Origin of the sequence: Pseudomonas sp. LRP2-20, from assembly GCF_024349685.1 — a bacterium.
GTDB lineage: Bacteria > Pseudomonadota > Gammaproteobacteria > Pseudomonadales > Pseudomonadaceae > Aquipseudomonas.
Genome location: NZ_AP025944.1, coordinates 130,001 through 360,686, shown reverse-complemented (window position 1 = coordinate 360,686; position 230,686 = coordinate 130,001). Strand labels below are relative to the sequence as shown.

The following is a 230,686-nucleotide window of genomic DNA, read 5'->3' as shown; positions in this document are numbered from 1 at the left end:
CGCCCACCAGGAGAACATCCCGATCCTGCTCGGCTCCGCCACACCGTCGCTGGAAACCCTGCACAACGCGCTCACCGGCCGCTATCGCCTGCTGCGCATGAACCAGCGCGCCGGTGGCGCCCGCCCACCGCGCATGCTGCGCCTGGATGTGAAAAGCCTGCCGCTGGACAGCGGCATCAGCGGCCCGTTGCAACAGGCCATCCGTCAGACCCTGGAGGCCGGCCAGCAGGTCCTGGTGTTCCTCAACCGCCGCGGCTTCGCCCCGACCTTGCTGTGCCATGACTGTGGCTGGCTGTCCGAATGCCCACGCTGCGATGCCCGCATGACCGTGCACCAGCGCTCTGGCGTGCTGCGCTGCCACCACTGCGGCTACGACGAGCGCCTGCCGCAGCAGTGTCCGCAGTGCAATCACGTCGACCTGCGGCCCGTTGGCGCCGGCACCGAACGCGCCGAAGAACGCCTGAAAGTACTCTTCCCGGATTACCCGATCCTGCGCGTGGACCGCGACAGCACGGCGCGCAAGGACGCCATGCACACCTTGTTCAGCACCATCCAGCGCGGCCAGCCGAGCATCCTCGTCGGCACCCAGATGCTGGCCAAGGGGCACCATTTCCCGCGGGTGACCTTGGTTGCCATCCTCGATGCCGATGGCGGGCTGTTTTCCGGCGACTTCCGCGCCAGCGAGCGCATGGCCCAGCTGATCGTCCAGGTCGCTGGCCGCGCCGGGCGCGCCGAAGAGCCCGGCAAGGTGATCATCCAGACCCACCTGGCGGACCACCCGCTGCTGGTGCAACTGACCGAACAGGGTTATTTCGCCTTCGCCGAGCAAGCCTTGGACGAACGCCGCAACGCCGGGCTGCCACCGTTCTCCCACCTGGCCCTGCTGCGCGCCGAAGCGCACAAGCCCGGCCAAGCTGAAGGCTTCCTCGACGAAGCCTGCGCCGCCGCCGAGCGGCTGGTCGCCGAACAGCACCTGCCCGGCATCGAACTGCTGGGGCCGGTACCTGCGCCGATGGAGCGTCGCGCCGGGCGTTTCCGGGCGCAATTATTGATTCAGGCCAACACCCGAGCCCCCTTGCATCGACTGATCAGCGCCTGGTTGCTAGTGTTGGAGCAACTGCCGAGCGGGCGCCAGGTACGCTGGTCACTGGATGTCGACCCGGTTGACCTTTATTAAGCTTCTGCCCCAAAGGTTGGCAACCCGCCCCCGGCAACGGATAATGCCCAGTTTTTCCACCTGCGCATCCAGGCGCTCCACCGCGCTTGCGGTCGAAAAGAGATCCCCATGAAAGACACCATTCGCCAGCTGCTCCAGCAAGCCCTCACCCAACTCGTCACCGACGGTGTGCTGCCTGAAGGGCTGTCGCCGGCGATCCAGGTGGAAAACGCCCGGGACAAGACCCACGGCGACTTCGCCAGCAACATCGCCATGATGCTGGCCAAGCCGGCCGGCATGAAGCCGCGCGACCTGGCCGAGAAACTGATCAATGCGCTGCCGGCCAGCGCCGACATCAGCAAGGTCGAGATCGCCGGCCCAGGCTTCCTGAACTTCTTCCAGAACACCGACGCCCTGGCCAACCGCCTGGACGCCGCGCTGGCCGACGCCCACCTCGGTGCGCGCAAGGCGGGCCCTGCGCAGAAGGTGGTGATCGACATGTCGGCACCGAACCTGGCCAAGGAGATGCACGTAGGCCACCTGCGTTCGACCATCATCGGTGACAGCGTCGCCCGTGTGCTGGAGTTCCTTGGCGACGAGGTGATCCGCCAGAACCACGTCGGCGACTGGGGCACCCAGTTCGGCATGCTGCTGGCCTACCTGGAAGAAAACCCGATCACCAGCGACGAGCTGTCGGACCTGGAGAACTTCTACCGCGCCGCCAAAAAGCGTTTTGACGAGTCCGAAGAGTTCGCCACCCGCGCCCGCGGCCTGGTGGTCAAGCTGCAGGCCGGCGACCCGGAGTGCATGGCGCTGTGGACGCGCTTCAAGGACATCTCGCTGTCGCACTGCCAGAAGACCTACGAGCTGCTCAACGTCAAGCTGACCATGGCCGACGTGATGGGCGAAAGCGCCTACAACGCCGACCTGGCCAACGTGGTCGCCGACCTCAAGGCCAAGGGCCTGCTGGTCGAGGACCAGGGCGCGCAGTGCGTATTCCTCGAAGAATTCAAGAACAGCGAAGGCGAGCCACTGCCGGTGATCGTGCAGAAGGCTGACGGTGGCTACCTGTACGCTACCACCGACCTGGCCGCCGTGCGCTACCGCAGCAACGTGCTCAAGGCCGACCGCGCCCTGTACTTCGTCGACCAGCGCCAGGCCCTGCACTTCAACCAGGTGTTCGAAGTGGCCCGTCGTGCCGGCTTCGTCGGCCACCCGATGCAAATGGAGCACATGGGCTTCGGCACCATGAACGGCGCCGACGGCCGCCCGTTCAAGACCCGCGACGGCGGCACCGTGAAGCTGATCGACCTGCTCACCGAGGCCAAGGAACGCGCCTACGCGCTGGTCAAGGAAAAGAACCCGAGCCTGGCCGAAGACGAACTGCGCCACATCGGTGAAGTGGTGGGTATCGGCGCAGTGAAATATGCCGACCTGTCCAAACACCGCACCAGCGACTACAGCTTCAACTTCGAACTGATGCTCAACTTCGAAGGCAACACTGCGCCTTACCTGCTGTATGCCTATACCCGCGTGGCTGGCGTGTTCCGCAAGCTGGGCAAGGGCTTCGACGAAGTCGAAGGCAACATCGTGCTGCAAGCCGCTCACGAGCAGGACCTGGCCGCGCGCCTGGCCCAATTTGGCGAGATCCTCAACAGCGTCGCCGACAAAGGCACACCGCACGTGCTGTGCAGCTACCTGTACGACCTTGCTGGCCTGTTCTCGAGCTTCTACGAGAACTGCCCGATCCTCGCAGCCGAAACCCCGGAACAGCAGCAGAGCCGCCTGCGCCTGGCTGCCCTGACCGGCCGCACCCTCAAGCAAGGTCTGGAGCTGCTCGGCCTGGAAACCCTGGAGCGCATGTAAGTTGGCTGCCAAGAAAAAACCAGCCCCCAAACGCGGCGCCAGCCGTCAGACGGCCCCAGCCAAGCAGCCGATCCCAGGCTGGGTATGGCTGGCGGTCGGCCTGACGGTCGGTGCATTCATCGTCTTCCTGATGAAGCTCGAACCCGGTGGCGGTGACATCAAGCGCACCAAGCCCGAACAGCAGAAGCCGGAGAAAGTGGCCGAGGCCAGCAAGTCGGCCACACCGGCAACGCCACAGCCGCCGGTGAAGCCGAAGTACGACTTCTACACGCTGCTGCCAGAGTCCGAGGTGATCGTGCCGCCTGAGGCCGTGCCGGAGAAGACGCCGCCAGTACCCGCACAGCCAGTGACCCCGGTCACCCCGGCAGAAGCCGCGAAGATCGATACCGCGCGCGCCCAGGCCGCGCTGCTGGGGCAGACACCGCCACCAGCGCCACCGGTGATCAAGCCGGCGGCGACCACGCAGTACTTCCTGCAGGCCGGTTCGTTCCGCAAGCAGGCTGATGCCGACAAGGTCCGCGCGCAGATCATCCTGCTCGGCCAGGTGGTCAAGGTCGAGTCGGGCACCGTCAAGGAAGAGACCTGGTACCGCGTACTGGTCGGCCCGTTCAGCAACCGCGAGCAGCTGACCGTGGCGCAGAAGCAGCTGGCGGGGGCCGGGTTCAGCAACCTGCTGCTGCAGCAGCGACAGACCCGCCAGTAACGAGAAAGGCCTTGCCGCACAGCGCGACAAGGCCTTTTTTTGTGGGCGCCTGTCGCCCTATCGGCTGCGGCTGTTGGCTTCGGAAACCTGGCTGTTCAAGGTCCAGAAGTCATACAGCACACCCACCAGGAACAAGCCGCCGGTGAAGAAGTAGATGATCGCCGAGATCCACTTGCCCTGGTACAGGCGGTGCACACCAAAAATGCCCAGGAAGGTCAGCAGGATCCAGGCAATGTTGTAGTCGATACGGCCGGACTGGAAGCGCATGTCCGCCTCGCGGTCCATCGACGGGATCAGGAACAGGTCGATCAGCCAGCCAATGCCGAGCAGGCCCAAGGTGAAGAACCAGATCGTGCCGGTGATCGGCTTGCCGTAGTAGAACCGATGCGAGCCGGTGAAGCCGAAGATCCACAGCAGGTAGCCGATGACCTTGCTGTGGGTGTCGTGATACGGCGCCCCCTGTTGATAACTGTTCATTCATAGCCCTCTTGGGTTATCCGAAAATTTTCTAAATAAAAATGTGACTTTTCCGCCGCAGGCCGACGTACGGCACCATGACAATCGACCAACGGCCCTGAAACGGAGCAAAAAGCTGTTATAAAGTTGCGCGCCAAACACATAAACATTCATAAGAGCTTCATCTATGCCGCCTTTATTCAAGACATGGCTGACCCTCTGCCTATTATTGCCCCTGGCCGCCCACGCCACCAATCGTGAGCAACGTCTTCCCAATGGTTTCACCGGCTATACCAGCAATGCCTCGGTGAAACACGCGCCCGTCAAGCAGACCACGCTGCACGCACGCTCGAGCTATTCGAGCAAGGGCCACAACCTGCCTGCCGTTGCGGCGATGTCGCCGAAGCAGAGCAGCGATGTGCTCAGCCGCGCGGTCAACGTGCTCGGTACCCCTTATGTTTGGGGCGGCAGCAACCCGAAAAAAGGGTTCGACTGCAGTGGGCTGGTCAAGTACGCCTTCAACGACGTGGCAGACGTCGACCTGCCGCGTACCTCCAACGCCATGGCCCAGGGCCACGGCGTGAAGGTGGCCAAGAGCGACCTCAAGCCAGGCGACCTGATCTTCTTCAACATCAAGAGCCGTCGGGTCAACCACGTTGCCATCTACCTGGGTAACGACCGCTTCATCCATGCGCCACGTACCGGCAAGCGGGTAAGCATCGACAGCCTGAGCAAGCCGTACTGGCAGCAGCACTATGTGGTTGCCAAGCGAGTGCTGCCGAAAGAGCAGCAACAGCTGAGCCTGGCCAAGCGCTAGATCGGCATAGGGTTCTTCGCGGGCAAGCCCGCTCCCACAGTTACCGCACCGCCCTCGAGGCTTGTGCCATTTTGTGGGAGCGGGCTTGCCCGCGAAGAGGCCCGATCAGGCACTACATAGTACTGATCAAGCCTTTCTCCCTCAGCCTTCGTATCGCCCCTTCCATCGTCCGCATCCCGTCCGCCGCTCCCGCCTGCATCACCGAACACAACTGCGCCATCCGCCCCTCGCGCACCAGGTTGCGCACCGCAGGCGTCGCCACCAGCACCTCGCGCGCCGCCACCCGGCCGCCGCCCAGGCGTTTGACCAGCACCTGTGCCACCACCAACCTCAGCGACTCCGCCAGCATCGCCCGCACCAGCGGCTTTTCCTCCGCCGCAAACACCTCGACCAGCCGATCAATGCTGGCGGCCGCCGACCGCGTATGCACCGTGGCCAGCACCAGATGCCCGGTTTCGGCTGCGCGCAACGCCAGGCGGATGCTTTCCAGGTCGCGCAGTTCGCCAATCATGATCACATCCGGGTCCTGGCGCAGGGCGCTGCGCAGCCCTTGGGCAATGTCGCGACAATGCCGGCCAATCTCACGCTGGTTGACCAGGCTGCTGTGGCTGCTGTGGATAACTTCAACAGGGTCTTCGAGGGTAATGATATGCAGCGCCCGCTCACGATTGAGCCGGTCGATCAGTGCCGCCAGGGTACTCGACTTGCCGCTGCCGGTCGGGCCACCCACCAGCACCAGGCCATCCGAGTGCCGCGCAACGGATTGATACACTTCTTCAAGATCGAGTTCATCGACACTGGCAATGCGTTTCGCAATCAGACGGAACGTGGCCGCCAGGCCGTTCAACTGCCGAAATAGATTGAGACGAAAACGCCCCAGCGATACCCATTCAACTGCCAGGTCCAGCTCATCGCCCTGCAGCCATTGCCGGCACTGGCCCTCGTCGAGCAACGGCGTCAGTGCATCGCGCAAGGCGGCTGCCGTCACGCCCGGCAGTTGCATGCGCCGCAGTTCGCCATCCACACGCAGCATGGGTATTTCGCCCACGGCCAGATGCAGGTCGCTTGCCCCTGCATCCACGGCCCGGGCCAACAGGTCGGTCACGTCCATGAGACTCCCCAATAGCCATCAAGCAGGTAGAATGCCGAAGATCTCCAGAGCCGACGGCATTGATCCATGTCCACCATAGCAGACAACCTTTCCGCCCTCGCCGCCCGTATCCACAACGCTGCCCAGGCTGCCGGGCGCGACCCGGCCAGTGTCCAGCTGCTGGCGGTGAGCAAGACCAAACCGGCCGCCGCCATTCGCGAAATCCACGCCGCCGGCGTGTGTGATGTCGGGGAAAACTACCTGCAGGAAGCCTTGGCCAAGCAAGAAGAACTGCGCGACCTGCCCTTGATCTGGCACTTCATCGGCCCCATTCAGTCGAACAAGACCAAAGCCATTGCCGAACATTTCGACTGGGTACACTCCGTGGACCGCCTGAAGATCGCCCAACGTCTGTCCGAACAGCGCCCTGCGGGCCTGCCGCCGCTGAACATCTGCCTGCAGGTGAACGTCAGCGGCGAAGACAGCAAGTCCGGTTGCGCCCCGGCCGACCTGCCAGCGCTGGCCAAGGCCGTGGCAGCACTGCCCAACCTGCGCCTGCGCGGGCTGATGGCGATCCCCGAGCCGACCGATGACCGCGCCACTCAAGAGGCCGCCTTCGCCAGCCTGCGCCAGCTTCAGGAGAGCCTGCAGCTCGGCCTGGACACCCTGTCCATGGGCATGAGCCACGACCTGGAGGCCGCCATCGCCCAGGGAGCGACCTGGGTACGTATCGGTACCGCCCTGTTCGGCGCGCGCAATTACGGGCCCACCTGATTCCATGCTTTACTCACTCTTTCCCTCAAGGACCTGACATGAGCAAGACACGTATTGCCTTTATCGGCGCCGGCAACATGGCCGCCAGCCTGATCGGCGGCCTGCGTGCCCAAGGCCTGGACGCGGCGCAGATCCGTGCCAGCGACCCCGGCGCCGAGACCCGCACCCGCGTTCAGGCCGAGCACGGCATCGAGGCGTTCGAAGACAACGCCCAGGCCATTGCAGGTGCCGACGTGGTCGTGCTGGCAGTGAAACCGCAGGTCATGAAGGCCGTGTGCGAGGCGCTGAAGCCGAACCTGGAAGCCGGCCAGCTGATCGTTTCGATCGCCGCCGGCATTACCTGCGCGAGCCTGCAGGCCTGGCTCGGTGCCCGCCCGGTAGTGCGCTGCATGCCCAACACGCCAGCGCTGCTGCGCCAGGGTGTCAGCGGCCTGTACGCGACCGCTGAAGTGTCCGCCGAGCAACGCCAGCAGGCCGAACAACTGCTGTCGGCCGTCGGCACCGCCCTGTGGCTGGAACAGGAGCAGCAACTGGACGCCGTCACCGCGGTTTCCGGCAGTGGCCCTGCCTACTTCTTCCTGCTGATCGAAGCGATGACCGCTGCTGGCGTCAAGCTTGGCCTGCCACGCGAAACCGCCTCGCAACTGACTCTGCAAACCGCTCTGGGCGCCGCGCACATGGCCGTGGCCAGCGATGTCGATGCCGCAGAACTGCGCCGCCGCGTCACCTCGCCAGCCGGCACCACCGAAGCGGCAATCAAGTCGTTCCAGGGCAACGGCTTCGAAGCCATCGTCGAGCAGGCGCTGGAAGCGGCGTCGAAGCGTTCCGCCGAGCTGGCCGAACAACTGGGCAAATAAGGAGCTGTTGATGAATGCACTGTCCGGCGCCGCGATCTTCGTGGTGCAAACCCTGGTCAGCCTGTATCTGGTGATCGTCCTGCTGCGCTTCGTGCTGCAGCTGGTCAAGGCCAACTTCTACAACCCGCTGAGCCAGTTCGCCGTGCGCGCGACCCAGCCGCTGCTCAAGCCGATCCGCCGGGTAATCCCCAGCATCGGTGGCCTGGACACTTCGTCGCTGCTGCTGGCGATCGTCATCCAGGCGCTGCTGATGGGCTTCGTGCTGATGATCACCTACGGCACCTTCGGCGACATCCTGCACCTGCTGATGTGGGCGATCATCGGCATCACCTCGCTGTTCCTGAAAATCTTCTGGGTGGCGATGATCGTCATGGTGATCGTTTCCTGGGTCGCACCAAACAGCCACAACCCGGCTGCCGAGCTGGCCTGGCAGATCAGCGAACCGGTGCTGGCACCGTTCCGCCGCATCGTGCCGAACCTGGGCGGCATGGACATCTCGCCGATTTTCGCCTTCCTGGCGATTCAGGTGATCCAGTCGTTCGTCATGCCACCGCTGGCGGCCTACGCGGGCATGCCACAGGAACTGTGGCGGATGATCTGAGCCGCCAACCCTGCAGGTTGCCCCCAGCGGCAAGCCTTTGCTTGCCGCTGGGGGTAGTGCTCTTTAGACTTACGCCTCCGTCAAGCGTGAGCAGGGTCGATGTCCACTGTCCTTCCCGAAGATTCCGTCGGTCTGGTTACACCGCAAATTGCCAGGTTCGATGAACCGCTGGCCCTGGCCTGTGGCCGTTCGCTGAACAGCTACGAGCTGGTCTTTGAGACCTATGGCACCCTGAATGCCAGCGCGAGCAATGCCGTGCTGATCTGCCATGCCCTGTCCGGCCATCACCATGCTGCTGGCTACCATGCCACCACCGACCGCAAGCCGGGCTGGTGGGACAGCTGCATCGGCCCCGGCAAGCCGATCGATACCAACCGCTTCTTCGTGGTCAGCCTGAACAACCTCGGCGGCTGCAATGGCAGCACCGGCCCAAGCAGCATCAACCCGTCCACCGGCAAGCCTTATGGTGCCGAGTTCCCGGTACTGACCGTGGAAGACTGGGTGCACAGCCAGGCACGCCTGGCCGACCGCCTGGGCATTGCGCAGTGGGCGGCCATCGTCGGTGGCAGCCTGGGGGGCATGCAAGCCCTGCAATGGACCATTACTTACCCCGATCGCGTGCGTCACTGCGTGGACATCGCTTCGGCGCCCAAGCTGTCGGCACAGAACATCGCCTTCAACGAAGTGGCACGCCAGGCCATCCTCACCGACCCCGAATTCCACGGTGGCTCGTTCCAGGACCAAGGCGTGATTCCCAAGCGCGGCCTGATGCTGGCGCGTATGGTCGGCCACATCACTTACCTGTCCGACGACTCGATGGGTGAAAAATTCGGCCGCGAGCTGAAAAGCGACAAGCTCAACTACGACTTCCACAGCGTCGAATTCCAGGTCGAGAGCTACCTGCGCTACCAGGGCGAGGAGTTTTCCGGCCGCTTCGACGCCAATACCTACCTGCTGATGACCAAGGCCCTGGACTATTTCGACCCGGCCGCAGCCAATGGTGGCGACCTGGCGGCCACCCTGGCCAACGTCAAGGCGGATTACTGCATCATGTCGTTCACCACCGACTGGCGCTTCTCGCCGGCCCGCTCGCGAGAGATCGTCGATGCCTTGATGGCGGCACGCAAGAACGTCTGTTATCTGGAGATCGACTCACCTTATGGGCACGATGCCTTCCTGATCCCCACGCCTCGCTACATGCAGGGTTTCGCGAACTACATGAACCGCATCGCCATCTGAGGACACCATGAGAGCCGATCTGGAAATCATCCACGAGTGGATTCCCGCCGGTAGCCGGGTACTCGACCTGGGCTGCGGCAATGGCGAGTTGCTGGCTTCGCTGCGTGACCGCAAGCAAGTCACCGGCTATGGCCTGGAGATCGACGCCGACAACATCGCCGCCTGCGTGGCCAAGGGCGTCAACGTCATCGAGCAGGACCTCGACAAGGGCCTGGGCAACTTTGCCAGCAACAGCTTCGACGTGGTGATCATGACCCAGGCCCTGCAGGCCGTGGAGTACCCTGACCGTATCCTCGACGAGATGCTGCGGGTGGGGCGCCAGTGCATCATCACCTTCCCCAACTTCGGCCATTGGCGCTGCCGCTGGTACCTGGCCACCAAAGGCCGCATGCCGGTGTCGGACTTCATGCCGTACACCTGGTACAACACGCCGAACATCCACTTCTGCACCTTCGCCGACTTCGAAGAGCTGTGCCATGAGCGCCGTGCCAAGGTTCTTGACCGCCTGGCTGTCGACCACTTGCACCGTAACGGGTGGGGTGGGCGGCTTTGGCCTAATCTTCTAGGTGAAATCGGCATCTATCGCGTCAGCAGCCCAGGCCTGCAGGAGCACCAACTGGCAGTCTGACGCCCACCGGAGGATTCGCACCATGCGTCGCCTAGCCCTGCTCCTGATCAGCCTGTGCCTGGCCCTGCCAGTGATGGCAGCCGATGCTGCCAAACCCGAGCGCAAGGAAGTCTTCGGCGACGTGACGGTGCACTACAGCGCCTTCACCTCGAACATGCTGCAACCGAACATCGCCGCTGCCACCGGGCTCATCCGCAGCAAGAATCAAGGCGTGCTCAACATCGCCGTGCTCAAGGCCGACAAACCCGCCATGGCAGTGGTCAGCGGCACTGTGAAAGACCTGACCGGGCGTACCAGCCCGCTGTCGTTCAAGCAGATAACCGATCAGGGCGCCGTGTACTACATCGCCCAGTTCAAGATCGAGCAGGCAGAAACCCTGACCTTCGACCTCAACGTCGAGACCGGCGGGGTCAGCCATCCACTCAGTTTCAACCAGGAAGTGTTCCCAGGCGAATGATGAATTTCCAGCAACTCGTATTGGCCAGCCACAACGCCGGCAAACTCAAGGAACTGCAGGCCATGCTCGGCCAGTCCGTGCAACTGCGCTCGATCGGCGAATTCAGCCAGGTGGAGCCTGAGGAAACCGGCCTGTCGTTCGTCGAGAACGCCATCCTCAAGGCCCGCAATGCTGCGCGCATCTCCGGCCTGCCGGCGCTGGCCGACGACTCCGGCCTGGCCGTGGACTTCCTTGGCGGTGCGCCGGGCATCTACTCTGCGCGCTATGCCGACGGCAAGGGTGACGCGGCGAACAACGCCAAGCTGCTCGAAGCCCTGAAAGATGTGCCGCAAGAGCAACGCGGCGCTCAGTTCGTCTGCGTGCTGGCCCTGGTGCGCCACGCCGATGATCCGCTGCCGATCCTTTGCGAAGGCCTGTGGCACGGCAGCATTCTGTTCGAGGCCAGCGGCGAGCATGGTTTTGGCTACGACCCGCTGTTCTGGGTACCGGAGCGCAAGTGCTCCAGCGCCGACCTCGCTCCTGTGGATAAGAACCAGCTCAGCCACCGCGCCCGCGCCATGGCCTTGCTGCGTCAACGTCTGGGCCTGGCATGATCGCAACGCCGTCCCAAGCCGGCGTGGTGGCGCTCACCAGCCTGCCGCCGCTGGCGCTGTACATCCACATCCCGTGGTGTGTGCGCAAATGCCCTTACTGCGATTTCAACTCCCATGCCGCCGGGCCTGAGCTGCCGGAAGAGGCCTACGTCGACGCCCTGTTGACCGACCTCGACCTGGAACTGGCCGCCGTGCAGGGCCGGCCCCTGTCGTCGATCTTCTTCGGCGGCGGTACGCCCAGCCTGTTCAGCGCCAATGCCTTGGGGCGCCTGCTGCGCGGTGTGGAGCAACGCATCCCGTTCGCGTCGGACATCGAGATCACGCTCGAGGCCAACCCGGGGACCTTCGAGCAGGAGAAGTTCAAAGCCTACCGACAGACCGGCATCAACCGCCTGTCGATCGGCGTGCAAAGCTTCCAACCAGCCAAGCTGGAGGCGCTGGGGCGCATCCACAATGGCGACGAAGCGATCCGTGCCGCCGGCATGGCGCGCGCCGCGGGCTTCGACAACTTCAACATGGACCTGATGCACGGCCTGCCCGAGCAGTCGCTGGACGACGCCCTGGGCGACCTGCGCCAGGCCATCGACCTGGGGCCGACGCACCTGTCGTGGTACCAGCTGACCGTCGAGCCGAACACGGTGTTCTGGAACCAGCCGCCCGAACTGCCCGAAGACGATATCCTCTGGGACATCCAGGAAGCCGGCCAGGCGTTGATGGCGGCCAATGGCTTCAAGCAGTATGAAGTTTCAGCCTATGCCCAGGCCGGGCGTGCCGCCCGGCACAACCTCAACTACTGGCGCTTCGGCGACTTCATCGGCATCGGTGCCGGCGCCCACGGCAAGCTGACCTTTGCCGATGGCCGCATCCTGCGCACCTGGAAGACCCGCCTGCCCAAGGATTACCTGAACCTGGCCAAGCCGTTCAAGGCTGGCGAGAAGGTGCTGCCGGTGGACGAGCTGCCGTTCGAGTTCCTGATGAACGCCCTGCGCCTCACCGATGGCGTGGAAGCCGAGCTGTTCACCCAGCGCACCGGGCTGCCTCTGGAGCAACTGGCCAAAGCTCGTCGCGCAGCCGAACAAAAGGGCCTTTTGCAGGTCGAACCGGATCGACTGGTGGCCACGCCACGCGGCCAGCTGTTCCTCAATGACCTGCTGCAGTACTTCTTGACCTAAGGATGACCCATGGATCTGGTACTTGATCTGCTCGCCACGGTTTCCCGCTGGAGCCGCAGCAACCTGTCGGAGATTTCCCTGGCACTGGTAGGCTGCCTGCTGGTGCTGTTCGGCACTGATATCAAAGGCTGGGTGGACCAGCGCCTGGGTGCCCTGGCAGGCGCGCTGCGCGTGCCGGTGATGGCTGCACTGGTGATGATCGGCAGTGGTGCGGCGCTGATCTATGCCACGCCTTGGGTGGTGAAGGGGTTGGGGCAATTCAACAACTACGCGCTGGCGCCGGTTTTGTTGGTGGTGCTGGTGTTGATTGGCGTGGTCGCTGATCGTCGCGGGTGAGCCTGCTAAAAGCTGCCCCGGAGAACCAGGGCAGCCCTACCACCTGACTAGCCCTTACTGGGCATCATCGAAGTGATCGCGCATGAGGTCTCGAACGGTCTTGAGCACAGTCAAGATCCGGATGAGCTTCCAGACGCGGCTCAGCGCATCAAGCAAACGCTTCATATGCCTTGGCCTCCGTGTTGGCGGGCCAATCTTCCAGCATCTAACCGGCACTTCGATGCCTTCGAAAACTGTACGAATGTGTTCGGTGAAGTGGCCAGGTAAATGGCCCTTCGAGCAGAGTCACCGGCACGGTTCTCAGGCCGTGTCGAAGGGGCCGGAAAGCAGAATTCTTCTCCTACCCGGCCCATCACCGATACTCATCCATGCAGGAGCAGCGCGATCATACTTGGGATGCACTGCCAAAGCTGTTAGTAGCTCCGACACACATGATGCTGGATATTGCTGATCATTGACGCGCCATCTGAGGCTACCTATGATCAGCTGACTGTACGGGTGTTTTCGGTGAAACCCCGGAGCGAAGGATACTCAGTCCTGTCGCTCCCATAAAAAAAACCGCTCTTCTCAGAGCGGTTTTTTTTCGCCTGCATTTCTACAGACCTCAGCGTATCGATAGGCTCAATCAGCCGATCAATCCACCTTCTCGAACTTCAGATCCCACACCCCATGCCCCAGTCGCTCGCCGCGGCGCTCGAACTTGGTGATCGGGCGCTCTTCCGGGCGCGGCACGTAAGTACCGTCTTCAGCACGGTTACGATAACCCGGGGCTGCGCTCATCACTTCCAGCATGTACTCGGCATACGGTTCCCAGTCGGTTGCCATGTGGAACACGCCACCAGGCTTGAGCTTGCGCCGTACCAGCTCGGCGAACTCCAGCTGGACGATGCGCCGCTTGTGGTGACGCGCCTTGTGCCAAGGGTCAGGGAAGAACAACATCAGGCGGTCGAGGCTGTTGTCGGCCACGCAGCGGTTGAGCACCTCGATGGCGTCGCAGTCGTACACCCGCAGGTTCTTCAGGCCCTGTGTCAGCACACCATTGAGCAGCGCGCCAACACCCGGACGGTGCACTTCGACACCGATGAAGTCCTGCTCAGGCGCGGCAGCGGCCATCTCCAGCAGGGAATGGCCCATGCCGAAGCCGATCTCCAGGGTGCGAGGCGCCGAACGGCCGAACACCTGGTCATAATCCACCGGGCTGTCGGCCAGCGGCAGAATGTACAGCGGGCCGCCCTGGTCGAGGCCGCGTTGCTGGCCTTCGGTCATGCGCCCGGCGCGCATCACGAAACTCTTGATGCGGCGGTGTGGGCGCTGGTCGCCGTCGGCGGTGATCGGCGTATCTTGCGAGTCAGTCATCAGGGGCTCTTACTTGATCAGACCATCCAGCGGCGAAGAGGCGCTGGCGTAAAGTTTTTTCGGCATGCGACCGGCCAGGTAGGCCATGCGGCCGGCGACGATGGCGTGCTTCATGGCTTCGGCCATCAGCACCGGCTGCTGGGCATGGGCGATGGCCGAGTTCATCAGCACGGCTTCACAGCCCATTTCCATGGCGATGGTGGCATCGGAGGCGGTACCCACACCGGCGTCGACCAGTACCGGCACCTTCGACTCTTCGAGGATGATCTGCAGGTTGTACGGGTTGCAGATGCCCAGGCCAGTACCGATCAGGCCGGCCAGCGGCATCACCGCGATGCAGCCGGCTTCTGCCAGCTGGCGGGCGATGATCGGGTCGTCGCTGGTGTAGACCATCACGTCGAAACCGTCCTTGACCAGCACTTCGGCAGCCTTGAGGGTTTCGATCACGTTGGGGAACAGGGTTTTCTGGTCGGCCAGCACTTCCAGTTTCACCAGCGTGCGCGACTCGTGGGACTTGTGGCCATCGAGCAGCTCACGGGCCAGGCGGCAGGTACGTACCGCCTCGACAGCGTCAAAGCAACCTGCCGTGTTTGGCAGGATGGTGTACTTGTCGGGCGACAGCACGTCGAGCAGGTTCGGCTCGCCCGCATTCTGGCCCAGGTTGGTCCGGCGCACGGCCACAGTGACGATCTCGGCACCCGAGGCTTCGGTTGCCAGGCGGGTTTCGTCCATGTCACGGTATTTGCCGGTGCCAACCAGCAGGCGCGACTGGAAAGTGCGCCCGGCCAGGATGAAGGGCTTGTCGCTACGAACGTTGCTCATCGTTGTTCCTCTGAAAAGGTTACGGGGCTATCAGGTGAATCGCCGGTGAATGCTCAACCGCCACCGATGGCATGGACCACTTCGACCTGGTCGCCTTCGTTAAGCTGGGTGCTGTCGTGCTGGCTGCGCGGCACGATATCCAGGTTGAGTTCCACCGCCACCCGGCGCCCGGTCAGTTCCAGGCGGGCCAGCAGGGCCGCGACGCTTTCGCCAGCGGGCAATTCGTAAGGTTCACCGTTCAGTTGAATGCGCATGCGCACGGCCACCATTGTTCTTTGGGGCCCGCATTCTAGCGCCGATCCACGCACGAACCCAAGGGCGCTGCACGCCATTAGTCGCGATTGTGGACCGTTCGGTCAGCCCAGGCGCCAGGCAGCCAGGCCCAGGCACAGCCAACCGGCGAGGAAGCACAGGCCGCCGACGGGGGTGATCATGCCCAGCTTGCCAAGGCCGCTGAGGGTCAGCAGGTACAGGCTACCGGAGAACAGCACGATCCCCAGGGCGAACAGACCGCCGGCCCAGCCGACCAGACGCCCAGGCAGGTGCGCCGAAAGCACGGCGACACCAAAGATCGCCAGGGCATGCACCAGCTGATAGGTCACCCCCGTATGGAAAATGGCCAGGTAATCGGCCGTCAGGCGGTTCTTCAGCCCATGTGCGGCGAACGCGCCCAAGGCGACGCCGGTAAAGCCGAAAAAGGCGGCAAGCATGAGGAAGCTGCGAAGCATGGGACGACTCCTTGTATCGGGTCTGTATAATGGCCCGTTCCACCGGTCCGGCCAAGCTATCGCCATGCTGTCATCCATTCTCCGCCGCCTCGCCCGCGCCCTGCTCTGGTTCGCTGTCGGCAGCATTTTGCTGGTACTGGTGTTTCGCTGGGTGCCACCGCCGGGCACCGCCTTGATGCTCGAGCGCAAGGTGCAATCGTGGGTGAGTGGCGAACCGATCGACCTGCAACGCGACTGGGAACCGTGGGAAAACATCTCCGACGAGCTCAAGGTGGCGGTCATCGCCGGTGAAGACCAGAAGTTCGCCAGCCATTGGGGCTTCGACATCCCGGCAATCCAGGCGGCACTGGCGTACAACGAGCGTGGCGGCAGTGTTCGTGGCGCCAGCACCCTGACCCAGCAAGTGGCCAAGAACCTGTTCCTGTGGTCAGGCCGCAGCTGGTTCCGCAAGGGGCTGGAAGCCTGGTTCACCGCGCTGATCGAGCTGTTCTGGTCGAAGGAGCGGATTCTCGAGGTCTACCTGAACAGTGCCGAGTGGGGCAAAGGCGTGTTCGGTGCCCAGGCTGCGGCGCGTTATCACTTTGGTGTCGATGCCAGCCGGCTGACCCGCCAGCAGGCCGCACAACTGGCGGCGGTGCTGCCGAGCCCGATCAAGTGGAGTGCCAGCCGGCCGAGTGCCTATGTGGCGAGCCGGGCGGGGTGGATTCGCCGGCAGATGAGCCAGTTGGGTGGGCCGAGCTACCTGATGCAGCTGGATGCTTCGCGTCGGCCTTGAGCTGATTGGCATGCGATAGGGCCTGTAAAGCCAAACCCAATGAAAAAGCCGCTCACCCTCTCGGGTCAGCGGCTTTTTAGTGCAGCCAGGCTTGATCAGACGGTGATCAACGCCTTGACCTTGTTCATCGCATTTTTCTCCAGCTGGCGGATCCGCTCAGCCGAAACGCTGTACTTGTCAGCCAGCTCATGCAACGTGGCCTTCTCTTCCGCCAACCAGCGCTGGTAGAGAATATCCCGACTACGATCATCCAGGCCTTGCAGCGCTTCATGCAGGTTGCTGGTGGAGTTGTCGCTCCAGTCTGCATCCTCCAGCTGCACCGCCGGGTCGTAGCGGTGGTCTTCCAGATAATGCGCAGGCGACTGGAAGGCGCTGTCGTCATCCGCTTCGGCTGCCGGGTCGAAGGCCATGTCCTGGCCACTCAGGCGGCTTTCCATTTCGCGCACTTCACGTGGCTCGACGCCGAGGCTTTCCGCCACGCGATGCACTTCGTCGTTGTTCAGCCAGGCCAGACGCTTCTTCTGGCTGCGCAGGTTGAAGAACAGCTTGCGCTGGGCCTTGGTGGTCGCCACCTTGACGATGCGCCAGTTGCGCAGGATGAATTCGTGGATCTCTGCCTTGATCCAGTGCACGGCGAAGGACACCAGGCGCACACCCATTTCCGGGTTGAAGCGCTTCACGGCCTTCATCAGGCCGACGTTACCTTCCTGGATCAGGTCAGCCTGAGCCAGCCCGTAGCCTGCATAGCTGCGTGCGATATGTACAACGAAACGCAGGTGGGCCATCACCATTTGCCGAGCGGCCTCGAGATCCTGCTCGTAGTAGAGACGCTCGGCCAGATCACGCTCCTGCTCGACAGACAACAGCGGGATGCTGTTGACCGTGTGCACGTAGGCTTCCAGGTTTGCACCGGGTACCAGGGCATAGGCAGGTTGCAACGATGTGGTCATTCAAGAACCTCCGACTTACAAAACTCGCGCCTTGTGAGCGCTGCCAACATAGACCCGGAACGACCGTACAAGTTCCATCGTGAAGAAAATGTCAATGCTGGCACGTAAAAACTATCGCGGCGCCAGCTCGTTCAGATGGCGGGCAACGGCGATCCATGCACCGATATACCCCAACAGCACCGCTCCGATCAAGAGCGACAGACCATCGGAAGCTGGTACCCCGCCCAGGGCGAAGTCACTGCCGTACAGCCCGGACAGCCCTACCACGGCCTCGTTCAGCCAGTTCAGGCCAAACGCCAGGATCGCCCAGGCCAGCACGCCCGCACCCAGGCCGTACAAGGCGCCCATGTACAGGAAAGGCCGGCGCACGTAGCTGTCGGTACCGCCTACCAGCTTGATCACTTCGATCTCGATGCGGCGGTTTTCAATATGTAGACGAATTGTGTTACCGATTACTAACAGCAGCGCAGAAATCAGCATCACTGCCAGACCGAAGACAAACCGGTCGCCCAGCTTGAGGATCGCCGCCAGGCGCTCCACCCATACCAGGTCCAGTTGCGCGTTCTCCACCCTTGGCAGCTCCGCCAGGCGCTGACGCAGGGCTTCCAGGGCCGGCTTGTCGACTTCGGTAGGGGTCACCACCACGACACCGGGCAACGGGTTGTCGGGCAGCTCGCGCAGGGCTTCGCCCAACCCGGACTGCTGCTGGAACTCTTCCAGGGCCTGCCCCGGGCTGACGTACTGGGCGTCGGCGACCCCCGGCATACGCCTGATGTCGTCGCGCAGGGCTTCACCCTGCTGGTTGCCCGCATCGAGCTTGAGGTAGAGCGAAATCTGCGCAGCGCGCTGCCAGGAGCCTCCCAGCACCTCGATGTTCTTCAACAGCAGCGACAGGCCCATCGGCATGCTCAGGGCCACGGCCATCACCAGACAGGTGAAGAAGCTGCCGATCGGCTGCTTGCCCAGGCGCCGCAAGCTGTCGGCTAGGCTGGCGCGATGGCTTTCCAGCCAGGCGTGCAGCAGGGTGCGGAAGTCCGGACCGTCGTCGTCGTGATCGCCGCCTTTCTTCTTGGCCGGCTGCGGGTCGGCTGCCTTGGGCGCAACGCGTTCGGAAACCTTTGGTGTACGTGTAGTGCTCATTGCCCGGCCTCCCCATCGCCGATCAGACGGCCGCGCTGCAGGGTCAGCATGCGGTGGCGCATACGCGCAATCAGTGCCAGGTCGTGGCTGGCGATCAGAACCGTGGTGCCCAGGCGGTTGATGTCCTCGAAGACGCCCATGATTTCTGCAGCCAGGCGCGGGTCGAGGTTACCGGTGGGTTCGTCGGCCAGCAGCAAGGCCGGCTGGTGGACGATGGCGCGGGCGATACCGACCCGCTGCTGCTGGCCAGTGGACAGGTCGGCCGGGAACAGCTCGCCCTTGTCAGACAGCGAAACGCGCTCCAGCGCCGAATCCACTCGCTTGGCGATTTCGGCCTTGGACAAGCCGAGAATCTGCAGCGGCAGGGCGATGTTGTTGAACACCGTGCGGTCGAACAGCAGCTGGTGGTTCTGGAACACCACGCCGATCTGCCGGCGCAGGAACGGGATCTGCGCATTGCTGATCTGGCCCAGGTCCTGCCCGGCCAGCATCAGCTTGCCGCTGGTCGGGCGTTCCATGGCCAGCAGCAGGCGCAGCAAGGTGCTCTTGCCCGCGCCCGAGTGCCCGGTGACGAACAGGAACTCGCCCCGGCGCGCGCGAAAACTCAGCTCGTGCAAGCCGACATGGCCGTTAGGGTAGCGCTTGGCAACCTGTTCGAATCGGATCATGGTCAGTCTCGCTCGGCGAACAGAGCCTTGACGAACGGCTCGGCTTCGAAGGTACGCAGGTCGTCGATGCCTTCACCGACACCGATGAAGCGGATCGGGATGTTGAACTGCTTGGCCAGGGCAAAGATCACCCCGCCCTTGGCGGTGCCGTCCAGCTTGGTCAGGGCCAGGCCGGTCAGTTCGACGCTCTGGTTGAAGTACTTGGCCTGGCTGATGGCGTTCTGCCCGGTACCGGCGTCGAGCACCAGCAGCACCTCGTGCGGCGCCTCGGCGTCGAGCTTGCCGATTACCCGGCGAACCTTTTTCAGCTCTTCCATCAGGTTGTCTTTGGTGTGCAAGCGGCCGGCGGTGTCGGCGATCAGCACATCCACACCACGGGCCTTGGCGGCCTGCACGGCGTCGAAGATCACCGAGGCGGAATCGGCACCGGTGTGCTGGGCGATCACCGGGATCTGGTTACGCTCGCCCCAGACCTGCAACTGCTCGACGGCGGCGGCGCGGAAGGTATCACCGGCAGCCAACATGACTTTCTTGCCTTCCAGCTGCAGCTTCTTGGCCAGCTTGCCGATGGTGGTGGTCTTGCCGGCACCGTTCACGCCAACCACCAGAATCACATAGGGCTTGTTCTGCGCTTCGACCTTGAGCGGCTGCTCGACCGGGCGCAGCAGTGCGGCCAGTTCTTCCTGCAGCGACTTGTACAGCGCGTCGGCGTCAGCCAGTTGCTTGCGGGCGACCTTCTGGGTCAGGTTCTGAACGATGGACGATGTGGCTTCGACGCCGACGTCGGCAGTCAGCAGGCGGGTTTCGATCTCGTCGAGCAGGTCGTCATCGATGACCTTCTTGCCCAGGAACAGGCTGGCCATGCCTTCGCCGATGCTGGCGCTGGTCTTCGACAGGCCCTGCTTGAGGCGGGCGAAGAAACCTGGTTTGGACTGCTCGGTGGCCACCGGCGCCGCAACCACTGGCGCAGGCTCAGGTGCCACCGGCGCAGGGGCTGCGACTGGGGCCACCACCGGCTCTGGCGCTGGACGTTCAGGAATCACCGGCGGCGCCTTGGGCTCCAGGTCCGGCACCAGCGCCACGGGCTCTTCGGCAACCGGAAGTACCAGATTGCTGACAGGGGCGGCATGCTCGACCGCCGGGGCAGCCTCGACCGGCGCTGCTTGCAGAGGCACGGAGGCGACGGGCTCAGGCGCCGGGGCCACCAGCGGCTCAGAGGCGATTGGCTCAGGCGTCGGCGCTTGCAATGGCTGGGAAGCGACCGGCGCTGGCACAGGTGCTTCTACCACCGGGACCACCGGCTCGACCGGCGCAGGCTGCTGCGCCTCGACAAGCGGCTGCTGGGCAGCAGGCGGCGGCGCTACTGGCTCGGCTGGCTGCACCTCGGGCGCTTGTGGCTCAGGCGTTTGAGGCTGTTCGGCGACAGGTTGCTGCGGCTTCTTGCGAAACCAGCTGAACAGGCCTTTTTTCTCGCCAGCCTCGGCCGGCGCTTTTTTGTCGTCGTTGGAACCAAACATGGAAGACGGCTATCTCAGGGTAGCGATGGGCCAGCATCTGGCGCATCGGGAATTCTCTAAACGCAGAACAGACTATTTTGAATCCGACTGGTTCATGCGCAATGTTTTGTCTTAATGGGCCTGTGGGCCAGAACGGCGACAGGCATGGTCGCCAGGCAACCGGATCAGTATCCTAGCACCTCCTGGCCCGCCGACGCTAAACCAGCGGGCCGCCGAACAGGTTAATCACCGTATGAATGCTCTAGCCCGCCGCGCCGCTGGCCTGTTGCTCAGCACGCTCTGCCTGCCGCTCGCGGCTTTCGCCGCCGACGTGCAACCCACCCACGAATTCATCCTCGACAACGGCCTGAAAGTCGTCGTGCGCGAAGACCATCGCGCCCCGGTGGTGGTGTCGCAGATCTGGTACAAGGTCGGTTCCAGCTACGAGACCCCAGGCCAGACCGGCTTGTCCCATGCCCTGGAGCACATGATGTTCAAGGGCAGCGCCAAGATCGGCCCCGGTGAGGCCTCGCGCATCCTGCGTGACCTCGGCGCGGAAGAGAATGCCTTTACCAGCGACGATTACACCGCCTATTACCAGGTGCTGGCCCGCGACCGCCTGCCGGTGGCCCTGGAGCTGGAAGCCGACCGCCTGGCGAGCTTGCGCCTGCCTGCCGACGAATTCGCCCGCGAAATCGAGGTGATCAAGGAAGAACGCCGCCTGCGTACCGATGACCAGCCAAGCGCCAAGGCTTTCGAGCTGTTCCGTGCCATGGCCTTCCCGGCCAGCGGCTATCACACCCCGACCATCGGCTGGATGGCCGACCTCGAGCGCATGAAGGTCGAGGAACTGCGCCACTGGTACGAATCCTGGTACGCGCCGAACAACGCCACCCTGGTGGTGGTCGGCGATGTCACCGCCGATGAAGTGAAAGGTCTGGCGCAGAAGTACTTCGGCAGCATTCCCAAGCGGGCCGTGCCACCGGCCAAGCTGCCGCTGGAGCTCGCCGAGCCCGGCCAGCGCCTGCTGACGCTGCACGTGCGCACCCAGTTGCCCAGCCTGATCTACGGTTTCAACGTCCCGAGCCTGGCAACCGCCAAGGATCCGCGCACCGTGCATGCCCTGCGGCTGATCTCGGCCCTGCTCGACGGCGGCTACAGCGCGCGCATGCCGGCACGCCTGGAACGTGGCCAGGAACTGGTGGCCGGCGCCTCGTCCAGCTACAACGCCTTCACCCGTGGCGACAGCCTGTTCCTGATCTCGGCCACGCCGAACGTGCAGAAGCAAAAGACCCTGGCCGACGTTGAAAAAGGCGTCTGGCAGTTGCTCGACGAGCTCAAGACCACTCCGCCCAGCGCCGAAGAACTGGAGCGCGTGCGTGCCCAGGTCATCGCTGGCCTGGTCTACGACCGCGACTCCATCAGCAGCCAGGCCACCACCATCGGCCAGCTGGAGACGGTCGGACTGTCCTGGAAGCTGATCGACAGCGAGCTGGACGAACTCAAGCGCGTCACCCCGCAAGACGTGCAGAATGCTGCACGCACCTATTTCACCCGCGAACGCCTGAGCGTTGCCCATGTACTGCCCGAGGAGTCCGCTCATGAGTGATCGCAGCGCACCACGCTACACCCTGATCGGCACGGGCATCATCGCGCTGGTGGTGGCCGTGGCCGCCGTACTCGCCCGCCCGGCCCACTCCGAGGCCGAAAGCAGCGCCGCGCGCCCGGCCAACACCCTGCAATCGCTGGCCGAGCTGGACGGCAAGGCACCCAGCCGGCGCCAGCTGAACATCCAGCACTGGACCACCGCCGAAGGCGCCCGAGTGCTGTTCGTCGAAGCCCGCGAGCTGCCGATGTTCGACCTGCGCGTGACCTTCGCCGCTGGCAGCAGCCAGGACGGCAACACGCCAGGCCTGGCCACCCTGACCAACGCCATGCTCAACGAGGGCGTGGCAGGCAAGGACGTGACCGCCATCGCCGAAGGCTTCGAAGGCCTTGGCGCCGATTTCGGCAATGGGTCCTACCGCGACATGGCCGTGGCCTCGTTGCGCAGCCTGAGCGCCAAGGACAAACGCGAGCCGGCGCTCAAGCTGTTCGCCGAAGTGACCGGCAAGCCGACCTTCCCCGAAGACGCACTGAAACGCATCAAGAACCAGCTGCTGGCCGGTTTCGAGTATGAGAAGCAGAACCCCGGCAAGATCGCCGGCAAGGCCCTGTTCAGCAAGCTCTACGGCGACCACCCTTACGCCCAGCCAAGCGATGGCAGCGCCGAGAGCGTGCCAGGCATCACCCTTGAGCAACTGCGTGCCTTCCACGCCAAGGCCTATGCCGCTGGCAACGCGGTGATCGCCCTGGTTGGCGACCTCAGCCGCGAGGAAGCCGAAGCGGTTGCCGCCCAAGTGTCCGCTGCCCTGCCCAAAGGCCCGGCGCTGGCCAAACCGGCCCAGCCGGTTGAACCCAAGGCCGGCGTCACCCATATCGACTTCCCGAGCAAGCAGACTCACCTGATGCTGGCCGAGCTCGGTATCGACCGCCAGGACCCGGACTGGCCGGCCCTGTCGCTGGGCAACCAGATCCTCGGTGGCGGCGCCTTCGGCACCCGCCTGATGAGCGAAGTCCGCGAAAAGCGCGGCCTGACCTACGGCGTGTACTCGGTGTTCAGCCCGATGCAGGTGCGTGGCCCGTTCATGATCAACCTGCAGACCCGTGCCGAACTCAGCGAAGGGACCCTCACGCTGGTGCAGGACATCCTCGCCGACTACCTCAAGAGCGGCCCGACCCAGCAAGAGCTGGACGACGCCAAACGCGAACTGGCCGGCAGCTTCCCGCTGTCCAATGCCAGCAATGCCAGCATCGTCGGCCAACTGGGCGCCATCGGTTTCTACAACCTGCCACTGACCTGGCTGGAAGACTTCATGCAGCAGTCCCAGGCGCTGACCGTCGAACAGGTCAAGACGGCAATGAACAAGCACCTGGCAGCCGATAAGCTGGTCATCGTCACCGTTGGCCCGAAAGTGCCACAGAAGCCACTGCCTGCCCCCACTGACAAACCGTCCGAGCAACCGCTCGGCGTACCGGAGCACTAATGCCTAGATCCACCCCTCCCGCCCGCCCGCAGCAGGGCCAAAGCAAGGGCCAGGGTCACCTGCGCATCATCGCCGGCGAGTGGCGCAGCCGCCGCCTGGCGGTACCAGAAGGCGAAGGCCTGCGCCCAACCCCTGACCGTGTGCGCGAAACCGTGTTCAACTGGCTGGCGCCCTACATCGAGGGTGCTCAGGTGCTGGATGCCTTTACCGGCAGCGGTGCCCTGGTGCTGGAAGCACTGTCCCGTGGTGCCGAGGATGCCGTGGCACTGGACAGCAACTCGGCGGCCATCGCCAACCTGAAGAACAACCTCGAGATCCTGCGCTGCCCGCGCGGGCAGATCCTGCAGTCCGACGCCCTGCGCTACCTGCAGAACCCGGCCAAGCAGCAGTTCGATCTGGTCTTCCTCGACCCGCCGTTCCACCAGGACCTGCTGGCCACCACCTGTAACCTGCTGGAGCAGAACCAGTGGTTGCGCGAACAGGCGTGGATCTACACCGAAAGCGAAGCAGCCCCCTCGACGCTGCCGATGCCCGGCAACTGGCGCCTGCACCGCGAGAAAAAGACCGGCCAGGTGCACTATGCGCTCTGGCAACGGGGCTGATCCCGTAAGCCGTACTTAGTTACCGCAAACCCGCTGCCAGCATGGTTGAAGCTGCTCCCACGTTCTTGCAGGAGCACTTCAACCATGAGCGAACGCCCCTCTGCGCCCATCCAGGGCAGCACCGTACAATCGTTCACCCTTCCGAACGGCCTGCGTATCTGCCTGCGCGAAGACCATCGCGCACCGCTGGTCAGTGTGCAGCTTTGGTATCACGTCGGTTCGAGCTACGAGCCTGCGGGCCATACCGGTCTTTCCCATGCCTTGGAACATCTGCTGTTCGAAAGCAGCAGCAAGTTGGCAAGCGGCCAATATTCGGCTGTCATGACCCGCCTTGGTGGCGAACCGAATGCCTTCACCGCCACCGATGCCACGGTCTTTCCGCTGACACTGCCAGGCAGCCGGCTGGAGATTGCCCTGGAGGCCATGGCCGACGTCATGGCGAGCGCCACGATCAGCGACACACCATTTGCTCGCGAACTGAATGTGGTCATGGCCGAGCGCCGAGAGCAAGTCGACAATGCCCCCTTGTCACTGGCGCTGGAACATCACCTCTTGCTGGCATACGGCAGCGACGGCTATGGCACGCCAATCATTGGCTACCAGGCTGACCTTGAGCACCTGACCCCGGCTGCTGCCCGAACCTGGTACCAGAGCTGGTACCACCCAAACAATGCCACCCTGGCAGTCGCCGGCGACATCACCCTGCCACAGCTGCAAACCCTGGTAATCAGGCACTTTGCAAGCATTGCGGCCAATCGCCTGCCAGCCCGGCAGACAGCCTCCGCGCCACCACTGCACGCTCGACGCCATCAGACACTGCGCCTACCAGGCCTTTACACAGGCACGATTCTCAGTTTCAACCTGCCCAGCCAATGTACCGCCCGGTCTGGCGAGCAAGCCTACGCATTGCGGCTACTGCCCGAACTCCTTGCCAACGGACAGAGCAGCATCCTGCAACGGCGGCTGGTTCTGCAGGACTCTGTTTTGCGGAGCCTGAACTCAGCCTACGAACCCTGGCAGCGCGGTGACAGCTTGCTGGTTCTCTATGCATTTTGCAGTCCGCAGGTGACGCCGGAGATCGCAGCCGAAAGGCTGATGCGGGAAATCGATGCATTTCGCCAGTCGGCACCCTCCCGGGAAGACCTGCAACGTGCCAAGGCTCGCCTGCTGGCCAGCCAGGTATTTGAAAGGGACGACATCGACAAGCAAGCACAGGCCATCGGCAAACAGGCTGCCTGTGGCCTGGACCCCGTTGCACTGGACGATGAGCGACAAGCCATCGAAGCCGTGACAGCCGAACACGTCGGCCAGGTAGCCCTTGAGTTCCTGACCGACTCCCGCGCCGCCATCACTTTCATGCACCACAAGGAAAGCGCCCATGCATGACTCGACCCCGACGCCAAAACCCACCGATACCACCAGCCTTTACGGTGGCCTGCTGTCTGCCCAAGGGGTCGACCTGGATCAGTTCGAATCCATCCAGACGCAGGTGCAAGCCTGGACGACGGAGGCAGGTACAGCCGTGAAATTCGTCGAAACCCGCGGGTTGCCGATTGTCGATGTAGTACTGAGGTTCAAGGCCGGCACTGTTCAGGACACTGTGCACGCCGGCCTGGCAGCCTTGACGTTGTACATGCTCGATGAAGGCAGCCAGCAGTACACGGCCGCCCAGCAGGCCGAACACCTCGAGCGCCTGGGAGCGATCATCGAAAAGCAGATACGCCTGGAACATGCGACGCTGAGCCTGCGTAGCCTGAGTACACCCGCTGTGCTAGAGCCGGCCCTGGCGCTTTTCACCGACCTCGTGGCACACCCAGCGTTCCTCTCCTCTGCGCTGCACAAGATCAAGCAGCAACTGCTGCAAAGCAACGCTTCACGCGATCGGCGCCCCACATTGAGGGCGCGTAGCGAAGCCTTCCGCCACCTGTTCAATGGCCATCCTTATGGCTGCCCGCTGGGTAGCACCGAACAGGGTGTAGCGGCGGTTACCACGGACGACTTGCGGGCATTCCACCAACGCGCCTATTCCGCCAGCAACCTGGAGATGGTCGTGGTCGGAGACCTTACCCTCGATGAAGCTCAGGCACTCTCACGCCAGATCAGCCAGGCTCTGCCGCAGGGTTGGTCGGCAGCAGACCTGCCAAGGGTCCCGGCCGCCACCGGCGCGAACCTGCACGTCGAACAGCCTGGCGCAAGCAGTGCTGTCCTGGTGGCACTTCCCCTGAATGTGCTCGCCAATGATTCAGAGTTTCCCGCCCTGGTGCTGGCCAGCGATGTGCTGGGAGAAGGGCTCGAATCGCGCCTGATGGTGGAACTGCGCCAACGGCGTGGCCTCACTTACGGCGTGCGCACCCGCGTATCGCCACTACGGGCAGGCGGCTTGCTCAGCGTCGAATGGGAAGTCGCGCCCGCACATGTGCAAGGCTCTCAGGAACTGGTAGTGACCCTGCTGCGCGACTTCATCGAGCAAGGCCCGACCCAGGCCGAATTGCACGTGGCACGCAAACAACTGGAAGGGCAATTGCTGCGCGGTGTTGCTCAGAACAAGCGCCTGGCAGCACTGCTCACGGAGTTGACCCATCAACGTCAACCTGACGATCATCTCAACACCTACATCGAGCGCATCAAACGACTGACCCCGGCAGAGGTTCGCGCCGCCATGCAGCGCCATTTCGACCTAAGCTACAACGTACAGGTCAGTGTCGGCCCAAGCGTCGAGCAACAACCTCTGCCAGCCCCCGACCAATAGCTCAGGTACAGCGGCGGGGTTTCATGGCACTCTACGCAGGCATATCAAGAGTCGCCCAGCATGCCCAGTCTCACCGCCACGTTCCGCCCGGCCATCGGCCTGTCCAACCCTCACCTGCAAACCCTGTGGGGGCCACTGTGGCGCAAGCTGCCGGAGCTGGAACGAAGCCGCGAACGCCTGTGGCTGGCCGATGGCGATTTTCTCGACCTCGACTGGCATGGGCCGCATAGCCCGGATGCGCCGCTGGTGCTGGTCCTGCACGGCCTGACCGGCTCGTCCCATTCGCCTTATGTCAAAGGCTTGCAACAATCGCTGCAAGCTCGCGGCTGGGCCAGCGTGGCAGTGAACTGGCGTGGCTGTTCGGGCGAGCCGAACCTGCTGCCGCGCAGCTACCATTCCGGCGCCAGCGAAGACCTCGCCGAAGTGGTCGCACACCTGCATGCCCAACGCCCACTGGCTCCGTTGTATGCCGTCGGCTATTCACTGGGCGGCAATGTGCTGCTCAAATACCTGGGGGAAAGTGGTTCTGCCAGCCAGCTGCAAGCGGCCGTGGCAGTCTCGGTGCCGTTTCGCCTGGATCAGTGCGCCGACCGCATCGGCCAGGGCTTTTCCAAGGTGTACCAGGCGCATTTCATGCGCGAGATGATGGCCTATGTGCAGGTGAAACAACGGCACTTCCGCGACCGCGGGCACCACGAGGGCCTGGCCGTGCTCGACCGGCTGGGGCCATTGGGCCGGTTGAAGACGTTCTGGGATTTCGACGGCAAGGTCACTGCACCGCTCAACGGTTTCAACGATGCCCATGATTATTATCGACGCGCATCTAGCCGGTTCTATCTGGGGGAAAACCGCACGCCGACGTTGATCATCCATTCCATCGATGACCCCTTCGTGTTCAACCACAGCCTGCCCGCGGCCAGTGAACTGGCGCCGCAAACACAGTTCGAGTTGCATGAGCGGGGTGGGCATGTCGGATTTGTCGACGGCAGCCTGCGGAATCCGGGCTATTACCTGGAGCGGCGGATTCCGCAGTGGCTTGTCGACGGTCAGTGATTATTCGCCAGTCGCCACGCCATGCTTGGGATCATTGATCCACTCGCTCCACGACCCGGCATACAACTTGCCCAACGGATACCCTGCCAGCGCCAGGGAAAACAGGTTATGGCAGGCCGTCACGCCTGACCCGCAGTAGGCCACCAGTTGCTCTGGCGAGCGCCCTGCCAGCTTCTCGGCGAAACGTTGCTTGAGCTGCTCCGGCGCCAGGAAGCGCCCATCGGCACCGAGATTTTCGTTGAAGGCCACGCACCGGGCACCCGGAATGTGCCCGGCAATCGGGTCGATCGGCTCCACCTCCCCGCGAAAGCGCGGCAACGCACGGGCATCGATCAGGGTCAGGTCAGGGCTACCCAGGCGCTTGGCCAGGTGCTCGGCGTCGATCAGCAGCTTGGCATCCGGCTCACCGCTGAACGTCCCCTCGCGCTTGGCTGGCGCATCCAGGCTCAGCGGCAGATGCGCCGCATGCCAGGCCTTGAGGCCACCATCGAGAATCGCCACGTTGCTGCGCTTGCCCAGCCAGACCAGCAACCACCAGGCCCGGGCGGCAAAAGCGCCGGGACCATCGTCGTAGAGCACCACTTCGCTGTCGTTGTCCAGGCCCCACTCGCGCAGGCGCTCGACCAGCCGGTGCGGGTCCGGCAGCGGGTGGCGGCCGGTGCGCCCCTTGCTGACCGGCCCGCTCAAGTCACGCTCCAGATCGGCAAAATGCGCGCCGGCGATATGCCCTTCGGCATAACTGCGCTGGCCGTAATCCACATCCTCCAGGGCAAAACGACAATCCAGGATCACCAGCTTGGGCGAGTCCAGACGCTCGGCCAGCTGTTGCGGGGTGATCAATTGCGCAAGGGGCATGACAATCTCCTGATCGATGGCACGAAGGCCCTGGCTACTGTTCCAGGGCCTGATTGAAGGGAACGTGGAATTCCTGGCACAGAGCGTCCACGGCGCTGCGGGCGTCAAGGGTGACGAAACCGAGCTCCAGAACCAGCACCTGATAGACGCCACGCTTGAAGGCTTCTTCACCCAGATGCGCGGAATGTTCCCGCGTAGTGCTGAGAAAGCGTACCCACGAGGTCAGCACGATCCAGGCATTGATGGTCAGCGATTCGATCTGCGCAGCTTCCATGGCCAGAATCCCGGCATCGACGAAGCCACGGTATATCGCCTGGCCCTGGCGCAGGCAGCGCTCGGAAAAGCGCCGGTAGCGGGCGGCCAGTTCGGGATCGCTTTCCAGCAGGTGTTCCAGGTCACGGTGCAGGAAGCGGTAGTTCCACATCGCCGCGAGCAGCGCCTTGAGGTAGAAGCGCTTGTCCTCGACCGTGGCCCTGCGGCCCTGCGGCGGGCGCAGGAAGCTGTCCACCAGCTCTTCGTACTGGCTGAACAACAGGGCGATGATCGCCTGCTTGTTGGGGAAGTGGTAGTAGAGGTTGCCGGGCGAGATTTCCATGTGCGCGGCAATGTGGTTGGTACTGACGCTGCGTTCGCCCTGCTGGTTGAACAGCTCCAGGCTGTTCTGCACGATGCGCTCTCGGGTCTTCATGCGCGGGGCCATGTTCAGCTCCCAGTCTGCGGGCTTTCGATAATGGGCCATGATACGTTCAATCATGCCGCTGATGCACCGTTTGCGCCGGTGAAAAAAGTCGCACCATGGTACGAATTAGAGTATAGGCTCTAGGGACTTCGAGCCCAGACGGGAGACCACCGTGACCTCGCCCATCGCCTTGCCTCCTGTGCATTCCGACAACGACCTGGAAGCGACGTTCGCCGCCCAGCGCCAGGCCTTTGCCGGCAACCCCATGCCACCGGCAGCACAGCGGCGGCAGTGGCTGAAAAGCCTGCGCGAGGCCTTGCTGGCGGACCAGCAAGCACTGATCGAAGCCATCGATGCCGACTTCAGCGGCCGCAGTGCCGACGAAACGCTGCTGGCCGAGCTGCTACCTTCGGTGCAAGGCATTCGCCATGCCGAACGCCACCTGCAGCGCTGGATGCGCCCGGCCCGACGCGCCGTGGGCCTGGCCTTCCAGCCGGCCAGCGCTCGCGTGCTGTACCAGCCGCTGGGCGTGGTGGGCATCATCGTGCCGTGGAACTACCCGCTGTTTCTCGCCATCGGCCCGCTCACCGGCGCCCTGGCCGCCGGCAACCGGGTCATGTTAAAGCTGAGCGAAGCTACGCCGGCCAGCGGCGCAGCCCTCAAAGCACTCCTTGAACGAGTATTCCCCGAAGACCTGGTCAGCGTGGTACTGGGCGAGGTCGAGGTCGGCCAGGCGTTCGCCCGCCTGCCCTTCGACCACCTGCTGTTCACCGGCGCTACCAGCATCGGCCGCCAGGTCATGTTGGCCGCCGCGCAAAACCTGACCCCGGTGACCCTGGAGCTGGGCGGCAAGTCGCCCGCCATTGTCTCGGCCAACGTACCGCTGGACGCAGCTGCCGAGCGCATCGCCTTCGGCAAGACCCTCAATGCCGGCCAGACCTGCGTCGCCCCCGACTACGTGCTGGTACCGCGCGAGCGCCTGAACGACTTCGCCGATGCCTACCGTCACGTCGTCAAGCGCATGTACCCACGCATCGCCGACAACCCCGACTACAGCGCCATCATCAACCCACGGCAGTTGCAGCGCCTGCAGCACCTGCTGGACGATGCCCGTGGCAAGGGCGCCCAGGTGCTTGACCTGTATGCCGACGAGACGCGCCAGGGCCGACGCCTGCCGCCGCACCTGCTGATCAGGGTCAACGACAGCATGCAGGTGATGCAGGACGAGATCTTCGGCCCGCTGCTGCCGCTGGTGCCCTACGACCACCTCGACGATGCCCTGGCCTACATCAATCAGCGCCCACGCCCACTGGCGCTGTACTACTTCGGCTACGACCGTAGCGAGCAGCAGCATGTGCTGCAGCACAGCCACTCCGGCGGCGTGTGCCTGAACGATACCTTGCTGCACGTGGCCCAGGACGACTTGCCGTTCGGCGGGGTCGGCCCCTCAGGCATGGGGCATTACCATGGCCACGAAGGCTTCCAGACCTTCAGCAAGGCCAAGGCGGTATTGGCCAAGCAGCGCCTGAATGCTGCGCGGCTGATCTACCCGCCCTATGGCAAGGCCTTGCAGCGACTGGTCTACAAGCTGTTCATCCGCTGATGCAGCGCCGCGACCTGTTGCGCTTCAGTTTCGGCGCCAGCCTTTTCCTGAGCACCGCCAGCCTGGTCGGCTGCAGCGCGCAAACGCCCGCGGCCGGTTACCAGGTGCTGCGTGACGATGACCTGCCAGCCCTGCTTGCGCTGATTCCGGTGGTGCTCGCGGGCACCGCAGCGAGTGACGAAAAGGTGCTGCAAAGCCTCGATCACAAGCTGGCTGCGCTATCGCCAGAAATGCTCAAGCTCACCCGGCAATTGTTCGATGTACTCAATCTGCCGCTGACCCGCGGCCCGCTGACCGGGATCTGGGGGGCCTGGGAACAGGCAAGCGACGCGCAGGTCACGGCATTTCTGCAACGTTGGCAGGACAGCTCGCTGAACCTGCTGCGCATGGGGCATGCCTCACTGCTGCAACTGTTGCAAATGGCCTGGTACGAGCGCCCGGAAGCCTGGGCCGCCTGCGGCTACCCCGGCCCACCCAAGATCTGACAACAAGAGCCTCCTCAATGCCTGTAACCGACCCGTTTCGCCAAGGCCTCGAACGTGGCTGGATCACCCATGACGGCTCACGCCTGGAGCAGGACCTGACGCTGGAGGCCGATATCGCCGTGATCGGCAGCGGTGCTGGTGGCGCCACCAGCGCGCAGATGCTCAGCGCAGCAGGCTACAAGGTGCTGCTGATCGAGGAAGGTCCGCTGAAGACCAGCAGCGACTTCCATCTGCTGGAAAACGAGGCCTACGCCAGCCTCTACCAGGAAGGCCTGGGGCGCATGAGCAAGGACGGCGCCATCACCATTCTGCAAGGCCGCGCCGTGGGCGGAACCACCCTGATCAACTGGACATCGAGCTTTCGCACACCACCGCCAACCCTGGCGCACTGGGCAACGGAGCATGGCGTCAGCGGGCTGGGGGAAGCACAATTACAGCCCTGGTTCGAGCGTATCGAGCACGATCTGGGTATCACACCCTGGGCAATGCCTGCGAACGCCAACAACGACGTACTGCGGCGCGGCTGTGAAACGCTCGGCTACCGCTGGGCGGTAATCCCGCGCAATGTGCGCGGTTGCTGGAACCTCGGCTACTGCGGCATGGGCTGCCCGGTCAACGCCAAGCAGTCAATGCTGGTCACGCGCATACCGGCGACCCTGGAGAATGGCGGCGAGCTGCTGTACCTCGCCCGCGCGGAACGCTTCGAGCACAACGGCGAGCGCATCGCCCGGCTGCAATGCCAGGCCCTGGATGCGCAAGGCATCCACCCCACAGGCCGGCAGATCAGCGTGCGCGCCCGTCACTACATCGTCGCCGGTGGCGGTATCAACAGCCCGGCCCTGCTGCTGCGCTCCAAGGCCCCCGACCCGCATGGGCGGCTGGGCAAACGGACCTTCCTGCACCTGGTCAACTTCAGCGCTGCGCGCTTCGACGCGCGTATCGACCCTTACTACGGTGCTCCGCAATCGATCTACAGCGACCACTTCCAGTGGCAGGGCGGCGTCGATGGGCCGGTGGGCTACAAGCTGGAGGTGCCGCCCTTGCATCCGGCACTGGCCAGCACCCTGCTCGGTGGCCATGGCAGCGAAAATGCAAGGCGCATGGCCGAACTCCCCCACACCCACGTGATGCTGGCGTTGCTGCGGGACGGTTTTCACCCCGAAAGCACCGGTGGCACGGTAGAGTTGCGCGGTGACGGCTCGCCGGTGCTGGATTATCCGGTCACCGACTACCTGCGCGACGGCCTGCGCCGCGCCTTCCACAGCATGGCGCAGATCCAGCTCGCTGCGGGCGCGGCGCAGGTCACCCCGGTACACAGTGACGCCAGCGCCGCTGCCAACCTTGATCAGGCCCGACGCATGATCGACGGCTTGCGCCTGGAGCCATTTCGCACCCGGCTGGGCAGCGCCCATGTCATGGGGGGCTGCACAATGGGTGACGACCCGCGCCAGGCGGTGTGCGACAGCCTCGGTCGTCACCATCAGCTGGCAAACCTGTCGGTTCATGACGGTTCGCTGTTCCCCACCAGCATCGGCGCCAACCCGCAGCTGTCGGTCTATGCCATCAGCGCCATGCTCAGCGAAGCCTTGGCCGCCCGCCTGGCACAGAGTGCATGACAACGAATACACGCCCTGTCTATAGTGCCATCAGCCGGCCGCATGACTTGGCCGGGCGCAATCGCTGCGCTACCATCCGACTCCCCAACGCACTCCAGCCAGGATGACGCGATGAACCGAGTGTTGTACCCGGGTACTTTCGACCCCATTACCAAAGGCCATGGCGACCTGGTCGAGCGCGCTTCGCGCCTGTTCGACCACGTGATCATCGCGGTGGCGGCCAGCCCGAAGAAAAACCCCCTGTTCCCGCTGGAACAACGGGTCGAGCTTGCCCGTGAGGTCACCAAGCACCTGCCCAATGTCGAAGTCATCGGCTTCTCCTCGCTGCTGGCGCACTTCGCCAAGGAACAGGGTGCGAACGTGTTCCTGCGTGGCCTGCGCGCAGTGTCGGACTTCGAATACGAGTTCCAGCTGGCGAACATGAACCGGCAACTGGCACCCGACGTCGAGAGCCTGTTCCTCACGCCATCGGAGCGCTATTCGTTCATTTCCTCGACGCTGGTACGGGAAATAGCCGCATTGGGCGGAGATATCAGCAAGTTCGTCCACCCGGTGGTGGCCGAGGCGCTGACCGAACGCTTCAAGAAGTAACCTTGCACGCCTGATCATCGCGCCCGCGTGCACTGCGGGCGCGAATGCGGCACAATTGTGCCCAAAGCGTTGAACATGCCCGGGCGATGCGCCCCGGCCGGAGTCCCCATGTCCCTGATCATCACCGACGATTGCATCAACTGCGACGTCTGCGAACCCGAGTGCCCGAACGAGGCCATCTCCCAAGGCGAAGAGATCTACGTGATCGACCCGAACCTGTGCACCCAATGCGTCGGTCACTACGACGAGCCGCAGTGTCAGCAGGTCTGCCCGGTCGACTGCATCCCGCTGGATGAAGCGCACCCGGAGACCGAAGACGAACTGATGGCCAAGTATCGCCGGATCACCGGCAAGGCCTGATCGCTGCCTGGCAAAGGCTTCGCCCTTGTTCGCGGGTAAACCCGCTCCCACAGGTACAGCGCAGGCCCCACGGGCATTGCAATACCTGTGGGGCGGGCCGCACAGCGGCCCCAGGCTTCAGCGCTGGCAGCGCGGGCAGAACACGCTGGCCCGTTGCCCCAGCTTGACCTCGCGCAGGGCCGTGCCACACAGCTTGCACGGTTCCCCGCCCCGCCCGTAGACGAACAATTCCTGCTGGAAGTAGCCCGGCTGCCCGTCGCCACCGATGAAGTCGCGCAAGGTCGTGCCGCCCTGCTCGATGGCCGCCGCCAGCACCCGTTTGATTTCGATCGCCAGCTTCAGATAACGCGCCCGGGAAATCCCACCCGCCTCGCGGCGCGGGTCGATTCCGGCGGCAAACAGCGCCTCGGTCGCGTAGATGTTGCCCACCCCTACCACCACGGCGTTGTCCATGATGAAGGGTTTGACCGCCATCGAACGCCCGCGCGACAGCTGGAACAGGCGCTCGCCGTCAAACAGATCGGTCAACGGCTCTGGCCCCAGGCGCAACAACAACTCGTGGTTGAACGGGTCGAGGCTCCAGAGCATGGCACCGAAGCGTCGCGGGTCGGTGTAACGCAGCATCAGCCCCGACTCCAGTTCGATGTCGACATGTTCGTGCTTGGCCGCTGGCAAGCCCAGCTCCACCAGGCGCAGGTTGCCCGACATGCCCAGGTGGCTGATCAAGGTACCCACCTCGGCATTGATCAACAGGTACTTGGCCCGCCGCTCGACGCTGAGGATGCGCTGCCCGGACAGGCGCACGTCGAGGTCCTCGGGGACAGGCCAGCGCAGGCGCCGGTCTCGCACCACCACGCGGCTGACGCGCTGGCCTACCAGATGGGGGGCAATCCCGCGCCGGGTGGTTTCGACTTCAGGTAGTTCCGGCATGGATCAGTGCCCGCCCAGCTCGCGAATGTTCTGTTTCAGGGTTTCGAAGTCGTACTCCGACAAACCGATATAGTCCAGCACCAGCGGGCCGACCGCATTCCACTCATGGTCGACGCTCTGGTTGCCCAGCACGCGGTACGAGGCGCAGATGTGCTCGGCCATCTTGAGCACGGCCAGCAGGTTCTTCAACTGGCTCTGGGTATTACGCGACGAGTCTTCGCGGAAGACTGCCAGGGCGTTATGGTGATTGGCGATGGCCGCGCTGATGTGCTCCGGCAGGCGCCAGGACTTGGCCGTGAAGTAGCCAACCACAGAATGGTTGGTGTTGAAGGCACGGTTCTCGGTATCGACCACGCGCGTTTCCTCAGTGGCCTTGGCATAGGCGTCTTCAAGCACCTGCATGTACTCGGGGAAGCGCTTGAGCATCAGCGGTACGCCGCAGTCGTGGAACAGGCCGAGTGTGTAGGCCTCGTCGGCAGCCTGGATGCCGGTGCGCTTGGCCAGGGTCAGACAGGTCATGGCCACGTCCTGGGCGGTATCCCAGAAGCGGTTGAGGGTGACGATGGTCTCGTCGCTCATCTCGCCCTTGATCGACTGCGCGTTGATCAGGTTGATGATCGAACGGCTGCCCAGCAGGTTCACCGCACGCTGGATCGAGCCGATCTTGTTCGAAAGGCCGAAGTGCGGCGAGTTGACCAGCTTGAGCAAGGCACCGGCCAGGCCAGGGTCCTGGGAAATCAGCTTGGCGATGGTTTCCAGGTCCGGGTCAGGCATGTACTGCTCGAACTGCAGATCGACCATGATCTGCGGTTGCGGCGGAATGGTAATGCCTTGCAAGGCTTGCTGGATCTGTTCGGCGCTGAGTTCTTGGGACATACGTACTTACTCGTTTAGGACGAGCGATATTAACCCTCTAAGTGCCCGCCGTGACAGATGCAGCGCCTGGGAGATCGAGCGCCGCCCACGCGGCGCATCGCGAGCTTCGCTCGCTCCTACGTTTGTTTCAGGCCAATTGGTCCTGAGGTATTTGCGCGCGTACGCCTTGGCGCATGACGCGATTTCGCGCCGAACAAACAGGGCGGTCGCGTGCGATGACCCAGGCAATACTGGCCTGAAAAAAACGTAGGAGCGAGCGAAGCTCGCGATGCGCCGCGCGGGCGGCGCTCGATCTCCCAGGCGCCAACCCTCTAAAGGCGAAAACAAGGCAGACACGCTATACTCCCGCTCTTTTTTCCGGAGCGACGTCATGTCCCTGCCCAGCCTTCGCCTCAAAGCCAATGCCGACCGCCGCCTGCGCGCCGGCCACCTGTGGGTCTACAGCAACGAAGTCGACGTTTCCGCGACCCCGCTGCAAGGCTTCCAGGCCGGTCAGCAGGCAGTACTCGAAGCTGCCAACGGCAAGCCGCTGGGCATCGTCGCACTGAGCCCGAACAACCTGATCTGCGCCCGCCTGTTGTCGCGTGACATCAAGCTGCCGCTGGACAAGTCGTTGCTGGTACACCGCCTGAACGTCGCCCTGTCCCTGCGCGAGCGCCTGTTCGACCAACCGTGCTACCGCCTGGTGTACGGCGATTCCGACCTGCTGCCGGGCCTGGTAGTCGATCGTTTCTACGACATCCTCGTGGTGCAACTGGCCTCGGCCACCATGGAAGCGCACAAGGATGACGTGATCGCCGCCCTGATTCAGGTGCTCAAGCCCAGCGGCATCCTGTTCAAGAACGACTCCGCCGCCCGCGACGCCGAAGGCCTGCAGCGCTATGTCGAAACCGTCTACGGCGAAGTGCCGGACTGGGTCCCGCTGGAAGAGAACGGCGTCAAGTTCGAGGCCCCGGTACGCGAAGGCCAGAAGACCGGCTGGTTCTATGACCACCGCATGAACCGCGCGCGCCTGGCCCCCTACGTCAAAGGCAAGCGCGTGCTCGACCTGTTCAGCTACATCGGTGGCTGGGGCGTGCAGGCCGGCGCGTTCGGCGCCAGCGAAGTATTCTGCGTGGATGCTTCGGGCTTTGCCCTGGATGGTGTCGAGCGTAACGCCGCACTGAACGGTATCAGCGAGAAGCTGACCTGCATCGAGGGCGACGTGTTCGAGGCCCTGCGCGAGCTGAAGGCCGCCGAAGAGCGCTTCGACGTGATCATTGCCGACCCACCCGCCTTCATCAAGCGCAAGAAGGACCTGAAAAACGGCGAAGCGGCCTACCGCCGCCTCAATGAACAGGCCATGCGCATGCTGACCAAGGACGGCATCCTGGTCAGCGCCTCGTGCTCGATGCACCTGCCCGAGGACGATCTGCAGAACATCCTGCTGACCAGCGCTCGCCACCTTGACCGCAACTTGCAATTGCTGGAGCGCGGCGGCCAAGGTCCGGACCACCCCGTGCACCCGGCCATTGCCGAAACCCGCTACATCAAGAGCATCACCTGCCGGTTGCTGCCAAACAGCTGACCCGCGCGGCCTGGGGCGCAATGCGCCCCAGGCCGGTATCAGATTTCCAGCACCTGCGACGCGATCCCGAAGTACACCAGCACCCCCGCCGCATCGGCGATCGAAGTCACCAGCGGACCACTGGCAGTCGCCGGGTCGAGCTTCAGACGTGTGAACAGGAACGGCAGGCTCATGCCGATCAGGCTGCCGACCAACACGATCACCAGCATGCTACTGGCTACGATCAAGGCAACGTCCGCGCCACCTCGCAATGCGCCCAGCGATGCCACCGCCAGGGCCATGGTGCCGCCGAGCGCCAACGCCACCCCGCATTCGCGGCCCAGCATGCGCATCCAGTCACGCATGACCACCTCTCCCGTCGCCAGCGCCCGCACCATCAAGGTGGCCGACTGCGCCCCGGCATTCCCCCCGCTGTCCACCAACAGAGGCAGGAAGAACACCAGCACGATATGCGCGGCGATGGTTTCTTCAAAGGCGGCGATGCCGGCGCCGGAAAACAGGTTGCCGAACACCAGCAGCACCAGCCACAGCACTCGCTTGCGGTAAAGCAGACCGACAGTGGCATTGCGCAGGTTGCCGACGTGATTGGTGATCGATGCGCCTTTGTGGAAGTCTTCGGTCGCCTCCTGGCGAAGCTTGTCCAGCGCTTCGCTGTTCTGGTCACGCGACAGTGGTTCTTTACAGCGAATGCAGTTTGCGCAGACAGAGTACATACAGGTCTCCAGGCGCCGACGCAGGCACCCGCAAACCTCGAACTCAGGGGTTCAAGCCTTCGCAAGCCCAGGCGACAGCGCGCTCAGTGCCAATTTACAAGTTCGTGGTGAACTGAAACTGGGAAGGTCCATTGAGGTGATTTCTCGTGAAGCCGCACATGCGGCGCGCAGGATGATAACCAGCGCGGCTGGCAGGGTCTGCCCCGCAGGCAGCATTTCAGAGGCGTCCTACAAGCAGCCGGGAATCACTCTCAAACCACCGTCCAGGCACATCTTCATTCCCTCGCCGCGCCAGCGGTGTAGAATCGGCCTATTCATCGCCAGTCATCCCCGGCGGGTTTATGAGCTCTGGCCAAGCACGCGGCGATCCCGCGCGGTCTTCGGCCCCATCCGTGCCAGTGGCAACCGGCCTGCGGTACAAAGGACAAGAGAAGCTCACTCCCCTTTTTGTGACCTGATTAAGCCGCCAGGAGTGTTTCATGCCTGATTATCGTTCCAAGACTTCCACCCAAGGCCGCAACATGGCCGGCGCACGCGCCCTGTGGCGCGCCACCGGGATGAAGGACGAAGACTTCAAGAAACCGATCATCGCCATCGCCAACTCGTTCACCCAGTTCGTCCCGGGCCACGTGCACCTGAAGGACCTGGGCCAGCTGGTCGCCCGCGAAATCGAACGCGCCGGTGGCGTGGCCAAGGAATTCAACACCATCGCGGTCGACGACGGTATCGCCATGGGCCACGACGGCATGCTGTACTCGCTGCCAAGCCGCGAGATCATCGCCGACGCCGTCGAGTACATGGTCAACGCCCACTGCGCCGATGCCATCGTCTGCATCTCCAACTGCGACAAGATCACCCCCGGCATGCTGATGGCTGCCCTGCGCCTGAACATCCCGGTGATCTTCGTTTCCGGCGGCCCGATGGAAGCCGGCAAGACCAAACTGGCCAGCCACGGCCTGGACCTGGTCGACGCCATGGTCATCGCCGCTGACTCCACGGCCTCCGACGAGAAGGTCGCCGAGTACGAGCGCAGCGCCTGCCCGACCTGCGGTTCGTGCTCCGGCATGTTCACTGCCAACTCGATGAACTGCCTGACCGAAGCCTTGGGCCTCGCCCTGCCAGGCAACGGTTCGACCCTGGCCACCCACGCCGACCGCGAGCAGCTGTTCCTCACCGCTGGCCGCACCATCGTCGAACTGTGCAAGCGCTACTACCAGGAAAACGACGAGTCGGTGCTGCCGCGCAGCATCGCCAACTTCAAGGCGTTCGAAAACGCCATGATGCTCGACATCGCCATGGGCGGTTCGACCAACACCATCCTGCACCTGCTGGCTGCAGCCCAGGAAGGTGAAGTCGAGTTCGACCTGCGCGACATCGATCGCCTGTCGCGCAAGGTGCCGCAGCTGTGCAAGGTGGCGCCGAACATCCAGAAGTACCACATGGAAGACGTGCACCGCGCCGGCGGCATCTTCAGCATCCTCGGCTCGCTGGCCCGTGGCGGCCTGCTGCACACCGACCTGCCGACCGTGCACAGCCGCAGCATGGAAGAAGCCATCGCCAAGTGGGACATCACCCAGACCGATGACGAAGCCGTGCACACCTTCTTCAAGGCAGGTCCGGCCGGCATCCCGACCCAGACCGCGTTCAGCCAGTCGACCCGCTGGGAAACCCTCGACGACGACCGTGAAAACGGCTGTATCCGCAGCTTCGAGCACGCCTATTCGCAAGAAGGTGGCCTGGCCGTGCTGTACGGCAACATCGCCCTGGACGGCTGCGTGGTGAAGACCGCCGGCGTCGACGAGTCGATCCACGTGTTCGAAGGCACCGCGAAGATCTTCGAGAGCCAGGACAGCGCCGTGCGCGGCATCCTCGCCGACGAAGTGAAGGCCGGCGACATCGTGATCATCCGTTACGAAGGCCCGAAAGGCGGCCCGGGCATGCAAGAGATGCTCTACCCGACTTCGTACCTGAAGTCCAAAGGCCTGGGCAAGGCCTGCGCCCTGCTCACCGACGGTCGCTTCTCGGGCGGCACCTCGGGCCTGTCGATCGGTCATGCTTCGCCGGAAGCCGCTGCTGGCGGCGCCATCGGCCTGGTGCGCGACGGCGACAAGGTACTGATCGACATCCCTAACCGTTCGATCAACCTGCTGGTCAGCGACGAAGAGCTGGCCCACCGTCGCATCGAGCAGGACAAGAAGGGCTGGAAACCGGCGGAAGTACGCCCGCGCAAGGTGACCACCGCGCTGAAGGCCTACGCCCTGCTGGCGACCAGTGCCGACAAGGGTGCTGTGCGTAACAAGGCGATGCTCGAAGGGCTTTGAGGCTCTGAAAGCGTGAACGAAGAACCGGCGCCCTTGGCGCCGGTTTTTTTATGCCTGTACCGGCCTCTTCGCGGGTAAACCCGCTCCCACAGGGACTGCACAGCCCTTTAGAGCGGTGCCATGCCTGTGGGAGCGGGTTTACCCGCGAAGAGGTCCGCTCAAGTAACACAAGGCTTACTGGATCTGTTCCGGCGTCACGATCACCCAGTTCTTGTCCGCCGTCACCGGTAACCCTTCCTTGGCCTGCGCCGCCGCGTTCTTCGCGATCATCCCGTTCAACTGGTCCATGTACTTGGCCTTGCGGTTGATCCACAGGTGGATGCCGCCCTTGTTCACATCCACGCCATGGAACTGCATGTAGCCATCGCTGGTCGGCGTATCGCCTCCCACCAGCACCGGCTTCTTCCATTCATCGATATAGGTCAGGATCGCCGCCTGCTTGCCTGCCATCCAGGTGGCCGGGGTCCACAGGTAAGGCGTCAGCTCAAGCCCTTCGTTGGCCTTGGCGTCATATTGCCCGGCAGCGATCTGCTTGCGTGCCGTGGTCAGCTGGCCACTGGCGCGATCCTTGAGCAACAGACTGACGCCAATCACGTTCTGCGGTTTGACGTTGTAGCCGTACTTGGGATCGGCAGCGACCATGCGCACCAGCTCTTCGGACGCCGCCGAGATCACATAGACCTCGATGCCATTCTCCATCAGCTTGTTGTACAGCTCGGCCTGGCCAGTGAAGACCTTCGGCGGCTGCACCTCGATGGTCTTGACCTGGTCGCCTTCGAAATAGGTGCTGGGGATCGGCTTGGTGGAGGCCATCAGCTCGTCGACCTGAGCCTTGAGTTCCTTGAGCGTGAAGCCGGCAAACACCTGTGCCACCCATGGGTAGCAGACCATGTCGTCGATTTCGCACAGCCGGTAGTAGTAGCTGAACAGGCTTTCCTTGTGCTCGGCCGTGTCCTTGAACGGAATCAGTTTGAGCGACGGGTCGAGTTTGTCGCGGGTCAGCAGCCCCTTGTTCTCCATGAACGGCAGCAGCGCTTCTTCGAGGTCGTAGCGGTAGCTGGTGTTGTCCATGTCAAAGACTGCGTAGTTACCTTTATTGGCATTGGCGGCAATCATGGCGTCGAGCTGCCTGGCCGCATCGGCGGGCCAGTGCTTGAGCTCGGTAGCGAAGCTTTCGATACTGAACAGCAGGGACAGGCCGAGGGCGACGGCTTTCGGAGCGAACTTCATGTGCAGATCTCCTGAAATGACCTGCAAACGCTAGTGCAACACTCGCCGCTTGCAGGCCCTCACAGCGACCTGCACGCAGCTGTAAACGTCTTGTTCATTGCCATTTGCGACAACCTGTTATTCCATAAACGACTAAGCAAATTACCTTTGGGTATAAATTCGTTTGTTTTCAGGCTGTTAGCATTTCCGTTCGCAATCGCTCACCAGAGGCGATGCCTCTTCTGCTTTTTCCTGGAGCTTCAATGAACCTGCCGTTGTCTCTCAACCTGCTGGCGTTCCTGGCCTTGCTGCTGGGCCTGGCGCAAACCCGCCGCACCGACTGGAGCCTGGCCAAGAAGGTCCTGCTGGGCCTGGCACTGGGCGTGGCGTTCGGCCTGGCCCTGCACACCCTTTACGGCGCCGGCCACCCGGTACTCAAGGCCACCATCAGCTGGCTCGACCTGGTCGGCAACGGCTACGTCGGGCTGTTGCAGATGATCGTCATGCCGCTGATCTTCGCCTCGATCCTCAGCGCCGTGGCCCGCCTGCACAACGCCTCGTCGCTGGGCCGCATCAGCGTGCTGAGCATCGGCACGCTGTTGCTGACCACCGCCATTGCCGCACTGATCGGCATTGTCCTGACCAACCTGTTCGGCCTGAGCGCCGAAGGGCTGGTGGCCGGCGCCCAGGAAAGCGCGCGCATGCAGGTTATCCACAGCGATTACGTGGGCAAGGTCGCCGACCTGAATATCCCGCAGTTGCTGCTGTCGTTCATCCCGAGCAACCCGGTCGGCGACCTGGCCAGGGCCAAGCCGACCTCGATCATCAGCGTGGTGATCTTCGCCGTGTTCGTCGGCCTGGCCGCGCTGCAGCTGATCAAGGACGACGCCGAGAAAGGCGAGCGCGCCCTGTCGGCCATCGATACCCTGCAAGCCTGGGTGATGCGCCTGGTGCGCGTGGTCATGAAGCTCACCCCCTATGGCGTGCTGGCGCTGATGACCAAGGTGGTGGCCAGCTCGAACCTGGAAGACATCCTCAAGCTCGGCAGTTTCGTGGTGGTGTCGTACCTGGGCCTGGCGTTGATGTTCGTGGTCCACGGCATCATCCTCGCGGCTACCGGCGTGAGCCCGCTGCGTTTCTTCCGCAAGGTCTGGCCGGTGCTGACCTTTGCCTTCACCAGCCGCTCCAGCGCCGCCAGCATCCCGCTGAACATCGAAGCGCAAACCCGTCGCCTGGGCGTGCCGCAGTCGATTGCCAGCTTCAGTGCATCGTTCGGTACCACCATTGGCCAGAACGGCTGCGCAGGCCTGTATCCGGCCATGTTGGCAGTGATGGTGGCACCAGCGGTGGGCATCGATACCTTCGACCCGCTGTGGATTGCGACCCTGGTGGCGATTGTGACGCTGAGTTCGGCGGGGGTTGCCGGCGTAGGTGGTGGTGCAACCTTCGCCGCGCTGATCGTGCTGCCGGCCATGGGCCTGCCGGTCGAGCTGGTGGCGCTGCTGATTTCGGTGGAGCCGCTGATCGACATGGGGCGCACGGCGTTGAACGTGAATGGCTCGATGACAGCGGGCGTGGTCACCAGCCAACTGTTGAAAGAGACTGACAAGGATGTGCTGGCCGGCGACGAGCATGCCGAGCTGAGCCACTCCTGATTGCACCGGGGCCGCTGCGCGGCCCTTCGCGGGCAAGCCCGCTCCCACAAGATCCCTGCTTACACCGTTCAATGTGGGAGCGGGCTTGCCCGCGAAGGGCTGCGAAGCAGCCCCGGCACGTTCAGATCTTGTCCCAAACCTCGAAGTGGTAGGCAGGCTTGCCTTCTTCAGCCTGAGCCTCGCTCGACACCCGCTTCCACTGGCCCTCATCGAACGCTGGGAACCAGGCATCCCCTTTCGGTGCCAACTCGACCCGCGTCAGGTACATCCGGCTCACCAGTCCCTTTTCCAGCGCCTGCCCATACAGCTGCGCCCCGCCAATCAGCATCAGCTCACCAACGCCTTGCTCGCGCGCCCACTGCTCGGCCCGCGCCACTGCGGCCTCCAGCGAGGCGAACACCTCGGCGCCGGCCAGTTCCAGCCCTGCCTGCCGGCTGACCACGATATTCAACCGCCCCGGCAACGGCCGGCCCAGTGAATCCCAGGTCTTGCGCCCCATGATGATCGGCTTGCCCAGGGTGGTGGCCTTGAAGTACTTGAAGTCCCCCGGCAGGTGCCAGGGCATGGAGTTGTCGATGCCGATCACGCGGTTCTCGGCGTGGGCCGCGATCAGGCTGAGGGGGAGTGATGTATTCATGCCAGCGAGGATAGCATCGGGCGTGTGGGTTATGCTTCTGCCCTGAACCACGCAATGGAAGACCTTGTGACTGTACCGACACCACTGGACAAGCGCTGGCTCACCGAAGCGGTACGCCTGCGCGAGGAACACGCAGGCCTCCTGGACGACCAGGAGGCCAACCGCCACGCCCGCCAACAGGGCGGCGACCTGGCGGCGCGCATCGAAACCCGTGCACTTTGGCTGGCCGAGCGCGATGGCATGACCACGGCCTTGCGCCACTGGAAGCAGGGCGCACGCCTGGCGCTGCTGGCCTTGATGCTGCTGGCCGTGTTCAGCGGTGCGGGCCTGGCCTTCGCCGCCCTCGGTGACGGGCAGCGCCCGGTCAATGTGTTCTGGGCCCTGGGCAGCCTGCTCGGGCTGAACCTGCTGATGCTGCTGGGCTGGGCCGTGGGTTTTGCCTTGAGCGGCGAGCACGGCGCCAGCCTCGGCCGCCTGTGGTTGTGGTTGAGTGAACGCTTCGCCCGCGACGCCAAGGCAGCGCACCTGGCACCGGCACTGCTGGTGCTGCTGCAACGCCAGCGCCTGAACCGCTGGCTGCTTGGCGCCCTTGTGCACGGCCTGTGGCTGCTGGCGATGGTCGCGGCCCTGGGCATGCTGCTGACCCTGCTGGCAACCCGCCGCTACGGCTTCGTCTGGGAAACCACGCTACTTGCCGCCGATCCGTTCATTCACTTGACTCAAGCCCTCGGCGCAGTGCCCGCGGTGCTCGGTTTCGCCGTGCCGGACGAGGCCATGATCCGCGCCAGCGGCGACACCCTCCCCGCCCTGGCTATCGCCCGCCAGGCCTGGGCCAGCTGGCTGCTCGGCGTGGTGCTGGTGTACGGCCTGCTGCCACGCCTGCTGCTGGCCGGGCTGTGCCTGTGGCGCTGGCGCCAGGGCCGCGCCCAGCTGACGCTTGACCTCAGCCTGCCCGGCTACGCGCAATTGCGCGACGCCTTGATGCCACGCAGCGAACGCATCGGCGTGCAGGATGCCGCCCCCGATGCGCTGCCGCAATTCCAGGCTGGCCAGCTGGAAAGCGGCAGCAGCGGCGCGCTGCTGGTGGGCCTGGAACTGGACGACCAGCACCCCTGGCCACCCGCCCTGCCCAAGGTTGTGACCGACGCTGGCGTGCTCGATAGCCGCGAATCACGCAACAAGCTGCTCGAACAGCTCAGCCGTTTTCCGCCGGCACGCCTGGCCATCGCCTGCGACCCACGGCGCTCGCCCGATCGCGGCAGCCTGGCGTTGCTCGCAGAACTGGCTCGCCATGCCGGCGCCACCCGCATCTGGCTGCTGCAGGCAGCCCCCGGCCAAGCCCTGGACGCCGAGCGCCTGGGCGACTGGCACGACGCCCTGGATCGCCTGGGCCTGCCCCATGCCGACACCTCGCCCCTGACCTGGCTGGAGCATGGCCATGACTGAGCCGCTGAAACTGGCCGTGGTCGGCCACACCAACGTCGGCAAGACCTCGCTGCTGCGCACCCTCACCCGCGACGTCGGCTTCGGCGAGGTCTCGCACCGCCCCAGCACCACCCGCCACGTCGAAGGTGCGCGGCTGTCGGTGGACGGCGAACCGCTGCTCGAGCTCTACGACACCCCCGGCCTGGAAGACGCCATCGCCCTGCTCGACTACCTCGAGCGCCTGGAACGCCCCGGTGAGCGCCTGGACGGCCCGGCCCGCCTCGCACGCTTCCTGCAGGGCAGCGAGGCGCGCCAGCGCTTCGAGCAGGAAGCCAAGGTGCTGCGTCAGCTGCTGGCGAGCAATGCCGGCCTATATGTGATCGACGCCCGCGAGCCGGTGCTGGCCAAGTACCGTGACGAGCTGGAAGTGCTGGCCAGCTGCGGCAAACCGCTGTTGCCGGTGCTCAACTTCGTCGCCAGCAGCCAGCACCGCGAGCCGCAATGGCGTGAAGCCCTTGCCCGGCTTGGGCTTCACGCATTGGTGCGGTTCGACAGCGTGGCGCCGCCGGAAGATGGCGAACGCCGGTTGTACGAGAGCCTGGCGCTGCTGCTGGAGGACGCCCGACCGGCCCTGCAACGGCTGATCGAAGACCAACAGGCCCAGCGCCTGGCACGCCAGCACAGCGGCAAGCGGCTGATCGCCGAACTGCTACTCGACTGCGCCGCCTGCCGGCGCAGTGTCGAGGCCGAACCTGCCGCAGAAGCGCGAGCCATCGAGGCCTTGCGCGAGGATGTACGCCAGCGTGAGCAGCGCTGCGTCGAGGCACTGCTCAAGCTGTATGCCTTCCGCCGCGAGGATGCCAATGCCGGTGACTTGCCGCTGCTGAATGGCCGTTGGGGCGATGACCTGTTCAATCCCGAAACCCTGAAGTTGCTGGGGGTCCGTCTGGGCAGCGGCGTGGCGGCCGGGGCGGCGGCCGGGGCCGGCGTTGACCTGTTGGTTGGCGGCCTGACCCTCGGCGCGGCAGCGTTGGCCGGCGCGATCGCCGGTGGTGCGCTGCAGACTGCGCGCAACTATGGGTCGCGACTCATGGGCAAACTGAAGGGGCAGCGTGAGCTGACGGTGGATGACACGGTGCTGCGGCTGCTGGCATTGCGTCAGCAGCAACTGATGGTGGCACTGGATGGCCGGGGGCATGCGGCGCAGGACAGCATCAAGCTGGGGGCCGTGGATGAAAAGGCTTGGCGAGAAGGCAAACTGCCAGAGGCCTTGAGCAAGGCGCGGGCGCATCCACAGTGGTCGACCCTTAACCCCGGGGCGAAGCTGAATCAGGCTGAGCGGCAGGAGCAGCTGGAAGCGCTGGTTTCACAGATCTGATTCAGCAGGTCTGGCCCTTTCGCGGGTAAACCCGCTCCCACAGGATCACTGCAAATCTCAGGTTGGCAGTAATCCTGGGGGTTTACCCGCGAAGGAAGTGTCAGATTTTTTGTGTGCGGGCCGGTAACGGCCTGCCGTCAGGCAGGCCCTGATCTTCACCAGGTTGGCCTGATGAACCGATCTCCGTACAGAATCGCAAATTGATTCATCGCGCTTTTCCAATCATGGGCCGGTTTTCCCCAATTGGCTGTTATGTTGCGCAATCCCAGCCAAATCAGTTTGGTCGCTGCGTCATCATTCGGGAAATGCCCTCGGGTCTTGATGACCTTGCGTAGCTGGGCGTTGATGCTCTCGATCGCGTTGGTGGTATAGATCACCTTCCGGATGGCGGGCGGAAAGACAAAGAATGGAATCACGCGATCCCAGGCGCGTCTCCAGGCAGCCACCACCGTTGGATATTTCTCACCCCACGGCCCGCTCTCAAACTCATCGAGTGCTTGCTCAGCCGCTTCGGCATTGATGGCTTGGTAAATCGGTTTCAGTTCCTTGGCCAGTGCGCGCCGTTTGTCCCAGGCCGCGTAGTCCAGGCTGTTGCGGATCAGATGCACGATGCACGTCTGCAATGTCGTCTCTGGAAACACGGCGCTGAGGGCTTCTGGCATGCCTTTAAGGCCATCGGTCACGGCAATCAGCACGTCCTCGACGCCACGTGTCTTGAGATCGTTGAACACCTTCATCCAGAACTTCGCACCCTCAGTGTTCTCGATCCAGATGCCCAGGATGTCGCGCGTCCCGTCGGGTAGAACGCCCAAAGCCAAGTAAATGGCCTTGTTGCGCACCAGGCCTTCTTCGCGAATCTTCACCCGCAGCGCATCAAAGAAAATGACCGGGTACATCGGCTCCAATGGCCGCTGTTGCCACGCGCCAATTTCGTCCATGACCTCGTCTGTCACAGAGCTGATGAAGTCGGGTGAAACGTCGGTTCCATACTGCTCGGACAGGAAGGCCCGGATCTCTCTGACTGTCATTCCACGGGCGTACATGGCGATGATCTTGTCGTCGAAGCCAGTGTAACGGCGCTCATGTTTGGGGATCAGGATGGGCGAGAAGCTGCCGTCACGGTCGCGAGGGATATCCAAGCGCAGAGGCCCATCGCCGGTTAGCACTGTCTTGCCGCTTTTGCCGTTGCGCTGGTTGGTTTCATCCTCCGGGCGCTGCGCGCCCGGCGGATAACCCAGGTGGTGGCCAAGCTCGGCATGCAGAGCGCGTTCGATCAAGGCCTTCTTGAACGCCGCAGAGGCATCCTCGATAGCTTCTGCGGTCATCAGGCCCTCACCGAACTGCTCCAGCAGCTCCTTGGGGATTTTGGGCAGGTCACGCAGGGGTTTCTTTTTGGTTGGCATACATGCACCTCTTACTCATGTTATGCCCGAACACAAAATTTCTGACACCCTCCCCGCGAAAGGGCCGATACAGGCATCATTCAGAGCAAGGCCAGTGCCTTATCCCTCAGCGCCCCAAGATCCATCACCGGTACCCCGACCTCCTTGGCCATCTCGTCCCATTCGCGCATCCGCAAGCTCACTGCGAACAGCGGATCCCGCTCGAACGCATCCGCCTCGGCCACGCTCATCACACCCCCTTGGTACTCCAGGGTGCCCCGGCTCGCCTCGCTCAACCGCTGGTAATACCCCGGCTGGCGCAAGGTCAGGTAACGCTTGGCTTCCACGTGATACTGCACCAGCCGCACCATGCGCTCGCCGAAGCCACAACGGCGCAGGTATTCGGCACCGACGCGCTCATGGCTGACCACGCCATAGCCCCCCATGCTGGCTTCACCGCCGCACAGGTGGCCGATGTCGTGGAAAAATGCTGCCAGTACCACTTCATCGTCGAAGCCTTCAGCCATGGCCAACTGCGCAGCCTGGGACATGTGCTCCAGCTGATTGACGGCTTCGCCGATGTAGTCGTCGCTACCATGCTGCTCATACAAGGAGAACAGCGTGTCGATGGTCTGGGTTGGCGTGGGCATGGGCTTCACTCCCGGGCTTATTGTTGCGCCACCTTCTCCGACTTGCCGTCATAGCGCTTGCGCCATTCGCTGAGGATCTCGTCGCGGTGCTTCGAGGCCCAGGCAAAGTCGTTGTTGATCAGGCGCTGTTCATAATCGGCCGGCAATTCGGTCTGCGGCTTGGCGATACCTGGCGCGGCCAGTACGGCAAAGTTGTCCTTGTACAGTTCCATGGCCGCCGGGCTTGCCGAAAAATCAGCCAGGCGCTTGGCCGCGTCAGCCTTCGGCGAACCCTTGATCACGGCGGTGGCCTCGATCTCCCAGCCCAGGCCTTCCTTCGGCAGCACGATCTCCAGCGGCGCACCCTGGCGCTTGAGCTGCACGGCCGGGTACTCGAACGAGATACCGATCGGGAACTCGCCCGCCGCCGCCAGCTTGCAGGGCTTGGAGCCTGAGTGTACGTACTGGCCGATATTCTGGTGCAAAGCGTCCATATAGGCCCAACCCTGAGGCTCGCCGAAAGTCTGCAGCCAGGCGCTGACGTCGAGGAAGCCGGTGCCGGACGAGGCCGGGTTGGGCATGACGATCTTGCCCTTGTATTCCGGCTTGGTCAGGTCCTGCCAGCTCAGCGGCTTGCTCAGGCCCTGTTTCTCGGCTTCGACGGTGTTGAAGCAGAGGGTCGCGGCCCACACATCCATGCCGACCCAAGCGGGCGGGTTGGCGGCATCTCGGTAGTTCGCCGAGATCTTGCCCAGATCTTTCGGCGCGTAGGCTTCGAGCATGCCGTTCTGGTCGAGGATGGCCAGGCTGGAGGCGGCCAGGCCCCAGACTGCGTCAGCCTGCGGGCGCTCCTTTTCGGCCAGCAGCTTGGCGGTGATGATGCCGGTGGAGTCACGCACCCACTTGATCTCGATGTCCGGGTTGGCCTTTTCGAAGGCCTGTTTGTAGCTCTTGAGCTGCTCGGCTTCCAGAGCGGTGTACACGGTCAGCTGGGTGGCGGCGGCCGAAGCCTGCAGGCTGAAGACGGCGGATACGGCAGCGGCAAGTGCGAGGGGCTTGAACATGATGCGTTTCCTATCAGTGTGGGCAGTCGGTCAATGGCCGGAGGCGCGCTGGCGCCAGGCCTGGGAGCGGCGCAGCAGGCCGCGGGAAGCAGCGGCCAGCAGCAGCGAGGCGGCGGCGCTGGTCAGCAGGATCAGGGCCGACATGGCGGCGGCACCGCCAACGTTGCCGGCATCGTCCATGTTCAACACGGCGACGGCGGCGAGGATGGTGTCAGGGCTGTAGAGGAAGATCGCCGCCGACACCGTGGTCATCGCCGAAACGAACAGGTAGCGGATGATGTCCAGCAGCGCCGGCAGGCAGATCGGCACGGTGACCCGCACGAAGTGCTTGTACAGCGGCGCCTTGAGCGACAGCGCGGCGGCCTCGAACTCGCCGTCGAGCTGGCGCAGCGCGGTGGCAGCGGTCATCTGTGCGGTGGTCAGGTAATGGGCGATGGTGCACAGCACCAGCAGCGCCATGCCGCCATAGAACACGTGCAGCGGGTTGCCACTGAGGTTGAAGAAGAACACGTAGCCCAGGCCCAGCACCAACCCAGGTACCGCCATAGGGATGAAACTGAGCAGACGCAGGGCTTGGTTGAGCAGGCGCTGGCCTTGAGTTTTCTCCATCAGGTAGGCACCGGTGAAGATCACGATACTGCCGATCAGCGCAGTGCACATAGCCATGGTCACGCTGTTGCGGTAGGCCAGCCAGCCGCCACCGGCGGTGTCGTCGAACAGGTAGTGCTTGAACGACAGGGTCAGGTTGTACGGCCAGAACGTCACCAGCGACGAGTACACCGCCATGCCGATCACTACCAGCAGCGCCGCACAGACCAGTAGCACAATGGCCAGGAAGCAGGCATCACGGCAACGTGACGGGGTGGGCTCGAACACCTGGGCACGGCCGCTCATCGCCTGGCCCTGGCGCCGACGCAGCCAGGCATCGACGCCGAAGCTGAACAGCGCTGGCAGCAACAGCACCATGCCGATCAACGCGCCACGGCCGAACTGCTGCTGGCCGACCACCGCCTTGTAGGCTTCCAGCGCCAGCACCTGATAGTCGCCGCCGACCACGACCGGCACGCCGAAGTCGGTGATGGTCAAGGTGAATACCAGGCAGAACGCGGCGAACACCGACTGACGCGTGGCTGGCCAGGTGATGCTGCAAAACGCCCGCCACGGACCGGCGCCCATGCTCGACGCGGCGTCGAACAGCCGCGCGTCTGCCAGCGACAGCGCCGAGAGCAGGATCATCAGCGCATGGGGGAAGGTGTAGATGGCCTCGCCGAGCACGATGCCCCAGAAGCCATAGATGTTGTCGCTGAGCAGGCTGCGCAGCAGGCCTTGGTTGCCGAACAGATAGACCAGGGCAATTGCCGGGAGCATCGACGGCGCCAGCAGCGGCAGCAACGAGATGCCCCGCCACAGGCCTTTGGCCGGGATCAGCGTGCGCTGCAAGGCGTAGGCAAACAGGTAAGCCAGCGGCACCACGAGCACCGCCACGGTGCAGGCCACCGCCAGGCTGTTGCCGAGCAGCCAGTGGAAGTTTGCGCTGGCAAACAACTCGCGGGCGGCCAGCAAGCCACCGCCCTGGCCGGTTTCACCGCTGAAGCCTTTCCAGAAAATGGCCAGCAACGGCATCACCACGGCCAGCAGCAGCAGAACCAGCAGCAGGCTCTTGCCACCGACGACGAACAGGCGGTCACCCAGGGCGACGTCGCCGCGTGGTGCAGGTTTGGTCTGGGTCAGCGGCAGGGACATTGGCGCAGGCATCTCAGGCAAACACCTGCAGGCTCTGCGGTGGCAGCGCCACCCAGATATCCTGCGAGCCCAAGCGCGGCATGGCCTCAGGCGCCAGTTCGGCGAGCAGGGCATGGCCGGGCAGGGCCTTGAGCTCGAAGCTCATGCGGCAGCGGTTGCCGAGGAAGGTAATTTCACGAACCTTGGCGGGGAACAGGTTTTCCTCATGCACCAATGGGTTCACGGCGATTGCCTCCGGGCGGCAGAACAGTCGGCCGCTGCGGGCAGTACCCGCGTTGGTCGCCAGGCGCATGCTCATGGCGCCGACCTGGGCATGGCTCTCGCTGCTGCGCTGGAACGGCAGCCAGTTGCCTTGGCCGACGAACTCGGCGACGAACGGCGTGGCGGGCTGGTCGTAGATCTCCTGCGCAGTGGCGTATTGCTCCACCTGACCGTTGTTCATCACCGCGATGCGGTCGGCCATGAGCATGGCTTCGTCCTGGTTGTGGGTGACCATCAGCGTGGTGATGCCCAGCTTTCGCTGCAGCTGGCGCAGCTCGGTGCACAGGTGCTCACGCACCCGGGCATCCAGCGCCGACATCGGTTCGTCGAGCAGCAGCAGCGACGGCGACGGCGCCAGCGCACGGGCCAGGGCCACGCGTTGCTGCTGACCGCCGGACAGCTGGCCGGGGTATTTCTTTTCGCTACCCGACAGGCCAACCAGTTCGAGCATTTCTGCCACACGTTGACGGCTCTGGTCGCGGCTGCTGCCGGTCAGGCCGTAGGCGATGTTGGCTTCGACGGTCAGGTTGGGAAACAACGCATAGGACTGGAACAGGATGCCGTAGTCACGGGCCTGGGGCGGCAGTTCGGAGATGTCGCGCTCCCCCATGTACAACACGCCACGGTCCTGGCGTTCGAGGCCGGCGATGCAGCGCAGCAGGGTGGTCTTGCCGCAACCGGATGGGCCGAGCAGGCAGACCAGCTCGCCAGCGGCGATGTCCAGAGACACATCGTTGAGCGCCGTGAAGGCACCGAAACGCTTGTGGATACCGCGCACTTTCATCTGTGCGCCTGGGGTGGCGTGGTTCATGGCAAGGCCTCATCGAACAAGTGAGGGCCATGCTAGGCGGGCTGTGCGAAGGTTCTGTGGCTTTCAGGCCAAAGACGCTGATAGTGGTATAGGCAGATTTTGTAGTGGCCTTCAGGCCCCCTTCGCGGGTAAACCCGCTCCCACAGGATCTCTTTAGCGCTTGAAGCCTGCGCGGTACCTGTGGGAGCGGGTTTACCCGCGAAGAAACCAACACCGATTTAGAGGTGCGAACCCACCACTTCCTGCGCCACACCCAGGAAAGCCGCCGGCAACCGGGCCTGGCGCCGTTCCTTCAGGCAATACAGGTACTCATGCATCACCGGCGCATTCTCCAACGCCAGCACCCTCAGTTCGGGGTTGTGCGGCACCTCATGGCGGGCAATAACGCTGATGCCGATGTTGCGCAGCACCGCCTCGCGGATCGACTCGCGGCTGCCAATTTCCAGTAACGCCCCGGCCTTGACCCCGGCATCCAGCATCATCTGCTCGGTCAGCTTGCGCGTGGTAGAGCCCTTTTCGCGCATCAGCAGACAATGCCCCGCCACTACATCAATGCCTACCGCCTGGCGATGGGCCAACGGATGATTACGGTGCACCGCCACCACCAGCGGGTCGGCGCCAAGCGCCCGCCGTACCAGCCGCGCATCCTCCAGCAGCTGCGATGAGGCGGCGATATCCACCCGGTAGTCCTCGAGCATCTCCAGCACCTGCTGCGAGTTGCCGATCTCCACCGCCACCTCGACCTGGGGCAGGCGCTCGCGGAAGATCTTCACCAGGTCGAGGATGTAGTACGGCGCAGTGGCGGCAATGCGCAAGCTGCCCTGGGCCTGGCCGCTGTTGCGCAACTCGAACTCGATGTCGGCCTCCTGCTGCAGCAACGCCTTGACCATCGGCAGCAGGCGCACGCCCTCTTCGCTCAACACCAGGCGCCGGCCACCGCGGTAGAACAGCTCCACCGCATAGTGGCTTTCCAGGTTGCGAATCTGCGTGGTCACCGTCGGCTGGCTGAGCCCGAGCTTCTTCGCCGCCAGGGTGATGCTGCCCTGACGGGCCACCATGTAGAAGGCTTTGAGCTCGGCACTCAGCATTGCAGGACCTCATTTGCGCAACAGGCGCAGACCGTTGAACACCACCAGCAGGCTCACGCCCATGTCGGCGAACACCGCCATCCACATGGTGGCCATGCCGGCAAAGGTGATCGCCAGGAATATCGCCTTGATGCCCAGCGCCAGAACGATGTTCTGCGTCAGGATCGCCGCACTTTGGCGCGACAGCCTGACGAACGCCGGGATTTTGCGCAAGTCGTCGTCCATCAGCGCCACGTCGGCGGTTTCGATCGCCGTGTCGGTACCCGCCGCCGCCATGGCGAAGCCGATTTCGGCACGGGCCAGGGCTGGCGCGTCGTTGATGCCATCCCCGACCATGCCCACCCGGTGCCCTTCGGCGTACAGCTGCTCGATGCTCTGCAGCTTGTCGGCCGGCAGCAGATTGCCTTCGGCGCGGTCGATACCCACCTGCGCGGCGATAGCCTGGGCGGTGTGCGGATTGTCGCCGGTCAACATGACGGTCTTGATGCCCAACGCGTGCAATTCGGCGATCGCCTGGCGGCTGCTGTCCTTGACTGTGTCGGCCACGGCGAACAGTGCCAACGGCCCGGAACGGTCGAGCAGCAGCACCACGGTCTTGCCCTGGCGCTCCAGCGTATCCAGTTGGGCTTCCAGCTCCGCCGAGCACAGCCCCAGTTCCTCGACCAGCCGGTGGTTGCCCAGGTGGTAGGTTTCGCCGTCGATATCACCACGCACGCCGCGGCCGGCCAGGGCAGCGAATTCGCTGACCTCGCTCAGCGGCAGGTGCTGTGCCTTGGCGAATTGGGCGATGGCGCCCGACACCGGGTGATCGGAACGGTCGGCCAGGCTTGCTGCCAACGCCTGGGCCCGGCTCTCGAACAGGGGCTCAAGCACCTTGGCATCGGTTTGCACCGGTTTGCCGTGGGTGATGGTGCCGGTCTTGTCCAGGGCCAGGAAGTCCAGCTTGCGCCCGCCTTCCAGGTAGACCCCGCCCTTGATCAGGATGCCCTTGCGCGCCGCAGCGGCCAAACCGCTGACAATGGTCACCGGGGTGGAGATGACCAGCGCACAGGGGCAGGCAACCACCAGCAGCACCAGCGCACGGTACACCCAGTCGAACCAGGCACCTGCCATGAACAACGGCGGGATCACCGCCACTGCCAGGGCCACGGCGAACACCACTGGGGTGTAGATGCGTGAGAACTGATCGACGAAACGCTGGGTAGGCGCACGCGCCCCTTGTGCTTCTTCGACGGCCTTGATGATGCGCGCCAGAGTCGACTGCCCGGCGGCTGCCGTCACGCGGTACTCCAAGGCACCGGCCTGGTTGATGGTACCGGCGAACAACTTGTCGCCAATTGCCTTTTCCACTGGCAGGCTTTCGCCGGTGATCGGCGCCTGATCGACGCTGGATTGCCCACTGATCACTTGGCCATCCAGGCCGATGCGTTCGCCCGGTCGCACCCGAACCAGGGCGCCGATTGCCACCTCACGCACCTCCATCTCACGCCACTGGCCATCGGTCTGCTGCACCGTGGCCATGTCCGGAGCCAGCTGCATCAACCCACCGATGGCATTGCGTGCACGGTCCAGCGAGCGCGCCTCGATCAGTTCGGCGACGGTGAACAGCACCATGACCATGGCAGCTTCCGGCCACTGGCCAATCAGCACGGCGCCGGTCACGGCAATGCTCATCAGCGCATTGATGTTGAGGTTACGGTTCTTCAGGGCGATCCAGCCCTTCTTGTAGGTACCCAGGCCGCAACCGAGGATTGCCGCCAGCGCGAGCGCGGCAACAACCCACTCCGGCGCGAGGTTGGCGAAGTGCACGATTTCGGCGGTGATCGCGGCGATACCCGACAGGGCCAGCGGCCACCAGCGAGTCTGATGCGGCCGTGCTGCAAGGGTGCTCCCGTCGTCCTCTGCGGCCAGTGGCTCGGCCTTCATGCCCAGGCTGTCGATGGCGCGCTCGATTTCACCCGTGCCGCTCAAGGTATGGCGCACACCGAGCACGCGATTGATCAGGTTGAATTCCAGCTGCTCGATGCCCGCCAGCTTGCCCAGCTTGTCCTGGATCAGGGTTTGCTCGGTAGGGCAGTCCATGGCGTCGATGCGAAAGCGGCTGAGTCGAGCATGGCTGCTAGCCTTCTCGCTCAGTTGCACCAGAGCGGGCGTGGCGCTGGAGCCACAGCAGCTGTGACCGTGGACGGCATGGCCATGGTGTTCATCGCCATGGGCATGATCGTGTGAATGCTTGTGTTCGTGGCTGACAGGCTGGTTCATGGGGTCATCCTTAAATTGAGCCTGTTGCCAAGTGAACACCCTGTAGCCACTATAGGGTCAAGCCACTTGCTGGAGATTTCGTCATGAAGATCGGAGAACTGGCCAAAGCCACCGATTGCGCCGTGGAGACCATCCGTTATTACGAGCGTGAACAACTGCTGCCGGAGCCAGCCCGGACCGAGGGCAACTACCGGCAGTACACCCAGGCCCACGTCGAGCGGCTGACCTTCATCCGCAACTGCCGAACCCTGGACATGACCCTGGACGAGATCCGCAGCCTGCTACGCCTGCGCGACAGCCCCGACGACGCATGCGGCAGCGTCAATGCACTGATCGACGAGCATATCGAGCATGTGCAGGCGCGGATCGATGGCTTGGTGGCATTGCAGGAGCAGCTGGTGGAGCTGCGACGGCGCTGCAATGCGCAGGGGGCGGAGTGCGCGATCTTGCAGCAACTGGAGACGAACGGGGCGGTATCGGTCCCGGAAACCGAGCATTCCCATGTAGGCCGAAGCCACGGGCATTGAGCCGAAATCATTCGCGGGCAAGCCCGCTCCCACAGGGATCACCACAAGCCTGAGATTGTGATGTACCTGTGGGAGCGGGCTTGCCCGCGAAAAGGCCAGCTCAGCCAAACCTGAACTATCAGACGGCCATCGGCGCGGTCATCGGCGCATGGTGCTCATAGCCTTCCAGGCTGAAATCGCTCGGCTCGATCTTCTCCAGCCACTCCGGCTCGTACTTGCCGGTCTTGGCAAACTCCGGCACACGGTCACTGATCACCAGCTTCGGCGCTTCCAGCGGCTCGCGCTTGAGCTGCTCGTTGAGCATGTCCAGGTGGTTCTCATACACATGGGCATCGCCGATGAAGTAGGTGAACCAGCGCGGGGTATAGCCGGTCAGGCGGCCGAACAGCGACAGCAGCGCCGCGCCCTCGGTGAGGTTGAACGGCGTGCCCAGGCCCAGGTCGTTGGAGCGGATGTAGAGGGTCAGGGAAATCTCCTTGGTCTCGACATTCGGGTGGAACTGGTACAGCAGGTGGCAGGGCGGCAGGGCCATTTCGTCGAGCTGGGCGCAGTTCCAGCCATGGAACAGGATGCGCCGGCTGCCCGGATCGTTGACGATGGTGTCCAGGCACTGGCGCACCTGGTCGATGGCCTTGTACAGGATGACGAACGCCACGCCGTCCTCTTCGTCCTGGGCGATGCGGCGGAAGCCCGCCTTCTCGGCCATTTCGATGGCCGCCGGGTTGCTCAGCGGGATGCGCTTGTAGCCCGGCCACTGGCGCCATTGCACGCCGTAGATCTCACCCAGGTCGTCATGGCCCTGGCGGAACGGGTTGGCCAGCCACTGGGCGTTCTCGTTGGCGTTCTGGTCCCAGACCTTGCAGCCCAGCTCACGGAACTCACCGGCGTTCTTCACGCCACGCAGGAAGCCGACCATCTCGCCGATCGCCGACTTGAATGCCAGCTTGCGCGTGGTGATGGCCGGAAAGCCCTTCTGCAGGTCGAAACGCAGCATGGCGCCCGGCAGGCTGATGGTACGGATGCCGGTGCGATTGCCTTGCAGCGTGCCGTTCTCGATAACGTCGCGGACCAGGTCCAGATACTGTTTCATGGCTTACCTGTAACAAAAACGGCAGGGGGATCACCCCTGCCGTGGGAATAATCAGGCGGGTTTCGCCGTGGGTTTGCGATTATAAGCCCACCAGATCAGGCCAAGGCCAGCCAGGATCATCGGCACGCAGAGAATCTGACCCATGGTCAGCCAGCCCCAGGCGATGTAACCGAGCTGCGCGTCCGGCACACGGACGAATTCCACGATGAAACGGAAGATGCCGTAGAACAGCGCAAACATGCCGGAAACCGCCATGGTTGGCCGCGGCTTGCGCGAGAACAGCCAGAGGATGACGAACAACGCCACGCCTTCAAGGGCAAACTGGTAAAGCTGCGACGGGTGGCGCGGCAGCTGGGCCGGGTCGCTGAACGGCGGGAAGATCATCGCCCAAGGCACATCGGTAGGCTTGCCCCACAGCTCGGCGTTGATGAAGTTGCCAATGCGCCCGGCACCCAGACCAATCGGCACCAGCGGCGCGACGAAGTCCATCAGCTCGAAGAACGACTTGTTGTTGCGCTTGCCGAACCACAATGCGGCCAGCATCACACCGATGAAGCCACCGTGGAACGACATGCCGCCCTTCCACACTTCGAAGATCAGCGTCGGGTTGGCCAGGTAGGCATGCAGGTCATAGAACAGCACGTAACCCAGGCGCCCACCGACGATCACGCCCATCGACAGCCAGAACACCAGGTCGGAGAGTTTCTCGCGGGTCCAGGTCGGGTCGAAGCGGTTGAGCCGGCGCGAGGCCAGCAGCCAGGCGCCGCCGATGCCGACCAGGTACATCAGGCCGTACCAGTGGATTTTCAGTGGCCCGAGGGCTACGGCCACGGGGTCTATCTGCGGGTAAGGCAGCATGGAACTTCCTCTTGATTCAAATCAGAAAGCTGAGGCCGACGCAGAACAGCAAGGCTGCGAACAGGCGTTTCAACAGGCGTGGCGACAGCTTGTGCGCCAGGCGCGCGCCGAAGCGCGCGAAAAACATGCTGGTCACGGCAATGCCGACCAGCGCCGGCAGGTAGACGAAACCCAGGCTGTGGGGCGGCAGGTGCTGCTCATGCCAGCCCAGCAGCATGAAGCTCAGGGCACTGGCCAGGGCGATTGGCAGGCCACAGGCCGATGAGGTCGCCACGGCCTTTTGCATCGGCAGGCCGCGCCAGGTCAGGAACGGCACGGTCAGCGAGCCGCCACCGATGCCGAAGATGGCCGAGGCCCAGCCGATCGCCCCGCCGGCGCCGATCAATGCCGGCTTGCCAGGGATGTCATGGCTGGCCTTGGGCTTGAGGTCCAGGGCCATCTGCGCGGCGATGATCAGGGCGAACACGCCGATGATCTTCTGCAACTGCGGGCCCTGGATCAGCGAAGCAGTCTTGGCGCCGATGCCTGCGCCAATGAGGATGCCGAGGGTCATCCAGGCGAAGATCGGCCACTGCACCGCACCCTTGCGGTGGTGTTCGAGCACGGCGTTGATCGAGGTGAAGACGATGGTCGCCAGCGAGGTACCGACGGCCAGGTGGGTCAGCACCGACGCGTCGAAACCTTGCAGGGTGAAGCTGAACACCAGCACCGGCACGATGATGATGCCGCCGCCCACGCCGAACAGCCCGGCCAGCACACCGGCACAGGCGCCCAACAGCAGATAGAGCACGAATTCCATTCGTCTTCCCCGAGAGAACAATCCGGCATGGTAACGGAAGCCGGGCTCGTGGCTCTAGTGAACTCTGTGACAGGATGGATCGACACCCATGCAGTGGGTACAGTGGGCAAAAACACAGAGGTCCAACCGATGTGCCTGATCGTATTCGCCTGGCGGCCAGGGCATGCCCTGCCGCTGATCGTCGCGGCCAACCGTGACGAGTTCTATGCCCGGCCGACCCAGGCCCTGGCAGCCTGGGACGATGCCCCGGGGGTGCATGCCGGGCGCGACCTGGAGGCCGGTGGCACCTGGCTTGGCGTCGGCCCGCAGGGGCGCTTCGCGGCGCTGACCAACATTCGCGACCCTGGGCAGGCGCTGGGGCCACGCTCGCGGGGCGAATTGGTAGCGGCGTATCTGCAGGGTGAACTGGGGGTGGAGGCCTACCTCGACCAGGTGGCCAGCCGCAGTGGGCAATACTCAGGCTTCAACCTGTTGGTGGGAGATAGCCGCCAGCTGGGCTACCTGCATGCCCGGGACGTGGCGCCGCGCTTGCTGGAGGCCGGGGTGTACGGGCTTTCCAATGCCGGGCTGGATACGCCATGGCCGAAGCTGGTGAAAGCACGCACGGGGTTGCAGGGGCTGCTGGACACGGCCGACCCCCAGCAATTGCTGGCGTTGCTGGCGGATAACGAGCCGGCAGCCGACGCTGAGCTACCAGAGACCGGCGTGGGGGTGGCGACCGAGAAGTTGCTGTCGAGCGTGTTCATTGCCAGCCAGAACTATGGCACGCGGGCGAGTACCGTGCTGATCGTGGATGATCGAGGGAGAAGGCGGCTGGTGGAGCGCAGTTTCGGGCCCTTTGGCGGGCATCTTGGGGAAATCAGCCTGGAAGTGTGATGTTGTTTGCACCGGCCTCTTCGCGGGCAAGCCCGCTCCCACAGGTCACACACTACCCTCAAGACCGGTGTAGTACCTGTGGGAGCGGGCTTGCCCGCGAAGAAGCCAACGCTGATCAAAGGGTTTTGTTCGCCCCTGGACCGATCATCCGCGCCAGCCCGAGGTTCTTCAGGGCCAGTTGCAATGAGCTGTGGATAACCTGCGGGTTGTCATGGCTCAAGGCTTCGACCAGCAACTCCTTGGCCTTGCTCATGTTCACCTGGCGCAGCATCCACTTCACCTTCGGCAGGTTGGTGGCGTTCATCGACAGGCTGTCGAAGCCCATGGCCATCAACAGGATTGCCGCCGCCGGGTCACCGGCCATCTCGCCGCAGATGCTCACTGGCTTGCCTTCGCCATGGGCATCACGCACCACGGTATTGAGCGCCTGCAGCACTGCCGGGTGCAGGTAATCGTAAAGGTCGGCGACCCGCGGGTTGTTGCGGTCCACCGCCAGCAGGTACTGGGTCAGGTCGTTGGAACCGACCGAGAGGAAGTCCACCTGCCGCGCCAGTTCCTTGGTCTGGTAAACCGCCGCCGGGATTTCCACCATCACGCCCACCGGCGGCATCGGCACGTCGGTGCCTTCGTCACGCACCTCGCCCCAGGCACGGTGGATCAGATGCAGAGCTTCTTCCAGCTCGTGAATGCCGGAAATCATCGGCAGCAGAATGCGCAGGTTGTTCAGGCCCTCGCTGGCCTTGAGCATGGCACGGGTCTGGACCAGGAAGATTTCCGGGTGGTCGAGGGTGACGCGGATGCCGCGCCAGCCAAGGAACGGGTTTTCTTCCTTGATCGGGAAGTACGACAGCGCCTTGTCACCACCAATATCGAGGGTGCGCATGGTCACCGGCAGCGGGTGGAAGGCCGCCAGCTGCTCACGGTAGATCGCCAACTGCTCCTTTTCGCTGGGGAAGCGCTGGTTGATCATGAACGGTACTTCGGTACGGTACAGGCCAACGCCCTCGGCACCGCGCTGCTGGGCACGCGCCACATCGGCGAGCAGGCCGGTGTTGACCCACAGCGGCATGCGGTGGCCATCAGGAGTGACACACGGCAGCTCGCGCAGGGCGTCGAGGCCCTGGGCCAGTTGGCGTTCTTCCTCGACCACTTCGCTGTATTGCTTGCGCAGTACGTCGCTGGGGTTGGTGAACACCTCGCCCTTGTAGCCGTCGACGATCATCTCGATGCCATCGACCTTGGAATACGGCAGGTCGACCAGGCCCATCACCGTTGGGATACCCATGGCGCGGGCAAGGATGGCGACGTGGGAGTTGCCCGAACCCAATACCGAGACCAGGCCTGCCAGCTTGCCTTCCGGCACTTCACCGAGCATCGCCGGGGTCAGTTCTTCACTGACCAGGATGGTGTTGTCGGCATACACCAGCGACTGCGAGCGGGCTTCCTGCAGGTAGGCCAGCAGACGCCGGCCAAGGTCCTTCACGTCCGAAGCGCGCTCGCGCAGGTAATCGTCGTCCATCAGTTCGAAGCGGTTGACGTGCTCGCCAACCACCTGGCGCAAGGCGCCCTGGGCCCACTGGCCAGTCTTGATGACCTCGATCACCTCACCACCGAGGGCGGCGTCTTCGAGCATCATCAGGTACACGTCGAACAACGCGCGCTCTTCCGGGCGCAGCTGGGTGGCCAGCTTGGCCGACAGCTTGCGCATGTCTTCGCGCACGCCTTCGAGGGCGTTCTGGAACAGCTTCAGCTCGGCGTCGATGTCATCGACGGTCTTGTCCGGCACCACTTCCAGGTCGGCTGGCGGCAGCATGACCACGGCCCGCCCGACAGCGGCGCCCGGCGAGCCCGGCACGCCAACGAAGCGGGCTTCCTGAATGCCTTTGCCCTGGCGGCCCAGGCCACGGATCGAGCCGGTGGCTTCGGCGTGGGCGATAACCCCGGCGAGCTGGGCGCTCATGGTGACGAGGAAGGCTTCTTCGCCTTCATCGAACTGGCGGCGCTCCTTCTGCTGGATGACCAGTACCCCGACCACGCGACGGTGGTGGATGATCGGCGCACCGAGGAAGGAGGCGAATTTCTCTTCACCGGTTTCGGCAAAGTAGCGATAACGCGGGTGATCGGCGGCGTTTTCCAGGTTCAGCGGCTCTTCCCGGGTACCGACCAGGCCGACCAGGCCTTCGTTGGGGGCCATGCTGACCTTGCCGATGGAGCGCTTGTTCAGGCCTTCGGTAGCCATCAGCACGAAGCGGTTGGTTTCCGGGTCGAGCAGGTACACCGAGCAGACTTGGCTGCCCATGGCCTCCTTGACGCGCAAGACAATGATCCCCAACGCCGTCTTGAGATCTTTGGCGGAGTTCACTTCCTGGACGATCTTGCGCAGCGTATTGAGCATGGCTCGGGGTCGAACTCCGTCGTCAGTCGCGCGTCAGCAGACGCGGTGCAAGCTCTTTCAGGGCGCGGCGGTAGACTTCACGCTTGAACGTCACCACCTGGCCCAGCGGGTACCAATAGCTGACCCAGCGCCAGCCGTCGAATTCCGGCTTGCCGGTCAGGTCCATCCGCACCCGTTGTTCATTGCTCACCAGGCGCAGTAAAAACCACTTTTGCTTCTGGCCGATACACAGCGGTTGGCTGTGGGTGCGGACCAGCCGCTGGGGTAAACGATAACGCAACCAGCCGCGGGTGCAGGCAAGAATTTCCACATCGTCGCGTTCAAGGCCAACTTCTTCGTTCAGCTCGCGGTACAGGGCATCTTCCGGCGTCTCGTCAGGGTTGATGCCACCCTGCGGGAATTGCCAGGCATCCTGGTTGATCCGTCGAGCCCATAGCACCTGCCCGGCATCATTCGTCAGAATGATCCCAACATTGGGGCGAAAACCATCCGGGTCGATCACGGCAGCAACCTCGCAAACGCATGTCACCGCATTGTTCCACAAAGCCTGCGAGCGCAGCAACGCGCCCGCCAAGCTTATGTGCAGTGCGGTGAAAACTCCGTATTCTGCGGGCCTACCCTGTGGCTGAGACGAGTGACCGCGATGCGCCTGGCTTTATTCGACCTGGACAATACCCTCCTCGGTGGTGACAGTGACCACGCCTGGGGTGACTACCTGTGCGAACGGGGCATTCTCGACCCGGTTGCGTACAAGAATCGCAACGATGCTTTCTACCAGGACTACCTGAACGGCACCCTGGACCTGCAGGCCTACCTGGCCTTTTCCATGGAGATCCTGGCCGCCACCGAGCCGGCCCAGCTCGACGAATGGCACCGCGACTTCATGCGTGACTGCATCGAGCCGATCATCCTGCCCAAGGCCCTGGCGTTGCTGCAGCAGCACCGCGAGGCTGGCGACCAGCTGGTGATCATCACGGCCACCAACCGCTTCGTCACCGCGCCCATCGCCCGGCGCCTGGGTGTGCGGGTGCTGCTGGCAACCGAATGCGAGACCCACGACGGCCGCTATACCGGGCGTAGTACCGATATAGCGTGTTTCCGTGAAGGCAAGGTGACGCGGCTGGAGCGCTGGATGATGGAGAACGGCTTTGATCTCGAGGACAGCTATTTCTATAGCGACTCGATGAATGACCTACCGTTGCTGGAGCGGGTGAGGCATGCGGTGGCGGTGGACCCGGACCCGAATCTGCGGGCCGAGGCCGAGAAGCGTGGCTGGCCGGTGATTTCTCTCAGGGATTGAGCATTCCTGATCCGGCCTCTTCGCGGGTTAAACCCACAGGAATATCACTGCCCTTCAGAGCACCGCAGTACCTGTGGGAGCGGGTTCACCCGCGAAGAGGCCGGCATTGGTAAAACAGGGCTGTCAGACTGGCTTGGCGCCCATGAGCCCGGCAATGGACAGCAAGCACACCCCGCTGAACACAGCCAGCACCAGGGTAAACCGCAGCCCCACCACTTCAGCCTTGCGCAGCCGGTTCAGCCGCACCAGCAGCCACCAGCCGGCAAACGCGCCAAGCGTATAGATGACGCTGGACGCCAGCACCCAGGTCTGCCCCAGCGGCCAGCCCACCAGGTGCACCAGCCACCAGCCGGTGAACGGCATGCTCACCAGGCACACCCCCATCACCAGCCAGACGAACACCAGCGGCCGGCGCAGCAGCTTGGCATAGGCCTCGGCATCACCCTGGCGACGAGCGCGCACGGTCCAGATTGCCAGACCGAGGGCGCCCAGCAGCAACAGCGCGGTGGCGATGATGTGCAGGGTCTTGAGTGTGGTCAGGTGTTCCATTTCCCAGTTGTCCTTCAGCAGGCCATTTTTTCGTTAGCCTCTTCGCGGGCAAGCCCGCTCCCACAGGTACTGCGCAGGCTCTGAATTACTCGGAGCTCCTGTGGCAGCGGGCTTGCCCACGAAAAAGCCATCAGCCCTAGCTTAGCTTCTCAGCCCAGGAACAGCTTGTACGCCGGGTTATCGGTCTCGTCCCAATACGGGTAGCCGATCTTGGCCAGCGCCGCTGGCACCAGGTGGCGCTCATCCTCCGGCACCTGCAGGCCAGCGACCACACGCCCGTCAGCCGCACCGTGGTTGCGGTAGTGGAACATCGAGATATTCCAGCGCCCGCCCAGCTTGGTGAGGAAGTTGAACAACGCCCCCGGCCGCTCGGGGAACTCGAAGCGCAGCACGATCTCGTCGCTGGCGCCCGCCGAATGGCCTCCGACCATATGGCGGATGTGCAGCTTGGCCAGTTCGTTGTCGGTCAGGTCGGTCACCGGGAAGCCCTGATCGATCAGGTGCTGCACCAGCGCCGCACGCGGGTCGTTTTCCGGGTGGGTCTGCACGCCGACAAAGATGTGCGCCTCATCGGACGTGTGCTTGCGGTAGTTGAATTCGGTGATCTGGCGCTTGCCGATGGCCTCGCAGAAAGCCTTGAAGCTGCCCGGGCGCTCAGGGATGGTCACGGCGATGATGGCTTCGCGCTTCTCGCCCAGCTCGGCGCGCTCGGCGACATGGCGCAGGCGGTCGAAGTTGACGTTGGCGCCCGAGTCGATGGCGACCAGGGTCTGCCCGGTCACGCCCTTGAGCTCGACGTACTTCTTGATGCCCGCAACACCCAGCGCACCAGCAGGTTCGGTGATCGAGCGGGTATCGTCGTAGATATCCTTGATTGCCGCGCAGATCTCGTCGGTACTTACCGTCACCACCTCATCCACATGGTGGCGGCAGATGTCGAAGGTGTGCTGGCCGATCTGCGCCACCGCCACGCCGTCGGCGAACAGCCCGACCTGCGGCAGCACCACGCGCTCGCCAGCCGCCATCGCTGCTTGCAGGCAGTTGGAGTCGTCCGGCTCGACACCAATCACCTTGATTTCCGGGCGCAGGTATTTCACATAGGCCGCGATACCGGCAATCAGGCCACCGCCGCCCACCGGAACGAAGATCGCGTCCAGCTGGCCCGGGTGCTGACGGAGAATTTCCATCGCCACGGTGCCCTGGCCGGCGATGGTGTGCGGGTCGTCGTAGGGGTGGATATAGACGAAGCCTTTCTCGTCGACCAGTTTCAGCGAGTAGGCCAGCGCTTCGGGGAACGAATCGCCATGCAGCACCACCTTGCCGCCGCGCGAGCGCACACCTTCGACCTTGATCTCCGGGGTGGTCTTGGGCATCACGATGGTGGCTTTGATGCCCAGCTCGCGAGCCGCCAGGGCCACGCCCTGGGCATGGTTGCCAGCCGAAGCGGTGACCACGCCACGGGCCAGCTCTTCCTGGGTCAACTGCGCCAGCTTGTTGTACGCCCCGCGGATCTTGAACGAGAACACCGGCTGCAAGTCTTCGCGCTTGAGCAAGATCTGGTTGCCCAGGCGCTTGCTCAGCTGCCCGGCGCTCTGCAACGGGGTTTCGACAGCGACGTCGTAGACGCGCGAGGTGAGGATCTTCTTGACGTACTGTTCGAGCATCGGAAAGCATCACTGGCCGCGGGACAAGGGCTGCGAGTCTACCCCAGCGCTACGTCGGGCGACCACAGCAAAGCCGCCCGAGCCGTTATACTAGGCTCCTTTCATTACCGCCCTGCCCCTTTCCGGAGCCCGCATGACCCAGGACCAACTCAAACAGGCCGTCGCCCAGGCCGCTGTCGACTTCATTCTGCCGAAGCTGGATGAAAAGAGCGTCGTCGGCGTCGGCACCGGTTCGACCGCCAACTTCTTCATTGACGCCCTGGCCCAGCACAAGACCGCCTTCGATGGCGCGGTCGCCAGCTCCGAGGCCACTGCCCAGCGTCTGAAGGGCCATGGCATCCCGGTCTACGAGCTGAACAGCGTCAGCGAGCTGGAGTTCTATGTCGACGGCGCCGACGAAAGCGACGCACACCTGAACCTGATCAAGGGCGGTGGCGCGGCCCTGACCCGCGAGAAGATCGTCGCGGCCGTGGCCAAGACCTTCATCTGCATCGCCGATGGCAGCAAGCTGGTACCTGTGCTGGGTGCCTTCCCGCTGCCGGTCGAGGTCATTCCGATGGCCCGCAGCCACGTGGCGCGTCAGCTGGTGAAACTGGGCGGCGACCCGGTGTACCGGGAAGGCGTGGTGACCGACAACGGCAACGTGATCCTCGATGTGCACAACCTGCAGATCACCAACCCGGTGGAGCTGGAAGCACAGATCAACGCCATCGTCGGCGTGGTGACCAACGGCCTGTTCGCGGCGCGCCCTGCCGACCTGCTGCTGCTGGGTACCGCTGAAGGCGTGAAGACCCTCAAGGCCGAGTAAAGGTATTCGCGGGTAAACCCGCTTCCACCAGGGACTCCACAAGCCTCTCAATCTGTGGAGAACCCTGTGGCAACGGGTTTACCCGCGAAGTGGCCATCACAGGCAATCAATCTGCCTGCTGCTTGAACACATAAAAGAGGTTCGGCTCGCTGACCAGATAAAGGGTCCCTGCCTCATCCATCGCAATCCCCTCCGCCTGTGGCACCGTTGCCTTCAACCCCTGGAACCCCTTGCGCAGCGACAAGGTGCTCAGCGGCTTCCCCTCGACATCCAGCTCCAGCACCAGCCGCGACTCATCGGAAAGCGCCAGCAGGTGACCACTGCGCTCATCGAACTGCAAGCTCGACAAGTCGCGCACGAACAACCTCGCATCGCGCTGGCGGTCCTGCACCACATGCACGGCATAAGGCTGGTCCGGGTTCTGATGCGGGAAACCACGTACTTCATAGATCAGCATCGGGTCGCGCTCCTTGGCCACGAACAGGCGCTGGCCCGCCGAGTCGTAGGCCAGACCCTCGAACCCCTTGTTGCCATTGAGGCCGATGCCCAGGCTCAGCTGCTCGGCATCCGCAGCGTCGAGGAACAGCGTGTCATCGTCCAGGCGCACACGAATCAGCCGCTGCTGGCGCTCATCGGTAATCACATAGTTGTTGGGCCCGACATATTCGATGGCCTCTGGGTCACCGAAGCCGGACAGCGGCACCCGGCGCAGGATGCGACCATCCAGCGACAGCTCGATCAGTTCCGAGCGGGCATTGGTAACGGTGAAAAGCGTCTTGCGGTCGGGGTCGTAGGTCAGTGCCGAAAGGTCGTCGTCCAGCCCTTCGACCGGCTGCGCCTCCACCACCACCTGGTAGCGATCGAGGCCCATGCCTTGCTCAGCCGGCTGCCACCAGGCCTTGAGGTTGAACCAGCCACGCTCGAACAGGCGATATTCCTGCCCAGCCAAACCCAAGAACAGCAGCCCGACAAAAGCCAGGAGCAGCGGCGGACGAACAAAGCGACGCATAACGACAGACTCGACATGAAGGAGGCGAATCCAAGCATGGCCGACTGAAGTGAAACTTAATGTCCGGACGGGCTGATAGTGCTACTGGCTTTTCTTGAATCGATAGAACAGGTTCGGCTCGCTGACCATGTACAGGTTGCCCTGATCGTCCATGGCAACGCCTTCGGCACGCGGGATGGTGTGCTCCAGACCGTTGAAGCCACCCAGTAAGGTCATGAAGCTGACCTGTTGGCCTTGCTCGTCAAGCTCCAGCAGCATGTTGGAGTCGGCCGACAGCACCAGCAGATGCCCGGTGCGCGGATCTACCCCCAGGGCCGACAGGTTGCGCAGGTCGAGCTCGTCGCTGGCCAGTGCCTGCTTGTCACCTTTGAGCGGGCTGCGCCCGTCGCTGCTCCAGGTGTACAGCTTCGGCGGCCGCTCCTCGCCGATTACCAGACGCTGACGCATCGGGTCCCAGGCCACGCCTTCGAAGCCCTTGTTGCGCTTCACCGACTCGCCCAGGTTGTGGCTCTGGAAGTCCGCGTGGTTCAGCGAGGTAGTTTGTGCGTCCACCTTGACCACGGTCAGGTCGTGCAGGCGTTCATCGGTGATCGCCACATTGCCATCTTCCATCACGGCGACGCCTTCCGGGTTGCTCCAGCCTACCAGTGGAATCTTGCGCAGCACGTCGCCGTCGAGGCTGAGCTCGACCAGGAACGGGTTTTTGCCCATCACCGCGAACAGTGTGCGGGTACGCGGGTTGAAGGCAACGTCCGAGGCTTCGTCATCTTCCATACCCGGCAACACCTTGGCGTCGATATCGACCTGATAGTCCGGCAGCCACACGCTCTCGCTGCGCTCGGCGCTGGTTTCGAAGCTTTCCTTGACCCACAGCATGCCGCGGTCATCCCAGTGCATGGCAACCGCCACGCCGTAACCGATCACCGCTGCAACAGCCAGGCCGAAGGGCCAGCGCAGGTAGAAGCGGCGCTTGGGGGAGGCGGGGGCGCTGGTGGATGCTGGCATGCAAAAGTCCTGGGGAAATGGGCGAAGATCCGCGCATTATCCGGATCAGGTGTGAAAAATCGGTAAACCGCGTCGCCTGCTTCGCGGGTAAACCCGCTCCCACAGCAACCTCACAAGGCTTGAGGCTTATGATTTTCCTGTGGGAGCGGGTTTACCCGCGAAGAAGGCCAGCGCGGTATCGGCTCAGAGCACCCGGCTCTCGAAACGGCAGACGCCCGGCAGCTCCAGCACCAGTTCGTCACCGACAGTGAACGGCCCGACACCGGCCGGGGTGCCGGTCAGGATCACATCCCCCGCCTGCAGCGAGAAATGCGCCGCCATGTACTGGATGATCGGCACGATCGGGTTGAGCATCATCGCGCTGTTGCCGTCCTGGCGCACTTCGCCATTGATGGTCAGGCGCACCGGAATGTCGGTCACGTCTTCAAAGGATGCCGCGGAAACGAACGGTGGCAGCACGCAAGCGCCGTCAAAGCTCTTGCACAGCTCCCAGGGCAGGCCCTTTTCCTTGAGCTTGGCCTGCACGTCGCGCAGGGTCAGGTCCAGCGCCGGGGCGTAACCGGAGATCGCATCCAGCACCTCTTCCTCGGAGGCACTGGACGACAGCGGCTTGCCCAGCAGCACGGCGATTTCGGCCTCGTAGTGAACCGAGCCACGGTCGGTCGGGATCTTGAACCCGCCTTCCAGCGGCACCACGCAACTGCCCGGCTTGATGAACAGCAGCGGCTCGGAAGGAATGGGGTTGTCCAGTTCCTTGGCATGTTCGGCATAGTTGCGGCCGATGCACACCACCTTGCCCAGCGGGAAATGAATGCGCGTGCCGTCTACGTACTGGTGCTGGTAACTCATGGCCGACTCCTTTGCTTACTGCTTTTATTCAGGAGCAAAGATCTTACCCGGATTCATGATGCCGTTAGGGTCGAAGACGGCCTTAATTGCCTTCATGCAGGCAATTTCATCTGGCGAACGGCTGTAGCCCAGGTAGTCGCGCTTGGTCATGCCCACGCCGTGCTCGGCCGAGATCGAGCCGTTGTAGCGCTCGACGATCTCGAACACCCACTTGTTGACCTTGGTGCATGAGGCAAAGAAGTCATCCTTGCTCATGTGCTCGGGCTTGAGGATGTTCAGGTGCAGGTTGCCGTCGCCGATGTGGCCGTACCAGACCACTTCATAGTCGGGGTAATGGGTGCTGACGATGGCATCGATGTCGCGCAGGAACCCCGGCACCTTGGAAACGGTCACGGAAATGTCGTTCTTGTAGGGTGTCCAGTGGGAGATGGTCTCGGACAGGTATTCGCGCAGCTTCCACAGGTTCTTCAGCTGGGCTTCGCTCTGGCTCATCACCCCATCCAGCACCCAGCCCTGCTCGACGCAGTGCTCGAAGGTGGCCAACGCCTGGTTGGCCACCTCATCGGTGCTGGCCTCGAACTCCAGCAAGGCATAGAACGGGCAGTCGGTAGCGAACGGGGCCGGCACATCACCACGGGCCATGATCTTGGCCAGGCCCTTATCGGAAAAGAACTCGAAAGCGGTCAGGTCGAGCTTGCCCTGAAAGGCATGCAGCACCGGCATGATCGAGTCGAAGTCCGGCGTGCCCAACACCATGGCCGTGAGGTTGCGCGGGGCGCGGTCAAGGCGCATGGTCGCTTCGACCACGAAGCCAAGGGTGCCTTCGGCGCCGATGAACAGCTGGCGCAGGTCATAGCCGGTGGCGTTCTTGATCAGGCCCTTGTTCAACTCCAGCAGTTCGCCCTTGCCGGTGACCACTTTCAGGCCAGCCACCCAGTTGCGGGTCATGCCGTAGCGGATGACCTTGATACCGCCGGCATTGGTGCCGATGTTGCCGCCAATCTGGCTGGAGCCGCTGGAAGCGAAGTCCACCGGGTAATAAAGGCCCTGCTCTTCGGCAAAGGCCTGCAGTTGGCGAGTGACCACGCCCGGCTGGCACACCACGGTGCGGTCGAAGGCATTGAAATCAAGAATCTGGTTCATGTAGTCGAAGGCGACGACGACTTCGCCATTGGCCGCCACGGCTCCGGCAGACAGCCCGGTACGCCCGCCGGACGGCACCAGCGCCACCTGATGCTGGTTGGCCCAGCGGACGATGGCTTGCACCTGCGCTACCGACTTGGGGAACACGATGGCTGTGGGCGCTGGCGGGTAATGCTTGGTCCAGTCCTTGCCATAGGCCTCCAGGGAAGCGGGGTCGGTCAGGACCTTGCCAGGGTCGACAAGTGTCTTCAGCTCATCAATTACCGCGGGGTGGGTCATCGCAGGAACTCTCGACTTATTCATAGTCACCCTGAGCACTCTTCACCTGTCGGGATAAGCTCAGATTGTGTCGCGTATGCTAGCATAGCGCTCCCGCTGTTCATGCTAAGGCTGCCCAAGCGCCTGGCATCAGTCCTCGCCATTTTTTCTCCGGGATACAGGTTTACGCAGATGAGCAAGACTTCTCTCGACAAGAGCAAGATCCGGTTCCTTCTTCTTGAAGGTGTGCACCAGAACGCGGTCGATACCCTCAAGGCCGCCGGCTACACCAACATCGAATACCTCACCGGTTCCTTGCCGGATGCCGAGCTGAAGGAAAAGATCGCCGATGCCCACTTCATCGGCATTCGCTCGCGCACCCAACTGACCGAAGAAATCTTCGACTGTGCCAAGAAACTGGTCGCCGTCGGCTGCTTCTGCATCGGCACCAACCAGGTCGACCTGGCTGCAGCCCGCGAGCGTGGTATCGCCGTCTTCAACGCCCCCTACTCCAACACCCGTTCGGTGGCCGAGCTGGTGCTGGCCGAAGCCATCCTGCTGCTGCGCGGCATCCCGGAGAAGAACGCTTCCTGCCACCGTGGCGGCTGGATCAAGAGCGCGGCCAACTCGTTCGAGATCCGCGGCAAGAAGCTGGGCATCGTCGGCTACGGCTCGATCGGCACCCAACTGTCGGTCCTGGCGGAAAACCTGGGCATGCAGGTGTACTTCTACGATCCGCTGACCAAGCTGCCGCTGGGCAACGCCGTGCAGGTCACCAGCCTCAACGAACTGCTGGGCCTGGCCGACATCGTTTCGCTGCACGTGCCTGAGCTGCCGTCCACCCAGTGGATGATCGGCGAGAAAGAGATCCGTGCGATGAAGAAGGGCTCGATCCTGATCAACGCCGCCCGTGGCACCGTGGTCGAGCTGGACCACCTGGCCGCTGCGATCAAGGACAAGCACCTGATCGGCGCCGCCATCGACGTGTTCCCGGTCGAGCCGCGCTCCAACGACGAAGAGTTCGAAAGCCCGCTGCGCGGCCTGGACAACGTGATCCTGACCCCGCACATCGGCGGTTCCACTGCCGAAGCCCAGGCCAACATCGGCCTGGAAGTGGCAGAGAAGCTGGTCAAGTACAGCGACAACGGTACCTCGGTATCGTCGGTCAACTTCCCTGAAGTTGCCCTGCCGGCGCACCCAGGCAAGCACCGCCTGCTGCACATCCACGAAAACATCCCGGGCGTGCTCAGCGAGATCAACAAGGTCTTCGCCGAGAACGGCATCAACATCTCCGGTCAGTTCCTGCAGACCAACGAGAAAGTGGGTTACGTGGTAATCGACGTTGACGCCGAGTACTCCGACCTGGCGCAGGAAAAGCTGCAGCAGGTCAAAGGCACCATCCGTTCGCGCGTCCTGTTCTAAGTTCGCAGCGGCATGAAAAAAGGGAGGCCCTGGTGGCCTCCCTTTTTTGTCTGTGGCAGCGGGCTTGACCGCGAAGGGCCCTGCGCCTATTTCACAGTGACCGTGATCTTTTTCGATTGGACGCTCGGCTTGAACGGCACATGGTACTGGTCACCCAGCACCAGCTGCAGGGTGTGCTTGCCCGGTGTCAGGGTGATGGTCGCTTCGGTCTGTGCCTTGCCGAAGTGCAGCACCTGCGGCCCCGCCGGCAACGCGGTGCCGGCTGCCGGCATCAGGCTGGCCGGCAGCGGCACGTCGGCCACTGGCGCTTTGTCCACATCCACCAGCAAATGGTGATGGCCCGTATGCGGCGTCTGGTCACCCGCTGGCTTGAGCTCCATGCCCTCGATGCCGAACTTGACGGTGAAGGTCTTGTCGACCGTGGCGCCATTGGCCGGGGAAACGATGAAGACCTTGGCATCCTTGGGCGGTTCCTGGCTCTTCAGGGCATCCGCGGCGCCGGCAAAAACCGAAGCCCCCATCAGCAGACCGGCAACGGCAGCACGCGAAAATAGGCTGTTCATTCACTTCTCCTGTGATTCACTTGAAAACGCAGCGCCATAAAACCCATGGCGGCGATGATTCACCATAGTTGAAATATGCATCCGGGGTAATTGTGGCCCCCAGCAATAAATTTTTCGGTTAGGGTTAAACCTCGCCAAGGCTTCAAGGTCATAGGCTGCGCTCGACCGCGACGGGGAAGAAAGTCGCGGCGAAAGTTACTCATCTGCTGAAGAAAAAGGGGCTTTACATGCGTTCGACCATAGGCGTACTGCTGGCAGTACTGATCACTCCGTTGGCTCAGGCCGAGCTGATAGACGAAATCGCCGACCGGGGCGAATTGCGCATTGCCGTGCAGGCCGATAACAAGCCGTACTCGTTCAAGGAAGACGACCGCCTGACCGGCTTTGAAATCGAATTTGGCCAGGATCTGGCCCGTGAGCTGGACCTGCGCGCCGAATTTGTCGAAACCACGGCAGCGGAGGTGCTGCCGGGTGTGGAAAGCGGCAAGTATGACGTCTCGTTGATCCCATCGAGCGAGTCGCCCAAGGCTGATGGCCCATTCGATGTAAGCCAGGCATTCGGCGACAAGAAACTGGTGATCCCGTTCCAGAAGGACAACCCGGCGTTCGAGACTGCGGTGAACAATGCTCTGCAAAGGCTGAAGGACAGCGGTCGCACAGCCGAGCTTGAACAGAAGTGGTTCAAGGGCCCGCAAGAGACTGCCGCCGGGAAGTGAGATTTTTGTAGCCTGTGTCGGCGTCTTCGCGGGACAAGCCCGCTCCCACAGGTACTCCACAAGCCTCAGGGTCTGTGGCGAACCTGTGGGAGCGGGCTTGTCCCGCGAAGAGGCCGGCACAGGATTAAACCAAGTGGTCGGCTAACGCCAACCGGGCCTCTCCCAGCTCCAGCTCACTGAACACTTGCACCCCCTCACGCCGCAGCAACGCCGTGGTCACGCCTTCACCCGGCACCTTCACCCCACTGAAGGTGCCGTCGTAGATCAAGCGGTTGCCACACGAAGGGCTGCCCGCCTTCAGCACCGCCACCCGGATGCCATGAAGCCGCACCAGTGCCAGTGCTTGCTGCGCCCCGGTCAGGAACTCGGCACTGACATCCTCACCGGTCACCGTCAGCACCTGCATCCCGCCATCGAGCACCTTTGCGCCCTGCCCTCCCTGGATCTCCGCCGGCGGCCGCGGTGTTGGCAAGCCGCCAGCCACCTCGGGGCACAATGGCACTACACGCCCTTCGGCCTGCCACTGCTGCAATAAGTCAGGATACCCGCTGGCCCGGCCGTCATAGCGCACCGGCTGCCCCAGCAGACAGGCACTCACCAGTACCTTGGGCAGATCAGAACGGGTCATTGCCACGGCGCCGGAACCAGCCGGTCAACGACAGGCGCTCGCGCCTGGCCGGCAGTACCTCGTGCGGCACCTCACCGGAAAGGAAGATCGCCAGGCAACCCGCCACAGGCTGCACATCGTGCTCGACATCATCCGCCAGGAACATGCGCAGTTGCCCGCCATCCTCCGGCTGCCAGTCTTCGTTGAGGTAAAGCACCGCCGAAACCATGCGTCGGTCATCGTCGCGGAAGCGGTCCAGGTGCCGGCGGTAGAACGCCCCCGGTGGGTACAGGGCGAAGTGGCATTCGAAGTCTTCCAGGCCCAGGAACAGGCCCTGGTTGATGGCCTGACGCAACTGATCCATGGCCGCCAGATACTGGTCGCAGGCCTCGGCCTGGCCAGGGTCGATCCACTGGATCTGGTCACCGCGAATGCTCTCGCGCACCTCCTGGGCATAACCGCGCCCGACCCCGGCCGGGTTGAGTTCGCCTTCGGCATCACGGCGCCGGCATTCGGCCGCCAACGCGCGCACCAGGTCGGCAGGCAAAAAGAGCGCCTGCTGCGACCAGCCATGGGTGGCCAGATCGTCGACGACGGCCGCAAACATCGGGTTTTCAGGGGAGATGTGCATGGCGCGCATCATATCCATTCGCCCTGTCGGCGCACAGCGCCACTTGGCTGAGAAGCGTTCGGATTGCTCGACAAAATGGCGCCGGGGCAAGGACAATAGCCACCTGCCGACAGGAGTCCTGAATGCGCCGTCTGTTTTCCCTGCTTCTGCTGATGATCTGCACCATGCCTGTCTGGGCAGACAGCCTCGATCAACTGTACAAGGCCGCCGGCTGGCCCGACCAGCGCGCCCACTTTTCCGATGCCGTGAGCGCCGCCCAGCAGCGCTACCGCAACAGCCTGCCGCCTGCGGTTTACCAGGCACTGGTCAACAACAGCAACCAGCGCTTCCAGGCCCAGGCGATGGACAACCGTGCCTTGGCCAAGCTGCGCAGCACCTTGCCCAACCCGGCCCCGGCACTGGCCTTCTTCCAGTCGCCACTGGGGCGCAAGATCGTCGCCGCCGAACTGCTGGCCACGCGCAAGGACCAACTGGCCAAGAATGCCAAGGGCCTGCCGAAAATGCAGGCCAGCGATAACCGCCTGCTGATCATTGGTCACCTGGCCCAGGCCCTGCCAGCCCGGGAAGCCGGCGCAGAGGTCAGCCTGGCGATTGCCGGGGTGGCCGCCGACAGCCTGAGCTCGATGATCCCCGGCCTGTTCGGCGCCGGCCAGGCCCAGGGCCTGCTCGACGGCCAGCGCCAGCGTCTTATGGGGCAGATCGGCGAAGACCTGAACAACACCCTGCTGTATGTCTACCGCGACCTGTCTGACGACGAGCTGGAAGCATTCGCCACCTTCGCCGAGTCGACGGACGGCAAGGCCTATTATCAGGCTGCCGTGGCCGCCGTGCGTGCCGGCCTGGCGGTGGGCCAGAACAGCGCCGACCTCAAGTGATCAGCCCAGGCGCTGCTGGATGAAATCGAAGTAGCGCCGGCGAATTTCCGGTAGCTCGTTGGCCAGGTGATGGCGAGCTTCGGGCAACATCAGGATCTGCGGCTCGCTGAATTTGGCCTTGAGCACTTCGAGGTTATGCGGCCAATCCACCGTACCGTCCGCCTCCCCCTGCACGATAAGCGGCCGCCGCGCGCAGTGCGGCGCCGCCTCGATGCGCTTTACCCAGGCGATCAAGGCGCCGACCCAGGCCGTGGGCAAGCGCCGCGGTTGCAGTGGGTCGGCTTCGAGGAAGGGCAGGAACGTCGGATCGTTGGTGTTCTCGCTGAAGCGCCGCTCGATGCCGTTGACGAAGTGGCGCAGCACCCGATAGCTGAACTTCGACCAGCGCCAGGAGCGCGGCCTTACCAGCGGCGCGAGCAGGATCACCTCGCCATCGATCGGGCTGCGCGCCCCCTGGTGCAGCAGGTGATCCACGGCGATGGCGCCGCCGGTGCTCTGCCCGCAGAGGTGCCAGGGCCGAGGTAGTTCAAGGCCACGCGCCTGTTCGAACAACGCTTCCAGCACCTGCTGGTACACCGCGAAGTCACTGATGTTGGCGCGCTCGCCACTGGACAGGCCATGGCCCGGCAGGTCGCAGCTGATCACCGCGCAACCGAGCTTCAGCGCCCACTCGATCACATGCCGATAAAGGCCCATGTGGTCGTAGTAGCCGTGCAGCAGGAACAACGTCGCGACCGGCTTTTCAGGCAGCCAGGCTTGCCCGACCAGCTCGAAACCCGCCGCCTGGAAGCCGCCCAGCCAGCTTTGCGCCGGCAGGTTCAAGCCATAAAAGCGTTGATAGGCCTGCGCCTGCGGGGACAACGGCTGGCGCTTGGCCAGCGGCGCGAGGCTGGCACGCAGGGTATCGGGGTGAAAGGCAGCGGGCATCAGGTACATCCAAGGCGAAGCGACTATTGATCTGAGATATTCAGCTGTTGGCCGCATCGTGGCAAGCTAGCAGCTCTCGAACAGCTCCACCGATTCCGTTGCAGGAGCGGCCTTGCCGGGGATCGCGGAAACTTCATGAAGATTCGAAACATCAAACAGATATCGGCGGGCCTCGCATTGGTGCTCTGCGCCATTGTGCTCTGGCAGGCCTACTCCACCTTCCAGTCCCGCTACCTGCGTCCGTTCGACAACCAGGCCACGCTGTTCGACGGCAGCCAGCTGCGCCTGCCTGCCGAGCTGGCCGGCCCTGGGCCGATCCGCGTAGTGCACTTCTGGGACCCGGCCTGCCCATGCAACGTCGGCAACCAGCAGCACCTCGGCGATCTGATCACCCAGTTCGCCGGCCAGGGAGTGTCGTTCCATGTCGTGCAAAAGCCCGGCAGCCACGGCCAGTTGCCCGCCAACCTCGCCAGCCTGCAACCGATTGCCAGCCTGCCCGGCAGCGAGCACCTGCCCGCCTCCCCTGCTGTGGCCATCTGGGACCGCCAGGGCAACCTGGCCTACTTCGGCCCTTACAGCGAAGGGGCGGTGTGCAATGCCAGCAACAGTTTCATCGAACCACTCCTCAAGGCCCTGCTGGCCGGCCGAAGCGTCACCGCCTCGAATACGCTGGCGGTTGGTTGCTATTGCCCCTGGGCCGGCTGACGCACCCGCGCCGGGTTACCCATGACCGTCGCGCCCGCTGGCACATCACGGGTCACCACACTGCCGGCACCGACGATGGCGTTGTCACCAATGGTCACCCCCGGCAGGATGATCGCCGCACCGCCGATCCATACATTATTGCCAATGGTCACCGGCCGCCCGCTCTCCAGCCCGCTGCGGCGGACCTCGGGGTCGAGCGGATGGTCAGCCGCGTAGATCTGCACATTGGGGCCGATCTGGCAGTCATCACCGATGCGCACCGGCACCACATCGAGGATCACGCAATTGAAGTTCATGAACGTGTTGCGCCCGACGCTGATGTTGTAACCGTAGTCGCAGAAGAACGGCGGGCGGATCACCGCGCCTTCGCCGACATGGCCGAAGTGCTCGGCCAGCAGGCCATTGCGCGCCTCGTTGAGTAGCTCGACGCTGTTGTTGTAACGGTGCATCCAGTGCTTGTTGGCGATCTGCTCGGCCTGCAGCTCGGGGCAGCCAGCGTGATAGAGCTGACCAGTCAGCATTTTCTGTTTTTCGCTGAGGGACATGGAAACTCCTTTCAGGGGGCTATGCTCTGTTCGCGAATCCGTCGATGATCGGACCACAGTTTCCGCTCGAATGCACAAGGAGTTTCGATGAAGCGCAGCCTGACTCTGTTGGCCGTGGTGGTTGCCGTGGCCGCTGGCGCCGGCTACTGGTACGTGCACGGCAAGCTGCCGCAGCGCGAGGGCGAGGTGGCCATGGCCGGGCTGCAGGCGCCCGTCAGCGTGCGCTACGACACCCGTGGCGTGCCCCACCTGCAAGCGCAAAACCAAGCAGACCTGTACCGCGCCCTGGGCTACGTGCATGCGCAGGACCGGCTGTTCCAGATGGAGATCATGCGCCGCCTGGCCCGTGGCGAACTGGCGGAAATACTGGGCGACAAGCTGCTGCCCACCGATACCTTGTTCCGCAGCCTGCGTATCCGTGAACAAGCCGCCCTGATGGCCCAGCGCCAGGACCACCAATCGCCCGCCTGGCAAGCGCTGCAGGCCTACCTCGAGGGCGTCAACGCCTGGCAGGCCAGTCATCCCAAACCGATGGAGTTCGACCTGATCGGCATCACGCCACGGCCATTCACTGCCGAAGACACCCTGAGCATCGCCGGCTACCTGGCCTACAGCTTCGCTGCGGCCTTTCGCACCGAACCTGCGCTGACCTACATCCGCGACCAGCTTGGCCCGCAATACCTGAAGATTTTCGACCTCGCCTGGCAGCCGCAGGGCGCCCTGGGCACACCTCTGGCCGCTGCCGACTGGCAAAGCCTCGAAACCATGGCCCGCGCCAGCCACGAAGCCCTGGTCGAAGCCGGCATCCCCCAGTTCGAAGGCAGTAATGCCTGGGCCGTTTCCGGCAGCCGCACCCGCAGCGGCAAACCCTTGCTGGCCGGCGACCCGCACATCAGTTTTGCGGTACCCGCGGTCTGGTACGAAGCCGAGCTGTCGGCCCCGGATTTCAACCTGTACGGCTACTTCCAGGCGCTGAACCCGTTCGCGATGCTGGGACACAACCGTGATTTCGGCTGGAGCCTGACCATGTTCCAGAACGATGACGTCGACCTCATCGCCGAAAAGACCAACCCTGCCAATGCTGACCAGGTGATGATCGACGGCCAGTGGCAGACGCTGGAAAAAACCGAGCAGACGATTGCGGTCAAAGGCGAGCAACCGGTCACCATCAACCTGCGCCGCTCAGCCCATGGGCCAATCGTCAACGAGGTCCTCGGCGCGACGGCCGGGACCACGCCGATTGCCATGTGGTGGGCATTCCTCGAAACCGAGAATCCTATCCTCGAAGGGTTCTACCAGCTGAACCGTGCCGACACCCTGGGCAAGATGCGCGAAGCGGCTGCCAAGGTGCAGGCGCCAGGCCTGAACTTCGTCTGGGCCAATGCCCGTGGCGATATCGGTTGGTGGGCGGCGGCGAAGCTGCCGATACGCCCCGACGGGGTGAACCCGGCGTTCATCCTCGATGGCGCCAGCAGCCAGGCCGACAAACCCGGCTTCTACCCGTTCAGCGTCAACCCACAGCAGGAGAACCCGGCCAGCGGCTATATCGTCTCGGCCAACTACCAGCCACCGGCCGTGGTGCCGATACCCGGCTACTACAACCTCGCCGACCGCGGCCGTCAGCTCGATCGCCAGCTGGCCAACCCTGAGGTGAAATGGGACACGCAGAACAGCCAGGCGCTGCAACTCGATACGACCAGCGATTACGGCCCGCGCACCTTGGCCCCCCTGCTGGCGACCTTGCGCCAGATCGCCCAGGGTGACGAGGAGAAGGAGTTGGTCGAACAGCTGGCGGCCTGGCGCGGTGACTATCCGCTGGACTCCACCAGCGCCACGCTGTTCAACCAGTTCCTCTACGAACTGGCCCACGCCGCGTTGCATGACGAGCTGGGCGACACCTGGTTCCCGGTGCTGATCAGCACCCGCGCCATCGATGCCGCGCTGCCACGCCTGGCCGCCGACGCCGATTCGCCCTGGTGGAACACACGCGGTGGCAACCAGCGCACCGACCGTACCGCCGTCGTGCGCAGCGCTTGGCAGAACAGCCTGAAACACCTGCGCGACAGCCTGGGCAGCGACCCGGCCAGCTGGCAGTGGGGCAAGGCCCATACCCTGACCCACAACCACCCGCTTGGGGTGAAAAAGCCGCTGAACCTGCTGTTCAACGTTGGGCCCTTCGCCGCGCCTGGTACCCATGAAGTGCCGAACAACCTCTCGGCGAAGATTGGCCCGGCGCCGTGGCCAGTGACCTATGGGCCATCAACCCGGCGCCTGATCGATTTCGCCGATGCCGGGCAGGCACTGACCAGCAACCCGGTCGGGCAGAGTGGCGTGCCGTTCGACCGACACTTCTCGGATCAGGCCGAGGGGTATATAGACGGTAAGTACCAGCGGGCACAGATGGGAATGATTCCGGCGCAGAGCACTTTGAGATTGGTGCCTGGCGGATGATCGCTGGGGCTGCAAAGCAGCCCCAGCGATTTCGAATACTCTACAACGCCCACAGCCGAGACCCTTTCAATGCAAAAACACTTCATCGAAATCGACGGCGCACGCATGAGCTATGTCGACCAGGGCCAGGGCTTCCCGGTGCTGCTCGGCCACAGTTACCTGTGGTCGGCAGACATGTGGCTGCCACAGATCGATGCCCTGTCACAGCACTTTCGCGTCATCGCCCCTGAACTCTGGGGCCATGGCGACTCCGATGCCCCGCCCGCCACCACCACCGACATGAGTGCCCTGGCCCGCCAGCATCTGGCGCTGCTGGACGCGCTGGACATCCCCCAGTGCCACCTGGTCGGCCTGTCGGTCGGCGGCATGTGGGGTGCGCAACTGGCCATCGAACACCCCGAGCGAGTCGATCGCCTGGTGCTGATGGACACCTACCTCGGTGCCGAGCCCGAGGCGACCCGGCTGAAGTACTTCGGTTTGCTGGACGCGGCGAGTGCGGCGGGCTTGTTCCCGGAGCCACTGCTGGACATCGTCGTGCCGATCTTCTTCCATGCCGGTGGGCAAACCGTGCCCGAGGTACGCGACGGCTTCCGGGCGGCGTTGAAGGCGAGCAGTGCCGAGCTGATTCGCACCAGCCTCGACCCGATGGGGCGGGTTATCTTCGGGCGGCCGGACTTGCTCGGGCGGCTGGGGGAACTGAAGGGCGACAAGACCATTGTGGTCTGTGGTGACCAGGACATTCCGCGGCCGCCTGAAGAATCCAACGAGATGGCGCGGATCATTGGCTGCCTGGCGGCGCAGATTCCGCTTGCGGGGCATATCTCCAGCCTGGAGAACCCCAAGGTGGTCAATGAGTTCCTGTTGAACTGGCTGCCGCGCAACCGCTGAGATTGCTGGGGGCCGCGTTGCGGCCCATCGCCGGCAAGCGCGGCTCCCACAAGGGCGGCGCTGTACCTGTGGGAGCCGCGCTTGCCGGCGATGGGCTGCAAAGCAGCCCCAATGGTCGGGTTCAACCCTGCCACTTGCCCCCTTCGACGATCACGCTCTCCGGCTTGGTGTCATCGCTCAGCTCCTTGCGCACATACTGGTCATACAGCTTCAGCAGGAACTTCTCCTCCCCCAGCTTGGCCAGTTCGGCATTCACCCAGTCGCGCAATTCGGTATTGCCCTTCTTCACCGCTGGCGCGATCGGTGCTTCCTCACCCAACAACTGCGGCAGCACGCGGTACCCAGGGTTCTGCTTGGCCCAGCTGAACAGGATCAGGTTGTCCTGGGCATAGGCATCGCCACGGCCATTGGCCAGCGCTTGCAACGACTCGCTGTTCTTCTCGAACTTGAGCAGTTTCCAGTCCGGGTGATTTTTGCTCAGCCAGATATCGGCCGTGGTACCGGTGGTGACGATGATGGTCTTGTCTGCCAGGTCATCAAGTTTCTGCACCGGGCTACCGTCGGCAACGATGGCCTGCACGGCCACGCGCAGGTTGGGGTTGGTGAAGTCCACCACCTCCTTGCGCTCCGGGGTCACGGTCATGTTGGCGAGAATCAGGTCAACCTTGTCGCTCTGCAGGAACGGAATACGGCTGGCCGGTTCCACGGCAACGAACTCCACCTTGTTTTCATCGCCCAGCAGGTCCTTGGCCAGGCGCCGGCCGATGTCGGTATCAAAGCCCACGTAGCGGCCGCTGGCGTCGACGAAGCCGAACGGCGGCTTGTCGGTGAACACGCCGACGATCAGCTTGTCGCGCGCCTTGATGGTTTCCAGGTAGCTGGTGGCCGGCGAGGCAGCTGCCGGTTTGGGCGGTTCCTCGGCCTTGTTGCAGCCGGCCAGCAGGGCCAGGCCGAACAACGGCGCCAGCAGTTTGGTGAGCGGGGCAGTTTTCATGACAGTTCCTTTTGCGTTGTCTTCGGCAGGCTTTCGACAAAGGAGAATTTGTCCAGGAACTGCTGCGCGCGTGCGGTCCGCGGTTGGCTGAAGAAGCTCTCAGGGTCGCTTTGTTCAAGGATCCTGCCGGCCTCCATGAACACGATACGGTCGGCCACCGCGCGAGCGAAGGCCATTTCGTGGGTAACGATGAGCAAGGTCATGCCGTCGCGGGCCAGGCCCTGGATCACTTGCAGCACCTCCTTGACCATTTCCGGGTCGAGCGCTGCGGTGACTTCGTCGAACAGCATCACCTGCGGGTTCATGCACAGCGAGCGGACAATGGCGATGCGCTGCTGCTGGCCACCGGACAACTGCCGCGGGTAGGCGTCGCGCTTGTCCAGCAGGCCCACCCGCGCCAGCAGCGCTTCGGCCTGGGCCTGGGCTTCGGCCCGTTCGCGCTTCTGCACCTTGAGCGGGCCGAGCAACAGGTTGTCCATGACGCTCATGTGGCCGAACAGGTGGTAGCTCTGGAACACCATGCCCACCCGCTGGCGTACCCGGCGCCAGTCGGTATCGGCGCTCAGCAACTCTTCGCCCTCCAGGCGCAGGTGCCCGCTGTGCGCCTCTTCCAGGCCATTGAGGCAACGCAGCAAGGTGCTCTTGCCGCAGCCACTGGGGCCAAGGATCACCACCACCTCGCCGGTGCGGACCTTGAGGTCGACGTTGTCCAGCACCTGGTGGGCGCCGAAGTACTTGTTGAAATCCTGGAATTCGATCAGTGCGGTCATGAGTGAGCCCAGCGGCGCTCCAGCACGCGCGAGGCGGCGGACAGCGGATAGCAGACGATGAAGAAGAACAGGAACAGCACGGCATAGATCAGCAGCGATTCGTAGGTGCGCTCGATGATCTGCTGGCCGGCCTTGATCACTTCGACCACGCCGATCAGCACCGCCAGCGAACTGGTCTTGATGATCCGCGTGTAGATATTGATGGTCGGTGGCGTCATGCGCTTGAGGGCCTGGGGCAGCAGCACATAGCCGTAAAGCTGGCCTGTAGAAAGCCCGATCGACAGCCCGGCCTCACGCTGCCCGCGCGGCAGTGATTGCAACGCCCCACGGACCACCTCGCCGACCTCGCTGGCACCCCACAGGCCCAGCACCAGCACGGCGCACCAGAAACCGGGAATGCTCAGGGCGAAGAAGATCGGCAAGCCGAAAAACACCAGATACAGCCAGACCAGCACCGGGATCGCGCGAAACAACTCCAGGTAGACCTGCAAGGCGATGTTCAGCAGCCGGTTGCCCAGCGTCGCCAAGGTGCCATACAGCACGCCGCCGAGCGTTGCGAAGACAATCCCCAATGCCGAGATGGCCAGTGTCTGCGCCGCGCCCTTGGCCAGCAGCGGCAATGACGTCAGAAGCAGTTCAGTGACCGAACTGGCCATGTTGCAGCCTCCTTTCCAGGTAACGCAGCAGCAGCGACAGCGGCAGGAACAGCAGCACACAGAGCAGCGTCAGCACCGCGAGCATCTCGTAGGTCTTGTAGTAGAGGGCGATGTAGTTCTTGGTGGTGTAGAGGATTTCAGGCACCGCCACGGCCGAGACCACAGTGGTTTCCTTGAGCAGGAAGACGAAGTTGGCGAACAGTGCCGGCAAGCTGAGTATGCCGGCCTGGGGCAGGATCACATGGCGCAGCAGCTGGCCCTCCGACAACCCGATGGAGCGCCCCGATTCCAGTTGCGCACGCGGTACTGCCTCGACACCGGCGCGCAGCACTTCGGTGAGGTAGGCACCGCCCATGAAGGTCATGGTGATGATTGCCGCGGCAAAGCCGGAGATCTTCAGGCCCAGGCTGGGCAAGGCGAAATAGACGAAGAACAGCTGGATCAGCAGTGGGGTGTTGCGTGCGAGTTCCACGTAGCCTTTGACCAGGTGGCGCAGGTAAGGCGTACGCAGTACCAGCACCGCAGCATTGAGCAGCGCCACCAGCAGTGAGGTGGCGATGGCGATCAGCCCGACCTGCAGGGTCACGCCGACGGCCTTGAAGAACGCTGGCAACGTGCTGAGAATGAAAGCGGTGTCGAAGGTCATGGATATTGCCTCGACACCCGGTTTGCAGAGAACGGCATAGAGAAGTCTGAACGATGCGCCAAGCGCGATCAGTAGACTCTAAAGGTATAAAAAACTTTTTATAAATACCTTTATTGCATATTGATATCACTTGCCGGGCTATCGAAACTTTCCTGCAACACACCTCTCAAACAGCTTCAGACAGCAAGGCAATCACCCACAAGGACGATAACGATGACTAGCCCCTGCTCACCTGATTCGAACGAACAACTGCTGTGGCTGCTGGCACTGCGCCGGGCCTTGGGTGGACTGCCTTCGGCATAAGCCTGTCCTGGCCTCTTCGAGGCGGTTCGACGCGAAGAGGCCAGTGAAGCCAGCCCCAAACAAAAATGCCGACGCAAATGCGTCGGCATTTTCATACACCGATCAAGCAATCAGAACGCAGGCAGCACCGCACCCTGGTACTTCTTGGCGATGAATTCCTTCACCTCAGGGCTGGTCAGCGCCTTGGCCAGCTTCTGGATGGCCTCGCTGTTCTTGTTGTCCGGACGGGCTACCAGGAAGTTCACGTACGGCGAGTCGCTGCCCTCGATCACCAGCGCATCCTTGGCCGGGTTCAGGCCGGCTTCCAGGGCGTAGTTGGTGTTGATCATGTCCAGGTCGACCTGGTCCAGCACGCGCGGCAGCATGGCCGACTCAAGCTCGCGGAACTTCAGCTTCTTCGGGTTCTCGGCGATGTCTTTCGGGGTCGCCAGGGCGTTCTTCGGATCTTTCAGGGTGATCAGGCCTGCCTTCTGCAGCAGCAGCAGGGCGCGGCCGCTGTTGCTGCCCTCGTTAGGGATGGCAACGCTGGCGCCTTCTTTGAGCTCGCTCAGGCTCTTGACCTTCTTCGAGTAGCCACCGAACGGCTCGACGTGCACACCGACCACGGTTTCCAGGTGGGTACCTTTGCCTTCGTTGAAGTTCTGCAGGTACGGCAGGGTCTGGAAGTAGTTGGCGTCCAGACGCTTCTGGTCAACCTGTACGTTCGGCTGAACGTAGTCGGTGAAGACCTTGATCTGCAGGTCCACCCCTTCCTTGGCCAGGGTCGGCTTGATCAGCTCGAGGATCTCGGCGTGGGGTACCGGGGTCGCGGCAACGACCAGTTTCTCGGCGGCGGATGCCAGGCCAGCGAACGACAGGGCGGCGGCCAGGGCAGTGGTCAGCAGGGTCTTCTTCATGGTGTTCCTTGTTCTGGATCTGGGCCATCGCGGATGGCGAAGTCGGGTGCCCAACCGTTTCACTGGCGGGCGTGAGGCGGACGATACCGAGATTTTTTATTCCGTAACAATACCTTTTAATTCGCTGCTTATTCCAAAATCAAACTGCCACCATCCCGTTTGCTTATTAGCGCGTCTAGCGCGCGGGGTTGGCCAGGTCGAGGTCCTCCGGCAGCAACTCGTCCCCGTCGTTGACCAGCAGGGCGAAGTGGATCACGTTCTCCAGTTCGCGGGTGTTACCCGGCCAGGCATGTGCTTCCAACACCCGCTGCGCAGCCTCGCTGATCAACGCCAGCGGGCGCTGCAGGCGCACGCTGTAGATGCCCACGAAATACTCGGCCAGCGGCAGGATATCGCCCGGGCGTTCACGCAGCGGCGGCAACTCCAGCGCGCCCTCGCGCAGGTACTGATACAGACGCTCGTTGAAGCGCCCGGCCTTCACCACCCGCGCCAGGTCGATGCTGGTCGCAGCCACCAGGCGCACGTCCACAGGCTGTGGTTGCTGCGCGCCGACACGGGTGACCTCACGGTTTTCCAAAGCCGCCAGCAGCTTGCCCTGGATCGCCAACGGCAAGTCGGCGATCTCGTCCAGGTACAAGGTGCCGCCATTGGCCGAGCCGAACCAGCCGGCGCGGCTGCTGGCCGTGCCGCCCTGGCTGCCGGCGCTGTAGCCGAACAGCTCGGCATCGGCATAGGTCGGGCTGATGGCGGCGCAGTTGACCGAGACGAACAGGCCGGGGCGGTCGCTGGCCCGGTGGATCTGCCGCGCCAGCAATTCCTTGCCGGTACCGGTCTCGCCGCGGATCAGCACCGGCACCGGTTGCGGCGCCAGTTGCTCCAGGGCCTGGCGCAACTGCTGCGAGCGCGGGTCGATGAACACCAGCGCCTTGGCACGGATGCTCAGGGGGCTCTTGTCCAGCTCAGGGAAGGTCAGCAGCGGCTGACCGAACGGGTTTTGAAAAGTCATGACAAACTCCCGCCCCAGGCCATGGGCGGCCGGGCGTCAGGCAAACGGTAAACGGTCGGGGCCGATCAGGCGCGGCGCAATGCGCGCTGTTCGACCCGGCTTTGCAGGCGATACAGGTAAGCGAAACCTTGTTCCCAGCGCTCGTGGCCAGACTTGACGTTGATGTGCCCGGCATTGCTCAGCAAGCCCGCCTCGGCGCCCCAGGCCTGGGCCAGGTACAACGCCCTTGGCACGCTCACCGCCGGGTCGTTGTCGGAGCTGACCACCTGGCTGGGAAACGGCAGCGCCTGCAGCGGGATCGGCGCGAAGTTGCGCAGGGCCGGCGCGCAGGTGGGCCGCTCGACATCCGCCGGTGCCACCAGCAATGCGCCACGCACCCGGCGCAGCAGGGCCGGGCTGGCCTCTGCGGCCCAGTGGGCGACGGTGACGCAGCCCAGGCTGTGCGCGATGAGAATCACTGGCGAGCGTTCGGCGGTAATCGCCTGCTCCAGCGCTTGCACCCAGTCGCGGCGCTGTGGGGTGAGCCAATCATGCTGCTCGACCCGGGCGCTGTTGGGCAGCGTGCGTTGCCAGTGACTTTGCCAATGGTTGTCTGGCGATCCTTGCCAGCCCGGCACAATCAGGTAACGAATCGACTCATTGCGCATGGGGACGCCTCCAGTAAGTTTGCGTGCTTGAAGACAAGTATAGGGGGGCAGTTATATTCGTAAAGGAATAAGAAGCTATTTATTAATAACCTAAATGTCAGTCACGAAATATTTGCCGCCTGTGAGATCGAGCGCCGCCCGCGCGGCGCATCGCGAGCTGCGCTCGCTCCTACGTTTGTTTCGGGCCAATTTATCCTGGGGGATTTGCGCGCGGACGCCTTGGCGCACGGCGCGATATTGCGTCGTACCCACAAGGCGGTCGCGCGCGCCTGCCACAGGCGTTACTGGCCCGAAACAAACGTAGGAGCGAGCGCAGCTCGCGATGCGCCGCGCGGGCGGCGCTCGATCTCACAGGCGCTAAAACCGTCACGGCAAACAAAAAAAAAGGGCCAACCCCTGCCAAGAGATACGGCCCATAAGCACTTGCCTGAAGCGTGCTTCCAGCTATCAACGCGCGGTGATCACCGCCAGTTTGCTGATGCCCGCGCGTTCGATCGCCGCCATGGCCCGCGCCACTTCGCCGTAATTCACACCATCGTCAGCCTGCAGCTGCACACGCACGTCGGCATCCTTGTCCTTGGCTGCCTTAAGGTTGGTTTCCAGCAAGTCCGGCTGGATCTCATCCTTGTTGATGAACAGCTTGCCGCCACCGTCGATGCTCACCACCAGCGGGTCTTTCTGTTCCACCGGGGCCACGGCCTCGGTCTTGGGCAGGTTGATCGGGATGGCATTGGTCAGCAGCGGCGCGGTGACGATGAACACCACCAACAGCACCAGCATGACGTCCACCAGCGGCGTGACGTTGATTTCACTGAGGACTTCGTCGCTGTCCTGGGTCGAAAAGGCCATATCAGGACGCCTCCTTCACCGGCTGGGTGAAACCGGCCTGAGCCTTGTTGACCGCAGGGTGCACCAACACCCGGAAGGCACTCTTCTGCGCCAGGCTGTAGAAGTCGTGAGCAAAGTCATCGAGGTCGGCCGCGGTCAGCTTCAAACGGCGCAGGAAGTAGTTGTAGACCAGCACCGCCGGCACCGCGACGGCGATACCCACACCGGTGGCGACCAGCGCCGCGCCGATCGGCCCGGCCACGGTTTCCAGGCTGGCGGAACCGGCCGCGCTGATGCCCTTGAGCGCTTCCATGATGCCCCATACGGTGCCGAACAGGCCGATGAAGGGCGAGGTACTGCCGATACTGGCGACCACCGCCAAGCCAGTCTCCAGTGAACGGCGCTCACGCACGATCTGCTGGCGCAGGGCGCGCTCAAGGCGGTCCTGGTGGTTGATGGCGTGGCTCAGGTCACTGGCGTGGGAATCACCAACAGCAATCGCGGCATAGCCGGACTGGGCGACTCGGGCGGCCGGGCCAGGCAGTTCGTGGCTGATTTCCGCCGCCGAGTCGAGGCTCGATGCGGCCCAGAATTGCTGGTGGAAACGCTTGTCCTGGTTCTTCAGCCGTACGAACTGCGCGACCTTGACCAGGGCAAGGCCCCAGGTGACGACGGAGAAACCGACCAGCAGCCAGATGACTGCACTTTCAACGGATTCGAGAGGGGATGCCAGCAGGCTCATGATGATGTCTTCCTGTGTTCTGCGAAAAAGTTAGCGAAGCTTGAAATCGATCGGCACGCTCACCCAGCCGGCCTGGGCCACGTCGCCCTGCTTGGCGGGCACGAAGCTCCAGCGCTTGACCGCAGCCAGTGCGGCGGCGTCGAGGGCATCGCGGCCGCTGCTCTTCTGGATCTGGATCTGCCCCGGCTTGCCGTTGGGCAGCACCTCGACGCGCAGCAGCACGGTGCCTTCCCAGCCACGGCGCTGGGCCATCTGCGGGTACTCCGGCGCCGGGTTCTTCAGGTACGCGGCGTTGGCTGACGGTGGCGTGACCGGGGCCGGCGCAGGTGGCGCTGGGGGCGCCGGGGCAGCAACCGGGGCAGGTGGCGGCGCCTCGACCGGTTTGGGCTGTGGCTTGGGCGCCTGCTTGACCACCGGCTTGGGCACGGGTTTGGGCTTGGGTTTGGGCTTGGCGGCCAGCTCGTCGACCACCGGGGGCGGCGGCTCGACCACCGGCGGTGCAGGCGCAGGTGGCGGCGGTTGCACGACGGGCGGCGCGGGCGCGGCGAACTCGATGGTCATGGGCGGAATCTGTGGCGGCACCACGGGCAGCACGGGCGTGGGGGCCTGGCTGACCCAGTAGGCAGCAGCGCCGTGCAGGGCCAGCACCAGCAGGCCCAACGCCAGCTTGTCACGGCGCTTGAGGCCGCTGACCGGGGTGCGTTGCAGGCGCAATTGGCCCAGTGGCAGGCGAAGTGTCCGTCCAAGCTCGACCAGGTCACCCGGGCTCGGGCGCCATGGCTGGTCGTAGGCCCTGACGGCCGACTGGACATTACCCATTGATCAAACTCCTGGGGTTCTTGATTCAGGTGTGTGGCTGAATCATCAGGGGCAGGCGCTTATCTCTTAAAGTAATGTTTAAAATTAAAGTTAGATCTTTGAGGAATATATATTCAGGAGGAACGGCTCTAGACCGCGAGGTTCGTGGGGTGTAGCGGTAGAGAGGTTGGCTGATGCTTTGCGGGCATATGAAATATTCCCGAAAGGCATCTGAAAATCGCGAGGGCAGCGCCCTCGTTGGCGGGCAAGCCCGCTCCCACAGGGGCCGTGTCAATCTCAGGAATGCAGCAAACCTTTGGGAGCGGACTTGCCCACGAAGGGCTGCAAAGCAGCCCCAGCCATTGATCAGGCAGAAAAAAGCCCGGGATCATGCCCGGGCTTTTCATCACTCAACGCAGCTCAGATATCCGCCACCTTCTGCCAGACCTTCGGCCGGAAGAACAGCGTCTCCCCACGCGCCAGCCCGGTCAGGCTGTCGTGGTCCTTGACCACCTCGGCCTCGATCAACTCGCTCTGCCCTTCCACCTTCAAGGTCACCCGGGTGGTCGCGCCCAGCGGGCGAATGTCGCGCACCTCGGCCGCATGGTGCCCCTCGGTCTCATGCCGCGACAACGACACCTCGTGCGGGCGGAACAGCACATGGTGCCCCTCGCTCAAGGCCAGGCGGTTGGAGTCGCCAAGGAAGTGGTAGACGAAATCGTTGGCCGGATGCTCGTATACCTCGCCCGGCGAGCCGATCTGCTCGATCACGCCCTTGTTCATCACCACGATGCGGTCGGCCACTTCCATGGCTTCTTCCTGGTCATGGGTGACGAACACCGAAGTCAGGTTGATGTCCTCGTGCAGCCGCGCCAGCCAGCGGCGCAGCTCCTTGCGCACCTTGGCGTCGAGCGCACCGAACGGCTCGTCCAGCAGCAGCACCTTGGGCTCCACCGCCAGGGCGCGGGCCAGGGCGATACGCTGGCGCTGGCCACCGGACAGCTGCTCGGGGTAACGGTCGGACAGCCAATCCAGTTGCACCATGTTCAGCAGTTCATGGACCTTCTCGGCAATCTTGCTTTCGCTCGGGCGCTCGCCCTTGGGCTTCATGCGCAGGCCGAAGGCGACGTTGTCGAACACGCTCATGTGGCGGAACAGCGCGTAGTGCTGGAACACGAAGCCGACGTTGCGATCACGCACGTCATGGCCAGACACGTCTTCGCCATGGAACACGATGTTGCCCTGGTCCGGTGTTTCCAGGCCGGCGATGATGCGCAGCAGGGTGGTCTTGCCGCAGCCGGACGGGCCGAGCAAGGCCACCAGCTCGCCGCTGTTGATGTCCAGGTTGATGGCGTTCAAGGCCTGGAAGCTGTTGAAGCGCTTGCTGACGTTACGAACTTCGATCGACATGAATCATTCCTCCGCGGCGCTGTGGCGCAGGCGGTTAATACGGTTCTCGCTCCACTGCTTGAGCAGCAGGATGAAGAGCGCCAGGATCAGCAACAGGCTGGCCACGCTGAAGGCCGCGACGTGGTTGTACTCGTTGTAGAGGATCTCCACGTGCAGCGGCAAGGTGTTGGTCACGCCACGGATATGGCCCGACACCACCGACACCGCGCCGAACTCGCCCATGGCCCGCGCGGTGCACAGCACCACGCCGTAGATCAGGCCCCATTTGATGTTCGGCAGGGTCACATGCCAGAACATCTGCCAGCCGTTGGCGCCGAGCAGGCGCGCGGCCTCCTCCTCCTGCGTGCCCTGCTCCTGCATCAGCGGGATCAGCTCACGGGCGACGAACGGCACGGTGACGAAGATGGTCGCCAGGACAATACCCGGCAGGGCAAACACGATCTGGATGTCATGGTCCTGCAGCCACGGGCCGAACAGGCCTTGCGCACCGAACATCAGCACGTAGACCAGGCCGGCGATCACCGGCGACACCGAGAACGGCAGGTCGATCAGCGTCACCAGGATGCTCTTGCCGCGGAAGCTGTACTTGCTCACGCACCAGGCGGCACTGACACCGAATACCAGGTTCAGCGGCACGGAGATGACCACGGCAAGCACGGTGAGCTTGAGCGCCGACAAGGCATCAGGCTCGAAGATCGCCTCGAAGAAGGTGCCAAAGCCGTTCTTCAGCGCCTGCGACACCACGATCACCAGCGGCAGCAGCAGGAACAGTGCGAACACCAGCCAGCCAAGGCCGATCAGGACGCGTCGCGAAGTGGCGCTGCCACGCCGGGCGGCATTGGCGGCAGCGCTTGCACTCAGGGTTGAACTGGACATGCGGCCTCCTTCAAGGGGTTTCGATGCGGCGCTGCAGCAGGTTGATCAGCAGCAGCAGGATGAAGGAAACCACCAGCATCAACACGCCGATGGCAGTGGCGCCGGTGTAGTCGTACTGGTCGAGCTTGACCATGATCAGCAACGGCAGGATCTCGGTCTTCATCGGCATGTTGCCGGCGATGAAGATCACCGAACCGTACTCGCCAACGCCACGGGCAAAGGCCAGGGCGAAACCGGTGAGCCAGGCGGGCAACAGCGCAGGTGCGAGGATATGGCGGAACACCTGCAATGGTTTCGCGCCCAGGCAGGCTGCAGCTTCTTCGACTTCACGCGGGATATCCGCCAGCACCGGCTGCACCGTACGTACCACGAACGGCAGGGTGACGAAAGTCAGCGCCAGGGTGATACCCAGCGGGGTGTAGGCGATCTTGAAGCCCAGGTCGGTGGCGAACTGGCCAACCCAGCCCGCAGGTGCGTACAGAGCGGTCAGGGCAATACCTGCAACGGCGGTAGGCAAGGCGAATGGCAGGTCGATCATCGCGTCGATGATCTTGCGCCCGGGGAAGGTGTAGCGCACCAGCACCCAGGCCAGCAGGGTACCGATCACACCGTTGATGATGGCGGCGAGCAGGGCGGTGCCGAAACTCAGTTGCAGCGCGGCGATCACCCGCGGCGCACTGATGACGTTCCAGAACTGTTCCCAGGTGAGCTGCGCGGCATGCACGAACATGGCGGCCAGCGGTATCAGCACGATCAGGCTGAGGTACACCAAGGTGTAGCCCAGCGTCAGCCCGAAGCCGGGTATGACGGGGGAAATGCGACGTGACATAAATATCCCTGGTTGAACGCACGAAGCCCCGGTTATGCCGGGGCGGTGCAGGACTCTCAATCTTGGGGCTGCTTTGCAGCCCATCGCAGGCAAGCCAGCTCCCACAGGATCACCACAGGCCTGAGGGCTGCTCGGTCCCTGTGGGAGCTGGCTTGCCTGCGATGGGCCGCAGAGCGGCCCCGCTTTTCCGTGGCCTTACTGTGCCTGATAGATCTGGTCGAACACACCGCCATCATTGAAGAACTTAGGCTGTGCAGTCTTCCAGCCGCCGAAGTCCTTGTCGATGGTCACCAGGTCCAGTTTCGGGAACTGCTTGCCAAACTCGGCAGCGACTTTCTCGTCACGCGGGCGGTAGAAGTTCTCGGCAGCGATCTTCTGCCCGGCCGGGCTGTACAGGTGCTTGAGGTATTCGGTGGCAATCTCGGTATTGCCCTTCTTCTCGGCGTTCTTGTCGACCACTGCCACTGGCGGCTCGGCGAGGATCGACAGCGACGGCACGACGATGTCGAACTTGTCGGCGCCACCGTCTTCCTTCAGCGCCAGGAACGCTTCGTTTTCCCAGGCCAGCAGTACGTCGCCCTGGCCGTTGTTGACGAAGGTGATGGTCGAGCCGCGAGCGCCGGTATCCAGCACTGGCACGTGCTTGAACAACTCCTGCACGTAGGCCTTGGCCTTCTCTTCGCTACCGCCGGCCTTCAGGCCGTAGGCCCAGGCAGCAAGGAAGTTCCAGCGGGCGCCACCGGAGGTTTTCGGGTTGGGGGTGATGACCGAGACGTCCTTCTTGATCAGGTCGCCCCAGTCCTTGATGCCTTTCGGGTTGCCCTTGCGCACCAGGAACACGATGGTCGAGGTGTATGGGGTGCTGGCGTCCGGCAGGCGAGTCTGCCAGTTGTCCGGCAGGGTCTTGCCGAGCTTGGCGACTTCGTCGATATCGCCGGCCAGGGCCAACGTCACCACGTCGGCGCGCAGGCCGTCGATCACCGCGCGGGCCTGCTTGCCCGAACCACCATGGGATTGCTGGATCTTCACCTTGTCGCCCGGATGGGCCTGTTGCCAGTGCTTGATGAATTCGGCGTTGTACTGCTGATACAGCTCACGGGTCGGGTCATAGGACACGTTCAGCAGTTCGTAGTCCTTGGCGATGGCGGAACCGGCAAAAACAGCACTGGCCAGAGCGGCGAGCGCATAACGGCGGATGGACATGGTGAAGCTCCCGATTGGCATTTTTCTAGTTTTGAAGGGTGTGGCGCGAATCAGCCGGCCTTGTTGCCGGGCTGTTGCAGGCGGAACTTCTCCTTGCGTTCGATCTGTACCACCTGGGCGTTGTGCACGGTGATTTCCACCGCGCCAAAACGCAGGTCGCGCAAGGCGCTCTGGATCTCACGCAGAATGGTGGCTTCGTCCTGACCGTCGATGCTACGCAGCGATGCACTCATGCTCGTTCTCCTTGGAGTAGGTGCCGGGCTGAGGTGTGAAGGGGAATTTGCGCCTGGCTTGAGGCAATACTAGTGAGGCGCGGATATTCTTAAAAATACTGTTTAAGAATGTTTATATAACTATTTTTAAAAGACACGGCTGTACCGCTGTGGGAGCGGGCTTGCCCGCGAATGCGGCAGTGAGTTCACCATCGCATTCGCGGGCAAGCCCGCTCCCACAGAGTTCAGTGTTGGGGCCTGGCCTTGTGCTCAGGCTCGCGGATTTTGTACCAGGCCACATACAGCGCCGGCAGGAACAGCAACGTCAGCAGGGTCGCGACGATGATCCCGCCAATCATGGCGTAGGCCATCGGCCCCCAGAACACCTCACGGGCAATCGGGATCATGCCCAGGCTCGCTGCCGCCGCCGTCAGCAGGATCGGCCGGCGCCGGTGGTTGGTGGCCTCCACCACCGCATCCCACGGCGAGAAGCCCTGGGCCTCGAACTCGTCGATCTGGGTCACCAGGATCACCGAGTTACGAATGATGATGCCCGCCAGCGCAAGGATGCCGAGGATCGCCACAAAGCCCATCGGCGTGCCCGTGGGCACCAGCGCCAGCACCACCCCGATCAACCCCAGCGGCGCGACGCTGACCACCAGGAACAGCTTCTGTACGCTGTGCAGCTGGATCATCAGGAATGTCGCCATGAGGAACAGCATCAACGGAATGACCTTGCGGATCGGCCCCTGGGCCTTGGCGCTCTCCTCCACGGTACCGCCCGTGGCCACTTCGAAGCCCACTGGCAGCTTGCTGGCGAACTCGTCGATCTTCGGTTTCAGCTGGGCCACCAGGTCGGTGGGCTGGATATCGCCGTTGACCGAGGCCTTGATGGTGATGGTCGGCTTGCGGTCGCGGCGCCACACCAGCGGCTGCTCCAGTTCGTAGCGCACGGTGGCGAACGACAGCAGCGGGATCGAGGTGCCGTTGGGCGTGAGAATCTGCAAGTTCTGCAAGGTATCGGGTGAACCGCGCTCGCTGTCCTCGGCGCGGGCGACCACATTGACCAGGTAGATGTTGTCGTTGACCTGGGTAATCTGCACGCCGCTGACGATGCTGTTCATCACATTGGCCACGTCTTCCGACGACAACCCCAGCTGTCGCGCCTTGTCCTGGGCGATTTCCACGCGCAGCACCTTACCCGGCTCGTTCCAGTCGTAGATCATCTCGCCGATATGCTCGTTCTGGTCGAGCAAGGTGGCCAGGTCGATGGCGTGCTTGCGCACCTCATCGATATTGGCGCCGCTGACCCGGTACTGGATCGGCCGGCCCACCGGCGGGCCCATCTCCAGCGATTGCACGTTGACGCCGATGCCGACGAACTCTTCATGCAGGATCTTCTGCAGGCGCTCCATCATGGCCTGGCGTTCCTCGAACCCTTTGCTGACGATCACCAGCTGCGCGTAGTACGGGTTCTGCAGCTGCTGGTCGAGGGGCAGGTAGAAGCGGATCGCACCTTGGCCGATGTAGGTGCTCCAGTGCACCAGGTCCGGGTCGTCCTTGATCCGCGCCTCGAAGCGGTCCACCACCTTGCGGGTTTCCTCGATCGAGGCGTTCTGCGGCAGGTTGAGGTCGACGAGGATTTCCGGGCGGTCCGAAGACGGGAAGAACTGGTTCTGCACGAAGCGCTCGCAGAAGATCGCCAGGGCAAACAGCAGCACCGTGCCGATGATGGTCAGCCAACGGTTGCGCATGCACCACAGCAGGCCATGCTCAAAGGCGCGGCCGACCCGCCCTGGCTCTGCTTCATGGGCCTTGAGCTTGGAGCTGCTGAGGATATGCACACCCAGCACCGGGGCGAAGAACACCGCCACCACCCACGACACCATCAGCGCCACCGCGATCACTGCGAACAGTGTGTAGGTGTACTCACCCGCGGAACTGGCGTTGAGGCCGATCGGCACGAAGCCTGCCACCGTCACCAAGGTACCGGTCAGCATGGGGAACGCCGTCGAGGTATAGGCGAACGTGGCCGCCTGCTCCTTGCTCTCGCCCATTTCCAGGCGCGTGACCATCACTTCGACCGTGATCATCGCGTCATCCACCAGCAAGCCGAGCGCGATGATCAGCGCACCCAGCGAAATCCGCTGCATGGTGATGCCGCTGTATTCCATGAACACGAACACCATCGCCAGCACCAGCGGGATCGAGCAGGCCACCACCAGGCCGGCGCGCATGCCGAGGCTGACGAAGCTCACCGCCAGTACGATCACCACCGCTTCGAACAGTGCGCTGGTGAAGCCGCCGACCGCCTGCTTGACCACTACGGCCTGGTCCGACACGGTGTGCACGCCGACGCCTATCGGCAAGTCTTCGACCACCCGGTCCATGCGCTTTTTCAGCGCCGCGCCAAATACCTGCATGTTGCCGCCGGCCTTCATGCCGATGGCCAGGCCGATGGCGGTCTGGCCGTTATAGCGGAACATCGGTGACGGCGGATCGACGTAGCCGCGCTGGATATCGGCGATATCGGCCAGGCGGAAGAAGCGGTCATTGATCCGCAGGTTGACGGTCTGCAGGTCCTTTTCCGAGGCGAACTGCCCGGTGGTACGCACCGAAATGCGCTCTGGGCCAGCCTCGATCACCCCGGCCGGGGTCACTGCGTTCTGTGATTGCAGGGCCTGCATGACCTGGCGCTGGTCAATGCCCAGGGCGGCCAGCTTGCGGGTCGAGAAATTCAGGTACAGCACTTCATCCTGGGTGCCGATCAGCTCGATCTTGCCGATGTTGGGTACGTCGCGCACCTCGGCACGCGCCTGTTCCACGTAGTCACGCAGCTGGCGCAGGGTCAGGCCGTCGGCGGTAAAGGCATAGATCGAGCCGAACACGTCGCCGAACTCATCGTTGAACCCCGGCCCCTGGATACCGGCAGGGAACTGGCCCCGGATGTCCTGGATCTTCTTGCGCACCTGGTACCAGATTTCCGGGATGTCCTTGGCCTTGGTGGTGTCGCGCAGGTACACGTACACCGTGGATTCGCCCGGCCGGGTGTAGCTCTTGGTGTAGTCGAGGGAGTCGAGTTCCTCGAGCTTCTTCTCGATGCGGTCGGTGACCTGGTAGAGGGTTTCGTCCTGGGTCGCGCCGGGCCAGCGGGTCTGGATCACCATGGTCTTGATGGTGAACGAAGGGTCTTCCTCACGGCCGAGGTTGAAGTAAGAAAAGATGCCCATCAGCAGGCCGACGAACATCAGGTACCAAACGAACGATTGATGCTTGAGCGCCCATTCGGACAGGTTGAAGCTTCCTTTCATTGCGCATCCTCGTCGAAGGTGACCTTCTGGCCAGGCTTGAGGCTGTTCACGCCCGCCGTCACCACGCGCTCGCCGGGCTGCACCCCTGCGGCCAGAACGATGCTGTCGGCAGTACGGTCGATCAGGGTGACGTCGCGAGTACCCACGGTTTTCTGCTGGGTATCGATCACCCAGACCTGAGTCTTGCCGTCACGTTCGAGCAAGGCACTCAGGGGCAGCTCGCTGCGCGGGCTCACTTCCGAGCTCAGGGTCACGCTTACTGCCGTGCCCAGGTGGAAGGCCGCCGGGGTGCTTGCCAAGGTCAGGCGCGCGCGACGGGTCCGGGTCGTCGCATCGGCCTGCGGCTCCAGTTCGCGCAGGGTGGCGGTGGTGTTGATGGTCGGGTCGAGCTGCGACGCGACGGTGAAGGTCAGGTCCTTGTTCAGTTGCTCGGCCAAGCCGATAGGCAGGTCGATTACCGCTTCCTTCACATCGGGGCGCGCCAGGGTCACCACGGCCTGCCCCGCCGTGACGGTCTGCCCGGCTTCGGCCTGCCAGGCGGTAATCACTGCCGCGTGGTCGGTGCGCAGGGTGCTGTAGTCGAGCTGGTCACGGGCCTGGCTGAGCGCCGAGCGCGCCTGCTCCAGCGCGGCGCTGGTAGTTTTCAGGTTGGTCTGGGCGATATCCAGCTGCGCCTGGGCACCGACGCCGCGATCGTACAGCTGCTGCTGACGGCGGGCATCGGCCTGGGCATTGATCCACTGTGCCTGGACCTTTGCCAGGTCGCCTTCGGCGGCACGCAACTGGTTCTGCTGGTCGGTGGGGTCGAGCGTGGCCAAGGTGTCCCCCGGTTTGACCTGGGCGCCCACATCCAGCCAACGCCGGGCAATGCGCCCGCCAACCCGAAAGCCCAAGGTGCTTTCGAAGCGCGCCTCGATCAGGCCGGCGAAGCGCCCCAGCTGCGACTGCACCTGCGGCTCCACCTTGACCGACAGCACCGGCCGGATCGGCTCGGGTGCTTCTTCCTCATTGCCGCAGGCGGCCAGCAGCACCCCGGCTGACAGTATCAGCAGCAGGCGCGTCATAGCTCACCCCCTTGGGCCTTGGCATCGACCTTTTCTACCTGCATGCCGGGGTGCAGCAACTGGCTACCGTTGACCACCACGGTCTCGCCAGCCTTCAGGCCGCTGGCGACCACGATCTTGCCGGTCAGGTAGCGGCTGAGTTCGACTTTGCGCAGTTCCACCTTGTCGCCCTCGCCCACCACCCAAACTGCCGGTTCATGCAGCCCCTTGGTCAACGCCGACCACGGCAGTTCGATGCTCGGCCGCCCCACCGCATTGGTGCTGGCAGTGACCGGTGCGCCCAGCTGCATGCCCGGCGGTATGTCCTTCAGCGCCACCTTGACCTGCACCGTGCCGCTTTGCGCCGACACGGTGGGAGTGATTTCACGGACAAAGCCATGGGCCTGGACCTTGGGGTCATCCAGCAGGCTGACGATCACGCCGGCGTCGCTGGGTGGCGCCACCAGCAGGGATTCATAAACGTTGAACACGGCATCGCGGTCGCCGTCACGGGCCAGGCTGAAGATCGGCATGGTCGCCTGCACCACCTGGCCGACCTCGGCCTGGCGCTGGGTGATCACACCATCGGCTTCGGACACCAGCGCGGTGTAGCTCAGTTGCTCATTGGCGTTGGCCAGCTGTGCCTGAGCAGCCTTGAGCGCGCTCTGGTTGCTGCGCAGCGCGGCTTCGGCAGAGTCGTATTCGCTCTGGCTGGTGTAGCCCTTGGGCAGCAGTTTCTGCTGGCGCACGAAGGCGGCGCTGGTCTGGGTGACCCGGGCCTGGGCGGCGAACACCTCGGCCTTGGCCGAGTCGACGTTGTTCTGCAGGTCTTTCGGGTCGAGCCTCGCCAATACCTGGTTGGCTTTCACGTGCTCACCAACATCCACGCTGCGCGAAATGATCTTGCCGCCGACGCGGAACGACAGATCGGTCTGCACCCGCGCCTGCACGTCGCCGGTCAGGGTGACCCTGGCAGCGAAATCGGTGGGCTGGACCTGCTGCACACCAACACGTGGCAGTGTCTCGGGTACCTCTTCCTTGCTACAGCCGGTGAGCATGTACAGCAGCCCCAGGCAAACGACCGACAGCGGACGCATCAACGTCATGCAGGCTCCTTGCTTGCGCGCAAATGATTCGTGGGATGCGACTGTCAGCGTAGTTCAGGGTTCGATAAACATCACTGACGGGGATCAGTTAGGCATTTTCAGCGCCGGTGCGGGGTTCTTCGCTCCTACAGGAATACCGCCACCCTCAAGCCAGTGCCGTATCTGTTGGAGCGAACTTGCCCGCGAAAGGGTCGGCAAAGCCAAACACACGCTTGCACCATATCCAGAAACCATCAGCCACTGGGCAGTGACAGTTGAGCCGCTACCCTTCAAGGGGATTAACTTCAAGGAAGATCACAATGCCGTTAGCTGAATCCCACCGACTGCGCCGTGGCCGCTTCTCCGAGCCTGGCAGGCTCTACATGCTGACCACCATCACATACCAGCGACAGCCACTGTTCCACGACTTTCACCACGCTCGCCTGGTGGTCAAACACCTGCGGTTCTCAAATGACATGCAGGATCGCCGTTCTCTGGCCTGGGTAGTGATGCCGGATCATCTGCATTGGCTGATCGAGCTGAAAGAAGTGACATTGGGGAACCCTGATGCGCCGGTTCAAATCACGCACAGCCATTGCATTGCGCAAGGCGGGAGTCAGGAACATGCCGATATGGCAGCCGGGTTATCAGGACCATGCTCTGCGAAGGGAGGAGAATGTGGTGCATGTGGCCCGCTACATTGTTGCCAATCCCTTAAGAGCCGGATTGGTCAAGAGTGTCAGGGAATACCCACATTGGGATGCGGTATGGCTATAAATCCATGTTGGGGCCTTCGCGGGCAAGCCCGCTCCCACAGTTACTGTGCATGCCTTGAGGATTGCACATAACCTGTGGGAGCGGGCTTGCCCGCGAAAGGGCCGGGTCAGGCCGACGCTGCAACCTGCGCCGGGCGCTTGACCTGTGGCTGCGAGGCGTTGGCCGCCGCGCCTTCCTCGATCGCCTGCTGGATCGCCTTGCGACGACGCTCTTCGGCCTGGCGGCTGAAGTACCAGACAAAGAAGGTCACCAGCGACACCGACAGCAGGATCAGGCTGGCCACGGCGTTGATCTCCGGCTTCACGCCCAGACGCACCGCCGAGAACACTTCCATCGGCAGGGTGGTCGAACCCGGGCCGGACACGAAGCTGGCCAGTACCAGGTCGTCCAGCGACAGCGCGAACGACATCATGCCGCCCGCCGCCAGCGATGGCGCGATCATCGGGATGGTGATCAGGAAGAACACCTTCCACGGCTTGGCACCCAGGTCCATCGCCGCTTCCTCGATCGACAGGTCCAGCTCACGCAGGCGTGCCGACACCACCACCGCCACATACGCCGCACAGAACGTGGTGTGGGCGATCCAGATGGTGACGATGCCACGCTCCTGCGGCCAGCCGATCATCTGCGCCATGGCCACGAACAGCAGCAACAGCGACAGACCGGTGATCACCTCAGGCATCACCAGCGGCGCGGTGACCAGGCCACCGAACAGCGTACGGCCCTTGAAGCGGGTGACCCGGGTCAGCACGAAGGCCGCCAGGGTACCCAGCGCCACTGCCGCCACCGCCGTGTAGCAGGCGATTTCCAGCGAGCGCATCACCGACCCCATCAACTGGGTGTTGTCGAGCAGGCCGACGTACCACTTCACCGACCAGCCGCCCCACACCGTCACCAGCTTGGAGGCGTTGAACGAGTAGATCACCAGGATCAGCATCGGCAGGTAGATGAACAGCAAGCCGAGCACCAGCATCAGCTTGGAAAAACTGAAGCGCTTCATGCTCTGCCCTCCATTTCTTTGGCCTGGCTACGGTTGAACATCAGGATCGGCACAATCAGGATCGCCAGCATCACCACCGCCAGGGCGGATGCCACCGGCCAGTCACGGTTGTTGAAGAATTCCTGCCACAGCACTTTACCGATCATCAGGGTTTCCGGGCCGCCCAGCAGCTCAGGAATGACGAACTCGCCCACCACCGGGATGAACACCAGCATGCAGCCGGCGATGATGCCGTTCTTCGACAGCGGCACGGTGATCTTCCAGAAGCTGTTGAAGGTGCTCGAACCCAGGTCCGAAGCGGCTTCGAGCAGGCTCGGGTCGTGCTTCACCAGGTTGGCGAACAGCGGCAGGATCATGAACGGCAGGTACGAATAGACCACGCCGATGTACACCGCCAGGTTGGTGTTGAGGATCTGCAACGGCTGATCGATCAACCCGGTCCACAGCAGGAAGCCGTTGAGCAGCCCGTTGTTGCTGAGGATGCCCATCCAGGCATAGACGCGGATCAGGATCGCAGTCCAGGTCGGCATCATGATCAGCAGCAGCAGGACCGTCTGGGTCTCCTTCTTGGCGTTGGCGATGGCGTAGGCCATCGGGTAGCCGATCAGCAGGCACAGCAAGGTGCTGAAGAAGGCCATCTTCAACGAGCCCAGGTAGGCCGAGATGTACAGCTCATCCTCGGTCAACAGGCCATAGTTGGCCATGTTGAGCACCACCTGGATCTTGTCTTCGACGTAGCTGTAGATCTCGGTATACGGCGGGATCGCCACGTCGGCTTCGGCGAAGCTGATCTTCAACACGATGAAGAACGGCAGCATGAAGAACAGGAACAGCCAGATGAACGGAATCCCGATCACCACGTGCCGCCCCTCCGGGATCAAACGCTGGAAGGCTCGCTTGAGCTTGCGTGGTTTCATGACCGCAGTACCACGCCGCTGTCGTCTTCCCACCACACATACACTTCATCGCCCCAGGTCGGGCGGGCGCCCTGGCGTTCAGTGTTGGCGACGAACGACTGGACGATCTTGCCGCTCGGCAGCTCGACGTAGAACACCGAGTGGCCACCCAGGTAGGCAATGTCGTGGACCTTGCCGCGCGACCAGTTGTGCTCGAAGTCCGGCTGGCTGGTGGTGACCAGCAGCTTTTCCGGGCGCAGGGCGTAGGTAATGTGCTTGTCTTCCACCGACGTGGTGATGCCGTGGCCGACGTAGATCTTGCGCTCCAGCTCCGGGCTGGCAATGATCGCGTGGCCTTCGGCGTCGTCGACCACTTCACCGTCGAACAGGTTGACGTTACCGATGAATTCGCACACCAGGCGGCTGGTCGGGGTCTCGTAGATATCCACCGGCGAACCGATCTGGGCGATCCAGCCCAGGTGCATGATGGCGATGCGCTGGGCCATGGTCATGGCCTCTTCCTGGTCGTGGGTCACCATCACGCAGGTCACGCCCACGCGCTCGATGATTTCCACCAGTTCCAGCTGCATCTGCGAACGCAGTTTCTTGTCCAGCGCGCCCATCGGCTCATCGAGCAGCAGCAGCTTGGGGCGCTTGGCCAGGGAGCGGGCCAGGGCCACCCGCTGGCGCTGGCCACCGGAGAGCTGGTGTGGCTTGCGCTTGGCGTACTGGGTCATGTGCACCAGCTTGAGCATCTCGGCCACGCGGGCGTCGATCTCGGCCTTGGGCATCTTGTCCTGCTGCAGGCCGAAGGCGATGTTCTGCGCCACGGTCATGTGCGGGAACAGCGCGTAGGACTGGAACATCATGTTGATCGGCCGCTCGTACGGCGGCATGTCGGTGATGTCGACGCCATCGAGGAAAATCCGCCCTTCAGTCGGGCGCTCGAAGCCGGCCAGCATGCGCAGCAAGGTCGATTTGCCGGAACCGGAGCCACCCAGCAGGGCGAAGATCTCGCCTTTGCGGATTTCCAGGGACACATCGTCCACGGCGACCGTTTCGTCGAATTTTTTTGTAACCCGGTCGATCTTGACCAGCACCTGCTTGGGTTGCTGGCCACCCTCGAGGGCTTTCTTATAGGCACCGGAGGCAACTGCCATGAGTGAAACTCCCAACAAGATTTTTGTGCCCGCGCGGCCTGTGTTCCAGGTACCGCAACGGGTCTGGATAATTACTTGCCCGACTTGACCTTGGTCCAGCTACGGGTCATCAGACGCTGCACCTTGGGCGGCAACTCTGAGTTCACGAACATCTTGTCCAGCACTTCCTGCGGTGGGTAAACCGCAGCGTCAGTCCTCACGGCCTGGTCCATCAGGTCGCCAGCCTTGGGGTTCGGGTTGGCGTAACCGACGTAATCACTGACCTGGGCGATAACCTCAGGTTTCAGCAAATAGTTGATGAAGGCGTGCGCCTCTTTCACGTTCTTGGCGTCCTTGGGGATCGCCAGCACGTCGAACCAGAGGTTGCCGCCTTCCTTGGGAATGGCGTAGGCCAGGTTCACGCCCTTCTTTGCTTCCTCAGCGCGGGCCTTGGCCTGGAACACATCACCCGAAAAACCTGCCGCGACGCAGATGTCGCCGTTGGCCAGGTCGGTGATGTACTTGGACGAGTGGAAGTAGGTCACGTACGGGCGTACGGCCAGCAGCTTCTGTTCGGCCTTGGCGTAATCCTTGGCATCGGTGCTGTTGGGGCTGAGCCCCATGTAGTTGAGCACCGCCGGGAGCATTTCGTCCGCCGAGTCGAGGAAGGCCACACCGCACTTGGAGAGCTTCTTCATGTTTTCGGGTTCGAACAGCACAGCCCAGGAGTCGATGGTGTCCACGCCCAGCGCGGCCTTGACCTTGTCGACGTTGTAACCGATGCCGTTGGTGCCCCACAGGTAAGGCACGGCGTACTGGTTGCCCGGGTCGTTCTTTTCCAGGCGCTTCATCAACGCCGGGTCCAGGTTGGAGTAGTTGGGCAGCAGGCTCTTGTCGAGCTTCTGGAACGCGCCCGCCTTGATCTGCTTGCCGAGGAAATGGTTGGACGGCACCACCACGTCATAGCCGGTGTTGCCGGCCAGCAGCTTGCCTTCCAGGGTTTCGTTGGAATCAAAAACGTCCTGCACGGGTTTGATGCCCGTTTCTTTCTCGAAGTCCGCGAGGGTGTTCGGGCCGATATAGTCCGACCAGTTGTAGAAGTGCACCGTAGGCGCCGCTTGGACGCTGCATGCCAGCGTCAGGCCCGCTCCAGCCATCAAGGCCTTGCGTAATACAGAAATAGACAAGTGGGTGGTCCTCACAATCAGTGCCTTGGTGACGGCGTACTTACCTGGGTACAAGTGCTGCCGCACACTCAAAACCGGCGCGCAACTTACCTGCGCAGCTTCGATGCCGCAATCATCAATTGCCCTTCACTGGCTCTGGGCCGGAAAACCCCGGCCCAGAGGTCACGCATCGGGGTTATTTGCCCGACTTGATCTTGGTCCAGCTACGGGTGATGTCACGCTGGACCTTGGCATCAGGTGCCGCGATGGCATACAGCTGTTTCTTCACTTCAGCCGGTGGATAGATGCTTGGATCACTGGTGATTGCCTTGTCCACGAACTGGGTGGCAGCGGCGTTGCCATTCGGGAAGCGCACAGCGTTGGTGATTTCGGCCATGATTTCCGGCTGCAGCAGGAAGTTCATGAACTGGTAGGCGGCGTCTTTATGCTCGGCATCTTTCGGGATGGCGACCATGTCGTAGAAGGTGCCGGCACCTTCTTTCGGAATCACGTAGTCCACCTTGACCTTGTCGCCGGCTTCGTGGGCACGTGCCTTGGACTGCTCCAGGTCACCCGAATAGCCGACGGCCACGCAGATGTTGCCGTTGGCCATGTCGCCAATGTACTTGGACGAGTGGAAGTAGGTGATCGAAGGACGGATCTTGAGGAACAGCTCCTCGGCGGCCTTCAGGTCTTCCTTGCTGGTGCTGTTGGTCGGCTTGCCCAGGTAGTGCAGTGCGGCCGGGATCATCTCGGTCGGGGCATCCAGGAAGCTCACGCCGCAGCTCTTGAGCTTGGCGATGTTCTCAGGCTTGAACACCACGTCCCACGAGTCGATCTTGTCCACGCCCAGCGCAGCCTTGACCTTCTCCGGGTTGTAGCCGATACCGATCGAACCCCACATGTACGGGAAAGCGTGCTTGTTGCCCTGGTCGCTGGCATCGCCAACGGCCTTGAGCAGGTCTTCGTCGAGGTTCTTCCAGTTGGTCAGCTTGGAGCGGTCCAGCTCCTCGTAGACGCCTGCCTTGATCTGCTTGGCCAGGAAGTTGTTGGACGGCACGACGATGTCGTAGCCCGACTTGCCCGCCAGCAGCTTGGCTTCCAGGGTTTCGTTGCTGTCGAAGACGTCGTACTTGACCTTGATACCGGTCTGCTTCTCGAACTTGGCGATGGTGTCCGGAGCGATGTAGTCCGACCAGTTGTAGACGTTAAGTACCTTGTCCTCAGCCTGTGCAGCAGTGGCCATGGCACCCATCAGGGCGGCGGCCAGCAACGTCTTGCCCATTTTCTTCATGCGTCATGCTCCAGATTTTTTTGATTAGCCATCCGTTCAGCAGCCAGGCCCCGCGCTACACGCGTCGCAGCGACTGAAACAGTCGCTAGTCTGGCAAGTTACAAGGCGCTGTTTCAAGGAAACCAGCCCCTTGTAACCACTTAATGTCACATCGCTAGCCTAGCAAACGCTCAACGGATCGCTTCGAGGGTCAGGTCGAGGCACTTGCGCGCCTTTTCCACGAGCTCGTCGACCTCCTCGCGGCTGATCACCAAAGGTGGCGCGATAATCATGGTGTCGCCCACCGCGCGCATGATCAGGCCGTTTTCAAAGCAGAAGTTGCGGCACACCATGCCCACGCCTTTGCCTTCGTAACGGCTACGGGTGGCCTTGTCCTTGACCAGCTCGATCGCGCCGAGCATGCCCAGGCCGCGCACCTCACCCACCAGCGGATGGTCCTGCAGCTCGCGCAGACGTTTTTTGCAAGTAGGGTGCCACTTCCGTGCGCGCCTTCTCGACAATCTTCTCGTCACGCAGGATGCGCAGGTTCTCCAGGCCCACTGCGGCCGCCACCGGATGGCCGGAATAGGTGAAACCGTGGTTGAAGTCGCCACCTTCGCTGATGACCTTGGCCACCTTGTCACGCACGATCACACCGCCCATGGGGATGTAACCGGAAGTAAGGCCCTTGGCGATGGTCATCAGGTCGGGCTTGAGGTCGTAGTAGTCGGAGCCAAACCACTCGCCGGTGCGGCCGAAGCCACAGATCACTTCGTCGGCAACGAACAGGATGTCGTACTTCGCCAGGATTTCCTTGACCTTTGGCCAGTAGGTTTGCGGCGGAATGATCACCCCGCCGGCACCCTGGATCGGCTCGGCGATAAAGGCGGCGACGTTGTCTTCGCCGACTTCCAGAATCTTTTTCTCCAGCTGTTCGGCAGCCCACACGCCGAAGTCGTCGGGGCTCATGTCGCCGCCCTCACCGAACCAGTACGGCTGCGGAATGTGCACGATGCCCGGGATCGGCAGGCCGCCCTGCTCATGCATGCCGCTCATGCCGCCCAGGCACGCACCCGCGAAGGTGGAGCCGTGGTAGCCGTTGATGCGGCCGATGATGGTCTGCTTGTGGGGTTTGCCCTTCAGCGCCCAGTAGTGGCGAACCATGCGCAGCACGGTGTCGTTGCCTTCGGAGCCGGAGCCGGTGAAGAACACATGGGTCATGCCCTCGGGCGCCACGTCGGTGATCGCCTTGGCCAGCTCCAGAGCTGGCGGGTGAGCAGTCTGGAAGAACAGGTTGTAGTACGGCAGTTCACGCATCTGCTTTTCTGCCGCCTGCACCAGTTCTTCACGGCCATAGCCAACTGCCACGCACCACAGGCCGGCCATGCCGTCGAGGATCTTGTGCCCCTCGCTGTCCCACAAATGCACACCCTGCGCCTTGGTGATGATGCGCGGCCCCTTCTCCTTCAGCTGCTTGTAGTCAGAAAAGGGTGCTAGGTGGTGCTCGCCGCTCAGGGTTTGCCATTCACGGGTTTGCGGGTTGTTGACGCTCATGTGCCTCTCCATTTTCCGGCGGCCGCACCCGCGGCCTCAGGGTTGATCAGACAGCGAACAGCAGGAATTCACGTTCCCAGGAGCTGATGACGCGCTTGAAGTTCTCGTGCTCGGCGCGCTTGGTGGCGACGTAGCCAGTGATGAACTTCTTGCCCAGGTACTGCACCAGTGCACGGCTGATTTCCATGCGTTCGAGGGCGTCCTCGATGGTCAGCGGCAGGCGCAGGTTGCGGCGTTCATAGCCACGGCCCTGGACCGGCGCGCTGGCTTCGATGCCCTCGACCATGCCGATATAGCCACACAACAGGCTGGCGGCGATGGCCAGGTATGGGTTGGCATCGGCACCGGGCAGGCGGTTCTCGACACGGCGGTTCTGCGGGCCGGCATCCGGTACGCGCAGGCCGACGGTGCGGTTTTCCTCGCCCCACTCGACGTTCACCGGCGCCGAGGTGTCGGGCAGGAAACGACGGAACGAGTTGACGTTGGGGGCGAACAGCGGCAGCGCTTCGGGGATGAACTTCTGCAGGCCACCGATGTGGTGCAGGAACAGCTCGCTCATGCTGCCGTCTTCGTTGCTGAAGATGTTCTTGCCGGTGGCCACGTCGACCACGCTCTGGTGCAGGTGCATGGCGCTGCCCGGCTCGCCGGTCATCGGCTTGGCCATGAAGGTGGCGGCCACGTTGTGCTTGAGCGCAGCCTCGCGCATGGTGCGCTTGAACACCAGAATCTGGTCGGCCAGGTGCAAGGCGTCGCCGTGACGGAAGTTGATTTCCATCTGCGCCGTGCCGTCTTCGTGGATCAGCGTGTCGAGGTCCAGGCGCTGCAGTTCGCACCAGTCATAGACGTCTTCGAACAGCGGGTCGAATTCGTTCGCGGCCTCGATCGAGAACGACTGGCGGCCGGTTTCCGGGCGGCCAGAGCGACCGACCGGCGGCTGCAGCGGGAAGTCCGGGTCTTCGCTGCGCTTGGTCAGGTAGAACTCCATCTCCGGCGCGACGATCGGCTGCCAACCCTTGTCGGCGTAGAGCTTGAGGACTTTCTTCAGCACGTTGCGCGGCGACAGCTCGACCGGGTTACCCTTCTTGTCGTAGGTGTCGTGGATCACCTGGGCGGTCGGCTCGATGGCCCAAGGCACCAGGAACACAGCGTCCTGGTCGGGGCGGCAGATCATGTCGATATCGGCCGGGTCGAGCAGGTCGTAATAGATGTCATCGTCGACATAGTCGCCAGTCACAGTCTGCAGCAGCACGCTTTCGGGCAGGCGCATGCCTTTTTCGGCGATGAATTTGTTGGTCGGCGAGATCTTGCCGCGGGTGATGCCGGTCAGGTCGCTGATCAGGCATTCGACTTCGGTGATCTTGTGCTCTTTCAACCAATCGGTGAGCTGGTCGAGGTTGTTACTCATAAATACCTCAGGAGGTAAGGTGGTCCGCGCCCTGATTCTGGATGGAGTAGATTGCTAAAGCAAAAACCCACGCGCAGGCGCACTGTGGATACACTGAAATCAAGCGTGTCCGCAGCGGGATCAAAGGGCAGGAATACGAGAAGAGCAACGAAAAAGCGTTACGAGGGGTGGTCCAGGTGCGCAAAGCGTCAATTATTGCGGCCATGCAGACCACAGCTCGACTGATGCGTGCGGGAACGGCAGGGATACCCGACTGCACTGCGCAGGCAGCGCGTTCAGGTCGCGACAAGCGGACCATGTGACCCTCGTATTATTGTGTTCTGGGTTGAGTCCGAGCTTAGCCTTGTTAATTTTTTTACACAACACCTCCGTAAAAAATAAAACACGGCATGTCGGAGATAGCCCTTTGCGAGGGAAATAGCGGATAATGGTACGCCCCGATATGCAGCAAATCTGCCGTCGATGTGCCATTTCAGGGCATCATGGGGTTGGCTTGACATCAGTTTGTCTTTTCGATTGACTGGTCCTGCAAGCCCCCCTTGATTGATATTTTTAACAACAAAGGTGTTGCATCATGTCGGTACCCCCGCGTGCCGTTCAGCTTAACGAAGCGAACGCGTTCCTTAAGGAACATCCTGAGGTTCTCTACGTTGACCTTCTGATTGCAGATATGAATGGTGTGGTGCGTGGCAAGCGCATTGAGCGCACCAGCCTCCACAAGGTTTACGAGAAAGGCATCAACCTGCCGGCCTCCCTCTTCGCCCTGGACATCAACGGATCCACCGTCGAAAGCACTGGGCTGGGCCTGGATATCGGCGATGCTGACCGCATCTGCTATCCAATCCCCGACACACTCTGTAATGAACCATGGCAAAAGCGCCCGACCGCGCAGTTGCTGATGACCATGCACGAACTGGAAGGCGAGCCGTTCTTCGCCGACCCACGTGAAGTGCTGCGTCAGGTGGTGAGCAAGTTCACCGAAATGGGCCTGACCATCTGCGCCGCGTTCGAGCTGGAGTTCTACCTGATCGACCAGGAGAACGTGAACGGCCGTCCACAGCCACCACGCTCACCCATCTCGGGCAAACGCCCACAGTCGACCCAGGTGTACCTGATCGACGACCTCGACGAATATGCCGACTGCCTGCAGGACATCCTCGAAGGCGCGAAAGAGCAAGGCATCCCGGCTGACGCCATCGTCAAGGAAAGCGCCCCGGCGCAGTTCGAAGTCAACCTGCACCACGTTGCCGACCCGCTCAAGGCCTGTGACTACGCGGTACTGCTCAAGCGGTTGATCAAGAACATCGCCTACGACCATGAAATGGACACCACCTTCATGGCCAAGCCCTACCCGGGCCAGGCTGGCAACGGCCTGCATGTACACATCTCCGTGCTGGACAAAGATGGCAACAACATCTTCACCAGCGAGGATCCCGAGCAGAACGCCGCGCTACGTCACGCTGTCGGCGGTGTGCTCGAGACCCTGCCTGCGTCCATGGCGTTCCTCTGCCCGAACGTCAACTCGTACCGCCGCTTTGGCGCGCAGTTCTACGTACCGAATGCGCCGAGCTGGGGCCTGGACAACCGTACCGTGGCCCTGCGCGTGCCGACCGGTTCTGCAGATGCCGTGCGCATCGAGCACCGCGTGGCTGGCGCCGACGCCAACCCGTACCTGATGATGGCTGCCGTGCTGGCGGGCGTGCACCACGGCCTGACCAACAAGATCGAGCCAGGCACACCCATTGAAGGCAACTCGTACGAGCAGCTGGAGCAGAGCCTGCCGAACAACCTGCGCGATGCCCTGCGCGAGCTGGACGACAGCGAGATCCTGAACAAGTACATCGATCCGAAGTACATCGACATCTTCGTCGCGTGCAAGGAGAGCGAGCTGGAGGAGTTCGAGCACTCGATCTCCGACCTCGAGTACAACTGGTACCTGCATACCGTGTAAACGAAAACGCCGCCCACAAGGGCGGCGCTTTTCATTCGGGACCGCGTCACCTGCTTCGCGGGCAAGCCCACACGATTATCACCAGCTTCCAGGCGTGCGCTGTACTTGTGGGAGCCGCGCTTGCCGGCGATGGGCCGCGCAGCGGCCCCAACATTCTTGCGTTTGACATGGGTCGATAGCGATCACACGTATACAGGGGCCGCTTCGCGGCCCATCGCCGGCAAGCGCGGCTCCCACAGGGTCGCGCCAGCTTTAAGCAATTAGGCGAGACAGTTGCTCCCACAGGATCTTCACAGGGCGTGAGCCTTGAGCATTACCTGTGGGAGCGGGTTTATCGAGGCGTCGAACCGCCGCGAAGAGGCCGCTACAGATTTACAGGGACTTCTCGAAAATCTTCGAATTGCGCTGGTAGTTGTACAGCGAAGCCCGCGCCGCTGGCAGCCGCTCGACGCCGCTGGGCGCAAACCCGCGTTCGCGGAACCAGTGCGCCGTGCGCGTGGTAAGCACGAACAAGGTATTCAACCCCATCTGCCGCGCCCGCCCTTCGATCCGCTCCAGCAGCTCATCCCCGCGACCGCCATGGCGGTACTCGGGGTTCACCGCCAGACACGCCAGTTCACCCGCCTGCGAATCGGCAATCGGGTACAGCGCCGCACAGGCAATGATCATCCCTTCACGCTCGACCACGCTGAACTGCTCGATCTCCCGCTCCAGCACCTCGCGCGAACGACGCACCAGAATGCCCTGCTCTTCCAGCGGGCTGATCAGCTCAAGCAAGCCACCGACATCCTCGATGGTCGCCTCGCGCACTACCTCAAACTGCTCCTGGGACACCAGCGTACCGCCACCTTCGCGGGTGAACAGTTCGGTCAGCAGCGCACCGTCTTCGGCATAACTGACGATATGGCTACGCGCTACACCGCCTTTGCAGGCCTCGGCAGCGGCATCGAGCAGCTCAGCCTGATAATCGCTACCCAGCCGCGCCAGGTGCGGGGCGATCTGTTGCGGGCGCAGTTCACGCACCAGCTTGCCGCTTTCATCCAGCAGGCCAGGCTCGGCACCGAACAGCAGCAGCTTGTCGGCACCCAGTTCGATGGCCGCGCGGGTGGCGACGTCTTCGCAGGCCAGGTTGAAGATTTCACCGGTGGGCGAGTAGCCCAGCGGCGACAGCAGCACGATGGAGCGCTCGTCGAGCAGGCGGCTGATGCCCTTGCGGTCGACCCGGCGCACTTCGCCGGTGTGGTGGTAGTCCACCCCTTCCAGCACGCCGATCGGCCGTGCGGTGACCAGGTTGCCGGAGGCCACACGCAGGCGCGAACCCTGCATCGGCGAGGCGGCGATGTCCATCGACAGGCGCGCTTCGATGGCCAGGCGCAGGGCGCCCACGGCGTCGATCACGCAGTCCAGGGTGGCGGCATCGGTGATGCGCATGCCCCGGTGGTAGTGCGGCGTCAGGCCGCGATCAGCCAGGCGGCTTTCGATCTGTGGGCGCGAGCCGTGGACCAGCACCAGGCGCACACCCAGGCTGTGCAGCAAGACCAGGTCGTGGACGATATTGCCGAAATTCGGGTGTTCAACCCCATCGCCAGGGAGCATGACCACGAAGGTGCAGTCGCGATGGGCATTGATGTACGGGGAGGCATGACGTAGCCAGTTGACGTATTCGGGCATGACAGGGCCTGTGGATAAAGTGGACGGAGAACGGTGAATCACACGGCGTTCAGGATCATCGTCGGAACAGGCTTGCGGTCACGCGCGGTCTCCTCTAGGCAAGAACGAATCAACAGGGTGGACGTTTAATTCAGGCAGTAGTGCCGGATCAGGTCACGCAATAGACGCACGGTAGGCTCGATTCGTGACATTTCAAGGTATTCGCCAGGCTGGTGGGCGCAGGCGATGTCGCCGGGGCCCAGCACGATGGTCTGGCAACCCAGTTGCTGAAGATAAGGCGCTTCGGTACCGAACGCCACCGCTTCGGCGCGATGGCCGGTGAGGCGCTCGGCCACTTGTACCAGTTCGGCATCGGCAGCCTGCTCGAAAGGCGGCACCTCAGGGAACAGCGGTGCGTAGTCGATCCGCACCTCATGGCGCTCGGCCACCGGTTTCAGCTTGCCGCGAATGGTGGCGCGCAGCTGTTCGACATCCATGCCTGGCAACGGGCGCAGGTCGAACTCCAGCGCGCACTGGCCACAAATGCGATTGGGATTGTCACCACCATGGATGCAGCCAAAGTTCATGGTGGGCGTGGGCACAGTAAATTGCGGGTTGCGGAAGGTTTCCTGCCACTGCCGGCGCAGGCCCATCAGCTCACCCATCACCTCGTGCATGGCCTCCATGGCGCTGTGGCCCAGGCTCGGGTCGGACGAATGGCCGCTACGTCCGAGGATGTCGATGCGGTCCATGAGGATGCCCTTGTGCATGCGGATCGGCCGCAGGCCAGTGGGCTCGCCGATCACTGCGGCGCGACCGAGCGGCTGGCCGGCGGCAGCCAGGGCGCGGGCACCGGACATGGAGCTTTCTTCATCGCAGGTAGCAAGGATCAGCAGTGGTTGCTTGAAATCGTGCTCAAGCAGCGGAATCACCGCTTCGATGATCAAGGCGAAAAAGCCTTTCATGTCGCAGCTGCCCAGGCCGACCCAACGGCCATCGGCCTCGGTCAGCTTGAGCGGGTCGCTGGACCACAGCTGTTCGTCGTAGGGCACGGTGTCGCTATGGCCAGCCAGCACCAGGCCGCCGGGGCCGCTGCCACGGCTGGCCAGCAGGTTGAACTTGCCGGGGGTGACCTGGCGGATGTCGCAACTGAAGCCCAGATCGCCCAGCCAGCCGGCCAGCAGGTCGATGACCTGGCGATTCGACTGGTCCAGGGCTGGCTGGGTGCAACTGACCGAGGGCGCGGCGATCAAGGCGGCAAACTGGTCTTTGAGCGTTGGCAACGGCATGCGCGTACTCCTCGGAAGCGTTGCCCATCATAGGGCCATCCGGCGCAAGGAATAAACCGTTGCCGGCCCAGTCCTGTAGACTGCACGGCTATCACGCCCTCCTTCGAGCCTGCGATGTACAAAGAAACCGAACTCAAGCTCCGCGCCAGTCGCGAGACCCTGGCAGCCCTGCGCGAGCACCCCCTGCTGAAAAAGCGCAACAAGTCCGGCTGGCAGACCCGCGAGCTGCTCAACCAGTACTTCGACACCCCTGCGCGCGAGCTCTCCGCTGCCCGTGTCGCCCTGCGCCTGCGCCGCGACGGCGAACAGATCATCCAGACCCTGAAGTGCCGCGGCCAGAGCGTCGCCGGGCTGTCCGAGCGCAACGAATACGAATGGCACCTGGACAAGGTCAAGCTCGACCTGAAAAAGCTCGACGCCAGCTGCTGGCCGGAGCAACTGGCCGAGCTGGACAAGAAAACCATCAAGCCGCTGTTCACCACCGACTTCACCCGCGAGTTCGCCGAAATCGCCTGGGGCCGTGGCAAGAGCAAGGTGGTGATCGAGGCCGCGCTGGACCAGGGCTTCGTGATCGCCGGCAAGCAAAAGGAAGAGATCTGCGAGCTCGAACTGGAGCTGCGCGAAGGCGCCCCTGAAGCGCTGCTGGAGCTGGCCGCCGAGCTGGCCGCCAGCCTGCCGCTGATGCCGTGCGACATCAGCAAGGCCGAGCGCGGCTACCGCCTGCTGGAGCCGGACAGCTACGAGCTGGGCCTGCCAACCACCGAGCTGGACGCCGAAACGGCCGTGGACGACGCCTTCACCGCCCTCGCCTGGCAGTTGCTGGGCAGCAGCCAGCGCCTGGCCGAACAGTACCGCCACAATGGCCACTGGCGCCTGCTGCAGGATTGGGTGCAGTGCCTGGCCGAACTGCGCGCACTGGTTGCCAGCCTGGGCCAGGCCGCGCCACGCGCGACCACCCGCGAGCTGCGCGCCAGCCTCGATGCGCTGCTGGAAGACTGGCGCCCGCTGGTGCAGGCCGGCAATGACGACGAAGACATCCGCCGTGCCGCGCCTGAACAGTTCATCGAAGAGCTCGAGGACGTGCGCTGGGGCCAGTTCTCCCTGGAAACCTCGCGCTGGTTGCTGGCCCGTGCCTGGACCGTGGAACGCAAAGGCCGGGGTGAGCGCCAGGGCAAGGCGCAGCTGGCCAGCTGGCTGGCGCACCTGCTGGGTGAGGAAGGCCGCGCGCTGAAGCTGCCGCTGTACACCCAGCGCCCGGAAGACCTGGCCGAACAGTTGCCGCGTATCGAACAGTTGCTGGCCTGGCTGCACCATGCCCGTCAGGTACTCGAGGCACCGCAGATGGACCGCCTGTACGGCGACCTGAAGAAGCTGCATGAACTGGCAGAACTGCCGTTGGGCGAAGAGCCTGGCGAACTGCTGGAAGCGCGTATCGAGCAGGCTCGGGCGGTTGATCAGAGCCGTGGCTGGAAGCACCTGCTCAAGGCTTGATAGCGCGTCTGCTGCTTCGCGGGCAAGCCCGCTCCCACAGATGACAACAGGCCTGAGGCCTGTGGAAGGTCATGTGGGAGCGGGCTTGCCCCGCGAATGGCTCTACCTCGACAGTGGCAGGCAGGTGGTGGACTTGATCTCCGACAGCGCCACAATCGAGTTCACTTCCTGAATCCCTGGCACGTTCGACAGCTTTTCGAAGAAGAAGCGCTCATATGCCTCGATATCCGCGGTGACGATGCGCAGCAGGAAGTCCACCGCCCCCATCAGTACATAGCACTCCAGCACTTCCGGAAAGCCGCGGATCGCCTCGGTAAACTCGGTGAAGTTGGAACGGCCATGGGCGTTGAGTTTCACCTCGGCGAAGATCTGCGTGTTCAGGCCGACCTTCTTGCGGTCCAGCAGGGTCACCTGCCCACGAATCACTCCTTCCTCTTTCAGGCGCTGAATCCTGCGCCAGCAGGGCGATTGCGACAGCCCCACACGCTCGGCGATCTGCGCGCTGGATAGCGACGCGTCCTCTTGCAGCAACTCGAGAATGCGCCGGTCGTAGGCATCCAGCTCGCCTTGCATAAATAATTCCCCAAAACACAAATATTCGAATTGATCTATCTGCAGCAGCAGTTAATCGTTGGAATCATAGCGAAAAAATACCGGCCTGGACGTGCAAGAATTTCTCCCACATTTGCGGAGACCCAGCATGAACGCACTCGAACGCCCCCTGCCCCGCAGCGATGCCTGGGCCGCCAACACCAGCCACAGCACCGTGCGCTATCGCCTGCAGGCCGAAGCCGAGCCGGATACCCTGTGCCGTGTGCTCAACCTGTTTGCCCTACAGTTCCTCACGCCCCACAGTGTGCAGGTCAGCCAGCAGGAAGACTGGCTCGCCATCGAGGTCGGTATCGGCGGCTTGAGCTGGCATCGGGCGCAAGTGATCGAGCAAAAACTGCGCAACCTGGTGTGTGTCGGGGAGGTGAGCCTGGAAAACCTGGCCCGCCTGGAGCTGGCGGTGGGCTGAAGCCCGGGGCGCAAAATTCCGTAATTCTTTCCCGTGCCTGGCTGGGCCAGGCACGGCTAGCCTTGAGCAATGACTCTCTCAAGGCACGGACGCCGCCGATGTTCACTTCCGACGAGCAACCCCTCGACCTCAAAAGCCTGCTGGACGCCTTGCAAGCCGACCAGCATCTGACCGCCAACGATTCATGCCTGGTTCGCGAACAAGCCTGCCGATACAGCGCTCAGCACCCGCTTGAAACCATCGCGGCGTTGGGCCTGGAAGATCGCAGCCAGCCAGGCCAGCAGCTGAACCTGGACACCCTCTGCCAATGGCTGGCGCAAAAGGTCGGCCAACCTTACCTGCGCATCGACCCCATGCAACTCGACCTGGCCCAGGTCAATGGCCTGATCTCCCCTGCCTTCGCACAGCGCCACGGCATCCTGATCGTGGCCAACGATGCCAACGCCATCACCGTGGCCAGCGCCGAGCCCTATCAGCAACTGTGGCAAGCCGACCTGGCACGCAGCCTGGGCAAGCCGATCCGCCGCGTGCTGGCCAGCCCGCTGCAGATCCGCCAGCTGGGCCAGTCACTGTTTCGCCTGGCTCACTCGGTACAAGGTGCGCAGCATCAGCAAGCGACCAGCCTGGGCGAGCTCGAACACTTGCTCGAGTTGGGCAAGCGCCAGGCACAGGACACCGCCGACGATGCGCACATCGTGCATATCGTCGACTGGCTGCTGCAGTATGCGATCGAGCAACGCGCCAGCGATATCCACCTGGAGCCGCGTCGCGAACAAGGCCACCTGCGCTACCGCATCGACGGCCTGCTGCACACGGTCTATGCCTTCCCCGCCAGTGTCACCCTGGCCGTGGTCAGCCGCCTGAAACACCTGGGGCGCATGGATGTAGCGGAAAAACGCCGCCCGCAGGACGGCCGGGTCAAGAGCAGCCTGCCAGGCGGCAGCGAGGTGGAGCTGCGCCTCTCGACGCTGCCGACCCCCTTTGGTGAAAAACTGGTGCTGCGCTTGTTCGACCCGCGCCAGCTGCAGGAAGACTTCGACCAGTTGGGCCTGGAAGGCGAGCAGCTGCTCCAGTGGCAAATGCTGTTGCAGCGCCGCCAGGGCATCCTGCTGGTCACCGGACCTACCGGCTCCGGCAAGACCAGCACGCTCTACGCCAGCCTCAAGCTGCTGGCCACGCCGCAGGTCAACCTGTGCACCATTGAAGACCCGATCGAGCGCCTGGAGCCAGCGTTCAACCAGTTGCAGGTGCAGCCTGCCCTGGGCCTGGGATTTGCCGATGGCGTGCGCGCCCTGCTGCGCCAGGACCCGGACATCATCATGATCGGCGAGATCCGCGACCGCGAGACCGCGCTGGTAGCGGTTCAAGCGGCGCTCACCGGCCACCTGGTGCTTTCGACCCTGCACACCAATGACACCTGCAGCGCCATTACCCGCCTGCTGGAGCTGGGGGTGGCCGATTACCTGATCCGGGCGACCCTCGGCGGCGTCATGGCCCAACGCCTGGTCCGCTTGCTCTGCCACGCATGCCTGGGCCGCCCGTCAAGCGATACTTGCCAGGTTTGCCGGGGCACCGGCTACCGTGGCCGTACGGGTTTGTTTGAACTGCTGGTACTGAGCGAGAACCTGCGTGCGCGGATAGGCGCCGGCACCGATCTGGCCGAACTGCAACGGCAGGCTCTAGCTGAAGGGTTGCAGGATTTGCGCAGCTGCGGGGAGGCGAAAGTGGCCCGTGGGCTGACCCGTCCCGAGGAGGTGCTGCGGGTCTGTTCCTGAGCAAAAAACCCTTGTATTCAAGGAACTTGCGGCCCTTTTTCTGGATCAAAGCGGCCATCTCCAACCCTCACCCTTCGAGGTGTTTCATCATGCGTCTCAAAACCGCCATTGCAGCGGCTGCCCTGCTTTCGCTGCCTGTTGGCTCCGCCATGGCCGATACCTTCTGGCGTAACGTAATGACCTCGGGCGCGACCACGGCGTCGAGCTATATCACTTCGCACGACCACAAGCTGGTACTCGCGGCGCAGGATGACGCCGGCAGCTTCGTCGCCAGTGAGGGGGCGATTCGCGGGCCGTTCCTTGAGCAGGCGCTGCAGCAGGTGCGTGCCGAGAACCCAGGGATGCAAGCTTCGGACATGGAACTGGCCAATGCCATCCTGGCCAAGAACGCGGTAGCCGAGTAACCGCGCCACCTTCTTCGCGGGTAAACCCGCTCCCACAGGGGCCGCATCGCTCTCACGTGCTGCGCCATACCCGCGAAGAAGCCTGTGCCGATCCAATGCCCTACCGGTAAGCCTCCACCGGCACGCAAGCACAGAACAGATTTCTGTCCCCATACACATTGTCGACCCGGTTCACCGCTGGCCAGTACTTGTGCAGCCGCACATGGGCACTGGGTGCAATCGCCTGTTCCAGGCTGTAAGGCCGGGCCCACGGCGCCAGCACATCAGCCAAGGTATGCGGCGCATGTTTGAGCGGGTTGTCCTCCGCCGGCCAGCGTCCCTCCTGCACCTCGGCAATTTCCGCCCGTATCGCCAGCATCGCTTCGACGAAACGGTCCAGCTCGGCCTTGGACTCGCTTTCAGTCGGCTCGACCATCAGGGTGCCCGGCACCGGGAACGACATGGTCGGGGCGTGGAAGCCATAGTCCATCAGGCGCTTGGCCACGTCCTCTTCAGTGATGCCGGTCTGCGCCTTGAGCGGCCGTAGGTCGAGGATGCACTCATGTGCCACGCGCTGGTTGCGCCCGCGGTACAACACCGGGAACGCACCGCCAAGCTGGCTGGCCAGGTAGTTGGCCGAAAGGATCGCCACTTCACTCGCGTCAGCAAGCTGCGGGCCCATCATGGCGATGTACATCCAGCTGATCGGCAGGATGCTGGCACTGCCCCAAGGCGCGGCACTGACCGCTGTGTTGTTCGGGTCCAGCCCCGGCACCGGCACCACCGGGTGGCTGGCGACGAACGGTTTCAGGTGAGCACGGATGCCGATCGGCCCCATGCCCGGGCCGCCGCCGCCATGGGGAATGCAGAAGGTCTTGTGCAGGTTCATGTGCGAAACATCGGCGCCGATATCCGCCGGCCGCGCCAGGCCGACCTGGGCGTTGAGGTTGGCGCCGTCCATGTACACCTGGCCGCCGTGCTGGTGGACCACCTCGCAGATCTCGCGGATGCCCTCTTCGTACACGCCATGGGTCGAGGGATAGGTGACCATCAGGCATGACAACTTGTCGCCGGCGGCATGGGCCTTGGCCTTGAGGTCTTCGAGATCGACGTTGCCAGCATCGTCACAATCGACGATCACCACTTCCATGCCAGCCATCTGCGCCGACGCCGGGTTGGTGCCGTGGGCCGACGACGGGATCAGGCACAGCGTGCGCTGCGGCTGATGACGGCTGCGGTGATAACGAGTGATGGCCATGAGCCCGGCGTATTCGCCCTGGGCGCCGGAGTTGGGTTGCATGCAGATGGCATCGAAGCCGGTAATGGCGCACAACCAGCTTTCCAGCTCGTCGATCATCGCCTTGTAGCCCGTCGTCTGTGCCGCGGGTGCAAAGGGGTGAAGCTGGGCGAAAGCGGGCCAGGTGATGGGGATCATCTCGCTGGTGGCATTGAGCTTCATGGTGCAGGAGCCAAGCGGGATCATCGACTGGTTCAGCGCCAGGTCCTTGTTTTCCAGCTGCTTGAGGTAGCGCAGCATCTCGGTTTCGCTGTGGTGCAGGTTGAAGACCGGGTGGCTGAGGAACGGCGTACGTCGCACCAGCGCCGCGGGGATGCCTTCAGGCAGCGCGTGCTGGTCGAGCGTGGCGATATCCAGGCCGTGATCCACGCCCAGGAAAATATCCAGCAGCCGCAGCACGGTGGCTTCGCTACAGGTTTCGTCCAGGCTCACCCCCAGATGGCCGCGGCCTAGAATGCGCAGGTTGATGCGAGCGGCTTCGGCGCTCTCGATGATCGCGGCCTGGGCGCCACCGACGTCCAGGGTCAAGGTGTCGAAAAAGTGCTGGTTGAGGCGCTTGATGCCTTTTGCCTCAAGGCCTGCTGCCAGCACGAAGGTCAGCCGGTGCACGCGCTGGGCAATGCGCTGCAGGCCTTCAGGGCCGTGATACACCGCATAGAAACCGGCGATGTTGGCCAACAGCACCTGGGCCGTGCAGATGTTGGAGTTGGCCTTTTCGCGGCGGATATGCTGCTCGCGGGTCTGCAGGGCCATGCGCAGCGCAGTATTGCCACGGGCATCACGGGACACGCCAATGATGCGCCCGGGCATCGCCCGCTTGTAGTCGTCACGGCAAGCAAAATAGGCGGCGTGTGGGCCGCCGTAACCCATAGGTACGCCAAAGCGCTGGGTCGAACCCAGCACCACATCGGCGCCGAGTTCGCCGGGGGGCGTCAGCACCACCAGGCTGAGCAGGTCGGCGGCCACGCAGGCCAGGGCCTGCTGGCTGTGCAACTGGTCGATGAACGGGCGCAGGTCGCGCACCTCGCCATGGGTATCCGGGTATTGCAGCAAAGCGCCGAAAACCTGGTGCCTTGAAAGGTTATCCACGGCGTCGACGATCAGTTGGAAACCAAACCCTTCCGCGCGGGTTTTCAGCACCGACAAGGTCTGTGGATGGCAATGCTCGTCGGCAAAGAACGCGTTGCTCTTGTTGCGCGCCACCCGCTTGGCCAGGGCCATGGCTTCGGCAGCCGCCGTGGCTTCGTCGAGCAATGACGCATTGGCCAGCGCCAGCCCGGTGAGGTCGATGACCATCTGCTGGAAATTGAGCAGCGCCTCCAGCCGGCCTTGGGCGATTTCGGGCTGATAGGGCGTATAGGCGGTGTACCAGCCGGGGTTTTCCAGCACGTTGCGCAAGATGACAGTGGGCGTGACGGTGCCGTGGTAGCCCATGCCGATGAGGCTGGTCCACACCTGGTTCTGCTCGGCGAAGCCTGCGAGCTTGGCCAACGCAGCCTGTTCATCCAGGGCCGGTGGCAGGTCGAGGGCGCGGTTGAAGCGGATGCCTGGCGGCACGGTCTGCTCGATCAGCTCGCTACGGCTGCTGAGGCCGAGGGCGCTGAGCATTGCCTGCTGCTCCGAGGCATCGGGCCCCAGGTGGCGGCGCAGGAAAGGGTTGAGCTCTTGCAGTTGATGCAGGGATGGCGACTGGGACATGTCGACGCTCTCTTCCTAGACCAGGTCTCATGGAGACTTATAAGTCTAGGAAGGGATCGCCGATACTGCGGGAAAACTTGCGTTGGCAAGGCCGGCCTTTTCGCGGGCGACGCAGTTTTACTCGCCGATGGCGGCTTTGTAGCCAGCGGCATCCAGCAGCTTGTCGAGCTCGGCCGGGTTGCTTGGCTTGAGCTTGAAGATCCACGATTCGTACGGTTCTTCGTTGAGCAGTTCCGGGCTGTCGGCCAGTTCTTCGTTGACCGCGATCACTTCACCGGAAACCGGCGCATAGATGTCGGACGCGGCCTTGACCGATTCGACCACGCCTGCAGCGTCGCCAGCAGCGAACACCTTGCCGACTTCGGCCAGCTCGACGAACACCACATCACCCAGCGCTTGCTGGGCGTGGTCGCTGATGCCTACGGTGACGCTGCCGTCAGCTTCCAGGCGCGCCCACTCGTGGCTTTCGGCGAAACGCAGATCGGCGGGGATATTGCTCATGTCTTGAATTCCTCGTTTGGGTCAGCGGTTCGGCCCGCCGTTGAATGTTCAGATCAGAATCTTGCCTTGGCGCACGAAGGTCGGCTTGACCACCCGCACCGGGTACCATTTGCCGCGGATCTCGACCTCGGCACGGTCACCCGTAGCCATGGGCACACGCGCCAGTGCAATGGACTTGCTCAGCGTAGGCGAGAAACTACCACTGGTGATCTCCCCTTCGCCAATCCCGGCTACACGAACCACCTGGTGGGCGCGCAGCACACCACGCTCTTCGAGCACCAGGCCAACCAGTTTTTCCTGCACACCGCGCTCGATTTCCGCCAGCAGGCCGGTACGACCGACGAAGTTGCGTTCGGCTGGCTCCCAGGCGATACACCAACCCAGGTTGGAGGTCAGCGGGGTGTGGTTCTCGTCGATATCCTGGCCGTACAGGTTCATGCCGGCTTCCAGGCGCAGGGTGTCGCGCGCGCCCAGGCCGCTCGGCGCGATGCCGGCGCCGACCAGGTCGTTGAAGAAGGCTACAGCCTGGTCGCCCGGCAGGATGATTTCCAGGCCGTCTTCACCGGTGTAGCCGGTGCGGGCGATGAACCAGTCACCTTCGGCAACACCTTCGAACGGGCGCAGCTCACGGATCAGCGCGGCGCGAGCTGGGCTCAGCAGCGCGGCGACTTTCTCGCGGGCATGGGGGCCCTGGATGGCAAGGATGGCCAGGTCCGGACGCACGTCGAACGAGACGCTGAAACCGGCGCTCTGCAGCTGCAGCCAAGCGATGACCTTCGCCCGCGTGGCCGCGTTGGTGACCAGGCGGTAACCGCCTTGGGTGCGATAGACGATCAGGTCGTCGATAACCCCGCCATCATCGTTGAGCAGCGGGCTGTACAGCGCCTTGCCGGTGCCGTCGAGACGGGCCACGTCGTTGGCCAGCAGACGTTGCAGCCAGGGTGTGGCGTCGTCACCAGCAATGTCGATGACTGTCATGTGGGAAACATCGAAGACACCGCAGTCGCTGCGCACCTGGTGGTGCTCCTCGACCTGCGAGCCATAGTGCAGCGGCATGTCCCAGCCACCGAAATCGACCGTCTTGGCGCCGAGCGCCAGGTGCAAGTCGTACAAAAGCGTGCGCTGTCCCATGGGTTTCTCCTTCCGGGCGTGGCGAAGCGGCGGCGGTCGATGACGTTTAATCGTCAGCTCTTCTTGTAGGACCCGCCGCGCGAATGCCGCGCATTGTAGCCGCAAGGGCGCAAGCTGGCATCCTCAGTGACTGTGACCCGTACGCCGAGCGGAACGGCGGATCAGCCCGATGACCGGCAACAGCCCTACCAGCACCAAGGTCAGCGCCGGTAGCGAGGCGCGCGCCCATTCGCCTTCGCTGGTCATCTCGAACACCCTGACCGCCAAGGTGTCCCAGCCGAACGGGCGCATCAGCAAGGTGGCGGGCATTTCCTTGAGCACATCGACAAATACCAGCAACGCGGCACTCAGGGCCCCAGGAACCAGCAGCGGCAGATACACCTTGAAAAACAAACCCACGCCACCGACGCCGAGGCTGCGCGAGGCCTCCGGCAATGACGGGCGGATACGTTCCAGGCTGCTCTCCAACGGGCCATAGGCCACGGCGATGAAGCGCACCAGGTAGGCCAGCAGCAAAGCGGCCAGGCTGCCCAGCAACAACGGCTTGCCCGCGCCACCCAACCAGCTCGACAGCGGAATGACCAACTGATTGTCCAGGTAACTGAAGGCCAGCATGATCGACACTGCCAGCACCGAGCCGGGCAAGGCATAGCCCAGGTTGGCCAGGCCGACGCCTGCGCGGATGCCGCCGGTCGGTGCCTGACGGCGGGCGAAGGCCAGCAGCAGGGCCACGCAAACGGTGATCAGAGCGGCCATGCCGCCCAGGTACAAGGTGTGCAGCACCAGGCCGATATACCGCTCGTCCAGGTCATGCCGACCGCGCTGCCAGAACCACGCCAGCAACTGCAGCAGTGGAATGACGAAAGCGCAGGCGAACACCAGCAGGCACCAGCCGCTGGCCAGCAGCGCCTTGACCCCGCGCAAGTGGTAAAGCGCCTGCCCGCGCGGGCGCTCGTTGCCGCTGCGGGTAGCGCCACGGGCGCGGCGCTCGCCGTACAGCACCAGCATCACCGCCAACAGCAGCAGGCTGGCCAGCTGGGCCGCGCTGGACAGGCTGAAGAAGCCGTACCAGGTCTTGTAGATGGCCGTGGTGAAGGTATCGAAATTGAACACCGCCACGGCGCCGAAATCGGCCAGGGTCTCCATCAGCGCCAGGGCGACACCCGCACCAATCGCTGGCCGCGCCATCGGCAGGGCTACCCGCCAGAAGGCTTGCAGCGGTGACAGGCCAAGCACCCGCGCAGCCTCCATCAAGCCCTTGCCCTGGGCCAGGAACGCCGTGCGCGCCAACAGGTAGACATAGGGGTAGAACACCAGCACCAGGACGATGATCACTCCACCGGTGGAACGTACCCGTGGCAGGCGCATGGGCCCGAACACCTCGCGCAGGGCGCTCTGCACCGGGCCGGCAAAGTCGAGCAGGCCGACGAAGACGAAGGCCAGCACGTAGGCCGGGATGGCGAACGGCAACATCAGTGCCCAATCGAGCCAGCGCCGGCCAGGGAACTCACAGAGGCTGGTGAGCCAGGCCAGGCTGACGCCGAGCAGGGTGACGCCGATACCGACGCCTACCACCAGCGTCGCGGTATTGCCCAGTAGGCGGCCCATCTGGGTGTCGAGCAGGTGTGACCAGATCTGCAGGTCGACCGACTGCCAGGACAGCAGCAGGACGCTCAGGGGCAAGAGGACCAGGGCAGCGGTCAGGGTGACCGGGAGGTACCAGCGGCGTTGTGGGGTGTGCGGCAAGGTTGAATTCTCGGTTGCGATAGTGACCGCTGCGCGGTCGTTCGCGGGTAAACCCGCTCCCACAGGAACATCATCGCCCTTCAGGATGGCGCAACCTGTGGGAGCGGGTTTACCCGCGAAGGGGCCCTGTCAGGCCCCGGAAGAGTAAAGCCTGGTGCTTAACGCCAGCCAGCCCGGTCCATCAGGCGGATGGCCTCGGCCTGGCGCTGGCCGGCCACTTCCACAGGAATGCTGTCGGCCTTGAAGCTGCCCCAGGCCGCTACTTCATCCGACGGCTTGACCTTCGGGTTGGCCGGGAACTCCTGGTTGATGTCGGCGAACAGCTTCTGCGCCTCCTCGCCGGTCATCCACTCGACCAGCTTCTTGGCGGCTTCCGGGTGTGGCGCATGCTTGGTCAGGCCGATGCCCGACAGGTTGACGTGTACGCCACGGTCACCCTGGTTGGGCCAGAAGATCTTCACCGGCAGTTTCGGGTTCTGGGCGTGCAGGCGGCCGTAGTAGTAGGTGTTGACCACGCCCACGTCGCACTGGCCGGCTTCGATGGCCTGGATCACGGCGTTGTCGTCGGAGAACACATCGGTGGACAGGTTGCTGACCCAGCCTTTGACGATCTGTTCGGCCTTGGCCTCGCCGTGGTTCTCGATCAGCGTGGCGGTCAGCGACTGGTTGTACACCTTCTTCGCCGTACGCAGGCACAGACGCCCTTCCCATTGTTTGTCGGCGAGGGCTTCGTAGGTGGTCAGCTCGGCCGGCTTTACCCGCTCGGTGGAGTAGATGATGGTCCGCGCGCGCAGGCTCAGGCCGGTCCAGTCATGGGAGGAAGCGCGGTACTGCGGTGGGATGTTCTGGTCGATGATGTCCGACTTGATCGGTTGCAGGATGCCCATCTGCTCGGCCTGCCAAAGGTTGCCGGCATCGACCGTGAGCAGCAGGTCGGCCACACCGTTCTCGCCCTCGGCCTTGATGCGCTGCATCAGCGGGGCTTCCTTGTCGGTGATGAACTTGACCTTGACCCCGGTCTTGGCAGTGTAGGCGTCGAATACCGGTTTGATCAGCTCGTCGATGCGCGAGGAGTACACCACCACTTCGTCCGCCGCCTGGGCTGTGCCGCCGAACAGGGTCAGGGCCAGGGCGGCCAATAGGGGCTTGCGTGGCAACATGGAAAGCACTCCTCGGATCGTATGAGAGGTGCAAATGGTAGTGAATCCCATTTTCCAGCTCATCTACCGAGCAGTTACCGAATGTTGCAAGGGGCCGCTTTGCGGCCCCACCAGCTCAAGCCTTGGCCAGCTCCGGGAGGTCCCCGGTCAACCCCAGGGCCTGGCGCACGAACATCGCCTTGGCTTCCGGCATCTGCTCCACCAGCTTCAACCCGCTGTTACGCAACCAGCGCAACGGCAGCGGGTTGGCCTGGAACAACCGCTCAAAACCCTCCATCGCCGCCATCAACGCCAGGTTGTGCGGCATGCGCCGGCGCTCATAACGGCTGAGCACCTTCACATCCGCCAACCGCTCACCACGCGCGCAGGCATTCTCCAGCACCTCGGCCAGCACGGCAGCATCGAGGAAGCCCAGGTTGACACCCTGCCCGGCCAACGGATGAATGGTGTGCGCGGCATCGCCGATCAGCACCAGCCCTTCGTCCACGTAGCGCTTGGCGTGGCGCTGGCGCAACGGCACGCAGACGCGCGGGTCGGCTTCCAGCACATCGCCCAGACGCCCCTCGAAGGCACGCTCCAGGGCCTTGAGGAAGGCCTGTTCATCCAGCGCCATGACCTGCTCGGCCTGCTCTGGCGTCGTCGACCAGACGATCGAGCACCAGTCCTGCTTGCCGTCACGCGACAACGGCAGGAACGCCAGCGGCCCCTCATCGGTGAACCGCTGCCAGGCGGTGGCCTGGTGCGCGGCACTGCAGCGCACGCTGGTGACGATCGCGTGATGCAGATAATCCCATTCGCGGGTCTGGCAACCGGCCAGTCGGCGCACCGCCGAGTTGGCGCCGTCGGCGGCTACCACCAACGGTGTGCGCAGCTGGCGGCCATCGGCAAGGGTCAGCAGCCATTCGTCACCGGAGCGGCGCAGCTGCTCCAGACGGGCATTGGGCAACAGGCCGATGTCGCTGTCGTGCAGGCACTCGAGCAGACCGTCCTGTACCACCCGGTTCTCGACGATATGGCCGAGCACCTGGGCATGCACGCTGGCTGCCGAGAAATGAATCTGACCGGTACCGCTGCCATCCCATACATGCATGTCGGAATACGGCGACACGCGCCGACTGGCGATGCCTTCCCAGGCACCCAGGCGCTCAAGGATGCGCTGGCTGGCCGCCGACAAGGCACTCACCCGTGGTTCGAACGGTGCGGCGCCGTCGAACGGTTTGACCGACAGCGGGCCGCCATCGAGCAGGAGAATTTCCAGGCCGCTGTGGCGAAGCGCCAGGGCCAGGGCGCTGCCGACCATACCGGCACCGACAATCAACAGATCTGCGCGCATTTCCATGCCTTACGCCTGCCTCGCTTGCGGCTTGAGCCGCACGTATAGGGTTTTATCGACCCGTGCCACCAGCTCGCCGGCTTCGTCACGGATATCGACCTGCACACGGGGCAGGTATTTCTTACCGCCGGCGGTCTGCTGGCGAATCTCATCCAGCAGCGCATCATCGACGTGGAATTCGGCGTACACCGTGCTCTTGCCTGGGGCGATGAAGTCAATGCTGGCGGCCTTGTCCCAGACGATGTATTCGCGGCCCAGCTGCTCGATAAGCAGCAGCATGTAGAACGGGTCGACCATCGAGTACAGGCTGCCGCCAAACTGGGTGCCGACGTAGTTGCGGTTCCAGCGGGTCAGCTTCATGCGTACCTTGACGCTGCGCATGTCCGGGCTGATGTGCTGGATGCGGATACCGGCACCGATGTAGGGCGGGTAGAAGTTCAGCAGCCAGCGCAACATGCGCGCCCGGCGCGCCAGCCTGCGTGGGTTGCTCATGCCTGGCCCCGCGGGTCTGGGCGGGTACCCAGGCCCATGGCCTGCCGGGCGAACCAGCTTTTTGCCGGTGGCAGCAGGTCGAGCCCGAGCAGGCCGAGATTGCGCCCGGCCGCCAACAGCGGCTGATTGCTGCCGAACAGGCGGGTGACCTGGTCGGAGAAGCCGATGGTCAGCGCCTGATCGAGACGCTGGCGCTGGCGATAGGCCTGCAGGCTGGCCAGGTCGCCCGGATGCTGTGGGCCCGCCAACAGGGCATCGGCCAGCGACTGCACGTCACGCAACGACAGGTTGAAGCCTTGGCCGGCGATCGGGTGCAGGCTGTGCGCCGCGTTGCCCAGCACCACCAGGTGTGGCCGCACCTGCTCTTCGGCCTCGATCAGCGCCAGCGGATAGAGATGCCGCGCACCGACCTGGCGCAGGGCACCGAGGCGGTAGCCAAAGGCATCCTGCAACTCGCGCAGGAAGCTGCGCTCGTCGATCTCGGCCAGGCGCCGGGCATCCATCCCTTGCCGTGTCCAGACCAGCGCGCAGCGGTTTTCCGGCAATGGCAGCAAGGCCATCGGGCCTTGCTCGGTGAAGCGCTCGAAGGCTTGGCCACAGTGGGCCTCGCCAGGGGTGATGTTGGCGATCAGTGCGCTCTGTTCGTAGGGGGTACGGCGCACATGAATGCCCAACTGCTCGCGCAGACCGGAGCGGCCGCCATCGGCCAGCACGGCGAGGTCGCATTCCAGGCTGGTGTCGTCATCCAGCAGCAGGCGGTAGCCACCCTCGATGGCCTGCATCGCCTTCACTTCGGCCGGGCAGCGCCAGCTCACCACCTCACTGTCCAGCCCTTGCCACAGGCATTGCCCGAGCCAGGCGTTTTCCACCACGTAACCCAGGGCCGGCACGCCTTCTTCCATGGCGTCCAGGCGGGTGGCGCCGAAGCGGCCACGGTCGGAAACCTGGATTTGCCGGATCGGCTCGGCGCGCGCGCTGATGGTTTGCCACAGGCCAAGGTGCTGGTAAATCTGCCGGGTGCCAAACGACAGCGCCGAAGAACGCGCATCGTAGCTGGGCTGGAAGCTGTCGCCGGGGGCGAACGGCTCGATCAACAGGATCTTCCAGCCGCGCGCCTTGGCGCCGGCCTGCAGGGCCAGGGCCAGGCTCGCACCGACCAGCCCGCCGCCGATGATCGCCAGGTTGACCCGGCTCATGCCGCGTCCTTACGTGCAGCCTGCATCAGCGCCTCGATCTCGGCGACCGTGCGGGGCACACCCGAGGTCAGGATTTCACAACCTTGCTTGGTCACTACCACGTCATCCTCGATCCTGATGCCGATGCCGCGCCATTTCTTCGCGACCTCCTGGTTGTCGGCGGCAATGTAGATGCCTGGCTCGACAGTCAGCGCCATGCCGGGCTCCAGCACCCGCCACTCGCCACCGACCTTGTATTCGCCGACATCGTGCACATCCATGCCCAGCCAGTGCCCGGCGCGGTGCATGTAGAACGCCCGGTAGGCCTCGCTGTCGATCAGTGCCTGCACTTCACCCTTGAGCAAGCCGAGGTCCACCAGGCCTTCGGTGATGACCCGCACGGTCGCCTCGTGGGCGTGGTTCCAGTGCTTGCCTGGGGCAATCTCGGCAAAGGCAGCGGCCTGGGCCTTGAGCACCAGCTCGTAGATGGCCTTCTGCTCGGGCGAAAAACGCCCGCTGACCGGGAAGGTACGGGTGATGTCGCTGGCGTAGCAGTCGATCTCGCAACCGGCATCGATCAGCACCAGGTCGCCGTCCTTGAGCGGGGCATCGTTCTGCTGGTAATGCAGGATGCAGCCATTGCGCCCGGCGGCGACGATCGAACCGTAGGCCGGCATCTTTGCCCCGCCCTTGCGGAACTCATAGTCCAGCTCGGCTTCCAGGCTGTATTCGTGCAGCCCTGCGCGGCAGGCCTGCATGGCCCGCACATGGGCGCGCGCGGAGATATCTGCGGCGGTACGCATCACCTTCACTTCCGCTGCCGATTTATACAGGCGCATGTCGTGCAGCAGATGATCCAGCGCAACGAACTCGTTCGGCGGCTGGGCGCCGAGGCGTGCCTTGGAGCGGATCACGTTGATCCAGTCCATCAGCCGGCGGTCGAACTCCGCATTGCTGCCCATGGCGCTGTAGACCCGTTCGCGGCCTTCGATCAGGCCCGGCAGGATCTCGTCGATATCGGTGATCGGGAACGCATCGTCCGCGCCAAAGTCACGGACGGCACCTTCCTGGCCGGCACGCAGCCCGTCCCATTGCTCGCGCTCCGGGTTGCGCTCGCGGCAGAACAACACGTACTCGCCATGCTCGCGACCAGGGATCAGGGCAATCACCGCTTCGGGCTCGGGGAAGCCGCTGAGGTACTGGAAATCGCTGTCCTGGCGGTACACGTGCTCGACGTCGCGGTTGCGGATGGCAACGGCGGCGGCGGGCAGGATGGCGATGCTGTTGGGGACCATCTGCGCCATCAGCGCCTTGCGCCGACGGGCATACTCGGCCTTGGGTATGTGGCTCATGGGCAGAACTACCCCCGGTTGATCAGTGCAGCGAAGGTTTTGGCGCGGGTGCGGCAGGCGCGGCCAGCTCCGTGTACAGCAGCAGCGGTGCGACGCGCAGGTACTCCATGACTTCCATGTAGTCGCTCTCGCCGTCTTCGGATTCTTCGAGTGCTTCCTGGACCTGGGAAATCGCCACCAGGTCCTGCAGCACTTCCTTGGCTTCGGTAGACAGGTCCTTGCCACCTGCGTTCAGGCCAAAACCGGTGATGAAGCCCTGGCACCACTGGCCCAGTGCCTCGGCGCGGTCAGCCAGTGCGGCATCGTCGCTAGGCAGCAGCAGGACGATGGCCATGTCTTCGCTGTTCAGCTCGCCCTTGACCATCTCTTGCAGGCCGATCAGGGCGTTGCGCACGGTGTCGCCGGGTTCGGTTTCCAGCAGTTGGGCGGCATCGGCCAGCCAGGCCTCGGCATCGAAGCCTGCACCGGCACAGCTGCGCCCGATCAACAGGCCATGCAGCTCGGCAGGGGTTACAGGGTGGCCATTGCTGGAGAGCAGCATGGCGAAGGCAACGTAAGGCGATTGAGTATTAGGCATGGTCGGCTAGGCGCCAGACGGCGCATTTGACTAGAATGAAGACCTTGTATCCTAGCACCGGCAGGCGCGCCAAGACCATCGGCACTGGCCGCCGCTGCGCGGGGAGAGGCATCATCGCAGGGTGATTCAACGACGGAGCGAATCGAGTGCAACCCACGCAAGAGAACGACCTGCAAGCGCTGATGAGCCGATTCGAGTTGCTGATCGAACGCGTCGAGCAACTAAAACGGCAAAATGCACTCCTAGTAGCTCAGGAAAAATCCTGGCGCGAGGAGCGCGCCCACCTCATCGAAAAGAACGAGATCGCCAAGCGCAAGGTCGAGTCGATGATTTTACGCCTGAAGGCCCTGGAGCAAGACTCATGAGTTCAAGCAATAGCGTCACCGTGCAGATCCTCGACAAGGAGTATTCGATCATCTGCCCGCCGGAAGAGCGCAACAACCTGGTCAGCGCGGCGCGCTACCTGGATGGCAAGATGCGCGAGATCCGCAGCAGCGGCAAGGTGATCGGGGCCGACCGCATTGCGGTCATGGCGGCGTTGAACATCACTCACGAAATGCTGCACCGCCAGGAAGACCGCAGCGACGCGCCGGTGAGTGGCACCAGCCGTGAACAGGTACGCGACCTGCTGGAGCGGGTCGATCAGGCTTTGTCCGACGATGCGGGTACCAAAAACCCCTGAGATTGGTATACTGGCGCCACTCCCTGGGGGATGCGCCAGTCGGTTATGTCCCTGAGCCGATACGCACAACCACGGGGGTTGCACGCTGGGGCCGGTGTGCATGTCCGCCCGACGGAAAGCCTTAACGCCCCCTGCAATCTCCACCTTGAACTTTCGGGTTCAAGGGCTACACCGATAGCGGTCTTATCGGGGAGCCTGATTCTTCCTGCCCAGCGCTCAGCTGGGCAAACCGACACCTGGGATAGCCAGTGCCATGACCGAAACTGCGCCGCTCACCCGCCCCCAGCTTCGTCGCCTGCTACGCAACGCCCGCCGCGCCCTTACACCCGCCCAGCAACACCAGGCCTCACGCGGCCTGTACCGCCAGTTGGCGCAGCACCCTTTGTTCCGCCGCGCCCGGCATATCGCCCTGTACCTGCCCAACGACGGTGAAATCGACCCGCGCCTGCTGCTGCGCGAGGCCCAGCGCCGGGGCAAACGCACCTACCTGCCAGTGCTGCATGCCTGGCCGCGCACGCGCATGGTGTTCCAGCGTTTCGAACAGGGCGAAAAACTCAAGCGCAACCGCTTCCGTATTCCAGAACCATTGACCGATCGCAGGCGCCAGCGCCCGATCTGGTCGCTGGACCTGATCCTGTTGCCGTTGGTCGGTTTCGATGAAGTCGGCGGGCGACTGGGCATGGGCGGGGGGTTCTACGACCGCAGCCTGGCCTACCAGGCGCGCCGCAAGACCTGGAAGAAACCGCTGCTGCTGGGGCTGGCACATGAATGCCAGAAGGTAGAGCGACTGGCACAAGCCAGTTGGGATGTACCACTGCAGGGCACGGTAAGCGACCGAGCCTGGTACCTGGCGCCGAACTGAGCGGCGTCAGCGAGGGGGCATCAACGTTGCTGCGGATTGGCGTCGACCGGAGTCTGATAGGCGGTATCCAGCTTTTTCTCCCAGATGCCCTGGGCATAACCGGTGGTGACCACACCCAGTCCAAAGATGAAGACCAGGATCCACAGTAGATCCGGTTTGCGTTGATTCATCGAAGAATGCCCCCCTAGGCATACGTTCAGGCTCGGCGACCTTCTAGGTGCCGCCGGAGCGTCTAGCTTTAAAATCGGCGCATTTTCCGACAACCTGAGTCGCCACGCAAACGTTGACGCCAACCGGCTGTCGGTTTCGTGCAACAGGTTATTTCAAACCTTTTCAGGAGCAGTATCCATGGCCTATTGGCTGATGAAGTCCGAGCCCGACGAGCTCTCGATCGAAGGCCTTGGTCGCCTGGGTGAGGCGCGCTGGGATGGCGTACGCAACTACCAGGCGCGCAATTTCATGCGGGCCATGAGCGAGGGCGACGAGTTCTTCTTTTACCACTCCAGCTGCCCACAGCCGGGCATTGCCGGCATCGCCCGGATCACGGCGGCGGCCTACCCGGACCCCACGGCGCTGGACCCGGAAAGCCACTACTTCGACCCCAAGGCCAATGCCGAGAAGAACCCGTGGAGCGCGGTGGACGTAGCCCACGTGAAGACATTCCGGCAGGTGCTGGGGCTGGGCTTGCTCAAGCAGCAGAGTGCGCTGGCAGAGTTGCCGCTGGTGCAGAAAGGCACACGGTTGTCGGTGATGCCGGTGACTGAAGAGCAGTGGGCGGCGATCATCGCCCTGGCGCGCTGAACGCACTCGCCGGCCCCGACGCATTTCCTGTGGGAGCGGGTTTACCCGCGAACACCGGCGGAGCCGGTGCCATAAACTGCGCTGGATTCTTCGCGGGTAAACCCGCTCCCACAGTGATCGCGCTAGCTTCAGCGTTTCGACCACATCCCCGAGGGGCCCGTGAGGTTCGACTCACTGCACGATCAGGTTATTGAACAGCAGATCCTCGACAATCGGCTTGCCCTCTTCCGCTTCCATCACCTGCTGCACCTGCTTCAACGCTTCCTGACGCAGCTTTTCCTTGGCGTCGACGTTGCTCATGGTCTCAACAGTCTGCTGGGTGAACAGTGCCACCAGCTGGTTGCGGATCAGCGGTTCCTGATGCTTGACCGCAGTTGCTGCGGCGTCGCCGGTCACACGCAGGGCCACATCGGCCTTGTACACGCGCAGCTTGGGGCTGCCATCGAGGGCGTAATTGCCGACGAAGGGCGGGCTCAGGGTGATATAGGAAACCTTCGGTTCCCCTTCCTTGGCTTCCTCGGCCATGGCCGCCGCTGGCAGCATCAGCGCCAGCACCATCAAGATCCACGCTTTCACGAATTCGCTCCTAGAAACAGTTGGCGCCAGCTTACCCAGCATGCCGCTCAAACCCAAGCCCGGGCTTATGCCAGCACTTATACCCGCACATCAGGGCCGGCCATGCTCGTTGACCCGGCAGGCGACCCTCCTACACTTATCGGCCACTACACGCAAAGGAATAGCCCCGATGAAAGCTGTGTTGTGCAAAACCCTGGGCCCGGCTCGCGACCTGGTACTGGAGGACGTGGCCAGCCCTCTGCCGAAGAAGAACGAGATCCTGCTCGACGTGCAGGCTGCCGGGGTCAACTTCCCCGACACGCTGATCATCGAAGGCAAATACCAGTTCCAGCCACCCCTGCCGTTCTCCCCGGGCGGCGAGGCTGCAGGTGTGGTCGCCGCGGTCGGCGAACGGGCCAGCACCTTCAAGGTGGGCGACCGGGTGATGGCCCTGACCGGCTGGGGGGCGTTCGCCGAGCAGGTGGCGGTACCGTTCTACAACGTGATGCCGATTCCCGAGCACATGGATTTTACCACTGCCGCCGCGTTCGGCATGACTTATGGCACCTCGATGCATGCGCTCAAGCAGCGCGGCCAGCTGCAGCCCGGCGAAACCCTGCTGGTGCTCGGCGCATCGGGTGGTGTTGGCCTGGCAGCGGTGGAAATCGGCAAGGCCATGGGCGCAAAAGTGATCGCCGCAGCCAGTAGCGCCGAGAAACTTGTCGTAGCCAAGGCTGCCGGGGCTGACGAGTTGATCGACTACAGCCAGGCCAGCCTCAAGGAAGAAATCAAGCGCCTGACCGGCGGCCAGGGCGTCGATGTGATCTACGACCCAGTGGGTGGCGAGCTGTTCGACCAAGCCGTGCGCGGTCTGGCATGGCAGGGCCGGCTGCTGGTGGTGGGGTTTGCCAGCGGGACCATACCGCAGATGGCGGCGAACCTGGTGCTGCTCAAGGGGGCGGCGGTACTTGGGGTGTTCTGGGGCGCGTTTGCCCAGCGCCAGCCAGAGGACAATACCGCCAACTTCCGGCAGTTGTTTGCCTGGCATGCCGAAGGCAAGCTGAAGCCATTGGTGTCGAGGACTTATCCACTGGCTGAAGCCGGGGCTGCGATTGAAGCGCTTGGGCAGCGGCGGGCTGTGGGTAAGTTGGTGGTGCTGGCCAATTAGGGAAGGCCCGGCCCTTTCGCGGGGCAAGCCCGCTCCCACAGGTCCCTTACAATCCTGGACGTTTGTGAAGTACCTGTGGGAGCGGGCTTGCCCCGCGAAAGGGCCAGTCGCCCAATCAAAGTTCGCGCAGGTTATGGCAACGCCTGAACCGAGCCTCGAGGTTGCGATCCGGCATCTGGTGGCTGCGCAGCGCATTCAGGGTCTGCTCGACATAATCCCGCGTCGTGCCATAACGCCCCTTGGCGCTGGCCAGAATCTGGCTGAGCAAGGTATCCGGCAGGTTGCCTGCATAGCACGGCAAGTGCCGCTCCAGCACAAACCCCAGCGCCTGCACCTTGCTGCCATCACCCAGCCGGCAGCTGAGCCAGTGCGGCCGATACGCCGGATAAGGCATCTCCCGCTGCCACAGGGCCATCAGCGAATCATCCAGGTTGCTTTCATCCAGGCGGTAGGCAAAACCGCTGCAGGAGCCGCCGCGATCAAGGCCGAACACCAGGCCTGGCGTTTCCGGCGTGCCCCGGTGCTCGTGCGACCACAGGTACAACCCGCGGTGATAACCATGCACTCGCGCCCGCTGGCGCTCCACGGAATTGCATTCCGGCCGCCAGATCAACGAACCATAGGCAAACAACCAGACGGGGCCACCTTCATGGCGAGACATGGTGGTTTGCATGGAGTTGAGCAATTGCTCACGGGTCAGTTGCTGACCGAAGTCGAGCGTCGGAGGATAAGCAACTTCCCAGGACAAACTTTCAAGTGCCGACATTAGCTGCCGCCATTATTCCCCGTGTACTACAGACGTAGCGAGAGTCGTGTGCCATGCGGCCTGCGCCGCCGCGCCAAGGGCGCTTGCATTAACCATAGGATAGAAACAGGAGAATGCTCAAGCCCTGGCGAGCAAGTTTCACGCACAGTTCCGACGACTGGGAATTATTATTCCGAAAGCGGTGAAAGTTAGTGGCTCAGGCGGTAATAATTACCGCCTTATACCCGCTACTTGAAACTTCGGTTATTAACCGCGTGGTGCGTAGGCAAACACATCGGCACGCATGCGGTGCGCATCCATGCCAGCCTCGACCAGAGCGTCGAGGGTGGCGTAGACCATGTTCGGCGAGCCGCTGGCATACACATGCACGCTATTGAGGTCTTTCACGTCCTCGCACACCGCTTCGTGCAGCATGCCGCAGCGCCCTTCCCAGCCACACAGGTCACTGACCACCTTGTGCAGGAACAGGTTGGGCAAGCGCTGCCATTCGGCCCAATGCTCGATGGTGTAGAAGTCTTCCGGACGACGCACGCCCCAGTACAGGTGCACCGGATGCTTGAAGCCTTGGGCGCGGCAATGTTCGACCAGGCTGTGCATTTGCCCCATGCCGGTACCGGCGGCAATCAGCACCAGTGGCCCGTCAGGCAACTCGGCCAGGTGGGTATCGCCAAACGGCATTTCGATGCGCGCCACGCGGTCGCGTTGCAGCTGTGCCAGCAGTTGCTGGGCGCTGGCCTCTCGGACCAGCACATGCAGCTCCAGATCTCGCCCGGAATGCGGCGCAGAGGCCAGCGAGAAGGCCGCCTGCTTGCCGCCCTCGCGCTCGATCATCAAGTACTGCCCGGCATGGTAACGCGGCGGCTTGCCGGCCGGCGCGCGCAAGCGCACGCGCCAGACGTCGCCACCGACCTCGACGCATTCGCTCACGCTGCACGCCAGCTTGCGCACTGGCAGCTCACCCAGGGCGAGCACGCCATCCCAGAGCAACACACAGTCCTCCAGTGGTTCGGCAATGCAGGTGAACAACTCGCCATGGTCACGGACTTCACCGTCCTGACGCACGCTTCCTTCGACCAACAACGCGGCGCAGACATGGCAATTGCCATTGCGGCAGCTGTTCGGGCAGTCATAGCCCAGCCGCCGCGCTCCATCCAGGATCCGTTCCCCGGGTTCGAGCGCCAGCACCGCCCCGGACGGCTGCAACGTTACCTGCATCAATCTATTCCCAACTGATCCCACAGCTCATCGATACGGCGGGTGACGGCCTCGTCCTTGACGATGACCCGGCCCCATTCGCGTGTAGTCTCGCCCGGCCACTTGTGCGTGGCGTCCAGGCCCATCTTCGACCCCAGCCCCGATACCGGCGACGCGAAGTCCAGGTAATCGATCGGCGTGTTGTCGATCATCACCGTATCACGCTTGGGGTCCATGCGCGTGGTGATGGCCCAGATCACATCGTTCCAGTCGCGGGCGTTGATATCGTCGTCAGTGACAATAACGAACTTGGTGTACATGAACTGTCGCAGGAACGACCACACACCCAGCATCACGCGCTTGGCGTGGCCCGGGTACTGCTTTTTCATGGTCACCACCGCCATGCGGTACGAGCAGCCTTCCGGCGGCAGGTAGAAGTCGACGATTTCCGGGAACTGCTTCTGCAGGATCGGCACGAACACTTCATTCAGCGCCACACCGAGGATCGCCGGCTCATCCGGCGGCCGGCCGGTGTAGGTGCTGTGGTAGATCGGCTTCTGCCGGTGGGTGATGCGCTCGACGGTGAACACCGGGAAGCTGTCCACTTCATTGTAGTAACCGGTATGGTCGCCATACGGACCTTCCGGGGCCATTTCGCCCGGGTGGATCACACCTTCGAGGATGATCTCGGCGGTGGCCGGCACCTGCAGGTTGCTGCCACGGCACTTGACCAGCTCGGTACGGTTGCCGCGCAGCAGGCCGGCGAAGGCATACTCGGAAAGGGTGTCCGGCACTGGCGTCACGGCGCCAAGGATGGTTGCCGGGTCAGCGCCCAGGGCCACGGCGACCGGGAACGGCTGGCCCGGATTCTTCTCGCACCACTCGCGATAATCCAGGGCGCCGCCACGGTGGCTCAGCCACCGCATGATCACCTTGTTGCGGCCGATCACCTGTTGGCGGTAGATGCCCAGGTTCTGGCGGTCCTTGTTCGGGCCGCGGGTCACGGTCAGGCCCCAGGTGATCAGCGGCGCCACGTCGCCCGGCCAGCAGTGCTGGATCGGCAGCTGGCCGAGGTCGACATCATCGCCCTCGACGACCACTTCCTGGCACACCGCGTCCTTGACCACCTTCGGCGCCATCGACACGACCTTCTTGAAGATCGGCAGCTTGGACCAGGCGTCTTTCAGGCCTTTTGGCGGCTCAGGCTCCTTGAGGAAGGCCAGCAGCTTGCCGATCTCGCGCAGTTCGTCGACCGACTCGGCGCCCATGCCCATGGCCACGCGTTCGGGCGTGCCGAACAGGTTGCCCAGCACCGGGATGTCGAAGCCCGTGGGCTTTTCGAACAGCAACGCCGGGCCCTTGGCGCGCAGGGTGCGGTCGCAGACCTCGGTCATTTCCAGGACTGGGGAAATCGGAACCTGGATGCGCTTGAGTTCACCGCGCTGCTCCAGGCCACGGATGAAGTCGCGCAAATCGCGATACTGCATGCATGAGCCTCGTGTTGGCCGTATCGGTCGGGGTGCAGAGTGTAGCGCCGTTCGGGCTTTATTTGGGCCAAAAATGCGTTGGGGCCGCTTCGCGCCCCTTCGCGGGCAAGCCCGCTCCCACAAGGATCGCATTGAACCTGTGGAAGCGGGCTTGCCCGCGAAGGGGTGCGAAGCAGCCCCAATCAATTCCGGCTTGAAGTGCTTACTTGCGCTTCATCGACAGGAAGAACTCGTCATTGGTCTTGGTCTGCTTGAGCTTGTCGACCAGGAACTCGATGGCGGCGATCTCGTCCATCGGGTGCAGCAGCTTGCGCAGGATCCACATGCGCTGCAGTTCGTCGTCGGCAGTCAGCAGCTCTTCGCGGCGAGTGCCGGAACGGTTGATGTTGATGGCCGGGAAGACGCGCTTCTCGGCGATACGACGGTCCAGGGGCAGTTCCATGTTGCCGGTACCCTTGAACTCTTCGTAGATCACTTCGTCCATCTTCGAGCCGGTTTCGACCAGCGCAGTGGCGATGATGGTCAGCGAACCGCCTTCCTCGATGTTACGCGCGGCGCCAAAGAAGCGCTTCGGCTTCTCCAGGGCGTGGGCGTCGACACCACCGGTCAGCACCTTGCCAGAGCTCGGGATCACGGTGTTGTAGGCACGTGCCAGACGGGTGATGGAGTCCAGCAGGATGACCACGTCCTTCTTGTGCTCGACCAGGCGCTTGGCCTTCTCGATGACCATTTCGGCAACCTGCACGTGGCGGGTTGGCGGCTCGTCGAAGGTCGAGGCAACCACTTCGCCGCGCACGGTGCGCTGCATTTCGGTCACTTCTTCCGGGCGCTCGTCGATCAGCAGGACGATCAGGTGGCACTCGGGGTTGTTACGGGTGATGTTCGCCGCGATGTTCTGCAGCATGATCGTCTTACCGGCTTTCGGCGGAGCGACGATCAGGCCACGCTGGCCTTTGCCGATCGGGGCGCACAGGTCGATGACGCGACCGGTGAGGTCTTCGGTGGAGCCGTTACCGGCTTCCATCTTCAGGCGCTTGTTCGGGAACAGCGGCGTCAGGTTTTCGAACAGGATCTTGTTCTTCGCGTTTTCCGGGCGGTCGAAGTTGATGGTGTCGACCTTCAGCAGGGCGAAGTAACGCTCCCCTTCCTTCGGTGGGCGGATCTTGCCGACGATGGTGTCGCCGGTACGCAGGTTGAAGCGGCGGATCTGGCTTGGCGAGACGTAGATGTCGTCGGGGCCGGCCAGGTAGGACGCATCAGCCGAACGCAGGAAACCGAAACCATCCTGGAGAATCTCCAGCACGCCGTCACCCGAGATCTCTTCGCCGCTTTTCGCATGCTTCTTCAGCAGGGCGAAAATCACGTCCTGTTTGCGCGAACGGGCCATGTTTTCGATGCCCATCTGTTCGGCCATTTCCAAAAGATCGGTAATCGGCTTTTGCTTGAGTTCAGTCAGGTTCATAAGGGGAATGACGTAATCATGTAAGAAGGGAGAATTAAGCTTTGGCTTAATGAAGCCGCGCCGCTAGATGGCGACAGGATCGCGTACTGATTCGAATTAGGGATGCTTCGGCGACGGCGTGCAGAGGGCACTGGAGAAGCAGTGCGAGGCCGAATGTAACACTTGCTTTTTTCTGCGTCTAGTGCTCTGAAAAAGAAAAACCCCGCATTTGCGGGGCTTTTTCACATCACCTCACAGGTGGGCGTCGAGGAACGCGGCCAGCTGCGATTTGGACAGGGCGCCGACCTTGGTGGCTTCGACGTTGCCGTTCTTGAACAGCATCAGGGTCGGAATGCCACGCACACCGTGCTTGGCCGGGGTTTCCTGGTTGTCGTCGATGTTCAGCTTGGCGACAGTCAGTTTGCCCTCGTAGGTAGCGGCGATGTCGTCCAGAACCGGAGCGATCATCTTGCATGGACCGCACCATTCAGCCCAGTAGTCGACCAGCACCGGGCCTTGAGCCTGCAGGACTTCGGCATCGAAGGTGGCGTCGGTGACGTGTTTGATCAGATCGCTGCTCATGGATATCTCCAGGGTCGTAAGCAAAAAAACGTGGCCCATGATAGCCGTACCCAGGCCCTACAGGAAGTCACGGACGATTGAGTGTAACTATAGTTGTGCAAGACGCTGCGAATCGAAACTGTCACACAAGTGTCATAGCATTGGAATGGCACATTGCCTTGCATCAAGGCCCGGTGTGGTGCGCGTTGGCGTCAGCCAAGGATCGTGGCACGATTGCCGGGTTACCGACCGAGAACACACAGAATGCCGCATACTTCCGCGAAGAACCTGTCCCTGATCGCCGCCATCGACCTGGGCTCCAACAGCTTCCACATGGTCGTGGCCAAGGCACACCACACCGAGATCCGCATTCTCGAGCGGCTCGGCGAGAAGGTTCAGCTGGCCGCCGGCATCGACGATGAGCGCAAGCTCAGCGAAGAAGCCATGGAGCGAGGCCTGGAATGCCTCAAGCGTTTTGCCCAGCTGATCAACGGCATGCCGGCAGGCTCGGTGCGCATCGTCGGCACCAACGCCCTGCGTGAAGCGCGCAACCGCAACGAATTCATCCAGCGTGCCGAAGCCATCCTCGGCCACCCGGTGGAGGTCATCTCCGGCCGTGAAGAGGCGCGCCTGATCTACCTCGGCGTGTCGCACACCCTGGCCGACACCCCCGGCAAGCGCCTGGTCGCCGACATCGGCGGCGGCAGTACCGAGTTCATCATCGGCCAGCGCTTCGAACCGCTGCTGCGCGAAAGCCTGCAGATGGGCTGCGTGAGCTTCACCCAGCGCTACTTCCGTGACGGCAAGATCACCCCGGCGCGCTACGCCCAGGCCTACACCGCTGCACGCCTGGAGCTGATGAGCATCGAAAACGCCCTGCATCGCCTGACCTGGGACGAGGCCATCGGCTCGTCCGGCACCATCCGCGCCATCGGCGCCGCGATCAAGGCCGGCGGCCTGGGCAACGGCGAGGTCAATGCCGAAGGCCTGGCCTGGGTCAAGCGCAAGCTGTTCAAGCTGGGCGAGGTCGACAAGATCGACTTCGAAGGCATCAAACCCGACCGGCGCACCATCTTCCCGGCCGGCCTGGCGATTCTCGAGGCGATCTTCGACGCCCTGGAGCTGCAGCGCATGGAACACTGCGACGGTGCCCTGCGCGAAGGCGTGCTGTTCGACCTGCTTGGCCGCCATCATCACGAGGATGTGCGCGAGCGCACCCTCAACTCGCTGATGGAGCGTTATCACGTCGACCAGGGGCAGGCCGCGCGCGTCGAGCGCAAGGCCCTGAACGCCTTCGACCAGGTGGCCGAGGCCTGGCAGCTTGAGGAAGGAAACTGGCGCGATCTGCTGGGTTGGGCGGCGAAAATCCACGAAATCGGCCTGGATATCGCCCACTACCACTACCACAAGCACGGTGCCTACCTGATCGAGCACTCCGACCTGGCCGGGTTTTCTCGCGACGAGCAGCAGATGATGGCCCTGCTGGTACGTGGCCATCGCCGCAACATCCCCAAGGACAAGTTCACGGAATTCGGCGACGACGCCGTGCAACTGATTCGCCTGTGCGTGCTGCTGCGCTTCGCCATCCTGTTCCACCACATCCGGGGCAACCAGCAGATGCCCAAGGTGGAGCTGCGGGCCGGCGAAAACAGCCTTGAAGTGGTATTCCCGGAAGGCTGGCTGGAGCAGAACCAGCTGACCCAGGCCGACTTCGCCAACGAGGCGGAGTGGCTGACCCGGGTCGGCTTCGTCCTCAGCGTACGTTGAGGACCGGGTTGCTCAGGCGCTCCAGCAGGGTCGCCTGGGCACTGCGCGGGTTCTGGTTGCCAGTCGGGGTGCTGCGTACGTAGCGCCCGTCAGGCTGCAGGGTCCAGGCGTGGGTGTTGTCGGTCAGGTAGCCTTCGAGCTCCTTCTTAACCCGCAGCAGCAGCTTCTTGCCCTCTACCGGGAAGCACGTCTCGACGCGCTTGTCGAGGTTGCGCTCCATCCAGTCGGCGCTGGACAGGTAGATCTGCTCTTCGCCGCCGTTGAGGAAGTAGAACACCCGCGTGTGCTCGAGGAAGCGGCCGATGATCGAGCGCACCTGGATGTTGTGCGAAACCCCCGGAATGCCTGGGCGCAGGCAGCACATGCCGCGCACCACCAGGTCGATCTTCACGCCCGACTGGCTGGCCTTGTACAGCGCCTTGATGACCTTGGCGTCGGTCAGCGAGTTGAACTTGGCAATGATGTGCGCGGGCTTGCCTTCCAGGGCGAACTGGGTCTCCCGGGCGATCATGTCGAGCATGCCCTTCTTCAAGGTAAACGGCGCGTGCAGCAGCTTCTTCATGCGCAGGGTCTTGCCCATGCCGATCAACTGGCTGAACAGCTTGCCGACGTCCTCGGTGAGGGCGTCGTCGGAGGTCAGCAGGCTGTAGTCGGTGTACAGCCGGGCGTTGCCGGCGTGGTAGTTGCCGGTACCCAGGTGTGCGTAACGGACGATCTCGCCCTGCTCGCGGCGCAGGATCAGCATCATCTTGGCGTGGGTCTTGAAGCCGACCACACCGTAGATCACCACCGCACCGGCGGCCTGCAGGCGGCTGGCCATCTGCAGGTTGGACTCTTCGTCGAAGCGCGCGCGCAGCTCGATCACCGCGGTGACCTCCTTGCCGTTACGCGCCGCATCCACCAACGCGTCGACGATCTCCGAGTTGGCCCCGGAGCGGTACAGGGTCTGGCGCACGGCGAGCACGTGCGGGTCCTTGGCGGCCTGGCGCAGCAGGTCGATCACCGGGGTGAAGGACTCGAACGGGTGCATCAGCAGGATGTCCTGCTTGCCGATCACGCTGAAGATGTTGTCGGCATTCTGCAGCAGCTTGGGGATGGCCGGGGTGAACGGCGTGTACTGCAGCTCCGGATGGCTGTCGAGGCCGGTGATGCTGAACAGGCGGGTCAGGTTGACCGGGCCGTTGACCTGGTAGAGCTCGCTCTCGCTCAGGCTGAACTGCTTGAGCAGGTAATCCGACAGGTGTTTCGGGCAGGTGTCGGCCACTTCCAGGCGCACGGCATCGCCGTAGCGGCGAGAGAACAGTTCACCGCGCAGGGCCCGGGCGAGGTCGTCGACTTCTTCGGAATCCAGCGCCAGGTCGGCGTTACGGGTCAGGCGGAACTGGTAGCAACCCTTGACCTTCATGCCCTGGAAAAGGTCATCGGCGTGGGCGTGGATCATCGACGACAGGAACACGTAATTGTCGCCTGGGCCACCGACGTCTTCCGGCACGCGAATGACGCGTGGCAGCAGACGCGGTGCCGGGATGATCGCCAGGCCAGAATCGCGGCCAAAGGCGTCGACGCCTTCGAGCTCGACGATGAAGTTCAGGCTCTTGTTCACCAGCAGCGGGAACGGGTGGGTCGGGTCGAGGCCGATCGGGGTGATGATCGGCGCGATCTCGTCGCGGAAGAAGCGCCGCACCCAGGTCTTGAGCTTCGGCGTCCAGTAGCGGCGACGAATGAAGCGGATGGCGTGCTTTTCCAGCTCCGGCAGCAGCACGTCGTTGAGGATCGCGTACTGGCGCTCCACCTCGATATGCACCAGCTCGCTGATGCGCGCCAGCGCCTGGTGCGGCTGCAGGCCGTCGGCGCCGGCCAGCTCGCGGGCGAAGTTGATCTGCTTCTTCAGGCCGGCGACGCGGATCTCGAAGAACTCGTCGAGGTTGCTGGAGAAGATCAGCAGGAATTTGAGGCGTTCGAGCAGCGGGTACGATTCATCCAGCGCCTGTTCCAGCACGCGGATGTTGAATTGCAGCTGGGAAAGTTCGCGATGAATGTACAGGCTGCTGTCGTCCAGGCTCGGGACGGCGATGGCCGGTGCCGGCGCGGGGGCCGGGGCGGCGACTTCGACCACCGGCTCCAAGACCTCGGGCAGGTCCGGCGGGGTCTGTACCATCTCTTCGGGGACTGCCTGGGCGTCCTTGATCGCGACAGGGGTTAGCACTTCATTATTCATCTGACGTTCCTGAGGACGTTAACGCCCTATGATCAATTGAGCGGCAAGATAAGCGTCCATTATGACGGCTGTGTTACAGCTTCGCGCAAGCCGCGACTTAAGGCTGCCGGTATTGTCCGTGTAGGAATTGTTCACGTCGAGACACATTTGGACACTTTCACGAATGCGCGCGAAGGGGTAGGCTGCGCGTTCATTTCGCCAGCACCTCAGAAAATGCTCCAACAATTCCTGCAGGATTTCGGCTACTTTGCCCTTTTTCTAGGCACCTTTTTCGAAGGCGAGACCATTCTGGTCCTTGCGGGCTTCCTTGCGTTCCGCGAATACATGGACATCAAGCTGGTGGTTTTGGTGGCCTTCTGTGGCAGCTACGCCGGCGACCAGCTGTGGTACTTCATGGGCCGGCGGCACGGGCGCAAGATCCTCGCGCGCAAGCCGCGCTGGCAGGCCATGGGTGACCGGGCACTGGAGCATATCCGCCGCCACCCGGACATCTGGGTGCTGAGCTTCCGCTTCGTCTATGGCCTGCGCACGGTGATGCCGGTGGCCATCGGTCTGTCCGGCTACCCGCCGCGCCGCTACCTGCTGCTCAACGGCATCGGCGCCGCCGTATGGGCCCTGGCGCTGGGCCTGGCGGCCTACCACTTCGGCGCCATCCTCGAAGGCATGCTGGGCAGTATCAAGAAGTACGAGCTATGGGTGCTCGGCGGCCTGTTGCTGCTGGGTGGCCTGCTGTGGCTGCGCCGGCGCTTTCGCACCATCCGCGCCGAGCGCCGCGCGGCGGCAGAGGAACAGCCCGCCAGCACTGAGCAGCAGGTAAACACCGAGAAGCAGCCAGAACACGGGCACGACCACCGCTAAGCCCAGCGTGCCGGCCAGGTACAGCGCCGGCACCAGCGTCAGCAGGCGCGCCAGCTCCAGGCGCAGCGCCCACGGCCGGTTTTCCAGGGCCGCACCCAAGACGAACAAGCCAAATGCCATCAGCGACCAGCCGAGCACCAGGGCGGCGCTCGGCACACGCTCGGCCACATCCATCAGGTAGCTGCCCAACGCGATGTAGACGACGAACTGCACCGCCACGTACACCTTCCACGCCCGGTCCAGGGCAATCTCGAACTTGCGGAACAACGCCAGGTTCTGCTTCGCCTGTGGATAAGCCGCCGCGACATCGGCCGGGCGCCAGCCGGTAGGCATGAACCAGATGCGCAGCTTGTCCTGCCAGCGGCGGGTGCGGCGGGCATCGCTGCACAGCTGGGCATAGAACTGCAGGTTGGCCCACAACGGGTTCCAGCTGGCCAAGGGCGTGGTCACGCCGAACACAACGGGCTCGGCCGGGTCCTCTTCCTTGAACGTGCCGAACAGGCGATCCCAGACAATGAACACACCACCGTAGTTGCGATCCAAGTAAGCAGGATTCTGCGCATGGTGGACGCGATGGTTGGACGGCGTGATCAGCACCCACTCGAGCCAACCCAGCTTGGGGATGTGCCGGGTGTGTACCCAGAACTGGTACAGCAGGTTCAGCGACGCCACAGTGATGAACACCACCGGCGGCACGCCGACCAGCGCCAGCGGCAAGTAGAAGATCCACGAGAAGATGAAACCGCTGCTGGTCTGGCGCAGGGCGGTGGTGAGGTTGTACTCCTCGCTCTGGTGATGCACCGAATGCGCCGCCCACAGCACGTTGCGCTCATGGCCCAGGCGGTGCAGCCAGTAGTAGCACAAGTCGTACAGTACGAAGGCCAGCAGCCAGACCCACAGGGCGTTCTGCGGCAGGCGCAGCAGCGCCAGGTGCTCCCAGGCCAGCGCATAGGTCAGCAGCCCTACGCCTTTGGTCAGCAGGCCGGTGCTGGTGGACAGCGCACCGGTGCTGAGGCTGTTGATCGAATCGGCCAGGGTGAAGTTGCGCTGGCCGCGCACGCGGTCGGCGACCAGCTCCACCGCGATCAGCACGAAGAAGAACGGCACGGCCAGCAGAATCAGGTCCATGGGCAACGCTCTCGATGGTTATCCACAGAGATTAGGATGCGCCCGCCGTAATCCCTATGGCCACATCTGCCAAACTAGAGGACATTTAGCGCCTCGAAAATGGAGTAATGAGCATGACCAAGAAAGTAGCGGTGATTCTTTCCGGCTGTGGTGTGTACGACGGTGCCGAAATCCACGAAAGTGTGATCACCCTGCTGCGCCTCGACCAGCGTGGCGCACAGGTGCAGTGCTTTGCGCCGAACATCGCGCAGATGCACGTGATCGACCACCTGACCGGTCAGGAAATGCCCGAATCACGCAATGTGCTGACCGAGTCGGCGCGCATCGCTCGCGGCGAGGTGAAGGATATCCGCGAAGCCAAGGCCGAGGATTTCGACGCGCTGATCGTGCCGGGTGGCTTCGGTGCAGCGAAGAACCTGTCCAACTTTGCCGTGGCAGGCAGCGAATGCACGGTGAACCCGGATGTGCTGACACTGGCCGAAGCCTTTGCCGAGGCCTGCAAGCCGGTCGGGCTGATCTGCATCTCGCCGGCGCTGGCGGCGAAGATCTACGGCCCTGGCGTGGTCTGCACCATCGGCAATGACGCAGGTACTGCGTCGGCCGTGGAGAAAATGGGCGGCAAGCATGAAGAATGCGATGTACATGACATCGTCGAAGACAGCCAGCGCAAACTGGTCACCACCCCAGCCTACATGGTTGCCAAGTCGATCAGCGAAGCCGCCGGCGGCATCTACAAGCTGGTCGACCGGGTGCTGGAACTGACCCACGAAGGGGAGCAGTAAGGGCCTGCTGCGCAGGCCATCGCCGGCAAGCGCGGCTCCCACAAGGATTGCGCATGACCAGAGCAGAATACGGTCGGTGCGGGAGCCGCGCTTGCCGGCGATGGCAGACCCACAGGGATTGCGCATGACTAGAGCAGAATATGGCCGGTGTGGGAGCCGCGCTTGCCGGCGATGGCTGCCCCCACAAGGATTGCGCATGACCAGAGCAGAATACGGCCGGTGCGGGAGCCGCGCTTGCCGGTGATGGCAGACCCCACAGGGATTGCGCATGACCAGAGCAGAATACGGCCGGTGCGGGAGCCGCGCTTGCCGGTGATGGCAGACCCCACAGGGATTGCGCATGACTAGAGCAGAATACGGCCGGTGTGGGAACCGCGCTTGCCGGCGATGGCAGACCCCACAGGGATTGCGCATGACTAGAGCAGAATACGGCCGGTGTGGGAGCCGCGCTTGCCGGCGATGGGCTGCAAGGCAGCCCCCGGCCACTACTTGGTCAAGCGGGTCAGGATGCGGTCCAGGGCATTGGCAAACGCCTGTTTCTCGCGTTCGCCATAGGGCGCCTGCCCTCCCCCGACCTGGCCCTGCTCGCGCAGCTCGGTGAACAGGTTGCGCACCGCCAGGCGCTCGCCCATGTTGCGTTCGTCGAACTCGCGGCCACGTGGATCCAGGGCTGCCACGCCCTTCTTGATCAGGCGGTCGGCCAGCGGCACGTCACTGCAGATCACCAGCTCGCCAGGCACGGCGTGCTCGACCAGGTAATCGTCGGCTGCGTCCATGCCGCTGGGCACCACGATCAGGCGCACAATCGCGAAGGCCGGCTTGGCCACGGCCTGGCCGGCGACCATCACCACCTCGAGCTGGCGCTTGAGGGCGAATTTGACGATCAGGTCCTTGGCTGCCTTGGGGCAGGCATCGGCGTCGATCCAGATGCGCATTCAGTCAGATCTCTTCATTCCTGCACTGCCCGCGAAGGGGCCAGCAGCATCAACCTTCAAACGGTAGCCCGACGTTTCTCGGCCAGGCGACTACGCCCATACAACACCAGAATGGCCAGCAGCGCCACCGCCTGTGCGCTCAGCGAGTACACATCGGGGTGAATCCCCAACCAGTCGAACTCGAAGAACGCCACCGGCCGCGTGCCCAGCACGCCCGCCTCCTGCAGCGCCTTCACGCCATGCCCGGCGAACACCACCGACAGCGCACACAACAGCCCGGCGTTGATGCTGAAGAACAGCGACAGCGGCAACTTCGCCGACCCACGCAGGATCACCCAGGCCAGGCCCACCAGCAGCACCAGCGCCGTTGCGCCGCCGGCCAGCACCGCCTGATGACCAGCTGGGCCAGCCTGCAGCCATAGGGTTTCGTAGAACAGGATCACTTCGAACAGCTCGCGGTACACCGAGAAGAACGCCAGCACGGCAAAACCGAAGCGCCCGCCGCCACTGACCAGGCTGCTCTTGATGTAGTCCTGCCAGGCGGCAGCATGGCGACGGTCGTGCATCCACACCCCCAGCCACAGCACCATGACGCTGGCGAACAAGGCCGTACTGCCCTCGAGAAGCTCACGCTGGGCACCGCCGACGTCGATCACATAGGCCGCCACGGCCCAGGTGGCAAAGCCGGCGACCAGCGCCAGGCCCCAGCCGATATTGACGCTGCGAATGGCCGTTTGCTGGCCAGTGTTGCGCAGAAACGCCAGCACAGCGGCCAGTACCAGGATCGCCTCCAGGCCCTCACGCAACAGGATCAGCAGGCCGGAAATGAAGCTCAGCGACCAGCTCAGGCCATCGCTGCCCAGCAGCTTGGCCGCCTGGCCGAGCTTGGTTTTAGCATCGGCAAGACGCTGTTCGGCCTGGGCGACTGGCAGGCCGTCCTGCAGGGACTGACGGTAGGCCATCAGGGCCTTTTCGGTGTTCTTGCGCGCTTGCGTGTCGATGTTGTCCAGCGAGCTTTCGACCAGCTCGAAGCCTTCCAGATAGGCCGCTACGGACAGGTCATAGGCCTGGTCACGGTCGCCTGCACGGTAAGCTGCCAGGCTCTTGTCCAGGGTGCTGGCAGTGTATTCGAGCAACTGCGACGGGCCGCGCTTGACCAGCGGCGGTTGGGCGCGCTGGGCGCGGAACGCCTCGACCACAGCATCACCTTCATTGGCGGCGACTTCGGCCGGGGTCTGACGAGCCAGGTCAGCGATGTTCCAGGTCTTGTCGCCTTTGGCGGCTTCTGGCTTGGCAGTGAAGCTGGCGATGTAGGCAGCCACATCCCAACGCTGGCGCTCATCCAGCTGGTCGGCGAACGACGGCATCTCGGTACCGTCGATGCCCAGCGCCAGGGTGTTGTAGAGGTCGAACAGGCTCAACTGGTCGAGGCGTGCGGTGTCACGCAGGTTGGCCGGTGCTGGCTCCAGACCCACGCCCGCCGGGCCGTCGCCTGCGCCGGTGTCGCCGTGGCAGATCGAGCAGTTCTGCGCATACAGCGAGGCGCCACGGGCCGGGTCCGGCGTGATCACCGGGGCCTGGCTGACCTCATAGGCCACCGCCAGGCGCGCGCCCAGCTGGCGGGCCTGCCTGGCTACCGCTGCGCCGTCCTGACGCTGGTCGATGGCCTGACGCAGTGCTTGTACACCTTGCTGCAGACCGGCTTGCTCGGCGTTGGCCGGCAGGCCTTGGACCAGGTCGGCCAGTACGCCGCTGAATTCCTGCTGCTCACGGTATTCACCGTCGTCGATCACCTTGCCGTTGTCCACGGTCGGGGGGTAGTCGGCACCAATGTAGTCCAGCAAATGCAGGGCTTTGGCAGCCTCGGCGGGCGCTTCGGCCTGCGCCAGGGTGCTGCACAGCGCCAGCACCGGGCCAAGCAGTACAGCCGGCAACCAGGCGAGCAGACGGGAACGGGTTTTCATGGCCAGTCTCGGTGGGAATGCGAAAGAGAACATTGTTCACTTCCACTTTGCTTCGCTCAAGGGTTGTGGCGGGATTTCATGAAAAATCTTGAGACAAATCTGATGAGATGGATTGCCGTAGAGACGGGGTGATGGCTGACAGGTGCCTGCCGACAGTTTTGCAGCGCCTGTTAGATCGAGCGCCGCCCGCGCGGCGCATCGCGAGCTGCGCTCGCTCCTACGTTTGTTTCAGGCCAATTATTTCTGGGGTATTTGCGCGCGGCCCCTTTTGGCGCATGGCGCCCTATCGCGGGGTACAAACAAGGCGGTCGCGCGCGTCTGCCACAGGCATCACTGGCCCGAAACAAACGTAGGAGCGAGCGCAGCTCGCGATGCGCCGCGCGGGCGGCGCTCGATCTCACTGGCGCTGAAAATGCCAAGGCAGGCACTTCAACTTCACTGCTTCCCAGCCTCCTTCCACCCCCCACCCAACGCCAGGAACACGCCAATCTGCCCCAACGCCACCTGGCTATTGGCCGCCGCCAGCTGCGAGCGCATATCGGTATAAGTCCGCGTCGCCTGCAAATCCGCCAGGAACGACTCACGCCCTGCCTGGTAATACCGGTGCGTCTGGTCCGCCGCTTCCTTCGCCGACTTCTCCGCCTCGGCCAGCGCATCACGCCGATCCAACAGTGCACTGTACTGCGCCAGGCGGGTCTGGGTCTCGCGGACAGCGTTCAGCACCACCCCGTCGAAATGTGCCAGGGCAGCCTGGGTCGAAGCTTCAGCCATGCGAATGCGGGCGCGGGTACCGTTGGTCGGGATGCTCCAGCTGATCTGCGGGCCAAAGCCCCAGCGGTTGGTCGACGGGTCACCGAGGTCTTCGAGAATACCGATGGTGCCGACCTGGGCACCTATGCTGATGTCCGGATACAGCGCACCGGTCGCCACACCGATTTCGGCGGTGGCGGCTGCCAACTGGCGTTCGGCCTGGCGCACGTCGGGGCGGCGTTTGAGCAGGGCCGCGCCGTCACCCACCGGGACCAGCTGGTTCAGCTGTGGCAACTCGGCGCAATCTGCGGTGCCGGCAGGCAACTTATCCACAGGCTTGGCCAGCAGCGCCGCCAAGGTGTACATGCCCGTTTCGCGTTCGGCCTTGAAGCGCGGCAGTTCGGCGCGCAACGACTTGAACTGGGTCTGCGAGCGGGTGACCTGGGTTTCGTCGCCACGGCCGGCGTCGCGCAGGCGCTGGTTGAGCTTCACGCTCTGCTCCTGCAGGTCCAGCGACTCGCGGGCGATGTGGTATTCCTCGTTGGCCGAACACACTTGGGTGTAGGCCTTGACCACGTCGGCCACCAGGGTGATACGCGCAGTGTCGGCGGCGGCCTGCACCGCGTCGGCGTTGGCCTTGGCGGCCTCGGTGCCGCGCTTGAAGGTGCCCCACAGGTCGAACTGGTACGAGGCGCTGATGATGGCCTCACCGATGTTGGCCACCGGCACCTTCTCAGGTAGCAGGAAGGCTTGGCCGGACTCCTGCAGGCGCTGGGCACCCGCCTTGATGCCGCCATTGAAGCCACCTTGCGACTCGGCCACTTCGACCTGGGCACGGGCCTTGGCGATGTTGGCCGCAGCCACGCGCAGTTCGGTATTGGCGCTCAGCGCCTGGCGCACCAGTTCGTTGAGGCGTTGATCCTGATACAGCTGCCACCAGTCCTCGGGTACCGGTGCCGACACCACGCTGTCGGCATCCTGGCGCAGCGGGCCGTTGAGGTCGCTGCGTTGCACCGCCGCGTCCTTCGGCACTTGGTAATCGGGGCCGACCATCATGCAGGCCCCCAGGGACAGGCAGAACCCCGCCAGGATCAGCTGTTTCATGGGCGCTGGCCCTCGAGGATCGACACGGTGGCGGTTCGCCCGGCGATCATGCGGAAGTCTTCCGGCACTTCGTCGAAGGCGATGCGCACCGGAATGCGCTGGGCCAGGCGCACCCAGCTGAACGCCGGGTTGACGTTGGGCAGCAGGTTGGCGCCGCTGCTGCGGTCGCGGTCTTCGATACCGGCGGCGAAGCTCTGCACATGGCCGCGCAGGCGGGTGTTGTCGCCCATCACGCGGATGTCCACGGCGTCGCCGATGTGGATGCCACCGAGCTTGGTTTCCTCGAAGTAGCCATCAACGTGGTACGAAGCACTGTCGACCACCGACAGCACCGGGCGGCCGGCACTGACGAATTCGTGGTCGCGCGGGGCGCGGTCGTTGAGGTAGCCGTCCACCGGGCTGCGCACCACCGAGCGGTCAAGGTTGAGCTGGGCTGTGTCGACCGCCACCTGGGCTTCACTGACCGCCGAGCGGGCACGGGCCTCGCGGGACTGGCTCTCTTCCAGTTGCTCGGCCGCCACCAGGTTGCCGAGCTTGCGGTTACGCTGGGCTTCGCGGGACGCCTGGGCCAGGGTTTCCTGGCGCTCGCCAAGGGTCGCCTTGGCCTGGCGCAGGGCCAGGGTGAAGCGGTCCTGGTCGATGGTGAACAGCACGTCACCGCGCTTGACGGTCTGGTTGTCACGCACCTCGACCTTCTGGATCAGCCCGGACACGTCCGGGGCGATCTGGATCACGTCGGCACGGATGTGGCCGTCGCGGGTCCAGGGGGCGAACATGTAGTACACCACCATCTGCCACACGAGCACGGCGGCGAAGGTCACTACCAGCAAGGTCAGGACCACACGGCCCAGGGTCAGCAAAGGTTTTTTCATGGCAGCATCAGGCTTCGGCAAAAATGGTCCACCGCGCCAAGCAGCACGGCATACAGGGCAACGTTGAACAGCGCCCGGTGCCAGACCAGGCGGTAAAAATGCAGGCGCACCAGCACCGCGTGCACCCCCAGGAACAGCAGGTAGGTGCCAAACATCATCACCAGCAGCGTGGGCAGGAACACCCCACTGATATCCAGTTCACCGATCACAGGGGCGCTCCGTCGAGCCCGGGGGGCAGTTGCGGTTGTTCGGCAGGCTCGAGCATCACCTCGACACCCGGCAGCAGTGCCAGGCGCAGGCCGCTCAGGGCATGCAGCAGGTGGGTACGGGCATCGCCGCGCTCGTACAGTTCATCCAGGTTCAGCGCCAGGCGCGCACGTTCCATGTTGCGCAGCAACGCGGCTGGCGCGTGCAGGCGCTCACCGGCGCGCAGGCAGGCGGCATAGTGCGCGCCGACTTCCTCGATCACCGTGCTAAGGCGCTCGCGGGCCTGCTGGCCGGCGCGCGGCAGGTACGCCAGCAGGTCGAGCAGGTTAAGCCCCACGCACAGGTCACGCAGGGCCACGCCGCTGTCCTGGCCGGTCTGCGACAGACGCGGCAGGTGCTGCATCAGGCGGTCGAGCATCTGCACGCCGACCTGACGGTGCTCGGCCAGGGTGGCCGGCTCGGTCATTTCGACGATGTCGCGCCAGGCGAAGCGGGTCATGCGCTTGGCCGCCAGTTCCACGCCGAACGGGCGCATCACCAGGGTCCAGATGAAGGCGAACAGCAGGCCCGCCGGGCCAGCCAGGTTGGAGTTGAGGAAGGTCAGGAAGTCGGCGTCGTAGGCTCCCTGGATACTGATGAACGTCGAGGTGTTGACGATGGTCAGCAAGGTACCGAGGTAGAAGCGTGGCTGCACGGTCAGGGTGCCGACGCAGATGAACGGGACGGCGAAGGCCAGCACCAGCATCGGGAAGTCGTGCAGGTTGGGCAGTACCAGGAACAGGTACAGGCTGGAGAAGATCACCGACATCAAGGTCCAGAAGAAGAACCGGTAGATCTGTGGCGCCGGGTCGTCCATGGCGGCAAAGAAGCTGCACGACACGGCGGCGAGGATCACTGCGCTGGCGCCGTCGTTCCAGCCCAGGCCGATCCACAGGCCGCAGGCGACGACAATAGCCAGCACCGTGGAAACCACCGAGTAGAGCATCAGGCCACGGTCGAAGAACGCCGTCAGCCGGCCCAGGCGCCAGTGGCGGTACACCGCGCGCCAGGGCTTGGGATCGTCGCTGCGCAGGGCGTGTTGCAGGGAGCAGCAGTCCTGCCACAGGTCGGCCCACTCGGTCAGGCGGTAGAGGGCGTTGGACAGCAGCAGCTCGGCGCGCTGGTCGAGGGCGGCGGCGCCGGGCTGCAGGCGCTCGATCTGCTCGTGCAGGGCCGTCCAGCGGGCGATGGAGGCGCTGTCGGCGGTACCTTTGAGCCACTCTCGGGCGGCATCCAGCACCGGCTGGATCTGCGCGTAATGGGCCGGGGCGCGGCCTTCGAGGGCGATCAGGGCATCGTCGAGGGCGTCGATCACCGGCAGCAGGTGAATCATCCGCCCGCGCAGCTCGCGGGCGTTCTTCAGGGTGTGCGGGCCGGCACCTTCATGGCCGAGCTGACCGATCATCAGCTCCAGGGAGTTGAAAGTGGTGACCATCGCCCCGCGCATGCCGCCGACCTTGTCGGCGCTGGCTTCGCGGGCGAGGTAGGTGTCGCTGTAGCGGATCGCTTCGGCGAACCAGTTGCCGGTGGCCCCCACCACCACCGGAGCCAGCCGGCGCGGCCAGAAGATCGCACCGACCACCGCCGCGCAGACGATCCCCAGGCAGATTTCCTGGGCCCGTGAAGACGCCACGTCGAACACCGCCAGCGGGTTGTCGACCACCGCCAGGGCAATCATCGGCAAGGTGTAGCCCGCCAGCATCAGTACGTAGTTGTTGGCCGTGCGCAGGTTCAGCGAAAGGAACAGCAAGGTGCCGGTCCACAGGGCGATGGCGATGCTCAAAAGCAACGGTGACTGCACCAGCGGCGGCACGAAGAAGATTGCCCCGGCAGCACCGAGCAGCGTACCCACGGCGCGATACAGCGCCTTGGAGCTGGTAGGGCCGAGGAACGGGCTGGAGACGATGTACACCGTGGCCATCGCCCAGTACGGTCGCGGCAATTGCAACAGCAGGGCGATGTACAGGGCGATCATCGACGCGGCAAAGGTGCGCACGCCGTAGAACCAGTCGCGGGCCGGCGGTACCGAGCTGAAGAAACCGTTCATGCCACCCCGCCCGCAGTACCCAGGCCAGCGGCCTCGAAGGCACGCAACACGCGCAACGCGGCCTGCAGGTCGGCCTCGTCGATGCCCTGCAGCACGTCATGGCGCACGCGCACCAGTTCGGCTTCGATGGCTTCGGCCAGGCGACGACCTTCGGCGGTCAGGCTCAGGGCCTTGGCGCGGCGGTCCAGCGGGTCTTCGCTGCGGCAGACCAGCCCAGCCTTGCACAGCTGGTCGAGCAGGCGTACCAGCGACGGGCTTTCCAGGCCTGCAGCCTGGGCCACAGCCACCTGGTGCACGCCATCGCCCAGGCGCACGATCATCAGCAACGGTGCGGCGCAGGCCTCGGAGATACCGTAGCCGATCAGGGCGTTGTGGCAGATGCGCCGCCAGTGGCGAGCGGCAACCACCATGCCGCTGCTGACTTGCAGGCGCAGGGAGTCAATGGACATTGGGGAACCAAGGATATTCATAGTTTGCTAACTATCAATATACGCCTGTGCCTCCCCCTGTCGTCAACTGCGGGCGACGGGGGGCCAAGATGAAATTTTTGCTCGCTTGCAACGGCCTCTTCGCGGGCAAGCCTGCTCCCACAGGGATCTCACAAGGCTTGAATGCCGTGTAATCTCTGTGGCTGCGGGGTTGCCCGCAAAGAATGCAGCACAATGCTCAGGGCTGAATCTGGTCTTCCAGCTTCATGGTCAGGGCCAAGGTGCTGCCCATCTGAACTGCCCGGTCACGCCAGCCCTGGTAACGCGCGTCATCCCGGCTGCTGAAATGCACCGCCAACTCCTCGGCCGCCTGCATCACGCCAGTTGCCGCCGCCAGCTCCAGCCAATACAGCGCGGCCTTGATGTCCGCGTTCACGTACAGGCCATGCAACAAGCGGTAGCCCACTTCAAACCGGCAACGCGCCTCGCCCCGCTCGGCGCCGCGCAAGAACCATTGGTAGGCCTGACCGGGGTCGACCTGCCAGCCCAGCGCAGCATCGCAGACTTCTTCTTCGTACAGGTCGCCCAGCGCGGCAGCGGCATGCAGCAGGCCGCGCTCGAAGGCCTGGCGATAACATTCCTCGGCCTGCACATAGGAGGTTTCCACACCCTTGCCGAAGTAGTGCTGCTGCCCTAGGTTGAACCACGCCGCCGCATTGCCCTGCAGCGCCGCCATGCGCAGCAGGTGCCCGGCCAGCGCGGTGTCGGCGCGCCAGTATTTGCCATTGAGCCAGATCCAGCCCAGGTCGTTGAGCGCGGCCACATTGCCCGCCAGTGCCTGTTGCCGCAGGTCGGCGTACACCGCCTGCAGGTCGTGGGCCTCTTCCAGGCGGTTGACCAGCAGCGCGCGCTGGCTGGGCAGCCCGACCCCGGCAAACAGCCGCTGCCGCCTGCCGGCGTTTGTCGGCGGGCAAATGACCTGCTCAGGCAGAAGACGGGCGAGCAGCGAATGGATATTGCTGACAGCAGACATGTTCATCCTCATTGAACGACCCACAGGCCCGACCGCGGCTGTGATGAGGCGTGATTCTGCGCGACGTCACGACAAAACCTGTCGCGAACGATTCGAGGCCAGGCAACCAATTGCGCATTCCTGGATCTGAACGAGTTATGGCTAATTGCCATGACCTGTTCCAGCCGCCATGCTGTTGCGGCAAGCCTAGACAAGGACGTTACCTTTTGCCGTTCGCTACCACCCGCGCCACCCTCAGCCGTCAATGGGCGCTGCTGCGCCAATTACCCAGCCGCTCCCCAGGCATTACCAGCGCCGAACTGGTGTGGCGCCTGCGCGATGTGGGCTTCAATGTCAGCAAACGCACGGTGGAGCGCGACCTCAACGAGCTGTCGCTGATCTTTCCGCTGGACCGCAATGACAAGAGCATTCCGTTTGGCTGGCACTGGTCGGCGAACGTTGCTGGCGAGTTGCGGGGGAATTTCGATTTGCAGGGGTATTTACGTGGTGATTCGCTGCAGCCGGCGCAGGGTGAAGGGATCGAGATGCAGGCCTGGGTCAGCGACCCGTTGGCCCGGCAATTGCGCGAGGCGCCGTTGAGCGTGGACATGCAACTGACTGCGCTGGACCAAGGGCATCGGCTGCGGGCCACGGTGGAAGATGGCGGGCCATTGCGCTGGTGGTTGCTGAGCCATGGGGAAGGCGTGGTGGTCGAAGAGCCGCAGGCACTGCGCGAAGAGATCGCCAGGACCTTGCGCAATGCGGCAGCACAGTACATGAATTAGTCGCCTGTGCTGGCCTCTTCGCGGGTAAACCCGCTCCCACAGGATTTTAATAGACCTGAAGTCTGTGCTGATCCTGTGGGAGCGGGCTTGCCCGCGAAGCCGGCACAGGAAAAATACCGTTTCATTCAACTGGAAAATTTAAAAATTTCAGAATATTGTGAGAAACAAAAAACAGGATCGTAGAAGTCATTAGCCCTCCCCAAGAGATCAGCATCTTAATTCTCAAGCCCCTTGGAAATCTCGATATTTCGGAAGCATCCGCAACACCTCTGCGAACAAAGATTCCAGGCATCATAAGCATGTTTGCGGCCAGGCTCGCACGTATCACTCTCCCTAGCAATCCCGCCGACGAGAAATTCAGCCGATTATCTCGCACATAACTGCACCCCACCAACTTCGACTCAATCACATCAAGATATCGGCACGCAAGAAAAATCATTAAGCCCATACTGACCATTATCCAGAATAACAACATGGACATTCCTACTACTACGGCTGTCGACTTCATTCATTCCTCTTTTCACAAATCGTCCTCCCGGCAAAGCTTCCTTGGACAGTGCGCAATTGAGCATCGCGCATAGCACTGCAGTCTGCGCGCCCCTAAATACACTCTTAAAAAGACCCGAGCGCGAGGAAAGCGACTGAAGAAATACACATTGTGCACCAGAGTACTACCAGCAGCCTTTTCATAGGTGCCGGAAAGTTTTGCAATTGAGCCTCGTCAACCAACCCCTTTCGAACAAATAAACATGAAGTTGTCAGTAGTGTTGATATGGTACAGATACGCAGAGGGTGTCAGAAATTTTGTGTTCGGGCATAACATGAGTAAGAGGTGCATGTATGCCAACCAAAAAGAAACCCCTGCGTGACCTGCCCAAAATCCCCAAGGAGCTGCTGGAGCAGTTCGGTGAGGGCCTGATGACCGCAGAAGCTATCGAGGATGCCTCTGCGGCGTTCAAGAAGGCCTTGATCGAACGCGCTCTGCATGCCGAGCTTGGCCACCACCTGGGTTATCCGCCGGGCGCGCAGCGCCCGGAGGATGAAACCAACCAGCGCAACGGCAAAAGCGGCAAGACAGTGCTAACCGGCGATGGGCCTCTGCGCTTGGATATCCCTCGCGACCGTGACGGCAGCTTCTCGCCCATCCTGATCCCCAAACATGAGCGCCGTTACACTGGCTTCGACGACAAGATCATCGCCATGTACGCCCGTGGAATGACAGTCAGAGAGATCCGGGCCTTCCTGTCCGAGCAGTATGGAACCGACGTTTCACCCGACTTCATCAGCTCTGTGACAGACGAGGTCATGGACGAAATTGGCGCGTGGCAACAGCGGCCATTGGAGCCGATGTACCCGGTCATTTTCTTTGATGCGCTGCGGGTGAAGATTCGCGAAGAAGGCCTGGTGCGCAACAAGGCCATTTACTTGGCTTTGGGCGTTCTACCCGACGGGACGCGCGACATCCTGGGCATCTGGATCGAGAACACTGAGGGTGCGAAGTTCTGGATGAAGGTGTTCAACGATCTCAAGACACGTGGCGTCGAGGACGTGCTGATTGCCGTGACCGATGGCCTTAAAGGCATGCCAGAAGCCCTCAGCGCCGTGTTTCCAGAGACGACATTGCAGACGTGCATCGTGCATCTGATCCGCAACAGCCTGGACTACGCGGCCTGGGACAAACGGCGCGCACTGGCCAAGGAACTGAAACCGATTTACCAAGCCATCAATGCCGAAGCGGCTGAGCAAGCACTCGATGAGTTTGAGAGCGGGCCGTGGGGTGAGAAATATCCAACGGTGGTGGCTGCCTGGAGACGCGCCTGGGATCGCGTGATTCCATTCTTTGTCTTTCCGCCCGCCATCCGGAAGGTGATCTATACCACCAACGCGATCGAGAGCATCAACGCCCAGCTACGCAAGGTCATCAAGACCCGAGGGCATTTCCCGAATGATGACGCAGCGACCAAACTGATTTGGCTGGGATTGCGCAACATAACAGCCAATTGGGGAAAACCGGCCCATGATTGGAAAAGCGCGATGAATCAATTTGCGATTCTGTACGGAGATCGGTTCATCAGGCCAACCTGGTGAAGATCAGGGCCTGCCTGACGGCAGGCCGTTACCGGCCCGCACACAAAAAATCTGACACTTCCGATACGCATAATTTTACCCAAGAGGCCTACGTGCAAATAAAGTCTCCTATTCCCCAACACAAAATTGCTCTTCGACAGCAGCCTTTCAATCTCATCAAGATGTCTTATGGCGACATACATTTGCACTAAAAATGCGACCATTGCCAAGAAGAAAAAACAAATCGCAACCAAGTTAATCTCAAATTTACTCACGATATACCATTCGCGTAAATTATCACAAATCGCCGCTGCAGCGCTTACTTAGCAATCAGCCTCGTAAGACACCTACCCATATGCAGAACGATGCCAAAGATGCAAACAAAGACAAGTGCAATAGCCACAATACAATCAACAGCCTTTTGATGCGATCAGGTACTGCTTGTAAATCTCCAGCGTCAACCAAACCCTTTCGCACGCAGAACTGGCTCACGGATAGCATCGCGGAAATTCCCCCCACACGCAAAACCTTCCCCAATAGCCCGGCACGGGACAAATTATCCCTATTACCGACAATAATCTTGCTATTTTTTAATAAAGATTCAACATGCTCAAGATAACGACAAGCGACAAAAACCCATGCCGCAAACATCAGTGCGGGCGAAGCAAACAAGCAAATACCGAGTAGGGCTATCTGGATATTCGTCACTTTGCAGCCTCACATAAGACCTGACCCATTATCTCTCCAAACATAGACCTTAGCGCCCTACCTACCGCCACCAAGGTAATCATTAAAAATTTACCAAGATCACGACTACCAGAGCAATTCAAACAATATAAAGCCAGACCCTAAATGCCAGCATCGCTAAGACTTCAAAGGTCAGCGCTAACCATAGCCCAACCAACACACACCTCATTGATCTCGGAAATTTCTTTATCTCCTCGCCGTTCGCTAGCCCGCGTCGCACATAAGGGCCTGGCAGTGTCAAAAGACAGGCAATGCTACATATACGCAGAACCTTTCCCGGCATACCTGCATGGAAAAATGCCTCCTTGACGCCCTGCACATACTTAGACCCTTCAAGAAAGGACTCAATTCTATCTATATACACACAAGCAACATACACCAGTACAAATAGAGTTATTATCCCAAAGCCAAAACCCAACAAGACAACAAGACCAGGCTCAAACATGTTCATTCTGAAACTTTGCGATATAGAAAATCACCTGCAATCTCACCCCCTGCCCCTCCTATCTCGCCGCCGATTGCTCCCCCAACCGCCCCACCCACTACACCGCAAACCAAAGAGCCAGGGCCTGTTGTAATTCCAAGCACAAACGCGCATGCCCCGGTGGCGATTGCCCCGCCGTACGCTCCCCCGATACTACCTCCGGCTAAACCTAGTGCCAGGGAGCCACCCTCTACATACTTAGCTCTAGCACATTCCTCCTCTCTCCCTAGAGTGCAAGCTTTATTAATTTCCAGTCCAGTAGCGGCTACATCCAAGGCAACCCCAATGTAAGCACCTTTTTTGATCAGACTCGCAGCCCTCGCCACTCCCGTCACCTTCTTTGCATACCCCGTAATTTCACCGTTACTAAGATAGCGCTTAGTGGAAAGCTGCAGCATCCGCTTGATCGATCCCTGGTTTCGTAGGCCAGAGCCGTAAGCGGCAGTCTTCCCCAACTGTTCATCCAGCGCGCTGAACAGCGCCGCACGTTTGGCGTAAAACGCCTCCCGCGCCCTGAACGCACCACCACTCATATGCTCGCGGTGCAGTTGCTCAATCTGCTCCAGTGTCCTCTTGATCGCCTCCAGATGCCTGGCCCAGCCATCGCTCGCGGCACCTGCCCCCATCGACGCATGGGCCAGCAGGCTCTGCAGCATCTCGAAGTTATCCAGCATGAACCCATCGACACCGCCGCCGTTGAAGACGATGTCGCGGTGAATACCTGCCGCCTTGCCCATGAGAAAGGCTTCATGGCTGGTACAGGAGGGCGTGCTGGGATCACCTACAATCACCAGTTCGCCGGCCAGGACAACCGTGTTGACGATATGCGCATTGAGCACATCGAACTTGGCCTGCTGATTGGCGTTCATCGGTGTGCCGTTCTTCAGGGTCGCGTAGTTCTGTGCCTTGGAATTTATAAAGCTGCGTGCCTCGGACATGGTCGTTCCTCACGCAAATTTCTTGTTGGCAATGCGGTCCCAGCCACCGGTGACACTGCCGCCAGCACCGCCATCGACGCGCTGCTGCCGGGTGTAGGTGGTCTTGATACGGCCGTAGTTGAGTTGGACGATTTCAGTCGGCACGCCGGCGTGCACGCCTTGTATGAAATCGGCAATGATCACTTCTTCGAGCACCACTTCGTAGTACTTCAGCTTGTCGCCACCGGCGCGGCAGACGACCAGCCTGACTTCTTTCAGGTGCTGCCCTGTGCAACTGGCTTCAAGCAATTTGCAGCTGGCATTGTCCAGGTATTTGGTGAAGGTCAGGTTGCTCAGGGTGGTACGCCCGGAGGTGGCGCCCCCTGCGGAACTCGCGGTAGCAGAGGTGCTTTGGCTGGTGCCGAACGTGTAGCCGAGGATCTCGATCCAGTGCTTGTAGTGCTCGTCTTGTGATTCGCCAGCAATTTCCGCGATTTGAATGAAAGCGTCGAAAGCCATGATTACTGTTCCTTGTAAACGAATGAGCGGAACAGGCTAGGCGCGAGGAAAGAGGACCGCAATAGTTCTAAGGAGATCGAGACTAAACTCAGAATTTTCCTACAACTTTTCAGACAAATTAGCTTGTAAATGTATGAAGGTTTTTCAGAGCAAGGGCCATGCCCCACAGCACATGAATTGGTCGCCCGTGCTGGCCTCTTCGCGGGCTTGCCCGCTCCCACAGGATCTCACATGCCTTGAAGACTGTGCCGTCCCTGTGGGAGCGGGCGAGCCCGCGAAGAGGCCGGCACAGGTCTATTACCTCTGCATGCCCCACCGCCGAACGGTCAACCGCTCCAGGGTGTTGAACACCAACCCCTCGACCAGCAAGCCGATCAGGATCACCACCGCCAACCCGGCAAACACCTTGTCGGTATACAGCTCGTTGCGGTTCTGGAAGATGTACCAGCCCAGCCCGCCCTTGCCGCTGCTGGCGCCGAACACCAGTTCGGCGGCGATCAGCGTGCGCCAGGCGAACGCCCAGCCGATCTTCAGCCCCGAGAGGATCGACGGCAACGCCGCCGGCACCAGGATATGCAGGACCAGGCGCAGCCCTTTCAGGCCGTAATTGCGCCCGGCCATGCGCAAGGTTTCCGAAACCCCAAGAAAGCCCGCATAGGTATTCAGCGCCAGCGCCCACAACACCGAATGCACCAGCACGAAGATCAGGCTGTTGTCTCCCAGCCCGAACCACAACAACGCCAGCGGCAGCAGGGCAATCGCCGGCAGCGGGTTGAACATCGAGGTCAGGGTGCCCAGCAGATCCCGCCCCAGTTGGGTCGACACCGCCAGGCTGGTCAGGCCAAAGGCCAGAACAATGCCCAGCAGGTAGCCCTTGAGCAGGATCACCAGCGACACACCGACCTTGGCCGGCAGCTCGCCGCTGAGCAGCCCGTCCCACAGTGCGGCGGCGGTCTGCAGGAAGGTCGGCAGCAGCAAGTCGTTGCCTTGGTAGCGGGCGATCGCTTCCCACAAGGCGGCGATCACCACCAGGATCACCGCCTTGCGCAGCCAGCCGTGCTGCCACAGGCGCTGGGCCAACGGCAGGTTGCGTTCCACAGGCACACTGAGCAAAGGCTCCAGCTGCACCTCGTATTCCTGGCGTACAGGTGTAGGGGTCATGGCTCAAGCTCCTGTCAGTAGGCGATGCGGATGTCGTTGAAGCCCAAGTCATCAGCTTGTTCGGGGGCTTCAGCCTCGTCGAACAGCAAGCGATGGATGCGCCGAGCACTGGCCTGGAAGTCCGCAGCGCCGAGGCTGCCGAGGTCGTACTGGTGGCTGTGCACCTCGGCCCGTACCCGGCCCGGATGGGGCGACAGCAGCAGGATGCGGTTGCCGACCACCAGCGCCTCTTCGATGGAGTGGGTGACGAACAGCAAGGTGAAACGCACTTCCTCCCACAGCAGCAGCAGTTCTTCCTGCATCTTGCGCCGGGTCAGCGCATCGAGTGCGGCGAACGGCTCGTCCATCAGCAGGATCTTCGGTTGGGTGGCGAGCGCCCGGGCGATCGCCACCCGCGCCTTCATCCCGCCCGACAGCATGTGCGGGTAGACATCGGCAAAGGCGGCCAGGCCGACCTTGTCCAGGTAATGCAGGGCCCGCTCCTCGGCTTCGGCACGCTTGAGCTGGCCAGACACCAGCAGCGGGAACATGACGTTCTCTTTCACCGTCTTCCACGGCGGCAGTTGGTCGAACTCCTGGAACACCACGATGCGGTCCGGGCCGGGGCCGTTGACCGGCTGGCCCTGCAGCAGGATCTGCCCTTCCCGAGGGGTGATGAAACCGGCCACGGACTTGAGCAAGGTGGACTTGCCGCAGCCCGACGGGCCAAGCAGGACGAAACGGTCAGCACGGTCGACTTCGAAGCTGACCTGGTGGGTGGCCCGCACCACGCGCTGCGCAGTGCGGTATTCGAGGCTGAGGTTGTCTACCTGCAGCAACGGCGGTGTAGCGACACGGCTCAGGTTGCTGGCCGTGTGGCCTGGCAATGGGGCGGTCATGGTCGGTCAGCTCCCCTGCAGCGGGCGTTCATCCTGGAAGAAGTAGTCCTTCCACGACTCCGGCTTGTGCTTGATGGCGCCTACCCGATACAGGAACTCGGCCAGCTTGTAGGTGTTCTTCGGCGTGACAGTGAACTCGTACTGCGGGTTGTCGATCAGCTTGATCAGCGCGTCGCGGTCGATCTTGGCCTTGGTCACGCGGATATAGGTATCCGCTGCAGCGGCCTTGTCTTTCTGGGCGAAGTCCGCCGCCTCGGCCAGGGCGTCGACGAAGGCCTTGTAGGTCTTGGGGTTGTCGTTGCGGAATTTCTCGGTGGCGAACAGCAGGGTCGGCGAGTTGGGGCCGAGCAGGTCATAGCTGTTGAGCACCACGTGCACGTCCTTGTTGGCCAGCGCCTGGTCCTGGAACGGCGGGTTGGAGAAGTGCCCGTTCAGTTCGGTGCCACCGGCCAGCAGCGCGGCGGTGGCATCCGGGTGCGGCACGGCCAGGGTGTACTTGTCGAGGCGGTTGTATTCCTTGTCGCCCCACTGCTGGGCGGCGGCGTACTGCAGGAAGCGCGATTGCACCGACACACCCACCGCAGGCACTGCGATGCGGTCCTTGTCGGAAATGTCGGCGATGGTCTTCACCTTCGGGTTGCTGCTGACCAGGTAGTACGGGAAGTTGCCCAACGAGGCCACGGCCTTGACGTTCTGCCGGCCTTTGGTGCGGTCCCACACGGTCAGCAGCGGCCCAACCCCGGCCCCGGCGATGTCCACGGAGCCGGACAGCAGCGCGTCGTTGATCGCCGAGCCGCCGGACAGCTGGGCCCAGTCCACTTCGATGTCGATGCCCTGCTCCTTGCCGTGCTTCTCGATCAGGTGCTGGTCACGCACCACGTTGAGCAGCAGGTAGACGATGCCGAACTGCTCGGCGATGCGGATCTTGCCTTCGGCTTGTGCCACGGCGGGAGCCGCCAGGCTGCCGACAACCAGGCTGGCGCCCAGGCCGATGCTTGCCGCCAGGCGGCTGATGGATTTGCGCATGATGAATTCCTCAGTCGTCAGAACGGGGCATCGCCCTGGATGGTGGTGCGGAACAGTTTGCGGCGCAGGTGCGCGGGGCAACCGGTGGCCAGGTGGATCAGCGAGCGGTTGTCCCAGAACACCAGGTCGTGGGGCTGCCACTGATGGCGATAGATGTTCTGCTCGAGCACGCTCAACGCGTACAGCTGCTGCAGCACATCGCGGCTTTCATCGTCCGGCAGGCCGACGATGCGGGTGGTGAAGCCTTCGCTGACGAACAGCGCCTTGCGGCCGTTTTCCGGGTGGGTGCGCACCACCGGGTGGATGACTTCCTTGACCTGCGCCAGTTGCTCGGCAGTCAGGGTCGGGCGCCAGTTGCCCTCGAACTTGGTTTCGGCGTAGCGGGCGGTGTAGGAGTGCGCGGCACTGCGGCCCTCGACCACCTTGCGCAGGGCCTCGGGCACGGCGTCCCAGGCTTTGTGCATGTCGGCGAACAGGGTGTCGCCACCCTCGCTGGGCAGCTCCTGGGCATGCAGCATGGAACCGAGGCTTGGCAGCTCCTTGTACGACAGGTCCGAGTGCCAGAACTTGCCGGCATCACCCAGGCCGATGTTCTGGCCGTTCTCGATGATGTTGGAGACGATCAGGATTTCCGGGTGGCCTGCGAGCAGGAACTGCTTGAGCACATGGATCTGCAATTCGCCGAAGCGGCGGCTGAAGGCGATCTGTTGTTCCGGGCTGATGCGCTGGTCACGGAACACCAGCACATGGTGGTCGAGGTGGGCGCGATGAATACGGGTGAAATCCTCGGCGGTGACCGGTTTGGCCAGGTCCAGGCCGATGAGTTCGGCGCCGACGGCACCGGCGAACGGACGGATTTCGAAGGTTTGCGGCTGGGCGCTGTCGATGGACGACAAGGCGTTCGAGGCGGCTGGCATGTTTCACTCCCACGCAGTGCGCGACTTCAATGGCGCGCAACGATCAGAAACGCACGGGGATTACCCGTGTGGGTTCAAGTCGTGCGGCGCATCGATTGGTCGACGGGTACGCAGTGGGAGTGACTATATGGGAATAAGAAAAATAATTTAAATATCTTTAAAGAATAAAGATATGAAGGGTATTTGTGCCCGCTTTTGGTGCTGCCTGTACTGGCCCTTTCGCGGGTAAACCCGCTCCCACAGGGTCAGAGCAATACCTGTGGGAGCGGGCTTGCCCGCGAAAGCCGGAGCAGGCTTACCGCTCGCGAAGGGCCTCGTCGCGGGCCTTCATGATTGGCTTGAGCAGGTAGCTCATGATGGTCTTCTTGCCGGTCATGATATCCACCGTGGCGACCATGCCGGGGATGATCAGCAGCGGCTTCTGGTCGGTGCCCAGGTGGCTCTTCTCGGTCCGCAGCTTGATCAGGTAGTAAGTGGTCTTCTTGTCTTCGTCGGTGATGGTATCAGCACCGATCTGCTCGAGCTTGGCTTTCAAGCCACCGTAAATGGTGTAGTCATAGGCACTGAACTTGATGGTCGCTTCTTGCCCCGGATGCAGGAAGGCAATGTCCTTGGGCAGGATCTTCGCCTCAACCACCAGGGTGTCGTCCAGCGGCACGATCTCGATGATGTCGCTGCCCGGCTGGATCACTCCGCCGATGGTGTTGACCAGCAGTTGCTTGACGATACCGCGCACTGGCGAGGTGACCAAGGTACGGCTGACACGATCGTCCAGCGCCTTGCTGGTGGCGGTCGCCTTGTTCAGCTCGGTGCGGGCTTCGTTGAGCTTGGTCAAGGCCTCGCTGCGGAACTTGCCGCGGGTCTCTTCGATCTTGCTCTCGACTTCCTTGATGGCCGCTTCGGCACGCGGAATGGCCAGTGCCGTGGAGTCCATCTGACCACGGGTTTCCACCTCGGAGCGGCGCAGACGCAGCACCTCCACCTGGGAAACCGCTCCCTGGGCCACCAGCGGCTCAGACATGCCGATCTCCTGGCGCAGCAACTGCAGGCTATTGGCGTACTGGGCGCGCTTGGAGGTGAATTCGCGCAACTCCTGCTGCTTCTGCACCAGCTGCTGCTGCAGGCCAGCGAGCTCATCCTGCAACTGCTGGCGACGGCTCTGGTACAGCGATTGCTCATCGGCCGCCTGGCTAGGCGCTGCCTTGCGCAGTTCTTCGTCGATCTTCAGTGGCCGATCCTCGACCTCGGCGCTCAGGCGCTCGACGCGCAGGGCCATGGCCAGGCGATCGGCCTCGGTTTCACCGACGTTGGAGGCAAAACGGGTTTCGTCCAGGCGCAGCAGCGGCTGGCCGACTTCCACCACCTGCCCTTCCTTGGCGAAGATCTCGGCGACGATGCCGCCCTCCAGGTTCTGGATCTTCTGCACCTTGGACGACGGGATGGCCTTGCCCTCGCCGCGGGTGACTTCGTCGATGGGCGCGAAGCTGGCCCAGACGATCAGGAACAGGAAGAACGCGATCACCCCCCAGATAGTCAGGCGCACCACGCGCGGGGCGTCTTCGATCAGCGCCTTGTTGACCTCGGGAAGCGGCTGACCGTTGAGCGAATCGGAGCCTTTGAAGTACCGACGCAGGCCGTCCTTGAACACGCCGAAATCCAGCTTATGCAACACTGATCTGCCCCTTCTTCAGCGCGTCCATGACCGAGGCTTTCGGGCCATCGGCAACAATCTGCCCGCGGTCGATGACGATCAGCCGGTCGACCAGCGTCAGCAGCGAGGCGCGGTGGGTGACCAGCAGCACGGTCTTGCTCTCGATCACCGCCTGCAGGCGCTGCTTGAGGCGCTCTTCGCCAGTATTGTCCATGGCCGCGGTGGGCTCGTCGAGCAGCAGTATCTGCGGGTTGAGCAGCAATGCTCGGCCGAGGGCGACGTTCTGCCGCTGGCCGCCGGACAGGTTCTGGCCACGCTCGCCGACCTGCAGCTCGTAGCCGTCCGGGTGCAGCCGGGCGAACTCGTGTACGCCGGACAACTCGGCAGCCTGCAGGATCAGTTCATCCTCGATGTAGCGGGCACCGCTGACCAGGTTGTCACGCAAGGTACCGGCCAGCAGCTGGATGTCCTGCGGCACGTAGCCGACGTTGTGGCGCAGCTCGCTGACGTCGATCTGACGGATGTCCACGCCGTCGACCAACAGCGAACCATTGTCCGCCTCGTACAGCCCGACGATCAGCTTGGCCAGCGAGCTCTTGCCCGAACCGCTGCGGCCGATGATGCCAACCTTCTCGCCGGGGCGAATGCTCAGGTTGATGCCCTTGAGCGCCTGGTTTTGCTGGTTGGGGTAGGTGAAGTCGACGCCACGGAACTCGATGGCGCCTTGCAGCACCTGGCGACTCAGTGGGCGTTCCTCGAAGTTGCGCTCTTGCGGCAGCTCCATCATCTGGTTGGTCGAGACCATGGTCACCTTAGCTTGCTGGTAGCGGGCCAGCAGGCCGTTGAGCGAACTCAACGGGCCCAGGGCGCGACCGCTGAGCATGTAGCAGGCCACCAGGCCACCCATGCTGAGGTTACCGTCGATGATCAGGTAAACGCCGACACAGATCATCGCCACGCCAGCCATCTGCTGGATCAGCAGGGTGATGTTCATGGCCAGGCTCGACAGCACTTTCACCCGCAGCTCGAGACGGCTGAGGGTGCCGAGGGTCTGCTCCCACATGTACTGGCGTTCGCTCTCGGCATTGTTGACCTTGACCGCGTCCAGCCCGGCCAGGGTTTCGATCAGGCTCGACTGGCGCTCGGAAGCCAGCGCCATGGTCCGTTCCATGGTCGCCATCAATGGCCGCTGCAAGGCGTAGCCGATGCCCAGGGCCAACGGGAAGGCGAGGATCGGGATCCACACCAGGTGGCCGCCGATGATGGCGATGACCATGAGAATGATCAGGGTGAACGGCAGGTCGATCAGGCTGGTCAGGGTCAGCGAAGCGAGGAAGTCGCGCAGGCCCTGGAACTCGTGGATGTTCTGGGCAAAGCTGCCGACCCGTGCCGGGCGGTACTTCATCGACATGCCGACGATGCGCTCGAACAGCGTGGCGGAGATGATCAGGTCGGTCTTCTTGCCCGCCAGGTCCAGGCACAGGCCACGCAGGCCCTTGAGGATAAGGTCGAACAGGTACGCGCCACTGATGCCGATGGCCAGTACCCACAGGGTCGACGTGGCCTGGTTGGGCACCACGCGATCATAGACGTTCATCACGAACAGCGGCGCGGCCAGTGCGATCAGGTTGATCACCAGGCTGGCGGCGATGGCGTCGATGTACAGCCACTTGCTGCGCAGCAGGGTGTCGCGGAACCAGGACTTTGCGCGCGGGATGAGGTTGCCGTGGTTGACGTCGTACTTGTGCTGCGGCTGGGCGAAGAACACCTTGCCGCTGTAGTCCTCCACCAACGCCTCACGGCTGACCAGTACCTCGCCACCGTCGCTCTCGCTGAGCAGCAGCCGCGCGGTGTCGGCGTTTTCCCAGCCCAGCAGCACAGCGGCGCGGCCTTCCTTGAGCAGCAGCATGGCTGGCATGGCGATGCTCGGGATCTGCTCCAGCTTGCGCTGCAGCAGCCGGCCTTGCAGCCCGGCGCGAGCCGCTGCGCGGGGCAGCAGTTCGGGGTTCAGGCGCTGGGACGGCAGCGGCAGGCCGGTGGTGAGCATCGCCCGGCTGGCGGGTTTCTGATGCAGGACGCACAGCGTCAGCAGGCTATCCAGTAACGGATCGTCATGCTGACTGCGCGGATCGTGGTTGAGTTGGACTCGACTGACTTCGGATTCCACGCGGTGCTCTCTTCAACCTGGCGTTAGGTGGACGGGTGCGCCTCAGTTAAGGCCTGGCAGGTTCACCCGGGGTTTCAAATCGTTCTGCACAACGGTGGCCATCGGCGCTACAACACCCTGGCTCTTGAGCAGTTGGCCAATGGTCGCCTTGATTCGGTACTGAGTAAACAACTGAATATTCTTCACCTCCACCAACCGACGCTGAGCGGTGAAGGTTTCGTTCTCGCTGTCGAGCAGGTCGAGCAGGGTCCGCTCGCCAAGGCTGAACTGCTGCTGGTAGGCGCTACGCACCCGGTTGCTGTGGTCGACATACTGCTGGGCGATCGGCACCTGGGCGTTAGCGTTTTCCTGGGCGTTCCAGGCCAGGCCCAGCTCTTCGTTCAGCTGGCGCAGGGCGTTGTTGCGGATGTCCAGAGCCTGGCCGGCAAGGTGCGACTTGGCTTCCAGCTCGGCCTTGTTGCTGCCGCCAGCGTACAGATTGAAGTTCATCCGCACCATGGCTTCCCAATCGTTGTTGTGACCCACGATGCCATCGATGTTGTTGTCGGCGGTGCGGCCGAGTTCGGCATCGAAACGTGGGTAGAAGCTGGACTTGGCGGCATCGTACTGTTTTTCAGCCGCAGCGATGTCCGACTCGGCCGAGCGCAGCACCGGGCTGCTTTCCACCATCTGTGCACGGGCTTCTTCCAGGGACGCCGGCAGCAGATCGATGAAGGGCGCCGGGGCGCTCAGCTCATCCGGCATCTGCCCCACCACGCTCAGGAAGTTGGTGTTGGCGTCGGCCAGGTTGGTCTGTTCGGTGATCAGGTTGTTCTGGGCCTGGGCCAGGCGCGCTTCAGCCTGGTCGAGGTCGGCCAGACGGCCGACGCCACGGCTGGTGCGCAGTTTGATCTGGTCGAGGATGCGTTCATGGTTCTGCAGGTTCTCTTGGGCCAGACGCACCATCTCGCGGCGCGAAAGCACATCCAGGTAGACCTTGGCTACGTCCAGGCCAGTGCGCTCGGAGGTGTCCATCAGCGCGTAGGCACGGGAGTTGGCGGTGGCCTGCTGGCGGCCAACTTCGCTGGAGGTGGCGAAGCCGTCGAACACCATCTGCCGCAGGCGGATGGCCGATTCGCCACGGTTCAGGGTTTCCCAGCGATTGCCGGTGCTCGGGCTGTCGCTGCCTTCACGGCCGTAACCGGCAGTGACGTTGACCTGCGGCAAATAGCCGCCCTTGGCGGCGCGCAACTGGTAGTCCGCGGCCACGCGCGCATTCACCCCGGCCTGGATCTCGGGATGCACCTCGAGGGCCTGCTGCATGGCTTCAGGCAGCGTTTGGGCGTGGACGAAAGTGGCGGCAAAAGCGAGTGGCAGAGCGGTAAACAGTGGCGCACGCATTTTTTACGGATCCCCGAAGGCGCTGTTGTCCTGAATCACGGCGAAAGCTGTGCAGGATTGGAAAATGGCAACCTGATCTGACCGATGAGCGAGCTTCCAACAAGGCACTTCGAGAGGCACTTCGGGAAGAGAAAGCAAACGTTCAAATATCAATGTGACATTACTTCGCCGATTGTTTAGGATGGCGAACATAAGGTCAATAGTTTGGCATAAAGTTAATTCCAACCAGTTATAGCCAATTAATTGACGCCAAAAACTTCAGACATATTAATGACACAATTCCGCCTGATGCGGCGCCGCAGACGCCGATCTGAGCAGGGACGTCCCATCATCGGGTAAGCCGGAGAGTCCAATGAGCAGCGTTGTTGCCATCGTCAAGAGCATTGTTGGCCAGGTCATCGCAGTATCCCCAGAAGGCATCCGGCGCGTACTCATCGAGGGCGATCGCCTGTTCGCGGGCGAGCAGGTACTCACGGGCGTGGGCGGGGCCGTTACCCTCGAATTGGCCGATGGCCGCCTGCTCGACCTGGGCCGCGACACCCAATGGAGCGCCGAAGCGCCGGACAGCAGCACTGACTTGGGCCAGGCCGCAGCACAGGCCGCCCCGTCGGTTGAAGAACTGCAGCAGGCGATCGCCGCCGGTGTCGACCCGACCACACAGCTCGAAGCCACGGCTGCCGGCCCTTCGGCGGCAGGCGGAGGCGGCGCGGCAGGCGGCGGCCACAGCTTCGTGATGCTCGACGCAACGGCCGGCAGCGTGGACCCGACCATCGGTTTCCCCACTGCCCCGATAGGCTTCGCCACTGCGGCGAGCACCGAGCAGACCGGGGGCGTCGATAGCGCCACCAGTACGGCGGTCACGATGATCGCCACCGATCTCACCCTCAGCGCCACCCCTTCCATCACCGAAGCGGGTGGCGTGATCGTTTACACCGCCACTGTTGGCCAGGCTCCGGCGACCAACCTGACCGTGACCCTGTCGAACGGCGCGGTGATCGTCATTCCGGCCGGCCAGACCACCGGCACCGTCAACGTACCGGTTGCCGGGAACGACACGCCGTACATCGATGGCGGGCAGATTTCCACCACCGTGACCGGTACCACCGGCGGCGGCAACGTAATCGTGACCTTGCCGCAGACGCCGGCAGTGACCGAGATCACCGACACCATCGACACCACCACCGCCACCCTGACCGCGTCGCCTAGCGTGACCGAGGGTGGCGTGATCACCTACACCGTGACCCTGAGCAATCCTGCCCAGACTCCGGTGACCGTGACCCTGTCGAATGGTCAGACCATCACCGTCGAAGCTGGCAAGAGCACCGGTAGCGTCGATTTCCAGACGCCGGCCAATGATGTCTACAACAACGGCTCGACCGTCAGCACCACCATCACCAGTGCCACTGGCGGCAACTTCGAGCAACTGACGCCGAACCCGGCGCCTGCCGAAACCGTCATCAGCGACTCGATCGACACCACCACCGCCACCCTGACCGCGTCGCCTAGCGTGACCGAGGGCGGCGTGATCACTTACACCGTGACCCTGAGCAACCCTGCCCAGACTCCGGTGACCGTGACTCTGTCCAATGGCCAGACCATCACCGTCGAAGCTGGCAAGAGCACCGGTAGCGTCGATTTCCAGACGCCGGCCAATGACGTCTACAACAACGGCTCGACCGTCAGCACCACCATCACCAGTGCCACTGGCGGCAACTTCGAGCAACTGACGCCGAACCCGGCGCCTGCCGAAACCGTCATCAGCGACTCGATCGACACCACCACCGCCACCCTGACCGCGTCGCCTAGCGTGACCGAGGGCGGCGTGATCACTTACACCGTGACCCTGAGCAACCCTGCCCAGACTCCGGTGACCGTGACTCTGTCCAATGGCCAGACCATCACCGTCGAAGCCGGCAAGACTGTAGGCAGCGTCGATGTGCCGACAGCCGCTAACGACGTCTACAACAACGGTTCGACAGTCAGCGTCAGCATCGAGAAAGCCGAAGGCGGCAACTTCGAAGCCCTGACTGCCGACAAGACCCCAGTCGAGACCGTCATCAGCGACTCGATCGACTCCACTACCGCTACGCTGACCGCCACCCCAGGCATCACCGAAGGCGGTGTGATCACTTACACCGTGACCCTGAGCAATCCGGCTCAGACCGCCGTGACCGTGACCTTGTCGAACGGCAAGACCATCACGGTCGAAGCCGGCAAAACTGTGGGCAGCGTCGATGTACCGACAGCCGCTAACGACGTCTACAACAACGGTTCGACAGTCAGCGTCAGCATCGAGAAAGCCGAAGGCGGCAACTTCGAAGCCCTGACTGCCGACAAGACCCCAGTCGAGACCGTCATCAGCGACTCGATCGACACCACTACCGCTACGCTGACCGCCACTCCAGGCATCACCGAAGGTGGCGTGATCACCTACACCGTGACGCTGAGCAACCCAGCTCAGACCGCCGTGACCGTGACCTTGTCGAATGGCAAGACCATCACCGTGGATGCCGGCAAGACCGTAGGCTCTGTCGATGTACCGACAGCGGCCAACGACGTCTACAACAACGGTTCCACCGTTTCGGTTTCGATCGAGAAGGCTGAGGGCGGCAACTTCGAAGCCCTGGCTGCCGACAAGACCCCGGTCGAGACCGTCATCAGCGATTCGATCGACACCACTACTGCGACCCTTTCGGCGACCCCAGGCATCACCGAAGGTGGCGTGATCACTTACACCGTGACCCTGAGCAACCCAGCTCAGACCGCCGTGACCGTGACCTTGTCGAATGGCAAGACCATCACCGTCGACGCCGGCAAGACTGTAGGCAGCGTCGATGTACCGACAGCCGCTAACGACGTCTACAACAACGGTTCCACCGTTTCGGTTTCGATCGAGAAGGCTGAGGGCGGCAACTTCGAAGCCCTGGCTGCCGACAAGACCCCGGTCGAGACCGTCATCAGCGATTCGATCGATACCACCACTGCGACCCTTTCGGCGACCCCAGGTATCACCGAAGGTGGCGTGATCACCTACACCGTGACGCTGAGCAACCCAGCTCAGACCGCTGTGACCGTGACCTTGTCGAATGGCAAGACCATCACCGTGGAAGCTGGCAAGACCGTGGGCTCTGTCGATGTACCGACAGCGGCCAACGACGTCTACAACAACGGTTCCACCGTTTCGGTTTCGATCGAGAAGGCTGAGGGCGGCAACTTCGAAGCCCTGGCTGCCGACAAGACCCCGGTCGAGACCGTCATCAGCGATTCGATCGACACCACTACCGCTACGCTCACCGCCACTCCAGGCATCACTGAAGGTGGCGTGATCACCTACACCGTGACCCTGAGCAATCCGGCCCAGACCCCGGTGACCGTGACTCTGTCCAACGGTCAGACCATCACCGTCGAAGCCGGGAAGAGCACCGGTAGCGTCGATTTCCAGACGCCCGCCAACGACGTCTACAACAACGGTTCGACAGTCAGCGTCAGCATCGAGAAAGCCGAAGGCGGCAACTTCGAAGCCCTGACTGCCGACAAGACCCCAGTCGAGACCGTCATCAGCGATTCGATCGACACCACTACCGCTACGCTCACCGCCACTCCAGGCATCACTGAAGGTGGCGTGATCACCTACACCGTGACCCTGAGCAATCCGGCCCAGACCCCGGTGACCGTGACTCTGTCCAACGGTCAGACCATCACCGTCGAAGCCGGGAAGAGCACCGGTAGCGTCGATTTCCAGACGCCCGCCAACGACGTCTACAACAACGGTTCGACAGTCAGCGTCAGCATCGAGAAAGCCGAAGGCGGCAACTTCGAAGCCCTGACTGCCGACAAGACCCCAGTCGAGACCGTCATCAGCGACTCGATCGACACCACCACTGCGACCCTTTCGGCTACCCCAGGTATCACCGAAGGTGGCGTGATCACCTACACCGTGACCCTGAGCAACCCAGCTCAGACCGCCGTGACCGTGACCTTGTCGAATGGCAAGACCATCACCGTCGAAGCCGGCAAGACTGTAGGCAGCGTCGATGTGCCGACAGCCGCTAACGACGTCTACAACAACGGTTCGACAGTCAGCGTCAGCATCGAAAAAGCCGAAGGCGGCAACTTCGAGGCCCTGAATGCCGACAAGACCCCAGTCGAAACTGTCATCAGCGACTCGATCGACACCACTACCGCTACGCTGACCGCCACTCCAGGCATCACCGAAGGTGGCGTGATCACCTACACAGTGACGCTGAGCAACCCAGCTCAGACCGCTGTGACCGTGACCTTGTCGAATGGCAAGACCATCACCGTGGAAGCTGGCAAGACCGTAGGCTCTGTCGATGTACCGACAGCGGCCAACGACGTCTACAACAACGGTTCCACCGTTTCGGTTTCGATCGAGAAGGCTGAGGGCGGCAACTTCGAAGCCCTGGCTGCCGACAAGACCCCAGTCGAAACTGTCATCAGCGACTCGATCGACACCACTACCGCTACGCTGACCGCCACTCCAGGCATCACTGAAGGTGGCGTGATCACCTACACCGTGACCCTGAGCAATCCGGCCCAGACCCCGGTGACCGTGACTCTGTCCAACGGTCAGACCATCACCGTCGAAGCCGGGAAGAGCACCGGTAGCGTCGATTTCCAGACGCCCGCCAACGACGTCTACAACAACGGTTCGACAGTCAGCGTCAGCATCGAGAAAGCCGAAGGCGGCAACTTCGAAGCCCTGACTGCCGACAAGACCCCAGTCGAGACCGTCATCAGCGACTCGATCGACACCACCACTGCGACCCTTTCGGCTACCCCAGGTATCACCGAAGGTGGCGTGATCACCTACACCGTGACCCTGAGCAACCCAGCTCAGACCGCCGTGACCGTGACCTTGTCGAATGGCAAGACCATCACCGTCGAAGCCGGCAAGACTGTAGGCAGCGTCGATGTGCCGACAGCCGCTAACGACGTCTACAACAACGGTTCGACAGTCAGCGTCAGCATCGAAAAAGCCGAAGGCGGCAACTTCGAGGCCCTGAATGCCGACAAGACCCCAGTCGAAACTGTCATCAGCGACTCGATCGACACCACTACCGCTACGCTGACCGCCACTCCAGGCATCACCGAAGGTGGCGTGATCACCTACACAGTGACGCTGAGCAACCCAGCTCAGACCGCTGTGACCGTGACCTTGTCGAATGGCAAGACCATCACCGTGGAAGCTGGCAAGACCGTAGGCTCTGTCGATGTACCGACAGCGGCCAACGACGTCTACAACAACGGTTCCACCGTTTCGGTTTCGATCGAGAAGGCTGAGGGCGGCAACTTCGAAGCCCTGGCTGCCGACAAGACCCCAGTCGAAACTGTCATCAGCGACTCGATCGACACCACTACCGCTACGCTGACCGCCACTCCAGGCATCACCGAAGGTGGCGTGATCACCTACACCGTGACCCTGAGCAATCCGGCCCAGACCCCGGTGACCGTGACTCTGTCCAATGGTCAGACCATCACCGTCGAAGCTGGCAAGAGCACCGGTAGCGTCGATTTCCAGACGCCGGCCAATGACGTCTACAACAACGGCTCCACCGTCAGCACCACCATCACCGGTGCCACTGGCGGCAACTTCGAGCAACTGACACCGAACCCGGCGCCTGCCGAAACCGTCATCAGCGATTCGATCGACGCCACTACCGCTACGCTGACCGCCACTCCAGGTATCACCGAAGGCGGTGTGATCACTTACACCGTGACCCTGAGCAATCCGGCTCAGACCGCCGTGACGGTCACGCTGAGCAACGGCAAGACCATCACCGTCGAAGCCGGCAAGACCGTGGGTTCTGTCGATGTGCCGACGGCGGCCAACGACGTCTACAACAACGGCTCCACCGTTTCGGTTTCGATCGAGAAGGCTGAAGGCGGCAACTTCGAAGCCCTGAATGCCGACAAGACCCCGGTCGAGACCGTCATCAGCGATTCGATCGACACCACCACTGCGACCCTTTCGGCTACCCCAGGTATCACCGAAGGCGGCGTGATCACCTACACCGTGACCCTGAGCAACCCGGCTCAGACCCCCGTGACGGTTACGCTGAGCAACGGCAAGACCATCACCGTCGAAGCCGGCAAGACCGTGGGTTCTGTCGATGTGCCGACGGCGGCCAACGACGTCTACAACAACGGCTCCACCGTTTCGGTTTCGATCGAGAAGGCTGAGGGCGGCAACTTCGAAGCCCTGGCTGCCGACAAGACCCCAGTCGAAACTGTCATCAGCGACTCGATCGACACCACTACCGCTACGCTGACCGCCACTCCAGGCATCACCGAAGGTGGCGTGATCACCTACACCGTGACCCTGAGCAATCCGGCCCAGACCCCGGTGACCGTGACTCTGTCCAATGGTCAGACCATCACCGTCGAAGCTGGCAAGAGCACCGGTAGCGTCGATTTCCAGACGCCGGCCAATGACGTCTACAACAACGGCTCCACCGTCAGCACCACCATCACCGGTGCCACTGGCGGCAACTTCGAGCAACTGACACCGAACCCGGCGCCTGCCGAAACCGTCATCAGCGATTCGATCGACGCCACTACCGCTACGCTGACCGCCACTCCAGGTATCACCGAAGGCGGTGTGATCACTTACACCGTGACCCTGAGCAATCCGGCTCAGACCGCCGTGACGGTCACGCTGAGCAACGGCAAGACCATCACCGTCGAAGCCGGCAAGACCGTGGGTTCTGTCGATGTGCCGACGGCGGCCAACGACGTCTACAACAACGGCTCCACCGTTTCGGTTTCGATCGAGAAGGCTGAAGGCGGCAACTTCGAAGCCCTGAATGCCGACAAGACCCCGGTCGAGACCGTCATCAGCGATTCGATCGACACCACCACTGCGACCCTTTCGGCTACCCCAGGTATCACCGAAGGCGGCGTGATCACCTACACCGTGACCCTGAGCAACCCGGCTCAGACCCCCGTGACGGTTACGCTGAGCAACGGCAAGACCATCACCGTCGAAGCCGGCAAGACCGTGGGTTCTGTCGATGTGCCGACGGCGGCCAACGACGTCTACAACAACGGCTCCACCGTTTCGGTTTCGATCGAGAAGGCTGAGGGCGGCAACTTCGAAGCCCTGACTGCCGACAAGACCCCGGTCGAGACCGTCATCAGCGATTCGATCGACACCACTACCGCTACGCTGACCGCCACTCCAGGCATCACTGAAGGCGGCGTGATCACCTACACCGTGACCCTGAGCAATCCGGCCCAGACCCCGGTGACCGTGACTCTGTCCAATGGTCAGACCATCACCGTCGAAGCTGGCAAGAGCACCGGTAGCGTCGATTTCCAGACGCCGGCCAATGACGTCTACAACAACGGCTCCACCGTCAGCACCACCATCACCGGTGCCACTGGCGGCAACTTCGAGCAACTGACACCGAACCCGGCGCCTGCCGAAACCGTCATCAGCGATTCGATCGACGCCACTACCGCTACGCTGACCGCCACTCCAGGTATCACCGAAGGCGGTGTGATCACTTACACCGTGACCCTGAGCAATCCGGCTCAGACCGCCGTGACGGTCACGCTGAGCAACGGCAAGACCATCACCGTCGAAGCCGGCAAGACCGTGGGTTCTGTCGATGTGCCGACGGCGGCCAACGACGTCTACAACAACGGCTCCACCGTTTCGGTTTCGATCGAGAAGGCTGAAGGCGGCAACTTCGAAGCCCTGAATGCCGACAAGACCCCGGTCGAGACCGTCATCAGCGATTCGATCGACACCACCACTGCGACCCTTTCGGCTACCCCAGGTATCACCGAAGGCGGCGTGATCACCTACACCGTGACCCTGAGCAACCCGGCTCAGACCCCCGTGACGGTTACGCTGAGCAACGGCAAGACCATCACCGTCGAAGCCGGCAAGACCGTGGGTTCTGTCGATGTGCCGACGGCGGCCAACGACGTCTACAACAACGGCTCCACCGTTTCGGTTTCGATCGAGAAGGCTGAGGGCGGCAACTTCGAAGCCCTGACTGCCGACAAGACCCCGGTCGAGACCGTCATCAGCGATTCGATCGACACCACTACCGCTACGCTGACCGCCACTCCAGGCATCACTGAAGGCGGCGTGATCACCTACACCGTGACCCTGAGCAATCCGGCCCAGACCCCGGTGACCGTGACTCTGTCCAATGGTCAGACCATCACCGTCGAAGCTGGCAAGAGCACCGGTAGCGTCGATTTCCAGACGCCGGCCAATGACGTCTACAACAACGGCTCCACCGTCAGCACCACCATCACCGGTGCCACTGGCGGCAACTTCGAGCAACTGACACCGAACCCGGCGCCTGCCGAAACCGTCATCAGCGATTCGATCGACGCCACTACCGCTACGCTGACCGCCACTCCAGGTATCACCGAAGGCGGTGTGATCACTTACACCGTGACCCTGAGCAATCCGGCTCAGACCGCCGTGACGGTCACGCTGAGCAATGGCAAGACCATCACCGTCGAAGCCGGCAAGACCGTGGGTTCTGTCGATGTGCCGACGGCGGCCAACGACGTCTACAACAACGGCTCCACCGTTTCGGTTTCGATCGAGAAGGCTGAAGGCGGCAACTTCGAAGCCCTGAATGCCGACAAGACCCCGGTCGAGACCGTCATCAGCGATTCGATCGACACCACCACTGCGACCCTTTCGGCTACCCCAGGTATCACCGAAGGCGGCGTGATCACCTACACCGTGACCCTGAGCAACCCGGCTCAGACCCCCGTGACGGTTACGCTGAGCAACGGCAAGACCATCACCGTCGAAGCCGGCAAGACCGTGGGTTCTGTCGATGTGCCGACGGCGGCCAACGACGTCTACAACAACGGCTCCACCGTTTCGGTTTCGATCGAGAAGGCTGAGGGCGGCAACTTCGAAGCCCTGACTGCCGACAAGACCCCGGTCGAGACCGTCATCAGCGATTCGATCGACACCACCACTGCGACCCTTTCGGCTACCCCAGGTATCACCGAAGGCGGCGTGATCACCTACACCGTGACCCTGAGCAACCCGGCTCAGACCCCCGTGACGGTTACGCTGAGCAACGGCAAGACCATCACCGTCGAAGCCGGCAAGACCGTGGGTTCTGTCGATGTGCCGACGGCGGCCAACGACGTCTACAACAACGGCTCCACCGTTTCGGTTTCGATCGAGAAGGCTGAGGGCGGCAACTTCGAAGCCCTGACTGCCGACAAGACCCCGGTCGAGACCGTCATCAGCGATTCGATCGACACCACCACTGCGACCCTTTCGGCTACCCCAGGTATCACCGAAGGCGGCGTGATCACCTACACCGTGACCCTGAGCAACCCGGCTCAGACCCCCGTGACGGTTACGCTGAGCAACGGCAAGACCATCACCGTCGAAGCCGGCAAGACTGTGGGCAGCGTGGATGTGCCGACAGCCGCTAACGACGTCTACAACAACGGCTCCACCGTTTCGGTTTCGATCGAGAAGGCTGAAGGCGGCAACTTCGAAGCCCTGACTGCCGACAAGACCCCGGTCGAGACCGTCATCAGCGATTCGATCGACACCACTACCGCTACGCTGACCGCCACTCCAGGCATCACTGAAGGCGGTGTGATCACCTACACCGTGACCCTGAGCAACCCGGCTCAGACCCCCGTGACGGTTACGCTGAGCAACGGCAAGACCATCACCGTCGAAGCGGGCAAGACTGTGGGCTCTGTCGATGTACCGACGGCGGCTAACGACGTGTACAACAACGGTTCGACTGTCAGCGTCAGCATCGAGAAAGCCGAAGGCGGCAACTTCGAAGCCCTGACTGCCGACAAGACCCCGGTCGAAACTGTCATCAGCGATTCGATCGACACCACTACCGCCACCCTGACCGCGTCGCCTAGCGTGACCGAGGGCGGCGTAATCACCTACACCGTGACCCTGAGCAACCCAGCACAGACCGCCGTGACCGTGACTCTGTCGAATGGCAAGACCATCACCGTCGAAGCCGGCAAGACTGTGGGCTCTGTCGATGTACCGACGGCGGCCAACGACGTCTACAACAACGGTTCGACTGTCAGCGTCAGCATCGAGAAAGCCGAAGGCGGCAACTTCGAAGCCCTGACTGCCGACAAGACCCCGGTCGAGACCGTCATCAGCGACTCGATCGACGCCACTACCGCTACGCTGACCGCCACTCCAGGCATCACTGAAGGCGGCGTGATCACCTACACCGTGACCCTGAGCAATCCGGCCCAGACCCCGGTGACCGTGACTCTGTCCAATGGTCAGACCATCACCGTCGAAGCTGGCAAGAGCACCGGTAGCGTCGATTTCCAGACGCCGGCCAACGACGTCTACAACAACGGTTCCACCGTTTCGGTTTCGATCGAGAAGGCTGAGGGCGGCAACTTCGAAGCCCTGACTGCCGACAAGACCCCGGTCGAGACCGTCATCAGCGACTCGATCGACACCACCACTGCGACCCTTTCGGCTACCCCAGGTATCACCGAAGGTGGCGTGATCACCTACACCGTGACCCTGAGCAACCCGGCTCAGACCGCCGTGACGGTTACGCTGAGCAACGGCAAGACCATCACCGTCGAAGCCGGCAAGACTGTGGGCTCTGTCGATGTACCGACGGCGGCCAACGACGTCTACAACAACGGCTCGACAGTCAGCGTCAGTATCGAGAAAGCCGAAGGCGGTAACTTCGAAGCCCTGACTGCCGACAAGACCCCGGTCGAAACCGTCATCAGCGATTCGATCGACACCACTACCGCTACGCTGACCGCCACTCCAGGCATCACTGAAGGCGGCGTGATCACCTACACCGTGACCCTGAGCAATCCGGCTCAGACCGCCGTGACGGTTACGCTGAGCAACGGCAAGACCATCACCGTCGAAGCCGGCAAGACCGTGGGCTCTGTCGATGTACCGACGGCGGCCAACGACGTCTACAACAACGGCTCCACCGTTTCGGTTTCGATCGAGAAGGCCGAAGGCGGTAACTTCGAAGCCCTGAATGCCGACAAGACCCCAGTCGAAACCGTCATCAGCGATTCGATCGACACCACCACTGCCACGTTGACCGCCACCCCAGGCATCACCGAAGGCGGTGTGATCACTTACACCGTGACCCTGAGCAATCCGGCTCAGACCGCCGTGACGGTCACGCTGAGCAACGGCAAGACCATCACCGTCGAAGCCGGCAAGACCGTGGGCTCTGTCGATGTACCGACGGCGGCTAACGACGTCTACAACAATGGCTCCACCGTTTCGGTCTCGATCGAGAAGGCTGAAGGTGGCAACTTCGAAGCCCTGGCTGCCGACAAGACCCCAGTCGAAACTGTCATCAGCGACTCGATCGACACCACTACCGCTACGCTGACCGCCACTCCAGGCATCACTGAAGGTGGCGTGATCACCTACACCGTGACCCTGAGCAATCCGGCCCAGACCCCGGTGACCGTGACTCTGTCCAACGGTCAGACCATCACCGTCGAAGCCGGGAAGAGCACCGGTAGCGTCGATTTCCAGACGCCCGCCAACGACGTCTACAACAACGGTTCGACAGTCAGCGTCAGCATCGAGAAAGCCGAAGGCGGCAACTTCGAAGCCCTGACTGCCGACAAGACCCCAGTCGAGACCGTCATCAGCGATTCGATCGACACCACTACCGCTACGCTGACCGCCACCCCAGGCATCACCGAAGGCGGCGTGATCACCTACACCGTGACCCTGAGCAACCCAGCACAGACCGCTGTGACCGTGACCCTGTCGAACGGCAAGACCATCACCGTGGAAGCCGGCAAGACTGTGGGCTCTGTCGATGTACCGACGGCGGCTAACGACGTCTACAACAATGGCTCCACCGTTTCGGTCTCGATCGAGAAGGCTGAAGGTGGCAACTTCGAAGCCCTGACTGCCGACAAGACCCCGGTCGAGACCGTCATCAGCGACTCGATCGACACCAGCACGATCACCCTGACAGCCACCCCAAGCGTCAGCGAGGGCGGCGTGGTGACCTACACGGCAACCGTGACAGCGCCGGTAACTGGCTCACCGCTGGTGATTTCGCTCGCCAACGGTCAGAGCATCGTCATCAAGGTCAACGAGACCAGTGGTTCCGTAGACTTCGTTGCGCCGAACAATGTCTACACCACCAATACACCGCTGACCAACAGCATCACCAGCGTGGCCGGCGGCAACTACGAGAAGCTGGTCACTGACGGTACCCCGACCACCACGGTCACCGATGACCCCTCGCACCTGGACACCACCGGGGTCAGCCTGACCGCCACCGGCACCGTCCAGGAAGGCGGCCAGATCACCTATACCGCCAAGCTGACCAACCCGGCCGGCAGCGAGATGAAGGTCACCCTCAGCAATGGCGCGGTCATCACCATCGCCAAGGGTCTGAGCGAAGGCACCGTCACCGTCGACGCGCCGAAGAACACGGTCTACGTCGACGCAGGTGAAGTGAAGGCAAGCATCACCGGCACCACTGGTGGTGACTTCGAGAACCTCAACATCAACACCAACCCGGTGGTCACCACCGTGACCGACTCGATCGACACTTCGACGGTCATCCTCAGCGCAACGCCATCGGTCACCGAAGGCGGCACCGTGGTGTACACCGCCACCGTCAGCGCCCCGGTTACCGGCAGCCCGCTGGTGATCACCCTGGCCAACGGCCAAAGCATCACCATTGGCCTCAACGAGACCAGCGGCTCGGTCAACTTCACTGCACCAAACAACGTCTACACCACCAACACGCCGCTGACCAACAGCATCACTGACGTCACCGGTGGCAACTACGAGAAGCTGGTCGCATCGGGAACCCCGAGCACCACGGTCACCGATGACCCGGCGAAACTGGACAACACCGGCCTGACGCTAACCGCAACCAACACCGTTGAAGAAGGCGGCCAGATTACCTACACCGCCAAGCTGACAAACCCGGCCGGCAGCGAGATGAAGGTCACCCTCAGCAACGGTGAAGTCATCACCATCGCCAAGGGCCAGAGTGAAGGCACCGTCACCATCGACGCACCGAAGAACACCGTGTACGTGGATGCGGGCAGCGTCAGTGCGACCATCAGCGGCACAACCGGTGGCGACTTCGAGCACCTGACCGTCAGCCCGAATGCCGCCGTCACGTCGGTGACCGACAGCATCGACACCAGCACTGTAGTCCTCAGCGCCACCCCGAGCGTGACCGAAGGCGGCGTCGTGGTGTACACCGCCACCGTCAGCGCACCGGTCACCGGCAGCCCGCTGGTGATCAGCCTGGCCAACGGCCAGAGCATCACCATCGGCGTCAATGAGACCAGCGGTTCGGTGAATTTCACCGCACCAAACAACGTCTACACCACCAACACCCCGCTGACCAACAGCATCACTGGCGTGACCGGCGGTAACTACGAGAAGCTGGTCACTGACGGTACCCCGACCACCACGGTCACCGATGACCCCTCGCACCTGGACACCACCGGGGTCAGCCTGACCGCCACCGGCACCGTCCAGGAAGGCGGCCAGATCACCTATACCGCCAAGCTGACCAACCCGGCCGGCAGCGAGATGAAGGTCACCCTCAGCAATGGCGCGGTCATCACCATCGCCAAGGGTCTGAGCGAAGGCACCGTCACCGTCGATGCGCCGAAGAACACCGTGTACGTGGATGCCAGCAGCGTCAGCGCGAGCATCACCGGCACCACGGGTGGTGACTTCGAGAAGCTGGCCGTCAGTGCCAAGCCGGCCGTGACCTCGGTCATCGACACCATCGACACCAGTACCGTGACCCTGACTGCCACGCCATCGGCTGTGGAAGGTGGCGTGATCACCTACACCGCCACGGTAACCGCACCCGTGACCGAGAAACCGCTGGTGATCAGCCTGGCCAACGGTCAGAGCATCACCATCGGCATCAACGAAACCAGCGGTTCGGTCAACTACACCGCGCCGAACAACGTCTACGCCACCAACCCGACGGTGACCAACAGCATCACCAGCGTCACTGGCGGCAACTACGAAAAACTGGTCACCACCGGTACCCCGAGCACCACGATCACCGATAACCCGAGCAACCTGGACACCACCAACGTCAGCCTGAGCGCTACCGGTACCGTCCAGGAAGGCGGCCAGATCACCTATACCGTCAAGCTGAGCAACCCGGCCGGCAGCGCCATGACCATCAACCTGAGCAACGGCTCGGTGGTCACCATTGCCAAGGGCCTGAGCGAAGGCACCGTCACCGTCGACGCGCCGAAAAATACCGTCTACGTGGATGCCGGCAGTGTCAGCACGAGCATCACCGGCACCACCGGCGGTGACTTCGAGAAGCTGAACGTCAGCGCGACCCCGGCGGTCACGGCCGTGACCGATACCATCGACACCAGCACCGTAACCCTGACCGCCACCCCAAGCGTGACCGAGGGCGGCGTGGTCACCTACACCGCGACCGTGACCTCGCCGGTGACCGAGCATCCGCTGGTGATCAGCCTGGCCAACGGCCAGACCATCACCATCGGCATCAACGAAACCAGCGGTTCGGTCAACTACACCGCGCCGAACAACGTCTACATCACCAACACCCCGTTGACCAACAGCATCACCGGCATGACCGGCGGTAACTACGAGAAGCTGGTGGCCGTCGGCACGCCGAGCACCACGGTGAACGATGGTCCGAACACCAAGGACCTGACCACCCTGAGCCTGACGGCCACCCCGACCGTCGCCGAAGGCGGCCAGATTACCTACACCGCCAAGCTGACCAACCCGGCCGGCAGCGAGATGAAGGTCACTCTGAGCAACGGTGAAGTCATCACCATCGGCAAGGGCCTGAGTGAGGCCAGCGTGACGGTCAATGCACCGGGCGACGACCCTTACCTGGATGCCAGCACCCAGAAGGTCAACATCACCGGCTCCACGGGTGGCGACTTCGAGTTGCTGACCACCGATGCCACATATGCCGAAACCAAGGTCACCGACACCATCGACAACACCGGCCTGAGCCTGAGCGCGACCCAGACCGTTGCCGAGGGTGGCCAGATCGTCTACACCGCCACCTTGACCAACAAGGCCGGCACTGCCATGACCGTCACCCTGAGCAACGGCGCGGTGATCCACATCGATGCCGGCAAGAGCTCCGGCACCGTCACCGTCGCGGCACCGGCCGACGACGTGTACATCGATGCGGGCAACGTCTCGGCGACCATCACCGGCACCACCGGTGGCAACTTCGAGCAGCTGACCGTCAGCGACAAGCCTGCGGTCACCGCCGTGACAGACACCATCCAGACCACCACCCTGAGCATCAACGGCACCGCCGCAGTGGCCGAGGGCAGCACGGCGACCTACACCCTGACGCTGTCCAACCCGGCGCAGACCGACGTCACGGTGAAACTGAGCTATAGCGGTACCGCCAGCAACGGTGCCGACTACACCGGCGTGGTCAGCGTGGTGATCAAGGCCAACAGCTCGACGGCCACCTTCACCATCCCGACCATCAAGGACAACGTCACCGAAGGCCCCGAGCAGTTCACCGTCAAGATCGACTCGGCCACCGGCGGCAACTTCGAGAACCTGGTCGTCAGCGGCAGCGCCGGCAGCGCCACCACGGTCATCTACGAACCGGCCCCGGTGCTGGACCTGGACGCCAACGACTCCAGCGGCAAGGCCGGCGCCGACTACCAGACCACCTTCACCGAAAACGGCAAGGGTGTGTCGATCGGCGATGTCGACGTCAGCATCACCGACTACGACAGCTCGATGCTGACCGGCGCCACCGTGACCCTGACCAACCGTCAGCCAGGCGATGCGCTGAACCTGGGCAATAGCGTCAACGGCATCACCATCAATGCCAACAGCACCGACGGCAAGGTGGTGCTGACCCTGAGCGGAACCGCCTCGCTGGCCGACTACATCCAGGCGATCAAGAACATCACCTTCATCAACACCAGCGAAGACCCGAGCACCACGCCACGGATCATCACGGTGACGGTGACCGATGGTGTCAACACCTCCAACACCGCGACCACCACGGTCAACGTGATTGCCGTGAACGATGCGCCGACCACCACTGGCGGCGCGGTCACCGGCAACGAGGACACCGACCTGGTATTGGCCTGGAGCGACTTCAACGTCAGTGACGTCGATTCGCCGCTGAGCAGCCTGGGCGTGACCATCAACACCCTGCCGGGCGCCGGCAAACTGCAACTGCTGGTCGGCTCGACCTGGACCGACGTCAAGGCCGGCCAGACCATCAGCCAGGCCGACATCGCCGCCGGCAAGCTCAAGTTCGTGCCGGCCACCAACGAGTCGGGCGTCGACGGCTACGGCGGCACCGGTGTGGGCAACAAGCAGGCCGACTACGCGCAGATCAAGTACACGCCTACCGACGGCAAGGATGCGGGCACCCAGGCCACGCTGAAGGTCGATATCAAGCCGGTCGCCGACGCCCCGACGCTGAGCATCGGCAGCAACAGCGTCAACTCGCTGGGCCTGACCAAGGAAACCTGGACCTCGCTCAAGGACCTGGGCACCAATGGCAACGGCATCACCGGTGACGCGCTGAAGAACGTGTTCGCCAACTCTGGCAATGCCAGCAAGAGCGAACTGGTGAGCACGGTCGACAGCTCGGCCACGATCACCCCCGGCTCCGGCTCGAAGACGTCCGGCCTGATCTACCTGGAGGCCGGCAAGACGTATACCTTCAGCGGCACCGCCGACGATAGCCTGCAGATCGTCGTGGGTGGCAACAACGTCGCCGGCGCGACCTGGGGCTCGGCCAGCGGCAAGATCAGCGGCAGCTTCACGCCGACCACCAGCGGCTACTACACCCTGGAGATCTACAGCGCCAACCAGGCCGGCCCTGGCAGCCTGGACGTCAACATCCAGGTGGGCAGCGGCGCGGTCACCGACCTCAATAGCGCCAACATCCCGATGTACCCGAACGTTGCCGCGCTGGCCAACGCTGGCGTCACCGTCTCCGACTTGCATGGCAGCAACGGCGTGGGCTACTACGACGGCTACAAGCTCAACGAAGGCGGCGAGAACGGCGCACCGATCAAGCTGGTGAGCATCAACACCGCACTGACCGACACCGACGGTTCGGAATCCCTGAGCGTCAAGCTCTCGGGCATCCCGGCAGGCTCGGTGCTGGCCGACAGCGCAGGCCACACCCTCACCGTGGGCAGCGAAGCCGTCGACGTGACTGGCTGGAACCTTGGCAGCCTGACCATCAAGCCACCGGCCTACTACCAGGGCCAGTTCGACGTGAAGGTCAGCTCGACCTCGAGCGAAAACGTTGGTGGCAGTGCTGCGACCACCGAGGGCACCATCAAGGTCACGGTCTACCCGCAGACCTATACCACCAGCAACCTGTCGGCGGAAAACGACACCATCAACGGCACGGATGGCAACGACATCATCGTGTCGGACGTCAACGGCCTGCACGTGGTGCCGGGGCAGAACTACAACATCGCCTTCATCGTCGACACCTCGGGCTCTATGGGCTCGTCGGGCGTGAGTGCGGCCAAGTCTTCGCTGGAGTCGGTGTTCAAGACCCTGGCCGCCAGCGTCAAAGGCGCCCAGTCGGGTGTGGTCAACATCCTCCTGGTGGACTTCGCCACCCAGGTCAAGAGCACGGTCTCGGTGACCCTCAACGACGCGGGCCTGAAAACCCTGCTCGCGGCGCTGAACACCCTGTCGTCCGGCGGCGGCACCAACTACGAAGATGCCTTCAAGACCACCGCCAACTGGTTCGAGGCGCTCAAGGCAGCGGGCAGCACCGGCAGCAACCAGACGTTCTTCATTACCGACGGGCAGCCGACGTACTACCAGTACAACGAAAAGACCAACCCGACGCTGGCCAACAGCAGCGTCACCCTGGACAGCTACCTGTCGTCGATCAACTACAAACTGGGTGATACTGTTACCAACAGCACCGTGGACAGCAGGACCCGCGTGTCCATCGACTCCGACGGTTCCATCACCATCCAGTACAAGAACAGCAACAACGGCAGCTGGCGTACCTATGAAACCGGCTCCCTGCACGCCCAGGGCGACGGCACCTATGAGATGTCGACCCGGGGCGGTACCGGCAGCAGCACCAACGACGCCACCCTGGCCAATTCGCTGGACAGCTTCAAAATCCTCTCGGGCCTGTCCGACGTCGAAGCGATTGGCCTGAACAGCGGCGTCAACGCCAACGACCTGAAGCCATACGACACTGATGGCAAGCCGCAGACCAACATCGACCCGAGCAAGCTCGCCGATGCCATCCTCGGCCACACCGAGGCCACACTACCGGGCAATGACACGGTCAACGGCGGCGACGGCAACGACATCATCTTCGGCGACCTGGTGACCTTCCCGTCCATCGCCGGTACCGGCGTCGAGGCCATCCAGGCCTATGTCGCCAGCAAGACCGGGGTCGACGCCGGTGACGTGGACGCACGGGCGATGCACCAGTACGTCAGCGAGCACTACACCGAGTTCGACATCTCCGGGGCCAACGACGGCAGCGACACCCTGATCGGCGGCGCAGGCAATGACATCATCTTCGGCCAGGGTGGCAACGACTACCTCGATGGCGGCAAGGGCAATGACATCCTGCTCGGCGGCAGCGGCAACGACACCCTCATCGGCGGCCAGGGCAATGACATCCTGATCGGTGGCAGCGGTGCCGACCTGTTCGTGTGGAAGGCGGGTGATGTCGGCAACGACGTGATCAAGGACTTCAAGGCCAGTGAGGGTGACCGCCTCGACCTGCACGACCTGCTGCAGGGCGAGACGGCCAGCACCATCGACAACTACCTGAAGATCACCACCGCGGCAGATGGCTCCTCGACCTTGCAGGTCAGCTCCGACGGCAAGCTCAATGCCGGCGGCAGCGCCGACGTGACCATCAAGCTCGAAGGCGTGAACTGGTCGAACACCACGGTCAATTCGCTGATCAGCGGTGCCGACCCGACCATCAAGGTCGATCACTGATCCCCGTCCCGCGGTGGCCAGCCCTGGCCACCGCGGGGGCGGCCTTCCCTGCCACCCTCGCGCAGCGCATACTCACGCGCCGGGCGCACCTGCCTGGTGAACTTTGCCTATGCTGCGGATTACCAACTAAGGAACCATCGTGACGAGGGACGACGCCATGTTCTACGTGCAACGCGACGCCGACGGCCAGTTGCTGCGGGTAGAAGCTGCCCCCTATGCCGAATTCACGGAAATGCTCCCGGCCGACCATGCCGACATCCTCGAATGGTTTGCCGACGACGTGGTCGAGACCAGCCTGCGCCAGCTCAAGCAGAGCGACCTGGACATGATCCGCGTGCTGGAGGACCTGATCGACGTGCTGACCACCAAGGGTGTAATCAGCATCACCGACCTGCCCGCTGGTGCCCAGGCCAAGCTGCTCAACCGCTCCACCGCGCGCAAAGCGCTGGGCAGCTTGAACAACCTGATCCAGGAAGATGAAGACACTGGGTTGATCTGAGGCCCTCTTCGCGGGTAAACCCGCTCCCACAGGGATCGTGCGGCTCTCAAGGCCTGCGCAGGACCTGTGGGAGCGGGTTTACCCGCGAAGAGGCCGGTACAGGCTCAACGCTCGCGCAGGGCCTCGGTGCGAGCCTTGATGATCGGCTTGAGCAGATAGCTCATGATGGTCTTCTTGCCGGTCTTGATGTCCACTGTGGCGACCATCCCGGGGATGATTTGCAGCGGTTTGGCGTCGCTGCCCAGGTGGCTCTTTCCGGTGCGCAGGCGGATCGGGTAGTAGGTGGTCTTCTTGTCTTCGTCGGTGATGGTGTCGGCGCCAATCTGCTCAAGCTTGGCCTCAAGGCCGCCGTAAATGGTGTAGTCATAGGCGGTGAATTTGACCATGGCTTCCTGCCCCGGGTGCAGGAACGCGATGTCCTTGGGCAGGATCTTCGCCTCGATCACCAGCGAATCGTCCAGCGGCACGATCTCGATGATGTCGCTGCCCGGCTGGATCACCCCGCCGATGGTGTTGACCAGCAGTTGCTTGACGATGCCGCGCACCGGTGAAGTGACCAGCGTACGGTTGACCCGGTCATCCAGTGCCTTGGTGGTGGCAGTGGCCTTGTTCAGGTCGGTGCGGGCCTCGTTGAGTTGAGTCAGGGCGTCGCTGCGGAACTTGCCGCGGGTTTCCTCGATCTTGCTCTGCACTTCCTTCACCGCCGCCTCGGCGCGGGGGATGGCCAGTTCGGTGGCGTCCAGCTCGCCGCGGGTTTCCACCTCGGAACGGCGCAGGCGCAGGATCTCGACCTGAGAAATCGCCCCCTTGGCCACCAGCGGTTCGGACATGCCGATCTCCTGGCGCAACAGCTGCAGGCTATTGGCGTACTGGGCGTGCTTGGAATTGAACTCGCGCAACTCCTGCTGCTTCTGCACCAGCTGCTGCTGCAGGCCGTTGACCTCGTCATTCAACTGCTGACGCCGGCTGGCATACAGCGACTCTTCGCTGGCCGCCTGGCTGGGCGCGGCCTCGCGCAGCTTATCGTCGATCTTCAGCGGGGTGTCATCGACCTCGGCGCTCAGGCGCTCGACGCGCAGGGCCATGGCCACGCGTTCGGCCTCGGTCTCGCCCTTGTTAGAGATGAAGCGCGTTTCGTCCAGGCGCAGCAAGGGCTGACCGACTTCCACCACCTCCCCTTCCTTGGCGAAAATTTCGGCGACGATGCCGCCCTCAAGGTTCTGGACTTTCTGCACCTTGGACGAGGGAATGGCCTTGCCCTCGCCGCGGGTGACTTCGTCGATGGGCGCGAAGCTGGCCCAGACGATCAGGAACAGGAAGAACGCGATCACCCCCCAGATTGTCAGGCGCACCACGCGCGGGGCGTCCTCGATAAGCGCCTTGTTGACCTCGGGAAGCGGCTGCCCGTGCAGCGACTCCGAGCCCTTGAAGTAACGGCGCAGCTGTTCCTTGAACTGACCGATATCAAGCTTATGCAACACTGATCTGCCCCTTCTTCAGTGCATCCATGACAGCGGTTTTCGGGCCGTCGGCAACTACCTGACCACGGTCGATGACGATCAACCGGTCGACCAGCGTCAACAGCGAGGCGCGGTGGGTGACCAGCAGCACGGTCTTGCTCTCGATCACCGCCTGCAGGCGCTGCTTGAGGCGCTCTTCGCCGGTATTGTCCATGGCCGCAGTGGGCTCATCGAGCAGCAGGATCTGCGGGTTGAGCAGCAGTGCCCGGCCCAGGGCCACGTTCTGTCGCTGGCCGCCGGACAGGTTCTGCCCGCGCTCGCCGACCTGCAGCTCGTAACCGTCCAGGTGCAACCGGGCGAACTCGTGCACGCCGGACAACTCGGCAGCCTGCAGGATCATATCGTCCTCGATGTAACGCGCACCGCTGACCAGGTTGTCGCGCAAGGTACCGGCCAGCAGCTGGATGTCCTGGGGCACGTAGCCGATATTGTGGCGCAGCTCGCTGACATCGATCTGGCGGATATCCACGCCGTCGACCAGCAGCGAACCGTTGTCCGCCTCGTACAGGCCGACCAGCAGCTTGGCCAGGGAGCTTTTGCCCGAGCCGCTGCGACCGATGATGCCGACCTTTTCGCCGGGGCGAATGCTCAGGCTGATGTTCTTCAGGGCCTGGTTCTGCTGGTTGGGGTAAGTGAAATCGACGCCACGGAACTCGATCGCACCCTGCAGCACCTGGCGGCTGAGCGGGCGCTCCTCGAAGTTGCGCTCCTGGGGCAGCTCCATCATCTGGTCGGTGGCGGCCATGGTCACCTTGGCCTGCTGGTAGCGCGCCAGCAGGCCATTCAACTGGCCAAGCGGGCCTAGGGCGCGACCGCTGAGCATGTAGCAGGCAACCAGCCCGCCCATGCTCAGGCTGCCATCGATGATCAGGTAGACCCCCACGCAGATCATCGCCACGCCTGCCAGTTGCTGGATCAGCAAGGTGATGTTCATGGCCAGGCCCGACAGCACCTTTACCCGCAGTTCCAGGCGGCTGAGAGTGCCAAGGGTCTGCTCCCACTTGTACTGGCGTTCGCTTTCGGCGTTGTTGACCTTGACCGCATCCAGCCCGGCCAGGGTTTCGATCAGGCTGGACTGGCGTTCGGAGGCCAGCGCCATGGTCCGTTCCATGGTCGCCATCAGCGGCTTCTGCAGGGCATAGCCGATGCCGAGGGCCAACGGGAAGGCGAGCACCGGAATCCATACCAGGTGGCCGCCGATGATGCCGATGACCATGAGGATGATCAGGGTAAACGGCAGGTCGATCAGGCTGGTGAGGGTCAGCGACGCGAGGAAATCGCGCAGGCCCTGGAATTCATGGATGTTCTGCGCGTAGCTGCCGACCCTGGCGGGGCGATACTTCATGGCCATGCCGACGATGCGCTCGAACAGCGTGGCCGAGATGATCAGATCGGCCTTCTTGCCGGCCAGGTCCAGGCACAGGCTGCGCAGGCCCTTGAGGATCAGGTCGAAGATGTAGGCCCCGGTAATGCCCACCGCCAGCACCCAGAGGGTCGAGGTGGCCTGATTGGGCACTACCCGGTCGTACACGTTCATGACGAACAACGGTGCAGCCAGGGCAATCAGGTTGATCACCAGGCTGGCCGCGATGGCGTCGATGTACAGCCACTTGCTGCGCAACAAGGTGTCGCGGAACCAGGACTTGGCGCGCGGGATGAGGTTGCCGTGGTTGACGTCGTACTTGTGCTGCGGCTGGGCGAAGAATACCCGGCCGCTGTAGTCACTGATCAGGGCTTCCCGGCTGACCAGCACTTCGCCACCGTCGCTTTCGCTGAGCAGCAGGCGCGCGGTTTCAGGGTTTTCCCAGCCGAGCAGGACGGCGGCGCGGCCCTCCTTGAGCAGCAGCATGGCCGGCATGGCAATAGAGGGTATCTGCTCCAGCTTGCGCTGCAACAGGCGGCCCTGAAGGCCCGCCCGAGCTGCGGCACGGGGCAGCAACTCAGGGCTCAGGCGCTGAGCTGGCAGGGGCAATCCGGTGGTCAGCATCACCCGGCTGGCGGGTTTCTGGTGCAGCACGCAAAGGGTCAGCAGACAGTCCAGCAGGGGATCGTCGTGCTGACTTCGCGGATCGTGGCTGAGCTGGATTCTTCTGACGTCGGATTCCACGTGGCGCTCTTCCTTGCAGGAGTGGGGAATTCCCCTTCATCAATTGCCTGTTGTTCTTCCAAGCAGACGGCAGCAAAAACCGAAGATTCCATTACGGCTGCACAGCGAACGGTCCAGAAAATATAGCCGCCCTTCCTGCTCCACTATTAAAGACTAACGATTGATCTCGCCCGCGCAAGTCAATGCAGCGCAGCGCCTGTACCAAGAGGCGGGCGTATATTCGCCAATGCCAAGCAGCTTGGGGCCTAGACAACGAACACACAGGTTCATCCGCTAAAAAGACATTACAACTAATACGAAAGTGAGAGTTGGCAAGCGGTTAATTAACGATATGACTTTAGATTGCCCCACATTCGCAGCGGGACAAGAGCAGTCAATATTTCGTCATTTAAAGGCAGCCCTGACATTGCATGTGCGAACTTTTTATATCCCTTGAATAAAAACACTTTCTAACCACTCCACACACCCGTCAGCGGGGCATGGAAGATACTGGTCGAGTCATCTGGAGAGCCCCATGAGCACGCTAGTCGCCATCGTCAAGAGTATTGTTGGCCAAGTCATCGCGGTATCCCCAGAAGGCATCCGCCGTGTCCTTATCGAAGGCGATCGGCTGTATGCGGGCGAGCAGGTACTGACCGGTGTAGGGGGGGCCATTACCCTGCAACTGCCCGATGGACGCTACCTGGACCTCGGTCGCGACAGTCAGTGGAGCGCCGGCACCCCTGATAGCAGCACCGATATGCGCCTGGCCACAGCACCGACGGCGCCGTCAGTGGAACAGCTGCAGCAGGCCATCCAGGCGGGCGTCGACCCGACTACGGCGCTGGAGGCGACGGCAGCAGGCCCAACGTCTTCGGGCAGCAGCAGTGGCGCCCTCGGTGGCGGGCACAGTGTCGTCATGCTCGAGGAAACCGCCGGGCGGGTCGACCCGACGGTCGGCTACCAGACCGGGCCGCTGAATTTCAGCGAGGGCCTGCGTTTCGAGCAGTTCGCCGGCGTGGACACGACCGTGGCTGCGGACACGGGGACGGCCGTGACACTGAGCGCGACGCCGTCAATCAGTGAGAACGGTGGCACCATCGTCTATGTCGCAACAGTGGGCCAGGCCCCGCTCAGCGACCTCACCGTGACCTTGTCCAATGGTGCGGTAATCGTGATTGCCGCCGGTCAGACCAGTGGCTCGGTGAATGTCGCGTTGCCTGCCAACGACACAGTGTACGTCGATGACCGTGTGCTGTCGGTGAACATCACCGGCACCACTGGTGGCGGACTCCCCGTCAGCACCGACAGTACCCCGGCCAGCACCCTCGTGGTCGATAGCATCGACACCACCACCGCCACCCTCAGCGCCAGCCCCACGGTGACCGAAGGCGGGGCGATCACCTACACCGTAACCCTGAGCAACCCAGCGCAGACCGCCGTCACGGTCAGCCTGTCCAATGGCCAGGTCATCAGCATTGCTGCGGGCCAGAGCAGCGGCAGCGTGTCATTGCAGGTGGCCAACGATGTGTACAAGGGCGCGAGCACGCTCAGTGCCAGCATCACCTCCGTGACCGGGGGTAACTTCGAACACCTGGAGGCCAACCCTGCGCCCGTACTGACCGTGATCAGCGATTCGGCCGATACCACTACAGTGACCCTGACAGCCAGCACCTCGGCCAGCGAAAACGGCACCATCGTCTACACCGCCAGCCTCTCGGCGCCGGTCACCGGCACGCCGGTGGTGGTGACCCTGGCCAACGGCCAGACCATCACCGTGGCAGTGGGCCAGAGCGTCGGCACGGTCAGCGTACCGGTGGGTAACGATGTGTATCAGGGGCAGGGACAAGTCAGTAACAGCATCAGCACGGTCAGCGGTGGCAACTTCGAAAACCTGGTCACCAACCCAGCGCCAGTCAGCACCACGATCAACGAAGTGCAGGACACCACCACGGTGACCCTGACCGCGACCCCAAGCGTGGCCGAGGGCGGCCAGATCATCTACACCGCGACCCTCAGCACCCCCGGCCAGACCGCAGTAACCGTCACCCTGAGCAACGGCCAGAGCATCACCATCGCGGCCAACCAGACATCCGGCAGCATCAGCGTGGCCGCACCGGGCGACGATCGCTATGTCGATGGCGGGTTGGTCAGCGCGCGCATCACCCAGGCCAGCGGCGGCAACTTCGAGAGCCTGGCGTTCAACAGTACGCCGGCGCTGACGACGGTCACCGACACCCTCGATACCTCGACCGTGACGCTCAGCGCTACACCTTCGGTAGCCGAAGGCGGGACCATTGTCTACACCGCCACCGTGAATGCGCCGGTCACCGGCTCACCGCTGCTCATCACCCTCGCCAACGGGCAGACCATCACCATTGCGGTCGGCCAGAGCGCCGGCACGGCCACGGGAACCGCAAGCAACGACGTGTATCAGGGGCACGCGCTGGTGACCAACAGCATCATCGGGATCAGTGGCGGCAATTATGAAAACCTGGTGGCCGACCCCGCGCCGGTCAGCACCAGCGTGACCGACGTGCTGGACAGCGTGCGGGCAACCCTGAGTGCGACAGCTTCGGTGGCCGAGGGTGGAAGCATTGTCTACACCGTGACCCTCGACGCCCCGGTGACGGGGGCTCCCGTGGTGGTCACCCTCAGCAATGGCCAGACCATCAGCATCGCCGTCGGGCAAAGCGTCGGCTCGGCCACGGCCACTGTAAGCAACGAGCCCTATCAGGGGCATGCAGCAATCAGTAACAGCATCGCCGGGATCAGCGGGGGCGACTTCGAAAACCTGGTGGCGGACCAGACACCGGTCAGTACCAGCGTGACCAATGTGCCGGACAGCCTCGCCCTGACGTTGACGGCGACCCCCGCCGTCGCAGAGGGCGGCACCATCGTCTACACCGTGACCGTGAATGCACCCGTGACTGGCGCGCCGCTGGTCGTCAGCCTCGCCAATGGCCAGACTGTCACCATCCCGGTCGGGCAAAGTTCGGGAACAGTCACTGCGGTTGTGGATAACGATGCCTACCAGGGGCATGCGCCGATCGGAAACAGCATCACCGGGTTCAGCGGGGGCAACTACGAAAATCTGCTGGCCGATCAGACGCCAGTCAGCACCACCGTCACGGACGTGCAGGACACCACGACGGTCTCGCTGTCGGCGACACCGAGCGTGGCTGAAGGCGGCCAGATCGTTTACACCGCGACCCTGACCAATGCCGCACAGTCGCCGGTGACCGTCACCCTCAGCAATGGCCAGACCATCACCATCGCCGCCAACCAGACCTCTGGCAGTATCAGCGTTGCTACGCACGGCGATAACCCCTACCTGGATGCCGGTCAGGTCAGCGCACACATTACCGATGCATCGGGCGGTAACTTCGAGAATCTGGCGGTCAACAACACGCCAGTGGTGACTGAAGTCACCGACACCGTCGATACCTCGACTGTCAGCCTCACCGCTACGCCATCGGTAGCTGAAGGCGGGACCATCGTCTACACCGCCACGCTGACAGCCCCCGTCACCGGCTCCGCAGTCGTGGTGACCCTGGCCAACGGGCAAAGTATCACCATTCCAGTCGGCCAGAGCTCCGGCACCGCCACTGCTGCCGTGTCCGACGACGTCTACCAGGGCCACCCGGCTGTCAGTAACAGCATCAGCAATGTGACGGGCGGCAACTTTGAAAACCTGGTCGCCGACAAGACCCAGGTCAATACGACTGTCACGGATGTACAGGACACGACAACCGTGACCCTGACCGCCACGCCATCGGTTGCAGAAGGCGGCACCATCCTCTACACCGCAAGCGTCGGGGTGCCCGTCACCGGTAGCCCGGTTGTGGTCAGCCTGGCGAACGGGCAGACCATCACCATCCCGGTCGGCCAGAGCTCCGGCACGGCTACCGGTGCCGTCAGCAACGATGTCTATCAGGGCAATGCGGCCGTTACCAACAGCATCAGCAATGTGTCCGGTGGCAATTACGAGAATCTGGTGGCTAACACCGCGACGGTCAGCACCACCGTCACCGACGTGCAGGACACCACCATGGTCTCGCTGTCGGCGACCCCGAGCGTGGCTGAAGGCGGCCAGATCGTTTACACCGCGACCCTGACCAATGCCGCACAGTCGCGGGTGACCGTCACCCTCAGCAATGGCCAGACCATCACCATCGCCGCCAACCAGACCTCTGGCAGCATCAGCGTTGCTACCCATGGCGACAACCCGTACCTCGACGCAGGCCAGGTCAGCGCGCATATTACCCAGGCCACAGGAGGCAACTTCGAGAACCTGGCGGTGAACAGCGCGCCAGCGGTGACCAGCGTCACCGATACCATGGACACCTCGACCGTCACCCTGACGGCCACGCCGTCCGTGGCCGAAGGCGGCACCATCGTCTACACCGCTACGGTGAATGCGCCAGTGACCGGCTCCGCCGTGGTGGTCACTCTCGCCAACGGCCAGATCATCACCATTCCCGTCGGGCAGAGCAGCGGCACCGCCACAGCGGCTGTGAGCAATGACGCCTATCAGGGCCATGCACCCGTCATCAACAGCATTAGCAGCGTGTCCGGCGGCAATTACGAAAACCTGGTAGCCAATGCCGCGACGGTCAGCACCACCGTCACCGATGTGCAAGACACCACCACCGTGACCCTGACCGCCACGCCATCGGTAACCGAAAGCGGGGTCATCACTTACACCGCAAGTGTAGGGAGCCCGGTCACTGGCAGCCCGGTCGTGATCAGTCTGGCCAACGGTCAGACCATCACTATCCCTGTTGGCCAGAGCTCGGGCACCGCTACCGAGGCTGTGAGCAACGATGTCTACCAGGGTCACGCCCCGGTCACCAACAACATCACTGCCGTCAGCGGTGGCAACTACGAAAACCTGGTCGCCGATACCGCTACGGTCAACACCACGGTCACCGATGTTCAGGACACCGCCACCATCATACTCACGGCCACGCCAATCGTGGCCGAGGGCGGGACCATCCTCTACACCGCCACCGTAGACGCGCCAGTTACCGGCAGCCCGGTCGTGGTCACACTGACCAATGGTCAGGCCATCATCATCGCGGTCGGCCAAAGCTCTGGCACCGCGACGGCTGTCGTCAGCAATGACGCCTACCAAGGCCATGCGGTCGTCACCAACAGCATCAGCAACGTTTCCGGCGGCAATTACGAGAGCCTTGTCGCCGATCAGAGCCAGGTCAGCACCAGCGTCACCGATGTGACTGACACCACCACCGTCACCCTGACCGCAACGCCGTCTGTGGCCGAGGGTGGAACCATCACCTACACGGCCAGCGTGGGTGCGCCGGTTACCGGCAGCCCGGTGGTAGTCACCCTCAGCAACGGCCAGACCATCACTATCCCCGTCGGCCAGAGCTCGGGGACTGCCACCGGCGCAGTGAGCAACGACGTCTATCAAGCTCATGCGCCAGTCACCAACAACATTACCGGCGTCAGCGGCGGCAACTATGAAAACCTGGTCGCCAATACTGCCACGGTCAGTACCACGGTGACCGATGTTCAGGACACCACCACCGTCGAGCTGACGGCCACGCCGTCCGTGGGCGAGGGTGGGACCATCCTCTACACCGCCACCGTAGACGCGCCCGTTACCGGTAGCCCGGTTGTGGTCAGTCTGGCCAATGGGCAGACCATTACCATCCCGGTCGGCGAAAGCTATGGCACCACCACGGGCGCCGTCAGCAACGACGTCTACCAGGGGCATGCGGCCGTTTCCAACAGCATCACCAGTGTCAGCGGCGGCAACTTCGAGAACCTAGTCGCCAATCAGGCCCCCGTCAGCACCAGCGTCACCGACGTGCAGGACACCACCACGGTCTCGCTGTCGGCGACCCCAAGCGTGGCCGAAGGCGGCCAGATCGTTTATACCGCCACCCTGACCAATGCCGCACAGTCGCCGGTGACCGTCACCCTGAGCAACGGCCAGACCATCACCATCGCTGCCAACCAGATTTCCGGCAGCGTCAGCGTCGCCACGCACGGCGATAACCCCTACCTCGATGCAGGCCAAGTCAGCGCGCACATTACCGATGCATCGGGCGGCAACTTTGAAAATCTGGTCGCCGACAAGACCCAGGTCAGTACCACTGTCACGGATGTACAGGACACCACAACCGTGACCCTGACGGCCACTCCGTCTGTGGCCGAAGGCGGGTCCATCGTCTACACCGCCACCGTCGGCGCGCCCGTGACCGGTAGCCCGGTTGTGGTGACCCTAACCAACGGCCAGACCATCACCATCCCGGTGGGCCAGAGCTCCGGCACGGCCACCGGCGCCGCGAGCAACGATGTCTATCAGGGCCATGCGGCCGTCACCAACAGCATCAGCAACGTCACTGGCGGCAACTACGAGAATCTGGTTGCTGACAAATCCCAGGTCAGCACCAGCGTCACTGACGTGCAGGACACCACGACGGTCTCGCTGTCGGCGACGCCGAGCGTGGCCGAAGGCGGCCAGATCGTTTACACCGCGACTCTGACCAACGCCGCGCAGTCTCCAGTGACCGTCACCCTGAGCAACGGCCAGACCATCACCATCGCTGCCAACCAGATTTCCGGCAGCGTCAGCGTCGCCTCGCACGGCGATAACCCCTACCTCGATGCCGGCCAGGTCAGCGCGCGCATCACCAACGCCACGGGGGGCAATTTTGAGAATTTGGCGGTCAACAGCACCCCAGCAGTGACCAATGTCACCGACACCGTCGATACCTCGACTGTCAGCCTCACCGCTACGCCATCGGTAGCTGAAGGCGGGACCATCGTCTACACCGCCACGCTGACAGCCCCCGTAACCGGCTCCGCAGTCGTGGTGACCCTGGCCAACGGGCAAAGCATCACCATTCCAGTCGGCCAGAGCTCCGGCACCGCCACTGCTGCCGTGTCCAACGACGTCTACCAGGGCCATGCAGCCGTTACCAACAGCATCAGCAATGTGTCCGGTGGCAATTACGAGAATCTGGTGGCTGACTCCGCGACGGTCAGCACCACCGTCACCGACGTGCAGGACACCACCATGGTCTCGCTGTCGGCGACCCCGAGCGTGGCTGAAGGCGGCCAGATCGTTTACACCGCGACTCTGACCAACGCAGCACAGTCTCCGGTGACCGTCACTCTGAGCAACGGCCAGACCATCACCATCGGCGCCAACCAGACCTCTGGCAGCATCAGCGTTGCTACCCATGGCGACAACCCGTACCTCGACGCAGGCCAGGTCAGCACGCACATTACCCAGGCCACGGGTGGCAACTTCGAGAATCTGGCGGTCAACAGCACGCCAGCGGTGACCAATGTCACCGATACCGTCGACACCTCGACTGTCAGCCTCACCGCCACGCCATCGGTAGCCGAAGGCGGGACCATCGTCTACACCGCCACGGTCACCGCACCGGTCACCGGTTCTGCCGTCGTGGTCACCTTGGCCAACGGCCAGAGCATCACTATCCCGGTGGGCCAGAGCTCCGGCACCGCCACTGCAACAGTCTCCAACGACGTCTACCAGGGCCATCCTGCGGTCAGCAACAGCATCACCAATGTGACAGGCGGCAATTATGAGACCCTGGTCGCCGACAAGTCCCAGGTCAGCACCACCGTCACCGATGTGACCGACACCACCACGGTCACCCTGACGGCCACGCCATCCGTGACCGAAGGCGGCACCATCCTCTACACCGCCACCGTCGATGCTCCGGTCACCGGTAACCCAGTGGTGGTCAGCCTGGCCAATGGGCAAACCATCATCATTGCGGTCGGCCAGAGCGCCGGCACCGCCACAGGCACAGTGAGCAATGATGTCTATCAGGGCCATGCCCCAGTCACCAACTACATCACGGCAGTCAGTGGCGGCAATTACGAAAGCCTGGTCGCCAATAATGCGACCGTCAGTACCACGGTAATCGATGTCCAGGACACCACCACCGTCACCCTTACCGCCACACCGTCCGTAACCGAAGGCGGCACGATCACCTACACGGCAACCGTCGGCGCGCCGGTCACTGGTAGCGCCGTGACAGTGACTCTGGCCAACGGCCAGAGCATCACCATCCCGGTGGGCCAGAGTTCCGGCACCGCCACCGCAACAGTCTCCAATGACGTCTACCAGGGCCATCCTGCGGTCAGCAACAGCATCAGCAATGTGTCAGGCGGCAATTATGAGAACCTGGTCGCCGACAAGTCCCAGGTCAGCACCACCGTCACCGATGTGACCGACACCACCACCGTAACGTTGACGGCCACGCCGTCCGTGGCCGAGGGTGGGACCATCCTCTACACGGCCACCGTAGGTTCACCGGTCACCGGCAGTCCAGTCGTGGTCAGTCTGGCCAATGGCCAAACCATCACCATCCCGGTCGGCCAGAGCTCGGGGACTGCCACCGGCGCCGTCAGCAACGATGCCTATCAGGGCCATGCAGCCGTTACCAACAGCATCAGCAATGTATCCGGTGGCAATTACGAGAATCTGGTGGCTGACTCCGCGACGGTCAGCACCACCGTCACCGACGTGCAGGACACCACCATGGTCTCGCTGTCGGCGACCCCGAGCGTGGCTGAAGGCGGCCAGATCGTTTACACCGCGACTCTGACCAACGCAGCACAGTCTCCGGTGACCGTCACTCTGAGCAACGGCCAGACCATCACCATCGGCGCCAACCAGACCTCTGGCAGCATCAGCGTTGCTACCCATGGCGACAACCCGTACCTCGACGCAGGCCAGGTCAGCACGCACATTACCCAGGCCACAGGAGGCAACTTCGAGAACCTGGCGGTGAACAGCGCGCCAGCGGTGACCAGCGTCACCGATACCGTCGACACCTCAACTGTCAGCCTGATCGCCACACCATCGGTAGCTGAAGGTGGGACCATCGTCTACACCGCCACAGTCACCGCACCGGTTACGGGCTCTGAGGTGGTGGTCAACTTGGCCAACGGCCAGACCATCACCATTCCAGTCGGGCAAAGCTCGGGAACCGTCACAGCTGTAGTCGCCAATGACGTCTATCAGGGAGATCCCGCGGTCAGCAACAGCATCAGCAACGTTTCCGGCGGCAATTATGAGAACCTGATCGCCGACAAGTCCCAAGTCAGCACCACCGTCACCGATGTGACCGACACGACAACCGTGACCCTGACCGCCACACCGTCCGTAGCCGAAGGCGGGACCATCCTCTACACCGCCACCGTTGGCGCTCCGGTCACCGGCAGTCCGGTGGTGGTCACGCTGACAAATGGCCAGACCATCACCATCCCGGTCGGGCAGAGCTCGGGGACCGCTACGGCTGCCGTCAGCAACGATGTGTATCAAGGCCATGCAGCCGTCACCAACAGCATCAGCAATGTCAGCGGTGGCAACTACGAGAACCTGGTCACCGACAAATCCCAGGTCAGCACCAGCGTCACCGACCTTCAGGACACCACGACGGTTTCACTGTCGGCGACACCAAGCGTGGCCGAAGGTGGCCAGATCGTTTACACCGCGACCCTGACCAACGCTGCGCAGTCTCCGGTGACCGTCACCCTGAGCAACGGCCAGACCATCACCATCGGCGCCAACCAGACCTCCGGCAGCATCAGCGTTGCCACGCATGGCGATAACCCCTACCTGGATTCCGGCCAGGTCAGCGCCAGAATCACCAACGCATCAGGCGGCAATTTCGAAAACCTGGCGGTCAACAGCACGCCAGCGGTGACCAATGTCACCGATACCGTCGACACCTCGACCGTCAGCCTGACCGCTACACCATCGGTGGCTGAAGGCGGGACCATTGTCTACACCGCGACAGTGACCGCACCGGTTACGGGCTCTGCGGTGGTAGTAACCCTGGCCAACGGCCAGAGCATCACCATTCCGGTCGGCCAGAGTTCAGGGATCGCCACGGCTGTGGTATCCAACGACGTTTATCAGGGCCATCTCGCGGTCACCAACAGCATCAATAACATCTCCGGCGGCAACTACGAGAATCTGGTTGCTGACAAATCTCAGGTCAGCACCAGCGTCACTGACGTGCAGGACACCACCACGGTCTCGCTGTCGGCAACCCCGAGCGTGGCCGAAGGTGGCGAGATCGTTTACACCGCGACTCTGAGCAACGCCGCACAATCTCCGGTGACCGTCACCCTGAGCAACGGCCAGACCATCATCATCGCCGCTAACCAGACCTCTGGCAGCGTCAGCGTTGCTACCCATGGCGATAATCCGTACCTCGACGCAGGCCAGGTCAGCGCGCACATTACCAACGCATTGGGTGGCAACTTCGAAATCCTGGCGGTCAACAGCACGCCAGCGGTGACCAATGTCACCGATACCGTCGACACCTCGACTATCAGCCTCACCGCCACGCCATCGGTAGCCGAAGGCGGGACCATCGTCTACACCGCCACGGTCACCGCACCGGTCACCGGTTCTGCCGTCGTGGTCACCCTGGCCAACGGCCAGACCATCACCATTCCGGTCGGACAGAGCTCGGGGACCGCTACGGCTGCCGTCAGCAACGATGTGTATCAAGGCCATGCAGCCGTCACCAATAGCATCAGCAATGTCAGTGGCGGCAATTACGAGAGTCTGGTCGCAGACAAGTCTCAAGTCAGCACCAGCGTCATCGACGTTCAGGACACCACCACGGTCTCACTGTCAGCAACGCCGAGCGTGGCCGAAGGTGGCCAGATCGTTTACACCGCCACCCTGACCAACGCCGCGCAATCGCCGGTGACCGTCACCCTTAGCAACGGCCAGATCATCACCATCGCCGCCAACCAGACCTCTGGCAGTATCAGCGTTGCCACGCACGGCGATAACCCCTACCTGGATGCCGGTCAGGTCAGCGCACACATTACCGATGCATCGGGCGGTAACTTCGAGAATCTGGCGGTCAACAACACGCCAGTGGTGACTGAAGTCACCGACTCCGTCGATGCCTCGACTGTCAGCCTCACCGCTACGCCATCGGTAGCTGAAGGCGGGACCATCGTCTACACCGCCACGCTGACAGCCCCCGTAACCGGCTCCGCAGTCGTGGTGACCCTGGCCAACGGGCAAAGCATCACCATTCCAGTCGGCCAGAGCTCCGGCACCGCCACTGCTGCCGTGTCCAACGACGTCTACCAGGGCCACCCGGCGGTCAGTAACAGCATCAGCAATGTGACGGGCGGCAACTTTGAAAACCTGGTCGCCGACAAGACCCAGGTCAATACGACTGTCACGGATGTACAGGACACGACAACCGTGACCCTGACCGCCACGCCATCGGTTGCAGAAGGCGGCACCATCCTCTACACCGCCACCGTGGGTGCGCCGGTCACCGGCAGCCCAGTGGTGGTCAGCCTGGCCAATGGCCAGACCATCACCATCCCGGTCGGCCAGAGCAGCGGCACGGCTACCGGTGCCGTCAGCAACGATGTCTATCAGGGCCATGCGGCCGTCACCAACAGCATCAGCAACGTCACTGGCGGCAACTACGAGAATCTGGTTGCTGACAAATCCCAGGTCAGCACTAGCGTCACCGACGTGCAGGACACCACCACGGTCTCGCTGTCGGCGACGCCAAGCGTGGCTGAAGGTGGCCAGATCGTTTACACCGCAACTCTGACCAACGCCGCGCAGTCTCCAGTGACCGTTACCCTGAGCAACGGCCAGATCATCACCATCGGCGCCAACCAGACCTCTGGCAGCGTCAACGTTGCTACCCAGGGCGATAACCCGTACCTGGATGCCGGTCAGGTCAGCGCGCGCATCACCAACGCCACGGGGGGCAACTTTGAGAATTTGGCGGTCAACAGCACGCCAGCAGTGACCAGTGTCACCGATACCATCGACACCTCGACCGTGAGCCTGACCGCCACACCATCGGTGGCCGAAGGCGGGACCATTGTCTACACCGCGACAGTGACCGCACCGGTTACGGGCTCTGCGGTGGTAGTAACCCTGGCCAACGGCCAGAGCATCACCATTCCGGTCGGGCAGAGCTCGGGGACCGCTACGGCTGCCGTCAGCAACGATGTGTATCAGGGCCATGCAGCCGTCACCAATAGCATCAGCAATGTCAGTGGTGGCAGCTACGAGAATCTGGTGGCCGACAAGTCCCAGGTCAGCACCAGCGTCACCGATGTGACCGACACCACCACGGTCACCCTGACGGCCACGCCGTCTGTGACCGAAGGCGGCACCATTCTCTACACGGCCACCGTGGGTGCGCCGGTCACCGGCAGCCCAGTGGTGGTCAGCCTGGCCAACGGGCAGACCATCACCATTGCCGTTGGCCAAAGCTCCGGTACTGCTACTGGCACAGTGAGCAACGATGTCTACCAGGGCCATGCCACGGTCACCAACAACATCACCGCCGTCAGTGGTGGCAATTACGAGAACCTGGTGGCTAGCACCACTACGGTCAGCACCAGCGTTACGGACGTGCAGGACACCACCACGGTCTCGCTGTCGGCAACCCCGAGCGTGGCCGAAGGTGGCCAGATCGTGTACACCGCCACCCTGACCAACGCCGCACAGTCGCCGGTGACCGTCACCCTGAGCAACGGCCAGACCATCACCATCGCTGCCAACCAGATTTCCGGCAGCGTCAGCGTCGCCACCCATGGCGATAACGCGTACCTCGACGCCGGCCAGGTCAGCGCACACATTACCAACGCGTCGGGCGGAAACTTCGAAAACCTGGCAGTCGACAGTTCGCCAGCGATGACCAGCGTCACCGATACCGTCGACACCACCACCGTCACCCTGACCGCCACACCGTCCGTAGCCGAAGGCGGCACCATCCTCTACACCGCCACCGTTGGCGCTCCGGTCACCGGCAGTCCGGTGGTGGTCACGCTGACCAATGGCCAGACCATCACCATCCCGGTCGGCCAGAGCTCGGGGACTGCCACCGGCGCCGCGAGCAACGATGTCTATCAGGGCCATGCGGCCGTCACCAACAGCATCAGCAATATCAGCGGTGGCAACTACGAGAACCTGGTCGCCGACAAGTCCCAGGTCAGTACCAGCGTCACGGATGTGACGGACACCACCACAGTCACCCTGACGGCCACGCCATCCGTGGCCGAAGGCGACACCATCCTCTACACCGCCACTGTGGGTGCACCGGTCACCGGCAGTCCGGTGGTGGTCACGTTGACCAATGGCCAGACTATAACCATCCCGGTCGGCCAGAGCTCCGGCACGGCCACCGGCGCCGCGAGCAACGATGTCTATCAGGGGCACGCGGCAGTTTCCAACAGCATTACAAGTATCAGCGGCGGCAACTACGAGAATCTGGTCGCTGACAAATCCCAGGTCAGCACCAGCGTCACGGACGTGCAGGACACCACCACGGTCTCGCTGTCGGCAACCCCGAGCGTGGCCGAAGGTGGCCAGATCGTTTACACCGCGACTCTGAGCAACGCCGCACAATCTCAGGTGACCGTCACCCTGAGCAACGGCCAGACCATCACCATCGGCGCCAACCAGACCTCCGGCAGCATCAGCGTTGCCACGCACGGCGATAACCCCTACCTGGATTCCGGCCAGGTCAGCGCCAGCATCACCAACGCATCAGGCGGCAATTTCGAAAACCTGGCGGTCAACAGCACGCCAGCGGTGACCAGCGTCACCGATACCATCGACACCTCGACCGTGAGCCTGACCGCTACGCCATCGGTAGCAGAAGGCGGGACCATCGTCTACACCGCGACAGTGACCGCTCCGGTTACGGGTTCTGCCGTCGTGGTCACCCTGGCCAACGGCCAAAGCATCACCATTCCGGTCGGGCAGAGCTCGGGGAGCGCAACGACGGCAGTATCCAACGACGTCTATCAGGGACATCCCGTAGTCAGCAACAGCATCAGCAATGTGTCAGGCGGCAACTATGAAAACCTGGTGGCGAACAAGGCGACAGTCAGCACCACGGTGACCGATGTCCAGGACAGCACCACCGTCACCCTGACGGCCACGCCCTCCGTGGCCGAAGGCGGGACCATCCTCTACACCGCCACCGTGGGTGCTCCGGTCACCGGTAGCCCAGTGGTGGTCAGCCTGGCCAACGGGCAGACCATCACCATCCCGATCGGCCAGAGTTCCGGCACCGCCACCGGAGTCGTGAGCAACGATGTCTACCAGGGGCACGCTCCGGTCACCAACAACATCACCGCCGTCAGCGGCGGCAACTATGAAAACCTGGTCGCCAATACCGCCACGGTCAGTACTACGGTCACCGATGTTCAGGACACCACCACAGTGACGCTGACAGCCACGCCGTCCGTGGCCGAGGGCGGGACCATCCTCTACACGGCCAGCGTCGGTGCTCCCGTCACCGGCAGCCCGGTCGTGGTAACCCTGGCCAACGGCCAGAGCATCACCATCCCGGTCGGCCAGAGCTCCGGCACGACCACCGACGCCGTCAGCAATGATGTCTATCAGGGCCATGCCTCGGTCACCAACAGCATCAGCAACGTGTCCGGTGGCAATTACGAAAACCTGGTGGCCGACAAAACGGCGGTCAGCACCAACGTCACTGACGTGCAGGACACCACCACGGTGTCGCTGTCGGCAACGCCTAGCGTGGCCGAGGGTGGCCAGATCGTTTACACCGCCACCCTGACCAATGCCGCGCAGTCTCCGGTGACCGTCACCTTGAGCAACGGCCAGACCATCACCATCGGCGCTAACCAGACCTCTGGCAGCGTCAGCGTTGCTACCCATGGCGATAATCCGTACCTCGACGCAGGCCAGGTCAGCGCGCACATTACCAACGCCACGGGGGGCAACTTTGAGAATTTGGCGGTCAACAGCACGCCAGCAGTGACCATTGTCACCGATACCGTCGACACCTCGACTGTCAGCCTCACCGCCACGCCATCGGTGGCCGAAGGCGGGACCATCGTCTACACGGCCACGGTCACCGCACCGGTTACGGGCTCTGCGGTGGTGGTCACCCTGGCCAACGGCCAGACCATCACCATTCCAGTCGGGCAAAGCTCGGGAACCGCCACCGCTGTAGTCTCCAATGATGTCTATCAGGGACACCCCGCGGTCAGCAACAGCATCAGCAACGTTTCCGGCGGCAATTACGAGAGTCTGGTCGCAGACAAGACCCAGGTCAGCACCAGCGTCACCGATGTGACTGACACCACCACCGTCACCCTGACGGCCACGCCATCCGTGTCCGAGGGCGGAACTATCACCTACACGGCCAGCGTAGGCGCGCCGGTTACTGGCAGCCCGGTCTTGGTCAGCCTGGCCAATGGGCAGACCATCACCATTGCCGTCGGCCAAAGCTCAGGCACCGCAACTAGCGCGGTGAGCAACGACGTCTATCAGGGCCATGCGGCCGTCAGCAATAGCATCAGCAATGTCAGCGGCGGCAACTACGAGAATCTGGTGGCCGACAAATCCCAGGTCAGTACTAGCGTCACGGATGTGACCGACACTACCACCGTAACGTTGACGGCCACGCCGTCCGTGACCGAAGGCGGCACCATCCTCTACACGGCTACCCTGGGAGCCCCGGTCACCGGTAGCCCGGTCGTAGTCACCCTGACCAATGGCCAGACCATCACCATCCCGGTCGGCCAGAGTTCAGGAACCGCCACCGGCGCAGTCAGCAATGATGTCTACCAGGGCCACGCGCCAGTCACCAACAGCATCAGCAACGTGTCTGGCGGTAACTACGAGAACCTGGTGGCTGACAAGACCCAGGTCAGCACCAGCGTCACCGATGTGTCGGACACCACCACCGTCTCGCTGTCGGCGACCCCGAGTGTGGCCGAAGGCGGCCAGATCGTTTACACCGCGACCCTGACCAACGCCGCACAGTCTCCGGTGACCGTCACCTTGAGCAACGGCCAGACCATCACCATCGGCGCTAACCAGACCTCTGGCAGCGTCAGCGTTGCTACCCATGGCGATAATCCGTACCTCGACGCAGGCCAGGTCAGCGCGCACATTACCAACGCCACGGGGGGCAACTTTGAGAATTTGGCGGTCAACAGCACGCCAGCAGTGACCACTGTCACCGATACCGTCGACACCTCGACTGTCAGCCTCACCGCCACGCCATCGATGGCCGAAGGCGGTACCATTGTCTACACGGCCACGGTGACCGCACCGGTTACGGGCTCTGCGGTGGTGGTCACCCTGGCCAACGGCCAGAGCATCACCATTCCGGTCGGCCAGAGTTCAGGGACCGCAACGGCCGCCGTCAGCAACGATGTGTATCAGGGCCATGCGGCCGTCACCAATAGCATCAGCAACGTCACTGGCGGCAACTACGAGAATCTGGTTGCTGACAAATCCCAGGTCAGCACCAGCGTCACTGACGTGCAGGACACCACGACGGTCTCGCTGTCGGCGACACCGAGCGTGGCCGAAGGCGGCCAGATCGTTTACACCGCGACTCTGACCAACGCCGCGCAGTCTCCAGTGACCGTCACCCTGAGCAACGGCCAGACCATCACCATCGCTGCCAACCAGATTTCCGGCAGCGTCAGCGTCGCCTCGCACGGCGATAACCCCTACCTCGATGCCGGCCAGGTCAGCGCGCGCATCACCAACGCCACGGGGGGCAATTTTGAGAATTTGGCGGTCAACAGCACCCCAGCAGTGACCAATGTCACCGATACCGTCGACACCTCGACTGTCAGCCTCACCGCTACGCCATCGGTGGCCGAAGGGGGGACCATTGTCTACACCGCGACGGTGACCGCACCGGTCACGGGCTCTGCTGTCGTTGTCACCTTGGCCAACGGCCAGACCATCACCATCCCGGTCGGCCAGAGCTCGGGGACTGCAACGGCCGCCGTCAGCAACGATGTGTATCAGGGCCATGCGGCCGTCACCAATAGCATCAGCAATGTCAGTGGCGGCAACTACGAGAATCTGGTGGCCGACAAGTCCCAAGTCAGCACCAGCGTCACCGATGTGACCGACACCACCACGGTCACCCTGACGGCCACGCCATCCGTGACCGAAGGCGGCACCATTCTCTACACGGCCACCGTGGGGGCACCGGTCACCGGCAGTCCGGTCGTGGTCACGCTGACCAATGGCCAGACCATCACTATCCCGGTCGGCCAGAGCTCCGGCACGGCCACCGGTGCCGTCAGCAACGATATCTATCAGGGCCATGCCCCGGTCACCAACAGCATCAGCAATGTGTCCGGTGGTAATTACGAAAACCTGGTGGCTGACAAGACGACGGTCAGCACCAGCGTCACCGACGTGCAGGACACCACCACGGTCTCGCTGTCGGCGACCCCGAGCGTGGCTGAAGGTGGCCAGATCGTTTACACCGCCACCCTGACCAACTTCGCGCAGTCGCCGGTGACCGTCACCCTGAGCAACGGCCAGACCATCACCATCGCCGCCAACCAGACCTCTGGCAGTATCAGCGTTGCCACGCACGGCGATAACCCCTACCTGGATGCCGGTCAGGTCAGCGCCCGCATCACCAATGCCTCTGGCGGTAACTTCGAAAACCTGGCGGTCAACAGCACGCCAGCGGTGACCAATGTCACCGATACCGTCGACACCTCGACTGTCAGCCTCACTGCTACGCCAAGCGTGGCCGAGGGCGGCACGATCACCTACACCGCTACCCTGGGAGCCCCGGTCACCGGTAGCCCTGTCGTAGTCACCCTGACCAATGGCCAGACCATCACCATCCCGGTCGGCCAGAGTTCAGGAACCGCCACCGGCGCAGTCAGCAATGATGTCTACCAGGGCCACGCGCCAGTCACCAACAGCATCAGCAACGTGTCGGGCGGCAACTACGAGAACCTGGTCGCCGACAAGTCACAGGTCAGCACCAGCGTCACCGACCTTCAGGACACCACGACGGTCTCACTGTCGGCGACGCCGAGCGTGGCCGAAGGTGGCCAGATCGTTTACACCGCGACCCTGACCAACGCCGCGCAGTCTCCGGTGACCGTCACCCTGAGCAACGGCCAGACCATCACCATCGGCGCCAACCAGACCTCCGGCAGCGTCAGCGTCGCCACGCACGGCGATAACCCCTACCTGGATGCCGGTCAGGTCAGCGCCCGCATCACCAACGCCGCGGGGGGCAACTTTGAGAATCTGGCGGTCAACAGCACCCCAGCGGTGACCAATGTCAGCGATACCATCGACACTTCGACCGTCACGCTGACCGCCACACCGTCGGTGGCCGAGGGCGGCACCATCGTTTACACCGCAACCGTCAGTGCTGCTGTGACCGGCAGCCCAGTGACGGTGACCTTGGCCAATGGCCAGACCATCACCATCCCGGTCGGCCAGATCTCAGGCACCGCAACGGGCAGCGTGACCAACGATGTCTATCAGGGGCATGCGCCGGTCACCAACAGCATCACCGCCGTCAGCGGTGGCAACTACGAAAACCTGGTGGCCAACCAGACGCCGGTCAGCACCAGCGTCACCGATGTGCAGGACACCACAACTGTCACCCTGACGGCCACGCCATCCGTGGCCGAGGGCGGCACGATCACCTACACGGCAACCGTCGGCGCGCCGGTCACTGGCAGCGCCGTGACAGTGACCCTGGCCAACGGCCAGACCATCACCATTCCAGTGGGCCAGAGCGCCGGTACCGCCACCGCCAGTGTGACCAACGACGTCTATCTGGGCCACGCTCCGGTCACCAACAGCATCACCAACGTGTCCGGCGGCAGCTACGAAAACCTGGTCGCTAACACCGCCAGCGTCAGCACCGCGGTCACCGATGTGCAGGACACCACCACCGTGACCCTGAGCGCCACGCCATCGGTGGCCGAGGGTGGCACCATCATCTACACCGCCACCGTCAGTGCTGCAGTCACCATGACCCCGGTGATCGTGACCCTGACCAATGGCCAGACCATCACCATTCCAGTCGGCCAGAGCTCCGGCAGCACCACAGCTGCCGTGACCAATGATGTGTATCAGGGCCATGCCGCCGTCACCAACGGCATCAGTAGCGTTTCCGGTGGCAGCTACGAGAACCTGGTAGCAAACAAGGCCGTGCTCAGCACCAGCGTCACCGACGTGCAGGACACCACCACCGTCACCCTGACCGCCACACCCACCGTGGCCGAAGGCGGCCAGATCGTCTACACCGCGACCCTGACCAACCCGGCACAGACCGCCGTCACCGTGACCTTGAGCAACGGCCAGACCATCAGCATCGGCGCCAACCAGTCCTCCGGCAGCGTCAGCGTGGCCGCACCCGCCGATGACGTCTACCTCGACGCGACCACGGTCAGCACCACCATCACCAACGCCACCGGCGGCAACTTCGAAAGCCTGGTGGTGAACCCGGCGCCAGCGGTCACCGCCGTGACCGATACGTTGAACACCACCATCCTCGGCATCACCGGCTCCGCCACCGTGGCCGAGGGCAACAACGCCACCTACACCCTGACCCTGAGCAATCCTCCGCAGACCGACGTGGTGGTCAAATTGAGCTACAGCGGCACCGCCACCAACGGCGTCGACTACACCGGCGTGGCCACGGTGACCATCAAGGCCAACAGCAACCAGGCAACCTTCACCCTCCCGACCATCAAGGACAACGTCACCGAAGGCACCGAGCAGTTCACCATCAAGATCGATTCGGCCACCGGCGGCAACTTCGAGGGGCTGGCGGTCAGCAGCACCGCCGGCAGCATCACCACCCAGCTGTACGAGCCGGCCCCGGTGCTGGACCTCGACGCCAACGACTCCAGCGGCAAGACCGGTGCAGATTTCCAGACCACCTTCACCGAAAACGGCAGCGGCAACTCGATCAGTGACCTGGATATCTCCATCACCGACTTCGACAGCACACAGATGGCCGGCGCCACAGTCACCCTGACCAACGCCCAGGCCGGCGATGCGCTGAACCTGGGCAGCAGCGTCAACGGCATCACCATTACCTCCAGCGTGACCGCCGGCAAGGTAGTGCTGACCCTGACAGGCAACGCCTCGCTGGCCGACTACATGCAGGCGATCAAGAACATCACCTTCGTCAACACCAGCGAAGACCCAAGCACCACACCGCGGATCATCACGGTCACGGTCACCGACGGGGTCAATGTGTCCAATACCGCGACCACCACGGTCAACGTGGTGGCGGTCAACGATGCCCCAGTGTCCACCGGGGGTGTCGTCACCGGTGTCGAGGACACCGCGCTGGTGCTGAACTGGAGCAACTTCAACGTCACCGACGTCGACAGCCCCACCTCGAGCCTGGGGGTCACCATCACCCAGCTGCCGACCCTCGGCACCCTGCAGTACAACAACGGCACCGCCTGGGTGAACGTGACGGTCAACCAGACCGTGAGCCAGGCCGATATCGCTGCCGGCAAGCTCAAGTTCGTGCCGCTGGCCAACCAGTCGGGCGTTGACGGCTATGGCGGCACTGGCGTGGGCAACAACCAGGCTGATTATGCGCAGATCAAGTTCAAACCCACTGACGGCATGACCCCGGGTACTGAGACCACGCTGAAGGTGGACATCACCCCGGTGGCCGACGCCCCGACCCTGAGCATCGGCAGCAACAACGTCAATTCGCTGGGCCTGACCAAGGAAACCTGGACGACCCTCACCGGCCTGGGCAACAACGGCAACGGCATAACCGGCGATGCGCTGAAGACGGTATTCACCAACTCGGGCACCGCCACCAAGTCCGAGACCACCACCAATGTGCAGTCCGATGCCAGCGTTGCGGCCCAAAGCGGTTCGAAGACGTCCGGCCTGGTGTACCTGGAAGCCGGCAAGACCTACACCTTCAGCGGCAGCGCCGATGACAGCCTGCTGGTGAACATTGGCGGCAAGAACGTGGTCACCGCCACCTGGGGCGCTGGCGGCACTGTGTCAGGTACCTACACGCCCACTACCAGTGGCTACTACACCCTGGAGATCTACCACGCCAACCAGGCGGGCCCTGGCAGCTATGACGTCAATATCAAGGTTGGCAGCGGCACGGTGGGCGACTTCAACAGCACCAGCATCGCGATGTACCCGAACGTCACTGCCCTGGCCAACGCCGGCGTCACGCTGTCCGACTTGCATGGCAGCAGCGGCCAGGGCTACTACGATGGCTACAAGCTCAACGAGGGGCCGGAGAACGGCAGCGTCAAGCTGGTGGGCATCAGTAGCAGCCTGACCGACACAGACGGCTCCGAGGCCCTGAGCGTCAAGCTGGGAGGCATTCCGGCGGGCTCGGTGATCAGCGACAGCGCCGGGCATAGCGCTACCGTGGGGGCCACGGCAGTCGACGTCAGCGGCTGGACCCTGAGCAGCCTGACGATCAAGACACCGTCCTATTACAGCGGCCAGTTCGATGTGAAGGTCACCTCGACGTCCACCGAGTCGGTCGGCGGCAGCTTTGCCACCACCGAGGGCACGCTCAAGGTCACGGTGTACCCGGACACCTACACCACCTCCCAATTGACCACCGCGAGCGACAACACCACCGGCACCTACGGCGACGACATCATCATCGCTGACACCGCCGGCCTGCACATGGCCGCCGGCACCAACTACAACCTCGCCTTCATCGTCGACACCTCGGGCAGCATGAGTACCACCGGCATCGAGGCAACCAAGGCATCGCTGGCCACCACGTTCCAGGCGTTGCTGGCGGATGCCAAGGCCACCGGGGTCGGCACGGTGAATGTGCTGCTGGTGGACTTCGGCACCCAGGTCAAGAGCACCGTGGCGGTCACCCTCAACGATGCCGGCCTCAAGATCCTGCTCAATGCCCTGAGCGGCATGAGCGCGGACGGCGGCACCAACTACGAGGACGCCTTCAAGACCACGGCCAACTGGTTCCAGAGCCTGAAGAACGCCGGCGTCACCGGCACCAACCAGACTTACTTCCTCACCGATGGCCAGCCGACCTACTACCAGACCGGCGAGCAGACCAACCCGGCCCTGGCCAACAGCTCGGTCAAGCTCGACACGCTGCTGAGCAACATCAGCTACAAGATGGGCGACACCCTGACCAACTACCAGCTGGACGCCAGCAACCGGGTGTCGATCGACGCCACCGGCAAGCTCACCGCCGAAACCCGCAGCTTCGACCTGCTGAGCCTGAGCTACAAGTGGAGTGCCGTGACCACCGGCCTGATCCACGCCGAAGGCAACGGCGGCTACGAGCTGTCGAAACTGGCCGGCACCGGCAGCAGCACGACCAGCGACACCCTGACCAACGCCACCTCCAGCTTTGCGCTGCTCTCGGCACTGTCGTCGGTCGAGGCCGTCGGCGTCGGCACGGGCATCAGCAGCACCGACCTGAAGCCGTTCGACAGCGACGGCGTACCGCAGGTCAACGTCGACCCGACCAAGATCACCGATGCGATCCTCGGCCACACCGACCAGACCATTGCCGGTGCCGATACGATCAACGGCGGCGATGGCCACGACATCATCTTCGGCGACCTGGTGAGCTTCGACTCGATACCCGGTAGCGGCATCGAAGCCGTGCAGGCCTTCGTCGCGACCAAGCTGGGCGTGGACGCGAGCCTGGTGGATGCCAAGGTGATGCACCAGTACATCTCCGAGCATTACACCGACTTCGACCTGTCGCGCACCAACGACGGCGCCGACACCCTGATGGGCGGGGGCGGCAACGACATCATCTTTGGCCAGGGGGGCAACGACTACATCGACGGTGGCAAGGGCAATGACATCCTGCTCGGCGGCACCGGCAACGACACCTTGCTCGGTGGCGAAGGCAACGACCTGCTGTTTGGCGGGGCTGGCAACGACACCCTGATCGGCGGCAAGGGCAACGACATCCTCAGCGGTGGCGCTGGCGCCGATACCTTCGTGTGGAAAGCCGGCGACATCGGCCAGGACGTGATCAAGGACTTCAAGCTGAGCGAAGGCGATCGCCTCGACCTGACCGACCTGCTGCAAGGTGAACGCGGCACGACCATCGACAACTACCTGAAGATCACCACCGTGGGTGGCGAATCGACCCTGCAGATCAGTACCGAGGGCAAGCTCAACGCTGCCGGCGGCCTGGCCAACGCCGATGTCAGCATCAAGCTGGAGGGAGTGGACTGGTCGCACACCTCGATCAACTCGTTGATCAGCGGCGCCGACCCGACCATCAAGATCGACAACAACAACAGCTGACGGGCAGGCGCAGCTGGGCAAAGTTGCCTATGCTGCGCCAGAGCCGACCCTTGAGGATTCAACGTGACGAGGATGGACGCCATGTTCTATGTGCAACGCGACGACGAGGGGCAGTTGGCGCGGGTAGAAGCCGCGCCCTACGCCGAGTACACGGAAATGCTGCCCGCCGACCATGCGGAGATCCAGGAATGGTTCGCCGACGATGTCGTCGAAAACAGCCTCAAGCAACTCAAGCAGAGCGACCTGGACATGATTCGCGTGCTCGAAGACCTGATCGAGGTGCTGACCACCAAGGGGGTGATCAGCATCACCGACCTGCCTGCCGGAGCCCAAGCCAAGCTGCTCAACCGCTCGACGGCGCGCAAGGCGCTGGGTAGCCTGAACAACCTGATCGAAGATGATGAAGCAGGCGGCTTGATCTGAGGTCAGCGCCAGGGCGCAGGCTCACCAGACAACTGGCCCTGGATCCCTTCGATGCCCATTTCCTGCAGCACCTGCCGCTCGCCTTCGGTTTCGACCCGTTCGGCGATCAAGGGCAGGTCAATGCTGTGCGCTGCTCGCTGGATGGCTTCGATGAACAGGCGCTTGTGTTGCTCCTGGTCGATGTTGCGTATGTAACTGCCATCGATCTTCAGATACGCCAGGCCCAGATGCGCCAGGTTGCCGATCATGCTGAAGCGGCCACCAAAGCGCTGCAAGGCCAGACCAAAACCTAACCCGCGCAGGCGCCGGGTCAACTGTTCCAGCACGGCCTGCTCTGGCAGCTGCTCCTCACCGATCTCGAAGATCAACCGCGCCCCTAGCGACGTGTTCTGGCTCAGCAATTCAAAGACCCGTTGCAAGGCCTTGGGGTCGGCCAGGGTCGCGGCGGAAAGGTTCAAAGCCAGCACCTGGTCGTGAATGCGCAGGTGCGCAAGCACTTTTTCCAGTACCAGCTGGTCCAGCCGCGACATCCAGCCAAAGCGCTCCAGCCAAGGCAGGAAGCGGCCCGCGGGTAGAGCCTCGCCCTGCTCGTCGAGCAGCCGCGAGATCACCTTGTAGTGGAGTACCCGTTGAGTGGCTTGAGCCTGCACCACGGGCTGGAAGAACAGCTCGAAGCGCCCTTTGACGAACGCATCGTCCAGGCGCATATGCCACTCGTGCTGACTGTCGCCAGCAACGCCAGCCGCGCCCTGCTCCAGGCAGACCCAACCCGGTGTCGGCTGATTCTCGGCACGCGCCAGGGCCTCATCGGCCAGTTTGAGTAGCGCCTGCGGCGCATCACCTGGGTTGAAGGGTGCCAGGCCAATGCAGGCGACCGGGGAGATATCACTGGCACCGGTTTCGTGCAGGCTCTGCAGTGCCGCCTCAAGGGCCTGGGCAAGTCGCACAGCGTCTTCATGGACCATACCGGGTGCCAGGACGGCAAACTCACCGCCACGGCTGCGGGAGATCAGGTTGTTGGTTTCCGGAAAAGTGGCGCAGGTGCGTCGCAGCTGCTCCCCCACCGCTTGCAGCAGCTGGTCAGTGCGCTGCCCGCCGAGACGCGCATTGAGCCCTGCCAGCCCCTGCACACGTAGCAACAGCAGGTAACCGGCACGGGCCTCTTCCAGATTGCTGACGCGGGCGTTTAGCTGCATCTCGAAGTAACGTCGGTTCGACAGCCCGGTCAGGCTGTCCTGATAAGACTCAGCTCGCAACCGCTCACTGCGCTCGGCCTGCTCGCTGAACAACGCCTTGAGCTTTGCGACCATTTGGTTCATTGCCTGCACGACCCGGCGCAGTTCTGGCGTGCGCGGCTCCGGGAGGCTGAGAAACTCACGCCGGGCAATGGCCTGTGACTGTTCAACCATCGCATCCAACGGGCGCAATTGCCGACGCAGCAGCAATGCGCCCAGTCCCGCACTGGCAGCACCGCACAACAGCAGCCAGCCCAGGCTGCCCAATGCGCTCTGCCAGAGCTTGCCGATGGCAAACATCGGGTGGCTGATCACCTCGACCCGCGCGGCCTGTTGCCAGCCACGGCTGACGATAGCATCACCGCCAGCTGCTTCCAGGCCGATCAGGTGGATGAACCAGGCAGGTACGCCGCCTGGGTCGGGCTCGGCGTGGCGCTCCACCAGCACGGAGTTGGAGCCCAGGTCGATGACCTTGATGCTGGCATAGTAACCGCTGTCGAAGATCGAGCTGACCATCAGCTCTACCATGGCCGGGTCATCGATATTAGGGGTCAGTGACAACGCCAACGCGGTGGCAGCGTCCTGGGCATGTGAGCGCAACTGGTTGACGTACTGGTTGCGCGAGCTTTCCAGGCTGACCATGAAGCTGCCGCTGAACGCGACCACCAGGAACAGGCAAATGGCCAACAGCAATTGTTTGAACAGTGACATCTGTGCTCCTTCAGTAAACCGGTTCGGCCGGGAACCCTTCGGCCTGCATTTTCTTCAACAAATCCTGCCAGCGGGACAGGCGCTTGGTGTCGCCGACCTTCTTGTTGCCTGCAGCGCCGGTCAGCCACAGGCCTTCACCGTTGAAGGCATATACCGGTAGCAGGTCTGTCCGCTGGCTGGCCGGCTTGATCGCGTCCATCAGGCTGTCGAGGACCAGTGGCTGCGCCTGTGGGCTTGAATAATAGGTCAGGACCATATGCGCGCGGTTTTGACGCAAGGCCTTGACGTAGGTAATGCGCAGCTTTTCGCTGGAGATACCCATGCGGCGCAGGCTGAAGTATTTGGCGATGGCGTAGTCCTCGCAGTCGCCGGCCCCTTTGATCAACGCCTGAATCGGAGTGGCCCAGTAGTCGACCTCGTGCCACAGATCGATATCCTCGACATAGCGCAATTGCTGGTTGAAGAACTGGTTGACCACCTGCAGGCGCTGCAGCTCGCTGCCCTGGCTCTGGGTAGCCATCAGGTCCTGCCAGGCATCGATACGCCCCTTGCCTGCGCCGAGCGGACCGTACAGTGCCTGGGCCTTACGACTGATCTGGGCAAAATCCCAATCCGCGTGCAACGCGCCCAGCAGCAAGCTACCCAGCAGCAGGGCAAGGCCAGCACGTCGCACGGCGGTTTTGAGCAGCCAGGTAATCGCCACTGCGAGGCCCTGTTCAGGTCATTCCAAGTGGCGATGGTGCGGCTTGGAGGCTTAAAAGACAATGGCACCCTGCAATCATGTCACCGGCGGTCGGCCTGCTATCACTTTATTGTTAGGCCTCAAGGCGCACCGCTTCCTTTGCCCGGCAAGTTGATCCACCATATTCGTGGTCTTGCTGCGCCTGCCCCGCTGTGGATGCCGGTTTGACAAGGCCCGTTGCCTATCACTAGCTTTATTGGATCCAACTCTTGTCGTCGAGGCACGCTTCGCTTGGCCGAGAAAATCAAACTCAGTAACGTGCTGGCCAGCGAGCAGCTGCCGGCACACATGGCCCGTGGTGTCATCGAAGAGCGCCTGCGCAGCGCCATTCTCGATGGTCGGCTGCCACCCGGCACCGCCGTGCGCCAACAGGAAATCGCAGACTTGTACGGCGTCAGTCGTATGCCGGTGCGCGAAGCACTGCGCCAGCTGGAGGCGCAATCACTGCTGAAGGTAGAAATGCATAAGGGTGCGGTGGTCGCACCCTTGATTGGCGAGGACGCCGTCGACACCTACGAACTGCGCGTGCTCCTGGAGAGCGAAGCGTTGCGCCAGTCGATCCCGCTGCTCGATGCCAACGACATTGCCAGCGCCCGCGGCTACATCCAGCAACTGGAGAACGAAACCAGCCATGCGGAAATCGGCCGTCTCAATCGGCTGTTCCACATGGCGCTCTATGGCAAGGCAAGCAACCAGAAACTGCTGCGCCTGATCGAGAATGAGCTGAACGAGGAAGAGCGCTTCCTGCGTTTCCATTTGTCGTCCATGGGGCTTGGCAAGCTGACCCAGGATGACCATAACGCCCTGGTCGATGCGGCGGCTGACAAACTGGTCGATGAGGCAGTCAGAGTGCTGGAGCAGCACCTGAACAATGGCGCGCGGGTGATCAGGAACTACCTGGACAAGCAACTCGCCCGCTAGCGCCCAACGAAGGCTACAGCAACTTGCTTGTAGCCCGGAAAAGAAAAAGCCCCTGTCTGCAGCGCAGACAGGGGCTTTTTGTTTGAATCTTGACGATGACCTACTCTCACATGGGGAAACCCCACACTACCATCGGCGATGCATCGTTTCACTGCTGAGTTCGGGATGGGATCAGGTGGTTCCAATGCTCTATGGTCGTCAAGAAATTCTGTGTGCCGGTCCGTCCTGAGGACGTACCCGCAAAATCTCTGTAGTTCCTACTTAAAGACAAAACCCCTACCTGCATGCGCAGATAGGGGTTTTGCGAAATGAATCTTGACGATGACCTACTCTCACATGGGGAAACCCCACACTACCATCGGCGATGCATCGTTTCACTACTGAGTTCGGGATGGGATCAGGTGGTTCCAATGCTCTATGGTCGTCAAGAAATTCTGTTGCCAGAATGTCCTGTTGGACAGCCCAGCGAATCCGGATATGCGATATTTGTGATGTTACTGCGAACTTTCGGTTCGTTTCGTCTTCACCACCGCAATCTGCGTCAGCAAATTGCTTGGGTGTTATATGGTCAAGCCTCACGGGCAATTAGTATTGGTTAGCTCAACGCCTCACAGCGCTTACACACCCAACCTATCAACGTCGTAGTCTTCGACGGCCCTTTAGGGGATTCAAGATCCCAGTGAGATCTCATCTTGAGGCAAGTTTCCCGCTTAGATGCTTTCAGCGGTTATCTCTTCCGAACATAGCTACCCGGCAATGCCACTGGCGTGACAACCGGAACACCAGAGGTTCGTCCACTCCGGTCCTCTCGTACTAGGAGCAGCCCCTCTCAAATCTCAAACGTCCACGGCAGATAGGGACCGAACTGTCTCACGACGTTCTAAACCCAGCTCGCGTACCACTTTAAATGGCGAACAGCCATACCCTTGGGACCGGCTTCAGCCCCAGGATGTGATGAGCCGACATCGAGGTGCCAAACACCGCCGTCGATATGAACTCTTGGGCGGTATCAGCCTGTTATCCCCGGAGTACCTTTTATCCGTTGAGCGATGGCCCTTCCATACAGAACCACCGGATCACTAAGACCTACTTTCGTACCTGCTCGACGTGTTTGTCTCGCAGTCAAGCGCGCTTTTGCCTTTATACTCTACGACCGATTTCCGACCGGTCTGAGCGCACCTTCGTACTCCTCCGTTACTCTTTGGGAGGAGACCGCCCCAGTCAAACTACCCACCATACACTGTCCTCGATCCGGATAACGGACCTGAGTTAGAACCTCAAAGTTGCCAGGGTGGTATTTCAAGGATGGCTCCATGAGAACTGGCGTCCCCACTTCAAAGCCTCCCACCTATCCTACACAAGCAAATTCAAAGTCCAGTGCAAAGCTATAGTAAAGGTTCACGGGGTCTTTCCGTCTAGCCGCGGATACACTGCATCTTCACAGCGATTTCAATTTCACTGAGTCTCGGGTGGAGACAGCGCCGCCATCGTTACGCCATTCGTGCAGGTCGGAACTTACCCGACAAGGAATTTCGCTACCTTAGGACCGTTATAGTTACGGCCGCCGTTTACCGGGGCTTCGATCAAGAGCTTCGCTTGCGCTAACCCCATCAATTAACCTTCCGGCACCGGGCAGGCGTCACACCCTATACGTCCACTTTCGTGTTTGCAGAGTGCTGTGTTTTTAATAAACAGTCGCAGCGGCCTGGTATCTTCGACCGGCATGGGCTTACGGAGCAAGTCCTTCACCCTCGCCGGCGCACCTTCTCCCGAAGTTACGGTGCCATTTTGCCTAGTTCCTTCACCCGAGTTCTCTCAAGCGCCTTGGTATTCTCTACCTAACCACCTGTGTCGGTTTGGGGTACGGTTCCCAGTTATCTGAAGCTTAGGAGCTTTTCTTGGAAGCATGGCATCAACCACTTCGCGCTCTAAAGAGCACTCGTCATCAGCTCTCGGCCTTGAGATCCCGGATTTGCCTAAGATCTCAGCCTACCACCTTAAACTTGGACAACCAACGCCAAGCTGGCCTAGCCTTCTCCGTCCCTCCATCGCAATAACTGGAAGTACAGGAATATTAACCTGTTTTCCATCGACTACGCTTTTCAGCCTCGCCTTAGGGACCGACTAACCCTGCGTCGATTAACGTTGCGCAGGAAACCTTGGTCTTTCGGCGTGCGAGTTTTTCACTCGCATTGTCGTTACTCATGTCAGCATTCGCACTTCTGATACCTCCAGCAAGCTTCTCAACTCACCTTCACAGGCTTACAGAACGCTCCTCTACCGCATCACCCTAAGGTGATACCCGTAGCTTCGGTGCATGGTTTGAGCCCCGTTACATCTTCCGCGCAGGCCGACTCGACTAGTGAGCTATTACGCTTTCTTTAAAGGATGGCTGCTTCTAAGCCAACCTCCTAGCTGTCTAAGCCTTCCCACATCGTTTCCCACTTAACCATGACTTTGGGACCTTAGCTGACGGTCTGGGTTGTTTCCCTTTTCACGACGGACGTTAGCACCCGCCGTGTGTCTCCCATGCTCGGCACTTGTAGGTATTCGGAGTTTGCATCGGTTTGGTAAGTCGGGATGACCCCCTAGCCGAAACAGTGCTCTACCCCCTACAGTGATACATGAGGCGCTACCTAAATAGCTTTCGAGGAGAACCAGCTATCTCCGAGCTTGATTAGCCTTTCACTCCGATCCACAGGTCATCCGCTAACTTTTCAACGGTAGTCGGTTCGGTCCTCCAGTCAGTGTTACCTAACCTTCAACCTGCCCATGGATAGATCGCCCGGTTTCGGGTCTATACCCAGCGACTAAACGCCCTATTAAGACTCGCTTTCGCTACGCCTCCCCTATTCGGTTAAGCTCGCCACTGAATATAAGTCGCTGACCCATTATACAAAAGGTACGCAGTCACCTAACAAGTAGGCTCCCACTGCTTGTACGCATACGGTTTCAGGTTCTATTTCACTCCCCTCTCCGGGGTTCTTTTCGCCTTTCCCTCACGGTACTGGTTCACTATCGGTCAGTCAGTAGTATTTAGCCTTGGAGGATGGTCCCCCCATGTTCAGACAAAGTTTCTCGTGCTCCGTCCTACTCGATTTCATTGATAAGAGATTTTCGTGTACGGGGCTATCACCCACTATGGCCGCACTTTCCAGAGCGTTCCACTAATCTCAAATCAACTTAAGGGCTGGTCCCCGTTCGCTCGCCACTACTAAGGGAATCTCGGTTGATTTCTTTTCCTCAGGGTACTTAGATGTTTCAGTTCCCCTGGTTCGCCTCTTGCACCTATGTATTCAGTACAAGATACTCAGCTTATGCTGAGTGGGTTCCCCCATTCAGAGATCTCTGGATCACAGTCTGTTTGCCGACTCCCCAAAGCTTATCGCAGGCTACCACGTCTTTCATCGCCTCTGACTGCCAAGGCATCCACCGTATGCGCTTCTTCACTTGACCATATAACCCCAAGCAATCTGGTTATACTGTGAAGACGACATTCGCCGAAAATTCGCATGTTGCTCATTGCTGAGCAGAACTCACAAATTTTACCTTAGCCTGATCCACCAGCAGTGAAACTGGTGCTCAGTCTATATCTATCACATATCCGAATTTTTAAAGAACGATCTGACAAAAGTCAGAAATCAACATTCGATCTGAATGTTCATTTCTAAGTTCTGAACAGTGACTGCGTACCGCGAAAGTGGTGGAGCCAAGCGGGATCGAACCGCTGACCTCCTGCGTGCAAGGCAGGCGCTCTCCCAGCTGAGCTATGGCCCCGTATTCTACGGCTGAACCATGTAATGGTAGGTCTGGGCAGATTTGAACTGCCGACCTCACCCTTATCAGGGGTGCGCTCTAACCAACTGAGCTACAGACCTATAACAGGGTCGCGTTACAGCATCGTCTTTTACAATGAATCAAGCAATTCGTGTGGGAGCTCATCAGCAGGCTGATGTCGTCGATTAAGGAGGTGATCCAGCCGCAGGTTCCCCTACGGCTACCTTGTTACGACTTCACCCCAGTCATGAATCACACCGTGGTAACCGTCCTCCCGAAGGTTAGACTAGCTACTTCTGGTGCAACCCACTCCCATGGTGTGACGGGCGGTGTGTACAAGGCCCGGGAACGTATTCACCGCGACATTCTGATTCGCGATTACTAGCGATTCCGACTTCACGCAGTCGAGTTGCAGACTGCGATCCGGACTACGATCGGTTTTGTGAGATTAGCTCCACCTCGCGGCTTGGCAACCCTCTGTACCGACCATTGTAGCACGTGTGTAGCCCAGGCCGTAAGGGCCATGATGACTTGACGTCATCCCCACCTTCCTCCGGTTTGTCACCGGCAGTCTCCTTAGAGTGCCCACCATAACGTGCTGGTAACTAAGGACAAGGGTTGCGCTCGTTACGGGACTTAACCCAACATCTCACGACACGAGCTGACGACAGCCATGCAGCACCTGTGTCAGAGTTCCCGAAGGCACCAATCCATCTCTGGAAAGTTCTCTGCATGTCAAGGCCTGGTAAGGTTCTTCGCGTTGCTTCGAATTAAACCACATGCTCCACCGCTTGTGCGGGCCCCCGTCAATTCATTTGAGTTTTAACCTTGCGGCCGTACTCCCCAGGCGGTCAACTTAATGCGTTAGCTGCGCCACTAAAATCTCAAGGATTCCAACGGCTAGTTGACATCGTTTACGGCGTGGACTACCAGGGTATCTAATCCTGTTTGCTCCCCACGCTTTCGCACCTCAGTGTCAGTATCAGTCCAGGTGGTCGCCTTCGCCACTGGTGTTCCTTCCTATATCTACGCATTTCACCGCTACACAGGAAATTCCACCACCCTCTACCGTACTCTAGCTTGCCAGTTTTGGATGCAGTTCCCAGGTTGAGCCCGGGGCTTTCACATCCAACTTAACAAACCACCTACGCGCGCTTTACGCCCAGTAATTCCGATTAACGCTTGCACCCTCTGTATTACCGCGGCTGCTGGCACAGAGTTAGCCGGTGCTTATTCTGTCGGTAACGTCAAAACAGCAAGGTATTAGCTTACTGCCCTTCCTCCCAACTTAAAGTGCTTTACAATCCGAAGACCTTCTTCACACACGCGGCATGGCTGGATCAGGCTTTCGCCCATTGTCCAATATTCCCCACTGCTGCCTCCCGTAGGAGTCTGGACCGTGTCTCAGTTCCAGTGTGACTGATCATCCTCTCAGACCAGTTACGGATCGTCGCCTTGGTGAGCCATTACCCCACCAACTAGCTAATCCGACCTAGGCTCATCTGATAGCGCAAGGCCCGAAGGTCCCCTGCTTTCTCCCGTAGGACGTATGCGGTATTAGCGTTCCTTTCGAAACGTTGTCCCCCACTACCAGGCAGATTCCTAGGCATTACTCACCCGTCCGCCGCTGAATCAAGGAGCAAGCTCCCGTCATCCGCTCGACTTGCATGTGTTAGGCCTGCCGCCAGCGTTCAATCTGAGCCATGATCAAACTCTTCAGTTCAATACTGCTTGGGTTTTTAAGAAACCCTAAACTTGGCTCAGCAATCTCAAATGACTATGTGATTTCTCGCATGGCCACTTGTGATGCTGATAATCTTTGTGACTATCAGTCCGTACTCACAAGCACCCACACGAATTGCTTGATTCGATTTGTTAAAGAGCGTTTGGTTAAGAGCTTTTCGTCTCAACCGAGGCGCGCATTCTACGCTTTCCTCAGAGCCTGTCAAGCGTTTATTTTGAAGATTTTTTCGAGAAACTCGTTTAACTTCAAACACTTGACTCGCTTCGATCTCTCGTCGCGGGAGGTGAATAATACAGCATTCAAAAACGCTGTCAACCACCTTTTTACCACCGCCGGTGGGCGTTAAGCCTACCAGGAGAAGCGATAGCTTCTACTTAAAGACAAAACCCCTACCTGCATGCGCAGATAGGGGTTTTGCGAAATGAATCTTGACGATGACCTACTCTCACATGGGGAAACCCCACACTACCATCGGCGATGCATCGTTTCACTACTGAGTTCGGGATGGGATCAGGTGGTTCCAATGCTCTATGGTCGTCAAGAAATTCTGTTGCCAGAATGTCCTGTTGGACAGCCCAGCGAATTCGGATATGCGATATTTGTGATGTTGCTGCGAACTTTCGGTTCGTTTCGTCTTCACCACCGCAATCTGCGTCAGCAAATTGCTTGGGTGTTATATGGTCAAGCCTCACGGGCAATTAGTATTGGTTAGCTCAACGCCTCACAGCGCTTACACACCCAACCTATCAACGTCGTAGTCTTCGACGGCCCTTTAGGGGATTCAAGATCCCAGTGAGATCTCATCTTGAGGCAAGTTTCCCGCTTAGATGCTTTCAGCGGTTATCTCTTCCGAACATAGCTACCCGGCAATGCCACTGGCGTGACAACCGGAACACCAGAGGTTCGTCCACTCCGGTCCTCTCGTACTAGGAGCAGCCCCTCTCAAATCTCAAACGTCCACGGCAGATAGGGACCGAACTGTCTCACGACGTTCTAAACCCAGCTCGCGTACCACTTTAAATGGCGAACAGCCATACCCTTGGGACCGGCTTCAGCCCCAGGATGTGATGAGCCGACATCGAGGTGCCAAACACCGCCGTCGATATGAACTCTTGGGCGGTATCAGCCTGTTATCCCCGGAGTACCTTTTATCCGTTGAGCGATGGCCCTTCCATACAGAACCACCGGATCACTAAGACCTACTTTCGTACCTGCTCGACGTGTTTGTCTCGCAGTCAAGCGCGCTTTTGCCTTTATACTCTGCGACCGATTTCCGACCGGTCTGAGCGCACCTTCGTACTCCTCCGTTACTCTTTGGGAGGAGACCGCCCCAGTCAAACTACCCACCATACACTGTCCTCGATCCGGATAACGGACCTGAGTTAGAACCTCAAAGTTGCCAGGGTGGTATTTCAAGGATGGCTCCATGAGAACTGGCGTCCCCACTTCAAAGCCTCCCACCTATCCTACACAAGCAAATTCAAAGTCCAGTGCAAAGCTATAGTAAAGGTTCACGGGGTCTTTCCGTCTAGCCGCGGATACACTGCATCTTCACAGCGATTTCAATTTCACTGAGTCTCGGGTGGAGACAGCGCCGCCATCGTTACGCCATTCGTGCAGGTCGGAACTTACCCGACAAGGAATTTCGCTACCTTAGGACCGTTATAGTTACGGCCGCCGTTTACCGGGGCTTCGATCAAGAGCTTCGCTTGCGCTAACCCCATCAATTAACCTTCCGGCACCGGGCAGGCGTCACACCCTATACGTCCACTTTCGTGTTTGCAGAGTGCTGTGTTTTTAATAAACAGTCGCAGCGGCCTGGTATCTTCGACCGGCATGGGCTTACGGAGCAAGTCCTTCACCCTCGCCGGCGCACCTTCTCCCGAAGTTACGGTGCCATTTTGCCTAGTTCCTTCACCCGAGTTCTCTCAAGCGCCTTGGTATTCTCTACCTAACCACCTGTGTCGGTTTGGGGTACGGTTCCCAGTTATCTGAAGCTTAGGAGCTTTTCTTGGAAGCATGGCATCAACCACTTCGCGCTCTAATGAGCACTCGTCATCAGCTCTCGGCCTTGAAATCCCGGATTTGCCTAAGATTTCAGCCTACCACCTTAAACTTGGACAACCAACGCCAAGCTGGCCTAGCCTTCTCCGTCCCTCCATCGCAATAACTGGAAGTACAGGAATATTAACCTGTTTTCCATCGACTACGCTTTTCAGCCTCGCCTTAGGGACCGACTAACCCTGCGTCGATTAACGTTGCGCAGGAAACCTTGGTCTTTCGGCGTGCGAGTTTTTCACTCGCATTGTCGTTACTCATGTCAGCATTCGCACTTCTGATACCTCCAGCAAGCTTCTCAACTCACCTTCACAGGCTTACAGAACGCTCCTCTACCGCATCACCAAAGGTGATACCCGTAGCTTCGGTGCATGGTTTGAGCCCCGTTACATCTTCCGCGCAGGCCGACTCGACTAGTGAGCTATTACGCTTTCTTTAAAGGATGGCTGCTTCTAAGCCAACCTCCTAGCTGTCTAAGCCTTCCCACATCGTTTCCCACTTAACCATGACTTTGGGACCTTAGCTGACGGTCTGGGTTGTTTCCCTTTTCACGACGGACGTTAGCACCCGCCGTGTGTCTCCCATGCTCGGCACTTGTAGGTATTCGGAGTTTGCATCGGTTTGGTAAGTCGGGATGACCCCCTAGCCGAAACAGTGCTCTACCCCCTACAGTGATACATGAGGCGCTACCTAAATAGCTTTCGAGGAGAACCAGCTATCTCCGAGCTTGATTAGCCTTTCACTCCGATCCACAGGTCATCCGCTAACTTTTCAACGGTAGTCGGTTCGGTCCTCCAGTCAGTGTTACCTAACCTTCAACCTGCCCATGGATAGATCGCCCGGTTTCGGGTCTATACCCAGCGACTAAACGCCCTATTAAGACTCGCTTTCGCTACGCCTCCCCTATTCGGTTAAGCTCGCCACTGAATATAAGTCGCTGACCCATTATACAAAAGGTACGCAGTCACCTAACAAGTAGGCTCCCACTGCTTGTACGCATACGGTTTCAGGTTCTATTTCACTCCCCTCTCCGGGGTTCTTTTCGCCTTTCCCTCACGGTACTGGTTCACTATCGGTCAGTCAGTAGTATTTAGCCTTGGAGGATGGTCCCCCCATGTTCAGACAAAGTTTCTCGTGCTCCGTCCTACTCGATTTCATTGATAAGAGATTTTCGTGTACGGGGCTATCACCCACTATGGCCGCACTTTCCAGAGCGTTCCACTAATCTCAAATCAACTTAAGGGCTGGTCCCCGTTCGCTCGCCACTACTAAG

The 230,686-nt window shown here is 62.6% G+C and carries 168 protein-coding genes, 2 tRNA genes, 6 rRNA genes, 1 other RNA gene and 3 pseudogenes (2 of these 180 cut by a window edge); 62 read left to right on the top strand and 118 right to left on the bottom strand.

What is annotated here, in order from left to right; all coding sequences use genetic code 11:
* From OCX61_RS01510 to OCX61_RS01500, 3 genes are all read left to right on the top strand, one after another.
* A protein-coding gene (locus tag OCX61_RS01510) for a primosomal protein N' (RefSeq protein ID WP_261942322.1) crosses the window boundary here: on the top strand, nucleotides 1–1,177 show its 3' portion. It extends 1,043 nt beyond the left edge of the window; the window shows 1,177 of its 2,220 coding nt (coding positions 1,044–2,220); the start codon falls outside the window, past its left edge; it ends in the stop codon at nucleotides 1,175–1,177.
* A 108-nt stretch (nucleotides 1,178–1,285) separates the two neighbouring features.
* Nucleotides 1,286–3,022 (top strand): arginine--tRNA ligase, encoded by a 1,737-nt coding sequence (argS, locus tag OCX61_RS01505; protein WP_261942321.1) that lies wholly within the window; start codon nucleotides 1,286–1,288, stop codon nucleotides 3,020–3,022.
* A 1-nt stretch (nucleotide 3,023) separates the two neighbouring features.
* The gene (locus OCX61_RS01500; RefSeq protein WP_054884218.1) at nucleotides 3,024–3,725 is read left to right on the top strand and encodes an SPOR domain-containing protein; all 702 of its coding nucleotides are present in this window, start codon (nucleotides 3,024–3,026) and stop codon (nucleotides 3,723–3,725) included.
* 57 nt (nucleotides 3,726–3,782) lie between these two features.
* Here OCX61_RS01500 and OCX61_RS01495 read toward each other — a convergent pair whose 3' ends face one another.
* The gene (locus tag OCX61_RS01495; protein WP_261942320.1) at nucleotides 3,783–4,202 is read right to left on the bottom strand and encodes an NINE protein; all 420 of its coding nucleotides are present in this window, start codon (nucleotides 4,200–4,202) and stop codon (nucleotides 3,783–3,785) included.
* A 166-nt stretch (nucleotides 4,203–4,368) separates the two neighbouring features.
* Between OCX61_RS01495 and OCX61_RS01490 the strand changes: the two genes are divergently transcribed.
* Nucleotides 4,369–4,998 (top strand): C40 family peptidase, encoded by a 630-nt coding sequence (locus OCX61_RS01490; protein WP_261942319.1) that lies wholly within the window; start codon nucleotides 4,369–4,371, stop codon nucleotides 4,996–4,998.
* A 112-nt stretch (nucleotides 4,999–5,110) separates the two neighbouring features.
* Here the strand turns inward: OCX61_RS01490 and OCX61_RS01485 are convergent, their stop codons facing one another.
* Nucleotides 5,111–6,109: a type IV pilus twitching motility protein PilT gene (locus OCX61_RS01485; protein ID WP_261942318.1), complete on the bottom strand. Its 999-nt coding sequence runs from the start codon at nucleotides 6,107–6,109 to the stop codon at nucleotides 5,111–5,113.
* Nucleotides 6,110–6,175: 66 nt separating this feature from the next.
* Between OCX61_RS01485 and OCX61_RS01480 the strand changes: the two genes are divergently transcribed.
* From OCX61_RS01480 to OCX61_RS01440, 9 genes are all read left to right on the top strand, one after another.
* Nucleotides 6,176–6,862 (top strand): YggS family pyridoxal phosphate-dependent enzyme, encoded by a 687-nt coding sequence (locus OCX61_RS01480; protein WP_261942317.1) that lies wholly within the window; start codon nucleotides 6,176–6,178, stop codon nucleotides 6,860–6,862.
* A 38-nt stretch (nucleotides 6,863–6,900) separates the two neighbouring features.
* Complete coding sequence (proC, locus tag OCX61_RS01475) at nucleotides 6,901–7,719, top strand: pyrroline-5-carboxylate reductase (RefSeq protein ID WP_261942316.1); 819 nt, start codon at nucleotides 6,901–6,903, stop codon at nucleotides 7,717–7,719.
* Nucleotides 7,720–7,729: 10 nt separating this feature from the next.
* Nucleotides 7,730–8,320 carry a YggT family protein gene (locus tag OCX61_RS01470; protein WP_085677934.1) on the top strand — a complete coding sequence of 197 codons (591 nt, stop codon included), beginning with the start codon at nucleotides 7,730–7,732 and terminating at the stop codon, nucleotides 8,318–8,320.
* Nucleotides 8,321–8,419: 99 nt separating this feature from the next.
* Nucleotides 8,420–9,559: a homoserine O-succinyltransferase MetX gene (gene metX, locus OCX61_RS01465; protein WP_261942315.1), complete on the top strand. Its 1,140-nt coding sequence runs from the start codon at nucleotides 8,420–8,422 to the stop codon at nucleotides 9,557–9,559.
* A 7-nt stretch (nucleotides 9,560–9,566) separates the two neighbouring features.
* Nucleotides 9,567–10,187: a methionine biosynthesis protein MetW gene (gene metW / locus OCX61_RS01460; RefSeq protein WP_027920979.1), complete on the top strand. Its 621-nt coding sequence runs from the start codon at nucleotides 9,567–9,569 to the stop codon at nucleotides 10,185–10,187.
* 22 nt (nucleotides 10,188–10,209) lie between these two features.
* Nucleotides 10,210–10,644, top strand: coding sequence for a DUF4426 domain-containing protein (locus tag OCX61_RS01455; RefSeq protein WP_261942314.1), 435 nt, complete (start codon nucleotides 10,210–10,212; stop codon nucleotides 10,642–10,644).
* Complete coding sequence (gene rdgB, locus OCX61_RS01450; RefSeq protein ID WP_085677931.1) at nucleotides 10,641–11,237, top strand: RdgB/HAM1 family non-canonical purine NTP pyrophosphatase; 597 nt, start codon at nucleotides 10,641–10,643, stop codon at nucleotides 11,235–11,237. Before OCX61_RS01455 ends, rdgB begins: the two co-directional genes overlap by 4 nt.
* Nucleotides 11,234–12,409: a radical SAM family heme chaperone HemW gene (gene hemW, locus OCX61_RS01445; protein ID WP_261942313.1), complete on the top strand. Its 1,176-nt coding sequence runs from the start codon at nucleotides 11,234–11,236 to the stop codon at nucleotides 12,407–12,409. The genes rdgB and hemW overlap by 4 nt, the downstream gene beginning before the upstream one ends.
* A gap of 9 nt (nucleotides 12,410–12,418) precedes the next feature.
* A complete protein-coding gene (locus OCX61_RS01440; RefSeq protein WP_027920975.1) occupies nucleotides 12,419–12,745 on the top strand; it encodes a DUF3392 family protein in 327 nt (108 codons plus the stop codon).
* Nucleotides 12,746–13,378: 633 nt separating this feature from the next.
* On the opposite strand, the gene trmB is transcribed toward OCX61_RS01440, so the two are convergent.
* The 4 genes from trmB to OCX61_RS01420 form a co-directional block, all read right to left on the bottom strand.
* Nucleotides 13,379–14,101: a tRNA (guanosine(46)-N7)-methyltransferase TrmB gene (gene trmB / locus OCX61_RS01435; RefSeq protein WP_261942312.1), complete on the bottom strand. Its 723-nt coding sequence runs from the start codon at nucleotides 14,099–14,101 to the stop codon at nucleotides 13,379–13,381.
* 9 nt (nucleotides 14,102–14,110) lie between these two features.
* Complete coding sequence (locus OCX61_RS01430; RefSeq protein WP_261942311.1) at nucleotides 14,111–14,923, bottom strand: thiazole synthase; 813 nt, start codon at nucleotides 14,921–14,923, stop codon at nucleotides 14,111–14,113.
* A 53-nt stretch (nucleotides 14,924–14,976) separates the two neighbouring features.
* Complete coding sequence (thiS, locus tag OCX61_RS01425; RefSeq protein ID WP_085677998.1) at nucleotides 14,977–15,177, bottom strand: sulfur carrier protein ThiS; 201 nt, start codon at nucleotides 15,175–15,177, stop codon at nucleotides 14,977–14,979.
* A gap of 102 nt (nucleotides 15,178–15,279) precedes the next feature.
* Nucleotides 15,280–15,651, bottom strand: coding sequence for a DUF423 domain-containing protein (locus tag OCX61_RS01420; RefSeq protein WP_261942310.1), 372 nt, complete (start codon nucleotides 15,649–15,651; stop codon nucleotides 15,280–15,282).
* A 64-nt stretch (nucleotides 15,652–15,715) separates the two neighbouring features.
* Here OCX61_RS01420 and mtgA point away from each other — a divergent pair, with 64 nt between their 5' ends.
* Complete coding sequence (gene mtgA, locus OCX61_RS01415) at nucleotides 15,716–16,426, top strand: monofunctional biosynthetic peptidoglycan transglycosylase (protein ID WP_261942309.1); 711 nt, start codon at nucleotides 15,716–15,718, stop codon at nucleotides 16,424–16,426.
* Between the two features lie 95 nt (nucleotides 16,427–16,521).
* Here mtgA and rpoH read toward each other — a convergent pair whose 3' ends face one another.
* From rpoH to ftsY, 4 genes are all read right to left on the bottom strand, one after another.
* A complete protein-coding gene (rpoH, locus tag OCX61_RS01410; RefSeq protein WP_054884203.1) occupies nucleotides 16,522–17,376 on the bottom strand; it encodes an RNA polymerase sigma factor RpoH in 855 nt (284 codons plus the stop codon).
* 111 nt (nucleotides 17,377–17,487) lie between these two features.
* Nucleotides 17,488–18,516, bottom strand: coding sequence for a permease-like cell division protein FtsX (ftsX, locus tag OCX61_RS01405; protein ID WP_261942308.1), 1,029 nt, complete (start codon nucleotides 18,514–18,516; stop codon nucleotides 17,488–17,490).
* The gene (ftsE, locus tag OCX61_RS01400; RefSeq protein ID WP_012274659.1) at nucleotides 18,513–19,184 is read right to left on the bottom strand and encodes a cell division ATP-binding protein FtsE; all 672 of its coding nucleotides are present in this window, start codon (nucleotides 19,182–19,184) and stop codon (nucleotides 18,513–18,515) included. The genes ftsX and ftsE overlap by 4 nt, the downstream gene beginning before the upstream one ends.
* A gap of 2 nt (nucleotides 19,185–19,186) precedes the next feature.
* Nucleotides 19,187–20,701, bottom strand: coding sequence for a signal recognition particle-docking protein FtsY (gene ftsY / locus OCX61_RS01395; protein ID WP_261942307.1), 1,515 nt, complete (start codon nucleotides 20,699–20,701; stop codon nucleotides 19,187–19,189).
* A 232-nt stretch (nucleotides 20,702–20,933) separates the two neighbouring features.
* On the opposite strand from ftsY, the gene OCX61_RS01390 reads away from it, so the two are divergent.
* The 6 genes from OCX61_RS01390 to OCX61_RS01365 all read left to right on the top strand — a co-directional run bounded on the left by OCX61_RS01390 (nucleotide 20,934) and on the right by OCX61_RS01365 (nucleotide 28,170).
* The gene (locus OCX61_RS01390) at nucleotides 20,934–22,289 is read left to right on the top strand and encodes a M16 family metallopeptidase (protein ID WP_261942306.1); all 1,356 of its coding nucleotides are present in this window, start codon (nucleotides 20,934–20,936) and stop codon (nucleotides 22,287–22,289) included.
* Nucleotides 22,282–23,766: a M16 family metallopeptidase gene (locus tag OCX61_RS01385; protein ID WP_261942305.1), complete on the top strand. Its 1,485-nt coding sequence runs from the start codon at nucleotides 22,282–22,284 to the stop codon at nucleotides 23,764–23,766. Before OCX61_RS01390 ends, OCX61_RS01385 begins: the two co-directional genes overlap by 8 nt.
* The gene (gene rsmD, locus OCX61_RS01380; RefSeq protein ID WP_261942304.1) at nucleotides 23,766–24,368 is read left to right on the top strand and encodes a 16S rRNA (guanine(966)-N(2))-methyltransferase RsmD; all 603 of its coding nucleotides are present in this window, start codon (nucleotides 23,766–23,768) and stop codon (nucleotides 24,366–24,368) included. The genes OCX61_RS01385 and rsmD overlap by 1 nt, the downstream gene beginning before the upstream one ends.
* Nucleotides 24,369–24,452: 84 nt before the next feature.
* On the top strand, nucleotides 24,453–25,754 hold the full coding sequence (locus tag OCX61_RS01375; RefSeq protein ID WP_261942303.1) for a M16 family metallopeptidase: 1,302 nt from the start codon (nucleotides 24,453–24,455) through the stop codon (nucleotides 25,752–25,754).
* Complete coding sequence (locus OCX61_RS01370) at nucleotides 25,747–27,117, top strand: M16 family metallopeptidase (RefSeq protein ID WP_261942302.1); 1,371 nt, start codon at nucleotides 25,747–25,749, stop codon at nucleotides 27,115–27,117. The genes OCX61_RS01375 and OCX61_RS01370 overlap by 8 nt, the downstream gene beginning before the upstream one ends.
* Before the next feature lie 60 nt (nucleotides 27,118–27,177).
* Entirely contained in the window at nucleotides 27,178–28,170 is a 993-nt protein-coding gene (locus OCX61_RS01365) for a hydrolase (protein WP_261942301.1), read from the top strand.
* Here the strand turns inward: OCX61_RS01365 and OCX61_RS01360 are convergent, their stop codons facing one another.
* Complete coding sequence (locus tag OCX61_RS01360; protein WP_261942300.1) at nucleotides 28,171–29,025, bottom strand: sulfurtransferase; 855 nt, start codon at nucleotides 29,023–29,025, stop codon at nucleotides 28,171–28,173.
* Between the two features lie 34 nt (nucleotides 29,026–29,059).
* Nucleotides 29,060–29,725, bottom strand: coding sequence for a TetR/AcrR family transcriptional regulator (locus tag OCX61_RS01355; protein WP_085677997.1), 666 nt, complete (start codon nucleotides 29,723–29,725; stop codon nucleotides 29,060–29,062).
* Nucleotides 29,726–29,876: 151 nt separating this feature from the next.
* Between OCX61_RS01355 and OCX61_RS01350 the strand changes: the two genes are divergently transcribed.
* From OCX61_RS01350 to OCX61_RS01330, 5 genes are all read left to right on the top strand, one after another.
* A complete protein-coding gene (locus OCX61_RS01350) occupies nucleotides 29,877–31,307 on the top strand; it encodes a coniferyl aldehyde dehydrogenase (protein WP_261942299.1) in 1,431 nt (476 codons plus the stop codon).
* Complete coding sequence (locus tag OCX61_RS01345; protein WP_261942298.1) at nucleotides 31,307–31,792, top strand: twin-arginine translocation pathway signal protein; 486 nt, start codon at nucleotides 31,307–31,309, stop codon at nucleotides 31,790–31,792. The genes OCX61_RS01350 and OCX61_RS01345 overlap by 1 nt, the downstream gene beginning before the upstream one ends.
* A gap of 17 nt (nucleotides 31,793–31,809) precedes the next feature.
* Complete coding sequence (locus tag OCX61_RS01340) at nucleotides 31,810–33,408, top strand: GMC family oxidoreductase (protein ID WP_261942297.1); 1,599 nt, start codon at nucleotides 31,810–31,812, stop codon at nucleotides 33,406–33,408.
* Nucleotides 33,409–33,519: 111 nt separating this feature from the next.
* A complete protein-coding gene (gene coaD / locus OCX61_RS01335; RefSeq protein ID WP_014861498.1) occupies nucleotides 33,520–33,999 on the top strand; it encodes a pantetheine-phosphate adenylyltransferase in 480 nt (159 codons plus the stop codon).
* Between the two features lie 108 nt (nucleotides 34,000–34,107).
* A complete protein-coding gene (locus OCX61_RS01330) occupies nucleotides 34,108–34,359 on the top strand; it encodes a YfhL family 4Fe-4S dicluster ferredoxin (protein WP_008095804.1) in 252 nt (83 codons plus the stop codon).
* Nucleotides 34,360–34,476: 117 nt separating this feature from the next.
* Here OCX61_RS01330 and mutM read toward each other — a convergent pair whose 3' ends face one another.
* Both mutM and OCX61_RS01320 read right to left on the bottom strand, forming a co-directional pair.
* On the bottom strand, nucleotides 34,477–35,289 hold the full coding sequence (mutM, locus tag OCX61_RS01325; RefSeq protein WP_261942296.1) for a bifunctional DNA-formamidopyrimidine glycosylase/DNA-(apurinic or apyrimidinic site) lyase: 813 nt from the start codon (nucleotides 35,287–35,289) through the stop codon (nucleotides 34,477–34,479).
* 3 nt (nucleotides 35,290–35,292) lie between these two features.
* On the bottom strand, nucleotides 35,293–36,111 hold the full coding sequence (locus tag OCX61_RS01320; RefSeq protein ID WP_261944253.1) for an HDOD domain-containing protein: 819 nt from the start codon (nucleotides 36,109–36,111) through the stop codon (nucleotides 35,293–35,295).
* Between the two features lie 424 nt (nucleotides 36,112–36,535).
* On the opposite strand from OCX61_RS01320, the gene OCX61_RS01315 reads away from it, so the two are divergent.
* Nucleotides 36,536–37,732 carry a class I SAM-dependent rRNA methyltransferase gene (locus OCX61_RS01315; protein ID WP_261942295.1) on the top strand — a complete coding sequence of 399 codons (1,197 nt, stop codon included), beginning with the start codon at nucleotides 36,536–36,538 and terminating at the stop codon, nucleotides 37,730–37,732.
* 38 nt (nucleotides 37,733–37,770) lie between these two features.
* Here OCX61_RS01315 and OCX61_RS01310 read toward each other — a convergent pair whose 3' ends face one another.
* Nucleotides 37,771–38,445 carry a magnesium transporter gene (locus OCX61_RS01310; protein ID WP_261942294.1) on the bottom strand — a complete coding sequence of 225 codons (675 nt, stop codon included), beginning with the start codon at nucleotides 38,443–38,445 and terminating at the stop codon, nucleotides 37,771–37,773.
* A gap of 479 nt (nucleotides 38,446–38,924) precedes the next feature.
* Between OCX61_RS01310 and ilvD the strand changes: the two genes are divergently transcribed.
* Nucleotides 38,925–40,766, top strand: a complete 1,842-nt coding sequence (ilvD, locus tag OCX61_RS01305; protein WP_054885517.1) for a dihydroxy-acid dehydratase — start codon at nucleotides 38,925–38,927, stop codon at nucleotides 40,764–40,766.
* Between the two features lie 174 nt (nucleotides 40,767–40,940).
* Here ilvD and pchP read toward each other — a convergent pair whose 3' ends face one another.
* Nucleotides 40,941–41,996, bottom strand: coding sequence for a phosphorylcholine phosphatase PcpP (gene pchP, locus OCX61_RS01300; protein WP_261942293.1), 1,056 nt, complete (start codon nucleotides 41,994–41,996; stop codon nucleotides 40,941–40,943).
* A 242-nt stretch (nucleotides 41,997–42,238) separates the two neighbouring features.
* Between pchP and OCX61_RS01295 the strand changes: the two genes are divergently transcribed.
* Entirely contained in the window at nucleotides 42,239–43,630 is a 1,392-nt protein-coding gene (locus OCX61_RS01295) for an L-cystine transporter (protein ID WP_261942292.1), read from the top strand.
* A 121-nt stretch (nucleotides 43,631–43,751) separates the two neighbouring features.
* Here OCX61_RS01295 and OCX61_RS01290 read toward each other — a convergent pair whose 3' ends face one another.
* Entirely contained in the window at nucleotides 43,752–44,267 is a 516-nt protein-coding gene (locus tag OCX61_RS01290) for a dihydrofolate reductase (protein WP_261942291.1), read from the bottom strand.
* A gap of 54 nt (nucleotides 44,268–44,321) precedes the next feature.
* Here OCX61_RS01290 and OCX61_RS01285 point away from each other — a divergent pair, with 54 nt between their 5' ends.
* Together OCX61_RS01285 and OCX61_RS01280 are read left to right on the top strand one after the other, a co-directional pair.
* Nucleotides 44,322–45,713: a DUF2868 domain-containing protein gene (locus OCX61_RS01285; RefSeq protein ID WP_261942290.1), complete on the top strand. Its 1,392-nt coding sequence runs from the start codon at nucleotides 44,322–44,324 to the stop codon at nucleotides 45,711–45,713.
* Complete coding sequence (locus OCX61_RS01280) at nucleotides 45,706–47,070, top strand: GTPase/DUF3482 domain-containing protein (protein WP_261942289.1); 1,365 nt, start codon at nucleotides 45,706–45,708, stop codon at nucleotides 47,068–47,070. Before OCX61_RS01285 ends, OCX61_RS01280 begins: the two co-directional genes overlap by 8 nt.
* Before the next feature lie 155 nt (nucleotides 47,071–47,225).
* Here the strand turns inward: OCX61_RS01280 and OCX61_RS01275 are convergent, their stop codons facing one another.
* The 7 genes from OCX61_RS01275 to OCX61_RS01245 form a co-directional block, all read right to left on the bottom strand.
* Entirely contained in the window at nucleotides 47,226–48,473 is a 1,248-nt protein-coding gene (locus tag OCX61_RS01275; protein ID WP_261940477.1) for an IS256 family transposase, read from the bottom strand.
* Between the two features lie 80 nt (nucleotides 48,474–48,553).
* Entirely contained in the window at nucleotides 48,554–49,102 is a 549-nt protein-coding gene (locus tag OCX61_RS01270) for a phosphonate degradation HD-domain oxygenase (protein WP_261942288.1), read from the bottom strand.
* Nucleotides 49,103–49,119: 17 nt separating this feature from the next.
* Entirely contained in the window at nucleotides 49,120–50,145 is a 1,026-nt protein-coding gene (locus OCX61_RS01265; protein ID WP_261942287.1) for a putative 2-aminoethylphosphonate ABC transporter substrate-binding protein, read from the bottom strand.
* A 30-nt stretch (nucleotides 50,146–50,175) separates the two neighbouring features.
* Entirely contained in the window at nucleotides 50,176–51,900 is a 1,725-nt protein-coding gene (locus OCX61_RS01260; protein ID WP_261942286.1) for a putative 2-aminoethylphosphonate ABC transporter permease subunit, read from the bottom strand.
* A gap of 1 nt (nucleotide 51,901) precedes the next feature.
* Nucleotides 51,902–52,960, bottom strand: coding sequence for a putative 2-aminoethylphosphonate ABC transporter ATP-binding protein (locus OCX61_RS01255; RefSeq protein ID WP_261942285.1), 1,059 nt, complete (start codon nucleotides 52,958–52,960; stop codon nucleotides 51,902–51,904).
* 218 nt (nucleotides 52,961–53,178) lie between these two features.
* Entirely contained in the window at nucleotides 53,179–54,048 is an 870-nt protein-coding gene (locus OCX61_RS01250; RefSeq protein ID WP_261942284.1) for a LysR family transcriptional regulator, read from the bottom strand.
* Between the two features lie 9 nt (nucleotides 54,049–54,057).
* Nucleotides 54,058–56,310, bottom strand: a complete 2,253-nt coding sequence (locus OCX61_RS01245) for a heavy metal translocating P-type ATPase (RefSeq protein WP_261942283.1) — start codon at nucleotides 56,308–56,310, stop codon at nucleotides 54,058–54,060.
* Between the two features lie 83 nt (nucleotides 56,311–56,393).
* Here OCX61_RS01245 and cadR point away from each other — a divergent pair, with 83 nt between their 5' ends.
* Nucleotides 56,394–56,837, top strand: a complete 444-nt coding sequence (gene cadR / locus OCX61_RS01240) for a cadmium resistance transcriptional regulator CadR (RefSeq protein ID WP_261942282.1) — start codon at nucleotides 56,394–56,396, stop codon at nucleotides 56,835–56,837.
* Between the two features lie 118 nt (nucleotides 56,838–56,955).
* On the opposite strand, the gene OCX61_RS01235 is transcribed toward cadR, so the two are convergent.
* The 3 genes from OCX61_RS01235 to OCX61_RS01225 are packed head-to-tail and all read right to left on the bottom strand — an operon-like array spanning nucleotide 56,956 to nucleotide 59,584.
* Entirely contained in the window at nucleotides 56,956–57,927 is a 972-nt protein-coding gene (locus OCX61_RS01235; protein ID WP_261942281.1) for a thymidylate synthase, read from the bottom strand.
* 51 nt (nucleotides 57,928–57,978) lie between these two features.
* Nucleotides 57,979–58,785, bottom strand: coding sequence for a prolipoprotein diacylglyceryl transferase (gene lgt / locus OCX61_RS01230; protein WP_079230092.1), 807 nt, complete (start codon nucleotides 58,783–58,785; stop codon nucleotides 57,979–57,981).
* Nucleotides 58,786–58,801: 16 nt separating this feature from the next.
* A complete protein-coding gene (locus OCX61_RS01225) occupies nucleotides 58,802–59,584 on the bottom strand; it encodes a sulfite exporter TauE/SafE family protein (protein WP_261942280.1) in 783 nt (260 codons plus the stop codon).
* Between the two features lie 129 nt (nucleotides 59,585–59,713).
* On the opposite strand from OCX61_RS01225, the gene OCX61_RS01220 reads away from it, so the two are divergent.
* Nucleotides 59,714–60,460, top strand: coding sequence for an NRDE family protein (locus tag OCX61_RS01220; protein ID WP_261942279.1), 747 nt, complete (start codon nucleotides 59,714–59,716; stop codon nucleotides 60,458–60,460).
* 115 nt (nucleotides 60,461–60,575) lie between these two features.
* Here the strand turns inward: OCX61_RS01220 and ptsP are convergent, their stop codons facing one another.
* Together ptsP and OCX61_RS01210 are read right to left on the bottom strand one after the other, a co-directional pair.
* Nucleotides 60,576–62,855: a phosphoenolpyruvate--protein phosphotransferase gene (gene ptsP, locus OCX61_RS01215; RefSeq protein ID WP_261942278.1), complete on the bottom strand. Its 2,280-nt coding sequence runs from the start codon at nucleotides 62,853–62,855 to the stop codon at nucleotides 60,576–60,578.
* A gap of 22 nt (nucleotides 62,856–62,877) precedes the next feature.
* Complete coding sequence (locus tag OCX61_RS01210; RefSeq protein WP_003249017.1) at nucleotides 62,878–63,357, bottom strand: RNA pyrophosphohydrolase; 480 nt, start codon at nucleotides 63,355–63,357, stop codon at nucleotides 62,878–62,880.
* Between the two features lie 141 nt (nucleotides 63,358–63,498).
* Between OCX61_RS01210 and OCX61_RS01205 the strand changes: the two genes are divergently transcribed.
* Nucleotides 63,499–64,155 (top strand): histidinol-phosphatase, encoded by a 657-nt coding sequence (locus tag OCX61_RS01205; protein WP_261942277.1) that lies wholly within the window; start codon nucleotides 63,499–63,501, stop codon nucleotides 64,153–64,155.
* A 123-nt stretch (nucleotides 64,156–64,278) separates the two neighbouring features.
* On the opposite strand, the gene OCX61_RS01200 is transcribed toward OCX61_RS01205, so the two are convergent.
* Together OCX61_RS01200 and ilvA are read right to left on the bottom strand one after the other, a co-directional pair.
* The gene (locus OCX61_RS01200) at nucleotides 64,279–64,704 is read right to left on the bottom strand and encodes a DUF2269 domain-containing protein (protein WP_261942276.1); all 426 of its coding nucleotides are present in this window, start codon (nucleotides 64,702–64,704) and stop codon (nucleotides 64,279–64,281) included.
* A gap of 149 nt (nucleotides 64,705–64,853) precedes the next feature.
* Nucleotides 64,854–66,368: a threonine ammonia-lyase, biosynthetic gene (gene ilvA / locus OCX61_RS01195; protein ID WP_085676351.1), complete on the bottom strand. Its 1,515-nt coding sequence runs from the start codon at nucleotides 66,366–66,368 to the stop codon at nucleotides 64,854–64,856.
* A 133-nt stretch (nucleotides 66,369–66,501) separates the two neighbouring features.
* On the opposite strand from ilvA, the gene rpiA reads away from it, so the two are divergent.
* A complete protein-coding gene (gene rpiA / locus OCX61_RS01190) occupies nucleotides 66,502–67,176 on the top strand; it encodes a ribose-5-phosphate isomerase RpiA (protein WP_060485716.1) in 675 nt (224 codons plus the stop codon).
* Nucleotides 67,177–67,282: 106 nt separating this feature from the next.
* Here rpiA and OCX61_RS01185 read toward each other — a convergent pair whose 3' ends face one another.
* The 4 genes from OCX61_RS01185 to OCX61_RS01170 all read right to left on the bottom strand — a co-directional run bounded on the left by OCX61_RS01185 (nucleotide 67,283) and on the right by OCX61_RS01170 (nucleotide 71,461).
* A complete protein-coding gene (locus OCX61_RS01185; RefSeq protein WP_261942275.1) occupies nucleotides 67,283–68,185 on the bottom strand; it encodes an SdiA-regulated domain-containing protein in 903 nt (300 codons plus the stop codon).
* 81 nt (nucleotides 68,186–68,266) lie between these two features.
* The gene (locus tag OCX61_RS01180; protein ID WP_261942274.1) at nucleotides 68,267–69,190 is read right to left on the bottom strand and encodes an SdiA-regulated domain-containing protein; all 924 of its coding nucleotides are present in this window, start codon (nucleotides 69,188–69,190) and stop codon (nucleotides 68,267–68,269) included.
* Nucleotides 69,191–69,373: 183 nt separating this feature from the next.
* The gene (locus OCX61_RS01175) at nucleotides 69,374–70,039 is read right to left on the bottom strand and encodes a fumarylacetoacetate hydrolase family protein (protein WP_085676353.1); all 666 of its coding nucleotides are present in this window, start codon (nucleotides 70,037–70,039) and stop codon (nucleotides 69,374–69,376) included.
* Between the two features lie 24 nt (nucleotides 70,040–70,063).
* On the bottom strand, nucleotides 70,064–71,461 hold the full coding sequence (locus OCX61_RS01170; RefSeq protein ID WP_261942273.1) for a D-2-hydroxyglutarate dehydrogenase: 1,398 nt from the start codon (nucleotides 71,459–71,461) through the stop codon (nucleotides 70,064–70,066).
* 171 nt (nucleotides 71,462–71,632) lie between these two features.
* On the opposite strand from OCX61_RS01170, the gene serA reads away from it, so the two are divergent.
* Nucleotides 71,633–72,862: a phosphoglycerate dehydrogenase gene (serA, locus tag OCX61_RS01165; RefSeq protein ID WP_054885495.1), complete on the top strand. Its 1,230-nt coding sequence runs from the start codon at nucleotides 71,633–71,635 to the stop codon at nucleotides 72,860–72,862.
* A gap of 86 nt (nucleotides 72,863–72,948) precedes the next feature.
* Here the strand turns inward: serA and OCX61_RS01160 are convergent, their stop codons facing one another.
* Nucleotides 72,949–73,425, bottom strand: a complete 477-nt coding sequence (locus tag OCX61_RS01160) for a DUF4399 domain-containing protein (RefSeq protein WP_261942272.1) — start codon at nucleotides 73,423–73,425, stop codon at nucleotides 72,949–72,951.
* Between the two features lie 227 nt (nucleotides 73,426–73,652).
* On the opposite strand from OCX61_RS01160, the gene OCX61_RS01155 reads away from it, so the two are divergent.
* The gene (locus OCX61_RS01155) at nucleotides 73,653–74,141 is read left to right on the top strand and encodes a transporter substrate-binding domain-containing protein (RefSeq protein WP_261942271.1); all 489 of its coding nucleotides are present in this window, start codon (nucleotides 73,653–73,655) and stop codon (nucleotides 74,139–74,141) included.
* Nucleotides 74,142–74,265: 124 nt separating this feature from the next.
* Here OCX61_RS01155 and OCX61_RS01150 read toward each other — a convergent pair whose 3' ends face one another.
* Together OCX61_RS01150 and OCX61_RS01145 are read right to left on the bottom strand one after the other, a co-directional pair.
* Nucleotides 74,266–74,769 (bottom strand): 2-thiouracil desulfurase family protein, encoded by a 504-nt coding sequence (locus tag OCX61_RS01150; protein ID WP_261942270.1) that lies wholly within the window; start codon nucleotides 74,767–74,769, stop codon nucleotides 74,266–74,268.
* A complete protein-coding gene (locus OCX61_RS01145) occupies nucleotides 74,756–75,388 on the bottom strand; it encodes a 2OG-Fe(II) oxygenase (protein ID WP_261944252.1) in 633 nt (210 codons plus the stop codon). Before OCX61_RS01145 ends, OCX61_RS01150 begins: the two co-directional genes overlap by 14 nt.
* 113 nt (nucleotides 75,389–75,501) lie before the next feature.
* Between OCX61_RS01145 and OCX61_RS01140 the strand changes: the two genes are divergently transcribed.
* Complete coding sequence (locus tag OCX61_RS01140; RefSeq protein ID WP_261942269.1) at nucleotides 75,502–76,254, top strand: DUF2059 domain-containing protein; 753 nt, start codon at nucleotides 75,502–75,504, stop codon at nucleotides 76,252–76,254.
* On the opposite strand, the gene bipL is transcribed toward OCX61_RS01140, so the two are convergent.
* Nucleotides 76,255–77,181, bottom strand: a complete 927-nt coding sequence (gene bipL, locus OCX61_RS01135) for a phospholipase BipL (RefSeq protein ID WP_261942268.1) — start codon at nucleotides 77,179–77,181, stop codon at nucleotides 76,255–76,257.
* A 135-nt stretch (nucleotides 77,182–77,316) separates the two neighbouring features.
* On the opposite strand from bipL, the gene OCX61_RS01130 reads away from it, so the two are divergent.
* On the top strand, nucleotides 77,317–77,886 hold the full coding sequence (locus OCX61_RS01130) for a DUF6436 domain-containing protein (RefSeq protein ID WP_261942267.1): 570 nt from the start codon (nucleotides 77,317–77,319) through the stop codon (nucleotides 77,884–77,886).
* Here OCX61_RS01130 and OCX61_RS01125 read toward each other — a convergent pair.
* The gene (locus OCX61_RS01125) at nucleotides 77,865–78,431 is read right to left on the bottom strand and encodes a sugar O-acetyltransferase (protein ID WP_261942266.1); all 567 of its coding nucleotides are present in this window, start codon (nucleotides 78,429–78,431) and stop codon (nucleotides 77,865–77,867) included. The genes OCX61_RS01130 and OCX61_RS01125 overlap by 22 nt on opposite strands.
* An 87-nt stretch (nucleotides 78,432–78,518) precedes the next feature.
* Between OCX61_RS01125 and OCX61_RS01120 the strand changes: the two genes are divergently transcribed.
* The gene (locus tag OCX61_RS01120; protein ID WP_261942265.1) at nucleotides 78,519–80,882 is read left to right on the top strand and encodes a penicillin acylase family protein; all 2,364 of its coding nucleotides are present in this window, start codon (nucleotides 78,519–78,521) and stop codon (nucleotides 80,880–80,882) included.
* 69 nt (nucleotides 80,883–80,951) lie between these two features.
* Entirely contained in the window at nucleotides 80,952–81,770 is an 819-nt protein-coding gene (locus tag OCX61_RS01115; protein ID WP_261942264.1) for an alpha/beta fold hydrolase, read from the top strand.
* A 121-nt stretch (nucleotides 81,771–81,891) separates the two neighbouring features.
* On the opposite strand, the gene OCX61_RS01110 is transcribed toward OCX61_RS01115, so the two are convergent.
* The 18 genes from OCX61_RS01110 to OCX61_RS01025 all read right to left on the bottom strand — a co-directional run bounded on the left by OCX61_RS01110 (nucleotide 81,892) and on the right by OCX61_RS01025 (nucleotide 100,046).
* On the bottom strand, nucleotides 81,892–82,764 hold the full coding sequence (locus OCX61_RS01110) for a transporter substrate-binding domain-containing protein (protein WP_261942263.1): 873 nt from the start codon (nucleotides 82,762–82,764) through the stop codon (nucleotides 81,892–81,894).
* Entirely contained in the window at nucleotides 82,761–83,534 is a 774-nt protein-coding gene (locus OCX61_RS01105; RefSeq protein ID WP_261942262.1) for an amino acid ABC transporter ATP-binding protein, read from the bottom strand. Before OCX61_RS01105 ends, OCX61_RS01110 begins: the two co-directional genes overlap by 4 nt.
* Nucleotides 83,531–84,190 carry an amino acid ABC transporter permease gene (locus tag OCX61_RS01100; protein ID WP_261942261.1) on the bottom strand — a complete coding sequence of 220 codons (660 nt, stop codon included), beginning with the start codon at nucleotides 84,188–84,190 and terminating at the stop codon, nucleotides 83,531–83,533. Before OCX61_RS01100 ends, OCX61_RS01105 begins: the two co-directional genes overlap by 4 nt.
* Entirely contained in the window at nucleotides 84,171–84,836 is a 666-nt protein-coding gene (locus OCX61_RS01095; RefSeq protein WP_261942260.1) for an amino acid ABC transporter permease, read from the bottom strand. The genes OCX61_RS01100 and OCX61_RS01095 overlap by 20 nt, the downstream gene beginning before the upstream one ends.
* 413 nt (nucleotides 84,837–85,249) lie before the next feature.
* Nucleotides 85,250–86,035: a MetQ/NlpA family ABC transporter substrate-binding protein gene (locus tag OCX61_RS01090; protein WP_027920911.1), complete on the bottom strand. Its 786-nt coding sequence runs from the start codon at nucleotides 86,033–86,035 to the stop codon at nucleotides 85,250–85,252.
* Between the two features lie 175 nt (nucleotides 86,036–86,210).
* Nucleotides 86,211–87,041: a sigma 54-interacting transcriptional regulator gene (locus OCX61_RS01085; RefSeq protein WP_261942259.1), complete on the bottom strand. Its 831-nt coding sequence runs from the start codon at nucleotides 87,039–87,041 to the stop codon at nucleotides 86,211–86,213.
* 65 nt (nucleotides 87,042–87,106) lie between these two features.
* Nucleotides 87,107–87,688, bottom strand: a complete 582-nt coding sequence (locus tag OCX61_RS01080; RefSeq protein WP_261942258.1) for an alpha/beta hydrolase — start codon at nucleotides 87,686–87,688, stop codon at nucleotides 87,107–87,109.
* Nucleotides 87,689–88,135: 447 nt separating this feature from the next.
* Nucleotides 88,136–88,537 (bottom strand): ExbD/TolR family protein, encoded by a 402-nt coding sequence (locus OCX61_RS01075; protein WP_261942257.1) that lies wholly within the window; start codon nucleotides 88,535–88,537, stop codon nucleotides 88,136–88,138.
* 1 nt (nucleotide 88,538) lies between these two features.
* Complete coding sequence (locus OCX61_RS01070) at nucleotides 88,539–89,258, bottom strand: MotA/TolQ/ExbB proton channel family protein (RefSeq protein WP_261942256.1); 720 nt, start codon at nucleotides 89,256–89,258, stop codon at nucleotides 88,539–88,541.
* 30 nt (nucleotides 89,259–89,288) lie between these two features.
* On the bottom strand, nucleotides 89,289–90,077 hold the full coding sequence (locus OCX61_RS01065) for an energy transducer TonB (protein WP_261942255.1): 789 nt from the start codon (nucleotides 90,075–90,077) through the stop codon (nucleotides 89,289–89,291).
* Nucleotides 90,078–90,476: 399 nt separating this feature from the next.
* The gene (locus OCX61_RS01060) at nucleotides 90,477–91,466 is read right to left on the bottom strand and encodes a sulfate/molybdate ABC transporter ATP-binding protein (protein WP_261942254.1); all 990 of its coding nucleotides are present in this window, start codon (nucleotides 91,464–91,466) and stop codon (nucleotides 90,477–90,479) included.
* Nucleotides 91,467–91,469: 3 nt separating this feature from the next.
* On the bottom strand, nucleotides 91,470–92,342 hold the full coding sequence (gene cysW / locus OCX61_RS01055) for a sulfate ABC transporter permease subunit CysW (RefSeq protein ID WP_261942253.1): 873 nt from the start codon (nucleotides 92,340–92,342) through the stop codon (nucleotides 91,470–91,472).
* 10 nt (nucleotides 92,343–92,352) lie between these two features.
* Nucleotides 92,353–93,171 (bottom strand): sulfate ABC transporter permease subunit CysT, encoded by an 819-nt coding sequence (gene cysT / locus OCX61_RS01050; RefSeq protein WP_261942252.1) that lies wholly within the window; start codon nucleotides 93,169–93,171, stop codon nucleotides 92,353–92,355.
* 195 nt (nucleotides 93,172–93,366) lie between these two features.
* Entirely contained in the window at nucleotides 93,367–94,374 is a 1,008-nt protein-coding gene (locus tag OCX61_RS01045) for a sulfate ABC transporter substrate-binding protein (RefSeq protein ID WP_016712581.1), read from the bottom strand.
* 50 nt (nucleotides 94,375–94,424) lie between these two features.
* Nucleotides 94,425–94,607: a sulfur starvation response protein OscA gene (gene oscA, locus OCX61_RS01040; RefSeq protein WP_016712582.1), complete on the bottom strand. Its 183-nt coding sequence runs from the start codon at nucleotides 94,605–94,607 to the stop codon at nucleotides 94,425–94,427.
* A 224-nt stretch (nucleotides 94,608–94,831) separates the two neighbouring features.
* Nucleotides 94,832–97,897 carry an efflux RND transporter permease subunit gene (locus tag OCX61_RS01035; protein WP_261942251.1) on the bottom strand — a complete coding sequence of 1,022 codons (3,066 nt, stop codon included), beginning with the start codon at nucleotides 97,895–97,897 and terminating at the stop codon, nucleotides 94,832–94,834.
* Nucleotides 97,894–98,961 (bottom strand): efflux RND transporter periplasmic adaptor subunit, encoded by a 1,068-nt coding sequence (locus OCX61_RS01030; protein ID WP_261942250.1) that lies wholly within the window; start codon nucleotides 98,959–98,961, stop codon nucleotides 97,894–97,896. Before OCX61_RS01030 ends, OCX61_RS01035 begins: the two co-directional genes overlap by 4 nt.
* Nucleotides 98,958–100,046, bottom strand: coding sequence for an efflux RND transporter periplasmic adaptor subunit (locus tag OCX61_RS01025; RefSeq protein ID WP_261942249.1), 1,089 nt, complete (start codon nucleotides 100,044–100,046; stop codon nucleotides 98,958–98,960). The genes OCX61_RS01030 and OCX61_RS01025 overlap by 4 nt, the downstream gene beginning before the upstream one ends.
* A gap of 299 nt (nucleotides 100,047–100,345) precedes the next feature.
* Here OCX61_RS01025 and OCX61_RS01020 point away from each other — a divergent pair.
* Nucleotides 100,346–100,802 (top strand): annotated as a pseudogene (locus tag OCX61_RS01020) (REP-associated tyrosine transposase).
* Nucleotides 100,803–100,908: 106 nt separating this feature from the next.
* Here OCX61_RS01020 and OCX61_RS01015 read toward each other — a convergent pair.
* The 7 genes and pseudogenes from OCX61_RS01015 to OCX61_RS00985 form a co-directional block, all read right to left on the bottom strand.
* Nucleotides 100,909–101,802: an ABC transporter permease subunit gene (locus OCX61_RS01015; protein WP_003258560.1), complete on the bottom strand. Its 894-nt coding sequence runs from the start codon at nucleotides 101,800–101,802 to the stop codon at nucleotides 100,909–100,911.
* Nucleotides 101,799–102,680 carry an ABC transporter permease subunit gene (locus OCX61_RS01010; RefSeq protein WP_261944251.1) on the bottom strand — a complete coding sequence of 294 codons (882 nt, stop codon included), beginning with the start codon at nucleotides 102,678–102,680 and terminating at the stop codon, nucleotides 101,799–101,801. The genes OCX61_RS01015 and OCX61_RS01010 overlap by 4 nt, the downstream gene beginning before the upstream one ends.
* 35 nt (nucleotides 102,681–102,715) lie before the next feature.
* Nucleotides 102,716–103,858: an ABC transporter ATP-binding protein gene (locus OCX61_RS01005; RefSeq protein WP_261942248.1), complete on the bottom strand. Its 1,143-nt coding sequence runs from the start codon at nucleotides 103,856–103,858 to the stop codon at nucleotides 102,716–102,718.
* 71 nt (nucleotides 103,859–103,929) lie between these two features.
* Nucleotides 103,930–105,024 (bottom strand): polyamine ABC transporter substrate-binding protein, encoded by a 1,095-nt coding sequence (locus tag OCX61_RS01000; protein WP_261942247.1) that lies wholly within the window; start codon nucleotides 105,022–105,024, stop codon nucleotides 103,930–103,932.
* Nucleotides 105,025–105,199: 175 nt separating this feature from the next.
* Nucleotides 105,200–106,297: a polyamine ABC transporter substrate-binding protein gene (locus tag OCX61_RS00995; RefSeq protein ID WP_261942246.1), complete on the bottom strand. Its 1,098-nt coding sequence runs from the start codon at nucleotides 106,295–106,297 to the stop codon at nucleotides 105,200–105,202.
* A 170-nt stretch (nucleotides 106,298–106,467) separates the two neighbouring features.
* Nucleotides 106,468–107,830: pseudogene (locus tag OCX61_RS00990) on the bottom strand (aspartate aminotransferase family protein).
* A gap of 46 nt (nucleotides 107,831–107,876) precedes the next feature.
* Nucleotides 107,877–109,235, bottom strand: a complete 1,359-nt coding sequence (locus OCX61_RS00985; RefSeq protein WP_027920892.1) for a glutamine synthetase family protein — start codon at nucleotides 109,233–109,235, stop codon at nucleotides 107,877–107,879.
* Nucleotides 109,236–109,809: 574 nt separating this feature from the next.
* On the opposite strand from OCX61_RS00985, the gene OCX61_RS00980 reads away from it, so the two are divergent.
* A complete protein-coding gene (locus tag OCX61_RS00980) occupies nucleotides 109,810–111,186 on the top strand; it encodes a glutamine synthetase family protein (protein ID WP_085676386.1) in 1,377 nt (458 codons plus the stop codon).
* 372 nt (nucleotides 111,187–111,558) lie between these two features.
* On the opposite strand, the gene argA is transcribed toward OCX61_RS00980, so the two are convergent.
* A complete protein-coding gene (gene argA, locus OCX61_RS00975) occupies nucleotides 111,559–112,857 on the bottom strand; it encodes an amino-acid N-acetyltransferase (protein ID WP_085676387.1) in 1,299 nt (432 codons plus the stop codon).
* 125 nt (nucleotides 112,858–112,982) lie between these two features.
* Nucleotides 112,983–114,125 (bottom strand): acetylornithine deacetylase, encoded by a 1,143-nt coding sequence (gene argE, locus OCX61_RS00970; RefSeq protein ID WP_261942245.1) that lies wholly within the window; start codon nucleotides 114,123–114,125, stop codon nucleotides 112,983–112,985.
* Nucleotides 114,126–114,239: 114 nt separating this feature from the next.
* Between argE and OCX61_RS00965 the strand changes: the two genes are divergently transcribed.
* Nucleotides 114,240–115,616 carry a CYTH domain-containing protein gene (locus OCX61_RS00965; protein WP_261942244.1) on the top strand — a complete coding sequence of 459 codons (1,377 nt, stop codon included), beginning with the start codon at nucleotides 114,240–114,242 and terminating at the stop codon, nucleotides 115,614–115,616.
* Between the two features lie 102 nt (nucleotides 115,617–115,718).
* On the opposite strand, the gene OCX61_RS00960 is transcribed toward OCX61_RS00965, so the two are convergent.
* Nucleotides 115,719–116,189, bottom strand: coding sequence for an Lrp/AsnC family transcriptional regulator (locus tag OCX61_RS00960; RefSeq protein ID WP_261942243.1), 471 nt, complete (start codon nucleotides 116,187–116,189; stop codon nucleotides 115,719–115,721).
* 127 nt (nucleotides 116,190–116,316) lie between these two features.
* Here OCX61_RS00960 and OCX61_RS00955 point away from each other — a divergent pair, with 127 nt between their 5' ends.
* The 3 genes from OCX61_RS00955 (at nucleotide 116,317) to OCX61_RS00945 (ending at nucleotide 118,813) form a co-directional block, all read left to right on the top strand.
* Nucleotides 116,317–116,634, top strand: a complete 318-nt coding sequence (locus OCX61_RS00955) for an ACT-like domain-containing protein (protein ID WP_261942242.1) — start codon at nucleotides 116,317–116,319, stop codon at nucleotides 116,632–116,634.
* A 98-nt stretch (nucleotides 116,635–116,732) separates the two neighbouring features.
* The gene (locus OCX61_RS00950) at nucleotides 116,733–118,409 is read left to right on the top strand and encodes a GspE/PulE family protein (protein WP_261942241.1); all 1,677 of its coding nucleotides are present in this window, start codon (nucleotides 116,733–116,735) and stop codon (nucleotides 118,407–118,409) included.
* 89 nt (nucleotides 118,410–118,498) lie between these two features.
* Nucleotides 118,499–118,813 carry a DUF2388 domain-containing protein gene (locus OCX61_RS00945; protein ID WP_110632695.1) on the top strand — a complete coding sequence of 105 codons (315 nt, stop codon included), beginning with the start codon at nucleotides 118,499–118,501 and terminating at the stop codon, nucleotides 118,811–118,813.
* 100 nt (nucleotides 118,814–118,913) lie between these two features.
* Here the strand turns inward: OCX61_RS00945 and gcvP are convergent, their stop codons facing one another.
* The 10 genes from gcvP to OCX61_RS00895 form a co-directional block, all read right to left on the bottom strand.
* Nucleotides 118,914–121,787 carry an aminomethyl-transferring glycine dehydrogenase gene (gcvP, locus tag OCX61_RS00940; protein WP_261942240.1) on the bottom strand — a complete coding sequence of 958 codons (2,874 nt, stop codon included), beginning with the start codon at nucleotides 121,785–121,787 and terminating at the stop codon, nucleotides 118,914–118,916.
* Nucleotides 121,788–121,904: 117 nt separating this feature from the next.
* A complete protein-coding gene (gcvH, locus tag OCX61_RS00935) occupies nucleotides 121,905–122,288 on the bottom strand; it encodes a glycine cleavage system protein GcvH (protein ID WP_261942239.1) in 384 nt (127 codons plus the stop codon).
* Nucleotides 122,289–122,336: 48 nt separating this feature from the next.
* Nucleotides 122,337–123,419: a glycine cleavage system aminomethyltransferase GcvT gene (gene gcvT, locus OCX61_RS00930; protein WP_261942238.1), complete on the bottom strand. Its 1,083-nt coding sequence runs from the start codon at nucleotides 123,417–123,419 to the stop codon at nucleotides 122,337–122,339.
* A 123-nt stretch (nucleotides 123,420–123,542) separates the two neighbouring features.
* Nucleotides 123,543–125,165 (bottom strand): ABC transporter permease, encoded by a 1,623-nt coding sequence (locus OCX61_RS00925; RefSeq protein ID WP_261942237.1) that lies wholly within the window; start codon nucleotides 125,163–125,165, stop codon nucleotides 123,543–123,545.
* A gap of 158 nt (nucleotides 125,166–125,323) precedes the next feature.
* Nucleotides 125,324–126,325: an extracellular solute-binding protein gene (locus OCX61_RS00920; RefSeq protein ID WP_261942236.1), complete on the bottom strand. Its 1,002-nt coding sequence runs from the start codon at nucleotides 126,323–126,325 to the stop codon at nucleotides 125,324–125,326.
* 115 nt (nucleotides 126,326–126,440) lie between these two features.
* Nucleotides 126,441–127,658 carry a 2-octaprenyl-3-methyl-6-methoxy-1,4-benzoquinol hydroxylase gene (locus tag OCX61_RS00915; RefSeq protein WP_261944250.1) on the bottom strand — a complete coding sequence of 406 codons (1,218 nt, stop codon included), beginning with the start codon at nucleotides 127,656–127,658 and terminating at the stop codon, nucleotides 126,441–126,443.
* Nucleotides 127,659–127,667: 9 nt separating this feature from the next.
* On the bottom strand, nucleotides 127,668–128,150 hold the full coding sequence (locus OCX61_RS00910) for a DUF4442 domain-containing protein (protein WP_261942235.1): 483 nt from the start codon (nucleotides 128,148–128,150) through the stop codon (nucleotides 127,668–127,670).
* Entirely contained in the window at nucleotides 128,147–129,346 is a 1,200-nt protein-coding gene (gene ubiH / locus OCX61_RS00905; RefSeq protein WP_261942234.1) for a 2-octaprenyl-6-methoxyphenyl hydroxylase, read from the bottom strand. The genes OCX61_RS00910 and ubiH overlap by 4 nt, the downstream gene beginning before the upstream one ends.
* Entirely contained in the window at nucleotides 129,343–130,677 is a 1,335-nt protein-coding gene (gene pepP / locus OCX61_RS00900) for a Xaa-Pro aminopeptidase (RefSeq protein ID WP_261942233.1), read from the bottom strand. The genes ubiH and pepP overlap by 4 nt, the downstream gene beginning before the upstream one ends.
* Nucleotides 130,678–130,699: 22 nt before the next feature.
* Nucleotides 130,700–131,254 carry a YecA/YgfB family protein gene (locus OCX61_RS00895; RefSeq protein ID WP_027920874.1) on the bottom strand — a complete coding sequence of 185 codons (555 nt, stop codon included), beginning with the start codon at nucleotides 131,252–131,254 and terminating at the stop codon, nucleotides 130,700–130,702.
* Nucleotides 131,255–131,436: 182 nt separating this feature from the next.
* On the opposite strand from OCX61_RS00895, the gene OCX61_RS00890 reads away from it, so the two are divergent.
* The 4 genes from OCX61_RS00890 (at nucleotide 131,437) to OCX61_RS00875 (ending at nucleotide 132,798) form a co-directional block, all read left to right on the top strand.
* Nucleotides 131,437–131,619, top strand: coding sequence for a TIGR02449 family protein (locus tag OCX61_RS00890; RefSeq protein ID WP_029886233.1), 183 nt, complete (start codon nucleotides 131,437–131,439; stop codon nucleotides 131,617–131,619).
* Nucleotides 131,616–131,936 (top strand): cell division protein ZapA, encoded by a 321-nt coding sequence (locus OCX61_RS00885; protein ID WP_261942232.1) that lies wholly within the window; start codon nucleotides 131,616–131,618, stop codon nucleotides 131,934–131,936. The genes OCX61_RS00890 and OCX61_RS00885 overlap by 4 nt, the downstream gene beginning before the upstream one ends.
* 17 nt (nucleotides 131,937–131,953) lie before the next feature.
* Nucleotides 131,954–132,133, top strand: a non-coding RNA gene (ssrS, locus tag OCX61_RS00880) — 6S RNA.
* A 56-nt stretch (nucleotides 132,134–132,189) separates the two neighbouring features.
* Entirely contained in the window at nucleotides 132,190–132,798 is a 609-nt protein-coding gene (locus OCX61_RS00875; protein WP_261942231.1) for a 5-formyltetrahydrofolate cyclo-ligase, read from the top strand.
* 20 nt (nucleotides 132,799–132,818) lie between these two features.
* On the opposite strand, the gene OCX61_RS00870 is transcribed toward OCX61_RS00875, so the two are convergent.
* Entirely contained in the window at nucleotides 132,819–132,968 is a 150-nt protein-coding gene (locus OCX61_RS00870) for a hypothetical protein (protein ID WP_177408540.1), read from the bottom strand.
* A gap of 178 nt (nucleotides 132,969–133,146) precedes the next feature.
* On the opposite strand from OCX61_RS00870, the gene OCX61_RS00865 reads away from it, so the two are divergent.
* A complete protein-coding gene (locus tag OCX61_RS00865) occupies nucleotides 133,147–133,599 on the top strand; it encodes an EVE domain-containing protein (RefSeq protein WP_261942230.1) in 453 nt (150 codons plus the stop codon).
* A 171-nt stretch (nucleotides 133,600–133,770) separates the two neighbouring features.
* On the opposite strand, the gene OCX61_RS00860 is transcribed toward OCX61_RS00865, so the two are convergent.
* Nucleotides 133,771–134,175: a flagellar basal body-associated protein FliL gene (locus OCX61_RS00860; protein WP_060513239.1), complete on the bottom strand. Its 405-nt coding sequence runs from the start codon at nucleotides 134,173–134,175 to the stop codon at nucleotides 133,771–133,773.
* Between the two features lie 169 nt (nucleotides 134,176–134,344).
* Here OCX61_RS00860 and OCX61_RS00855 point away from each other — a divergent pair, with 169 nt between their 5' ends.
* Nucleotides 134,345–135,322 carry an NADPH:quinone oxidoreductase family protein gene (locus OCX61_RS00855; RefSeq protein WP_261942229.1) on the top strand — a complete coding sequence of 326 codons (978 nt, stop codon included), beginning with the start codon at nucleotides 134,345–134,347 and terminating at the stop codon, nucleotides 135,320–135,322.
* 115 nt (nucleotides 135,323–135,437) lie between these two features.
* Here the strand turns inward: OCX61_RS00855 and OCX61_RS00850 are convergent, their stop codons facing one another.
* The 5 genes from OCX61_RS00850 to trxA form a co-directional block, all read right to left on the bottom strand.
* Nucleotides 135,438–136,088, bottom strand: coding sequence for a gamma-glutamylcyclotransferase (locus OCX61_RS00850; protein ID WP_027920868.1), 651 nt, complete (start codon nucleotides 136,086–136,088; stop codon nucleotides 135,438–135,440).
* A gap of 246 nt (nucleotides 136,089–136,334) precedes the next feature.
* Nucleotides 136,335–137,303, bottom strand: a complete 969-nt coding sequence (locus OCX61_RS00845) for a CDP-6-deoxy-delta-3,4-glucoseen reductase (RefSeq protein WP_261942228.1) — start codon at nucleotides 137,301–137,303, stop codon at nucleotides 136,335–136,337.
* A complete protein-coding gene (gene ubiD / locus OCX61_RS00840; protein WP_060513169.1) occupies nucleotides 137,303–138,769 on the bottom strand; it encodes a 4-hydroxy-3-polyprenylbenzoate decarboxylase in 1,467 nt (488 codons plus the stop codon). Before ubiD ends, OCX61_RS00845 begins: the two co-directional genes overlap by 1 nt.
* 202 nt (nucleotides 138,770–138,971) lie before the next feature.
* Nucleotides 138,972–140,231 carry a transcription termination factor Rho gene (gene rho / locus OCX61_RS00835; RefSeq protein WP_003253661.1) on the bottom strand — a complete coding sequence of 420 codons (1,260 nt, stop codon included), beginning with the start codon at nucleotides 140,229–140,231 and terminating at the stop codon, nucleotides 138,972–138,974.
* A gap of 231 nt (nucleotides 140,232–140,462) precedes the next feature.
* Complete coding sequence (gene trxA / locus OCX61_RS00830) at nucleotides 140,463–140,792, bottom strand: thioredoxin TrxA (RefSeq protein WP_085676410.1); 330 nt, start codon at nucleotides 140,790–140,792, stop codon at nucleotides 140,463–140,465.
* Between the two features lie 243 nt (nucleotides 140,793–141,035).
* On the opposite strand from trxA, the gene ppx reads away from it, so the two are divergent.
* Nucleotides 141,036–142,538: an exopolyphosphatase gene (gene ppx, locus OCX61_RS00825; protein ID WP_261942227.1), complete on the top strand. Its 1,503-nt coding sequence runs from the start codon at nucleotides 141,036–141,038 to the stop codon at nucleotides 142,536–142,538.
* On the opposite strand, the gene ppk1 is transcribed toward ppx, so the two are convergent.
* On the bottom strand, nucleotides 142,525–144,756 hold the full coding sequence (ppk1, locus tag OCX61_RS00820; protein ID WP_261942226.1) for a polyphosphate kinase 1: 2,232 nt from the start codon (nucleotides 144,754–144,756) through the stop codon (nucleotides 142,525–142,527). The two genes, ppx and ppk1, sit on opposite strands and share 14 nt — an antisense overlap.
* A 213-nt stretch (nucleotides 144,757–144,969) precedes the next feature.
* Here ppk1 and OCX61_RS00815 point away from each other — a divergent pair, with 213 nt between their 5' ends.
* Nucleotides 144,970–145,614, top strand: a complete 645-nt coding sequence (locus tag OCX61_RS00815) for a DedA family protein (RefSeq protein WP_261942225.1) — start codon at nucleotides 144,970–144,972, stop codon at nucleotides 145,612–145,614.
* Between the two features lie 549 nt (nucleotides 145,615–146,163).
* Here OCX61_RS00815 and OCX61_RS00810 read toward each other — a convergent pair.
* Nucleotides 146,164–146,742: pseudogene (locus OCX61_RS00810) on the bottom strand (sterol desaturase family protein); the annotation flags it as partial.
* Nucleotides 146,743–146,855: 113 nt separating this feature from the next.
* Between OCX61_RS00810 and elbB the strand changes: the two are divergent.
* The gene (elbB, locus tag OCX61_RS00805; RefSeq protein WP_261942224.1) at nucleotides 146,856–147,524 is read left to right on the top strand and encodes an isoprenoid biosynthesis glyoxalase ElbB; all 669 of its coding nucleotides are present in this window, start codon (nucleotides 146,856–146,858) and stop codon (nucleotides 147,522–147,524) included.
* 485 nt (nucleotides 147,525–148,009) lie between these two features.
* On the opposite strand, the gene OCX61_RS00800 is transcribed toward elbB, so the two are convergent.
* The 8 genes from OCX61_RS00800 to OCX61_RS00765 form a co-directional block, all read right to left on the bottom strand.
* Nucleotides 148,010–148,459: a YaiI/YqxD family protein gene (locus OCX61_RS00800; RefSeq protein WP_060485674.1), complete on the bottom strand. Its 450-nt coding sequence runs from the start codon at nucleotides 148,457–148,459 to the stop codon at nucleotides 148,010–148,012.
* A 56-nt stretch (nucleotides 148,460–148,515) separates the two neighbouring features.
* On the bottom strand, nucleotides 148,516–150,456 hold the full coding sequence (locus tag OCX61_RS00795) for an FTR1 family protein (RefSeq protein ID WP_261942223.1): 1,941 nt from the start codon (nucleotides 150,454–150,456) through the stop codon (nucleotides 148,516–148,518).
* 402 nt (nucleotides 150,457–150,858) lie between these two features.
* On the bottom strand, nucleotides 150,859–152,277 hold the full coding sequence (locus tag OCX61_RS00790; RefSeq protein WP_261942222.1) for an efflux transporter outer membrane subunit: 1,419 nt from the start codon (nucleotides 152,275–152,277) through the stop codon (nucleotides 150,859–150,861).
* Nucleotides 152,274–153,149 (bottom strand): efflux RND transporter periplasmic adaptor subunit, encoded by an 876-nt coding sequence (locus OCX61_RS00785; RefSeq protein ID WP_054883917.1) that lies wholly within the window; start codon nucleotides 153,147–153,149, stop codon nucleotides 152,274–152,276. Before OCX61_RS00785 ends, OCX61_RS00790 begins: the two co-directional genes overlap by 4 nt.
* Nucleotides 153,146–153,358 (bottom strand): DUF1656 domain-containing protein, encoded by a 213-nt coding sequence (locus OCX61_RS00780; protein WP_016392395.1) that lies wholly within the window; start codon nucleotides 153,356–153,358, stop codon nucleotides 153,146–153,148. Before OCX61_RS00780 ends, OCX61_RS00785 begins: the two co-directional genes overlap by 4 nt.
* Nucleotides 153,355–155,442 carry an FUSC family protein gene (locus tag OCX61_RS00775; protein ID WP_261942221.1) on the bottom strand — a complete coding sequence of 696 codons (2,088 nt, stop codon included), beginning with the start codon at nucleotides 155,440–155,442 and terminating at the stop codon, nucleotides 153,355–153,357. The genes OCX61_RS00780 and OCX61_RS00775 overlap by 4 nt, the downstream gene beginning before the upstream one ends.
* The gene (locus OCX61_RS00770; protein WP_060486199.1) at nucleotides 155,439–155,891 is read right to left on the bottom strand and encodes a MarR family winged helix-turn-helix transcriptional regulator; all 453 of its coding nucleotides are present in this window, start codon (nucleotides 155,889–155,891) and stop codon (nucleotides 155,439–155,441) included. Before OCX61_RS00770 ends, OCX61_RS00775 begins: the two co-directional genes overlap by 4 nt.
* Nucleotides 155,892–156,108: 217 nt before the next feature.
* Nucleotides 156,109–156,903 (bottom strand): tetratricopeptide repeat protein, encoded by a 795-nt coding sequence (locus OCX61_RS00765; RefSeq protein WP_261942220.1) that lies wholly within the window; start codon nucleotides 156,901–156,903, stop codon nucleotides 156,109–156,111.
* A 206-nt stretch (nucleotides 156,904–157,109) separates the two neighbouring features.
* Here OCX61_RS00765 and OCX61_RS00760 point away from each other — a divergent pair, with 206 nt between their 5' ends.
* Complete coding sequence (locus OCX61_RS00760) at nucleotides 157,110–157,667, top strand: WYL domain-containing protein (protein WP_261942219.1); 558 nt, start codon at nucleotides 157,110–157,112, stop codon at nucleotides 157,665–157,667.
* Between the two features lie 840 nt (nucleotides 157,668–158,507).
* Nucleotides 158,508–159,755 carry an IS256 family transposase gene (locus tag OCX61_RS00755; RefSeq protein WP_261940477.1) on the top strand — a complete coding sequence of 416 codons (1,248 nt, stop codon included), beginning with the start codon at nucleotides 158,508–158,510 and terminating at the stop codon, nucleotides 159,753–159,755.
* A 309-nt stretch (nucleotides 159,756–160,064) separates the two neighbouring features.
* On the opposite strand, the gene OCX61_RS00750 is transcribed toward OCX61_RS00755, so the two are convergent.
* From OCX61_RS00750 to OCX61_RS00700, 11 genes are all read right to left on the bottom strand, one after another.
* Nucleotides 160,065–160,442: a hypothetical protein gene (locus OCX61_RS00750; protein ID WP_261942218.1), complete on the bottom strand. Its 378-nt coding sequence runs from the start codon at nucleotides 160,440–160,442 to the stop codon at nucleotides 160,065–160,067.
* Nucleotides 160,443–160,560: 118 nt separating this feature from the next.
* On the bottom strand, nucleotides 160,561–160,932 hold the full coding sequence (locus tag OCX61_RS00745) for a hypothetical protein (protein ID WP_261942217.1): 372 nt from the start codon (nucleotides 160,930–160,932) through the stop codon (nucleotides 160,561–160,563).
* Nucleotides 160,929–161,903 (bottom strand): hypothetical protein, encoded by a 975-nt coding sequence (locus OCX61_RS00740; RefSeq protein ID WP_261942216.1) that lies wholly within the window; start codon nucleotides 161,901–161,903, stop codon nucleotides 160,929–160,931. The genes OCX61_RS00745 and OCX61_RS00740 overlap by 4 nt, the downstream gene beginning before the upstream one ends.
* 9 nt (nucleotides 161,904–161,912) lie before the next feature.
* Nucleotides 161,913–162,401 carry an Hcp family type VI secretion system effector gene (locus tag OCX61_RS00735; protein WP_261942215.1) on the bottom strand — a complete coding sequence of 163 codons (489 nt, stop codon included), beginning with the start codon at nucleotides 162,399–162,401 and terminating at the stop codon, nucleotides 161,913–161,915.
* Between the two features lie 297 nt (nucleotides 162,402–162,698).
* Nucleotides 162,699–163,562 carry an ABC transporter permease gene (locus OCX61_RS00730; RefSeq protein WP_027919390.1) on the bottom strand — a complete coding sequence of 288 codons (864 nt, stop codon included), beginning with the start codon at nucleotides 163,560–163,562 and terminating at the stop codon, nucleotides 162,699–162,701.
* Between the two features lie 14 nt (nucleotides 163,563–163,576).
* The gene (locus OCX61_RS00725; protein ID WP_261942214.1) at nucleotides 163,577–164,440 is read right to left on the bottom strand and encodes an ABC transporter ATP-binding protein; all 864 of its coding nucleotides are present in this window, start codon (nucleotides 164,438–164,440) and stop codon (nucleotides 163,577–163,579) included.
* Between the two features lie 6 nt (nucleotides 164,441–164,446).
* A complete protein-coding gene (locus OCX61_RS00720; protein WP_261942213.1) occupies nucleotides 164,447–165,466 on the bottom strand; it encodes an ABC transporter substrate-binding protein in 1,020 nt (339 codons plus the stop codon).
* 17 nt (nucleotides 165,467–165,483) lie between these two features.
* Nucleotides 165,484–166,383: a TauD/TfdA dioxygenase family protein gene (locus tag OCX61_RS00715; RefSeq protein WP_261942212.1), complete on the bottom strand. Its 900-nt coding sequence runs from the start codon at nucleotides 166,381–166,383 to the stop codon at nucleotides 165,484–165,486.
* 295 nt (nucleotides 166,384–166,678) lie between these two features.
* Nucleotides 166,679–168,055 (bottom strand): HlyD family type I secretion periplasmic adaptor subunit, encoded by a 1,377-nt coding sequence (locus tag OCX61_RS00710; protein WP_261942211.1) that lies wholly within the window; start codon nucleotides 168,053–168,055, stop codon nucleotides 166,679–166,681.
* Nucleotides 168,045–170,201 carry a type I secretion system permease/ATPase gene (locus OCX61_RS00705; protein WP_261942210.1) on the bottom strand — a complete coding sequence of 719 codons (2,157 nt, stop codon included), beginning with the start codon at nucleotides 170,199–170,201 and terminating at the stop codon, nucleotides 168,045–168,047. Before OCX61_RS00705 ends, OCX61_RS00710 begins: the two co-directional genes overlap by 11 nt.
* Nucleotides 170,202–170,243: 42 nt before the next feature.
* Nucleotides 170,244–171,581, bottom strand: coding sequence for a TolC family outer membrane protein (locus OCX61_RS00700; protein ID WP_261942209.1), 1,338 nt, complete (start codon nucleotides 171,579–171,581; stop codon nucleotides 170,244–170,246).
* Nucleotides 171,582–171,933: 352 nt separating this feature from the next.
* Between OCX61_RS00700 and OCX61_RS00695 the strand changes: the two genes are divergently transcribed.
* On the top strand, nucleotides 171,934–190,581 hold the full coding sequence (locus OCX61_RS00695) for an immunoglobulin-like domain-containing protein (protein ID WP_261944375.1): 18,648 nt from the start codon (nucleotides 171,934–171,936) through the stop codon (nucleotides 190,579–190,581).
* 157 nt (nucleotides 190,582–190,738) lie between these two features.
* Entirely contained in the window at nucleotides 190,739–191,080 is a 342-nt protein-coding gene (locus OCX61_RS00690) for a tryptophan synthase subunit beta (protein WP_261944249.1), read from the top strand.
* Between the two features lie 104 nt (nucleotides 191,081–191,184).
* Here OCX61_RS00690 and OCX61_RS00685 read toward each other — a convergent pair whose 3' ends face one another.
* Together OCX61_RS00685 and OCX61_RS00680 are read right to left on the bottom strand one after the other, a co-directional pair.
* Nucleotides 191,185–192,561 carry an HlyD family type I secretion periplasmic adaptor subunit gene (locus tag OCX61_RS00685; RefSeq protein WP_261942208.1) on the bottom strand — a complete coding sequence of 459 codons (1,377 nt, stop codon included), beginning with the start codon at nucleotides 192,559–192,561 and terminating at the stop codon, nucleotides 191,185–191,187.
* Nucleotides 192,551–194,707, bottom strand: a complete 2,157-nt coding sequence (locus OCX61_RS00680; RefSeq protein ID WP_261942207.1) for a type I secretion system permease/ATPase — start codon at nucleotides 194,705–194,707, stop codon at nucleotides 192,551–192,553. The genes OCX61_RS00685 and OCX61_RS00680 overlap by 11 nt, the downstream gene beginning before the upstream one ends.
* 514 nt (nucleotides 194,708–195,221) lie before the next feature.
* Between OCX61_RS00680 and OCX61_RS00675 the strand changes: the two genes are divergently transcribed.
* The gene (locus OCX61_RS00675) at nucleotides 195,222–217,802 is read left to right on the top strand and encodes an immunoglobulin-like domain-containing protein (RefSeq protein WP_261944374.1); all 22,581 of its coding nucleotides are present in this window, start codon (nucleotides 195,222–195,224) and stop codon (nucleotides 217,800–217,802) included.
* An 81-nt stretch (nucleotides 217,803–217,883) separates the two neighbouring features.
* Nucleotides 217,884–218,225: a tryptophan synthase subunit beta gene (locus OCX61_RS00670; RefSeq protein WP_261942206.1), complete on the top strand. Its 342-nt coding sequence runs from the start codon at nucleotides 217,884–217,886 to the stop codon at nucleotides 218,223–218,225.
* 2 nt (nucleotides 218,226–218,227) lie between these two features.
* Here the strand turns inward: OCX61_RS00670 and lapD are convergent, their stop codons facing one another.
* Together lapD and lapG are read right to left on the bottom strand one after the other, a co-directional pair.
* On the bottom strand, nucleotides 218,228–220,171 hold the full coding sequence (gene lapD / locus OCX61_RS00665; RefSeq protein ID WP_261942205.1) for a cyclic di-GMP receptor LapD: 1,944 nt from the start codon (nucleotides 220,169–220,171) through the stop codon (nucleotides 218,228–218,230).
* 10 nt (nucleotides 220,172–220,181) lie between these two features.
* Entirely contained in the window at nucleotides 220,182–220,874 is a 693-nt protein-coding gene (lapG, locus tag OCX61_RS00660) for a cysteine protease LapG (protein ID WP_261942204.1), read from the bottom strand.
* A 270-nt stretch (nucleotides 220,875–221,144) separates the two neighbouring features.
* On the opposite strand from lapG, the gene OCX61_RS00655 reads away from it, so the two are divergent.
* Complete coding sequence (locus OCX61_RS00655; protein WP_261942203.1) at nucleotides 221,145–221,834, top strand: GntR family transcriptional regulator; 690 nt, start codon at nucleotides 221,145–221,147, stop codon at nucleotides 221,832–221,834.
* 87 nt (nucleotides 221,835–221,921) lie between these two features.
* On the opposite strand, the gene rrf (OCX61_RS00650) is transcribed toward OCX61_RS00655, so the two are convergent.
* The 8 genes from rrf (OCX61_RS00650) to OCX61_RS00615 form a co-directional block, all read right to left on the bottom strand.
* Nucleotides 221,922–222,037: ribosomal RNA gene (rrf, locus tag OCX61_RS00650) — 5S ribosomal RNA — on the bottom strand.
* Between the two features lie 110 nt (nucleotides 222,038–222,147).
* A 5S ribosomal RNA gene (gene rrf, locus OCX61_RS00645) occupies nucleotides 222,148–222,263 on the bottom strand.
* 135 nt (nucleotides 222,264–222,398) lie between these two features.
* Nucleotides 222,399–225,290 (bottom strand): 23S ribosomal RNA (locus OCX61_RS00640).
* A 245-nt stretch (nucleotides 225,291–225,535) separates the two neighbouring features.
* Nucleotides 225,536–225,611, bottom strand: a tRNA-Ala gene (locus OCX61_RS00635).
* A gap of 24 nt (nucleotides 225,612–225,635) precedes the next feature.
* Nucleotides 225,636–225,712, bottom strand: a tRNA-Ile gene (locus OCX61_RS00630).
* 85 nt (nucleotides 225,713–225,797) lie between these two features.
* Nucleotides 225,798–227,334: ribosomal RNA gene (locus OCX61_RS00625) — 16S ribosomal RNA — on the bottom strand.
* Nucleotides 227,335–227,781: 447 nt separating this feature from the next.
* Nucleotides 227,782–227,897, bottom strand: a 5S ribosomal RNA gene (gene rrf / locus OCX61_RS00620).
* Between the two features lie 135 nt (nucleotides 227,898–228,032).
* A 23S ribosomal RNA gene (locus OCX61_RS00615) occupies nucleotides 228,033–230,686 on the bottom strand (it continues 237 nt past the right edge of the window).
* Together the 16S, 23S and 5S rRNA genes with 2 tRNA genes alongside form the textbook arrangement of a ribosomal RNA operon.

Bases quoted from the DNA above. Each gene is read 5' to 3' on its own strand.
- argS (WP_261942321.1), top strand. From the start codon at position 1,286: ATGAAAGACACCATTCGCCAGCTGCTCCAGCAAGCCCTCACCCAACTC.
- OCX61_RS01495 (WP_261942320.1), bottom strand. From the start codon at position 4,202: ATGAACAGTTATCAACAGGGGGCGCCGTATCACGACACCCACAGCAAG.
- OCX61_RS01490 (WP_261942319.1), top strand. From the start codon at position 4,369: ATGCCGCCTTTATTCAAGACATGGCTGACCCTCTGCCTATTATTGCCC.
- OCX61_RS01485 (WP_261942318.1), bottom strand. From the start codon at position 6,109: ATGGACGTGACCGACCTGTTGGCCCGGGCCGTGGATGCAGGGGCAAGC.
- OCX61_RS01480 (WP_261942317.1), top strand. From the start codon at position 6,176: ATGTCCACCATAGCAGACAACCTTTCCGCCCTCGCCGCCCGTATCCAC.
- proC (WP_261942316.1), top strand. From the start codon at position 6,901: ATGAGCAAGACACGTATTGCCTTTATCGGCGCCGGCAACATGGCCGCC.
- OCX61_RS01470 (WP_085677934.1), top strand. From the start codon at position 7,730: ATGAATGCACTGTCCGGCGCCGCGATCTTCGTGGTGCAAACCCTGGTC.
- metX (WP_261942315.1), top strand. From the start codon at position 8,420: ATGTCCACTGTCCTTCCCGAAGATTCCGTCGGTCTGGTTACACCGCAA.
- metW (WP_027920979.1), top strand. From the start codon at position 9,567: ATGAGAGCCGATCTGGAAATCATCCACGAGTGGATTCCCGCCGGTAGC.
- OCX61_RS01455 (WP_261942314.1), top strand. From the start codon at position 10,210: ATGCGTCGCCTAGCCCTGCTCCTGATCAGCCTGTGCCTGGCCCTGCCA.
- rdgB (WP_085677931.1), top strand. From the start codon at position 10,641: ATGATGAATTTCCAGCAACTCGTATTGGCCAGCCACAACGCCGGCAAA.
- hemW (WP_261942313.1), top strand. From the start codon at position 11,234: ATGATCGCAACGCCGTCCCAAGCCGGCGTGGTGGCGCTCACCAGCCTG.
- OCX61_RS01440 (WP_027920975.1), top strand. From the start codon at position 12,419: ATGGATCTGGTACTTGATCTGCTCGCCACGGTTTCCCGCTGGAGCCGC.
- trmB (WP_261942312.1), bottom strand. From the start codon at position 14,101: ATGACTGACTCGCAAGATACGCCGATCACCGCCGACGGCGACCAGCGC.
- OCX61_RS01430 (WP_261942311.1), bottom strand. From the start codon at position 14,923: ATGAGCAACGTTCGTAGCGACAAGCCCTTCATCCTGGCCGGGCGCACT.
- thiS (WP_085677998.1), bottom strand. From the start codon at position 15,177: ATGCGCATTCAACTGAACGGTGAACCTTACGAATTGCCCGCTGGCGAA.
- OCX61_RS01420 (WP_261942310.1), bottom strand. From the start codon at position 15,651: ATGCTTCGCAGCTTCCTCATGCTTGCCGCCTTTTTCGGCTTTACCGGC.
- mtgA (WP_261942309.1), top strand. From the start codon at position 15,716: ATGCTGTCATCCATTCTCCGCCGCCTCGCCCGCGCCCTGCTCTGGTTC.
- rpoH (WP_054884203.1), bottom strand. From the start codon at position 17,376: ATGACCACATCGTTGCAACCTGCCTATGCCCTGGTACCCGGTGCAAAC.
- ftsX (WP_261942308.1), bottom strand. From the start codon at position 18,516: ATGAGCACTACACGTACACCAAAGGTTTCCGAACGCGTTGCGCCCAAG.
- ftsE (WP_012274659.1), bottom strand. From the start codon at position 19,184: ATGATCCGATTCGAACAGGTTGCCAAGCGCTACCCTAACGGCCATGTC.
- ftsY (WP_261942307.1), bottom strand. From the start codon at position 20,701: ATGTTTGGTTCCAACGACGACAAAAAAGCGCCGGCCGAGGCTGGCGAG.
- OCX61_RS01390 (WP_261942306.1), top strand. From the start codon at position 20,934: ATGAATGCTCTAGCCCGCCGCGCCGCTGGCCTGTTGCTCAGCACGCTC.
- OCX61_RS01385 (WP_261942305.1), top strand. From the start codon at position 22,282: ATGAGTGATCGCAGCGCACCACGCTACACCCTGATCGGCACGGGCATC.
- rsmD (WP_261942304.1), top strand. From the start codon at position 23,766: ATGCCTAGATCCACCCCTCCCGCCCGCCCGCAGCAGGGCCAAAGCAAG.
- OCX61_RS01375 (WP_261942303.1), top strand. From the start codon at position 24,453: ATGAGCGAACGCCCCTCTGCGCCCATCCAGGGCAGCACCGTACAATCG.
- OCX61_RS01370 (WP_261942302.1), top strand. From the start codon at position 25,747: ATGCATGACTCGACCCCGACGCCAAAACCCACCGATACCACCAGCCTT.
- OCX61_RS01365 (WP_261942301.1), top strand. From the start codon at position 27,178: ATGCCCAGTCTCACCGCCACGTTCCGCCCGGCCATCGGCCTGTCCAAC.
- OCX61_RS01360 (WP_261942300.1), bottom strand. From the start codon at position 29,025: ATGCCCCTTGCGCAATTGATCACCCCGCAACAGCTGGCCGAGCGTCTG.
- OCX61_RS01355 (WP_085677997.1), bottom strand. From the start codon at position 29,725: ATGGCCCCGCGCATGAAGACCCGAGAGCGCATCGTGCAGAACAGCCTG.
- OCX61_RS01345 (WP_261942298.1), top strand. From the start codon at position 31,307: ATGCAGCGCCGCGACCTGTTGCGCTTCAGTTTCGGCGCCAGCCTTTTC.
- OCX61_RS01340 (WP_261942297.1), top strand. From the start codon at position 31,810: ATGCCTGTAACCGACCCGTTTCGCCAAGGCCTCGAACGTGGCTGGATC.
- coaD (WP_014861498.1), top strand. From the start codon at position 33,520: ATGAACCGAGTGTTGTACCCGGGTACTTTCGACCCCATTACCAAAGGC.
- OCX61_RS01330 (WP_008095804.1), top strand. From the start codon at position 34,108: ATGTCCCTGATCATCACCGACGATTGCATCAACTGCGACGTCTGCGAA.
- mutM (WP_261942296.1), bottom strand. From the start codon at position 35,289: ATGCCGGAACTACCTGAAGTCGAAACCACCCGGCGCGGGATTGCCCCC.
- OCX61_RS01315 (WP_261942295.1), top strand. From the start codon at position 36,536: ATGTCCCTGCCCAGCCTTCGCCTCAAAGCCAATGCCGACCGCCGCCTG.
- OCX61_RS01310 (WP_261942294.1), bottom strand. From the start codon at position 38,445: ATGTACTCTGTCTGCGCAAACTGCATTCGCTGTAAAGAACCACTGTCG.
- ilvD (WP_054885517.1), top strand. From the start codon at position 38,925: ATGCCTGATTATCGTTCCAAGACTTCCACCCAAGGCCGCAACATGGCC.
- pchP (WP_261942293.1), bottom strand. From the start codon at position 41,996: ATGAAGTTCGCTCCGAAAGCCGTCGCCCTCGGCCTGTCCCTGCTGTTC.
- OCX61_RS01295 (WP_261942292.1), top strand. From the start codon at position 42,239: ATGAACCTGCCGTTGTCTCTCAACCTGCTGGCGTTCCTGGCCTTGCTG.
- OCX61_RS01290 (WP_261942291.1), bottom strand. From the start codon at position 44,267: ATGAATACATCACTCCCCCTCAGCCTGATCGCGGCCCACGCCGAGAAC.
- OCX61_RS01285 (WP_261942290.1), top strand. From the start codon at position 44,322: ATGGAAGACCTTGTGACTGTACCGACACCACTGGACAAGCGCTGGCTC.
- OCX61_RS01280 (WP_261942289.1), top strand. From the start codon at position 45,706: ATGACTGAGCCGCTGAAACTGGCCGTGGTCGGCCACACCAACGTCGGC.
- OCX61_RS01275 (WP_261940477.1), bottom strand. From the start codon at position 48,473: ATGCCAACCAAAAAGAAACCCCTGCGTGACCTGCCCAAAATCCCCAAG.
- OCX61_RS01270 (WP_261942288.1), bottom strand. From the start codon at position 49,102: ATGCCCACGCCAACCCAGACCATCGACACGCTGTTCTCCTTGTATGAG.
- OCX61_RS01265 (WP_261942287.1), bottom strand. From the start codon at position 50,145: ATGTTCAAGCCCCTCGCACTTGCCGCTGCCGTATCCGCCGTCTTCAGC.
- OCX61_RS01260 (WP_261942286.1), bottom strand. From the start codon at position 51,900: ATGCCTGCGCCAATGTCCCTGCCGCTGACCCAGACCAAACCTGCACCA.
- OCX61_RS01255 (WP_261942285.1), bottom strand. From the start codon at position 52,960: ATGAACCACGCCACCCCAGGCGCACAGATGAAAGTGCGCGGTATCCAC.
- OCX61_RS01250 (WP_261942284.1), bottom strand. From the start codon at position 54,048: ATGCTGAGTGCCGAGCTCAAAGCCTTCTACATGGTGGCCCGTCAGGGC.
- OCX61_RS01245 (WP_261942283.1), bottom strand. From the start codon at position 56,310: ATGAACCAGCCTGTCAGCCACGAACACAAGCATTCACACGATCATGCC.
- cadR (WP_261942282.1), top strand. From the start codon at position 56,394: ATGAAGATCGGAGAACTGGCCAAAGCCACCGATTGCGCCGTGGAGACC.
- OCX61_RS01235 (WP_261942281.1), bottom strand. From the start codon at position 57,927: ATGAAACAGTATCTGGACCTGGTCCGCGACGTTATCGAGAACGGCACG.
- lgt (WP_079230092.1), bottom strand. From the start codon at position 58,785: ATGCTGCCTTACCCGCAGATAGACCCCGTGGCCGTAGCCCTCGGGCCA.
- OCX61_RS01225 (WP_261942280.1), bottom strand. From the start codon at position 59,584: ATGGAATTCGTGCTCTATCTGCTGTTGGGCGCCTGTGCCGGTGTGCTG.
- OCX61_RS01220 (WP_261942279.1), top strand. From the start codon at position 59,714: ATGTGCCTGATCGTATTCGCCTGGCGGCCAGGGCATGCCCTGCCGCTG.
- ptsP (WP_261942278.1), bottom strand. From the start codon at position 62,855: ATGCTCAATACGCTGCGCAAGATCGTCCAGGAAGTGAACTCCGCCAAA.
- OCX61_RS01205 (WP_261942277.1), top strand. From the start codon at position 63,499: ATGCGCCTGGCTTTATTCGACCTGGACAATACCCTCCTCGGTGGTGAC.
- OCX61_RS01200 (WP_261942276.1), bottom strand. From the start codon at position 64,704: ATGGAACACCTGACCACACTCAAGACCCTGCACATCATCGCCACCGCG.
- ilvA (WP_085676351.1), bottom strand. From the start codon at position 66,368: ATGCTCGAACAGTACGTCAAGAAGATCCTCACCTCGCGCGTCTACGAC.
- rpiA (WP_060485716.1), top strand. From the start codon at position 66,502: ATGACCCAGGACCAACTCAAACAGGCCGTCGCCCAGGCCGCTGTCGAC.
- OCX61_RS01185 (WP_261942275.1), bottom strand. From the start codon at position 68,185: ATGCGTCGCTTTGTTCGTCCGCCGCTGCTCCTGGCTTTTGTCGGGCTG.
- OCX61_RS01180 (WP_261942274.1), bottom strand. From the start codon at position 69,190: ATGCCAGCATCCACCAGCGCCCCCGCCTCCCCCAAGCGCCGCTTCTAC.
- OCX61_RS01175 (WP_085676353.1), bottom strand. From the start codon at position 70,039: ATGAGTTACCAGCACCAGTACGTAGACGGCACGCGCATTCATTTCCCG.
- OCX61_RS01170 (WP_261942273.1), bottom strand. From the start codon at position 71,461: ATGACCCACCCCGCGGTAATTGATGAGCTGAAGACACTTGTCGACCCT.
- serA (WP_054885495.1), top strand. From the start codon at position 71,633: ATGAGCAAGACTTCTCTCGACAAGAGCAAGATCCGGTTCCTTCTTCTT.
- OCX61_RS01160 (WP_261942272.1), bottom strand. From the start codon at position 73,425: ATGAACAGCCTATTTTCGCGTGCTGCCGTTGCCGGTCTGCTGATGGGG.
- OCX61_RS01155 (WP_261942271.1), top strand. From the start codon at position 73,653: ATGCGTTCGACCATAGGCGTACTGCTGGCAGTACTGATCACTCCGTTG.
- OCX61_RS01150 (WP_261942270.1), bottom strand. From the start codon at position 74,769: ATGACCCGTTCTGATCTGCCCAAGGTACTGGTGAGTGCCTGTCTGCTG.
- OCX61_RS01145 (WP_261944252.1), bottom strand. From the start codon at position 75,388: ATGCGCGCCATGCACATCTCCCCTGAAAACCCGATGTTTGCGGCCGTC.
- OCX61_RS01140 (WP_261942269.1), top strand. From the start codon at position 75,502: ATGCGCCGTCTGTTTTCCCTGCTTCTGCTGATGATCTGCACCATGCCT.
- bipL (WP_261942268.1), bottom strand. From the start codon at position 77,181: ATGCCCGCTGCCTTTCACCCCGATACCCTGCGTGCCAGCCTCGCGCCG.
- OCX61_RS01130 (WP_261942267.1), top strand. From the start codon at position 77,317: ATGAAGATTCGAAACATCAAACAGATATCGGCGGGCCTCGCATTGGTG.
- OCX61_RS01125 (WP_261942266.1), bottom strand. From the start codon at position 78,431: ATGTCCCTCAGCGAAAAACAGAAAATGCTGACTGGTCAGCTCTATCAC.
- OCX61_RS01120 (WP_261942265.1), top strand. From the start codon at position 78,519: ATGAAGCGCAGCCTGACTCTGTTGGCCGTGGTGGTTGCCGTGGCCGCT.
- OCX61_RS01115 (WP_261942264.1), top strand. From the start codon at position 80,952: ATGCAAAAACACTTCATCGAAATCGACGGCGCACGCATGAGCTATGTC.
- OCX61_RS01110 (WP_261942263.1), bottom strand. From the start codon at position 82,764: ATGAAAACTGCCCCGCTCACCAAACTGCTGGCGCCGTTGTTCGGCCTG.
- OCX61_RS01105 (WP_261942262.1), bottom strand. From the start codon at position 83,534: ATGACCGCACTGATCGAATTCCAGGATTTCAACAAGTACTTCGGCGCC.
- OCX61_RS01100 (WP_261942261.1), bottom strand. From the start codon at position 84,190: ATGGCCAGTTCGGTCACTGAACTGCTTCTGACGTCATTGCCGCTGCTG.
- OCX61_RS01095 (WP_261942260.1), bottom strand. From the start codon at position 84,836: ATGACCTTCGACACCGCTTTCATTCTCAGCACGTTGCCAGCGTTCTTC.
- OCX61_RS01090 (WP_027920911.1), bottom strand. From the start codon at position 86,035: ATGAAGAAGACCCTGCTGACCACTGCCCTGGCCGCCGCCCTGTCGTTC.
- OCX61_RS01085 (WP_261942259.1), bottom strand. From the start codon at position 87,041: ATGACTTTTCAAAACCCGTTCGGTCAGCCGCTGCTGACCTTCCCTGAG.
- OCX61_RS01080 (WP_261942258.1), bottom strand. From the start codon at position 87,688: ATGCGCAATGAGTCGATTCGTTACCTGATTGTGCCGGGCTGGCAAGGA.
- OCX61_RS01075 (WP_261942257.1), bottom strand. From the start codon at position 88,537: ATGGCCTTTTCGACCCAGGACAGCGACGAAGTCCTCAGTGAAATCAAC.
- OCX61_RS01070 (WP_261942256.1), bottom strand. From the start codon at position 89,258: ATGAGCCTGCTGGCATCCCCTCTCGAATCCGTTGAAAGTGCAGTCATC.
- OCX61_RS01065 (WP_261942255.1), bottom strand. From the start codon at position 90,077: ATGGGTAATGTCCAGTCGGCCGTCAGGGCCTACGACCAGCCATGGCGC.
- OCX61_RS01060 (WP_261942254.1), bottom strand. From the start codon at position 91,466: ATGTCGATCGAAGTTCGTAACGTCAGCAAGCGCTTCAACAGCTTCCAG.
- cysW (WP_261942253.1), bottom strand. From the start codon at position 92,342: ATGTCCAGTTCAACCCTGAGTGCAAGCGCTGCCGCCAATGCCGCCCGG.
- cysT (WP_261942252.1), bottom strand. From the start codon at position 93,171: ATGTCACGTCGCATTTCCCCCGTCATACCCGGCTTCGGGCTGACGCTG.
- OCX61_RS01045 (WP_016712581.1), bottom strand. From the start codon at position 94,374: ATGTCCATCCGCCGTTATGCGCTCGCCGCTCTGGCCAGTGCTGTTTTT.
- oscA (WP_016712582.1), bottom strand. From the start codon at position 94,607: ATGAGTGCATCGCTGCGTAGCATCGACGGTCAGGACGAAGCCACCATT.
- OCX61_RS01035 (WP_261942251.1), bottom strand. From the start codon at position 97,897: ATGAAAGGAAGCTTCAACCTGTCCGAATGGGCGCTCAAGCATCAATCG.
- OCX61_RS01030 (WP_261942250.1), bottom strand. From the start codon at position 98,961: ATGACGCGCCTGCTGCTGATACTGTCAGCCGGGGTGCTGCTGGCCGCC.
- OCX61_RS01025 (WP_261942249.1), bottom strand. From the start codon at position 100,046: ATGACGTTGATGCGTCCGCTGTCGGTCGTTTGCCTGGGGCTGCTGTAC.
- OCX61_RS01015 (WP_003258560.1), bottom strand. From the start codon at position 101,802: ATGAAGCGCTTCAGTTTTTCCAAGCTGATGCTGGTGCTCGGCTTGCTG.
- OCX61_RS01005 (WP_261942248.1), bottom strand. From the start codon at position 103,858: ATGGCAGTTGCCTCCGGTGCCTATAAGAAAGCCCTCGAGGGTGGCCAG.
- OCX61_RS00995 (WP_261942246.1), bottom strand. From the start codon at position 106,297: ATGAAGAAAATGGGCAAGACGTTGCTGGCCGCCGCCCTGATGGGTGCC.
- OCX61_RS00985 (WP_027920892.1), bottom strand. From the start codon at position 109,235: ATGAGTAACAACCTCGACCAGCTCACCGATTGGTTGAAAGAGCACAAG.
- OCX61_RS00980 (WP_085676386.1), top strand. From the start codon at position 109,810: ATGTCGGTACCCCCGCGTGCCGTTCAGCTTAACGAAGCGAACGCGTTC.
- argA (WP_085676387.1), bottom strand. From the start codon at position 112,857: ATGCCCGAATACGTCAACTGGCTACGTCATGCCTCCCCGTACATCAAT.
- argE (WP_261942245.1), bottom strand. From the start codon at position 114,125: ATGCCGTTGCCAACGCTCAAAGACCAGTTTGCCGCCTTGATCGCCGCG.
- OCX61_RS00965 (WP_261942244.1), top strand. From the start codon at position 114,240: ATGTACAAAGAAACCGAACTCAAGCTCCGCGCCAGTCGCGAGACCCTG.
- OCX61_RS00960 (WP_261942243.1), bottom strand. From the start codon at position 116,189: ATGCAAGGCGAGCTGGATGCCTACGACCGGCGCATTCTCGAGTTGCTG.
- OCX61_RS00955 (WP_261942242.1), top strand. From the start codon at position 116,317: ATGAACGCACTCGAACGCCCCCTGCCCCGCAGCGATGCCTGGGCCGCC.
- OCX61_RS00950 (WP_261942241.1), top strand. From the start codon at position 116,733: ATGTTCACTTCCGACGAGCAACCCCTCGACCTCAAAAGCCTGCTGGAC.
- OCX61_RS00945 (WP_110632695.1), top strand. From the start codon at position 118,499: ATGCGTCTCAAAACCGCCATTGCAGCGGCTGCCCTGCTTTCGCTGCCT.
- gcvP (WP_261942240.1), bottom strand. From the start codon at position 121,787: ATGTCCCAGTCGCCATCCCTGCATCAACTGCAAGAGCTCAACCCTTTC.
- gcvH (WP_261942239.1), bottom strand. From the start codon at position 122,288: ATGAGCAATATCCCCGCCGATCTGCGTTTCGCCGAAAGCCACGAGTGG.
- gcvT (WP_261942238.1), bottom strand. From the start codon at position 123,419: ATGGGACAGCGCACGCTTTTGTACGACTTGCACCTGGCGCTCGGCGCC.
- OCX61_RS00920 (WP_261942236.1), bottom strand. From the start codon at position 126,325: ATGTTGCCACGCAAGCCCCTATTGGCCGCCCTGGCCCTGACCCTGTTC.
- OCX61_RS00915 (WP_261944250.1), bottom strand. From the start codon at position 127,658: ATGCGCGCAGATCTGTTGATTGTCGGTGCCGGTATGGTCGGCAGCGCC.
- OCX61_RS00910 (WP_261942235.1), bottom strand. From the start codon at position 128,150: ATGAGCAACCCACGCAGGCTGGCGCGCCGGGCGCGCATGTTGCGCTGG.
- ubiH (WP_261942234.1), bottom strand. From the start codon at position 129,346: ATGAGCCGGGTCAACCTGGCGATCATCGGCGGCGGGCTGGTCGGTGCG.
- pepP (WP_261942233.1), bottom strand. From the start codon at position 130,677: ATGAGCCACATACCCAAGGCCGAGTATGCCCGTCGGCGCAAGGCGCTG.
- OCX61_RS00895 (WP_027920874.1), bottom strand. From the start codon at position 131,254: ATGCCTAATACTCAATCGCCTTACGTTGCCTTCGCCATGCTGCTCTCC.
- OCX61_RS00890 (WP_029886233.1), top strand. From the start codon at position 131,437: ATGAGCCGATTCGAGTTGCTGATCGAACGCGTCGAGCAACTAAAACGG.
- OCX61_RS00885 (WP_261942232.1), top strand. From the start codon at position 131,616: ATGAGTTCAAGCAATAGCGTCACCGTGCAGATCCTCGACAAGGAGTAT.
- OCX61_RS00875 (WP_261942231.1), top strand. From the start codon at position 132,190: ATGACCGAAACTGCGCCGCTCACCCGCCCCCAGCTTCGTCGCCTGCTA.
- OCX61_RS00870 (WP_177408540.1), bottom strand. From the start codon at position 132,968: ATGAATCAACGCAAACCGGATCTACTGTGGATCCTGGTCTTCATCTTT.
- OCX61_RS00865 (WP_261942230.1), top strand. From the start codon at position 133,147: ATGGCCTATTGGCTGATGAAGTCCGAGCCCGACGAGCTCTCGATCGAA.
- OCX61_RS00855 (WP_261942229.1), top strand. From the start codon at position 134,345: ATGAAAGCTGTGTTGTGCAAAACCCTGGGCCCGGCTCGCGACCTGGTA.
- OCX61_RS00850 (WP_027920868.1), bottom strand. From the start codon at position 136,088: ATGTCGGCACTTGAAAGTTTGTCCTGGGAAGTTGCTTATCCTCCGACG.
- OCX61_RS00845 (WP_261942228.1), bottom strand. From the start codon at position 137,303: ATGCAGGTAACGTTGCAGCCGTCCGGGGCGGTGCTGGCGCTCGAACCC.
- ubiD (WP_060513169.1), bottom strand. From the start codon at position 138,769: ATGCAGTATCGCGATTTGCGCGACTTCATCCGTGGCCTGGAGCAGCGC.
- rho (WP_003253661.1), bottom strand. From the start codon at position 140,231: ATGAACCTGACTGAACTCAAGCAAAAGCCGATTACCGATCTTTTGGAA.
- trxA (WP_085676410.1), bottom strand. From the start codon at position 140,792: ATGAGCAGCGATCTGATCAAACACGTCACCGACGCCACCTTCGATGCC.
- ppx (WP_261942227.1), top strand. From the start codon at position 141,036: ATGCCGCATACTTCCGCGAAGAACCTGTCCCTGATCGCCGCCATCGAC.
- ppk1 (WP_261942226.1), bottom strand. From the start codon at position 144,756: ATGAATAATGAAGTGCTAACCCCTGTCGCGATCAAGGACGCCCAGGCA.
- OCX61_RS00815 (WP_261942225.1), top strand. From the start codon at position 144,970: ATGCTCCAACAATTCCTGCAGGATTTCGGCTACTTTGCCCTTTTTCTA.
- elbB (WP_261942224.1), top strand. From the start codon at position 146,856: ATGACCAAGAAAGTAGCGGTGATTCTTTCCGGCTGTGGTGTGTACGAC.
- OCX61_RS00800 (WP_060485674.1), bottom strand. From the start codon at position 148,459: ATGCGCATCTGGATCGACGCCGATGCCTGCCCCAAGGCAGCCAAGGAC.
- OCX61_RS00795 (WP_261942223.1), bottom strand. From the start codon at position 150,456: ATGTTCTCTTTCGCATTCCCACCGAGACTGGCCATGAAAACCCGTTCC.
- OCX61_RS00790 (WP_261942222.1), bottom strand. From the start codon at position 152,277: ATGAAACAGCTGATCCTGGCGGGGTTCTGCCTGTCCCTGGGGGCCTGC.
- OCX61_RS00785 (WP_054883917.1), bottom strand. From the start codon at position 153,149: ATGAAAAAACCTTTGCTGACCCTGGGCCGTGTGGTCCTGACCTTGCTG.
- OCX61_RS00775 (WP_261942221.1), bottom strand. From the start codon at position 155,442: ATGAACGGTTTCTTCAGCTCGGTACCGCCGGCCCGCGACTGGTTCTAC.
- OCX61_RS00770 (WP_060486199.1), bottom strand. From the start codon at position 155,891: ATGTCCATTGACTCCCTGCGCCTGCAAGTCAGCAGCGGCATGGTGGTT.
- OCX61_RS00765 (WP_261942220.1), bottom strand. From the start codon at position 156,903: ATGTCTGCTGTCAGCAATATCCATTCGCTGCTCGCCCGTCTTCTGCCT.
- OCX61_RS00755 (WP_261940477.1), top strand. From the start codon at position 158,508: ATGCCAACCAAAAAGAAACCCCTGCGTGACCTGCCCAAAATCCCCAAG.
- OCX61_RS00745 (WP_261942217.1), bottom strand. From the start codon at position 160,932: ATGAACATGTTTGAGCCTGGTCTTGTTGTCTTGTTGGGTTTTGGCTTT.
- OCX61_RS00740 (WP_261942216.1), bottom strand. From the start codon at position 161,903: ATGTCCGAGGCACGCAGCTTTATAAATTCCAAGGCACAGAACTACGCG.
- OCX61_RS00735 (WP_261942215.1), bottom strand. From the start codon at position 162,401: ATGGCTTTCGACGCTTTCATTCAAATCGCGGAAATTGCTGGCGAATCA.
- OCX61_RS00730 (WP_027919390.1), bottom strand. From the start codon at position 163,562: ATGACCCCTACACCTGTACGCCAGGAATACGAGGTGCAGCTGGAGCCT.
- OCX61_RS00725 (WP_261942214.1), bottom strand. From the start codon at position 164,440: ATGACCGCCCCATTGCCAGGCCACACGGCCAGCAACCTGAGCCGTGTC.
- OCX61_RS00720 (WP_261942213.1), bottom strand. From the start codon at position 165,466: ATGCGCAAATCCATCAGCCGCCTGGCGGCAAGCATCGGCCTGGGCGCC.
- OCX61_RS00715 (WP_261942212.1), bottom strand. From the start codon at position 166,383: ATGCCAGCCGCCTCGAACGCCTTGTCGTCCATCGACAGCGCCCAGCCG.
- OCX61_RS00700 (WP_261942209.1), bottom strand. From the start codon at position 171,581: ATGCGTGCGCCACTGTTTACCGCTCTGCCACTCGCTTTTGCCGCCACT.
- OCX61_RS00695 (WP_261944375.1), top strand. From the start codon at position 171,934: ATGAGCAGCGTTGTTGCCATCGTCAAGAGCATTGTTGGCCAGGTCATC.
- OCX61_RS00690 (WP_261944249.1), top strand. From the start codon at position 190,739: ATGTTCTACGTGCAACGCGACGCCGACGGCCAGTTGCTGCGGGTAGAA.
- OCX61_RS00675 (WP_261944374.1), top strand. From the start codon at position 195,222: ATGAGCACGCTAGTCGCCATCGTCAAGAGTATTGTTGGCCAAGTCATC.
- OCX61_RS00670 (WP_261942206.1), top strand. From the start codon at position 217,884: ATGTTCTATGTGCAACGCGACGACGAGGGGCAGTTGGCGCGGGTAGAA.
- lapD (WP_261942205.1), bottom strand. From the start codon at position 220,171: ATGTCACTGTTCAAACAATTGCTGTTGGCCATTTGCCTGTTCCTGGTG.